General features: G+C 57.7%; 203 protein-coding genes, 1 tRNA gene, 1 other RNA gene and 3 pseudogenes (2 of these 208 running past the window's edge). 113 read left to right on the forward strand and 95 right to left on the reverse strand.

Annotated elements, in window-relative coordinates; translation table 11 throughout:
* From tehB to norV, 3 genes are all read right to left on the reverse strand, one after another.
* Position 1: a 1-nt sliver of an SAM-dependent methyltransferase TehB gene (tehB, locus tag ACL2XM_RS25540; protein ID WP_410013425.1), read on the reverse strand. It extends 863 nt beyond the left edge of the window; only 1 of the gene's 864 nt is visible here; only part of the start codon is in view: it crosses the left edge, with 1 base visible at position 1; its stop codon lies off the left edge, out of view.
* A 116-nt stretch (positions 2-117) separates the two neighbouring features.
* On the reverse strand, positions 118-1,254 hold the full coding sequence (gene norW / locus ACL2XM_RS25545) for an NADH:flavorubredoxin reductase NorW (protein ID WP_413731890.1): 1,137 nt from the start codon (positions 1,252-1,254) through the stop codon (positions 118-120).
* 9 nt (positions 1,255-1,263) lie between these two features.
* A complete protein-coding gene (gene norV / locus ACL2XM_RS25550) occupies positions 1,264-2,670 on the reverse strand; it encodes an anaerobic nitric oxide reductase flavorubredoxin (RefSeq protein ID WP_413731891.1) in 1,407 nt (468 codons plus the stop codon).
* A 255-nt stretch (positions 2,671-2,925) separates the two neighbouring features.
* On the opposite strand from norV, the gene norR reads away from it, so the two are divergent.
* Together norR and ygiD are read left to right on the forward strand one after the other, a co-directional pair.
* Positions 2,926-4,446 (forward strand): nitric oxide reductase transcriptional regulator NorR, encoded by a 1,521-nt coding sequence (gene norR, locus ACL2XM_RS25555; RefSeq protein WP_413731893.1) that lies wholly within the window; start codon positions 2,926-2,928, stop codon positions 4,444-4,446.
* 194 nt (positions 4,447-4,640) lie between these two features.
* Positions 4,641-5,426 carry a 4,5-DOPA dioxygenase extradiol gene (ygiD, locus tag ACL2XM_RS25560; protein WP_410013429.1) on the forward strand — a complete coding sequence of 262 codons (786 nt, stop codon included), beginning with the start codon at positions 4,641-4,643 and terminating at the stop codon, positions 5,424-5,426.
* 45 nt (positions 5,427-5,471) lie between these two features.
* Here the strand turns inward: ygiD and ACL2XM_RS25565 are convergent, their stop codons facing one another.
* From ACL2XM_RS25565 to tolC, 3 genes are all read right to left on the reverse strand, one after another.
* On the reverse strand, positions 5,472-6,632 hold the full coding sequence (locus ACL2XM_RS25565) for a glutathionylspermidine synthase family protein (RefSeq protein ID WP_410013430.1): 1,161 nt from the start codon (positions 6,630-6,632) through the stop codon (positions 5,472-5,474).
* Between the two features lie 7 nt (positions 6,633-6,639).
* Entirely contained in the window at positions 6,640-7,323 is a 684-nt protein-coding gene (locus ACL2XM_RS25570) for a DUF1190 family protein (protein ID WP_410013431.1), read from the reverse strand.
* 195 nt (positions 7,324-7,518) lie between these two features.
* Positions 7,519-9,048 carry an outer membrane channel protein TolC gene (tolC, locus tag ACL2XM_RS25575; RefSeq protein WP_413721495.1) on the reverse strand — a complete coding sequence of 510 codons (1,530 nt, stop codon included), beginning with the start codon at positions 9,046-9,048 and terminating at the stop codon, positions 7,519-7,521.
* Positions 9,049-9,269: 221 nt separating this feature from the next.
* On the opposite strand from tolC, the gene nudF reads away from it, so the two are divergent.
* From nudF to parE, 5 genes are all read left to right on the forward strand, one after another.
* Positions 9,270-9,902, forward strand: a complete 633-nt coding sequence (gene nudF, locus ACL2XM_RS25580; RefSeq protein ID WP_410013433.1) for an ADP-ribose diphosphatase — start codon at positions 9,270-9,272, stop codon at positions 9,900-9,902.
* Positions 9,902-10,327 carry a DUF1249 family protein gene (locus ACL2XM_RS25585; protein WP_410013434.1) on the forward strand — a complete coding sequence of 142 codons (426 nt, stop codon included), beginning with the start codon at positions 9,902-9,904 and terminating at the stop codon, positions 10,325-10,327. Before nudF ends, ACL2XM_RS25585 begins: the two co-directional genes overlap by 1 nt.
* A gap of 27 nt (positions 10,328-10,354) precedes the next feature.
* Complete coding sequence (gene cpdA, locus ACL2XM_RS25590) at positions 10,355-11,182, forward strand: 3',5'-cyclic-AMP phosphodiesterase (protein ID WP_413721494.1); 828 nt, start codon at positions 10,355-10,357, stop codon at positions 11,180-11,182.
* Positions 11,182-11,763 (forward strand): esterase YqiA, encoded by a 582-nt coding sequence (yqiA, locus tag ACL2XM_RS25595; RefSeq protein ID WP_410013436.1) that lies wholly within the window; start codon positions 11,182-11,184, stop codon positions 11,761-11,763. Before cpdA ends, yqiA begins: the two co-directional genes overlap by 1 nt.
* A gap of 95 nt (positions 11,764-11,858) precedes the next feature.
* The gene (gene parE, locus ACL2XM_RS25600) at positions 11,859-13,754 is read left to right on the forward strand and encodes a DNA topoisomerase IV subunit B (RefSeq protein ID WP_413727638.1); all 1,896 of its coding nucleotides are present in this window, start codon (positions 11,859-11,861) and stop codon (positions 13,752-13,754) included.
* 81 nt (positions 13,755-13,835) lie between these two features.
* Here parE and ACL2XM_RS25605 read toward each other — a convergent pair whose 3' ends face one another.
* On the reverse strand, positions 13,836-14,450 hold the full coding sequence (locus ACL2XM_RS25605; protein ID WP_413723498.1) for a TetR/AcrR family transcriptional regulator: 615 nt from the start codon (positions 14,448-14,450) through the stop codon (positions 13,836-13,838).
* Between the two features lie 112 nt (positions 14,451-14,562).
* On the opposite strand from ACL2XM_RS25605, the gene ACL2XM_RS25610 reads away from it, so the two are divergent.
* From ACL2XM_RS25610 to ACL2XM_RS25630, 5 genes are all read left to right on the forward strand, one after another.
* Positions 14,563-15,792: an MFS transporter gene (locus ACL2XM_RS25610; protein WP_413731894.1), complete on the forward strand. Its 1,230-nt coding sequence runs from the start codon at positions 14,563-14,565 to the stop codon at positions 15,790-15,792.
* A 219-nt stretch (positions 15,793-16,011) separates the two neighbouring features.
* The gene (locus ACL2XM_RS25615; RefSeq protein ID WP_413731895.1) at positions 16,012-16,884 is read left to right on the forward strand and encodes an NAD(P)-dependent oxidoreductase; all 873 of its coding nucleotides are present in this window, start codon (positions 16,012-16,014) and stop codon (positions 16,882-16,884) included.
* Positions 16,885-17,036: 152 nt separating this feature from the next.
* On the forward strand, positions 17,037-17,651 hold the full coding sequence (locus tag ACL2XM_RS25620) for a methylthioribulose 1-phosphate dehydratase (protein ID WP_413729392.1): 615 nt from the start codon (positions 17,037-17,039) through the stop codon (positions 17,649-17,651).
* Entirely contained in the window at positions 17,648-18,337 is a 690-nt protein-coding gene (gene mtnC / locus ACL2XM_RS25625; RefSeq protein ID WP_410013441.1) for an acireductone synthase, read from the forward strand. Before ACL2XM_RS25620 ends, mtnC begins: the two co-directional genes overlap by 4 nt.
* The gene (locus ACL2XM_RS25630; protein ID WP_413729393.1) at positions 18,334-18,879 is read left to right on the forward strand and encodes a 1,2-dihydroxy-3-keto-5-methylthiopentene dioxygenase; all 546 of its coding nucleotides are present in this window, start codon (positions 18,334-18,336) and stop codon (positions 18,877-18,879) included. Before mtnC ends, ACL2XM_RS25630 begins: the two co-directional genes overlap by 4 nt.
* 125 nt (positions 18,880-19,004) lie before the next feature.
* Here ACL2XM_RS25630 and mtnA read toward each other — a convergent pair whose 3' ends face one another.
* Complete coding sequence (mtnA, locus tag ACL2XM_RS25635; RefSeq protein WP_413731897.1) at positions 19,005-20,036, reverse strand: S-methyl-5-thioribose-1-phosphate isomerase; 1,032 nt, start codon at positions 20,034-20,036, stop codon at positions 19,005-19,007.
* 127 nt (positions 20,037-20,163) lie between these two features.
* Here mtnA and mtnK point away from each other — a divergent pair, with 127 nt between their 5' ends.
* Positions 20,164-21,363, forward strand: a complete 1,200-nt coding sequence (mtnK, locus tag ACL2XM_RS25640; protein ID WP_410013444.1) for an S-methyl-5-thioribose kinase — start codon at positions 20,164-20,166, stop codon at positions 21,361-21,363.
* 293 nt (positions 21,364-21,656) lie between these two features.
* On the opposite strand, the gene ACL2XM_RS25645 is transcribed toward mtnK, so the two are convergent.
* The 7 genes from ACL2XM_RS25645 to ACL2XM_RS25675 form a co-directional block, all read right to left on the reverse strand.
* Positions 21,657-22,907: an LVIVD repeat-containing protein gene (locus tag ACL2XM_RS25645; RefSeq protein WP_413731899.1), complete on the reverse strand. Its 1,251-nt coding sequence runs from the start codon at positions 22,905-22,907 to the stop codon at positions 21,657-21,659.
* A gap of 10 nt (positions 22,908-22,917) precedes the next feature.
* Entirely contained in the window at positions 22,918-23,988 is a 1,071-nt protein-coding gene (locus ACL2XM_RS25650) for a sugar ABC transporter substrate-binding protein (protein ID WP_413731901.1), read from the reverse strand.
* A gap of 254 nt (positions 23,989-24,242) precedes the next feature.
* Positions 24,243-25,598: a glycerol-3-phosphate transporter gene (glpT, locus tag ACL2XM_RS25655; RefSeq protein WP_413731902.1), complete on the reverse strand. Its 1,356-nt coding sequence runs from the start codon at positions 25,596-25,598 to the stop codon at positions 24,243-24,245.
* 229 nt (positions 25,599-25,827) lie between these two features.
* Positions 25,828-26,814 carry an ABC transporter permease gene (locus ACL2XM_RS25660; protein ID WP_413728854.1) on the reverse strand — a complete coding sequence of 329 codons (987 nt, stop codon included), beginning with the start codon at positions 26,812-26,814 and terminating at the stop codon, positions 25,828-25,830.
* Positions 26,815-26,822: 8 nt separating this feature from the next.
* Positions 26,823-28,343 (reverse strand): sugar ABC transporter ATP-binding protein, encoded by a 1,521-nt coding sequence (locus ACL2XM_RS25665; protein ID WP_413731903.1) that lies wholly within the window; start codon positions 28,341-28,343, stop codon positions 26,823-26,825.
* A 288-nt stretch (positions 28,344-28,631) separates the two neighbouring features.
* Positions 28,632-28,943: a putative quinol monooxygenase gene (locus ACL2XM_RS25670; RefSeq protein WP_162366350.1), complete on the reverse strand. Its 312-nt coding sequence runs from the start codon at positions 28,941-28,943 to the stop codon at positions 28,632-28,634.
* 42 nt (positions 28,944-28,985) lie between these two features.
* Positions 28,986-29,567: an NAD(P)H-dependent oxidoreductase gene (locus ACL2XM_RS25675; protein WP_410013449.1), complete on the reverse strand. Its 582-nt coding sequence runs from the start codon at positions 29,565-29,567 to the stop codon at positions 28,986-28,988.
* 223 nt (positions 29,568-29,790) lie between these two features.
* On the opposite strand from ACL2XM_RS25675, the gene parC reads away from it, so the two are divergent.
* From parC to ftsP, 3 genes are all read left to right on the forward strand, one after another.
* The gene (gene parC, locus ACL2XM_RS25680) at positions 29,791-32,079 is read left to right on the forward strand and encodes a DNA topoisomerase IV subunit A (RefSeq protein WP_410013450.1); all 2,289 of its coding nucleotides are present in this window, start codon (positions 29,791-29,793) and stop codon (positions 32,077-32,079) included.
* Between the two features lie 162 nt (positions 32,080-32,241).
* Complete coding sequence (locus ACL2XM_RS25685) at positions 32,242-32,994, forward strand: 1-acylglycerol-3-phosphate O-acyltransferase (protein WP_410013451.1); 753 nt, start codon at positions 32,242-32,244, stop codon at positions 32,992-32,994.
* Between the two features lie 5 nt (positions 32,995-32,999).
* Positions 33,000-34,412 (forward strand): cell division protein FtsP, encoded by a 1,413-nt coding sequence (ftsP, locus tag ACL2XM_RS25690; RefSeq protein WP_410013452.1) that lies wholly within the window; start codon positions 33,000-33,002, stop codon positions 34,410-34,412.
* A 112-nt stretch (positions 34,413-34,524) separates the two neighbouring features.
* Here the strand turns inward: ftsP and dkgA are convergent, their stop codons facing one another.
* Positions 34,525-35,355 (reverse strand): 2,5-didehydrogluconate reductase DkgA, encoded by an 831-nt coding sequence (gene dkgA / locus ACL2XM_RS25695; RefSeq protein ID WP_413733269.1) that lies wholly within the window; start codon positions 35,353-35,355, stop codon positions 34,525-34,527.
* Positions 35,356-35,646: 291 nt separating this feature from the next.
* Here dkgA and ACL2XM_RS25700 point away from each other — a divergent pair, with 291 nt between their 5' ends.
* Positions 35,647-36,516, forward strand: coding sequence for an AraC family transcriptional regulator N-terminal domain-containing protein (locus tag ACL2XM_RS25700; RefSeq protein WP_410016727.1), 870 nt, complete (start codon positions 35,647-35,649; stop codon positions 36,514-36,516).
* 26 nt (positions 36,517-36,542) lie between these two features.
* On the opposite strand, the gene ACL2XM_RS25705 is transcribed toward ACL2XM_RS25700, so the two are convergent.
* Both ACL2XM_RS25705 and metC read right to left on the reverse strand, forming a co-directional pair.
* Positions 36,543-37,208, reverse strand: coding sequence for a DedA family protein (locus ACL2XM_RS25705; protein WP_410013453.1), 666 nt, complete (start codon positions 37,206-37,208; stop codon positions 36,543-36,545).
* A 90-nt stretch (positions 37,209-37,298) separates the two neighbouring features.
* Positions 37,299-38,525: a cystathionine beta-lyase gene (gene metC / locus ACL2XM_RS25710; RefSeq protein WP_410013454.1), complete on the reverse strand. Its 1,227-nt coding sequence runs from the start codon at positions 38,523-38,525 to the stop codon at positions 37,299-37,301.
* A gap of 426 nt (positions 38,526-38,951) precedes the next feature.
* Between metC and exbB the strand changes: the two genes are divergently transcribed.
* Positions 38,952-39,926 carry a tol-pal system-associated acyl-CoA thioesterase gene (gene exbB / locus ACL2XM_RS25715; protein ID WP_413731905.1) on the forward strand — a complete coding sequence of 325 codons (975 nt, stop codon included), beginning with the start codon at positions 38,952-38,954 and terminating at the stop codon, positions 39,924-39,926.
* 3 nt (positions 39,927-39,929) lie between these two features.
* The gene (gene exbD / locus ACL2XM_RS25720; protein ID WP_410013456.1) at positions 39,930-40,355 is read left to right on the forward strand and encodes a TonB system transport protein ExbD; all 426 of its coding nucleotides are present in this window, start codon (positions 39,930-39,932) and stop codon (positions 40,353-40,355) included.
* Positions 40,356-40,415: 60 nt separating this feature from the next.
* On the opposite strand, the gene ACL2XM_RS25725 is transcribed toward exbD, so the two are convergent.
* Entirely contained in the window at positions 40,416-41,315 is a 900-nt protein-coding gene (locus ACL2XM_RS25725) for an SDR family oxidoreductase (protein WP_410013457.1), read from the reverse strand.
* 253 nt (positions 41,316-41,568) lie between these two features.
* Positions 41,569-42,237: a carbapenam-3-carboxylate synthase domain-containing protein gene (locus ACL2XM_RS25730; protein ID WP_413721482.1), complete on the reverse strand. Its 669-nt coding sequence runs from the start codon at positions 42,235-42,237 to the stop codon at positions 41,569-41,571.
* Between the two features lie 222 nt (positions 42,238-42,459).
* Between ACL2XM_RS25730 and ACL2XM_RS25735 the strand changes: the two genes are divergently transcribed.
* On the forward strand, positions 42,460-43,089 hold the full coding sequence (locus ACL2XM_RS25735) for an acyl-homoserine-lactone synthase (protein WP_410013459.1): 630 nt from the start codon (positions 42,460-42,462) through the stop codon (positions 43,087-43,089).
* 202 nt (positions 43,090-43,291) lie between these two features.
* Here the strand turns inward: ACL2XM_RS25735 and ACL2XM_RS25740 are convergent, their stop codons facing one another.
* Entirely contained in the window at positions 43,292-44,023 is a 732-nt protein-coding gene (locus ACL2XM_RS25740; protein WP_410013460.1) for a helix-turn-helix transcriptional regulator, read from the reverse strand.
* Positions 44,024-44,459: 436 nt separating this feature from the next.
* On the opposite strand from ACL2XM_RS25740, the gene ACL2XM_RS25745 reads away from it, so the two are divergent.
* The 6 genes from ACL2XM_RS25745 to ACL2XM_RS25770 all read left to right on the forward strand — a co-directional run bounded on the left by ACL2XM_RS25745 (position 44,460) and on the right by ACL2XM_RS25770 (position 52,330).
* Positions 44,460-46,052 (forward strand): EAL domain-containing protein, encoded by a 1,593-nt coding sequence (locus tag ACL2XM_RS25745; protein WP_410013461.1) that lies wholly within the window; start codon positions 44,460-44,462, stop codon positions 46,050-46,052.
* Between the two features lie 317 nt (positions 46,053-46,369).
* Positions 46,370-47,302 (forward strand): autoinducer 2 ABC transporter substrate-binding protein, encoded by a 933-nt coding sequence (locus ACL2XM_RS25750; protein ID WP_410016728.1) that lies wholly within the window; start codon positions 46,370-46,372, stop codon positions 47,300-47,302.
* Positions 47,303-47,393: 91 nt separating this feature from the next.
* Complete coding sequence (locus ACL2XM_RS25755; protein ID WP_410013462.1) at positions 47,394-48,875, forward strand: sugar ABC transporter ATP-binding protein; 1,482 nt, start codon at positions 47,394-47,396, stop codon at positions 48,873-48,875.
* Complete coding sequence (locus tag ACL2XM_RS25760; RefSeq protein WP_410013463.1) at positions 48,868-49,848, forward strand: ABC transporter permease; 981 nt, start codon at positions 48,868-48,870, stop codon at positions 49,846-49,848. Before ACL2XM_RS25755 ends, ACL2XM_RS25760 begins: the two co-directional genes overlap by 8 nt.
* On the forward strand, positions 49,845-50,804 hold the full coding sequence (locus tag ACL2XM_RS25765; RefSeq protein WP_410013464.1) for an ABC transporter permease: 960 nt from the start codon (positions 49,845-49,847) through the stop codon (positions 50,802-50,804). Before ACL2XM_RS25760 ends, ACL2XM_RS25765 begins: the two co-directional genes overlap by 4 nt.
* A 650-nt stretch (positions 50,805-51,454) precedes the next feature.
* Positions 51,455-52,330, forward strand: a complete 876-nt coding sequence (locus ACL2XM_RS25770) for an alpha/beta hydrolase (protein ID WP_413721481.1) — start codon at positions 51,455-51,457, stop codon at positions 52,328-52,330.
* A 141-nt stretch (positions 52,331-52,471) separates the two neighbouring features.
* Here the strand turns inward: ACL2XM_RS25770 and ACL2XM_RS25775 are convergent, their stop codons facing one another.
* Positions 52,472-52,768 (reverse strand): putative quinol monooxygenase, encoded by a 297-nt coding sequence (locus ACL2XM_RS25775; RefSeq protein ID WP_410013466.1) that lies wholly within the window; start codon positions 52,766-52,768, stop codon positions 52,472-52,474.
* Positions 52,769-52,870: 102 nt separating this feature from the next.
* On the opposite strand from ACL2XM_RS25775, the gene ACL2XM_RS25780 reads away from it, so the two are divergent.
* Complete coding sequence (locus ACL2XM_RS25780) at positions 52,871-53,935, forward strand: DUF808 domain-containing protein (RefSeq protein ID WP_413727648.1); 1,065 nt, start codon at positions 52,871-52,873, stop codon at positions 53,933-53,935.
* A 39-nt stretch (positions 53,936-53,974) separates the two neighbouring features.
* On the opposite strand, the gene ACL2XM_RS25785 is transcribed toward ACL2XM_RS25780, so the two are convergent.
* On the reverse strand, positions 53,975-54,133 hold the full coding sequence (locus ACL2XM_RS25785; RefSeq protein ID WP_410013468.1) for a hypothetical protein: 159 nt from the start codon (positions 54,131-54,133) through the stop codon (positions 53,975-53,977).
* A gap of 643 nt (positions 54,134-54,776) precedes the next feature.
* On the opposite strand from ACL2XM_RS25785, the gene ACL2XM_RS25790 reads away from it, so the two are divergent.
* Together ACL2XM_RS25790 and arsC are read left to right on the forward strand one after the other, a co-directional pair.
* Positions 54,777-54,962, forward strand: coding sequence for a general stress protein (locus ACL2XM_RS25790; protein WP_410013469.1), 186 nt, complete (start codon positions 54,777-54,779; stop codon positions 54,960-54,962).
* Positions 54,963-55,288: 326 nt separating this feature from the next.
* The gene (gene arsC / locus ACL2XM_RS25795) at positions 55,289-55,648 is read left to right on the forward strand and encodes an arsenate reductase (glutaredoxin) (RefSeq protein WP_410013470.1); all 360 of its coding nucleotides are present in this window, start codon (positions 55,289-55,291) and stop codon (positions 55,646-55,648) included.
* Between the two features lie 2 nt (positions 55,649-55,650).
* Here arsC and ACL2XM_RS25800 read toward each other — a convergent pair whose 3' ends face one another.
* The gene (locus ACL2XM_RS25800) at positions 55,651-56,544 is read right to left on the reverse strand and encodes a LysR family transcriptional regulator (protein ID WP_413731906.1); all 894 of its coding nucleotides are present in this window, start codon (positions 56,542-56,544) and stop codon (positions 55,651-55,653) included.
* A gap of 133 nt (positions 56,545-56,677) precedes the next feature.
* Between ACL2XM_RS25800 and ACL2XM_RS25805 the strand changes: the two genes are divergently transcribed.
* From ACL2XM_RS25805 to ACL2XM_RS25845, 9 genes are all read left to right on the forward strand, one after another.
* Positions 56,678-57,331 carry an NADPH-dependent F420 reductase gene (locus tag ACL2XM_RS25805; RefSeq protein WP_410013472.1) on the forward strand — a complete coding sequence of 218 codons (654 nt, stop codon included), beginning with the start codon at positions 56,678-56,680 and terminating at the stop codon, positions 57,329-57,331.
* A 70-nt stretch (positions 57,332-57,401) separates the two neighbouring features.
* Positions 57,402-58,790 (forward strand): bifunctional threonine/serine APC transporter ThrP, encoded by a 1,389-nt coding sequence (gene thrP / locus ACL2XM_RS25810; RefSeq protein ID WP_410016729.1) that lies wholly within the window; start codon positions 57,402-57,404, stop codon positions 58,788-58,790.
* Positions 58,791-59,458: 668 nt separating this feature from the next.
* On the forward strand, positions 59,459-60,451 hold the full coding sequence (gene dgcN / locus ACL2XM_RS25815; RefSeq protein ID WP_410013473.1) for an N-acetyltransferase DgcN: 993 nt from the start codon (positions 59,459-59,461) through the stop codon (positions 60,449-60,451).
* Between the two features lie 17 nt (positions 60,452-60,468).
* Complete coding sequence (locus tag ACL2XM_RS25820) at positions 60,469-61,329, forward strand: D-amino-acid transaminase (protein ID WP_410013474.1); 861 nt, start codon at positions 60,469-60,471, stop codon at positions 61,327-61,329.
* A gap of 633 nt (positions 61,330-61,962) precedes the next feature.
* Positions 61,963-63,084 (forward strand): branched-chain amino acid ABC transporter substrate-binding protein, encoded by a 1,122-nt coding sequence (locus tag ACL2XM_RS25825; RefSeq protein ID WP_410016730.1) that lies wholly within the window; start codon positions 61,963-61,965, stop codon positions 63,082-63,084.
* Positions 63,085-63,271: 187 nt separating this feature from the next.
* Positions 63,272-64,186: an ABC transporter permease subunit gene (locus ACL2XM_RS25830; protein WP_410013475.1), complete on the forward strand. Its 915-nt coding sequence runs from the start codon at positions 63,272-63,274 to the stop codon at positions 64,184-64,186.
* A gap of 11 nt (positions 64,187-64,197) precedes the next feature.
* On the forward strand, positions 64,198-65,568 hold the full coding sequence (gene livM / locus ACL2XM_RS25835) for a high-affinity branched-chain amino acid ABC transporter permease LivM (RefSeq protein ID WP_413721478.1): 1,371 nt from the start codon (positions 64,198-64,200) through the stop codon (positions 65,566-65,568).
* Positions 65,565-66,440 (forward strand): ABC transporter ATP-binding protein, encoded by an 876-nt coding sequence (locus ACL2XM_RS25840; protein WP_410013477.1) that lies wholly within the window; start codon positions 65,565-65,567, stop codon positions 66,438-66,440. Before livM ends, ACL2XM_RS25840 begins: the two co-directional genes overlap by 4 nt.
* On the forward strand, positions 66,437-67,153 hold the full coding sequence (locus ACL2XM_RS25845) for an ABC transporter ATP-binding protein (RefSeq protein ID WP_410013478.1): 717 nt from the start codon (positions 66,437-66,439) through the stop codon (positions 67,151-67,153). Before ACL2XM_RS25840 ends, ACL2XM_RS25845 begins: the two co-directional genes overlap by 4 nt.
* A 73-nt stretch (positions 67,154-67,226) precedes the next feature.
* Here the strand turns inward: ACL2XM_RS25845 and ACL2XM_RS25850 are convergent, their stop codons facing one another.
* Positions 67,227-68,138, reverse strand: a complete 912-nt coding sequence (locus ACL2XM_RS25850; protein WP_410013479.1) for a LysR family transcriptional regulator — start codon at positions 68,136-68,138, stop codon at positions 67,227-67,229.
* Positions 68,139-69,125: 987 nt separating this feature from the next.
* On the opposite strand from ACL2XM_RS25850, the gene ACL2XM_RS25855 reads away from it, so the two are divergent.
* On the forward strand, positions 69,126-69,623 hold the full coding sequence (locus ACL2XM_RS25855; protein WP_410013480.1) for a DUF1003 domain-containing protein: 498 nt from the start codon (positions 69,126-69,128) through the stop codon (positions 69,621-69,623).
* A gap of 49 nt (positions 69,624-69,672) precedes the next feature.
* On the opposite strand, the gene ACL2XM_RS25860 is transcribed toward ACL2XM_RS25855, so the two are convergent.
* The gene (locus tag ACL2XM_RS25860) at positions 69,673-70,287 is read right to left on the reverse strand and encodes a TetR/AcrR family transcriptional regulator (RefSeq protein WP_413731907.1); all 615 of its coding nucleotides are present in this window, start codon (positions 70,285-70,287) and stop codon (positions 69,673-69,675) included.
* Positions 70,288-70,471: 184 nt separating this feature from the next.
* Here ACL2XM_RS25860 and ACL2XM_RS25865 point away from each other — a divergent pair, with 184 nt between their 5' ends.
* From ACL2XM_RS25865 to ACL2XM_RS25930, 14 genes are all read left to right on the forward strand, one after another.
* Entirely contained in the window at positions 70,472-71,308 is an 837-nt protein-coding gene (locus tag ACL2XM_RS25865; protein WP_413721475.1) for an SDR family NAD(P)-dependent oxidoreductase, read from the forward strand.
* Positions 71,309-71,783: 475 nt separating this feature from the next.
* A complete protein-coding gene (arnB, locus tag ACL2XM_RS25870) occupies positions 71,784-72,938 on the forward strand; it encodes a UDP-4-amino-4-deoxy-L-arabinose aminotransferase (protein ID WP_413731909.1) in 1,155 nt (384 codons plus the stop codon).
* On the forward strand, positions 72,925-73,905 hold the full coding sequence (arnC, locus tag ACL2XM_RS25875; protein WP_413731911.1) for an undecaprenyl-phosphate 4-deoxy-4-formamido-L-arabinose transferase: 981 nt from the start codon (positions 72,925-72,927) through the stop codon (positions 73,903-73,905). Before arnB ends, arnC begins: the two co-directional genes overlap by 14 nt.
* The gene (arnA, locus tag ACL2XM_RS25880) at positions 73,905-75,887 is read left to right on the forward strand and encodes a bifunctional UDP-4-amino-4-deoxy-L-arabinose formyltransferase/UDP-glucuronic acid oxidase ArnA (protein WP_413733270.1); all 1,983 of its coding nucleotides are present in this window, start codon (positions 73,905-73,907) and stop codon (positions 75,885-75,887) included. Before arnC ends, arnA begins: the two co-directional genes overlap by 1 nt.
* A complete protein-coding gene (arnD, locus tag ACL2XM_RS25885) occupies positions 75,884-76,789 on the forward strand; it encodes a 4-deoxy-4-formamido-L-arabinose-phosphoundecaprenol deformylase (protein ID WP_413731912.1) in 906 nt (301 codons plus the stop codon). Before arnA ends, arnD begins: the two co-directional genes overlap by 4 nt.
* The gene (arnT, locus tag ACL2XM_RS25890) at positions 76,786-78,450 is read left to right on the forward strand and encodes a lipid IV(A) 4-amino-4-deoxy-L-arabinosyltransferase (protein WP_413729411.1); all 1,665 of its coding nucleotides are present in this window, start codon (positions 76,786-76,788) and stop codon (positions 78,448-78,450) included. The genes arnD and arnT overlap by 4 nt, the downstream gene beginning before the upstream one ends.
* Positions 78,447-78,797 (forward strand): 4-amino-4-deoxy-L-arabinose-phosphoundecaprenol flippase subunit ArnE, encoded by a 351-nt coding sequence (gene arnE / locus ACL2XM_RS25895; protein WP_413731913.1) that lies wholly within the window; start codon positions 78,447-78,449, stop codon positions 78,795-78,797. The genes arnT and arnE overlap by 4 nt, the downstream gene beginning before the upstream one ends.
* Positions 78,794-79,171, forward strand: a complete 378-nt coding sequence (arnF, locus tag ACL2XM_RS25900; protein WP_413731915.1) for a 4-amino-4-deoxy-L-arabinose-phosphoundecaprenol flippase subunit ArnF — start codon at positions 78,794-78,796, stop codon at positions 79,169-79,171. Before arnE ends, arnF begins: the two co-directional genes overlap by 4 nt.
* Positions 79,172-79,180: 9 nt before the next feature.
* On the forward strand, positions 79,181-80,227 hold the full coding sequence (locus ACL2XM_RS25905; RefSeq protein WP_413729414.1) for a DMT family transporter: 1,047 nt from the start codon (positions 79,181-79,183) through the stop codon (positions 80,225-80,227).
* A gap of 165 nt (positions 80,228-80,392) precedes the next feature.
* Positions 80,393-81,436 carry an iron-containing alcohol dehydrogenase gene (locus ACL2XM_RS25910; protein WP_413727659.1) on the forward strand — a complete coding sequence of 348 codons (1,044 nt, stop codon included), beginning with the start codon at positions 80,393-80,395 and terminating at the stop codon, positions 81,434-81,436.
* A gap of 162 nt (positions 81,437-81,598) precedes the next feature.
* A complete protein-coding gene (locus tag ACL2XM_RS25915) occupies positions 81,599-82,645 on the forward strand; it encodes a pyridoxal-phosphate dependent enzyme (RefSeq protein WP_413721469.1) in 1,047 nt (348 codons plus the stop codon).
* A 444-nt stretch (positions 82,646-83,089) separates the two neighbouring features.
* On the forward strand, positions 83,090-84,757 hold the full coding sequence (locus ACL2XM_RS25920) for a methyl-accepting chemotaxis protein (RefSeq protein WP_413721468.1): 1,668 nt from the start codon (positions 83,090-83,092) through the stop codon (positions 84,755-84,757).
* 305 nt (positions 84,758-85,062) lie between these two features.
* Positions 85,063-86,673, forward strand: a complete 1,611-nt coding sequence (locus ACL2XM_RS25925) for a methyl-accepting chemotaxis protein (protein WP_410013493.1) — start codon at positions 85,063-85,065, stop codon at positions 86,671-86,673.
* 59 nt (positions 86,674-86,732) lie between these two features.
* Complete coding sequence (locus tag ACL2XM_RS25930; RefSeq protein ID WP_413729416.1) at positions 86,733-87,698, forward strand: D-2-hydroxyacid dehydrogenase family protein; 966 nt, start codon at positions 86,733-86,735, stop codon at positions 87,696-87,698.
* 22 nt (positions 87,699-87,720) lie between these two features.
* Here ACL2XM_RS25930 and ACL2XM_RS25935 read toward each other — a convergent pair whose 3' ends face one another.
* Positions 87,721-88,788: an SDR family oxidoreductase gene (locus ACL2XM_RS25935; protein ID WP_410013495.1), complete on the reverse strand. Its 1,068-nt coding sequence runs from the start codon at positions 88,786-88,788 to the stop codon at positions 87,721-87,723.
* A 103-nt stretch (positions 88,789-88,891) separates the two neighbouring features.
* Here ACL2XM_RS25935 and ACL2XM_RS25940 point away from each other — a divergent pair, with 103 nt between their 5' ends.
* Complete coding sequence (locus tag ACL2XM_RS25940; protein ID WP_410013496.1) at positions 88,892-89,800, forward strand: LysR substrate-binding domain-containing protein; 909 nt, start codon at positions 88,892-88,894, stop codon at positions 89,798-89,800.
* Positions 89,801-89,822: 22 nt separating this feature from the next.
* On the opposite strand, the gene ACL2XM_RS25945 is transcribed toward ACL2XM_RS25940, so the two are convergent.
* Positions 89,823-90,824: an MBL fold metallo-hydrolase gene (locus tag ACL2XM_RS25945; RefSeq protein ID WP_413731917.1), complete on the reverse strand. Its 1,002-nt coding sequence runs from the start codon at positions 90,822-90,824 to the stop codon at positions 89,823-89,825.
* An 82-nt stretch (positions 90,825-90,906) separates the two neighbouring features.
* Here ACL2XM_RS25945 and ACL2XM_RS25950 point away from each other — a divergent pair, with 82 nt between their 5' ends.
* Positions 90,907-91,866 carry a LysR family transcriptional regulator gene (locus ACL2XM_RS25950; RefSeq protein WP_410013498.1) on the forward strand — a complete coding sequence of 320 codons (960 nt, stop codon included), beginning with the start codon at positions 90,907-90,909 and terminating at the stop codon, positions 91,864-91,866.
* Here the strand turns inward: ACL2XM_RS25950 and ACL2XM_RS25955 are convergent.
* From ACL2XM_RS25955 to ACL2XM_RS25975, 5 genes are all read right to left on the reverse strand, one after another.
* The gene (locus ACL2XM_RS25955) at positions 91,863-92,498 is read right to left on the reverse strand and encodes a transglycosylase SLT domain-containing protein (RefSeq protein WP_410013499.1); all 636 of its coding nucleotides are present in this window, start codon (positions 92,496-92,498) and stop codon (positions 91,863-91,865) included. The two genes, ACL2XM_RS25950 and ACL2XM_RS25955, sit on opposite strands and share 4 nt — an antisense overlap.
* A gap of 418 nt (positions 92,499-92,916) precedes the next feature.
* Positions 92,917-94,299 carry a sensor histidine kinase gene (locus ACL2XM_RS25960; RefSeq protein ID WP_413731918.1) on the reverse strand — a complete coding sequence of 461 codons (1,383 nt, stop codon included), beginning with the start codon at positions 94,297-94,299 and terminating at the stop codon, positions 92,917-92,919.
* Entirely contained in the window at positions 94,292-95,002 is a 711-nt protein-coding gene (locus ACL2XM_RS25965) for a response regulator transcription factor (RefSeq protein WP_413727667.1), read from the reverse strand. The genes ACL2XM_RS25960 and ACL2XM_RS25965 overlap by 8 nt, the downstream gene beginning before the upstream one ends.
* 14 nt (positions 95,003-95,016) lie before the next feature.
* Positions 95,017-95,820 (reverse strand): MipA/OmpV family protein, encoded by an 804-nt coding sequence (locus ACL2XM_RS25970; protein ID WP_413731919.1) that lies wholly within the window; start codon positions 95,818-95,820, stop codon positions 95,017-95,019.
* Between the two features lie 316 nt (positions 95,821-96,136).
* On the reverse strand, positions 96,137-96,868 hold the full coding sequence (locus ACL2XM_RS25975; RefSeq protein WP_410013503.1) for an SDR family NAD(P)-dependent oxidoreductase: 732 nt from the start codon (positions 96,866-96,868) through the stop codon (positions 96,137-96,139).
* Positions 96,869-96,966: 98 nt separating this feature from the next.
* Here ACL2XM_RS25975 and ACL2XM_RS25980 point away from each other — a divergent pair, with 98 nt between their 5' ends.
* Entirely contained in the window at positions 96,967-97,383 is a 417-nt protein-coding gene (locus ACL2XM_RS25980) for a winged helix-turn-helix transcriptional regulator (RefSeq protein ID WP_410013504.1), read from the forward strand.
* A gap of 87 nt (positions 97,384-97,470) precedes the next feature.
* Here the strand turns inward: ACL2XM_RS25980 and ACL2XM_RS25985 are convergent, their stop codons facing one another.
* From ACL2XM_RS25985 to ACL2XM_RS26015, 7 genes are all read right to left on the reverse strand, one after another.
* Complete coding sequence (locus ACL2XM_RS25985) at positions 97,471-97,965, reverse strand: DUF1198 family protein (protein ID WP_410013505.1); 495 nt, start codon at positions 97,963-97,965, stop codon at positions 97,471-97,473.
* Between the two features lie 175 nt (positions 97,966-98,140).
* Positions 98,141-99,163 (reverse strand): fimbrial protein, encoded by a 1,023-nt coding sequence (locus ACL2XM_RS25990; protein ID WP_413727670.1) that lies wholly within the window; start codon positions 99,161-99,163, stop codon positions 98,141-98,143.
* 10 nt (positions 99,164-99,173) lie between these two features.
* Positions 99,174-101,723 (reverse strand): fimbria/pilus outer membrane usher protein, encoded by a 2,550-nt coding sequence (locus ACL2XM_RS25995; protein ID WP_413731921.1) that lies wholly within the window; start codon positions 101,721-101,723, stop codon positions 99,174-99,176.
* Between the two features lie 70 nt (positions 101,724-101,793).
* On the reverse strand, positions 101,794-102,480 hold the full coding sequence (locus ACL2XM_RS26000; protein WP_410013508.1) for a molecular chaperone: 687 nt from the start codon (positions 102,478-102,480) through the stop codon (positions 101,794-101,796).
* 114 nt (positions 102,481-102,594) lie between these two features.
* A complete protein-coding gene (locus tag ACL2XM_RS26005) occupies positions 102,595-103,107 on the reverse strand; it encodes a fimbrial protein (protein WP_410013509.1) in 513 nt (170 codons plus the stop codon).
* A gap of 618 nt (positions 103,108-103,725) precedes the next feature.
* A complete protein-coding gene (locus ACL2XM_RS26010) occupies positions 103,726-105,015 on the reverse strand; it encodes an MFS transporter (protein WP_410013510.1) in 1,290 nt (429 codons plus the stop codon).
* Between the two features lie 544 nt (positions 105,016-105,559).
* Positions 105,560-106,294, reverse strand: coding sequence for an SDR family NAD(P)-dependent oxidoreductase (locus ACL2XM_RS26015; RefSeq protein ID WP_410013511.1), 735 nt, complete (start codon positions 106,292-106,294; stop codon positions 105,560-105,562).
* A 76-nt stretch (positions 106,295-106,370) separates the two neighbouring features.
* Here ACL2XM_RS26015 and ACL2XM_RS26020 point away from each other — a divergent pair, with 76 nt between their 5' ends.
* Positions 106,371-107,018: a TetR/AcrR family transcriptional regulator gene (locus ACL2XM_RS26020; RefSeq protein ID WP_410013512.1), complete on the forward strand. Its 648-nt coding sequence runs from the start codon at positions 106,371-106,373 to the stop codon at positions 107,016-107,018.
* A gap of 58 nt (positions 107,019-107,076) precedes the next feature.
* On the opposite strand, the gene ACL2XM_RS26025 is transcribed toward ACL2XM_RS26020, so the two are convergent.
* From ACL2XM_RS26025 to ACL2XM_RS26040, 4 genes are read right to left on the reverse strand one after another with little or no spacing between them, the layout of a single operon-like run.
* Positions 107,077-108,216 (reverse strand): response regulator, encoded by a 1,140-nt coding sequence (locus tag ACL2XM_RS26025; protein WP_410013513.1) that lies wholly within the window; start codon positions 108,214-108,216, stop codon positions 107,077-107,079.
* The gene (locus ACL2XM_RS26030; RefSeq protein WP_413731924.1) at positions 108,209-109,306 is read right to left on the reverse strand and encodes an HDOD domain-containing protein; all 1,098 of its coding nucleotides are present in this window, start codon (positions 109,304-109,306) and stop codon (positions 108,209-108,211) included. Before ACL2XM_RS26030 ends, ACL2XM_RS26025 begins: the two co-directional genes overlap by 8 nt.
* Complete coding sequence (locus tag ACL2XM_RS26035) at positions 109,297-110,412, reverse strand: sensor histidine kinase (protein ID WP_413731926.1); 1,116 nt, start codon at positions 110,410-110,412, stop codon at positions 109,297-109,299. Before ACL2XM_RS26035 ends, ACL2XM_RS26030 begins: the two co-directional genes overlap by 10 nt.
* Complete coding sequence (locus tag ACL2XM_RS26040) at positions 110,390-111,514, reverse strand: FIST N-terminal domain-containing protein (RefSeq protein ID WP_413731927.1); 1,125 nt, start codon at positions 111,512-111,514, stop codon at positions 110,390-110,392. Before ACL2XM_RS26040 ends, ACL2XM_RS26035 begins: the two co-directional genes overlap by 23 nt.
* A 327-nt stretch (positions 111,515-111,841) precedes the next feature.
* Between ACL2XM_RS26040 and ACL2XM_RS26045 the strand changes: the two genes are divergently transcribed.
* Positions 111,842-113,497 carry a methyl-accepting chemotaxis protein gene (locus tag ACL2XM_RS26045; RefSeq protein ID WP_413731928.1) on the forward strand — a complete coding sequence of 552 codons (1,656 nt, stop codon included), beginning with the start codon at positions 111,842-111,844 and terminating at the stop codon, positions 113,495-113,497.
* 185 nt (positions 113,498-113,682) lie between these two features.
* Here ACL2XM_RS26045 and ACL2XM_RS26050 read toward each other — a convergent pair whose 3' ends face one another.
* The gene (locus ACL2XM_RS26050; RefSeq protein ID WP_410013518.1) at positions 113,683-114,483 is read right to left on the reverse strand and encodes a (S)-acetoin forming diacetyl reductase; all 801 of its coding nucleotides are present in this window, start codon (positions 114,481-114,483) and stop codon (positions 113,683-113,685) included.
* A 539-nt stretch (positions 114,484-115,022) separates the two neighbouring features.
* On the opposite strand from ACL2XM_RS26050, the gene ACL2XM_RS26055 reads away from it, so the two are divergent.
* The 7 genes from ACL2XM_RS26055 to ACL2XM_RS26085 all read left to right on the forward strand — a co-directional run bounded on the left by ACL2XM_RS26055 (position 115,023) and on the right by ACL2XM_RS26085 (position 123,211).
* Complete coding sequence (locus ACL2XM_RS26055) at positions 115,023-116,693, forward strand: methyl-accepting chemotaxis protein (protein WP_413731930.1); 1,671 nt, start codon at positions 115,023-115,025, stop codon at positions 116,691-116,693.
* A 235-nt stretch (positions 116,694-116,928) separates the two neighbouring features.
* A complete protein-coding gene (locus ACL2XM_RS26060) occupies positions 116,929-118,083 on the forward strand; it encodes a porin (protein ID WP_413731931.1) in 1,155 nt (384 codons plus the stop codon).
* A gap of 240 nt (positions 118,084-118,323) precedes the next feature.
* Complete coding sequence (locus ACL2XM_RS26065) at positions 118,324-119,646, forward strand: MFS transporter (RefSeq protein WP_410013521.1); 1,323 nt, start codon at positions 118,324-118,326, stop codon at positions 119,644-119,646.
* 20 nt (positions 119,647-119,666) lie between these two features.
* Positions 119,667-120,827 (forward strand): mandelate racemase/muconate lactonizing enzyme family protein, encoded by a 1,161-nt coding sequence (locus ACL2XM_RS26070; RefSeq protein WP_413731933.1) that lies wholly within the window; start codon positions 119,667-119,669, stop codon positions 120,825-120,827.
* Positions 120,821-121,720, forward strand: a complete 900-nt coding sequence (locus ACL2XM_RS26075; protein ID WP_410013523.1) for a dihydrodipicolinate synthase family protein — start codon at positions 120,821-120,823, stop codon at positions 121,718-121,720. The genes ACL2XM_RS26070 and ACL2XM_RS26075 overlap by 7 nt, the downstream gene beginning before the upstream one ends.
* On the forward strand, positions 121,717-122,610 hold the full coding sequence (locus ACL2XM_RS26080; RefSeq protein WP_413731935.1) for a 2-dehydro-3-deoxygalactonokinase: 894 nt from the start codon (positions 121,717-121,719) through the stop codon (positions 122,608-122,610). The genes ACL2XM_RS26075 and ACL2XM_RS26080 overlap by 4 nt, the downstream gene beginning before the upstream one ends.
* Positions 122,600-123,211, forward strand: coding sequence for a 2-dehydro-3-deoxyphosphogluconate aldolase (locus tag ACL2XM_RS26085; protein WP_413721449.1), 612 nt, complete (start codon positions 122,600-122,602; stop codon positions 123,209-123,211). Before ACL2XM_RS26080 ends, ACL2XM_RS26085 begins: the two co-directional genes overlap by 11 nt.
* 17 nt (positions 123,212-123,228) lie before the next feature.
* Here ACL2XM_RS26085 and ACL2XM_RS26090 read toward each other — a convergent pair whose 3' ends face one another.
* From ACL2XM_RS26090 to ACL2XM_RS26105, 4 genes are all read right to left on the reverse strand, one after another.
* Entirely contained in the window at positions 123,229-123,906 is a 678-nt protein-coding gene (locus tag ACL2XM_RS26090) for a helix-turn-helix domain-containing protein (protein WP_410013526.1), read from the reverse strand.
* A 323-nt stretch (positions 123,907-124,229) separates the two neighbouring features.
* Positions 124,230-125,348, reverse strand: coding sequence for a porin OmpC (ompC, locus tag ACL2XM_RS26095; RefSeq protein WP_410013527.1), 1,119 nt, complete (start codon positions 125,346-125,348; stop codon positions 124,230-124,232).
* Between the two features lie 195 nt (positions 125,349-125,543).
* The gene (gene ascF / locus ACL2XM_RS26100) at positions 125,544-126,998 is read right to left on the reverse strand and encodes a PTS cellobiose/arbutin/salicin transporter subunit IIBC (RefSeq protein WP_413731937.1); all 1,455 of its coding nucleotides are present in this window, start codon (positions 126,996-126,998) and stop codon (positions 125,544-125,546) included.
* 318 nt (positions 126,999-127,316) lie between these two features.
* Positions 127,317-128,747, reverse strand: coding sequence for a 6-phospho-beta-glucosidase (locus ACL2XM_RS26105; protein WP_413731938.1), 1,431 nt, complete (start codon positions 128,745-128,747; stop codon positions 127,317-127,319).
* A 394-nt stretch (positions 128,748-129,141) separates the two neighbouring features.
* Here ACL2XM_RS26105 and ACL2XM_RS26110 point away from each other — a divergent pair, with 394 nt between their 5' ends.
* Positions 129,142-130,173 (forward strand): LacI family DNA-binding transcriptional regulator, encoded by a 1,032-nt coding sequence (locus tag ACL2XM_RS26110; protein ID WP_413731939.1) that lies wholly within the window; start codon positions 129,142-129,144, stop codon positions 130,171-130,173.
* A 321-nt stretch (positions 130,174-130,494) separates the two neighbouring features.
* Here ACL2XM_RS26110 and ACL2XM_RS26115 read toward each other — a convergent pair whose 3' ends face one another.
* The 7 genes from ACL2XM_RS26115 to ACL2XM_RS26145 form a co-directional block, all read right to left on the reverse strand.
* Positions 130,495-131,328, reverse strand: a complete 834-nt coding sequence (locus ACL2XM_RS26115; RefSeq protein WP_413731940.1) for an N-acetylmuramoyl-L-alanine amidase-like domain-containing protein — start codon at positions 131,326-131,328, stop codon at positions 130,495-130,497.
* A gap of 1,230 nt (positions 131,329-132,558) precedes the next feature.
* Positions 132,559-133,296, reverse strand: coding sequence for a helix-turn-helix domain-containing protein (locus ACL2XM_RS26120; RefSeq protein ID WP_413731942.1), 738 nt, complete (start codon positions 133,294-133,296; stop codon positions 132,559-132,561).
* A 177-nt stretch (positions 133,297-133,473) separates the two neighbouring features.
* Positions 133,474-134,964: an efflux transporter outer membrane subunit gene (locus ACL2XM_RS26125; RefSeq protein WP_413731944.1), complete on the reverse strand. Its 1,491-nt coding sequence runs from the start codon at positions 134,962-134,964 to the stop codon at positions 133,474-133,476.
* Between the two features lie 9 nt (positions 134,965-134,973).
* Positions 134,974-135,915: a biotin/lipoyl-binding protein gene (locus ACL2XM_RS26130; protein ID WP_413731945.1), complete on the reverse strand. Its 942-nt coding sequence runs from the start codon at positions 135,913-135,915 to the stop codon at positions 134,974-134,976.
* A complete protein-coding gene (locus ACL2XM_RS26135) occupies positions 135,908-136,102 on the reverse strand; it encodes a DUF1656 domain-containing protein (RefSeq protein ID WP_410013535.1) in 195 nt (64 codons plus the stop codon). The genes ACL2XM_RS26130 and ACL2XM_RS26135 overlap by 8 nt, the downstream gene beginning before the upstream one ends.
* Positions 136,092-138,212 carry an FUSC family protein gene (locus tag ACL2XM_RS26140; RefSeq protein ID WP_413731947.1) on the reverse strand — a complete coding sequence of 707 codons (2,121 nt, stop codon included), beginning with the start codon at positions 138,210-138,212 and terminating at the stop codon, positions 136,092-136,094. The genes ACL2XM_RS26135 and ACL2XM_RS26140 overlap by 11 nt, the downstream gene beginning before the upstream one ends.
* A 121-nt stretch (positions 138,213-138,333) precedes the next feature.
* Complete coding sequence (locus ACL2XM_RS26145; RefSeq protein WP_410013537.1) at positions 138,334-139,269, reverse strand: LysR family transcriptional regulator; 936 nt, start codon at positions 139,267-139,269, stop codon at positions 138,334-138,336.
* A 386-nt stretch (positions 139,270-139,655) separates the two neighbouring features.
* Here ACL2XM_RS26145 and allB point away from each other — a divergent pair, with 386 nt between their 5' ends.
* Positions 139,656-141,227, forward strand: coding sequence for an allantoinase AllB (gene allB / locus ACL2XM_RS26150; protein ID WP_413731949.1), 1,572 nt, complete (start codon positions 139,656-139,658; stop codon positions 141,225-141,227).
* A 52-nt stretch (positions 141,228-141,279) separates the two neighbouring features.
* Here the strand turns inward: allB and ACL2XM_RS26155 are convergent.
* Positions 141,280-141,687: pseudogene (locus ACL2XM_RS26155) on the reverse strand (cupin domain-containing protein); the annotation flags it as partial.
* 556 nt (positions 141,688-142,243) lie between these two features.
* On the opposite strand from ACL2XM_RS26155, the gene ACL2XM_RS26160 reads away from it, so the two are divergent.
* From ACL2XM_RS26160 to srlR, 6 genes and pseudogenes are all read left to right on the forward strand, one after another.
* The gene (locus ACL2XM_RS26160) at positions 142,244-143,509 is read left to right on the forward strand and encodes a cytochrome P450 (RefSeq protein WP_410013541.1); all 1,266 of its coding nucleotides are present in this window, start codon (positions 142,244-142,246) and stop codon (positions 143,507-143,509) included.
* 4 nt (positions 143,510-143,513) lie between these two features.
* On the forward strand, positions 143,514-144,371 hold the full coding sequence (locus tag ACL2XM_RS26165; protein ID WP_413721439.1) for an alpha/beta fold hydrolase: 858 nt from the start codon (positions 143,514-143,516) through the stop codon (positions 144,369-144,371).
* Complete coding sequence (locus tag ACL2XM_RS26170) at positions 144,368-144,766, forward strand: YybH family protein (RefSeq protein ID WP_413721438.1); 399 nt, start codon at positions 144,368-144,370, stop codon at positions 144,764-144,766. Before ACL2XM_RS26165 ends, ACL2XM_RS26170 begins: the two co-directional genes overlap by 4 nt.
* 353 nt (positions 144,767-145,119) lie before the next feature.
* Complete coding sequence (locus ACL2XM_RS26175; protein WP_413731951.1) at positions 145,120-150,279, forward strand: MBG domain-containing protein; 5,160 nt, start codon at positions 145,120-145,122, stop codon at positions 150,277-150,279.
* 3 nt (positions 150,280-150,282) lie between these two features.
* Entirely contained in the window at positions 150,283-151,941 is a 1,659-nt protein-coding gene (locus tag ACL2XM_RS26180) for a ShlB/FhaC/HecB family hemolysin secretion/activation protein (RefSeq protein ID WP_413731953.1), read from the forward strand.
* A 37-nt stretch (positions 151,942-151,978) separates the two neighbouring features.
* A pseudogene (srlR, locus tag ACL2XM_RS26185) lies at positions 151,979-152,086 on the forward strand (glucitol operon DNA-binding transcriptional repressor SrlR); the annotation flags it as partial.
* 61 nt (positions 152,087-152,147) lie between these two features.
* Here srlR and ACL2XM_RS26190 read toward each other — a convergent pair.
* Both ACL2XM_RS26190 and ACL2XM_RS26195 read right to left on the reverse strand, forming a co-directional pair.
* Positions 152,148-152,801 (reverse strand): RES family NAD+ phosphorylase, encoded by a 654-nt coding sequence (locus ACL2XM_RS26190; RefSeq protein WP_413727693.1) that lies wholly within the window; start codon positions 152,799-152,801, stop codon positions 152,148-152,150.
* Positions 152,794-153,513: a hypothetical protein gene (locus tag ACL2XM_RS26195; protein ID WP_413731955.1), complete on the reverse strand. Its 720-nt coding sequence runs from the start codon at positions 153,511-153,513 to the stop codon at positions 152,794-152,796. The genes ACL2XM_RS26190 and ACL2XM_RS26195 overlap by 8 nt, the downstream gene beginning before the upstream one ends.
* Before the next feature lie 706 nt (positions 153,514-154,219).
* Here ACL2XM_RS26195 and ACL2XM_RS26200 point away from each other — a divergent pair.
* From ACL2XM_RS26200 to ACL2XM_RS26210, 3 genes are all read left to right on the forward strand, one after another.
* On the forward strand, positions 154,220-154,384 hold the full coding sequence (locus ACL2XM_RS26200; RefSeq protein WP_413727695.1) for a hypothetical protein: 165 nt from the start codon (positions 154,220-154,222) through the stop codon (positions 154,382-154,384).
* A gap of 121 nt (positions 154,385-154,505) precedes the next feature.
* Positions 154,506-154,937 (forward strand): DUF29 domain-containing protein, encoded by a 432-nt coding sequence (locus tag ACL2XM_RS26205; RefSeq protein ID WP_413727696.1) that lies wholly within the window; start codon positions 154,506-154,508, stop codon positions 154,935-154,937.
* A gap of 593 nt (positions 154,938-155,530) precedes the next feature.
* Positions 155,531-155,998 carry a hypothetical protein gene (locus tag ACL2XM_RS26210; protein ID WP_413731957.1) on the forward strand — a complete coding sequence of 156 codons (468 nt, stop codon included), beginning with the start codon at positions 155,531-155,533 and terminating at the stop codon, positions 155,996-155,998.
* Positions 155,999-156,243: 245 nt separating this feature from the next.
* On the opposite strand, the gene ACL2XM_RS26215 is transcribed toward ACL2XM_RS26210, so the two are convergent.
* The 4 genes and pseudogenes from ACL2XM_RS26215 to ACL2XM_RS26230 form a co-directional block, all read right to left on the reverse strand.
* The gene (locus tag ACL2XM_RS26215) at positions 156,244-156,387 is read right to left on the reverse strand and encodes a hypothetical protein (protein ID WP_413727698.1); all 144 of its coding nucleotides are present in this window, start codon (positions 156,385-156,387) and stop codon (positions 156,244-156,246) included.
* Positions 156,388-156,472: 85 nt separating this feature from the next.
* The gene (locus ACL2XM_RS26220; protein WP_413729468.1) at positions 156,473-156,850 is read right to left on the reverse strand and encodes a hypothetical protein; all 378 of its coding nucleotides are present in this window, start codon (positions 156,848-156,850) and stop codon (positions 156,473-156,475) included.
* Between the two features lie 183 nt (positions 156,851-157,033).
* A pseudogene (locus ACL2XM_RS26225) lies at positions 157,034-157,213 on the reverse strand (Arm DNA-binding domain-containing protein); the annotation flags it as partial.
* Positions 157,214-157,706: 493 nt separating this feature from the next.
* Positions 157,707-157,782, reverse strand: a tRNA-Phe gene (locus tag ACL2XM_RS26230).
* Between the two features lie 992 nt (positions 157,783-158,774).
* Between ACL2XM_RS26230 and ACL2XM_RS26235 the strand changes: the two genes are divergently transcribed.
* Positions 158,775-160,931 carry an ornithine decarboxylase gene (locus tag ACL2XM_RS26235; RefSeq protein ID WP_413731959.1) on the forward strand — a complete coding sequence of 719 codons (2,157 nt, stop codon included), beginning with the start codon at positions 158,775-158,777 and terminating at the stop codon, positions 160,929-160,931.
* A 43-nt stretch (positions 160,932-160,974) separates the two neighbouring features.
* Here the strand turns inward: ACL2XM_RS26235 and mltC are convergent, their stop codons facing one another.
* Genes mltC through mutY form a run of 3 tightly spaced genes read right to left on the reverse strand, consistent with a single transcriptional unit; the run spans position 160,975 to position 163,473 of the window.
* Positions 160,975-162,039, reverse strand: coding sequence for a membrane-bound lytic murein transglycosylase MltC (mltC, locus tag ACL2XM_RS26240; protein ID WP_410013554.1), 1,065 nt, complete (start codon positions 162,037-162,039; stop codon positions 160,975-160,977).
* Positions 162,040-162,097: 58 nt separating this feature from the next.
* Entirely contained in the window at positions 162,098-162,370 is a 273-nt protein-coding gene (locus ACL2XM_RS26245) for an oxidative damage protection protein (RefSeq protein WP_162366945.1), read from the reverse strand.
* Positions 162,370-163,473, reverse strand: a complete 1,104-nt coding sequence (mutY, locus tag ACL2XM_RS26250) for an A/G-specific adenine glycosylase (RefSeq protein ID WP_413721432.1) — start codon at positions 163,471-163,473, stop codon at positions 162,370-162,372. The genes ACL2XM_RS26245 and mutY overlap by 1 nt, the downstream gene beginning before the upstream one ends.
* 169 nt (positions 163,474-163,642) lie before the next feature.
* Here mutY and trmB point away from each other — a divergent pair, with 169 nt between their 5' ends.
* Positions 163,643-164,362 (forward strand): tRNA (guanosine(46)-N7)-methyltransferase TrmB, encoded by a 720-nt coding sequence (trmB, locus tag ACL2XM_RS26255; protein WP_410013556.1) that lies wholly within the window; start codon positions 163,643-163,645, stop codon positions 164,360-164,362.
* 28 nt (positions 164,363-164,390) lie between these two features.
* Positions 164,391-165,116, forward strand: coding sequence for a DUF2884 domain-containing protein (locus ACL2XM_RS26260; protein WP_413721431.1), 726 nt, complete (start codon positions 164,391-164,393; stop codon positions 165,114-165,116).
* 144 nt (positions 165,117-165,260) lie between these two features.
* On the opposite strand, the gene hemW is transcribed toward ACL2XM_RS26260, so the two are convergent.
* The 6 genes from hemW to ACL2XM_RS26290 form a co-directional block, all read right to left on the reverse strand.
* Positions 165,261-166,394: a radical SAM family heme chaperone HemW gene (gene hemW, locus ACL2XM_RS26265; protein WP_413723494.1), complete on the reverse strand. Its 1,134-nt coding sequence runs from the start codon at positions 166,392-166,394 to the stop codon at positions 165,261-165,263.
* The gene (gene rdgB, locus ACL2XM_RS26270; protein WP_413721430.1) at positions 166,387-166,980 is read right to left on the reverse strand and encodes an RdgB/HAM1 family non-canonical purine NTP pyrophosphatase; all 594 of its coding nucleotides are present in this window, start codon (positions 166,978-166,980) and stop codon (positions 166,387-166,389) included. Before rdgB ends, hemW begins: the two co-directional genes overlap by 8 nt.
* A 72-nt stretch (positions 166,981-167,052) precedes the next feature.
* Positions 167,053-167,361, reverse strand: a complete 309-nt coding sequence (gene yggU, locus ACL2XM_RS26275) for a DUF167 family protein YggU (protein ID WP_410013559.1) — start codon at positions 167,359-167,361, stop codon at positions 167,053-167,055.
* Entirely contained in the window at positions 167,358-167,912 is a 555-nt protein-coding gene (locus ACL2XM_RS26280) for a YggT family protein (RefSeq protein WP_410013560.1), read from the reverse strand. The genes yggU and ACL2XM_RS26280 overlap by 4 nt, the downstream gene beginning before the upstream one ends.
* A gap of 50 nt (positions 167,913-167,962) precedes the next feature.
* A complete protein-coding gene (proC, locus tag ACL2XM_RS26285) occupies positions 167,963-168,784 on the reverse strand; it encodes a pyrroline-5-carboxylate reductase (RefSeq protein ID WP_410013561.1) in 822 nt (273 codons plus the stop codon).
* 21 nt (positions 168,785-168,805) lie between these two features.
* Positions 168,806-169,519 (reverse strand): YggS family pyridoxal phosphate-dependent enzyme, encoded by a 714-nt coding sequence (locus ACL2XM_RS26290; RefSeq protein ID WP_413721429.1) that lies wholly within the window; start codon positions 169,517-169,519, stop codon positions 168,806-168,808.
* A gap of 16 nt (positions 169,520-169,535) precedes the next feature.
* Between ACL2XM_RS26290 and ACL2XM_RS26295 the strand changes: the two genes are divergently transcribed.
* Complete coding sequence (locus ACL2XM_RS26295; protein WP_413721428.1) at positions 169,536-170,534, forward strand: type IV pilus twitching motility protein PilT; 999 nt, start codon at positions 169,536-169,538, stop codon at positions 170,532-170,534.
* A 194-nt stretch (positions 170,535-170,728) separates the two neighbouring features.
* Here the strand turns inward: ACL2XM_RS26295 and rhaR are convergent, their stop codons facing one another.
* Positions 170,729-171,616 carry an HTH-type transcriptional activator RhaR gene (gene rhaR / locus ACL2XM_RS26300; RefSeq protein WP_413731961.1) on the reverse strand — a complete coding sequence of 296 codons (888 nt, stop codon included), beginning with the start codon at positions 171,614-171,616 and terminating at the stop codon, positions 170,729-170,731.
* A 105-nt stretch (positions 171,617-171,721) separates the two neighbouring features.
* The gene (gene rhaS / locus ACL2XM_RS26305) at positions 171,722-172,549 is read right to left on the reverse strand and encodes an HTH-type transcriptional activator RhaS (protein ID WP_410013565.1); all 828 of its coding nucleotides are present in this window, start codon (positions 172,547-172,549) and stop codon (positions 171,722-171,724) included.
* Between the two features lie 336 nt (positions 172,550-172,885).
* Here rhaS and rhaB point away from each other — a divergent pair, with 336 nt between their 5' ends.
* From rhaB to rhaM, 4 genes are all read left to right on the forward strand, one after another.
* Complete coding sequence (rhaB, locus tag ACL2XM_RS26310) at positions 172,886-174,358, forward strand: rhamnulokinase (RefSeq protein WP_413727704.1); 1,473 nt, start codon at positions 172,886-172,888, stop codon at positions 174,356-174,358.
* Positions 174,355-175,617: an L-rhamnose isomerase gene (locus ACL2XM_RS26315; protein ID WP_410013567.1), complete on the forward strand. Its 1,263-nt coding sequence runs from the start codon at positions 174,355-174,357 to the stop codon at positions 175,615-175,617. Before rhaB ends, ACL2XM_RS26315 begins: the two co-directional genes overlap by 4 nt.
* A 6-nt stretch (positions 175,618-175,623) precedes the next feature.
* Complete coding sequence (gene rhaD / locus ACL2XM_RS26320; protein ID WP_410013568.1) at positions 175,624-176,451, forward strand: rhamnulose-1-phosphate aldolase; 828 nt, start codon at positions 175,624-175,626, stop codon at positions 176,449-176,451.
* A gap of 95 nt (positions 176,452-176,546) precedes the next feature.
* The gene (rhaM, locus tag ACL2XM_RS26325; protein WP_413727705.1) at positions 176,547-176,861 is read left to right on the forward strand and encodes an L-rhamnose mutarotase; all 315 of its coding nucleotides are present in this window, start codon (positions 176,547-176,549) and stop codon (positions 176,859-176,861) included.
* Between the two features lie 46 nt (positions 176,862-176,907).
* Here rhaM and ruvX read toward each other — a convergent pair whose 3' ends face one another.
* The 5 genes from ruvX to endA form a co-directional block, all read right to left on the reverse strand.
* Positions 176,908-177,351, reverse strand: coding sequence for a Holliday junction resolvase RuvX (ruvX, locus tag ACL2XM_RS26330; RefSeq protein WP_410013570.1), 444 nt, complete (start codon positions 177,349-177,351; stop codon positions 176,908-176,910).
* A complete protein-coding gene (locus ACL2XM_RS26335; RefSeq protein ID WP_410013571.1) occupies positions 177,351-177,914 on the reverse strand; it encodes a YqgE/AlgH family protein in 564 nt (187 codons plus the stop codon). The genes ruvX and ACL2XM_RS26335 overlap by 1 nt, the downstream gene beginning before the upstream one ends.
* Positions 177,915-178,023: 109 nt before the next feature.
* Positions 178,024-178,974 (reverse strand): glutathione synthase, encoded by a 951-nt coding sequence (gshB, locus tag ACL2XM_RS26340; RefSeq protein ID WP_410013572.1) that lies wholly within the window; start codon positions 178,972-178,974, stop codon positions 178,024-178,026.
* 11 nt (positions 178,975-178,985) lie between these two features.
* Complete coding sequence (gene rsmE, locus ACL2XM_RS26345) at positions 178,986-179,717, reverse strand: 16S rRNA (uracil(1498)-N(3))-methyltransferase (protein ID WP_410013573.1); 732 nt, start codon at positions 179,715-179,717, stop codon at positions 178,986-178,988.
* A gap of 62 nt (positions 179,718-179,779) precedes the next feature.
* Complete coding sequence (gene endA, locus ACL2XM_RS26350) at positions 179,780-180,478, reverse strand: deoxyribonuclease I (protein ID WP_410013574.1); 699 nt, start codon at positions 180,476-180,478, stop codon at positions 179,780-179,782.
* Between the two features lie 180 nt (positions 180,479-180,658).
* On the opposite strand from endA, the gene ACL2XM_RS26355 reads away from it, so the two are divergent.
* On the forward strand, positions 180,659-181,693 hold the full coding sequence (locus ACL2XM_RS26355; protein ID WP_413731962.1) for an alpha/beta fold hydrolase: 1,035 nt from the start codon (positions 180,659-180,661) through the stop codon (positions 181,691-181,693).
* 14 nt (positions 181,694-181,707) lie between these two features.
* Here ACL2XM_RS26355 and ACL2XM_RS26360 read toward each other — a convergent pair whose 3' ends face one another.
* The 3 genes from ACL2XM_RS26360 to metK form a co-directional block, all read right to left on the reverse strand.
* Positions 181,708-182,235 (reverse strand): SprT family zinc-dependent metalloprotease, encoded by a 528-nt coding sequence (locus ACL2XM_RS26360; RefSeq protein WP_410013576.1) that lies wholly within the window; start codon positions 182,233-182,235, stop codon positions 181,708-181,710.
* Between the two features lie 207 nt (positions 182,236-182,442).
* Positions 182,443-183,852, reverse strand: a complete 1,410-nt coding sequence (locus tag ACL2XM_RS26365) for a sugar porter family MFS transporter (protein ID WP_410013577.1) — start codon at positions 183,850-183,852, stop codon at positions 182,443-182,445.
* 389 nt (positions 183,853-184,241) lie between these two features.
* Positions 184,242-185,393, reverse strand: a complete 1,152-nt coding sequence (metK, locus tag ACL2XM_RS26370) for a methionine adenosyltransferase (protein WP_410013578.1) — start codon at positions 185,391-185,393, stop codon at positions 184,242-184,244.
* A gap of 879 nt (positions 185,394-186,272) precedes the next feature.
* On the opposite strand from metK, the gene speA reads away from it, so the two are divergent.
* Together speA and speB are read left to right on the forward strand one after the other, a co-directional pair.
* Positions 186,273-188,249 (forward strand): biosynthetic arginine decarboxylase, encoded by a 1,977-nt coding sequence (gene speA, locus ACL2XM_RS26375; RefSeq protein WP_410013579.1) that lies wholly within the window; start codon positions 186,273-186,275, stop codon positions 188,247-188,249.
* Positions 188,250-188,262: 13 nt separating this feature from the next.
* Entirely contained in the window at positions 188,263-189,183 is a 921-nt protein-coding gene (speB, locus tag ACL2XM_RS26380; protein ID WP_413729478.1) for an agmatinase, read from the forward strand.
* A 60-nt stretch (positions 189,184-189,243) separates the two neighbouring features.
* Here speB and ACL2XM_RS26385 read toward each other — a convergent pair whose 3' ends face one another.
* Positions 189,244-190,005, reverse strand: coding sequence for a M48 family metallopeptidase (locus ACL2XM_RS26385; protein ID WP_413731963.1), 762 nt, complete (start codon positions 190,003-190,005; stop codon positions 189,244-189,246).
* A gap of 261 nt (positions 190,006-190,266) precedes the next feature.
* Between ACL2XM_RS26385 and tkt the strand changes: the two genes are divergently transcribed.
* On the forward strand, positions 190,267-192,261 hold the full coding sequence (gene tkt, locus ACL2XM_RS26390) for a transketolase (protein ID WP_413721423.1): 1,995 nt from the start codon (positions 190,267-190,269) through the stop codon (positions 192,259-192,261).
* A gap of 109 nt (positions 192,262-192,370) precedes the next feature.
* Here tkt and ACL2XM_RS26395 read toward each other — a convergent pair whose 3' ends face one another.
* Positions 192,371-193,129, reverse strand: a complete 759-nt coding sequence (locus ACL2XM_RS26395; protein ID WP_413731964.1) for an SDR family oxidoreductase — start codon at positions 193,127-193,129, stop codon at positions 192,371-192,373.
* Positions 193,130-194,184: 1,055 nt separating this feature from the next.
* Here ACL2XM_RS26395 and pgk point away from each other — a divergent pair.
* The 5 genes from pgk (at position 194,185) to ACL2XM_RS26420 (ending at position 199,413) form a co-directional block, all read left to right on the forward strand.
* Positions 194,185-195,348, forward strand: coding sequence for a phosphoglycerate kinase (gene pgk, locus ACL2XM_RS26400; RefSeq protein WP_410013584.1), 1,164 nt, complete (start codon positions 194,185-194,187; stop codon positions 195,346-195,348).
* 116 nt (positions 195,349-195,464) lie between these two features.
* Positions 195,465-196,541, forward strand: a complete 1,077-nt coding sequence (gene fbaA / locus ACL2XM_RS26405) for a class II fructose-bisphosphate aldolase (protein ID WP_410013585.1) — start codon at positions 195,465-195,467, stop codon at positions 196,539-196,541.
* Positions 196,542-196,744: 203 nt separating this feature from the next.
* A complete protein-coding gene (gene mscS / locus ACL2XM_RS26410) occupies positions 196,745-197,662 on the forward strand; it encodes a small-conductance mechanosensitive channel MscS (RefSeq protein WP_410013586.1) in 918 nt (305 codons plus the stop codon).
* Between the two features lie 204 nt (positions 197,663-197,866).
* On the forward strand, positions 197,867-198,496 hold the full coding sequence (locus tag ACL2XM_RS26415) for a LysE family transporter (RefSeq protein ID WP_413731965.1): 630 nt from the start codon (positions 197,867-197,869) through the stop codon (positions 198,494-198,496).
* Between the two features lie 191 nt (positions 198,497-198,687).
* Positions 198,688-199,413: an oxidative stress defense protein gene (locus ACL2XM_RS26420; RefSeq protein ID WP_413729480.1), complete on the forward strand. Its 726-nt coding sequence runs from the start codon at positions 198,688-198,690 to the stop codon at positions 199,411-199,413.
* A 55-nt stretch (positions 199,414-199,468) separates the two neighbouring features.
* Here ACL2XM_RS26420 and ACL2XM_RS26425 read toward each other — a convergent pair whose 3' ends face one another.
* On the reverse strand, positions 199,469-200,362 hold the full coding sequence (locus ACL2XM_RS26425; RefSeq protein WP_410013588.1) for a LysR family transcriptional regulator ArgP: 894 nt from the start codon (positions 200,360-200,362) through the stop codon (positions 199,469-199,471).
* A gap of 216 nt (positions 200,363-200,578) precedes the next feature.
* On the opposite strand from ACL2XM_RS26425, the gene rpiA reads away from it, so the two are divergent.
* Both rpiA and serA read left to right on the forward strand, forming a co-directional pair.
* Entirely contained in the window at positions 200,579-201,235 is a 657-nt protein-coding gene (rpiA, locus tag ACL2XM_RS26430; RefSeq protein WP_410013589.1) for a ribose-5-phosphate isomerase RpiA, read from the forward strand.
* Between the two features lie 315 nt (positions 201,236-201,550).
* Positions 201,551-202,783 (forward strand): phosphoglycerate dehydrogenase, encoded by a 1,233-nt coding sequence (gene serA, locus ACL2XM_RS26435; protein WP_413731967.1) that lies wholly within the window; start codon positions 201,551-201,553, stop codon positions 202,781-202,783.
* Positions 202,784-202,913: 130 nt separating this feature from the next.
* Here serA and ACL2XM_RS26440 read toward each other — a convergent pair whose 3' ends face one another.
* The 3 genes from ACL2XM_RS26440 to zapA all read right to left on the reverse strand — a co-directional run bounded on the left by ACL2XM_RS26440 (position 202,914) and on the right by zapA (position 204,297).
* On the reverse strand, positions 202,914-203,513 hold the full coding sequence (locus ACL2XM_RS26440) for a 5-formyltetrahydrofolate cyclo-ligase (RefSeq protein ID WP_413731968.1): 600 nt from the start codon (positions 203,511-203,513) through the stop codon (positions 202,914-202,916).
* A gap of 230 nt (positions 203,514-203,743) precedes the next feature.
* A non-coding RNA gene (gene ssrS / locus ACL2XM_RS26445) (6S RNA) lies at positions 203,744-203,927 on the reverse strand.
* 40 nt (positions 203,928-203,967) lie between these two features.
* Entirely contained in the window at positions 203,968-204,297 is a 330-nt protein-coding gene (gene zapA / locus ACL2XM_RS26450; protein WP_410013592.1) for a cell division protein ZapA, read from the reverse strand.
* A 213-nt stretch (positions 204,298-204,510) separates the two neighbouring features.
* On the opposite strand from zapA, the gene ACL2XM_RS26455 reads away from it, so the two are divergent.
* The 9 genes from ACL2XM_RS26455 to ACL2XM_RS26495 all read left to right on the forward strand — a co-directional run bounded on the left by ACL2XM_RS26455 (position 204,511) and on the right by ACL2XM_RS26495 (position 216,243).
* The gene (locus tag ACL2XM_RS26455) at positions 204,511-205,092 is read left to right on the forward strand and encodes a YecA family protein (RefSeq protein WP_410013593.1); all 582 of its coding nucleotides are present in this window, start codon (positions 204,511-204,513) and stop codon (positions 205,090-205,092) included.
* 62 nt (positions 205,093-205,154) lie between these two features.
* Positions 205,155-206,468, forward strand: a complete 1,314-nt coding sequence (pepP, locus tag ACL2XM_RS26460; protein WP_410013594.1) for a Xaa-Pro aminopeptidase — start codon at positions 205,155-205,157, stop codon at positions 206,466-206,468.
* Positions 206,469-206,471: 3 nt separating this feature from the next.
* Complete coding sequence (ubiH, locus tag ACL2XM_RS26465; protein ID WP_413731970.1) at positions 206,472-207,650, forward strand: 2-octaprenyl-6-methoxyphenyl hydroxylase; 1,179 nt, start codon at positions 206,472-206,474, stop codon at positions 207,648-207,650.
* A gap of 43 nt (positions 207,651-207,693) precedes the next feature.
* A complete protein-coding gene (gene ubiI / locus ACL2XM_RS26470) occupies positions 207,694-208,908 on the forward strand; it encodes an FAD-dependent 2-octaprenylphenol hydroxylase (protein WP_413731972.1) in 1,215 nt (404 codons plus the stop codon).
* Positions 208,909-209,263: 355 nt separating this feature from the next.
* Complete coding sequence (gene gcvT, locus ACL2XM_RS26475) at positions 209,264-210,361, forward strand: glycine cleavage system aminomethyltransferase GcvT (protein WP_413721417.1); 1,098 nt, start codon at positions 209,264-209,266, stop codon at positions 210,359-210,361.
* A gap of 26 nt (positions 210,362-210,387) precedes the next feature.
* A complete protein-coding gene (gene gcvH / locus ACL2XM_RS26480) occupies positions 210,388-210,780 on the forward strand; it encodes a glycine cleavage system protein GcvH (protein WP_410013598.1) in 393 nt (130 codons plus the stop codon).
* 140 nt (positions 210,781-210,920) lie between these two features.
* Positions 210,921-213,785, forward strand: a complete 2,865-nt coding sequence (gcvP, locus tag ACL2XM_RS26485; protein ID WP_413731974.1) for an aminomethyl-transferring glycine dehydrogenase — start codon at positions 210,921-210,923, stop codon at positions 213,783-213,785.
* 368 nt (positions 213,786-214,153) lie between these two features.
* Positions 214,154-215,806, forward strand: a complete 1,653-nt coding sequence (gene eptB / locus ACL2XM_RS26490; RefSeq protein ID WP_410013600.1) for a kdo(2)-lipid A phosphoethanolamine 7''-transferase — start codon at positions 214,154-214,156, stop codon at positions 215,804-215,806.
* A 110-nt stretch (positions 215,807-215,916) separates the two neighbouring features.
* The gene (locus ACL2XM_RS26495; RefSeq protein WP_410013601.1) at positions 215,917-216,243 is read left to right on the forward strand and encodes a transcriptional regulator; all 327 of its coding nucleotides are present in this window, start codon (positions 215,917-215,919) and stop codon (positions 216,241-216,243) included.
* Positions 216,244-216,365: 122 nt separating this feature from the next.
* On the opposite strand, the gene ACL2XM_RS26500 is transcribed toward ACL2XM_RS26495, so the two are convergent.
* Genes ACL2XM_RS26500 through ACL2XM_RS26515 form a run of 4 tightly spaced genes read right to left on the reverse strand, consistent with a single transcriptional unit; the run spans position 216,366 to position 219,752 of the window.
* Positions 216,366-217,220 (reverse strand): metal ABC transporter permease, encoded by an 855-nt coding sequence (locus tag ACL2XM_RS26500; RefSeq protein ID WP_413731976.1) that lies wholly within the window; start codon positions 217,218-217,220, stop codon positions 216,366-216,368.
* A complete protein-coding gene (locus ACL2XM_RS26505) occupies positions 217,217-218,086 on the reverse strand; it encodes a metal ABC transporter permease (protein WP_410013603.1) in 870 nt (289 codons plus the stop codon). Before ACL2XM_RS26505 ends, ACL2XM_RS26500 begins: the two co-directional genes overlap by 4 nt.
* A complete protein-coding gene (locus ACL2XM_RS26510) occupies positions 218,086-218,898 on the reverse strand; it encodes an ATP-binding cassette domain-containing protein (RefSeq protein WP_410013604.1) in 813 nt (270 codons plus the stop codon). Before ACL2XM_RS26510 ends, ACL2XM_RS26505 begins: the two co-directional genes overlap by 1 nt.
* Positions 218,895-219,752 (reverse strand): metal ABC transporter substrate-binding protein, encoded by an 858-nt coding sequence (locus ACL2XM_RS26515; RefSeq protein ID WP_410016734.1) that lies wholly within the window; start codon positions 219,750-219,752, stop codon positions 218,895-218,897. Before ACL2XM_RS26515 ends, ACL2XM_RS26510 begins: the two co-directional genes overlap by 4 nt.
* A gap of 379 nt (positions 219,753-220,131) precedes the next feature.
* Here ACL2XM_RS26515 and mntR point away from each other — a divergent pair, with 379 nt between their 5' ends.
* The 3 genes from mntR (at position 220,132) to ACL2XM_RS26530 (ending at position 224,331) form a co-directional block, all read left to right on the forward strand.
* The gene (gene mntR, locus ACL2XM_RS26520) at positions 220,132-220,602 is read left to right on the forward strand and encodes a manganese-binding transcriptional regulator MntR (RefSeq protein WP_413721412.1); all 471 of its coding nucleotides are present in this window, start codon (positions 220,132-220,134) and stop codon (positions 220,600-220,602) included.
* Between the two features lie 187 nt (positions 220,603-220,789).
* Entirely contained in the window at positions 220,790-221,995 is a 1,206-nt protein-coding gene (gene zigA / locus ACL2XM_RS26525; protein WP_413733271.1) for a zinc metallochaperone GTPase ZigA, read from the forward strand.
* Between the two features lie 119 nt (positions 221,996-222,114).
* Positions 222,115-224,331 (forward strand): YgiQ family radical SAM protein, encoded by a 2,217-nt coding sequence (locus ACL2XM_RS26530; protein WP_413731978.1) that lies wholly within the window; start codon positions 222,115-222,117, stop codon positions 224,329-224,331.
* On the opposite strand, the gene ACL2XM_RS26535 is transcribed toward ACL2XM_RS26530, so the two are convergent.
* Entirely contained in the window at positions 224,249-224,857 is a 609-nt protein-coding gene (locus ACL2XM_RS26535; RefSeq protein WP_413731979.1) for an HD domain-containing protein, read from the reverse strand. The genes ACL2XM_RS26530 and ACL2XM_RS26535 overlap by 83 nt on opposite strands.
* 246 nt (positions 224,858-225,103) lie before the next feature.
* On the opposite strand from ACL2XM_RS26535, the gene trhA reads away from it, so the two are divergent.
* Complete coding sequence (trhA, locus tag ACL2XM_RS26540; RefSeq protein ID WP_410013608.1) at positions 225,104-225,751, forward strand: PAQR family membrane homeostasis protein TrhA; 648 nt, start codon at positions 225,104-225,106, stop codon at positions 225,749-225,751.
* Between the two features lie 123 nt (positions 225,752-225,874).
* Here trhA and ygfZ read toward each other — a convergent pair whose 3' ends face one another.
* On the reverse strand, positions 225,875-226,858 hold the full coding sequence (ygfZ, locus tag ACL2XM_RS26545) for a tRNA-modifying protein YgfZ (RefSeq protein WP_413731980.1): 984 nt from the start codon (positions 226,856-226,858) through the stop codon (positions 225,875-225,877).
* 216 nt (positions 226,859-227,074) lie between these two features.
* Between ygfZ and sdhE the strand changes: the two genes are divergently transcribed.
* Together sdhE and ACL2XM_RS26555 are read left to right on the forward strand one after the other, a co-directional pair.
* Entirely contained in the window at positions 227,075-227,341 is a 267-nt protein-coding gene (gene sdhE / locus ACL2XM_RS26550) for an FAD assembly factor SdhE (protein ID WP_410013611.1), read from the forward strand.
* Positions 227,322-227,741: a protein YgfX gene (locus ACL2XM_RS26555; RefSeq protein ID WP_410013612.1), complete on the forward strand. Its 420-nt coding sequence runs from the start codon at positions 227,322-227,324 to the stop codon at positions 227,739-227,741. The genes sdhE and ACL2XM_RS26555 overlap by 20 nt, the downstream gene beginning before the upstream one ends.
* Positions 227,742-227,772: 31 nt before the next feature.
* Here the strand turns inward: ACL2XM_RS26555 and fldB are convergent, their stop codons facing one another.
* Complete coding sequence (gene fldB / locus ACL2XM_RS26560) at positions 227,773-228,291, reverse strand: flavodoxin FldB (protein WP_413729491.1); 519 nt, start codon at positions 228,289-228,291, stop codon at positions 227,773-227,775.
* 99 nt (positions 228,292-228,390) lie between these two features.
* Between fldB and xerD the strand changes: the two genes are divergently transcribed.
* From xerD to recJ, 3 genes are all read left to right on the forward strand, one after another.
* Positions 228,391-229,305, forward strand: coding sequence for a site-specific tyrosine recombinase XerD (gene xerD / locus ACL2XM_RS26565; RefSeq protein WP_410013614.1), 915 nt, complete (start codon positions 228,391-228,393; stop codon positions 229,303-229,305).
* A gap of 79 nt (positions 229,306-229,384) precedes the next feature.
* Positions 229,385-230,089 (forward strand): bifunctional protein-disulfide isomerase/oxidoreductase DsbC, encoded by a 705-nt coding sequence (dsbC, locus tag ACL2XM_RS26570; protein ID WP_410013615.1) that lies wholly within the window; start codon positions 229,385-229,387, stop codon positions 230,087-230,089.
* Positions 230,090-230,094: 5 nt separating this feature from the next.
* A protein-coding gene (recJ, locus tag ACL2XM_RS26575) for a single-stranded-DNA-specific exonuclease RecJ (protein WP_413731982.1) crosses the window boundary here: on the forward strand, positions 230,095-230,686 show its 5' portion. Its footprint extends 1,145 nt past the window's final position; only the first 592 of its 1,737 coding nucleotides appear in the window; it begins with the start codon at positions 230,095-230,097; the stop codon falls past the right edge of the window.

Here is a 230,686-nt window from a genome sequence, read left to right on the forward strand (position 1 = left end):
TATCGTTCTCCGCCGTTGGGGGCAACGGCCATCGTCAATTTATCAACATAATGCCGGGGATGGCGGGTCAATACCGACCGGGCGGCTACCGCCGGGCCGCCGGCCGTGAGGACGCGTTCAGCATGGCGCCAACTGGCGCAGCAGTAAAAACGCCTCCTTCATCCGCGCTTCTCCCGCGACAAAGGCGCACAGCCGCCGTTGTTCATCCCAACCCTGCGCCAGTATACCCTGGGTGTCAAAGTTGATCTGCCAGTGTAAATCCGTGCGCTGCGTTTGGCCCGCCAGGTGCAGCGGCATATTGGGCGTTTTCACCTTTACCAGCATCGGCGGCAGTAACAGGCTGTCGTTACCGCCCAACAGATTTTTAGCCAACACCGCGGCGCTGAGCTGTATCGGTTGTAAAAAAGGCATCAGCGCGCCGTTGATTTCCGCGCAATCGCCCAGCGCATAGATGGCGGGATCCGAGGTGCGCAATCTGTCGTTAACCCGGATACCCCTGCCGGTATCCAGACCGGCCGATAAGGCCAGCGCGGTGTCGGGCTTTAGCCCGATGGCGGCAATGGCGGCATCCACTTCCAGCAGACGGCCGCGCGGCAGGGCGGCGGCGATGCCGGTCGCGGTCGGGCAAAGGCTCAGCAGCCGGGTGTTAAGGATCAGCTCCACCCCCTGCCGGACCAGGCGATGCTGGAGACGCGCGCTGACTTCAGCCGGCATCAGGGACGCCAGGATGCTGGCCGCCTGATCGAGGAGGATCACCTGTTTGCCCGCCCGGGTCAGGTCCATGGCAAGTTCAGTGCCGATAAGGCCGGCGCCCAATAACAGGACCCGCCGCGCCTGCCGCAGCTGGTCTTCTATCCGGTGGTACTGTTGCTGGCTATTGAGCGTCAGCATCAGTTCCCGGCCTTCAATCGCCGGGATAACGGCCTGCGCGCCGGTGGCCAGGATCAACTGACGGTAGCCATATTCGCCGTCGCTGCAATAGACCCGCCGCGCCGCGGCATCGATACGCTGCGCCCGTGAATGACGGTGCAGCGTCAGCCGGAACTGTTCGGCAAAGTCCCCGGCGGTCATCCGGGTCAGGTCGTCCGCGCGTTGCCGCTGGCTGAACACATGGCTTAGCTCCGGCTTGTGGTATTCATCGCAGCTGTCGTCGGCGATAAGCCGGATCGGCACGCCGTCATCGAGCTTGCGCAGGTTCTTGATCAACTGCCGGGCGGCAAAGCCGGAGCCGATAATAACAATGCCTTCGTTCATCTCATCGCCTTATTTCAACGCGTCAAAGACGTCTTTGCCAAGACCGCATTCCGGGCATAAAAAGGTCTCCGGCACCTGCGGCCAACCGGTACCGGGCGCCACTTCCTGCATCGGTTCGCCCAAGGCGGGGTCGTAAATCCATTGGCACACGCTGCATTGCATCCTGACGGTGTCCGCGGCGGCGGGGGCGGGGGCAACCGCGACCTGCTCATCCAAAGGATGCAGCGCCCACTGGCGGGCAATTTCCCTGCCGTGCTCGCGGCAGAGGTTCAATGCCGCGCCGTCCGGTCGCCATTTAGTCTTCAGGGGCAGGGAGGTTTCGAACCCGGCGTCCATCAGCCGCGTCTGCACCCGGTCCACCGCGCCGCCGTTCCAGCCGTAGCTGCCGAAGGCCGAGGCCTTTTTATCGCGAAAGCGCAGTCCCGCCAGTTCTTCGAGCAGCGCCGCTACCTTGGGCATCATGACGTTATTCATCGTGGAGGAGCCGGCCAACACCCCTTTGGAGCGGAAAACCTGGGTCAGGATTTCGTTTTTATCATGGCGGGCGACGTTAAAGATTTTTACCGACACGCCGGGATCGGTTTCAGTAATCCCCTGGGCAATGGCATCCGCCATCATGCGGGTGTTGTTCGACATGGTGTCGTAAAACAAGGTAATACGGTCCTCCTGGTAGCTGTCGGCCCACTGCAGATATTTAGCGACGATCTGCGTCGGATTGTCGCGCCACACCACGCCATGGGACGTGGCGATCATCGACAGGGGCAGGTTAAAGCCCAGGATTTCATTGATCTTGGCGGTGACCAGCCGGCTGAACGGCGTCAGGATATTGGCGTAGTAACGCTGGCATTGCTCAAACAGTTCATTCTGGTCCACTTCGTCGTTAAACAGATGCTCGTCGCAATAATGCTGGCCGAAAGCGTCGTTGCTGAACAGCACCGCATCGCCGCTGAGATAGGTCATCATGCTGTCGGGCCAGTGCAGCATCGGCGTCTCGATAAAGATCAGCTGCTTGCCGTTGCCGATATCCAGGCTGTCGCCGGTTTTAACCGTGCGAAAGTTCCATTCCGGGTGATGGTGGTGGCCGTTAATGGAGTCAATGGCGTTGGTGGTGCAATAAATCGGCGTATGCGGGATACGCGCCATCAGCGCGGTGAGGGCCCCCGCGTGATCCTCCTCGGCGTGGTTGATGATAATATAATCTATGGTGGCGAGATCGATTTCCGCCTCGAGGTTTTGCAGGAAATCACGGCTGAACTTATAGTCCACGGTATCAATCAATACCGTTTTTTCTTCACGGATCAGATAGCTGTTATAGCTGCTGCCTTTAAGGGTTTTATACTCGGTGCCGTGGAAATCGCGTACTTCCCAATCCCGTTGTCCCACCCAATGAATAGTGTTTTTGACCTGTACCGTCATGATAAAACCTCATGGTAAATTGCCACTGAAAACCGCTGGATGGCATCAGTGCTGCATAACCCATGCCAATAATTAATTCATTGAAATTAAAGAATTTAAATTATTTATTTGTCAAAATGACGAAATTGGAAATATGTTTTTTTGACACAGCTATTGTCACAATGAGATAGTCGGCGCTCCGGGCCGCATCCGCCCTGCGCGGCGTAATGACGCTGTGGCTTGTCGCCGCTTTTTACCTTTCAGGTGCTTATCCTTATGGCGTTATCCATGCAAACCCTGAGCCGGATTGCCATTGAGCTGCAATCGGGCATCACCGGCAGGGACCGTTTCCAGCAGTTGATCAACAGCCTGCGCCGGTTGCTCGCGTGCGACGCCTGCGCGCTGCTCAGCTATGAACAGCAGCTGTTCCGGCCGCTGGCGATCGCCGGTCTGTCGCCCGACGTGCTGGGGCGCCGTTTCCGGCTGTCCGAGCATCCCCGTCTGGAGGCCATCGCCCGTGCCGGCGATGTGGTGCGTTTTCCGGCGGACAGCCTGTTGCCCGATCCTTACGACGGGCTGATCCCGGGCCATGAGCAATTGAAGGTGCATGCCTGTATCGGCCTGCCGCTGTTTACCCACCAGAACCTGGTCGGCGCCCTGACTATTGACGATATGGATGCGCATCAGCTCGATCATTTCAGCGATGAGGAACTGCGTCTGGTGGGGGCGCTGTTCTCGGTCGCGCTCAGCAACGCGCTGCTGGTGGAGCAATTGGAAAAACAGGCCATTGCGCCGATAAGCGCCGTCGGCCGGCCGCAAACCGAGGGCGCCGACGAAATGATCGGCTTGTCCGGGGTCATGGCGCAGCTGAAAAAGGAAATCGGCATCGTGGCCAATTCGGATCTGAACGTGCTGATCACCGGTGAAACCGGCGTCGGCAAGGAGCTGGTGGCGCGCGCTATACATCTGCAATCGCCACGGGCGGCCAATCCGCTGGTGTACCTTAACTGCGCGGCCCTGCCGGAATCGGTGGCGGAAAGCGAATTGTTCGGCCATGTCAAAGGCGCCTTTACCGGCGCCATTCATCATCGTATCGGTAAATTTGAACTGGCGGATAACGGCACGTTGTTCCTGGATGAAATCGGCGAGCTGTCGCTGACATTGCAGGCAAAACTGCTGCGGGTATTGCAGTACGGCGATTTACAGCGCGTCGGCGACGATCAAAGCCTGCGGGTCAATGTGCGCGTCCTGGCCGCCACCAATCGCGTGCTGAAGGAGGCGGTGCTGGCCGGGCAGTTTCGCGCCGATCTGTTTCACCGCTTAAGCGTGTTTCCCGTCCATGTGCCGCCGCTGCGCGAGCGCGGGCGGGATATTGCCCTGCTGGCCGGTTTTTTTTGCGAACGCAGCCGCATCCGGCTGGGACTGCAGCGCGTGGCGCTGGCGCCGGCCACCCTGGCGTTGCTGGCGGAAAACGGCTGGCCGGGCAATGTGCGCGAGCTGGAGCATGCCATTTATCGCGCCACGGTGCTGGCGCGGGCGGGGCAGGGCAACGCCGAGGTGGTATTGCGGCCGGAGAATTTTGCCCTGGATGGGGCCTCGCCCCCATTAACGCACGTCGCGCCGCCGCATGACCCTATCGCTTCCGCTACCCTGCGCGACGGCACCGACGATTACCAGCGTCGCTTAATCCGCATGACGCTGGCCGGCTGCGGCGATAACTGGTCGGCCTGCGCGCGCAGGCTGGCGGTCAATCCCGGCAATTTGCACCGGCTGGCGAAGCGGCTGGGGATTAAGTGAAAAGCCGCCGCCCGGCTTTGCGCCGCGGCATCATCGTCCCTGGCGCGCGGGGACGAGCCACGCGGACGTTTAGGTTTATTCAAATATATTGAATAAGATGATCATGCTTATCCGGGTTTATTTTCCGGCCGCAAGGCGTAAGTTAATCAGCATAAGGCGCCAGGCGCGATAAGATGATACAGAAGGAATGACCCATGAGCGAACCCCGTATGCCCGCGCTGTTTCTCGGCCACGGCAGTCCGATGAACGTGCTGGAAGATAATCAATATACCCAAACCTGGCAACGCCTCGGCCGGACCTTGCCGCGTCCCCGCGCCATCCTGGCGATATCCGCCCATTGGTTTACCCGCGGCACCGCGGTGACCGCGATGGAAAACCCGCGCACCCTCCATGATTTCGGCGGTTTTCCCCAGGCGTTGTTTGATATCCGTTATCCGGCGCCGGGCTCGCCCGCCCTTGCCGCCACCATCCAGGAACTGCTGCTGCCGGTGGCCGTCAGCGCCGATCTGACCGAATGGGGTTTTGATCACGGTTCCTGGGGGGTGGTGAAAAAAATGTATCCGGACGCGGATATCCCCATGGTACAGCTCAGTATCGACGGTACCCAGCCGCCGGAATATCATTTCCAGCTGGGACGAAAACTGGCGGCGCTGCGCGACCAGGGCGTGATGATGGTCGCCAGCGGCAACGTGGTGCATAACCTGCGCATGATCCAATGGCACGGCGAGGCGCCGCCCTATCCCTGGGCGTTATCCTTTAACCAGTTTGTGCGCGACAATATCGGCTGGCGCGGCCAGGGCGTCCATCCGCTGGTGGATTTTATGGCTCATGACGGCGCGGCGCTGTCCAACCCCTCGCCCGATCATTACCTGCCGCTGCTGTATATACTGGGCGCCTGGGATGGCGAAGAGGCGATTTCCATACCGGTGGACGGCATTGAGATGGCGTCGTTAAGCATGCTGTCGGTGCAGGTGGGTTAAACGCTGTTACGCAGCGGCGCTGCCGCTGCGTATGCTTTGGGGCGCTCAGTCGAGGATAATATGCGGGTAAAAGCGCGACAGATCCTGGGTGATCAGTTCTTTATCTTCCCGGATGCCGATGCCGCAAGGCCTGTCGTTCACCAGCCAGCTGCCGATAACGGTATAGCTGTCGCCGAAGCGCGGCAACGGGCAAAACTGCTGCACGATGGTGCCTTCTTCGCCATAAGGCCCGTCCACGCGGGCGGTTTCCTTGCCGTTTTCGACGATGCGGATATTGGCGCCTTCGCGGGAAAACAGCGGCTTCACCACATAGTGATCCATCGGCGGCGGGTTGTCTTCGGCAAAATAGGCCGGCAGCAGGTTGGGATGCCCCGGGAACATTTCCCATAACATCGGCAGCAGCGCCTTGTTGGAGATAATGCTTTTCCAAGCCGGTTCCAGCCAGCGCACCCCCGCGTCCTCAAGCTTGGTGGAGAAAATCTCCCGCAGCATGAATTCCCACGGATAGAACTTAAACATATTGCCGATCACCCGGTTTTCGGTGTCGGTAAACTGGCCTCTTTCGCCCAGGCCGATTTCCTCGATAAACAGAAAATCATTGGGTAATTCCGCCTCCAGCGCGCAGTCCTGCAGGTACTGCACCGTGCCGCGATCCTCGGTGGTATCCTGGCAGCAGGCAAAATGCAGCAAGCTGAAACCATGCTGCTCCTTGAGCTCCCGGAAGCGTTCGATCAGCTTTTCCTGCAGGCTGTTATATTGGTCGGCCCCGGCCGGCAGCTGGCCGGACTTGATCTGATCCTCAAGCCAAATCCACTGGAAAAAAGCGGCTTCATACAGGGACGAGGGGGTATCGGCGTTATTTTCCAGCAGTTTTGGCGGCTGCCGGCCGTCATAGACTAAATCCAGACGGGAGTAGAGCGAGGGCTGTTGGGTATGCCAGGCGTTGCGCACAAATTGCCAGGTATGCTTGGGGATGCGGAATTTGGCCAGCAGCGCGTCGCTGTCCACCACTTTCGCCACGACTTTCAGGCACATCTGATGCAGCTCGGCGGTCACATCCTCCAGCGTTTCTATCTGCGCCAGCGTAAATTGGTAATACGCATCCTCGCACCAGTAGGGCTCGCCGTACATGGTATGGAACTCAAAACCATATTCGGCGGCTTTTTCGCGCCAGTCCGGGCGTTCGTTCAGGGTAACTCGTTTCATGTCCCGCTTAGCCGCCAATGCTCATGCTGCGACGTGGCGCGGTGCTGCTGCGACGTGGCGCGGTGCTGCTGCTGCGCTGCATGGTGGCGTTCTGTTTCGCCACCGTTTCGCCGAAGCCGCCGCGCGTGACGGTATTGGTGGTCGGCGTCTTGGGCGCCATGGCGGTTTTCGGCACATTCATGCTGCGCCCGGTAGTGGCGGGGCCGTAGTTACGGCCGGTGGCGTCGACAAACTTGCCGTTCGCCGGGCTGTTGGGCGCGCGCGACGTGAACAGCGGCTGCTGCGCATAACCGCCGCCGCCCATCATGCGGCCCATCATATAGCCGGCCATCAGGGGCATCCAGAAACTGCCGCTTTGCTGCGATTCGGCGGCCACGCCGGCCTGGGCGGGGGCCTGGGTACATTGCCCTTCGCCGAATTCGGCGACGCAGTCTTCGCGCGAGGCGTATTTGGGCGCGGTTTTCACCGCCTCTTTCTGCGCGTTGTTAAACGCGGTGGTGCACTGCTCGCTCATGGACGGATTGGCGCGGGTACAGTCATCGCTGTTTTGATACAGCGACACGTTCTCGTCGCTTTTCTCGCAGCCGGCCAGCATAAACACCGCGCCGACCGCCAGCGCGACCGGCGCCATGCGGCAGGCACGCCATTGCTTGCGGAAACTGGCGTGGTTAATGTCTTTTGTCCGTTTCATTATTTTCCTGCTTTATTAACGATTTAACATTCCCGGAGATACGCTCTAAGAATAGGGTAAAAACGCCTAAATAAGAAGCATCGGCGGCGACTGCGGAAACATCTTTACATAGTTATACATAAAGGTGGGATCGCGGCGGAAAGGCGGGATGTCGCCGGAGGGGCCAGGCGGGCGGGCTGCCCGCCTGGAAAACGCTTAATGCCTGAAGGGATTGCGGCCGGTGGCGGAGCTGGAATTAACCGGCGCGGTGGCGCTGACCGTCGCGGCCTGGGGGCGTGTCGCCTGCTCCTGGCTTTGGTTGGCGCGCGGCGCGTTGGCAGTCTGGCTCGGGCTGACGCCTTCGGCCTTGGCGACCTGGGACGGATTTTCCGGCGCCACCTGTTCGGGACTGGTGGCAATCTGCTGGCCGAGGGAAGCGTTAAGCGCCTGGATATCGCCTTCATTCAGGGTGCCGAGGGCCTGTTTCAGGTTCAGCTGATTGATGACATAGGTATAACGCGCATCCGACAGCTGCCGCTTGGCGTTATAGAGCGTGGTGGTGGCGTCCAGCACGTCGACGATGGTGCGGGTGCCCACTTCATAACCGGCTTCGGACGCGTCCAGGGAGCTTTGCGCCGAAATGACCGCCTGTTCATAAGCGTCGATGGAGCTGACGGAGGCGGAAATATTATTAAAGGAAGAACGTACGGTCTGCACCGCGCTGCGATGCGCGCTTTCCAACTGTTCGCTGGCGCTGACGAAACTGTACTGCGCCTGTTTTACCTGCGAGGTCACCGAACCGCCGGAGTAAATCGGCACGTTCAGGCTCAGGCCGATAGAGTTCTGGCCGACACGCCGGTTTGCGTAAGTCGGATCATTATTTGTCCTGGATCCGTTATAATCGGTATTGGTCACCGACGACTCGGCATTCAGGCTCAGGGTCGGGTAATGGCCGGTTTCGTAATAACGGATATTCTCGCGCGCCACATCCTGCGACAGGCGGGCGCTTAACAGGTTCAGGTTACGTGTTTCCGCCTGTTTCAGCAGGCCGGCGATGGGCTGGGGACGTTCAGCCTTGAAGCGCTGCACGTTAAGCGAGGCCAGCTGCGGATAAAAGTTGCCGCTTATCTGGCGCAGGCTTTCCAGCGCGTTGTCCAGCGTATTGCGTGCGGTGACCTCGTCGGCCAGCACCTGGTCATACTGGGCGCGGGCGTTCTGCACATCGGTAATCGCCACCAGGCCGACGTTAAAACGCTGGGTGGTTTGATCCAGTTCGCGGTAAATCGACTGTTTCTGCGCCTCGGTATAAGACAGCGCGTCAATGGCGCTTAATACGTTAAAATAGGCGGTGGCGGTATTCAGGATTAAGGTCTGCTGGGCGGCCTGGTAAGAGACGTCCTGGACGCCGGCGGTTTTTTCCTGAATGGTCAGCGCGCGCCATTTCGACATATCGAAGATGGTCTGGGTCAGCTGCAGCGACCCGCTGGCAACGCCGGAATTGATGTCTTTGCTATCACGGGCGCCTTGACTATACGTATAATCCGCCCCCAGCCCGAGCTGTGGCAACAACGGACTGCGCGCTTCGTTGATTTTTTCAAATGCCGCGTCGCGATCGGCCGCGGATTGCCGCAGATCCGGGTTGGACAACCGCGCCTGCTGATATACCTGTAGCAGATTTTCTGCCTGACTTAACGCACTGAAGCCGCCGAGGCCGAGTCCGATAAGAAGGGGGAGCAGTTTCTTCATTTGCATTCCTTTTGATACAGCAAAATTGCTATGGTAGCGCTGGCGATAATGAGCCATGAAATAGTGCACGATTCTACCAGAGTCCGCCAGAAGTAGGTGGTGGCTTAATGTGCCATCTTGAATCTGTGGGATAAAATTTATCACAATCCACCTAATTAGCGAGAAAAGTGATTGCCTGACGCCGTCGCTACTGACAAATCATCCCAAAAGGAGTCGTTTCCATGGTTTCGTCCACACCCTCACCGGTAACATTTGGTAAAAATGATGTAGAAATTATTGCACGCGAAACGCTTTACCGTGGATTTTTTTCCCTGGAGTTGTATCGGTTCCGCCATCGCCTGTTTAACGGCGAGATGAGCGGCGAGGTGCGGCGGGAAATTTTAGAGCGCGGACATGCCGTGGTATTGTTACCCTATGATCCGGTGCGAGATGAAGTTGTATTGTTGGAACAAATTCGTATTGCCTCTTATGATAGCAGTCCGACCCCCTGGCTGTTGGAGCTGGTAGCCGGTATGATCGAGCCTGGCGAATCGCACGAACAGGTGGCGCGGCGGGAGTCCATTGAGGAGGCGGGGCTGGACATCGGCCGTTGCAAACTGCTGCTAAGCTATCTGGCAAGTCCGGGCGGCACCAGCGAACGCTTGACGATTATGGCCGGCGAGGTGGACGCGCAGCTGGCCGAAGGTATCCACGGATTGGTGGAAGAAAACGAAGATATCCGTCTTCACGTGGTCAGCCGGGAGCAGGCTTACCGTTGGGTTGAGGAAGGGATTATCGATAACGCGGCCTCCGTCATTGCCCTGCAATGGCTGGCACTACACCATGAATCCTTACGAAAAGAGTGGGCCGATTAATGATCAAGCGCTACACCCCTGATTTTCCTGAAATGATGCGCCTGTGCGAGACCAATTTCGCCCAGCTGCGCCGGCTGTTGCCGCGCACCAACGAGGTGGGGGACGCCATAACCTATCAGGTCAACGGCGCCAGCTATCGCCTGACCATACTGGAGGCGACGCGTTACACCACCCTGGTGCAGATACTCCAGACCGAACCGCTGGTCAGCTACTGGAGCCTGCCGTCCATGAGCGTGCGGCTGTACCGGGACGCCATGGTTGCGGAAGTGTGTTCCAGTCAGCAGATCTATCGTTTCAAGGCAAGGTATGATTACCCTAATAAAAAGTTACACCAACGTGACGAAAAACATCAAATCAACCAATTCCTTGCGGATTGGCTACGCTATTGTTTAGCGTATGGGGCGATGGCGGTTCCCGTTTGTTAGGCAGATTTCAATAACCAAGGATACCCTTTGGAAAGCCTGTTGACACTTCCTGTGGCGAATGGGGCCATTATCAGGATTTTACAGATCACAGACACTCATTTGTTTGCCGGTGAGGATGAGGCGCTGCTCGGGGTGAATACCTACCGTAGCTATTGCGCGGTATTGGACGCGGTTGAAGCTGAACGTCATCATTATGATTTGGTGGTCGCGACAGGTGATTTGGCCCAGGACCATTCCCTTGAGGCCTACCAGCACTTCGCCAGGGGCATTACGCGGTTGCCCGCGCCCTGCGTCTGGTTACCAGGCAATCATGATTACCAGCCGGCAATGGTCAAGGCGTTGGCGGACGGCGGAATATCGCCGTCGAAACATGTGCTGCTCGGCGATCAATGGCAACTGGTGCTGCTTGACAGCCAGGTGTTCGGCGTACCGCACGGCGAACTGAGCGATTATCAGCTTGAATGGCTGGAAAAGGCCCTGGACTCGCAGCCCGAGCGCTATACGCTGCTGCTGCTGCATCACCATCCGTTCGCGTCCGGCTGCATCTGGCTTGACCAGCATAGCCTGCGCAACGCGCATATGCTGGCGGCGACGCTGGCCAGGTTTCCCAGGGTAACCACGCTGCTGTGCGGCCATATACACCAGGAACTGGATGTCGACTGGCAGGGCCGGCGCGTTTTGGCCTCGCCGTCCACCTGCGTGCAGTTCAAACCGCACTGCACCAATTTTACTATCGATTCCGTCGGGCCCGGCTGGCGTTATCTCGATTTGCATCCTGACGGCACGTTGTCGACCGAGGTCCATCGGTTATCCGGCGACGAGTATCTGCCCGACACGGATTCGGAAGGCTATTGATGGCGGTCCTGCTTTATCTTCATGGTTTCAACAGTTCCCCCGCCTCGGCCAAGGCCACGTCTTTCAAGGCCTGGCTCGCCCGGCATCATCCCGATATCGAGATGATCGTCCCGCAGTTGCCGGTGTATCCCGCCGACGCGGCCGACATGATCGAGTCGCTGGTCCTTGACCGGGCTGGCGAACCGCTGGGCATTGTCGGGTCGTCCCTGGGCGGTTATTATGCCACCTGGCTGTCCCAATCCTTTATGCTGCCCGCCGTGGTGGTCAACCCCGCGGTGCGGCCGTTCGAGCTGCTGGCGGAGTTCCTGGGCAAGAATGAGAATCCCTACACCGGCCAACATTATGTGCTAGAGTCTCGCCATGTCTACGACTTGAAGCTGATGCATGTCGACAGGCTGGAATCGCCGGACCTTATCTGGTTGCTGCAGCAAACAGGCGACGAGATCCTTGATTACCGGCAGGCGCAGGAGTATTACACCCACTGCCGCCAGACCGTGGAATCGGGCGGGAATCACGCCTTTGTCGGGTTCGAGCATTTTTTCTCTCCCATAATTGATTTCCTGGGGCTGAATAAAGTCTGAATCGCCGCCGTTTGAGCCGCGCGAATAACGCTTCCCGAGGGGGTGTCCTTTGCGGTAGGCTCTCCAACAATTTGTCACGAAATATACTTTAAGCCATGACTCAATCAAGCTATAACGCCGATGCGATAGAAGTATTAAGCGGACTGGAGCCGGTACGTCGTCGTCCCGGCATGTACACGGACACCACCCGGCCCAACCATCTGGGCCAGGAGGTCATCGACAATAGCGTCGACGAAGCGCTGGCGGGCCATGCCCGGCGTATCGACGTGGTGTTATATGCCGATCAATCCCTGGAAGTGACCGACGACGGCCGCGGCATGCCGGTGGATATCCATACCGAGGAGGGGGTGCCGGCGGTCGAGCTGATTATGTGCCGCCTGCATGCGGGCGGTAAATTCTCCAACAAAAGCTACCAGTTCTCCGGCGGCCTGCACGGTGTGGGTATTTCAGTGGTCAACGCCCTGTCTACCCGGGTGGATGTGACGGTGCGCCGCGACGGCAACATCTACGCCATCGCGTTCGAAAACGGCGATAAGGTCGAGGATCTGTCGATCATCGGCACCTGCGGCAAACGCAACACCGGCACCAGCGTGCATTTCTGGCCCGATCCGCAGTTCTTCGACAGCCCGCGTTTTTCAGCCTCCCGGCTGGCCCATTTGCTCAAAGCGAAGGCGGTGCTTTGTCCCGGCGTGGAAATAGTCTTTACCGATCAGGTTAATAACACCGAGCACCGCTGGTGCTACGCCTCCGGCCTGACCGACTACCTTAACCAGGCGATCAACGGGCTGATTACCCTGCCCGAGGCGCCGTTTACCGGCGCCTTTGCCAGCGATACCGAAACCGTCGACTGGGCCCTGCTCTGGCTGCCCGAGGGCGGCGAGCTGCTGACCGAAAGCTATGTTAACCTGATCCCCACTCCCCAGGGCGGCACCCATGTCAACGGGCTGCGCCAGGGCCTCCTGGACGCCATGCGCGAGTTTTGCGAATACCGCAATATCCTGCCGCGCGGCGTTAAGCTGTCGGCGGAAGATATCTGGGAGCGCTGCGCCTATGTGCTGTCGGTGAAAATGCAGGATCCGCAGTTTGCCGGCCAGACCAAGGAGCGTTTGTCTTCCCGCCAGTGCGCCGCGTTTGTCTCCGGCGTGGTGAAGGATGCCTTCAGCCTGTGGCTGAATCAAAATACCCAGGTAGCCGAACAGCTGGCGGAACTGGCGGTGGCCAGCGCCCAGCGGCGTTTGCGCGCCTCGAAAAAAGTGGTGCGCAAGAAGTTGACCAGCGGCCCGGCGCTGCCGGGGAAACTGGCGGATTGCACCGCGCAGGATCTGGCGCGCACCGAGCTGTTCCTGGTGGAAGGGGACTCCGCCGGCGGGTCGGCCAAGCAGGCGCGCGATCGGGAATACCAGGCGATCATGCCGCTGAAGGGCAAGATCCTCAACACCTGGGAAGTCTCCTCGGATGAAGTGCTGGCGTCGCAGGAAGTGCATGATATTTCGGTGGCGATCGGCATTGATCCGGACAGCGATGATTTAAGCCAGCTGCGCTACGGCAAGATTTGCATCCTGGCCGACGCCGACTCCGACGGCCTGCATATCGCCACCCTGCTGTGCGCGCTGTTTGTGCGCCATTTCCGCGCGGTGGTGAAGGAAGGCCATGTGTATGTCGCCATGCCGCCGTTGTACCGTATCGATCTGGGCAAGGAAGTGTTTTATGCCCTGGACGAAGGCGAAAAAGCCGGCGTGCTCGAGCAACTGAAACGCAAAAAAGGCACCCCGAACGTGCAGCGCTTTAAAGGGCTGGGGGAAATGAACCCGCTGCAGCTGCGCGAGACCACGCTCGATCCCAACACCCGCCGCCTGGTGCAGCTCACCATCAACGACGAGGATATGCAGCAGACGCTGGCGATGATGGATATGCTGCTGGCGAAAAAACGCTCGGAAGACCGGCGCAACTGGCTGCAGGAAAAAGGCGACGAGGCCGAGATCGAGGTATAGTCCCCTTACGGCAGGGGCGCCTGCCGGCGCAAGGCGGCCAGCCGTGCTGGCTGCGCGGATAGCCGCCTGAAACCTCTTGGGCTAACTGGCGGACGCCGCATCCCACAAGGTCATAATCTGGGCAATCGCCCCTTCGATATCGCTCAGGGGTATGCCGTCGCGCGCCAGCGTGGATATCCCCAGCAGGAAGCTGTCAAAAATAACCACCAGGGCCTGCGTACCGGCCTCTCCCCGCAGTTCTCCTGAGCTGATAGCTCTGTTAACGCAGTTTCTCAATCCGGTGCGTGTGCGGTTGCGGGAATCGGCAAGCGGTTTGAGCACAGGGTTGTACTCGGGGGAGCCGGCAGACATGACGCCGAGCGCCACCATGCACCCTTTGGGATGCCCGGGCTCGCACTGCATGCGGGCGGAATCCGACAACGCCCGCTCAATGGCCTGGCGAGGCGGCAGTGCCGGATCCCAAAGCGGCTCGGTGACGCGCCCGTGCGTGGCCAGGTAACAGGCCACCGCTTCACGAAAAAGCCCTTCTTTTGAACCAAAGGCGGCATAAAAACTGGGTGCGGTGATGCCGCGGCCGATAGCCGCTTTCAGTTGCGTCAATGACGTTGATTCATAACCATATTCCCAGAACAGATGCATTGCCTGGCGCACGGCTTCGTCGCGATCAAACTGTCTCGGTCGTCCGGTTCGCATGATCTCTCTCCTGCTTCAATAATTTTATACTAATTGATACATAATTGTTTGACAACCTATTCGTTTCACGATATTTGTACTAATCGATATATAAATAAGCCCAAGAGTATACGCGATGAAATCTCAGCCTTCTCCCTCCCGGCGCCAAGACTACCGGCAACAAAATGAAAGCCTGCCGGTACTCGCGCTGCTGGCCCTCGCCATGACGGGGTTTATATGCATTATGACCGAAACCGTTCCCGCTGGCTTATTACCCGAAATCAGCGCCGGCCTGGGGATCTCGATGTCGCTGGCGGGCCAAATGGTGACCGTATATGCCGCCGGTTCACTGATTGCGGCCATTCCATTGACGCTCGCGACACGCACATGGCCTCGCCGGCACGTGTTGCTGGTAACGATCGCCGGTTTTCTGGCGTTCAATACGCTGACGGCGATGTCGTCCAGCATGATGCTTACGCTGGCGGCGCGCTTTCTGGCGGGGGCTTGCGCCGGTCTCGCCTGGAGCCTGCTGGCCGGCTACGCCCGCCGGATGGTACAGCCGGCATTACAGGGCCGGGCAATGGCCCTGGCGATGGTGGGAACCCCTATTGCGCTTTCCCTTGGCGTGCCGCTGGGTACCTGGCTGGGGAGTGTGCTGGGCTGGCGCCTGACTTTCGCTGTGATGTCCGGACTGTCCGTCATCCTCATCGTTTGGGTTCTTGCCGCCGTGCCGAACTATCCGGGACAGTCGGATCCGCAACGGATGCAGCTGAAAAAAGTCCTTTTCACGCCGGGCGTAAGACCCGTACTGGCGGTGGTATTACTCTGGATGCTGGCTCATAACATACTGTATACGTACGTTGCCCCGTTTATCGGTCCGGCCGGTCTGGCCGGCAGCGTCGATCGGGTATTGCTGGCTTTCGGCCTGGCCGCGCTCGGGGGCATCTCCATTACGGGACGCGTTGTCGAACAACATCTGCGCCGGGCGGTGCTGATCTCGTTATCCGTGTTTGCGCTGATATCACTCCTCTTTGGCCTTAATGCCGCCTCACCCCTGATGATCTATGCCGGTGTCGCCGTTTGGGGACTGACGTTCGGCGGCGCCGCCACACTGCTCCAGACCGCGCTGGCCGACGCGGCCGGGGCGGGCGCGGACGTTGCGCTGTCAATGAACGTCGTGGTTTGGAACAGCGCCATTGCCCTTGGCGGGCTTTTCGGCGGACTGCTGCTTGACCATGGGGGTGTACGGTCATTCCCCTGGGTTCTGCTGGCCCTTTTACTGGCAGGCCTTGCCGTCGCCTCCCGCGCCTCCCGGCATGGATTTCCCGCCGGCAGCCGGCAGGACCGCGCCTTGGTTACCGATTAGAAAAATTATGCCGTTGCACGCTGCGGGTTGAACCGCCGGCCAGCGACGCGCGGCAGTACGGCATGGGCGCCCAGGGTGCTTGCGGCTGCCCTCACTGGTGGATTTACCCATTCTTATGTGACGGCAGAGGCCTCGGCCTTCGCCGCCGCCAGTCCGCCGACGGCCGATTTCCTCAATGCCGCCGTCGCTGCGCCAAACCACTGATACAGGGGAACAACAATGGACATTGGATTAATCGGATTAGGCGCAATGGGGAGCGCGATGGCATTGAAACTGGTTGCGGCCGGCCATAGGGTAACAGCCTGGAATCGCTCAGGCAGCCATCTTGAAGGGGTGGACATCATGGCGACGCCGGTTGAGGTATTGCAATCAGAGGTGGTGCTGACGATGCTGTCCGACGATGCCGCCATTCGCAGCGTGCTGGTGGATACAAATGCGTTTGCGCATGCAAGACCCGGGCTGGTGCACGTGGTGGCGTCGACTATTTCGGTGGCGTTTGCGCAGGAGTTGGTGACGTATCATCAGCAGGCGGGGATTGCCTATGTGGCCGCGCCGGTATTGGGTCGCCCGGACGTCGCCGCCAAAGGCGAGCTCAATATCCTGGTCGCCGGCGCCGCGGCGGCAATCGACGCCGTTCGGCCGCTGTTGGCGGTTATCGGCAAGCGCGTCTGGGACATGGGCGAACAGCCGCCCACCGCGCATGCCGCCAAGATTGCCTGCAATATGATGATCACCATGGCGATTGAGGCGATGGCGGAGGCGGTGGTGCTCACCGAGGCTAACGGCCTGGCGCGCGATCGCTTTTTCGAGCTGATCCTCGGCACCCTGTTTGGCAGCCGTTCCTACCAGCTGTACGCGGCCAATATCGCGCAAGAACGTTACGAGCCCGGCTTCAAGGCTTCACTCGGACTTAAAGATTTGCGCCTGGCCCGGGAGGCGGCCGAACAGCTGGGGCGGCAACTCCCCATGCTTGCCGCCATTCATCGGCAGATGGGCGATGCCGTGGCCGCAGGCCATGGGGCGCGGGATTGGTCGGTGGTGGCGGATTTCACCATCAACAGACAAAGGGATGAACCTGACTTTCCCCGGTAGTCCTTGTTGTATACCCTGGGGAAAGAGTCTGCTCACGCCATGTTGCCGTTGCATTAACCCGATGTTACTATTTAGCTATCAAGACATGCGGATGGTTAAACGGCTAAAAATCACGTTGACCCTTATCGCCCGCGGCAGGAGAACGGACAGGTATGGCAGAGAATCAGCAGTTGGCCGCATTGGTGGACGCGTGCCATTGGATCGGCGCCAAAGGATGGAGCCCGGCTACCGGCGGCAATATGTCGGTGCGCGCGCAGGCGGGGCTGTGCCTTATCAGCGAATCCGGCAAGGATAAGGGACGGCTGCGCGCGCAGGATTTCCTGCCGGTGGATATCACCACCAACCAGGTGCTGGACGCGCGCATACCCTCCGCCGAGACCGGGTTGCACACCCTGGTGTACCGTTGTTTTCCGGCGGCCGGGGCCATTTTGCATACCCATTCGGTGAATGCCACCGTGCTGTCGCGCCTTGAGGCCGGCCAGGCGCTGCTGCTGACGGGCTACGAGATGCAAAAATCCCTCGACGGCGTCGCCAGCCACCTGGAACAGGTGGCCGTGCCGATTTTCGATAACGATCAGGATATCCCGGCGCTGGCGGCCCGGGTGGCGGCCCATCACGAGGCTACCCCGTTGCGCCACGGCTTTCTGGTGCGCGGCCACGGCCTCTACTGCTGGGGGCGCGATGTCTTCGAGGCGCGGCGCCATCTGGAAGGGCTGGAGTTCTTGTTCCAGTGCGAGCTGCTGCGCCGCCAGCTGGAGGCAAAATGATCAGGGCCATCGTCACCGATATCGAAGGCACCACCAGCGACATCCGCTTTGTCCATCAGGTGCTGTTTCCTTACGCGCGTGAACGGCTGGCGGGCTATGTGCGCCGGCATGCCGCCGGGAAAGACGTGGCGCGGGCATTGGCGGCATTACGGCGGGAAATCAACCGGCCCGAGGCCGATACCGAGGCGCTTATCGCCACGCTGTTCGGTTTTATGGATGAAGACCGCAAGTCCACCGCCCTGAAAACCCTACAGGGCATGATCTGGCGCGAGGGCTACCAGGAGGGCGATTTTCTCGGCCACCTTTATCCCGATGTGGCGCCCAGACTGGCCGAATGGCGGCGGCAGGGGCTGGGGCTGTATGTGTACTCCTCCGGTTCGGTGGAGGCCCAGCAATTACTGTTCGGCCACAGCGAGGCCGGGGACCTGCGCCCGCTGTTCGATGGCTATTTTGATACCCGCATCGGCGCCAAACGGGAGACGGCGTCCTATCGCGCCATTTCCCGCGAGCTGCGGCTGCCGCCCGGCGAGCTGCTGTTCCTGTCCGATATCGGGCAAGAGCTGGCGGCGGCGCGCGCGGCGGGCTGGCGGGTGTGCCAGCTGGTGCGCGACGAGGCGGACCCGCAGCAGCATTACCCCCAGGTTAACCGGTTTGACCAGATTGACTTACAGGAGATCGCCCAATGAGCGCGTTAACGATTTTCAGCGATACCCATGCCGACCAGCCGGTGTGGCAAAGCCGCGACGCCGAGGCCATCCGCCGGCAGCTTAACGACATCGGCGTTCGTTTTGAGCGCTGGCAGGCCGACCGTGAACTGGAGCGGGATCCGGCTCCGGCGGCGGTGATCGCCGCCTATCAGCCGGCCATCGACCGGCTGGTGGCGGAGAAAGGCTATCAGAGCTGGGATGTGATCAGCATGCGCGCCGATCATCCGGAGCGCGAGCAGCTGCGGGCAAAATTCCTGGCGGAACACACCCACGGCGAAGACGAGGTGCGCTTTTTTGTCGAGGGCGCCGGTTTGTTTTGCCTGCATCTGCATGGAAAAATCTGGCAGATCTTGTGTGAGAAGAACGATCTTATCTCGGTGCCCGCCGGCACGCCCCATTGGTTTGATATGGGAAGCGCCCCGCATTTCACCGCCATCCGGGTTTTTGACAACCCGGAAGGATGGGTGGCCAGGTTTACCGGCGATGCCATCGCCGACCGTTATCCGCGCCTGGAGAGATAAGCGGCCGCATTAATGCCCGGCCTCCGGACGGGGCTTACCGCGCCGGATGCCGCTATGGCCGCCCGGTTGATTACCGGCCGGCGTGAGCGATGGCGTTCCGGTAGACGGCGGCTTCGCGCCGGGTGCTAGCGCGCCAGCGGGCGGCGGAAGATGCCTGCCTGCGCCTGCCCGGGCGTCACCACGCCGGTATCCAGCACCCAGGCGCTGATAAGCGCGGCGGGAGTGACATCAAACGCCGGATTATAGACATCGGCGTTTTGCGGCGCCCATTGGCAACTGCCGAAGCTGCCGGCTACCCCGGTGACCTCGCTTGCCGCCCGCTGCTCAATGGGAATGGCGTCCCCGTCGGGGCACGCGGGATCGTGGGTAGTGTGAGGCGCGGCGACATAAAAGGGGATGTCGTGGAAGCGCGCCAGCACCGCCAGGCTATAAGTGCCGATTTTATTGGCCACGTCGCCGTTGGCGGCAATCCGGTCCGCGCCGACCCAAACGGCGTCCACTTCCCGCCGCGCCATCAGGCCGGCGGCCATGGCGTCGCAAATCAGCGTATAGGGTATGGCCTGTTCTCCCAGCTCCCAGGCGGTCAGGCGCGCGCCCTGCAGCAGCGGACGGGTTTCATCCACCCAGACCTTTTGTACCTTGCCCTGCGCGGCGGCCACGCTTATCACGCCAAGGGCGGTGCCGATGCCGGCGGTGGCCAGGCCGCCGGTATTGCAATGGGTCAGCAGGCGGCTGCCGGGGCGCACCAGCGCCGCGCCGTGGCCGGCAATGGCCGCGCACAGCGAGCGGTCCTCTTCCACCAGGCGCAACGCCTCCGCCGCCATGGCGGCGGCATAAGCCTCCTGCTCCAGCGCCAGACGCATTCGCGCCAGATTATTCATCAGGTTAACCGCCGTGGGCCGCGCCGCGCCTAAAGCGGCAAGGGATTGCGCCAGCTGCGGGCGCGCCATGCCGCTTTCCGCCAGCAGCGCCAGCAGCAGGCTGGCGGACAGGCCGATCAGCGGCGCGCCGCGTACCCGGAGCGTGCGGATATGATCGATAAGATCCGCCTCGGTATCGGTGGCGCACCAGTTTTGCCGCTGCGGCAGCGCCTGCTGGTCCAGAATCCACAAACGGCCGTCGCGCACGCGCATGCTGGCGGTGTTAAGATTTTGCATCGATCGTTAAGTCCCTTTTAGGTTATTGCAACTTAATGGCTATTCTGCCAACATGACGGGAAGATGTATAGACGTCTACATGCTTTTACGCCTTTACGGCCTTAATTCCCTTTGTATGAGGTGCGCCTTGTCTGTTTACCATACCCTCACCGCCGCCGACGCCGTGGATTATGCCCGCCATTATGCCGGCGTGGATCAACCGGATGCCCTGGTGGCCGCCGAAGAGGTCGGGGACGGCAACCTGAACCTGGTATTTAAAATCCTGGACAGCCAGGGCGTCAGCCGGGTCATCGTCAAGCAGGCGCTGCCTTATGTGCGCTGCGTCGGCGAATCATGGCCGCTGACGCTCGATCGCGCCAGGATCGAAGCGGAAACCCTGCTCATCCACGGGGCGTTCTGCCCGCGGCACACGGTGCGCATCCTGCACCACGACGCGGACCTGGCGGTGATGATTCAGGAAGATCTCTCCGACCATAGCATCTGGCGCCGTGAACTGATCAACGGCGCTGTTTATCCCCAGGCCGCCGGCCAGCTGGGCGAATATCTGGCGCAGGCGCTATTCCATACCTCGGATTTTTACCAGCGTCCCCAGCACAAAAAAGCGGAGGTCAGCCGTTTCACTAATCCGGAGATGTGCCAGATCACCGAAGATCTGTTTTTTACCGATCCTTATATCACCCATGAGCGCAATGCATTCCCGCCGTCGCTTACGGACGAGGTGGCGGCGATACAGGGCGACAGCGCGCTGAAGGCGGCGGTGGCGGGTTTAAAGCATCGCTTCCTCAGCCAGGCGCAGGCGTTGCTGCACGGCGATGTCCACAGCGGGTCGATCTTTGTCGCCGCGGGCCGGCTAAAAGTAATAGACGCCGAGTTCGGCTATTACGGCCCGATGGGGTTTGATCTCGGCACCGCCATGGGCAACCTGCTGCTCAATTACTGCGGCCTGCCGGGGCTGCTGGCCCTGCGCGAGGCGGCGGACGCCCGCGAGCAGCGCCTTAGGGACGTGCGCGCGCTGTGGCAGGCGTTCGCCGAAGGGTTCCTGGGTCTGGCTGTTGAAAAAAGCCGGGATATCATGCTGGCCGAGCCCGGCTATGCGCGGCGGTTCCTGCAGCAGGTCTGGACGGATGCGGTGGGATATTGCGGTACCGAGCTAATCCGGCGCACTATCGGTTTTGCCCATGTCGCGGATTTGGATACCATCACCGACGAAGCAATGCGCCATCAATGCCAGCGCCAGGCGCTGAGCCTGGGCAAGACGCTGATTCTGGCGGCGGCGCATATTCCCGATGTCGACGCGCTGCTGGCCCGCATCAGGCAGAACGGCTGAGCCGCCGGACCGGGCCGCCGCAATGATGCGTATTTTTTCTTGCGGGTGGCCTGCATTCCTGTTTTCTTCTTCTATACTGATATAACGATTTCATCGACTTAAGCGCTAAACGATGACAACCCAAACGAGAAGGAAAAGGGAATGAAAATTTTTCTGTGGATTATTGCGATTATCTTTATTGTTGGTCTGTTAACCCTCACCGGCGTGTTCAAATTAATCTTCTGAGTTTTTTCCCGCTATTGCTGTGCGGCGTTCGCGGACCCAGCCCGCGAACGCCCGCTGGTACTTTATCCTCAGCCCAAATATTCGATAATCGACAGCCCGGCGTTGTAATCCGTGGCGTAGATAATGCCCTGGGCATCCACAAAGACATCGCAGGACTGTATGACCTTCGGCCTGCCGGGGCGTTTATCCGTTAGCGTCGCCGGCGGCGCGGGTACCAGCGCGCCGGTTTCCCGCGGATGATAGGGATCGCTGATATCATAGGCGCGTATCCCGGCATTCTGGTAAGTGGCGAAAATCAGCGTCGAGCTGATAAAACTGCCCGGACGGTTTTCATGCAGGTTATGCGGACCGAAATGCGCGCCTTTACGCACGTAATCCGCTTCGTTTGGCTGCGGGAAGGTGGCGATGCTCACCGGGTTCGCCGGCGCGCGGATATCAAAGACCCAAATCAGTTTCTCGCCGTCTTCCTGGTTATCCAGCACCGCTTCGTCCAGCACGATCAGCAGATCCCGGTCCGGCAGGGGCAGGGCGGTATGGGTGCCGCCGCCAAACGGCGGACTCCAGTTGCGGTGGCTTATCAATGCCGGTCGCGTGCGATCGCTGACATCCAGCAGTGTCAGGCCGCCGTCGCGCCAGCTGCCGTAGGCGGTATCGCCGCTGACAATGGCATGGTGCAGCGCATAGCGTTTGCCCTGTGGCCAATCCGGCTGTTCGCCGCCGGCGGTGTGCATGCCCGGCAGCCAGTATTTTCCCGCTACCGCGGGACGGGCGGGATCGGCCAAATCGATGGTCAGGAAAATATAATCGCTGTAGCCGTCCAACAGGGCCGACACATACGCCCAGCGCCCGCCCGCATACCAGATGCGGTGAATGCCGATGCCGTCCAGGGATAAAAAGCTGATTTCCCGCGGCCTGTCGGGAACGCTGATATCAAAAATGCGTAAACCGGCGCTCCAGCCGCGATCCGCCGGGCCTTGGCTCACGGTATCGTTGACCTGGCGGGTGTAATAGACTTTTTCATCGGCAAAACGCGCGTCGGCAAACAAATCGCGCGCATTAATCACCAGCAGCAGGTCGTCATGGGCCTGCAAATGCACGTTCCAGGTACCGGGCGGCGCGGCGATAAAACCGGCGGGTTTCGGATGCTTGACATCGCGCACATCCACAATGGATACGCCTTGCGACACCATATGCCCAATGTAGGCGTAGCCCCGGTGCACCATGACCTGCACGCCGTCGGGTCTACCCCCTTGGTCGCTATGGCTGAGCAGCCGCATATTGCGGCTGTATTCCGGGACGGGGAGTTGCTTATCTGCCATCGGTATGCCCTTATTTCTTGGCGTGAGCGGCTTCAAGGGTGGCAAACCAGGGCGCGACAAAGTCGTCCGCCCGGCCCCAGCCCGGGATAATGGTCGCCAGCGACGCCATATTCACCGCCCCCGGCTGGCTGGCCAGCAGCGCCTGGGGGATAACGGCGGCGCGGAATTCATAGGTCGCGGGCGTCGGCGCGCCGGCTATTTTATTGGCCACCAGGCGCAGGTTGATTTTGCCGATAAGCTTTGGATCCACCGCCACGCTGACCTTCCAGGGGCTGTCCGATTCACGCATCAATTGCAGATCCTGGTTGGAAATGTCGATGCTGTACAGCTTGATTTCGGTTCGGCCGTTTTCCTTGAGCGCCTTATAGGCTCCCTGGCTAAACGCGTCCCAGGTGCCCCAGATAGCGTCGATTTTACCTTTGGGATATTTGGCCAGCACCGCGCCGACCTTATTGGCGGTATCGCCCTGCACATCCGACGACACCGCGCCGAGGGATTCCAGCTCATGAATGCCGGGATTTTCCTGCAGCAGGGCTTTATAGGCCGCCTGGCGCCGCTCCATGGGCGGGAAGCCGGCCACCCATAATTTAATGATATTGGCCTTGCCGTTGAAGTCCTTGATCAACTGCCCGAAGGATTCCCTGGTCAGGGATGCGTCATCCTGCTGGGTGACGGTTACGCCCGGCACCACGCCGTTAACCGCCGTATCGAATACCGACACCGCTATACCGCTGGCGGTGATGCGTTTGACCAGCTCGGTGGAATAAGGGTCCCGCCCCTGGGACAGGATAATGCCGTCGTATTTCTGGGTAATGGCCTGGTTAACAAAATCCTGGAACCGGGCATCGTCGCCGTTGCTTAAAAAGGTACTGACCTTAAAACCCAGCTTTTTCCCCTCCTCGATGACCCCCGAGACAAACTGTGTAGTATTGTCATCCGATCCCAGGTTGCGGATGACCGCGATGCGGATGGGACCGTTATGCTGGGCGATGGCGGCGGGCACGGGCGCGGGCGCGGCGGCGAAGGCTGGCAGGCCTGCCAGCAGGCCCAGCGCCAGCAGCGGGGAGAATAATTTTTTCATCAACGGCTCCATGAGGGTAAATAGGATAAGCGTGGGCGCCGGGGCATAAGATAGAAGCCTGTATGTCTGGATGTCTATTCGGCCCGGCATTGCATCATAGCCAGCGCGCGCGTAATAAGAAATGTTTTCCGTTATGACTTTTTGGCAGATGTTATGCCATTTCGTGTGTTTGGGGATGATTGGCGTGCGGTGGGCCACCCAGGGGATAAAAACGCGGCGTATCATCGGACTACGCCGCGCAGAAGTGATGCCGGTCAGGCGTTCGCCGCCGCCTGCTGCCGGCGGTGCTGTTTTTCACCGAACATGGTCAGCGCCAGCAACAGCACGGCCAGGACGCAGCCGCCGATCATTATCATAAATCCGCCGTCCCAGCCGAAATAGTCCACCGTATAGCCGACCACGGAGCTGGCCGCCACCGAGCCGCCAAGATAGCCGAACAGGCCGGTAAAACCGGCGGCGGTGCCGGCGGCTTTTTTCGGCGCCAGCTCCAGGGCGTGCAGCCCTATCAGCATCACCGGACCGTAAATCAGGAAGCCAATCATCAGCATGCACAGCATATCCACGCCGGGATTGCCCACCGGATTAAGCCAGTACACTACCGTTGCGAGCGTGACCAGCACCATGAAAAACATCCCGGTGGCGCCGCGATTGCCCCTGAAAACTTTATCGGACATCCAGCCGCACAGCAGCGTGCCGGGAATACCGGCATATTCATAACAGAAATAGGTCCAGGAGGATTTATCCAGCGTGAAGTGCTTTACCTCCTTAAGGTAGGTCGGCGACCAGTCGAGAATGCCGTAGCGCAGCAGGTAAATAAACACGTTGGCCAGGGCGATATACCACAGCAGCTTATTGGGGAAGACATATTTTTGCAGGATCTGCCGGGTGGTCAGCTCCTGTTCGGCGGCGTGTTTATCATATTCCGGCGGGTAGTCGTTTTTGTATTCCTCTATCGGCGGCAGCCCGCAGGACTGGGGCGTGTCGCGCATCAGCGCGTAGGCGACCACCGCCATGACGATGGCGGCCACGGCCGGCATATACAGGGCGCTGTGCCAGTCGTTAAACCAAATCATGCCCAGCAGCAGCAGCAGCGGCGGAATGCCGCCGCCCACGTTGTGGGCGCAATTCCATACCGAGACGATGGTCCCGCGCTCCTTATGGGACCACCAATGCACCATGACGCGCCCACACGGGGGCCAGCCCATGCCCTGGAACCAGCCGCAGGCAAACAGCAGCGCGAACATAATGGCGATGCTGGAGGTCGCCCAGGGCACGAGCCCCATAAACAGCATCACCGCGGCGGCCAGTAACAGCCCGGCCGGCAGGAATACCCGGGGATTGGACCGATCCGACACCGAACCCATGACGAATTTGGATATGCCGTAGGCAATGGAAATGGCTGAGAAGGCAACGCCCAGGTCGCCATGGCTATAGCCTTGCTCAACCAGGTAAGGCATCCCCAGCGCAAAATTTTTACGCACCAGATAATACGCGGCGTAGCCGAAAAAAATACCTAAAAACAGCTGCCGGCGCAGGCGGCGGTAAAGGGGATCAACCCGTTGATCGGGTACGCGGGGCTGGTGGGCGGCGGGTTTGAACAAACGTAGCATTTCGTCTCCGGTGATGTTGAAAAAATGACCTGCCTATACTTTTATTCAGGCAACCGAAGTATGGCCGGAGCGGCGGGGCAAAGTCGCGCATGGGCCACGTATTACGCGACCCGCGTCGGGAGGAATATTCCGTTTTTGATAGAATGCTGCGGGAATCTGATAGAAACACTTACATTAATAGGGTTATGCCGCCGGTCCGCCCGGCGCGCGACGGCAACACCACCTTGCGTCAGCGGCGCTGGATATAGGTGATGGCCAGCGCCGCGGCCAGCACCAGGCCCTTGATGATATCCATCGCATAGTAGGGTACCGACATCATGACCAGGCCGTTTTGCAATACGCCCAGGATCACCGCGCCCACCAGCGTGCCCAAGGCGTTGGGTTTGCCGGATCCCGCCAGGGAAAAGCCAATATACGCCGCGGCCACCGCGTCCATCAGGTAGCCGCCTCCGGCGTTCACCTGGGAAGACCCGATGCGCGAGGCCAGTAAAATGCCGCCCAGCGCGGCAAGCCACGACGAGATGACATAGGCGAGGATGCGGTAACGTGCGGTACGGATGCCGGCCAGCCGCGCCGCTTCCGGATTGCCGCCGATGGCGTACATCCGGCGCCCGTGCTTGGTCAGGGATAAACCGAGCTGCACCACCACCGTGACCGCCAGCATGATAATCACGATGACCGGCACCTGGCCCAGGGTGGAAAACACCGCCGGAATCTCGCCTTCCGCCATATCGCCGCCCGGCAGCACCATATTTTGCGTGATGGAACCGCCGAAGCTGTAGGTCATCGCAACGCCCTGCACCACAAACAGCGACCCCAGGGTCGCCAGCATATCGGGGATTTTCAGCACCACGATCAGAAAGGCGTTAAACAGTCCCACCAGCGTACAGGCGGCCAGGGTCAGCACTATCGCCTGCGTGGTATCCAGGCCATGCCAGACAAACATCGACATCACCAGCGCGTTGGCAAGCGACGCGGTCGACCCCACCGACAGGTCGAAACCGCCCACCGCCAGCGACAGGGAGACGCCGATGGCAATCACGGTGACAATGGCGATGGAGCGCAGGATATTGACGATATTGTTGGGATCGAGAAAGTTGTCCGAGGCCAGGCCGAACAGCGCCACCAGCGCCACTACCGTCAGCAGCATCCCCCAACGGTATAAAAATTCAAACAAACGGTGGCGCCAGGGTAGCGCGCCAGCCTTTACGAACAGGTTGTTGCTCACGGGAGCGTACCTCCGGTTGAATATAACAACAGGGTTTCCTCATCCGTGGCGCGCGCGTCCAGCTGCGCCACGATACGGCCGTCCCACATCACGCAAATCCGATCGCACAGGCCCAGCAGCTCGGAAAACTCGCCCGAGGCATAGATAATGCCCTTGCCCCGGCGCGCCAGGCCGTCAATCAGCACAAACAGATCCTGCCTGGCCTTGATATCCACGCCTTTAGTCGGTTCGTCGAAGATCAGCACCTCGGCGTGGCCGCGCAGCCATTTGCCGATGGCCACTTTTTGCTGGTTGCCGCCCGACAGGCGCAGCAGTTGTTGATCCAGTCCGCTGGCGCGAATGCCCAGGCGATCCACCACCTGCTGCGCGAAGCGCCGTGCCCGGCCGGCGCTGAACCAGCCCCAGCGGGTAAACGTATCATCTGCGCAAACGCTCAGATTCATGGGGATATTTTCGTGGATAAAGATGCCCTCTTTGCGCCGTTCCTCCGGCACCAGGGCCAGCCCCCGCCTTACCGCGTCATAAGGCGTCGTCGGGCGCCAGGGTTTACCGTTCAGCTCGCCGTGGACGACGCCGGCGGCCGAGGCGCCGAACAATGCCTTGCACAGCTCGGTTTTACCGGCGCCGGCCAGGCCGGCTATCCCCAGGATTTCACCCCGGCGAAGCGAAAGGGAAATATCGCGCAACAGGGTTTCATCGTGCAGTCCCTCCACCCGCAGCAGGATCGGGCTGGCGGCGGACGGACGCGGCGGCGGGAAAATAGCGTCCAGGGGGTGGCCGAGCATTTTTTCAATGATATGCGCGCTGGTCAAACCGGCCATGGGGCCGTCGCCGACCCGCCTGCCGTCGCGCAGTACCGTTAACCTATCGCAGATTTGCGCCAGTTCGTGGATGCGGTGGGAAATAAACACCACGCCGATGCCTTCCGCCTGCAAACGTCGGGTCACCGCAAACAGCCGCTCGCTTTCGGCAAGATCGAGCGGCGCGGTGGGCTCGTCGAGGATCAGGAAACGGCAGCGGTGGGACAACGCCCGCGCCAGCAGGATGTGCTGTTTTTCCGCCAGCGTGCAACGGCCGACGGGCAGGCGCACGTCAAGATTGACCTCCAGCTGCGTGAGCAGCGCCTGCGCCTGCCGGTAGAGCCGGGGCCAGTGGCACAGCTGGCCGCGTTCCGCCAGCCTGTCCAGCATGATATTTTCCCCCACCGTCAGCGTCGGCACCAGCGCCACATCCACTTCCTGCTGCACCAGATGGATCCCCTGCAGCTTGGCCTGGCGCGGCGAGCGCAGATCCACCGGTTCGCCGTCTATCAGGATCTCGCCCTGGTAATGGGCGTGGGTGCCGGACAGGATGGCCATCAGTGTGGATTTGCCGGCGCCGTTAGCGCCGATCAACGCGTGCACCGAGCCGCCTTCTAGGGTGAAGTCGACCTGGTCCAATGCCCTGAAACCGGCGAAGGCAATGGAAATATGACGCATTTCCAGGCGGGACGTCTCTTTGGGCCTGGGTGTAGACATGAGCACGGGGATTTTTTCCGACACGCCATAAAGGACCGTTATTCCATAATGACGGAATATTTCATCAACAGGGGTGTTTTGGCAATAACGGAAAAAGCATAAGCTACATAAAAACGGTCTTGATCTTTATCCCTGCCGACGCGCTGACGCCCTTGAATCCCCCATGGGCGGGGCAGAGGGCAAACATTGATGGACCGGCGAGGAGATAATCCGGCAGTTGCCCCGCATCGCAGGTCACTGCCGGCCTGGTATTATCGGTGACAGCCGCGCGGGGCTGCCCGGCAAAAATCAATCGGTGCGTCTTTCCAGAATATGGAAAGTCACGTCCATGACGTCGTTGCGGATATGAGCGCGGTGATCGTCCATATGCTGCGCCTGCTGGTGCTGCTCGAGATGACGGATGCTTTTCCACTGCTCCAGCATGAAAATGGAGTCGGGGGCGGTTTTGCGCCAGGGCACCTGCGCCTTATAGTCGGTGAGCAAGGTATATTCGCTGCAACCGTCTTCCGCCAGAACGTTGGGCCGGAGTGCCTGGATGGCGGCTAAAACCGCTTCTCTTCGTCCCGGTTTCACTTTGATTTCTGCAATTACCGTGATCATCGATTCCTCAGTTTTTGGATGGGTAGTTCGGGTCGACACTAGTTAACCAAAGACGCGGCCGAGATGCTCGCGATATTTTATGATATCCCGCTCAATTTGCGGTTGTTTTATGACATCGTTACAGATAAAGGTCGGCAGCATCGACATGCCGAGGAACTGGTTGGCTTTATGGAACGGCAGGTAAACCCCGTCCACGCCCACGCCCTCGAAAAACTGATCCGGGTCCGTGAAGGCCTCAAGCGGAGCGTTCCAGGTCAGCGACAGCATATAGCCTTTGCCTTGGATCAGGCCGCCGGACCCGTATTTTTTCGTGCTGTCCGAACGCGTGCGCCCGTCACTGGCATACAGGCGCCCGTAACCGACGGTAAAAACCTCGTCGATATATTTTTTCAGGATCCAGGGCTGTCCCATCCACCAGCCGGGCATCTGGTAAATGACCGCGTCCGCCCAAAGATAATTGTCCACCTCGCGTTCACTGTCGTAACCCTGGTCCACCACCGTCACGCGGGTGTTCAGGCCAGCCTCCGTCAGGAACGTGGCGGCCACGTCGGCCATGGTGTTGTTTAAGGCGCCCTCGGAGTGGGCGAATTTTTTACCTGCGTTAATAATAAAGACGTTTTTCATTTTATCCTGCCTTAAATAGATTGAACGGCAGTGTAGCCCGCGCGGACAAAATGAAACAGGGCGCCTGACGCACAACATTTTTGTCCGCGGCGCAATAAAGCCGCGCCATCAAGCCCTGTGACAGCCGGGGGCCGGATAGGGTAGTATCATGGACTATTACCACCAAACCAAAGGGTATGGCTAGCTACCCAGACCATACCGCGGTGAGAGGAAACAACAATCAATGAGTGATTTGGCTCATGACGGCGCGGAAAGCCTGGCGCTGCATACATTTACCGAGAATGCCTACCTTAACTATTCCATGTACGTCATCATGGATCGCGCGCTGCCGTTTATCGGCGACGGCCTCAAGCCGGTACAGCGCCGTATTGTCTATGCCATGTCGGAGCTGGGGCTAAACGCCAACGCCAAATATAAAAAGTCGGCCCGTACCGTAGGCGATGTGCTGGGTAAATATCATCCCCACGGCGACAGCGCCTGCTATGAAGCCATGGTGCTGATGGCGCAGCCGTTTTCCTATCGTTATCCGCTGGTGGACGGCCAGGGCAACTGGGGGGCGCCGGACGATCCCAAGTCTTTCGCCGCCATGCGTTACACCGAGTCCCGGCTGTCCAAATACGCCGAGCTGCTGCTCGGCGAGCTCGGCCAGGGCACCGTGGATTACGCCCCTAATTTCGACGGCACGCTGCAGGAGCCGAAAACCCTGCCGGCGCGGCTGCCCAATATCCTGCTTAACGGCACCACCGGCATCGCCGTCGGCATGGCCACGGATATCCCGCCGCATAATGTCAGCGAGGTCGGCGCCGCGATTATCGCGCTGCTGGACAATCCGAAAACCACCCTTGAGCAGTTGCTGGACCATGTCAAGGGGCCTGATTATCCCACCGAGGCGGAAATCATTACCCCGCGCGAGGATATCCGCAAAATCTACCAAAGCGGACGCGGTTCGGTGCGCATGCGCGCCCTGTGGAAAATCGAGGACGGCGAGGCGGTGATTACCGCGCTGCCGCACCAGGTGTCCGGCGCCAAGGTGCTGGAACAAATCGCCGCCCAGATGCGGGCGAAGAAGCTGCCGATGGTGGAGGATCTGCGCGACGAGTCGGATCATGAAAATCCCACCCGTCTGGTGGTGGTGCCGCGTTCCAACCGGGTCGACCTGGAGGCGGTGATGCATCATCTGTTCGCCACCACCGATCTGGAGCGCAGCTACCGCATCAACATGAACATGATTGGTCTTGACGCCCGTCCGGCGGTCAAGAACCTGCTGGAAATCCTCACCGAATGGCTGGTGTATCGCCGCGACACGGTGCGCCGCCGCCTGAACTACCGGCTGGAAAAAGTGCTGCGCCGCCTGCATATCCTGCAGGGGCTGCTGGTGGCCTACCTTAACCTGGATGAGGTCATCCATATCATCCGCACCGAGGATGAGCCGAAACAGCAATTGATGCAGCGCTTTGCGCTCAGCGAGACCCAGGCCGACGCCATCCTGGAATTAAAGTTGCGCCATTTGGCTAAACTCGAAGAGATGAAAATCCGCGGTGAGCAGGCGGAGCTGGAAAAAGAGCGCGAAAAGCTGCAGGGCATCCTGGCCTCCGAGCGCAAGCTGAGCAATCTGCTGAAGAAAGAGATCGAGGCGGACATCGCCGCCTACGGCGATCCCCGCCGCTCGCCGCTGGTTGAGCGCGGCGAGGCCAGGGCGCTGAGCGAAAACGAATTGACGCCGTCGGAACCGGTGACCATCATCCTGTCCACCATGGGATGGGTGCGCAGCGCCAAGGGGCACGATATCGATCCCAGCGCGCTGAACTATAAATCCGGCGACAACTTCCTTTCCGCCGCCCGCGGCAAAAGCAACCAGCCGGTGGTGTTTATCGATTCCACGGGGCGCAGCTACGCGCTGGAGCCGTCCGTGCTGCCATCGGCCAGAGGGCAGGGAGAGCCGTTAACCGGCAAGCTGACGCTGCCGCCCGGCGCTACCGTCGAGCAGATGCTGACCGGCACCGACCAGCAGAAACTGCTGCTGGCCTCCGATGCCGGATACGGGTTCGTCTGCACCTTCGACGATCTGGTGGCCCGCAACCGCGCCGGCAAGGTGATGCTGACCCTGCCGGAAAACGCCCGGGTCATGCCGCCGCTCTGGGTGAATGATGAGATCGAGCAATTGCTGATGGTGATTACCGAGGCGGGACGGCTGCTGCTGTTCCCGGTAAGCGATCTCCCGCAGCTTACCAAGGGCAAAGGCAATAAAATTGTCTCGATTGCCGCGGCCGACGCGGCCGCCGGCAAAGATCGCCTGGTCTGGATGCTGCTGTTGTCCACCAAGGGATCGGCTACGCTATATGTCGGCAAACGCAAATTAACCCTGCGACCGGAGGACTTGCAAAAATATCGCGCCGAACGGGGACGGAAAGGAACGCTACTGCCCCGCGGCCTGCAGCGTATCGACCGCATTGAGATAGACGACCCGCTGGCCGCGGCCGATCCTGGCCAGGCCGCGCTGCCGGACCAGTAGCGGTCCGGCCGTTGGGCCCGCGCTTTTCCGCCGGGCCCCCGGCGGCGTTGAGGTCAGCCGGCCGCGGTTTGACTTAAATGTTATCAGCGCCGTACGGGGAATAACCGTGTATTTTGTCATGAAGCCGGTATACTAGCGGCGGCTGATGGTTAAGAGGTTAATATGCTAGCGATTATTCGTACCATTGTGGTGGTGCTGCTTTCTATTTGTATTTGCGTATTTGGCTTGATTTATTGTCTGTTCAGCCCGAGAAACCCACGTCATGTCGCCACTTTCGGCCGGATGTTCGGGCGAATGGCTCCCATCCTCGGCCTGAAGGTCGAACTGCGTTACCCCCAAACGCTGGTGACCCGGCAAAACTGCATCTATATCGCCAATCATCAAAATAATTATGACATGGTGACCGCCGCGAGCATGGTGCAGCCGCGCACGGTGACGGTGGGTAAAAAAAGCCTGCTGTGGATTCCCTTTTTCGGCCAGCTTTACTGGCTGACGGGCAATCTGCTTATCGATCGCGAAAACCGTTCGCGCGCCCACGGCACCATTGCTGAAATCGTTAAGCAGATAAAGAAAAAAAACATATCCATCTGGATGTTCCCGGAGGGCACCCGCAGCCGGGGCCGCGGGCTGCTGCCGTTTAAAATGGGCGCGTTCCACGCGGCCATCGCCGCCGGGGTGCCGGTGGTGCCGATTTGCGTCTCCAATACGTCCAACGGTAAGATCAGGCTGAACCGCTGGAACAACGGCCTGGTGATCGTGGAAATTCTGCCGCCGGTGGATATCACGCCTTATGGGCGCGATCAGGTGCGCGAACTGGCCGCGCACTGCCGCGATATCATGGCGGCCAAACTGGCGGAGCTGGATGCGGAAGTGGCCCAGCGCGAAGGGCGTCCGGCGCCGCAAAAGGCCGGGTAACGGCTATGTCATTCAACAGGCGTCAGTTTATCCAGGCATCGGGGATTGCGTTATGCGCCGGCGCGCTGCCGCTGAGGGCGCGGGCCGCCGGGCAACCGACCGCCTTGCCCATTCCGCCGTTGCTGGAATCGCGCCGGGGACAGCCGCTGTTCCTGACGCTGCAACGGGCGCACTGGGAGTTTATGCCCGGCAGGCGCGCCGCCACCTGGGGTATCAACGGCGGCTACCTTGGCCCGACGGTACGGGTATACAACGGCGACGACGTTAAGCTCATCTATAACAATCGTCTTAACGAACCGGTTTCCATGACGGTCAGCGGCCTGCAAGTGCCCGGCTCGCTGATGGGCGGCGCCCCGCGCATGATGTCGGCCAGCGTCGACTGGTCGCCGGTTATCCCCATCCGCCAGCCGGCCGGCACCTGCTGGTATCACGCCAACACCCCCAACCGCATGGCGCCGCATATCTATAACGGCCTGGCGGGGCTTTGGCTGGTGGAAGATGAAGTCAGTAAGTCCTCACCTCTGCCTAATCATTACGGCGTGGACGATTTCCCGGTCATCATCCAGGATAAGCGCCTGGATAACTTTGGCGCCCCAGTCTATAACCCGCCGGCCAACGGCGGTTTTTTCGGCGACACCCTGCTGGCCAATGGCGCCCAGAGTCCGTTCGTGGAGGTTTCCCGGGGCTGGGTGCGCCTGCGGCTGCTTAACGCCTCGAACGCCAGGCGCTACCAGCTGCAACTGAGCGACGGACGCACCATGCAGGTGGTGGCCGGCGATCAGGGGTTTTTACCGGCCCCGGTGCCGGTAAGCCAACTCTCGCTTGCCCCCGGCGAGCGGCGCGAAATCCTGATTGATATGTCGAAAGGCGAAGAAGTGGCGATCACCGCCGGCGCGGCGGCGGGCATTATGGATCGGGTGCGCGGTTTTTTTGAACCCTCGTCGATCCTGATCTCAACCATTGTGCTGACGCTCAAACCCACCGGCCTGCTGCCGCTGGTCACCGATAACCTGCCGATGCGGCTGCTGTCGGACCAGGTGATCGACGGCAATATCACCCGCACGCGGGAGTTTCATCTCGGGGGCAGCCAGCCTGAAATCAACGGCGCCATGTGGGATATGAACCGCACCGATTTCCGGGCGCTGCAAGGCAGCTTTGAGCGCTGGATCATCCACGCCGAGACGGCGCAGTCATTCCATATCCAGGGCGTGGCGTTTTTGATCAAGCGGGTCAATGGCAATTCGCCCTTGCCGGAAGACCGCGGCTGGAAGGATACGGTATGGGTCGACGGCGATGTGGAGCTGATGGTCTGGTTTCCGCAGGTGGCCGGCGACCATTTCCCGTTCCTGTATTATAGCCAGACGCTGGAAATGGCCGATCGCGGCTGCGCCGGCCAGTTTACCGTCAGTCCCGGCTAAATTGCCGGCCCGGCCATACGACTGCGGCGGCTCACGGCAATGTAAGCCACCCTCCGGATCCCGGCGGGACCCGGAGAGAATATGACCAGGCCAGTCATGCCACCGGCGCTTATCAGGGTTTCACAAACGTATCCGGATTTGGCCCCAGTCGTTTACCGCTGTCCAGTTGGGCAATGGCGTCCAACTCGTCCTGCTGCAGCTTGAAGTCCAGCACCGCGAAGTTCTCTTTGATACGCGACGGCGTTACCGATTTCGGTATCACCACCAGGCCGGAGTCGAGATGCCAGCGGATCACGATCTGCGCCGGGCTTTTACCGTATTTTTCCGCCAGCCTGCGGATAATTGCCTGGTCAAAAACGCCTTCCCCGCCCTGGGCCAACGGGCTCCAGGATTCAGTCAGGATATCGTGGGCGGCGTTCCATTGGCGCAGTTCGCGCTGTTGCAGCAACGGATGCAGTTCGATTTGGTTAATCACCGGCGTAACCCCGGTTTCATCCAGCAGGCGCTGCAAATGAGGAGCATGGAAATTACAAACGCCAATGCTTTTTGCCAGTCCCTCCTCCTTCAGCTTGACCATATCGCGCCAGGCCTGGACATAAGTATCCTGCGAGGGTACCGGCCAGTGCATCAGATACAGATCGACATAATCAAGCTGTAGCTTCTTCAGGCTTTCTTCCAGCGCCTTAGGCGCCACCGTCTGATCGGCGTTCCACAGCTTGGTGGTGATAAACAGCTGTTCACGGGGCAATGCGGCCGCCTGCAGCGCTTCGCCGACGCCGGTCTCGTTCTTGTAAATGGCCGCGGTGTCGATAGAGCGGTAACCGACTTTCAGCGCTTCCTGCACCGCCTTCAGGACTTCTTCGTTGCTGGCCTGCCAAACGCCCAGCCCGAGCTGTGGCATGGTACGTCCATCATGAAATTTTACTGTAGGTTGCGTCGACATCATTTCTCCTTACTTTCCATGCGCCGGTCCCGTTCAGGCCGGCAGGGATCTCTCGTTGCGAGATCAGTTATTCTAGTAGAAATTGCGGTGTTGCGTGGCGTGAGTACCCCTCCATTGTGATCATCCCACGGCTGGGACTCAATGCTTATTCCTGTCCGCTATTTGCCTGTTTCTCCAAAAGACTATAGAAAAGGAGTAAAAAAAGGCACTATACCTATAGGATCGTACAAACAAGAGAACCTTGCCATGACGCAAAATCAATCCCTCTGTACCCGTTTGTCGCTGCGCGCCATGCAATTGTTGCGGGAGAACAAGGCCGTGACCATTCCCCATGTGAAGCTGCTGCATGCCGACGCCTATTATGCCCGCACCCCGGTAATGTACGAGCCGGGCATCATTATCCTGTTCCAGGGCCGTAAAACCGGTTATCTCGGCGGCAAAACCTTTGTTTACGACGCCAGCCAATATCTGCTGCTGAGCGTGCCGCTGCCGTTCGAATGCGAGACGTTCGCCTCGCGGGAAGAGCCGCTGGTGGGATTGTTTATTGGCGTCGATACCCTGATGCTGCAGGATTTGATTATCGATATGGGGGACGATGCGCAGTTCAGGCCGGTTACCCCCCGGTCAAGCGGCATTAACGCCGCGCCGCTGACCGAAGAATTATTTTGTGCCGCCGAACGCCTGCTGGATATTATGGATAAGCCGTTGGACGCGCGGGTGCTGGGGCAGGCCGTGGTGCGCGAAATTCTGTATTACCTGCTGCAGGGCGAATGCGGCGACGCGCTGTACGCCCTGGCGAACCGGCAATCGCATTTTAACCAGATCGCCAAGATCCTGAAAAAAATTGAACGGCAGTTTGCCGATAACCTGACCATCGAGCAACTGGCGGCGGACGTCAATATGAGCCTGTCGGCGTTCCATCATAATTTCAAAGCGGTGACCAGCACTTCGCCTTTGCAATACCTGAAAACCTACCGGCTGCATAAGGCGCGCATCCTGATGCTGCATGACGGACTGAACGCCGGTACCGCGGCCATGCAGGTGGGGTATGAAAGCCCCTCGCAGTTCAGCCGGGAGTTTAAACGTTATTTCGGTATCTCGCCCCGGGAAGACGTGGCGCGCGTGCGCGTGCCGGGACATAACCCGGCGTTGCAGATATAACCCCCGCCGGGGGGAGAAAAAGGGGGCTAGGCGGCATCCTTGACCTTGCGTTTGCGCAGCAGCAGCACCAGCGTGCCTACCAGCCCGCTGCACAGCAATACCAGCGGCAGCACCATCAGGATCATCATCACCTGGTCTTCATGGTGTTTTACCAAGGGCACATGGCTGATGGCGAATCCCAGCGTCAGCAGCGTGCCGACCCATATCAGGGCGCTTAACCAGTTAAACAGCTGGAAACGGGTGCTGCTTAAGCCGGAAATTCCCGCCATGGTGGGCAACAGCGTGCGGATAAACGCCAGGAAACGGCCGACCAGCAGCGCCATCAGGCCATGGCGATTGAACATCGCGTAGGCGCGCTGATGGTAATGGGCGGGCAGGTGCAGCAGCCAGCCGCGGACAATACGGGTATCCCCGAGCCAGCGGCCCTGCAGATAACTGAACCAGCAGCCAAGGCTTGCCGCCACGGTAAGGATGATAAGGGTGGGTATAAACGCCATCACCCCCTTCGCCACCATGGCGCCCGATAGCAGCAACAGGCTATCGCCGGGTAAAAACGAGGCCGGCAGCAATCCGTTTTCCAGGAATAGGGTGGCGAACATCACACAGTAAACTATCCCGATTACCCGCGGATTTGCCAGGGCGGCGAAATCCTGTTGCCAAAGCGCGCGGATAATCTCATGTAATACGCTCATCTCTACCTGCTTATCTCATTTTATTGGCAGCTTAACGTTAACATCCCTGTCTGTCCTCGATCGCGTACGCAATCAGACAATATTTATTAACTATTTTAGACCTGATCCCGGGTATGCGCGATGAGACGCTTCCTCAATCCTGGCGAAACCGGCGGCGAGATCGGCGATAAGGTCATCGGTATTTTCCAGGCCGATATGTAGCCTGACCAGGGTGCCGGTAAAGTCGACTCCGCCGGCGGGGCGGATAGCCGCGATGTCCTCGGGCTGGTTGGCCAGGATCAGCGATTCAAAACCACCCCATGAATAAGCCATGCTGAAATGGATGAAGTGATCGAGATAATACTCCAGTTGCGCCTGGCTCAGACGCGCTTTCAGCACAAAAGAGAACAGTCCGCTCGCGCCGGTAAAATCACGGACAAAAAACGCATGGCCTTTACAGCTGGGCAACGCCGGATGGTTGACCACCGCCACTTCCGGCCGGCCGGCCAGCCAGGAGGCTACCCGCATGCCGTTCTCGGCGTGTTGCTTAAGACGCACGCCCAGGGTGCGCAGGCCGCGCGCGGCCATATACGCGCTATCGGCATCCACCATCTGGCCCATCAAATACGATTGTTCGCGCAACTGATCCCAGCAGCGGTCGTTGGCGACCGCCGTGCCGAGCATGGCGTCGGAGTGACCGATAATATATTTGGTGCCGGCCTGGATGGAAATATCCACGCCCAGTTCCAGGGCCGGCAACAAAATGCCCGCCGCCCAGGTATTATCCAGCATAATCACGATATCGGGGTTGATCGCGCGAACGGCTTTCACGATCGCCGGGATATCCTGTACTTCCATGGTGATGGACCCCGGCGATTCCAGGAATACCACCCGCGTGTTTTCCTGGATTAAGGCGGCGATCCCGGCGCCTATCAGCGGATCGAACCAGGTGGTGGCGACATTCAGCTTGCCCAGGATATGGCGGCAAAAATCCGTGGTCGGCTCATAGACTGAGCCGGTAACCAGGATATGGTCGCCCGCCGAGACGAACGAGAGAATGGCATTGGTCACTGCCGCCGCGCCGCAGGGGTATAGGGCGCATCCCGCCCCGCCTTCCAGTTCCACCATGGCCTGCTGCAGGGAAAAATGGGTCAGCGTTCCGCGCCGGCCATAGAACAGCTCGCCCTGGGCACGTCCGGCGGTGGCTTTTTTTTTCGCCTGGACCGAGTCAAAGACCAACGACGAGGCCCGCTGGATAACCGCATTGACCGACCCTTGGGTATATTTTTTATCCCTGCCGGCGGTAATCAACGCCGTCTCGATTTTCTTAGCCTTCATTATCCACGCTACGCCTTTAACTGATTGTCTGTACTGAAGGGTCCACCGGCGCAATGACGCCGGTGTTCGCTGTGCTACGTTAACATGAATACGCCGCGGCGGCAGGCGTTTTGGCCGGGCTGAAACGATTTATAATAATATTAATTTTGATTTAAAAAGAGGGATCCGGCATAAGCGCCGCCGCCGCCGTAACCCGCGCGTGCGGGAACTGAACGGTTCTTTAACCGAAGTGTTAATAACGTTATTTTCCATGGCGAGGTGTTATTAGGTTGATGAGCGCAGGATAAATTTTATCGCGGGTTGTCGGTGGCGCAAGAATGGTTGATACAAATAATAATGAGAACCACTATCAATTCCCGTTCTGTTTGCTATCATTCTGGCTGGATTATTTTTTAGCAAAGTTTTAGGTGGAGGCGCAGCGTGAAAATGGCTGTTTTACAACGGGTCCAGGTCCTGTCCCAAAGGGCGCAGCGACGTGCTTATTCATTATCCGCAGTGTTGCGTGGCATGTCCGTCGCGATGCTTATGGTATTTGGCCTGACAGGGCCGGCCGCCGCCGCCGCGCCGGATACCGCCCCCGCGCCGATGGGAACCGCCGCCGTCGCCGCGCCGCAAGACGAGGGCGTGCCGCAAATGCTGCCGCAGGCGATACCTGTCGACGCCTCCGGCCAGCGGTTGCTGCCGCAGATGGATCTGTCGGTATGGGGTATGTATCAGCATGCCGATGTGGTGGTCAAGACCGTGATGATTGGGCTGCTGATTGCCTCCATCATCACCTGGGCGTTGTTTTTTGGTAAAAGCGCCGAACTGTCGTCGGCGAAACGCCGGCTGCGCCGCGAGATGGCGTCGCTTGCGGAGGTGAAGAGCCTGGACGAGGCTTTTTCGGCCGCGGCGGCATTTAAAGAAGCCAGCGTCGCCGGCCGGCTGCTGGCCATGACGCAAAATGAGCTGGATCTCTCCGCCGAGTCTAACGACAGCAACGGCATTAAAGAGCGTGTCGCCTTCCGGCTGGAACGCAGCGTCGCGGCCACCAGCCGCGCGATGGGTAAAGGCAATGGTTTTCTGGCCACCATCGGCGCCATTTCGCCGTTTATCGGTTTATTCGGGACCGTTTGGGGCATCATGAACAGTTTTATCGGCATCGCCCATACCCAGACCACTAACCTGGCGGTAGTGGCGCCGGGCATTGCCGAGGCGCTGCTGGCCACGGCCATCGGTCTGTTCGCCGCTATCCCCGCCGTGGTTATCTATAATATTTTTGCGCGCACTATCGCCGGCTATAAAGCCATGGTGGGAGATTGCGCCGCGCAGGTTCTCCTGTTATTGGGCCGTGATTTGGATCTGGCCGCCAGCGCCGGGCGTCAAAGCGCGCATGCCGTGGCAAAGTTTCGGATAGGTTAAGCGATGGCAATGCACTTGAATGAAGACATTGACGGCGACGGGGAGATGCACGATATCAACGTGACGCCGTTTATCGATGTGATGTTGGTGTTGTTGATTATTTTTATGGTGGCCGCCCCGCTGGCAACGGTGGATATCCGGGTGGATTTGCCCAACTCCACCGCGGCCCCGCAGCCGCGTCCGGAAAAGCCGGTTTACCTGTCGGTAAAAGGGGATAAGCAGTTGTTCCTCGGTGATCAACCCGTCACACCGGCTAACCTGGCGACGTCGCTGGATACGCTGACCCAGGGCAATAAAGACACCACGATTTTTTTCCAGGCTGATAAAAGCGTTGATTACGAGACCTTGATGTCGGTAATGGATAACCTGCGCCAGGGAGGGTACTTCAAGGTGGGGTTGGTTGGGGCGGAATCCGGCGGCAAGCGCTAGGCTGCTGTGAATTCGGCGGCTTTGAGCCGGTGCTGGCGGGCCTGGCCCGCCATGGAACGGTTAGCTTAAGTGATTGCCGCCGGTGACGCCGTGGACTTCGGCCGTGACGTAGCTGGATTCCTGCGAAGCCAGATAGACATAGATGGGCGCCAGTTCGGCGGGTTGACCGGCACGGCCAAGCGGGGTCTGCGTGCCGAATGAAGGCAGCTTTTCGGTGGGCTGTCCGCCGGACACCTGCAATACGGTCCAAATGGGGCCGGGCGCCACGCAGTTAACCCTGATGCCTTTGGCGGCGACCTGTTTAGCCAGTCCGCGGGTAAAGTTCAGGATGGCGGCTTTGGTGGCCGCGTAATCCAGTAACGACGGACTGGGCTGGTAGGCCTGGATGGACGAGGTGGTAATGATGGACGCGCCGGCGGGCAGGTACGGCAACGCCGCCTTGGTCATCCAGAACAGTGAAAAGACATTGGTTTCAAACGTTTTGCGGAACTGTTCGGTCGTCAGATCGGCAATATCCTCCACCGCCGTTTGTTTCCCGGCCACCAGCGCCAGGATATCCAGCCCGCCCAGTTGGTTGTACGCATCTTCCACCACTTTGACATTTACCGACTCGTCGCTTAAATCACCGGGCAGCATAAATACTTTGCGTCCCGCTTCCTTAATCAGTTCCGCTACCTGTTCGGCGTCTTTATGTTCATCGGGATGATATGCCAGGGCGATATCCGCCCCTTCCCGGGCATAGGCGATGGCCACGGCGCGTCCGATGCCGGAATCAGCGCCGGTAACCAAGGCCTTGCGTCCGGCCAGGCGGCCGCTGCCGCGATAGGTTTGCTCACCGCAATCAGGAACCGGGGTCATGTCGGATTGTAGTCCGGGCGCGTCCTGGCGTTGTTCAGGAAAGTCCTCCCGGGTATATTGGGTCACGGGATTACGCATGGTATATTGATCAAAATCAGCCATCTTTCTCTCCTTTTAAATAATAAGCATACCTATTTAAACTTAAGCCTAGTTGATTTTCCGGATTTGTCGAATATAAAAATTTCGAGCGATTATTTTAATCTCAATTATAAATAATCATAAAAATGCCAACAGGTGCATTAATATTTGTTTAAAATTAATGGATATGTTCCAATTGGCTAAATCACCATGCTAAAATTAATAAAATTACCAGGGTTTTTATTTAAAAAAATAAGAGAGTAATAATGATCAAGGTCTAGAAAAAATAACCCTTGGCATCAGGCGGATTGTCGCTGTTAACACTCCTGCTGCCCGGGTCCACGCGGCTGCGGAAGCTGCGGATAAAATGTAAATTGTGCTCGCGCCAGCGTGTGACGCATATACGGCGCTGCCCCAAATATTCGCCCGCGGGACTCAGGCATGCCGGCACGGCGTCGCAATGGTTTGTGTTGCCGTTCGCGCTGTAGAACGAATACGCGCCCGCCGGCGTGCAGGGGCCTTCATCGTTTATCGCGGCGGATCCCGCGATGGTATCAGCGCCCGCCGGCGCGCACCACTCGTCTTCCTCTTCTGATACCAGCGTAAGGTTACCTTCCGCGTCTTCATGGATAATGCAAAAATCACCTTTCAGCAGCGCAATGATGCTCATGCCGTGGCGCTTCACCGCCAGGCTGATGATCTCTTCGCTGATCGGATCGGCGCCGGAGGGGTAATAATTGAATAATAAGTAATTTAGCAGCGGCAGGTTGTCGATATGGCCGATAATATGCCATGATTCATCTCCCTGATTATACGTCTTATAGGGTGTTCCGTCACCGATAAATAATTGGCCTTGCCTTAACCGATGTATTTTGCCGTGCGGACGTGATGTGATGGTTAAGATATTATTTCCTTGATTAAGGATGACACAAAAACGATTGCTCATACACCCTCTTGTAACTATTAATTATGCTAATTACTGTTATAAAAAATAACCGGTTGCAAAGACATTACACGTTATCGATACGGGTAAAAAGCTAGTATTAAGTACAGTTATTGCCTGTACTTTAGTACAGGTTGTTAGGGCTTTTCTTAACTGATACCATAAATTAACTTTGTATTAAGTTAAATCAAAGAGCATTAATATATAATCATAAAAGGGTGGACTATGTTTAATTTAATTAGTGTTAAGTACCAGGATATTATCAATGATAAACTCGATGAATTATATCTGCTGCGTAAAAAAACCTTCAAGGATCGCCTGGACTGGCAGGTCACCTGCGTCGGCGACCGGGAATTTGACGGCTATGATAATGAACACACCCATTATTTATTAGGATGCTATGGCGGTGAAATCGTCTGCAGCGTGCGTTTCATAACCATGGACCAGCCGAATATGATTACGGGCCCTTTTAAGGATTTTTTTAATTATCAGGCGCCTGAAGACGGTGCCTTGATTGAGTCCAGCCGCTTTTTTGTTGATAAAGGGCGGGTAAAGGACCTTGCCGAGACAAAGCTGCCGTTTTGCCATTTGCTGTTCCTGGGGATGGTGAATTATGCCCGAATGCTTGGTAAGCAGGCAATAATGACGGTATGCAGTAAATCAATGTATACCATTCTTAAGCGGAGCGGCTGGAATATAGCGATCGAGAGTACCGGATTATCGGAAAAAAAAGAGCCGGTATATTTGCTGCGTCTCGGAATCGGTGAAGACAGCCAGGACGCGTTGATCAAATATATACGCCGTCATTATTATTGTGAGGGAAGTTATCTGAAAAAATGGCCTATTTATCTTTGAGCGCTTAGGTGCATCATGGGTCATGCCACGGTTTATTTTAAGTGTTTTATTGTCAATGTCGTTTCAATTAAATAAGATGATAATAGGTAACGGTCGGGATGGGTCTGTAACCATGGCATGACAATGTCCACCGCCATTATTCATAACGATTTCCCGATGATGACGGCGCCAGTCATTGCCCGCTGCCTTGACGCCGCCGCAATTATTCATGGGTATTCAACAGTTGCAGGTCAGATGCCTTTTTAATGGCGTGTTTGGCATTCACTACGCCAAGTTTTACAATGACATTACTGATATGGAATTTAACGGTACTCTCCGTTATGCCCATGATGATGGCAATCTCGCCATAGGTTTTCCCGAGGCTTGCCCAGCGAAGGACTTCGGTTTCCCGGGTGGTTAACGTTCTTTCATCTCTCTCAGGCAGCGCATGATAGGGATGTATGAGCATAAATTGCTCATGGACGGAGAGCAGCAGCAGCTGGATATTTCTTTTATGCTCCTCGATGCGCTGTTTGAGAAGCGCGCATTCTTCCTCCGCGTACAGGGTTAAGGTTGCCAGATTATTTTCATGATCGTGCAGTGGGAAAGTATAACCGCTGAGGATATTATATTCTTTCGCGGCCGAGAAAATTTTACTATAGGCGCTACTATTGAATAATGGCGTTTTGTCATCCCACACGAAGGGCATGATGCTTTTTCGCGCCAATAAGACAACGGGATCGTATTTATATAATGTCATATTGATATATTTCTCTATCCATTTTTCCGGATAGTTGGAGTAGATAACCGGCGGCTTCGGGTATCTTTTGTTAATCACGGCGTAGGCAAACCGGGTTTGCGCCGGAAAGCGAAATTCACGAAAAATAGTATCGCTAATGTTTTTAATGATAAGATTGTGTTCATTTTTCCTGATTGAATTTGCAGTAAGAAGCATATGAATCTCATCATTTTAGCTGAGTTTAGTTAATGATCTGGGATATATTTAATACATTGAAATGCAGGTTTTTATTATATAATATTATTTTAATCGATAGTAAATCAGTTAACAGATTCGGTCAATGAGAAAATGCGTCCCGCTAAAAAAATCATTATATATATAAGCATAAAGCTAATTATTTTAATTTATATTATTAATCGTGTAAGATACTTTCTGTCTGCGCCTTGTGCCCGGCGTTGTCCGCTTGCCGGCCAGCCTGGCCGTCCGTATAATCCCTGGCAAGCTGCTCCTGTGATATCGCCTCCCTGCCCGAAGCATTAGGAGTGAAATAATTAACTGGGTGTATACTCAAACCAGTTACCACAGTTTCGCAGAGGCGAATACGCGGGATTGCATCTCCCCCGGGGATGTGCCGAGGAGTAGGGAACGCACAATGCCTATCAGCCTGAAAAGCAGGATCATAGCAAAAATCGCCAACAAGTATCGCATGCTCTTTTGGGTAATCATTCCCTTGTGCTTTTTTATTTTTTCCGTTTCTCTCATTAGTTTTTTTGCTTACCAGACGTTGAAATCCCGCGCCGATCATGAGATAGGCAGTACGCTGGCCTTTGTCGACACGCTATTAAACGACGCCGACGCAACGGCCGATGAAGCCATCATGTTATTGAACCGACCTTGCGCGGAGATCGTCGATCGATTACGCATGATCAACATGCGCCATTCGCTGGTGCGCACCGTTATCCTGGATCATCAAGGCCTGGTGTATTGCTCCCCGGTGCCGGCGCCGCCCAATATGAAGCCGCGCAAATACGCAGCGGAAATGCGCGATCTGACGCCGGAAATCGAGCTGCGCGCCGGCACGCTCCTGTTTCCCGGCATTGCCGTCATCGTGTTGCGCAAGCATCGCGGCAATGACGGCGTCAGCGTGGTCATTGATACGCAATATATGCATTATATGATGGATGCGGTGGGATCCAATAACCGGATTTTCCTGAGCATAAAGAATCAATCCCTGTCGCCTGATGGGCGGCTGATCCCATCTGACAAGCTGCAAACCGGGTTTATCGCCGTCAACCGGGTTTCGCGGGTTTTTCCTTTTGCGTTGAGCATCGCCATTACCCAACGTCAGTTTTTTGACTATATGGTCGATACGTATGCCGTCATAATCCTGTTTTCAGTGGTGGTTTGCCTGGTCATGTCGCTGCTTATCCGCAACTGGCTGGCGGCTACCACGTCCATTCGCACCAATATGGCCCTGGCGCTGAAGCGTAATGAGTTTGAACCCTATTTCCAGCCGGTGATGAATGTGGCCAACGATCGTTGCGCCGGCGTGGAGATCCTCACGCGCTGGCGGCATCCCACGGACGGATTTGTTTCTCCCGAGGTATTTATCCCGCTGGCCGAAGAGTCGGGCCTCATCATTCCCTTAACGCGTCAGCTTATGCAGCAGGTAGCTACGGTGATTGCCGATAGCGCGGTGCATTGGCGGGAGAGGCTGCATGTCGCCATCAATATCTCGGCTAACCATCTTGCCGACCGGCAGATTGTGGAAGATTGCCGGACTTTTTTGCAGACGGTGCAGGATAAAAATATCCGGCTGGTACTGGAGCTGACGGAACGGCAATTTATCGACGTCAACGATACGACGCTGGCCGTGCTGGCCGAGCTGCAACAACTCGGGGTGGCGATTGCCATCGACGACTTCGGCACGGGATATTCCGGCCTGTCCTATCTGAGCAAGATGAATATCGATTTCCTGAAGATCGATCAATCCTTCGTGGCGATGATTGAAGAGGAGACCACTTCCCGGATTATCGTGGACGTGGTTATCGATCTGGCGGTGAAGCTGGATATGAAGCTGATTGCCGAAGGGGTGGAAAACGCGCGGCAAAAGGCGTATTTGCTGGATAAACAGGTGTTCTTTCAGCAAGGCTACTTTTTCTCCAGGCCGATGGCGCTGACGCAATTTTCCCTGTATATGCGCGAGGAACACGCGCGCCATGCCGCCACAGCTATAGCACCATAATCCGGCTTGCTGGTTTTTTATAATCGTTTTGTGAGCTTAATCCCAAACAAAAATAGTGCCTTATTTATCCATATATACAGCCAATATGTATATGGATAATTTTTCCGTATCCTTCCATATTTCAATCGTTTTCTTCGCATAAGTCTCTATTTTTTTAATATAACGCTTTGAAAAAGCGTTTTAATTTTAACGCTGTTCTCCATGGCCTTTTTGTAAATTTTAACTCTAGCTACTCCTACCTTTATTGCTTCATGAGGATAAATAAAATGAAAACAAATACCCTGCACAACTGGTTAACCGCAGGTTGCCTGGGCCTGATGCTGAGCGCGTCCAGCGCCTTTGCCGCGCAGTCCGAAATCGTCAATATCTCCAAAATCGCCGGCATGCCCTGGTTTAACCGTATGGGCGAAGGCGTCACCCAGGCCGGTAAGGACCTTTCCGTCAATGCCTATCAGGTCGGACCGTCCAGTACCGATGCTCCCCAACAGGTAAAAATCATTGAAGACCTGATTGCCAAAAAAGTCAGCGCCATAACCATCGTGCCCAATGATGCCGATGTGCTGGAGCCGGTATTTAAAAAAGCGCGCGCGGCGGGCATCGTGGTATTAACCAATGAATCGCCGGGTCAGCCCAGCGCCAATTGGGATGTCGAAATCATCGACAACCAGCAGTTTGCCGCCGACAACGTGGAGGAGGTCGCCAAGGCCAACGGCGGTAAAGGGGGATATGTCATCTATGTGGGCAGCCTGACGGTGCCCCAGCATAATCTCTGGGCCGATTTGTTTGTGAAATACCAGAAAGAGCATTATCCCGATATGCATGAAGTGACCAGCCGCATGCCGGTGTCGGAAAGCATCGATGACTCCCGCCGTACCACCCTTGATCTGATGAAGGCCCATCCCGATCTGAATACCATCGTGGCGTTTGGATCGCAGGGACCCATCGGCGCGGGACGCGCGGTTAAGGAGAAACGCGCCAAAAATAAAGTCCATGTCTACGGCATGATGATTCCGTCCCAGGCGGCGTCGCTGATTAAAAGCGGCGATATCACCGAAGGCATTACCTACGATCCGGCTACCGCCGGGTATGCCCTGACGGCGGTGGCGGCCAGCCTGCTGAAAGGCGAAAATATCGGCCCGGGCTATGAAGTAAAAGGCCTGGGCAAAGCGGAAGTGGATGCCGACAAGAAAGTGATTAAGTTCCATAAGGTGCTGCGGGTTACCAAGGACAACATCGACAGCCTGTATTAATTGTTCGCCGCTGTTTACATCCTGCGAGGCTCTGGCCGGGGAAGGGCGACTGCCCCGGCCGGTCACCCGGACGCGTTACTATGAGGTTGCAATGAAGCCGTTAATTGCGATGGAACATGTCAGCAAAACGTTTTATGGGGTGAAGGCGCTCAATGATATTGCACTGACGTTACTGCCGGGCGAGGTGCATTGCCTGGCCGGGCAGAATGGCTGCGGCAAGTCTACGCTGATTAAGATTATTTCCGGCGTTTATCAACCGGATGCCGGGGCGAAAATCACCCTCGACGATCGCGAGTTCTCCCATTTGACGCCGGGGGAATCCGTTAAACGCGGCATCCAGGTGATCTACCAGGATCTGTCCTTGTTTCCCAACCTGAGCGTGGCGGAAAATATCGCCATCAATCTTTATCATCACCATCTCTGGGTGAATAAACGCCATCTTTACCAGCTGGCGCAGCGCACCCTGGACGATATCGGCATCCAGCTTAACCTGGACGCGCCCCTTGAAACGCTGTCGATAGCGCAGCGGCAACTGGTGGCGATTTGCCGGGCGCTGGCGCAGGATGCCCGGCTGATTATCATGGACGAGCCTACCGCCTCACTTACCATGACGGAAGTCAAAGGCCTGCTGCGGCTGGTGCATCAGCTGAAGGCGCGGGGGATCTGCGTGGTGTTTGTGAGCCATAGGCTGGATGAGGTTATGGAGGTATCCGACCGCATTACCGTGTTGCAGGACGGTGAGTACATCGGCACCTTCCCCGCCGCCGAAATGGGCAGTAAACAGCTGGCGTTCCTGATGACCGGGCTGGCGTTCGATTATCGAGTACTGACCCCTTATGCGGGCGGCAAGCCGGTGGTGCTGGAGGTGGAGAGGTTAAGCCGCCGCGGGCAATACCACGATATTTCGCTGCAGGTGCGCCAAGGTGAAATCGTCGCCATCACCGGGCTGTTGGGCGCAGGGCGCACGGAACTTTGCCTGAGCCTGTTCGGCCTGAACCGCCCGGACAGCGGCAGCATTAAAATCGACGGGCGGCCGGTCGCGTTCAACAGCAATCGCGATGCGATTGCCGCAGGCGTAGGGTATGTGTCAGAAGACCGCCTGGGCACCGGGCTGGTCATGGAGCAGTCCATTGAGGACAATATCATCTCAACGGTACTGGCGCAGGTGAAAGACCGCTGGCACCTTATCGATAAGCAAAAAGCGCAGGCCCTGGTCGATGAGATGATCGGCCGGCTGACCATCAAGTCGGATAATACCTCGCTGCCGGTCAATACCCTTTCCGGCGGCAATGCCCAGCGGGTGGCGATCGCAAAATGGCTGGCAACCCGTCCGCGTCTGCTCATCCTGGATTCGCCCACGGTCGGCGTCGATATTGCCAATAAGGCGGGGATTTACCAGATTATTAACGCGCTGGCCGCCCAGGGCATCGCGGTTTTGATGATTTGTGATGAAATTGAAGAGGCGTATTTTAACAGCCATCGGATTCTGGTGATGAAAGCGGGCACCCTGGTGGCTGAATTCCTTACGTCCCAAACCACCGAAGCGGCGCTGGCGGAGGTGGTCAATGGTTAACAAAGCCGCATTGCACCGGCATGAAGTATTGCTGATCGCGACCATCCTGATCATGGGGATCGTGTTCAGCCTGAACAGTAGCGATTTCCTCACCTTCGGCAATCTTTACGATCTTATCAACAATTACGCCATGCTGCTGATCCTGGCCTGCGGGCTGTTTATCGTCCTGATCTCGGGCGGCATCGATATTTCTTTTCCCGCGATGACCATCATCGCGCAATACATCATGGTCACCGCGCTGCTGAGATACGGTGGTAATTTCCTGGTGGCGTTCCTCATCGCCGGCGGCGTCGGTACCGTGCTGGGCCTGATCAACGCTGTACTGGTCAACCGGTTGAAAGTGCCTTCCATTATTGTCACTATTTCTACGCTGAATATATTTTATGGCTTACTGCTCTATTTTTCCAAAGGCGTGTGGCTGTACAAATATCCCGACTGGTTCGAAGGCGGCCTGACATTATTTACTTTTACCGCCGCCGACGGCTATGACTATGGCCTGAACCTGCCCATTATGACCCTGCTGGCGGTATTGATCATCACCGGCCTGTTGATGAAACGCAGCAGTATCGGGCGTAAAATCTATGCCATGGGCGGTAATCGCGAGGCGGCTTCCCGGCTGGGCTTCGGTATTTTCAAGCTACAGCTGTTTGTCTATGGTTTCATGGGGCTGTTGTCGGGCGTGGCCGGGGTGGTGCAATCCTATACCGTGATGACGGTGGCGCCGGACTCGCTGCTGGGATATGAACTGACCGTGCTGGCGGCGGTGGTGCTGGGTGGAACCAGTATCATCGGCGGGCGCGGCACGCTGCTGGGAACGGTGTTGGGCGTGGTACTGCTGGCCATGCTGCAGAACGGCTTGAATTTAATCGGTGTGTCTTCCTATTGGCAGATGGTGATTACCGGCCTGGTCATTGTGGTCAGTATCAGCTCCACCGCCTGGAGTCAGCGCAGTAAATCGGAGATCCTGTCATGAGCGGCGCCAAAGTAAAAGATCATGTGGAGCTGTACCTGATGGTGCTGCTGGTGGTGGTGGTGGTGACCTTCAGCGTGCAGATTCCGGGCGTATTTTGGTCGGCGTCGAATTTCCAGTCCATCGGATCACAATTGCCGGTATTAGGCGTGCTGGCGTTCGCCATGGCGGTGACCATGCTGACCGGCGGCATCAACCTGTCGATTATCGCCACCACCAACTGCTGCGCCCTGGTCATGGCCTGGGTTGCCACCCATTTTGCCCCGTCGATAGGCAGCGCCCTGCTGATGCTGCTGGCCGGTATCGCTATGGCCGGTCTCATCGGCCTGCTGAACGGGGTCCTGATCGCCGTCATCCGCGTCTCTCCCATATTGGCCACCCTGGGCATGATGACCCTGCTGAAGGGGGTGACCATCCTGATATCCAAGGGGACGGCCATCTCCAATTTTCCCGCCTATGTGCTGTGGCTGAACAACCATAACTGGCTGGGCATCCCGGTACCCTTGTACCTCTTTGCCCTGGTGGCGCTTATCATGTGGATCGTGCTGGAACGGTCGCCGCTGGGCCGCCGTATTTATCTTATCGGCTCCAATCAGCGGGCGGCCCATTATGCCGGCATTAATACGCCGCGCACGCTGATGGCGGTTTATGTCATCTCCTCGCTGTTGTGCGTGGTCGCGGCGCTGCTGATGATGTCCAAGCTGAATTCCGCCAAGGCCGCCTACGGCGAGTCCTACCTGCTGACGAGTATCCTGGCGGCGGTACTGGGGGGGATTAATCCCGATGGCGGTTTCGGCAAGATTGTCGGTATGGTGCTGGCGCTGATCCTGCTGCAGATGCTGGAAAGCGGCCTGAATATCATGGGAATAAGCAGTTATATCACGATGGCGCTATGGGGCGGCCTGTTATTGGCGTTTCTCTTCCTGAAGGGCATACGGCTACCTTTTCCCAGCCGTTAACCGGGACGATTAAAACGCCGCGCGGCGGACGAACCGTGCGGCGTTCCCGGCAACTTGCGTTCCCGTCCGTTGCCCAGAAAAATGTTATGCATGTTATCCTCCCCGCCGGTGAAAGAATCTTTTCATATAAATGCAAATAAAATAGTTATTTATTGATTTTAATCACTGCCCACAGGAACGCAGGATTTTATCGGTCAAAATAACCATTTTTATGAGTATATAAATGTAAATATAATAAATAATTAGCCAAGCAATTGATTGCTGTTTCTTTAACTGATTGAGTAACATAGAGATGTTATTATACAATGGCTGGCTATTAGTAGAAACGTTAAGATTGACTGGCAGTTAACATAATATGTCTTTAAAAAAGGCTCAATTGGAGTATTTTATATTTTCCTGCTGTTTATCACTCAATAATAAAAAACGAGCCTGATAATAAATTATTTACCTTGCTCAACGATAATAATTACCGGTATTATCAATTTATGAGTTCCTAATATCATTAGCATTTGTATTATTATCAATTAAAATAACTATCTTGATATTTTAATGAAAATATTTGTCGGTGAACAGCGATGATCGCCACTTTCATTGCGCGTTCGAAATTTGTAATTAAAACGACGAAATTATTAGTTACCTAAGGAGAAAATATGATGGAAATTGAGCGACACGCTATAGAATTTGCGGGGGACAAACTGGCCATACGGATACATCGTGCAGGCGGTAGCACCACATCGCCGCTGCCGGCGGTATTGATGTGCCACGGATTCTTTTGCATCCAGGACATCTTATTATCGGGCTTTGTTAAGCATTTTACCGCGGCCGGCTACTGCGTTGTTACCTTTGATTACCGTGGCTTCGGCGACAGTGAAGGCGACGCCGGCAGGATAGTGCCGGAACGGCAGATTGAAGACATCATGGCGGTATTGGACTGGTGCCAAGCCCAACCCGGGATAGATGCCCGGCGTATCGCCCTGTGGGGCACGTCGCTTGGCGGCTGTCACGTTATCGAGGTGGCCGCCCGCCGCCCGGAAATAAAATGCGTCCTCAGCCAACTGGCTTTCGCCGACGGCGAGCAATTGGTGACCGGCGATATGGGGGGAGAGGAAAAGGCCCGCTTTATGGATACCCTGAAAAGGATGGCGAGTAAGCAGCAGCAGAGCGGCAGTGAACTGTTGGTGCCCATTATCAAGGTCATGACCGATGAGGAGTCGCGCGTGTTCTTTGAAAAGAAAAAAAAGGAATTCCCGGTCCTGGGGAATAAAGTCCCTTATCTGGCGGTATGGGAAACCATTCTTTATCATCCGGCGCAAGCTGCGGCGCGGGTGACTCAGCCGACGTTTATGGTGTTTGCTGAAAATGATAAAGTCATCGCGCTGGAATACGGCCTGGCTTTATACCAGGCCATTAGCGCGGATAAACGCTGTCATATCCAGCCCAAGGCGCGTCATTACCAGGTTTTTGCCGGCGAGCATCTTAATCGCGTCGCAGGACAGCAACTGGACTGGCTACGTAAACACATGTGAAGGGCGCAGACATGGGCCGCAGCGGCATTGCCCGGCCCGGTTGTGTTCGGGGCTATGCCATAAGCGCCGGTATCCATGCTATCGGTGCGGCCGTGGTCGCCGTCGTCCGCCAGACATGCAACACGGCGCGCAGACGCCGGCTCAGTAAATGCTTTTTAATAGCGACACTTCCAACGGCGTGACGATAAGATCGGTCAGCCCGTCCACCATGGTTTTGAGATGCGCGGATTTGCTGTGTTTTTGCACAATTTCCTCACTTGCCCACTGCTCGACAAAAATAAAATGATCGGGCCGGACAATATCCTGATGCAACTGGTACTTCAGACAGCCTTCTTCCCGGCGGGTGGCTTCGATACAGGGTTTTATCACCGCTTTGATAGCTTCCGCCTTGCCCGGTTTACCTTCGACAACCGCCACGATATGAACCTCTGCAGACATAACATTCTCCAAATAACTGATATGAATTATTAACAATATGGGAATAGCCTGCTTTAATCATAACGATACTAATGATAAAAAGCACAATTAAAGGAATTCGATATGGCGGGAACCAGCCTGTTGGCGCTGCTTGATGATATAGCCTCGATACTGGATGACGTGGCGGCGATGAGTAAGGTGGCGGCGCGTAAAACCGCCAGCGTGCTCAGCGACGACCTGGCGCTGAACGCACAGCAGGTATCCGGCGTGAGGGCCGACCGTGAGCTGCCGGTGGTATGGAAAGTGGCTAAGGGTTCACTGATCAACAAGGCGATACTGGTGCCGCTGGCGCTGGTTATCAGCGCATTTATTCCCTGGGCCATTACGCCGTTGCTGATGCTGGGCGGCTCCTATCTGTGCTACGAAGGCGTTGAAAAACTGATCGAAAGCTGGCATCGCCGTCAGCAGAAAAAAAACCATGCTGAACCGGTCCCGTCCGCGCCGATGGCGGTGCTCAATGCCGATGCGCCGCCGATCGTCCCGGCCACCGCCGCGCAGGCCGCGCCGGCGGGTGTGGCGCAGGGCGCTTCGGTGGCCCCGGACGAGACCCGCCAGACGGATGCGCCGGCGTCAGGATCCGGCGTCACCCCGGAAGATGTGCTGGCGCTGGAAAATAAAAAGGTTAAAGGCGCGGTGCGTACCGATTTTATCCTCTCGGCGGAGATTATCGTGATTTCATTGGGCACCGTGGCCAGCGCGCCCTTGATGAACCAGGTGGCGGTGATGGTGCTGATCGCCATCGCCATGACCCTGGGCGTCTACGGCATCGTGGCGGCCATCGTCAAAATGGATGATGTGGGACTTTACCTGAGCGAATTGCCCGGCCAGGGCGGCTCGCGCAAGCTGTTGCGCGCCATGGGGCGCGGGGTGGTCAATGCCGCGCCGCTGCTGATGAAATCCCTGTCGGTTATCGGCACCATCGCCATGTTCCTGGTGGGCGGCAGCATTCTGGCGCACGGCTTGCCCTGGACCCATGGCCTTATTGACCGCATGCAAGAAGGGCACGGCGGTTTCGTTGGCACCCTGATGACCAGCGCCACCGATATGCTGCTGGGACTGGTGGCCGGCGGGATTATCGTGGCGCTGGTGACGGCGGGTATGAAAATTGCCGGAAAAAGCCATGCATAATCGCCCGGCGTATGACTGCTGGCTGACCATACAGGTTGATTATTGCTGGTCGGGCAGTTTGTCGCCGGATTCCGGCGCGTTGGCCGGATCATCCTTACTTTTTTGATCAGCCGGCTTGGCCGGCGCCACGGGTTGCGGCGCCTGCGCTGTCAGCAGTCCATCGGGCTTGCCAGGGTATCGGGTCTGGTTGCTGAACATTGTTTTTCTCCCGTGAATATTTTTTGCAGCGACATGCAAACATGCAAAATGTTGCGGTTAATGTTTACCCTGCCGCCGGCGGCTGGACCGGTCGGACACCACGGATTGCGAATATAGAATGAGTGTCCGCATTAAGTATAGACAGAAATACAAATGATAGGGTGTTGATTCCATCATGATAAGCGGCTGGCATACAAGACAATAGGGAGAATAATCTTTATAGGCCTTATAAGTCTCTTATTTTTAGGTGCAAAAAGAGAATTGCGGCTTCGGTTGTTCCCAGCAGGTATCCCACGATTTTTAAATTATATGCAATAACGGGTTAAATAATGTGGCTTTAAATAATGTTTTTAATAAAAAACCTTAAATAATAGATAGTTAAGAAATTAATGCACCTGCTTACGCTGATTCCTTGGGCGGAGTTTGTATCAATCTGTAAATGACGCTTGCCAGTATGAGTATGTCGGCTAGTATTAAATATACCTATGACATGATATGAGTTGCCTATCTGTTATTGGGTGGAAAGCAATTAAGTGGAGTAAAAATGCGGTAAACCGGATTAAATTATCGCAGTTTATTTTTATGCCGCTTTGAAAAGATACAGAATAATTGAAATTCACTTTATTTCAACCGGAGGTTTAAGATGGCTGAACAACATCGTGGCGGATCGGGCAATTTCGCGGAAGATCGCGCAAAGGCATCCAGCGCCGGCAAGAAAGGCGGCCAGGCGAGCGGCGGCAACTTCAAAAACGACCCCCAGCGCGCATCCGAAGCCGGTGAAAAAGGCGGGCGCAACAGCCATGGCGGCGGCAGAAAACCGTCGAAATAATAGGTTCTATGCTTGTTTCGTCGCTACATAATTATAATCTGTAAGTTAGGTGGCTATGCCTGTTCACAACAGAGTAATTATGTAATAGAAACAGGTAAAGGCGGTCGGACTAAACCAAGATCCGGGCGCGTTAATTCAAATACTATGCCATGACATAAACGATAAGCCCGACGCTCTGGTCGGGCTTATCGTGGTTTGGGCGCTTCCTGCGCCAGATGTCGGGTCGGAGACAATACAAAAATACCGCGTGCGCCGTCACCGGGTTTTGACGATACTGTTTGGATTGCCGGACCAGTGGGTCATTACCAGAGGACAAGAGACACGCTATGAGTGACGTCACCCTTTATCACAACCCCACCTGCGGTACCTCCCGCAATACGCTGGCGTTGCTGCGCGAACGGGGCATTGAGCCCAAGGTTATCGAATATCTGAAAACGCCGCCCAATCATCAGCAGTTGCAGACGTTGATCAGGGATATGGGCCTGCCGGTCCGCGCGTTGATTCGCACCAAAAACGATCCTTACCAGCAACTGGGCCTGGCGGAAGATCGCTGGACCGACGAACAGCTTATCGATTTTATGGTGCAATACCCGGTGTTGATCAATCGCCCTATCGTCGTCACACCCCTGGGCACCCGGTTATGCCGACCTAAAGAGGCGGTATTCGAGATCCTGCCGCCGGTTTGACCTTAGCGCGCCCCGAATTCCGCCACCACGCAGTCGATAAAACTGCGTAGTTTCGGCGTCAGCTGCCGTTGGGCGGCGAACAGGATATGCAGCGGCCGGGACGGCGCTTCATAGTCCGGCAATACCCGCATCAACTGGCCGGATGCCAGATAGGGCCGCAGTATCACTTCCGGGCCGAGGAGAATCCCGCCGTCGTGAAGCGCGGAGGTTAACAGCGCCGAGCTGTCGTTAATCTGTAACCGGCTTTGCACCCGAACCCGTTGTTCCTCGCCGCCGCGGGTAAAGCGCCATTCACTGAGCGGCGGACGCGACCAGAAGCTATAGCCCAGGCATTCATGGCGTTCAAGATCGCTTAATTGGCGCGGAAACCCGCAACGGGCCAGATATCCCGGCGACGCGCAGGCAATCATCCTGTAGGGTGCGAGTTCCCGGGCGGCAAGACTTGAGTCTTTCAGCGCGCCCAGGCGAATGACCGCCTCAAAACCCTCATCCACCACATCCACAAAGCGGTCGGTCAAGGTTAAATCCACCTTCACCGCCGGAAAGGCCAGCAGATAACGGTTAATCATCGGCGTCAGGGCGTAGGCGCCAAACGTCACTGGCGCGTTGACGCGCAGCTGGCCGCGCGGCGCGGCGCTGAGTTCAAGGGCTACGGACTCCGCCGCCTGCGCTTCGGACAGCACTATCTTGCAGCGCTGGTAAAACACCACGCCGATTTCGGTCAGGCTCTGCCGGCGGGTGGTGCGGTTAAGCAGGCGCGCCCCCAGCCGATCCTCCAGAAATACCACATGCTTGCCCACCATTTGCGCTGAAATATTCAGCGCCTCGGCGGCGGCGGCAAAAGACCCCCGGTCGGCGACCTTAACAAATACCGCCATGCTGGTCAGTCGGTCCATTACGGCGCTCCTGCCGGATAATTCACAACTGTAGGTTGCGGGATATGTTCTGATATGCCTGTTTATCGCAAAACGGTTGGTAATGTAAAGTCGGTCCTCGGTATTTTTTTTCTTCCAACTGGAGTTCTGACTTATGAAAATAGGCATTATCGGCGCGGGTTTTATCGGCCGCGCCATCGCCCAACTGGCGATGAAGCAAGGGCATGAGGTGATGGTCAGCAATTCACGCGGCCCGCAAACCCTGATGAGCCTGGTGGCGTCAATAGGCTGTTTGACCGGCACCGCGGCACAGGCCGCCGCCTTCGGCGAACTGGTGGTAGTCGCCATTCCCCTGAGAAATTACCTGCAAGTACCGGTTGCGCCCCTGGTCGGTAAAGTGGTGCTGGACGCCAATAATTATTATCCCGAACGCGACGGGCAGATGCCTGAGCTGGAGAATCAATCCATCACCACCAGCGAGCTGCTGGCCCGTCATCTTGTCGGGGCGAACATCGTCAAGGCGTTCAATTCCATCCGGGTTAACGATCTGGAACGCGACGGTATGCCCGCGGGCGCGCCGGGACGGCGCGCGCTGCCCATCAGCGGCGACGACGCGCAGGCAAAGCAGCAGGCCGCCGCGCTTATCGATCAATTCGGCTTTGATGTCGTGGATGCCGGGTCTCTGGCCGAGGGGTGGCGTTTCCAGCGGGGCAGGCCGATGTATTGCGAACGTTTCGATGCCGCCGGGCTGCAAAAAGCGCTGCGCGAAAACGATGAGGAGCATGTTATATCACGCAAAATGCGGTAATCTCCTTGCCCTCGATAATATTCATTGTTAAATCCGCGCGCGGAAATGAGCCAACGGATTCAGAGGGATGATAGTGGAACCAAAGCAGGAGTTGCAGCGCGGCCTCAAAGCCCGGCACATCGAACTGATTGCCCTGGGCGGCACCATCGGCGTCGGTTTATTTATGGGCGCGGCCAGCACGCTGCAATGGGCCGGGCCGTCGGTGCTGCTGGCCTATATTATCGCCGGGTTATTTGTCTTTTTTATTATGCGCTCGATGGGGGAGATGCTTTATCTGGAACCCATCGCCGGCTCCTTCGCGGTCTATGCCCATCGCTATATGAGTCCGTTTTTCGGCTACCTTACCGCCTGGAGCTATTGGTTTATGTGGATGGCGGTGGGGGTGTCGGAAATCACCGCCATCGGCGTGTATGTCCAGTACTGGTTTCCCGACCTGCCGCAATGGCTGCCGGCATTGGCCGCCGTCGCCCTGGTGGCGCTCGCTAACCTGGCCGCGGTCAGGCTGTATGGCGAAATCGAGTTTTGGTTCGCCATGATCAAAATCACCACTATCGTGGTGATGATCGCGGTGGGACTGGGTATTATCTTTTTCGGCATCGGCAACCACGGCCATGCGGTGGGGCTTGGCAATCTTACCGCCCACGGCGGTTTTTTCGCCGGCGGCTGGAATGGCCTGCTGTTTGCGCTTTGTATTGTGGTGGCGTCTTATCAGGGCGTGGAGCTGGTCGGCATCACCGCCGGCGAGGCCCGTAATCCCCAGGTGACCCTGCGGCGCGCGGTGAGCAAGATCCTCTGGCGCATTCTGATTTTTTACGTCGGGGCAATATTTGTTATCGTAACGATTTACCCTTGGAATCAAATCGACGGCGGCGGTAGCCCGTTTGTGCTGACCTTCGCCAAAATCGGCATTACCGCGGCGGCGGGCATTATCAATTTTGTTATCCTCACCGCGGCGCTGTCCGGCTGCAATAGCGGCATGTACAGCTGCGGCCGCATGCTCTTCGCCCTGGCGCAAAACCGCCAGCTGCCGGCGGCGGTAGGGCGGGTCTCGCGCAACGGCATCCCGGCGGTGGGGGTGATGCTGTCCATCGTGGTGCTGCTGTTGGGCTCGTGCCTGAATTATATTATTCCCAATCCGCAGCGGGTATTCGTTTATGTCTACAGCGCCAGCGTTCTGCCTGGCATGGTGCCCTGGTTTGTGGTGCTGATAAGCCAGCTGCGCTTTCGCCGGGCCCACCGGGATGCCATGGCGTCGCATCCGTTCCGCTCGGTATGGTTTCCCTGGTCCAACTACCTGACCATGGCCTTTTTAGTCTGCGTGCTGGCGGGCATGGCCTTTAGCCCGGACACCCGGTTGTCGCTGGTGGTAGGTTCGGCCTTTTTAGTCCTGGTTGCCGTAATTTACCGCGTGCTGGGATTTAATCGCGCGGCGCAGGCGGGGACGCCGAACGCCGGGTGATTGATTAAAATCTGAACGGCGTCACATTATTAACATCTGCCTCCGGGCGGCACTTGTTAAAATAACGCGCCGGCGGCATTATCAATCACTGTTGTCGGCGGCACCGCCGCCGTCCAGGTAAAACCTAAACTCCTTGTTTCTCTCGCTGTATCAGCGGTGGCAAACAAGCGGTTTAGGTTTTTTTTCGCCCCCAGCCGGCAAAACGCCCCGCCGTGTCTGCCCGCCGGCAAGATACTCTGTTGTTTTTCAGCGCCGGATAATGGTTTTACCGCACAAACAGCGGCGGATTCGGTTTGCAGCGGATTTTATCGTGGCAACGCCGTTTTTGCACCGTGGTTTATGCCGTTATTTTACTAATATGCCGGGTTTTAACCTGGTTAATTGTTAATATTTTATTAAATATCACCATGGTGAAGCAATAAAGCAGCGTTAACGCCTGAGTTTGGTGCAAAAAAGCACGGCGACCGCGGCTTTATCGGTCGCGATGGCGGAAGATAATTTTATTTAATTGATCTATAACGCTATTTAGGATTGGAGTCTATTTGGCATAACCTGTGCTAGGTAGTGGTATCGCGCCAACCCCCTGGCCGCCTCTGTCCGTGGAGCAACGGGTCCGCAGCATCGGTGGGGCGCACCCTTAACCCTAACTGTTTAATGAGGCGTTGCTGATGGAAATTCAAAAACCTTATCTGCTGTTCCTGGCGGACGCGCACGATCGGCTGGCGGCGAAAGTCGCCACCGGCATTCGCCACTGGCATCCGGAATACTGCGTCGGCCAATTGCGCATGGACGGTTGCCAGGTGGATTGCGGCCTGCCCGATCTGGACATTGCCGCCGCCCGGGCCATGGGCGCCAAAACGCTGGTGATAGGCGTGGCCAATCGCGGCGGGGTGATTGCCGGGCATTGGGTCGAGGTGCTGCGCGACGCGCTGGAAAACGGCATGGACCTGGCCGCCGGGCTGCATAATCGCCTGTCGGACGTTCCGGTACTGCAAGCCACGGCGCAAAGGCTTGGCCGCTCGCTGTTCGATGTGCGCCACACCCGCGCCGCTTTGCCGGTGGGCAACGGGCGCAAGCGCGCGGGTAAACGGTTGCTGCCGGTGGGCACCGACTGTTCCTGCGGTAAAATGTATACCGCGTTGGCCATTGAGAAGGCCATGCTGGAACAGGGCAGAAAAGCCACGTTTCGCGCCACCGGCCAGACCGGCATCCTGGTCAGCGGCGCGGGAATCAGTATCGACGCGGTGGTGGCGGACTTTATCGCCGGCGCGGTGGAAACCCTGGCGCCGGACAACGAGCCGGATCATTGGGATATCATCGAAGGGCAGGGGTCGCTGTTCCATCCGTCGTTTGCCGGGGTCACCCTCGGGCTTATCCACGGCGCGCAGCCTGATGCGCTGGTCTTGTGTCATGAGCCGACGCGTACCACTATGCGCGGCGTCGATTATCCGCTGCCCGACCTGGCCGATTGTATGGCGCTGAACCTGCGGGCGGCGCGGCTGACCAACCCGCAGGCGCGATTTGTCGGCATCTCCGTTAACAGCGCCCTGCTGCCGGAGGCGGACGCGTTGGCCTATATGGCGGAGTTGGAAACATGCTACGGTTTGCCGGTGGTGGATCCGTTCCGCCAGGGCGTCGCGCGCATTATTGAGCAACTTTAACCACGGCGGAAGAATCCATGAGCAGAATTGTCTATCTTAACGGCGACTATGTGCCGGAGCAGGACGCCAGGATCTCCATCTTCGACCGGGGCTTCCTGTTCTCCGACGCGGTCTATGAAGTCACCGCGGTATTAAACGGTAAGCTGTTGGAAAACGAGGGCCATATCGCCCGTCTGGTGCGCTCCTGCCGGGAGCTTAAACTCTCCCTGCCCGTTACGCCCGCTGAACTGGACGCGATACAGCGGGAGCTTATCGCCCGCAATCAACTGCGGGAAGGCGCGGTCTATCTGCAACTGAGTCGCGGCACTACCGGCGATCGGGAATTTGATTTTCCGCCGGCCGGCACTCCGCCTACGCTTACGCTGTTTACCCAGGCGCGGCCGGTTATCAATAATGCCAAGGCTATCAACGGCATCCGGGTGGTGACGCTGGAGGATATCCGCTGGCACCGCCGCGACATCAAAACGGTGGGACTGCTGGCGCCTTGCCTGGCCAAGGAGTATGCCCATGCCCAGGGCGCGGACGATGCCTTCCTGGTGGAGAACGGGCTGATAACCGAAGGCAGCGCCTGTAACGCGTGGATTGTCACGTCTGCCGGCACCCTGGTGACCCGGCCGCTCAGCAACGAGATTTTGCACGGCATAACCCGCCGTTCGCTACTGATGCTGGCCGAAACCCATGCTATCCCGTTTGAGGAACGGGCATTCAGCGTTGAGGAGGCTTATGCCGCGCGGGAGGCGTTTATCAGCTCCGCCACCACCTTTATCTGGCCGGTTATCGGCATCGACGGCAGGACGGTGGGGGACGGCGTTCCCGGTCCGGTAACCCGGGCGCTGCGGGCGATATATGTGGATATGGCGCTGCGGGCCACCGCCTGATAATAACGCCCCGGGCCGGCAATGCCGCGGTTTCGCCGGCCGGGGGCGGTGTATCCGCCCTTATTTTGGTATTCCGGTCCTTTATTTTCAGGCCCGTTCTTTATTGCTGATGATTTTTATGGCAATAAAACCGGCGCGGGCGGTTAATTTTTTCTTATCAGTAAATATTAGTCAGCGAAAGTGTTGAGGCGCCGCTTTTTATTATCTCAAGGTTCAGAAATACGTTGGTGTTTACCAACTATTTTTTAACGCTAAATCGCCAGGCGGCATGTGCCGCGGCGCGCCGATAATTAATGTGATACATGTCCTATTTGTTATTAAAATTAGACTTTAACGTTAAAAGATAGTCTTTAATAGACGGTATCACCGAAATGGTGCAACCGCGGCGCCGGCGCCGTTTTCCGGCGGCACAAGCGCACTGAAAGGGGGCGGCGCGGCGCCCGCCCTGATGATAGCTCCCCGGAGCGAAACGGTCTGTGCCTCTAATGTGCCGGAAATTTGCCATTATGGCCGGATAATTGCTTATTTTGTTGGGGTAAATACCCGTCGTCTTCATGGGTTGTACGTTTAAGCTTCAGGATTTATGGTCCACGCCTCGGGCGTTTTGCTGAAACTGTATAAAGGAACCAGATGATGTCAATGAAATTGATAAGAACCCCGCTTTCCGCCCTGCTTATCGGTTGCCTGGGCGCGGCTTTCTCCGCCCATGCCGATGTGGTTATCGGCGTTGCCGGGCCGTTTTCCGGACCCAATGCCACCTATGGCGATCAATACTGGCGCGGCGCTTCCCAGGCGGCCGAGGATATTAACGCCGCGGGCGGCATCAAGGGGGAAAAAATTAAGCTGGTGCAAGGAGATGACGCCTGTGAACCCAAACAGGCGGTGGCGGTGGCCAACCGGCTGGTGGATCAGGAACACGTGAAGGCGGTGATTGGCCACTTCTGCTCCTCATCCACCATGCCGGCGTCGGAAGTCTATGACGAGGCGGGTATTATCGCCATCACTCCCGGCTCCACCAATCCGCAGATTACCGAGCGTGGCCAGACCGCCATGTTCCGTATGTGCGGGCGGGACGACCAGCAGGGACTGATTGCCAGCAACTACATTATCGATAAGCTGAAGGCGAAAAAAGTGGCCATCATCCACGATAAGGACACCTACGGCCAGGGCCTGGCGGATGCCACCAAGGCGGAGCTGAACAAACGCGGCGTGAAGGAGGTGATGTATGAAGGCTTGTCGCGCGGTGAAAAAGATTTCAACGCGTTGGTGACGAAAATCCGCGCGCTGGATCCTGACGTGGTCTATTTCGGCGGCTGCCATCCCGAGGCGGGTCCCCTGGTGCGCCAGATGCGTGAGCAGGGCGTCACCGCTAAATTCTTTTCCGGCGACTGCGTTGTCACCAGTGAACTGGTCACCGCCGCCGGCGGTCCGCAGTATACCAACGGCGTTTTAATGACCTTCGGCAAAGATCCCCGCGTTATTCCCGACGGCAAGGCGGTGATTGAGAAGTTCCGCGCCGGCAAGTTTGAACCTGAAGGGTACACTCTCTATTCCTATGCGTCGGTACAGGCTATTGCCGCGGCGTTTAACGCCGTCGGCGGCAGCGATTCCGCTAAGGCCAGCGCGTGGCTGAAGGCCAACAGCGTGGATACGGTCATGGGCAAAAAGGCCTGGGACAGTAAAGGCGATCTGAAGGTATCCGATTACGTGGTTTATCAATGGGACGACCAGGGTAAATATCACGAAATCCCCTAAAGCCACCATGGGCTAAAGGTAATGCGCCAGGCGGAACCTGGGCCAGGCGCCGGGGTTGTCCGTGGGCGTCGCCGCTGACGGGCCGGCCCCGACGCCATGTTTTCCGGGGGAAAATACCCCGCGCGCCGTGCGGTGGTCGCTTTTCTGGCCGCCGGGCGATCTGTAAGCAAGACGAGACGGTGTAACTATGGATTCTTCCTTCCTGCAGCAAATGTTTAACGGCCTGACACTGGGCGCCGTCTACGGTTTGATCGCCATCGGCTATACCATGGTGTACGGTATTATCGGCATGATCAACTTCGCCCACGGCGAAGTCTATATGATTTCCGCCTATCTGTGCGCCATCGCGCTGGCGCTGCTGTCGTTTTTCGGCCTGCATTCGTTTCCGCTGCTCATCCTCGGCACCCTGGTGTTTACCATCGCGGTTACGGGCGTCTACGGCTGGGTTATCGAGCGCATTGCCTACCGGCCCCTGCGCAACTCTACCCGGCTGGCGCCCCTAATCTCCGCCATCGGCATGTCGCTTATCTTGCAAAACTATGCGCAAATCAGCCAGGGGCCACGTCAACAGGGTATTCCCACCATGCTGGACGGGGTGCTCAGGTTCCACATCGGCGACAGCTTTGTCCAGCTCACTTATACCAAGATCTTTATCCTGGTGGCGTCGCTGCTGGGGATGCTGGCGCTAACCTATATTATCGGCCACACCAGGCTGGGGCGCATGTGCCGCGCCACCCAGCAGGATCGCAAGATGGCCTCGATCCTCGGCATCAATACCGACCGGGTTATTTCCTGGGTATTTGTTATCGGTGCCGCCATGGCGGGGCTGGCCGGGGTATTGATTACCATGAACTACGGCACCTTTGATTTTTATGCCGGTTTTATCATCGGCATTAAGGCATTCACCGCTGCGGTGCTGGGCGGTATCGGCTCGCTGCCGGGAGCCATGCTGGGCGGCCTGATCCTGGGCGTCGCCGAGGCGCAGTTTTCGGGCATGGTCAATTCCGATTACAAAGATGTATTTTCATTTTCCTTACTGGTGGTCATCCTTATTTTTCGCCCGCAGGGTCTGCTGGGCCGGCCACTGGTGGCTAAGGTATAAAGGGAGAGATAATGTCGCAACCCACAGCGCCGCAATCCGCCGGGACGCCTCCTCCAGTGGCTCAATCACCGGACAAGCCAACCTCCGCGCCGCGTTCCCCGGGATCGCCTCCGCCCGCAGGGCTGGATATCCGGCAATGCCTGCTTGATGCCGTCCTGGCCGGTTTTATTGCCCTGATTGTTTTTGGCCCGGTGGTGGGCGTGGTGCTGGACGGCTACAGCTTCAATTTCCACGCTCCGCGCCTGGCCTGGATTATCCTGGCGGTGATGGCGGGGCGTTTTGCCCTTAGCCTGTTTCTGCAAACCGGGCCGGGACAACGTTTCCAACTGCGTTTTAACGGCGACAGCGGCGGCGTCTACGTCCGTCCCGCCGACTACAAAAGCCGCCTGCGCTGGATTATCCCGTTGATCCTGGTACTCGCGGCGCTGTTTCCCTTCGTCGCGACCAAATACCTGCTGACCGTGGCAATTCTCGGCCTGATTTATGTGCTGCTGGGACTGGGGCTGAATATCGTGGTCGGCCTGGCCGGACTGCTCGATCTGGGGTACGTGGCGTTTTATGCTATCGGCGCCTACGGACTGGCGCTGGGGTATGAATATCTCGGCCTGGGGTTTTGGTCCATGCTGCCGCTGGCGGCAATCATGGCGGCCGTGGCCGGCGCGTTATTGGGTTTCCCGGTGTTGCGCATGCATGGCGACTACCTGGCGATAGTGACCCTGGGTTTTGGCGAGATCATCCGGCTGATTTTAAACAACTGGCTGGCTTTTACCGGCGGCCCCAATGGCGTCTCGGTGCCGTCGCCGACCTTTTTCGGCCTGGAATTCGGTCGCCGCGCCAGGGAGGGCGGGGTACCCATTCATGAGTTCCTCAATATTCCCTATAATCCCAACCTGAAGTTTATTTTCATCTACGGCGTGCTGATCCTGGTGGTGCTGCTGGTGTTGTATATCAAGCACCGCCTGACGCGCATGCCTATCGGCCGCGCCTGGGAGGCGCTGCGCGAGGATGAAATCGCCTGCCGCGCCATGGGACTGAACCACGTACTGGTTAAACTGTCGGCCTTTACGCTCGGCGCATCCACCGCCGGCATTGCCGGGGTGTTTTTCGCCACTTACCAGGGTTTCGTCAATCCCACGTCGTTTACCTTTTTTGAATCGGCGCTGATCCTGGCCATTGTGGTGCTGGGCGGCATGGGTTCGACCATCGGCGTGGTGATTGCCGCTTTTGTGCTAACCGTGGCCCCCGAACTGCTGCGCAGTTTTGCCGAATACCGGGTGCTGCTGTTCGGCATCCTGATGGTGGTGATGATGATCTGGCGGCCGCGCGGCCTTATCCGTATCAGCCGCGCCGGTTTCGCCGCCCGTAAGGGGGTGGCGCCATGAGCGACACTATCCTGAGCGTCGAGCACCTGATGATGCATTTCGGCGGCATTAAGGCCCTGAACGACGTCAATCTCGAGGTGCGCAGGGGTTCCATAACGGCGCTTATCGGCCCCAACGGCGCCGGTAAAACCACGGTATTTAACTGCCTGACCGGCTTTTACCAGGCCACAGGCGGCAATATTATGCTCAACACCCGCGGGCGGCCCACCAATATTATCCAGATCCTCGGGCAAAAATTTCGCGCCGCCGATTTTATCCATCCGGCCCGGCTGGGCCGGCGCGTTTTTTATAAAATGTTCGGCGGCACCCATCTGGTCAATCGCGCCGGGCTGGCGCGCACGTTCCAGAATATCCGCCTGTTCCGCGAGATGTCGGTGGTGGAGAACCTGCTGGTGGCGCAGCATATGCAGGCCAACCGCAACCTGATTGCCGGGATATGCAATACGCCGGCCTATAAACGCGCCGAAAACCGCGCCCTGGATCGTGCGTTTTACTGGCTGGAAGTGGTAGAACTGGTTGATTGCGCCAACCGACTGGCGGGTGAAATGTCCTACGGCCAGCAGCGGCGGCTGGAGATCGCCCGCGCCATGTGCACCAACCCGGAAGTGATTTGCCTGGACGAGCCTGCGGCGGGACTTAATCCGGTGGAAACCCGTACCTTAAGTAAAATTATCCGCCTGCTGCGCGACCGCCATGGCATCACGGTGTTGCTGATCGAGCATGATATGGGCATGGTGATGGACATCTCGGATCATATTATCGTGCTCGATCATGGCGATGTCATCGCCACCGGTACGCCGCAAGCCATCCAGAATAACGACAGCGTGATTGCCGCCTACCTCGGCACCGACGAGGAGGAATTGGCCTTATGACCGACATTCTACTGGAATTTCGCGATGTAGACGTATTTTACGGTCCGATCCAGGCCCTGCGGCAGGTTTCCATCCAGGTGCATGAAGGGGAAACGGTGGCGCTGATCGGCGCCAACGGCGCGGGCAAATCCACGCTGCTGATGTCCATCTTCGGCCAGCCGCGCATCAGCGCGGGGCAGATCCTGTTGCGCGGAGAGGATATCAGTCGCAAGTCGACTCATTTCATCGCCGCCAACGGCATTGCCCAGTCGCCGGAAGGGCGGCGGGTATTCCCGGATATGACGGTGGAGGAAAACCTGCTGATGGGCACTATTCCCATCGGCAATCGCCATCAGGCCGAAGATTTGCTCCGGATGTTCGACCTTTTTCCGCGCCTGCGTGAGCGCCGCAACCAGCGCGCCATGACGCTTTCCGGCGGCGAGCAGCAGATGCTGGCCATTGCGCGCGCGCTGATGAGCCGGCCTAAGCTGCTGCTGCTTGACGAGCCGAGCCTTGGACTGGCGCCGATCATCGTCAAGCACATTTTCCAGATTCTCCGCGAGCTGGCCCGCACCGGCATGACCATCTTTCTGGTTGAGCAAAATGCTCACCACGCGCTGAAGTTATCGGACCGGGGCTATGTCATGGTCAACGGCCAGATCCGGCTTAGCGGCAGCGGGGCCGAACTCCTGGGCAACCAAGAGGTACGCAAGGCCTATTTAGGCGGTATATAGCCCGGCAATACCGCAATATCGTTCCATGGCCGGAATGACCGCGCTAAACAGCCATTCCGCCGGCGCGCGACTATCAGCAGGCTATCTTATTGGGAACAGGTGCTATGCGTGGCGCGATATATTGTTCAACCCAATTGCTGTCATCTTTAAAATAATAAATATGACGCTGGATTAATAGTTCTTTATTCCTGAACTTAAAGGGCAGTAATTTTATTTTATACTGCCGTTCTTCAATGATATTTTTTACCGATGCGGGGAAAAAACCAATGGCATCGCTCTTTTCAATCGTCGACAGCTGTCCCTGAAACGTGGGGACATGAAGCCGTTTCAACATTAAGTTATTAAATTGCAAATGAGCATCTATCTCCTCATTGATCTTTCCAGGAAGTTGCGCCTCGTATTGCACCAGGACTTTATCATACAAGAGTTGATTTATGGGCACATTGCGGATATTCACATCGCTGCCGACTGCCAGCATGAGGGCATCCTCCGCTAAAAGCTGATGTATGACCCCTGGCGGGCAGCGTAGCGGTTTATCCGAGAAAAAAATCTTGCACAATCCCTCCTTGAGCACGTCTTCCATACTCGTGCTATCTGGAGCATAGTATTCTAGGGTAATCTCGTTTTTGAAGGGCGAGTCAGAAAGCAAAGGAGATAAATAGGAATAGTCATGATGATCGATTCCCAGTTTATACTGGGTGGCGATATGATTTTTATTGGTGTTTTTTTTCAAAATTTTGCTTTCCAGTTCACACACTTCCTGATAGAGCGGTAGCAGCGTTGCGTACAGTTCGCTACCGTAACTGGTGAGTTTTAAGCCATTGCTGGTGCGGGAAAACAGTTTATGGCCAAGGCTTAACTCGAACATTTTAATTGTCCGGCAAAGCGGGGATGGCGTGATGCAGAGAATCATCGACGCCAACCGAATAGACTGCTGTTGTGCGGTCACGATGAAATACCGTAATGTTTTAGATATTAAGATCATATTAGGCCCCCGGTGGCTTTTGCTTATCTTGACTAGATTTATAAGAAAATATTTTTAAAAATATAATAATTATTAAAATTATTTTGTTTTTTTTCAAATAACATTGCCAGGCTATTTTATTATTAATATTATTGATATTAAGGGTGTCAGCAGCAACCGAAAAATCATTGCTGAATTTACTGAGAACTATAATAAACAGCGCTAGGCTTATTTAGAATATTTTTTAAGAAATGCCGCTCTTAACTCGAAAAAAAATGAGATGTTCAGTAATGTCTTAAAACCATCATTATGGATGGTTTTATTTGTTCAACTGATTTATTCAAAAAACAGTTAACCAGCAACGCAACATCAATCGCTGGAGTTGCTTCGCTGTTATCAGTGGTGTGAATAGACGTTACGACTTTAGTATAGTATTTGACAAGTCCTTCATTGAAATCCTTTAGAACAATTGGCGAATAATGTTAACCAGCTCACGCTTGTTAACTCTATGTATCGAAAATGGCCATGGCATGCAAAAGGCAATGCTAATTATCAGCATATATTCCCCAGCGAATATATTAGCCATCAATATCAGATTATGCCTGCTGACACGTTAAGAAAATGATGTGAACGCATTCAGCCGTTTCTAAAATTGATCAATTTCAATTGCTTACGATTTCCAGCGCCGCCAGGTACGGGGGCGACGGGGCGGGCGATGATTTAAAATAGGATGATGATTAAGGCAAAACCGGTCCGTATCGCCATTCTGGTCATTGGATTACTCTAAAAGTTGAGGTAAACCGCGGGATGATGGTATAAGCCGGCGGTAGATCGTAAAGGTTAACCTCTGTTCCCGGCTTGCCGGTCTCTTGCTCTGATGGCATTGCCAGAAACAATTTAATATACATTTCCTGCCGGGAGCGAGTGGTAAAACACAAAAGATAACTTATAATTTTTCCTAATATAATAATGTCAGTTAATTCAACGTGTTTATTAAGGAAACGCACCATGGATGCCAGATCCAAAAAGCAACTTGAAGAGTTACGCGCCAGCAGCAGAAGCGAGCATGCCACGCTGCTGATGCCGTCATCTGATTCCGTTGCGCCCCGGACCCTGGGTCAACGTTTAGCCGACAGGATCACGGCCATTATCGGCACCTGGACCTTTATCATTACCCAAACCATTATTATCATCGGCTGGACCGGATATAACCTGGCCGTCGGTAAAAGCGGATTCGATCCTTATCCCTTTATTTTACTGAATCTTTTCTTATCATTTCAAGCCGCCTATACCGCGCCGGCCATTATGATGAGTCAGAAGCGGGAAGGGGAAGTGGACCGCTACCGCGCGGAAATCGCGTCCAACGTGAATGTGAAATCCGATCTGGAAATGTATGCGCTGCACGATAAAATTGATTATCTGGAAGGCGACATCGTCACGTCAATAAAAGAACAGCTGGCGCAGATCACCCGGCAGCTTGAAGAGATCAAGCAAAAACAAGGCTGACCCAACCGGCCGGCAACATCGCTATTGAGGCGGCGCCCGCCGCCTGCCGCTAGTTTTCCACCCGTGCGCCCTGGACATTATCATTGCCGGCGGCCCCCGCGCGCGCAAACCGTTGTATCCCGGCATTGACTTCGCGCAGGATTTCCCGGGAAAACGCCTCGTCGTTGACCGCGCGCGCCAGGATAATGCCCCCCACCATCGACGCATGCAGACGAATGGCGTCGCCCCGGGCGTGTTTATTACTGCGCCAGGGGAAATAACGGGTCAGCCGTTCAACCGTGGCGGCCACCAGCCGGGTCAGGGATGGCCTGACGGTCTCTTCCCGGGCGATTTCGGTTGCCAGCGCCGACACTAGGCAACCGAGGGCCGGGTTATCGCGATGCTGAACGCTCAGGTAATGATCAACGTAGTCCAGCAGCCCTGCCGGCGTGGCGGCGGCCTCATCTATACCGGCAAGCGTCGTCTGCGCCCGATACTCGAAGCTCTCCTGCATTAATGCTTCCTTGGACGCAAAATGATTATAGAAGGGACCGTGCGTCAGGCCGGTGGCCTTCATAATCTCGGCGACGCTCACGCCCGAGAAACCGCGTTCACGAAACAGCCGTGCCGCTTCCTGGAGAATACGTTGATGTTTTTCTGCCGTTTCGGCCGCGGGATATCTCATCTTCCATCCTATTGTCGTCGGTTTGCCGCCATGGCTTGACAAGTATACATGATAGCGGTCATGCTTGTCGCTATCAAGCATGACGATTATCATGTTACTTGCCATCAAACATGATGGCTGTCATGTTTGGTGGCAAAACCCTTCTGCGGCCTGGCCGCAGGGCAACCGACCTTATTAGGAGAAGATGATGAAACCAACAGATACTCACCCTGTCAGCGATGCCAGTGGCACCGCGGTTATCACCGGCGCGTCGTCGGGTATCGGCGCAGTGTATGCCCGCCGGCTGGCGGAGCGCGGTTATGATCTATTGCTGGTGGCGCGCCGCGGCGATCGCCTGTCGGCGCTGGCGGAGGAATTGCGCTCCCGTTACGGCCATGAAGCGCGTACCCTGGTGGCGGATCTGGGCGTGGCGGCCGATCTGGACCGGGTGGCCGCTATCCTGGCCGCCGATGCGTCCATCACCCTGCTGGTCAATAACGCCGGCACCTCGCTGATGGTGGCGGCCGAGCAGACACCCGCGCCGGCGGTGGCGGCGCTGCTGAATTTAAATGTTACCGCGCTGACCCGGCTTAGCCTGGCGGTCCTGCCGGGATTCAGAGCGCGAAACCGCGGTACGCTTATCAATATCGGCTCGGTGCTGGGATTCAGTTCCATCGTCGGCAGCGCCGTCTACAGCGGCACCAAGTCCTTTGTGCTCGGCTTCACCCAGGCGCTCCAACTGGAATTCGCCGATACCAATGTCAGGATTCAGTTAGTGGCTCCGGCCACCACCGCCACGGAAATTTGGGATATTTCCGGCGTGCCCCTCTCCACGCTGGACCCCGACACAATAATGCAGGCCGGGCAGTGCGTGGACGCCGCGCTGGCGGGTCTGGATATGGGCGAGGCCATAACCCTGCCTTCACTGGAAGAGGCCGGGCTGCTGGCGGATTACACTCAGGCGCGCCTTAAACTGTTCAGTAAGGTTAACCGGGGACGCCCGGCCACGCGCTATCATGTGACGATGACCGCGGCGCAATAACCTCTCGGGGGGAGGATGTCGCGCGGGGCTACGCGGATAATGATAATCCGCGCCTCCTCCTTATAGTATGCCAGAGACCGATGCGGGGAATATCAACGGAGACCTCTGAATTCTGTAAGAATAGAGGCGGGCAGGTAACGTCATTACATTAATAATATTTTCATATTCCGTTCTTTCATAAAAGTTCCGTCGCCGTTGAAATATTTAAACCCAGGTTGAGTCGCGCTTTTTTATTGCACAGGCGTGAGAATTCAATTTTACAATTGCTTAACCGGTGTAATAATTCTGCGGCGAAAAACGCGGTATGCCTGAAGCATGATATAACTCACTTTTCCTTGCCTAAATACGTTGCCTTGTTCACCGCCATGGCTACGGCGGCAATATTAAATCAGGCTTTCTTTTTTAAATTTAATCTTCGTTTAATTATTGGTCGGTATAGTACTTTCAAAATGCATTTTTGGATTCGATTTTATTTATGGATCAACTATTACCTTTTTCCCGTCCCTCCATTGGTGAGGACGAAATTGCGGCCGTGGGCGACGTTCTCCGTTCCGGCTGGATCACCACCGGACCACAAAACCAGCGGCTGGAGGCGGACTTTTGCGCCGCTTTCGGCTGTAAACACGCCATAGCGGTATGCTCCGCCACCGCCGGAATGCATCTGGTCCTTGCGGCGCTGGGCATCGGTCCCGGTGATGAAGTCATTACCCCTTCCCAGACCTGGGTTTCCACGCTGAACATGATCGAGCTGCTGGGCGCGCGTCCGGTGATGGTCGATGTCGATCGCGACACGCTGATGGTCACGGCGGCGGCGGTGGAGGCGGCTATTACCCCGCGCACCAGGGCCATCGTGCCGGTGCACTACGCCGGCGCGCCGCTGGATTTGGATGCGCTGCGCGCCGTGGCTCGCCGCCACGCCATACCTTTAATCGAAGATGCGGCCCATGCGGTGGGCACCCGTTATAAAGGGCGCTGGATCGGCGCCACGGGTACGGCGATTTTTTCTTTCCACGCCATTAAAAACATGACCTGCGCCGAAGGCGGCCTGGTCGGCACCGACGACGATGCCCTGGCGGCGCGCGTGCGGCGGCTGAAATTTCACGGCCTGGGCGCCGACGCCTTCGATCGCCGTCAGCAGGGGCGCAAGCCGCAGGCCGAAGTGGTGGAGCCGGGGTACAAATATAACCTCTCCGATATCCATGCGGCCATCGCCGTGGTGCAACTGGCCCGCCTGCCGGCGTTGAACGCCCGTCGCAGGTCTCTTGCCGGGCGCTATCTCCACGCTCTGGCGGGTTCCCCGTTTCTGCCGCTCGGGTTGCCGGCCTACGATCATCAGCATGCCTGGCATCTGTTTATGGTGCGTATCGATCCCGAGCGCTGCGGGCTGGACCGCGATGAACTGATGAACCGTTTACAGGCGAAGGGCATCGGCACCGGCCTGCATTTCCGCGCCGCGCATACGCAAAAATATTACCGTGACCGTTATCCACAGGTGTCCTTGCCGGAGACCGAATGGAATTCAGCCCGTCTGTGTACCCTGCCGCTGTTTCCGGATATGGCCGACAGCGATGTCGATCGGGTGGTTGCCGCCTTGTTTTCTGTGTTGGAGCTGAACATTGTCGCGCGTTGAACCTATTACTAAGGTCTCGGTGGTTATTCCCGTATTTAATGAGCAGGAAAGCCTGCCGGCGTTAATTACGCGTACCGTCGCCGCCTGCGGGCGGTTAACCCAATCCTATGAAATTATCCTGGTGGACGACGGTAGCAGCGACGATTCGATCGAGCTGATGACGGCGGCGGCGCAGACGCCGGAAAACCATATCGTCGCCGTAATGCTCAATCGCAATTACGGCCAGCATTCCGCCATCATGGCTGGTTTTATCCAGGCCAGCGGCGATTTGGTCATCACCCTTGATGCCGATTTGCAAAATCCGCCGGAGGAGATCCCAAGGCTTGTGAGCGTGGCGGAACAAGGCTATGACGTGGTGGGAACGGTGCGGGCCAGGCGCCAGGATTCCTGGTTCCGCAAATGCGCCTCGCGCATGATTAACCGTCTTATCCAGCGCGCCACCGGCAAGGCGATGGGCGATTACGGCTGCATGCTGCGCGCCTACCGCCGCCAGGTGGTGGAAGCTATGCTGCACTGCCATGAGCGCAGCACATTTATTCCCATCCTGGCCAATTCTTTTGCCCGGCGCACCGTCGAGATTGAGGTGGCGCACGCCGAGCGCGAGTTCGGCGATTCCAAATACAGCCTGATGAAGTTAATCAATTTGATGTACGACCTGGTGACCTGCCTGACCACCACGCCGCTGCGCCTGTTAAGCGTGGTCGGCAGCATTATCGCCATTTCCGGGTTCACCCTCTCGATCATCCTGATCGCCCTGCGCCTGCTCCTTGGGCCCACGTGGGCGGCCGAGGGGGTTTTTACCCTGTTCGCGGTGCTTTTTACCTTTATTGGCGCGCAGTTCGTCGGCATGGGGCTACTGGGCGAATACATCGGCCGCATTTACAACGATGTCCGCGCCAGACCCCGTTATTTCGTGCAGCAGGTGATCGGCGCCCGGCCGTCCTCGACTACCCAGGAAGAAGAATGATGAAAGCTATTGTATTTGCCTACCATGATATTGGTTGTATCGGTTTAAAAGCCTTGGTGGCAGCCGGCTATGACATACAGGCCGTGTTCACCCATACCGACGCCCCGGACGAAAACAGGTTTTTCCCCTCGGTGGCGCGGCTGGGCGCGAGTCTCGAACTGCCGGTTTACGCTCCGGAAGATGTGAACCATCCGCTCTGGGTTGAAACTATCCGCAACCTGAAACCCGAGATTATCTTCTCGTTTTATTATCGTCAGCTGCTGTGCGAAGGTATTTTATCACTGGCGCCCCGGGGCGGCTTTAACCTGCATGGGTCGCTGTTGCCGCGTTATCGCGGCCGCGCGCCGGTAAACTGGGCGTTGGTCAAGGGTGAAAAACAGACCGGCGTTACGCTGCATCGCATGGTCAAGCGCGCGGACGCCGGGGATATTGCCGGGCAGGCCGCCGTTGATATCGCCCCGGACGATACCGCGTTAACGCTGCATGCCAAACTCAGCGACGCGGCGGAACGGCTGTTGCACGATTTATTGCCGCCGCTGAAGGCGGGCACCCTTAGCCTGACGCCGCAAAATGAAAAAGAAGCCAGCCACTTTGGCCGCCGCACCGCCGCCGACGGTGAGATTTACTGGCATCATTGCGCGCACGATATCGCCAACCTGGTGCGCGCCGTAACCGAACCCTATCCAGGCGCCTTCAGCTATCTGGGCCAGCGCAAGCTTATCGTCTGGAACGCGCGCGCCCGGGATATCCGGCATGATAAACAGCCGGGTACCGTGCTGGCCACCGAACCGCTGACCATTGCCTGCGGCGACGGCGCGCTGGAGATTATCACCGGGCAGAGCGAAGCCGGTTTATTTTTGCAGGGCAGCCGGCTGGCGCGGGAGATGGGCATGATGGCCGGCGTGCGGCTGGCGGCTAAACCCAGCCCCGCGCAGCGGCGCCGGACCCGCGTCCTGATCCTCGGCGTAAACGGATTTATCGGCAACCATCTGACTGAACGCCTGTTGCGTGAGGACGGCTATGAAGTCTATGGCCTGGATATCAGTTCGGACGCCGTCGGCCGTTTTATGACGAACCCGCGTTTCCACTTCGTGGAAGGGGATATCAGCATCCACTCGGAATGGGTGGAGTACCACATCAAGAAATGCGACGTGGTGCTGCCCCTGGTCGCCATCGCTACGCCTATCGAATATACCCGCAATCCGCTGCGCGTATTTGAACTGGACTTCGAGGAAAACCTGAAAATAGTACGCGACTGCGTGAAATACCGTAAGCGCATTATTTTCCCCTCCACCTCCGAGGTCTACGGCATGTGCGATGATAAGGAATTCGACGAGGATCGCTCCCGGCTCATCGTCGGCCCGATCAATAAACAGCGCTGGATCTACTCGGTATCCAAGCAATTGCTGGATCGGGTCATCTGGGCCTACGGCGCCAAAGAGACCCTGAAGTTCACCCTGTTCCGGCCGTTTAACTGGATGGGGCCGCGCCTGGATAACCTGGATGCCGCGCGAATCGGCAGTTCGCGCGCCATTACCCAATTGATCCTGAATCTGGTGGAGGGATCGCCGATACAGCTGGTGGACGGCGGCGAGCAAAAACGCTGTTTCACCGATATCAGCGACGGCATCGAGGCACTGTTTCGCATTATCGAAAATCGCGACGCCCGCTGCGACGGCCAGATCATCAACATCGGCAACCCCGGCAACGAGGCCAGCATCCGTGAACTGGCGCAAATGCTGCTGGACAGTTTTGAAAACCATCCGCTGCGCCATCATTTCCCGCCGTTTGCCGGCTTTAAGGATATCGAAAGCAAAAGTTATTACGGCAACGGCTATCAGGACGTCGAACATCGCAAACCGAGCATTGAAAACGCCCGCCGCTTACTGAACTGGCAGCCGACCGTCGAGATGCGGCGCACCGTTGACCAGACGCTGGATTTCTTCCTGCGCAGCACGGTTAAAGAAGGCGCGGACGCGTGAGGCAGGTCGGCCTGCGGGTTGATGTGGATACCTTCACCGGCACCCGTGATGGGGTGCCGCGTTTGCTGGAACTGTTTGAAAAGTATGATATCAAGGCCAGCTTTTTTTTCAGCGTCGGCCCGGATAACATGGGGCGCCATTTATGGCGCCTGCTGCGCCCGCGTTTCTTATGGAAGATGCTGCGTTCCCAGGCGGCTTCCCTTTATGGCTGGGATATCCTGCTGGCCGGCACCGCCTGGCCGGGCAGATGCATTACCCCGTCCCAGGCACCGTTAATGAAACAGACTGTGATGGCAGGACATGACGTCGGCCTTCATGCCTGGGATCACCAGGGATGGCAGGCCAAGGCCGGGCGTTGGCCTGACGCCGAGCTGGAGCGGCAGATCCGGCTGGGCGTGGAGGCGCTGGAGACGAGCATCGGGCGGCCGGTAACGTGCTCCGCCGCGGCGGGCTGGCGCGCCGATACGCGCGTATTGGCGGCGAAGGAGAATTTCGGTTTTTACTACAATAGCGACTGCCGCGGCCGCCATCCTTTCCGGCCGCTATTAAGCGATAACCGTATCGGCGCGATACAGATTCCCGTCACCTTGCCTACCTTTGACGAAGTCATCGGCAAAGAGGCGCGTCTGGAAAATTTCAACGATTATATCCTCGGGCAGATCGCCCGGGATAGCGGTGTGCCGGTCTACACCATCCATAGTGAAGTGGAAGGGCGATCGCAGTCGGCGTTATTCGAGCAATTATTACAACGCGCGCAGCAGCAGGGCATCACCTTTTGCCCGTTGCCCGACCTGTTGCCGGCCGATGTCTCCACAGTGCCGGTGGGGCGTGTCGTCCGTTCCCCTTTTCCCGGACGGGAAGGCTGGCTGTGTTGCCAGGCCCCGGCAAATTCACCGCCATGAAATTAATTAAACATTACTGGGCGGCGATACTGGCGCTGTTTTATGCGCTGGTCTATCTGCTGCCTTTGAACAGCCGTTTGTTATGGCAGCCCGATGAAATCCGCTATGCCGAGACCAGCCGCGAAATGCTGCTGCGCGGCGACTGGATTGTGCCTAATCTGCTGGGCGTGCGTTATTTTGAAAAGCCGGTACTGGGTTACTGGATTAACAATATCAGCCAATGGCTGTTCGGCGATTCTAATTTCGCCGTACGTTTCGGGGTGGTGTTGAGCACCGGCGCCAGCGCGCTGCTGGTGTATGTGCTGGCCATGATGATGTGGCAAGCGCGCCGCACCGCGTGCCTGGCCGCGCTGATATTCCTTTCGATGTTGCTGGTATTCGGCGTCGGCACCTACAGCGTGCTTGATCCCATGGTGTCGCTGTGGCTGACGGCGTCGATGGTCAGTTTTTATCTGGCGATCAACGCGAGCGGCGCGCGCGATAAGCTGGGCGCCTATATCCTGCTGGGGATTACCTGCGGTTTGGGTTTTATGACCAAGGGTTTCCTGGCGCTGGCGGTGCCGGTGATTGCCGCGCTGCCCGTCGCCATCCAGCGGCGCCGGCTGAAAGATCTGCTGATCTTCGGCCCGGTGGCGGTACTGGCCGCGGTGGCGCTGAGCCTGCCCTGGGCGTTGGCCGTTGCCCGGCGTGAGCCGGATTACTGGCACTATTTTTTCTGGATTGAGCATATCCAGCGTTTTGCCGATGACGACGCGCAGCATAAAGCGCCGGTATGGTACTACCTGCCGGTTATCATCGCGGGATCATTGCCCTGGCTGGCGCTGCTGCCGGGATCTCTGCTCAAGGGCTGGCGTGAGCGGGCGACGCGGCCGGAGCTGTTTTTCCTGCTGTGCTGGATGCTGATGCCGCTGGTGTTTTTCAGTCTCGCCAAAGGCAAGCTGCTTACCTATATCTTGCCGTGCATGGCGCCGCTGAGCCTGCTGATGGCCGCATATGCGCAAGATTGCATCGCATCCCGCCGCGTGCGGGTTTTCCGCCTTAACGCGGTGATCAACGGCGCCTTCGGTCTGTTGGGCATGGCGGCTATCGCGGCGCTGGGCGCCGGGCTGCTGCCGCAGGTCATTATATTAGGCCACGATGAATGGCCCAAGGTGGCGCTAAGCCTGCTGGGATTCGCCGGCTGGGCTCTCTTTGCCGCCGTGTCCTGGCGCCAGGGTGGGCGGCGCTGGGCCTGGGCCGCGGCCTGTCCCGTCCTGTTCAGCCTGGTGGTGGGCCATGCCATTCCCCAGCGGGTGATCGACAATAAGCTGCCGCAGCACATTATACGCGCCAATGCCGGCGTGCTGCGCCACAGCCAATACGTGCTGAGCAACAGCGTGGGCCTGGCGACCGCCATAGCCTGGGAGCTCAGGCGCGATGACGTGAAAATGTTTCGTGAGCGCGGCGAGTTGACCTATGGGTTATCTTATCCCGACGCGCGCGGGCGTTTTATCAGCGAGCAGGATTTCCCCGGCTGGCTGGCAACAGCGCGCAGGCAAGGGGATGTGGCGCTTCTCCTCCGCCTGCCCGACGACAACCGGCTGCCGGTTTACCTGCCCGCGCCCGATGCCATGCAACGCAGCTCCCATCTGGCATTGGTGCTGTACCGGCAACGACCATGAGCGGATATCTGCTGATACTTCTGGTCAGCGTTCTCACCTGCGCGGGGCAGTTATGTCAGAAACAGGCCGCGGTGCGCTGGCAGCAATGCCCGCCGCGGCAAAACCGGCGCATGGCAACCTTGGGCTGGCTGGCGGGGGCGCTGGTTTTGCTGGGGGTGGCGCTGCTGTTCTGGCTTGGCGTTTTGCAACGCCTGCCGCTGAGCGTGGCGTATCCTGTGCTGAGCCTGAACTTTGTGCTGGTCACGCTGGCCGCGCAGGGCATCTTCCATGAGCGCGCCACGTCCCGCCACTGGTGGGGCGTGGCGGCCATTATGGTCGGCATCGTGCTGATGGGTCTGAATCCATGAAGGGTTATCTCTGGGCGGCGATCAGCGTGCTGCTGGTCACCCTGGCGCAACTGCTGATGAAGTGGGGGATGCAGCAGATCCCGCTGTTGTCGCTAAAGGCATTGACGCCGGCCTTCGCCATCCATTACGGTATACCTCTGCTGGCGGTGGCGGTGGGTGTGCTGGGTTACATCCTGTCGATGTTATGCTGGTTCTGCGCTTTGCTCTATCTGCCGCTCAGCCTGGCCTATCCCCTGCTCAGCATCAGTTACGCCCTGGTCTATTGCGCCGCGATCGCGCTGCCGATGTTTAACGAAGCGGCCAGCGCGGCCAAGACCCTGGGCGTGGCGTTTATTTTATTCGGCGTGTGGCTTATCCATCGCCATCACCCATAGGTCGGGGTCATGATGCAAAATGGGCTGCGCCATCCCGGCGTACTGGCGGCGCTGGGTGCCGCGATATTATTCGGCGCGGGAACGCCCCTGGCGAAATTACTGTTAACCAGCGTCAACCCCTGGCTGCTGGCGGGATTGCTTTACCTGGGTTCCGGGCTGGGGCTGACGCTGTACCGGTTTATCAGGCGCGCGCCCAGGATCAGTATGCCGCGGGCGGAAGTGCCGTGGTTTGCCGGCGCCATTATCACCGGCGGCGTTATCGGCCCGGTGTTGCTGATGCTGGGGCTTGCCGCCATGCCCGCCTCGGGCGCGTCCCTGCTGATCAATGCCGAGGGGGTCTTCACCTCATTGCTGGCATGGTTTGCCTTTAAAGAGAATGTCGATCGCCGCATTGCATTGGGCATGGCGGCGATCGTGGCCGGCGCCGTGGTGCTGAGCTGGCCGGGCGAGGCCCGATTTGCCGGTCTGTGGCCTGCGCTTGCCATTTTGGGCGCGTGTTTCGCCTGGGGTATCGATAATAACCTTACCCGCAAGGTTTCTTTAACCGACGCGACCTGGATCGCCGCCGTAAAAGGGTTGGCGGCAGGTCTGGTGAATCTGTCGCTGGCCTTTGCCGCCGGCGTGGCCTTCCCCAGCTGGCCCGAGGCGGCAGGGGCCCTGACGCTCGGGTTCCTGGCCTACGGCGTCAGCCTGGCGCTGTTTGTGGTCGGCCTGCGCCAGCTCGGCACCGCCCGCACCGGCGCGTATTTTTCCGTGGCGCCGTTTTTCGGCGCCGCGCTGGCCGTCGTCCTCGGCGATACGCTGACGCTGCAAATGCTTGCCGCCGGGGCGCTGATGGCGTTGGGCATCGGGTTGCACCTTACCGAGCGTCATCAGCATCCTCATGTCCACGCGCCCATGGCGCACGATCATGAACACCGCCATGATGAGCATCATCAACATTCGCATGAGGAAACGCCGGCACCGGGAACCGTTCACCGGCATTGGCATCGACATGACCCCATGGCCCATTCCCATCCGCATTTCCCCGACGCCCATCACCGCCACGATCATTAATTTTATGTCGTGCCGATTAACTCGTAATGAACTAATTAAAATAAAAAAATATTTATAAGAGTAGAGTTTATTGCCCATGGGTTTTAAAAACAAACGGTAGAATAAGGAATAAATATAATTTAGAAATGGTAAGTACACTCATTGTCATAGGTGAAGAGGTGTGTAATGAATCTGAATATTACCACAAATGTATTAATGTCCGCCGGTATGCTACAGACTTACTTCTCTAAAAATATCATAAATAATGCTTTAATATTAATTGACGTAAATGTTGTTAACCATGAAATTATTAAAGAAACCATCAGCCTGCTAAAACGAAAGAATATCCTGTTGGTGACCAGGGAACCGACCATGGAAGATGTGAATGCAGCGGTAAATAATTATCCACGAACCGAAAATATCATTGCCGTTGGCGGCGGCTCAACCATGGATCTCGGCAAGGCCATCGCCATAACATTAACCAACGGCGGTGATGTGGAAAAGCTGTGCGACCAGGATACGGTTATCCGTCCAGGATTGCCGATTATTGTCGCCCCCACGATACCCGGCACGGCGGCGGAGTTTAGCGCATCCGCGGTATTAAGCGGCGACGGCTACAAGCAGAACCTGACTTCACCTTACCTCAGGCCGGAAGTCGCGCTGGTGGATCCCCGCTTCTTTGCCTCGGTAAGCGCGGAAACCGGCATCCCCGTGCTGCTGAACGGCTACATTCATGCCATGGAATGCCTGGAGGGTATTAAAGGGTCGCATGCGTCGCGCACCGCCTGCCGTAACGTCATTTCGATCTTTAATGAAATCATCAAAAGCGGCTACCATCCGCAGGATAGCAAATGGTGCCAATTAGCTTATTATGCCAATTATACCAGCGCTTTTTCATTACTTGGCGGATCGTTAGGCGCGGTCCATGCATTATCGTATGGCGTATCAAATGCCATGGGCATTTGCCATTCGAAGGCCAATTTAGTGGCGCTCGGCCACCTGAGGTTTTTTTTTGACCAATACGCCCAGGTCGCTTTTGCATTTTGTCGCCAATATGCGGTGGATTATAAGATTAACGCCGGCCCCAGCGCGGATCGACAAAAAATATTATCGGTAATGAATGCGACCCGGGATAGTTTGACCTGCCTATGGGAGAATACCTTTGGCGATAAATACAATAATGCCATATCCGACATATTTATAAAGAGCATTCTCACTGAGATAAAATAGCCAGCGTCGCGCCAGACAGAGACGATATTGGCCGCTTTTATATGAAATAACCAGGCGGCAAAGGGGAGCCGAGAAAAATAACTTATTGAATAATTCTTTATTGATCATGATGTTAATCATAGGATAATTATGCTCCCGCATAATAGATTCTTTCAAGGAACGATGATGAACCTGGAATTATTCAACGATATTGATCGTGCGCCGGATCCCTCTAAGGCACTGGATATGTTTCCCCAACTGTCCTCTTTTCATGCAGCCTTGGGCAATACCACGTTGATGCCGGTACCCGGTCCTGAGGGCGGCGCCAGCATAATGGCGAAGCTGGAGTTTGAAAATCCCTTCGGATCGGTCAAGGACCGCACCGCGTTTGGCATGTTCTGCGAGGCGGTAAACAAGCACGATTTTCACCAGGGACCGCTGAAGCTGCTTGATGCTTCCGGCGGTAATATGGGCCGCGCGCTGGCGATGCTGGGCAATATGTGCGATATCGCCGTGCATTTGGTTATCCCGGACTCCTCGCCGGAGGTATTGGTTAAGGCCTTGCGGGAAGCCAACGCCGGGCTGACCCTGGTGGACTCCCGGTATTTCCTGCTGGGATTAATGGCCCGCGCCGAGGAAATTGCGCTGGCGGACCCCGGCTGGACCCTGCTTGCCCAACACCGGAACCTGGTGAATGTCGCCGTACATCAACACGGCACCGGCCAGGAAATCCGCCGTCAGCTGCGCGGCGACAAGGCCGGCGGCTGGGTGGCGGCGGTGGGCACCGGCGGGACCTTATCCGGGGTATACGCCGCGCTGGCGCAGGATAATCCGGCGCTAAAAGTGCAGGGCACCACGCCAAGGGAATTGCCTTTCGGCACCCTGGCTCCGCCTAACGGCCGGGATAAATTTGCCGGTGCCGGCGGCATGGGCTTTGGTTTCCGCCAGCCGTTTATCAGCCGCATGCAGCTCGACGTGCTGCCGTTTAGCCTGATTGGCTGGCAAGAGTCGCTGGCGGCAATGTATGAATTTTATCACCTGACCGGCATACGCATCGGCGCCTCATCGGCGGCTAACTGGAAGAGCGCTTGCCGCCTGGCGCAAACGCTGGGTCCCGATCAACAGGTGGTAACGCTGTTTGCCGATGCGGGTAGCGACAGCGACCGTGAAAAGGGCGAGGTTTTTTTCACTAACGCAAACCGTTCGGACCGGGCGGGCGTTATGCTGTAAGGATCATCACCGGCAAATTATACCGGGATTACATTGGCGGTATTTGCGCTGAATATGCCCAATGCCGCCGCCCATTAGCGGCTCATATAAGATAATACGTATATTTTTTTCGTGAAATTAAAGGGGAAAAAAACCCCTAAAACCCTTATTTATTAACAGCCGAGTACACGCCTAGCTAACTGTCTGTTTTTGATCTTTTTTTCTTCATCTTCTATCAAGCTTTGTTAACGTTTGCCGATAACCATTGTATCTCAGATAAGTCGTTTCACAGGGTGTGGACAATATTTGATTTCATTAAACGGACAGATCGGCGCGCAAAAATCATTTCCAGTTTGGGCTGGGCATGAATGGTGCAATAAATGTTCTTACGCTTCCCCCATCCTCCATGCATGCCAAACATATGCGCACAAGCCAGCATAGAAATAATTAACAGGAGCAGTACCTATGCGTGTTCTAAAAAATACCAGTATTCGAGTTATACTCTTAATAACACTTGGTTTTTTTATGGTACTGTGGGGTGGGGTTTCCGCATTTACCCTGTCCTCGCTGAATCAGGTAAACCATCTATTAGCAGTCAGTGAAGATCAGAAGAAAGACATTGATATTGTCACCCACGGCAACGACCAGTATTTTCGCACCGTTACGCGCCTGTCGCGGGCCATGGATTATGTCCAGACTGGCGAAATAGGGGATGCCGATAAGGTACTGGCGACGGCTATTACCGCCATGCAGAGCACCAAAGCGGCGCTTGATGAGTTCAAAGCGCGGCAACATCCCTCTATTGACCCCGCGGTAACTGAAAACATCATCAGCAGCTGGACCAAGCTTATTAATCAGGGAATGGAGCCTTTATTGCAGGCGGCCCAGGCGAAAAATATGGATGAATACCGCCGCATATACCGGACGCAATCACCGCCGTTCAGCCAGGCTTTCGGCGCGGCGGCGGAAAAATTCAAAAGCGAGGCCATGTCGCAGGCAGGCGCGCTGCAGGTGGCGGTGGTGGTCGATTGGTGCAAAAAAATATTGATTGCGGCCATCGTGGCCGGACTTATCATCCTGGTCCTGACCGACCGCTATCTTGTCAACTGCATGATTAAGCCGCTGGAACGGTTTAAAGTACAGCTGCACACCCTTTCCGGCGGACATTTGGGCGATACCATCGCCGTGTTCGGCCGTAACAATGTGGGCCTGCTATTCCCCTATTTGCAGGAAATGCAACAGAACCTGATCCGCACGGTCTCCGCCATTCGCGACGGTTCCGCCTCCATTTACCAGGGCGCGGGGGAAATCAGCCGGGGCAATACCGATCTTTCCTCGCGCACCGAGCAACAGGCGGCGGCCCTGGAAGAGAGTGCCGCGAGCATGGAGCAGCTAAGCGCGACGGTTAAGCAAAATACGGAAAATGTGTTCCAGGCCAATAAAATGGTACAGGATGCTTCCAATACCGCTAAAAAAGGCGGCGAAATCGTCGATGAGGTGGTGGCCACGATGAGCAGCATCACCACCAGTTCGAAAAAAATTGCCGATATCACCGGCGTCATCAACGGCATTGCCTTCCAGACGAATATCCTGGCGTTAAACGCCGCGGTGGAGGCGGCCAGGGCGGGGGAACAGGGTCGTGGATTCGCCGTGGTGGCGGGCGAAGTGCGCAGTCTGGCCCAACGTAGCGCCCAGGCGGCGAAAGAAATTGAAGGGCTGATTGCGGAGTCGGTTGAACGGGTAAGCACGGGGTCCGTGCAAGCCTCGCGCGCCGGCGAGACCATGCACAGTATTGTGCAGGCGGTAAACCGCGTGACGGATTTAATGAGCGAGATCTCCTCGGCCTCGGAAGAACAGAGCCGGGGCATCAGCCAGGTCAGCACCGCGGTGGCGGAAATGGACGGGGTAACCCAGCAAAACGCGGCGCTGGTGCAGGAATCCGCGGCGGCGGCGGCATCGTTGGAAGAGCAGGCCCGTTTGCTGACGGAAACCGTGTCGGTATTTCAATTGCCGGCGGCGGGGCGATTGCTGAAAACGGATACTTCGATATCGTCTTCCGCCGCGGCGCCAAAGGACGGATTAAAAACGCCGGCTGGCCGGGAAAAACTTAACGAAAATTGGGAAACATTTTAACGTCAATCCTTTTTGAATAACGCCTGGTGGCTGCCGGAAAAGTGTCGGCCGCCGCTAGGCGCCCACCGTCCCGCCGCCAGACGATCTCCCCTCTCTTCGCCCCTTAACCCCCGGCGCGCGCGTTGCGAACGCCGCGGATCAAGACCGTCCTATTGCATTATCCATTGCGTTATCCATGCCGCATATCCTGCCGCTTATTTGACTTAGCGCCGGGGATACGGTTTTTTACCGCCCCGATTGCCCCGCTGTAACATCACTGACATCAAGCCGTCGAATACTGCATTTTATTTATGATGGATAAAATCATGTTGGTTATTGGTCAAGGTGGTTTCAAGGGCCGCAGATGGCGATTACCGCGCATCGACGCGCCGCAATGGATGACCAGCCTGCGCGGCGGGTTTGTCCTGTTCCTGTTGCTGTTTTGTCTGTTGCAATGCCTCTCTATCGCGTTGCTTTCTCAGTTGGTCACCCATATGAAAAGCAATATCACCACCGCCCACGCCATGACGGAACGTCAGGCGTTAATGAATAAATCCCGTATAGAATTATTGACCGCCAGCGATAATATCAATCGCGCCGGCGTTTATTTTATGCAGGATAAACAAAGCGGCTCCGTCGGCAGTTGGCAGGCCTTGGCCGACAGCGCCGACACAGCGCTAAAAGCGGCTCAGTCCTTTTTTGCCGATTATCAAAAGCTGGATGGCGCGCAGGATAACGACGCCGCTCTGCGCCAGAATTTCGCCCTGGTGTTTGACGGGCTGAATGAGCAGTTAAAGGGACTGCGCGCGGATAATATCGATTCGTTTTTCATGGTGCCCATCCAGGCGTTTCAGGAACAATTCAACACGGCGTTTTATCAGCGGCTAAGCCAGGATACCGCCGAAGCCGGGCGCTTTAACCAAGCGATATTATCCTCGCTGACCACCGGTCGCAGCCTGTCGCTAGGTATCTCGGTGTTGCTGGCAGGTTTGCTGGCGCTAGCCGGCCTGGCCCTGTCCTATGCCGTTATCATGCCTCTCGACCACGCCCTGCGCCATATGGCGCAGATTGCCACCGGCAACCTCAGCGAACCTATGACGGCCTCCCGCTGGCAGTCGCGGGAGATCGTGGATCTGAATCAAGGTATCGGCCAGATGCAACTGGGCTTGCAACATATCGTCAATGAAATCAATGAAATATCTTCCCTTGTGATGCAGGGCGCCGGCGACATCGCCAGTCATAACCAGCGCGTCAGCCAGCATAACCGGCACCAGACCCAGGCTTTTCAAACTATCGGCGAGCGGTTAAACCATGTGGCGCAGGAAGCGGAAACCGGAGCGCAGTTCGCCGGTAATGCCACACGTCATATGAGTGATGCGGAGGCGTTGACCCGGCGCTGTGGCGAGATGGTGACGGAGGTTGATAAAAAAATGCATGAGATCGTGGCGGAGTCGGAAAAAATAGCCGGCATCGTGACCTTCCTCGACGGCATCTCCATGCAAACCAAACTGTTGTCGTTGAACGCGGCCATCGAAGCGGCCCACTCAGGGATAAACGGCCGCACATTTTCAGTGGTGGCGCGGGAAATGAGCCTGTTGTCGCAAAAAAGCGGTGGGTCGACGCGTGATATCGATATGCTGATCCAATCCACCCACCGGCACATCGACAGCGGTTTCAGCCGGGTAAAAGCGTTGGACCGGGTATACCACGATATTGTCCAGGCGGTGCAGGGGGTGGCATTGTTATTGGATGAACTGCAGCGCAATGCCGCGTCGCAAAGCGAAGGGGTGAATACCATCGCCGGTGAAATTAAACAGCTCAACGATCAAATCGCGCAAAGCAATCTGCTGACCCTGGCGTGCGCCAAAGCATCCGATGCGCTTATCGGCCATTCCCAACGTTTGCGGCAAAGCGTCAGTAAGTTCGCGCTGGCATGACCGGCCGGAAAAGCCGATGATATTTTCCTGCCATCCTTTGTGCCACTGCGAGGAATAAAATGAGCCAATTATCCCCTGTACGTATTGCGGTTATCGACGACTGGCAATCCGTCGCCGGTCAGGTCGTGGACTGGTCGGCGCTGACGCCGGTCGGCGACGTGACATTTTTGCACGAGTTCCCCGCCGATACCGCGGCGTTGGCCGCACGGCTGCAATGCTATGACGTTATCTGCGCCATGCGTGAACGGACCCGTTTTGACCGCGCGCTCATGATGCAGTTGCCGCAGTTAAAGCTGCTGGTGACCAGCGGCATGAAAAATGCCGCGATTGATATTGCCGCCGCCGGAGAGCTGGGCATAAGCGTCGCCGGCACCGACGGCAATCCCTATGCCGCCCCCGAACTGACCTGGGCGTTGATTATGGCGCTTACCCGCAACCTGCTGGCGGAGGCGACTGCGTTGAGGTCGGGCGGCTGGCAGCAGGGGCTGGGCACCAGCCTGCACGGCCGCACGCTCGGTATCCTGGGGTTGGGCAAGATAGGCCGGAAGGTGGCCCGCTATGCGCAGGCCTTCGGCATGGAGACTATCGCCTGGAGTGAAAACCTGACGGCTGAGCGGGCGGCCGAATCAGGTGTGACCTATGTTGATAAAGCAACGCTGTTTGCACAGGCGGATGTCTTATCCGTCCATCTGGTATTGAGCGGGCGCACCCGCGCAATGGTGGACGCGCCATCGCTGGCGCTGATGAAACCCACGGCGTATGTGGTCAACACCGCGCGCGGACCGATAATTGATGAGGCGGCGCTGATTGCCGCGCTGCACGAACGGCGCATCGCCGGCGCGGCCCTGGATGTCTTTGACCAGGAACCGCTGCCGGCGGCGCATCCGTTTCGCGCCATGGATAATGTCCTGGCGACGCCGCATATCGGCTACGTAACCCGTGAAAGCTACCAGGTGTTCTTCAGCGATATGATCGAGGATATCCTGGCCTGGCACGCCGGCCGGCCTATCCGGCTGCTGGCATAACCGGGCCGCCGGGATCTGGCGGTTACGCCGGGATAATACGCTCGGCTTTCAGACGGTCAAACAGGTCGATAAAGCTGTCGCGGGTATCCTGGTAGCCGGTAAAACCGGCCTTACGGCTTTTGCTCATATCGGTCACGATTTCCATCGGCCGGCCGAGGTCGGCGTCGGTATGCCACCAGGAGACCAGGTTATCGATATTGGCCTCGCGCAGGCCAAAGCGCGCGGCAATGTCCGTCCACTGCGCCGGCGCGTCCTGCATGCGCTCGCCAAGCGGTGACGCCTGGCCGGGGAACGGCGCCGGCGACACGCCAAAATAATCGGCTATCTGCGACCACATCCACCGCCAGCGGAAGATATCGCCGTTTACGACGTTAAAATCCTGGTTTTTCCCCTGGTCATGGGTGGCGGCCCATTCCAGGTGACTGGCCAGCAGCCGGGAATCGGTCATATCGGTCAGGCCGTGCCATTGCATGGCGGAACCCGGGAAAATAAACGGCTGGCCGGTGTATTTGCACAGCGTGGCATAAACCGCCAGCGTTACCCCCATATTCATGGCATTGCCGATGGCATAACCAACGATGGTATGCGGGCGATGGACGCTCCAGGTGAAGCCATGGCGTTTGGCCGCGGCGAACAGGCGATCTTCCTGGGCGTAATAAAAATTGTCCACCGGCAGCCGCCCCTGTTCTTCGCGAAAGGGCGTGACGGGGACCGCGCCGGTGGCATAAGCCTCAAAGGGACCGAGGTAATGTTTCAGCCCGGTGACCAGCGCGGCATGGCCGCCTGCCATAGAGGCGCCCAGCGCATCCAGGACATGACTGACCATGGCGCCGTTCACGCGGATATTTTCTTTTTCCGTAGCCTGACGCGACCAGGCGGTGAAAAACACGCGATCGACCGCAAGATCTTTCAACGCCGCCGCCACGGACTGCCCGTCGGTGAGGTCGGCAACGATGGCTTCGCAGCCTTCCGGCACCGGCGTGCGGCCACGGGATAAACCGTAGACCCGCCACCCACTGTGCAATAATTTCACTGCCAGCGCGCTGCCGATAATGCCGCTAACGCCGACGATTAAGGCACGATGTTGCATAGCTTATCTCCCATTATCATTCCAGGTCTTCAGCTTAGACTGGAATTTAATTCTTATCCCGGCTATTGTTTCCTTCCATTCGAGAATTTTTATCCCTGATAATATGCATCCCACGGAACGTCTGAAGGGCCTGAGCGCGTTTGTTTACACCGCCAGGTACGGCAGCTTCGCCGCCGCCGCCGAACAGCTGAACCTCACCAGTTCCGCGGTGGGTAAAAGCGTGGCGCGCCTTGAACAACGCCTGGACACACGGCTGTTTGAGCGCACTACGCGCCGGTTGGTCCTGACCGATGCCGGACAGGCGTTTTTCGCCACCTGTACCCGGGTATTGAACGACCTGGCCGATGCCCAGGCGGTATTGGCGTCCCATGCCCATACGCCCATGGGCCGGCTGCGTATCGATCTGCCGGCCTCGTTCGGCCGCCTTATCGTGATGCCGATATTGATCGCGTTTTTCCGGCGGCATACCCATCTGCGGCCCCATATCACCTTTACCGATCGTTTTGTCGATTTGGTTGACGAGGGCGTGGATGTCGCGGTGCGTATCGGCGGCGTTGGCGATTTGCCGCCGGCGATCGGCTCCCGCTACCTGGGCACCGAACGCCTGATTTTCTGCGCCGCGCCCGCTTATCTGAAATCCCGGGGCGTACCGCTCACCGTGAAGGCGTTAAGCGATCATGATTGCGTGGTCTATGGTAAAAGCGATGGCGCGGGGGCGCGCTGGTTATTGCCGGCGGAGGGGGGGCGGACCAGGGGGCTTGAGATCGCGCATCATATGATGGTCAGCGACAGCGAAGCGCAGGTGGCGGCCCTCGAGGCGGGGGCGGGCCTGGCGCAAATAGCCACCTGGCTGGTGAGCAAAAGCCTTGATGAGGGCAAACTGGTGCCTGTCCTGCCCGAGGCCGTGGTCGACGGCCTGCCTTTGCATATTACCTGGCCGAAAAATAAGCAACTGACCCCCAAGATCGATTTATTGTTGCGAACTTTCGCCGGGCAGCTGCGCATCCGCTAAGGCATGCGCGCGCGTGCCGCGGTTATTCTAATCCCGCCAGGCTGTAATTAACCGGCACCCACCGGTAACCCCGCCGATCGCCCGTCCTATCCCGGTATTTCACATGGCCCAGGCCGGGAAAAGCAATATGGTCGGCGGCAATCAAATAGTCATTTTTTACCGCCTCCTCCAGAATGGCTTTCCTGGATTCGGCCGCCTGCGTCTTGTCCCAGTCATAGGTAATCGTCGTGTCCGGATCGGGAAATTGCACGGCGGATGAATGAATGGTATCGCCCCAGATCAACAGCTTCTGGCCGGCGCTTTCTATCATATAAAGCGTGTGGCCCGGCGTATGGCCCGGGGCGGGGATGGCGTTTATGCCGGGAAACAGCTGGGTTTGACCGGTGAAGGTTTTTAATTTTCCCGCGGCGATTACCGGGCGGAAGGAGGCCGCGGATTCCGCGAAGGTATGCTTTTCACTCTCCCGCACCTGGCCGATATTCCTGGGATTCAGCCAAAAGTCGACATCCCGCTGATTAACCCAAACGGTGGCATTGGGGAAAGCGTACTGGCCGTTATGCACCAATCCGCCCGAATGATCCGCGTGAATATGGGTTAACAAGACGGTATCTATCTTTTCCGCCGGATAACCGGCAGCGCGCAGGTTTTCCAGCAGACGTCCGCCATTGTTGCCAAACAGCGGGCCGGAACCGGTATCGACGAGTATCAGGTTGCTGCCGGTGTTGATGACATAGGCGTTAATGGACGTTTCCACATTGGCGGACATATCTTCATCGGCCAGGCGCTGTTTGAGCATGGCGGGGGTGATGTCCAGCAACAGCTTGTCCAGGGGGATGGTGACGGTGCCGTCGGAAACGGCGGTGATTTCAAACTTGCCCAGCATCATACGATAAAAGCCCGGAGCCTGGTGTTTTTGCTGCGCCACCGGGGTCGCGGCGGCGGGCACCAGCGCCAGGGCGGGTGAGAGCGCCGTAGCAAGCATAAAGACGGCGGCGACCTTGACCTTGTTGACTCTTTTCATCATTACCTTCCATTTTTAAACGACATAAATCAATGGCTAAAGTATCTGGTCGGCGATAGTATTGATCAAATTGATTGGAGTAATTATGAATATCAACGAAAATGATTTTCGTGGTGTGGATTTGAATCTGCTGATTACTTTCCTGGTACTGTACCGGGAGCGCAGCGTTTCACTGGCCGCGCAGAAGCTTTTCCTGGGGCAACCGGCGGTCAGCAGCGCCCTGGCCCGGCTGCGGGCGTTATTTGACGATGCGCTGTTTATCCGTACCGCCCAGGGGATGCAACCCACCGCCAGGGCGGATTTCCTGGCCCGGCGGTTTGCGCCGCACTTTGAACAGATCCAGTCGATTTTATTTAATTCCGATGAGTTTATCCCCGGCGCGAGCCAGCGGACATTCACTCTGGGAATGACGGATTGGGTAGAGATTTGGCTGATGCCGCCGCTGTTGAAACAGCTCAGGACGCACGCGCCGGCTATTCGTATCAACGTTATCGCCACCACGCCCTTTGAGGACCCGGCTTTTCTTGAGCAGCACGAGGTGGATATGGTGGTTTCAGTCACCAGCGACCAGGCCCCCTGGCTACGGCGGGAGAAGCTGTTATCCCAGGAATTCCTGGTATTATGGCATCCGCGTCAGCTGCCGCTGCCCGCCCCGCTTTCCCTTGAGAATTACTTGCGATATGAACATCTGCTGGTGACCTATCGCTCCAGGGCGCGCAGCGTGGCGGACGATATGCTGGCGGAAAAGGGCATGGAACGGCGCATCAGTTATACCACGCCGCACTTCTCTTCATTGCCGGGGATATTACAGAATACGCCGGTGCTGACCACGGTACCGCAAGCATTGGCGCAGGCGTGGATGCGCAATGTCGCTTTTTGCGCCAGTCCGCCGCCGTTGGCGCTGCCGGGATTTGACCTGTCGCTGTTATGGCATGGCAGAAATGACGCCGATGCAGGCCGCCGCTGGCTTGCGGGGCAGATAAGCGCTATAGCGGGAAATAATGCGGCGCAGCACACCGCGGAGACAAAGCACTTAGAGTCTTAGCGCATCGCCAGATAGGCGTTTTTTACCTTCCACAGGTATCGCGGCGCCTGCGGCTGGGGATGTTTTTCCTGGATGTGCTGGTAGAACTGTTCCGGCGTCAGTTGGTTGATTCTGTTTATGGCGTAGTCCCGATCGCTTGAGAACGAGCGCAGCAGGGCGCCCGCGCCGTTAACGTAGGCGACCGCGATGGCGTAACGCAGCGTCTCGGGGTTGTGGATGCCGGATAACTGCCGTTGCAGGATGCTGATATAGGCCGTGCCCAGATCAATATTCGTGGCGGGGTCTTTTAAATCACGGACGCTCGGCTGGCCGTAGCGGCCTTTTAACCGATAGGCATCGCGTCCGGCGGTAGACGCCTTAAGCTGCATAAGCCCGACGGCGTTGGATTTGCTGATTACGCTGGGATTATAACCCGACTCTACCTGAATAATGGCTTTCACCAGCGTTTCATCGACGCCGTAAATGCTGGCGGAGTCGTGGATATAGCCGCCATAGATTCCCTTGGGCGCTGACTGCGGCAACATTTGCTGCGGCTGGGGGGGAGTAACGATGGCGACAGGCCGCTCTGTGGGTTGTTTGGCACACCCGGCCAACAGCAAACCCGCTATCAGGAAAAGGGAGTTTAATTTCACGCAGTATGCCTCAGGCGACGGGAGCGACCCTCAGCATATACAGGTTTGCGCCAGTTCTGAATATTTTTTTTCAGTGATGCGAGGCAAATTGCATTTTTTCTCGCCGTTTCGTTAGATTGCGCGGGATTCCGGCTGGAATATTCCCTTGTCTCTAAGATGCATCCTAAAATTATATTTAAATATTCAAAAAAATATAAGGGTAACGCCGCGCTCAAATAGCGCGCGGCATCGCCGTTGCCGCCCAAATAACGCGACTGGCCCCAAATACGACAACGATGTCAGTATAATTTAACTGTCGATATTAAGTAAATAACGCAGGTTATACCGATTTTTCATTTCTATTTTTATCTTAGCGCGACATGCGCTGCGATATTTTGCCGCCTGCCGGCGCCGGCAGGATATTGCCGCGCCATAAGAGTCAGAACCGCAAAATAAATCGGCTGCCCTGCTGCAGGGCTTTGACATCAAGCTGCCAGTGATGGGCGACGGCAATCTCTTTGCAGATGGCCAGTCCCAGTCCCGTACCGCCATGTACCGCGCCGGGCGCGCGCCAGAACCGGTCAAACACCCGCGGCGCTTCATCGGCTTTAAGGCCCGGCCCGTTGTCCGAGACCTGGATGGAGGCGGCGTCGGCCAGAATATCAACGGTACCGCCGGGCGGGGAGTAGTGGATGGCATTCTCGACGATGTTTTTCAGCAAGATAAACAGCGCGCTTTTATCCGCGTGTATCGGCGGCAGGGTATCCGGCAGCCACAGGCGCAACGTGATACGGTTGCCCGCGGCCTTGCGGTCCAGATAGGATGCCACGTCGCGCATTACGGCAAGCCGGTCCACCTCGCCAAAGCTATAGTTCTGCGATTCGCTCACCTCCGCCAGGTGCAATAGCTGGCGGACCTGACGCGCCATCAGATCGATTTCCCGATACAGCAGGTTTTTATTTTCGATTTCGGGCTGCAGCTCAATTTGTCCCCGCAGTAACGTGAGCGGAGTTTGCAGCTCGTGCGCCGCGGCGCCGAGGAAATCCTGCTGGGCGATAAAACCCGTTTCCAGTCGCGCCAGGGCGGCGTTAAAAGCGACAATCAGCGGCTTGATTTCACTGGGAATATCACGATCGTTTAAGCGTGTCTGCAAATTAGCGGGCGTGATCGACATGGCGGCCTCGGAGGCCACTTTCAGGGGATAGAGCACACGGCGTATGGTAAAGGGGAATGCCAGGCCGAACGCGATGGTCGCGATTAATATGCTCCAGGCGATGATCTCCGGCAGCGGCGCGAATTTCATATTCGCCACATTTTCCCCGAAGACGTCGCTGGTCGCGGTCTGCACGTAAAAGCGCCTTCCCCCGTGATCGGTTGCAAGCGTTATTACATCAAATGGCCTGCCGTTGATGGTCACGCGCTGATGGGAATCCGCCAGATCCGCCAGCCGGCCCTTGCCCCATGCCAGGCCGCTGTTGTCTTTCCCACTGCTGAGCATCATGGTGCCGTGGTTATCAAACACGCGATACATCACTTCGGTGGGGGCGATAGCGAATAGCCAGGCCGTTTGTTCATCCAGCCTGGCGGAGACGGGCATGCCCAGTTCGTTGTATTGCAAGCCGGCGGAAACCCGCAGCGCGTTTTTTTGGTTATTATCTTTCTGCCACATTTCCCGGGGAAACTGATTTAACGCGTAGAGGTAAAGCGCCGCGATAAACGACAGGCTGACCGCCAGGACCGCAATGCTGGTCAGCCATAATCTTGCCGACAGGCTATATGTCCAGTAACGGATCCATTGCGCACGGAGAAATTTCTTAAGCATAGCCAAGCCCGCCGTCATCGCGGGAGGCCGTCCTCACGGCCAGGGCGAAGCCGACGCCACGGACATTTACGATTTGGGCGGCCACGCCCGCGGTGGACATTTTTTTACGTAGCCGGTGAACGGTGACTTCCAGCGCATTCGGCGTGACCGCTTCCCCTAATCCCCATGCCGCGTGTTCCAGTGATGCATGACGCACCGTCTGCCCGCCCGCCTTAAGCAACGCCAGCAATATTTGCAGCTCGGTGGGGGCGAGCAAAACGGACTGCGTTGCGCCGTACAGCGTCGGTTCCCGGGGATCAAGGGTAATATCGGCGAAGGCGTATACCAGGCCGGCGGTTTCAGCCGGCCGCCGCATCAGCGTTCGGATGCGCGCGACCAGTTCGCTCATGGCGAACGGTTTGGTAACGTAATCGTCCGCGCCGCTTTCCAGTCCGTCGACCCTATCGTGCAAGGCATCCCGGGCGGTCAGGATCAGGCAGGGCGTCATATATCCCGTGGCCCGCAACTCCCTTAAAAAATCCAATCCGTCGCCGTCGGGCAAGCCGCGATCGATGATAAGCACGGCATAATCAGCCTGCTTTACGCCGTATTTCGCCTGCGACAGGGTATAAAAAAAATCGGTTTCCACCCCGGCACCGGACAGCGCCTGACCGATCATGGCCGCCAGACGCTCGTTATCCTCGATAAGTGCGATACGCGCCATGTCGTGTTTTCCAGTTAGAAACGATAAAGGTAGCTGAACCGGGCCTCGGGGATCACTGTCCTGTCAACCAATGGACTGTCGGTGATTCCGCCGCCCAGATGAGAGACGCCGGCGTCCAGGCTCAGGCTTTGGTGCGGCGTAAGCTGGTAATCGAAACGCACGCCCGCCGAGAAGTTATAGGTGGCTTTGCCCGCGTAGGCATCGCGTCCGGCGCGCGCTTCATCATTTTCCACGCCGTAATAATAATCCACATAGCGACTGTTATACCAGTCAATGCCGGCGTGGGGCACGAGCGTGACGTCCCCGTATTCGAACGCCCGGTGGTAATCAATGCCCGCTTTCAGCCCTTTATTCCCCGCCGTCAGGACGTTTGCGCCGAAGGTGCCGTAGCCGCTGTCCCAGGCCATGGCCGGTCCGACCCAGAATCCGCCTTTGCGTTTTTGCATGCCGTCGAGTATCGGCGCATCCGATTCCTTATAGCCATCGCCCAGGGCATATTCCCCGCGCAGGGTAACACTGACGTTATCCCAGCGGCCGATCTTGACGTCAAGTTTGTTGCCGAAGAGATGGATCCATTTGTTATCGAAATAGATCAGGGGCAGCGGGGAGACGCTGGCATCGTCTCCTTTGTAAGGCGATTGCTCATAGCCCACGCCGATGCCAAGACCCCAATGGGTAACGTTGGGCGCATCGCTCCAAAATGTAAAGCCCGTCGCGTCATTCTCCGCCGTCGCCGGGGCGGTGCCGGCAGCGCAGGCGGCGCCAGAAAAAAACGCTACGGATGCTACTGCATACCCTATCCTGAGCCGATGTTGCATGAATTCTCTCACAGTGGTTGTCTGGATGTCGCCGGGAGGACGTGACCAAGATGGGGTCAACTCTAAGGCCGTCAGGCTTACAGTCGACTTACAGCGAGGCGATTAATGATCCCTTCAGCGGCAGTCCGCCATCATTTCATGGCATGGTCATCGCAGTGAATAAATTTGGGAGGGTGCCGGCAACATGACATAAGTGAACAACGCGCGCCGGCCCCGGCCGCCGGCAGGGACCGGCAAAGAGGCGGAATGTATCCGCCGGTCAGGGTCACGGGTTGGGTGGCGACGATAGTCATGTAGCCGGCCTGGGCACCGCCGGTTAAATTTGCGCCATTCCGCCATCAATGCACAATTCTGCCCCGGTAATAAAGCTGCTTTCATCCGAGGCGAGGAAAAGGGCGGCGGCCGCGACTTCTTCCGGTTTGCCCAGACGGCCTAACGGAATATGGCCGATCAAGGTTTTCCGAACCTCTTGCGTAACCTGATCAAACATTGGCGTGTCGATCGGTCCGGGACTCAGCGTATTCACGCGAATTCCCCGATCGGCGAACTCGTTGGCCCACGTTCTGGCATAGGAGCGCATGGCGGCTTTGGTCGCGCCATAGACGCCATAGCCGGGGGTGCCGATAAATCCGGCGATGGATCCAATCAATACCATACTGCCGCCCTTATCCATCAGCGGCAGCGCTTTTTGCGCCGTGAACAGCGCGGCGCGGGCGTTAACATCAAACATCAGATCGAAATGGGTTTCGGTTATCTCGTTTAATGTGGACGGCACGGAAACGCCTGAGGCGATCACCAGAACATCCAGCCGACCTTTTTGAGCCTTGACCGCGGCATATAACCGGTCAAGGTCCGCCATTTCCGTCACATCCCCTTGCACCGCCGCGATATTTCCGCCGATCAATGCCACCGCCTTATCGAGTTCCGCCTGGCGGCGGCCGGTGATAAAGACATAAGCGCCTGCTTGCACGAAGCGTTGTGCGATGGCCAGGCCGATGCCACTGCCGCCGCCGGTGACGACCGCGATTTTCCCGTTTAAGTTCGACATATAAGTACTCCATTGAATTTGAACCATGATGGTATAACTTATATACTTACTGTCAATTACGCACCTTGAGTCGCGTAGGTATACACAAGGAAACCACTATGTCCCGGCCCGCTATCAACACCCTTGCTGCCGCATGCGCGGTGAACACCCTTGCCGCTGCATGCACGGCGCGCCCGATTCTTGACCAAATCGCCAATAAATGGTCCCTGATGATCCTGATTGTCCTTTGTGAGCAGCCGGTTCGTTTTAACGCGTTGCAGCGGCGTGTGGGGGGGATAACCCAGAAGGCGTTGACCGAGAGCCTGCGTCGTCTTGAGAGAAACGGGCTGGTAAAACGATGTGTTATAGCCTCATCGCCGGTCGCGGTTGAATATTCGCTCACGCCGTTGGGGCATACCTTGCAATCACCGTTTGCCGCGATTTATGCCTGGGCTGTCGATCATCAGCCCGACATCGAACGGGCGCAGCGGGATTTCGATCAGCATATTCATCAAATGAACAGCGCGGTTAATTGAACCCGCATTGAGACATCGGTCTTATCCGCAGAGTGATGGCCTGGCTGAACGGTTTACCGTCCTGTTGGACAAATGCGTCCTGCCGCCTTAATTCTTCGGCGCGACACCGTCGAGATAATACACATTGCTGTTGGCGGCGGGGACCTGGTTAAAGATATCGGTAAAGCGCGCGTTATAGCGTTGCCGGTAAGCGGCGAGATCATTTGCTTCCGGCTCAAGGTCCCGTAAAAACGAGAGCGCCAAACGGACATGTTTATGCGTCAGTTCGGTGGGCAGCCGCGCTTTATGCAACACCGAATGCCAGAATGCCAGACTCTCTTCGGCGTCATCGACAATAAAGGTTTGATAGATCAGCAGCACGCCCGCGGCGTTGCCGAGATGTGATTCGCTGTTATGTAATAAATAGCTGACAAACTCGCCGCCGGCTTTTTTCCCCATTTGGCTTATCATGGATTCCACATAGACCGGCTCGATATTCAGGCGTTTGGTCAACGCCTGCGACGCCCGGCGGGAATCGGAGTTTAGGATGCGAAAACCGACAAGGAAAACGACAACCAGCGTTGCCAGTATGAGCCAGATCATGGGACGTCCTCAAGCAAACCAGGGTCCATCATAAGAGTAAATCACCGCCGAGAAAACAGCCGTGCGGAAGAAAGATGTTCACCGGGATTCAGCGACCCGCAATTTACCATTATTGATTGCCGGAGCTGCGCACTGGCGTCCGCTTTAAGGCCAACCCATTTCATCCCGCCGTGATTTATTGGTAGGTTAAGGTAAAGGTGGCTGTGCTGTTGGCGAGTCCGGGCGTCACCGTGCTTTCAGTCTGGTAATAACGCGCCTCTAACGGGATATTAAAAAATCCTGCCGCGGTGGTGGTGCCAACGGCCAGCGGCGCGCCGAGGGTGACCGGATTGCTATTATACAGTATTTGCACGCCCACGCCGGTGGCGGCGGGGGGGGAAGAGGATGGGCTCAGCGCCAGTACGTTCGTCGCGCTGCCGGCGCTGATGCCGTCGAACTGCACCCTGACATTGATGCCGGGATTACAATCCAGCGGTATAGTAAAGCCGCGCAGGCCCGCCGTGCTGCCGATGGCGGTAAACTCTGCGCGATCCACATTACCCATCGGCACCGTAATGGCGGTGTTGGTCACTGAGCATGCATTGACGATAACGGTAATAATTCCCGAGAAAAGCGATACCGCCGGCAAAGTCAAATCACTGCCGTTTACGACATTGATAAAACTGGCGAGATGTGTCGAGGGGAGGGTTCCGGGGGTGACGGGACCGAGTTTATAAAAAGTGATTGTTGCGCCGCCGGTTAACTGCGGGATGTAGCCGCTTGGATTGGAGCATAGCTGAACGGTATTGGCATCCCCCCCCATCTGCGGGCCGGTGCCTATATAGGCGGATCCTACGCAGTCTCCTGTAGGCTGCACATCGCCATAGACGATGTAACCTAATCCGGTATCACCCAATTTATAGATGTTGCGGCCAGCCGATACCTCACCTGTGATATTTTCCGAATTTCCCTGTAGCCCAAATTGTTGCTGGGTTATGCCGGCGGGGGCGCACGAATATCTATCCGAGCTCGGAAAAACATAGGGGTTGCCTATCAGGCCGTTGGGTTTATCACGCGCTAACGTTAAGGTGACGGGGGCGCCGGTCTGCGATGCTCCCGTGGTGGTACAGGCGGCCATGGCCGGTGGGGTATACGCCAGCGCCGCGCACGCCGTCGCCAGCAGGGCGCTTATCGACCATAAAATGCGTTGTTGCTTCATACGATGGCTCCTAACGACATGGCACACTGGCCATGCGAATCGAGGGGGTTGGCGATGCCGCGGCGGGCAGACTGTAGCCGGCTTCGCACCGCTGGTCCGCGCCCTGGCCCCAGACCGCCTTGATCCGGCCCTGTTCCGGCATTCCGCTCAGGTACACCTGGCCCGCGGCATCCGCAATACCGCTGTTTTCGTTTTCACCGGCGGCCTGTATCTGGGTGACCTGCGTGCCGAAGGGCACCGGCTGACCCCGATACGTTATCGTCAGCAGCACCCGGCTGCCCACCCGGGTCTTGAAGTCCGCCAGCGCCAGCGCTCCCTGCGTGGGTATGACGGTCTGGGTATTGATATCGATATCCACATCCTCACCCAACGTCGTGGTGTCGAGCGCAATGCGATTCCGGCGATACGTGGTGGCAAAGGGCACCACGGCGTAACCACGCCGGTCGGTCACCACGCCGGTATTGTTTTCCACCCGTACCCCGTCGGCGCCCGGCGCGCGTACCAGCGCCAGCGTATCGCCCAGCGATTGCGACAGCGTGACGCCATAAGGATGCGCCACGACGCCGCCCTGCGCCCCGTAGTTTACCTGCCGGTTGTGTCGGCTGTAGTTATAGCCTGCGTTGAGCTCGCCGCTCCCTCCCCGGTACGACGCCGATGCGCTGCCGCTGGCGCCGATACCCCGGTTGCCGTAGCTTTGCTGCACGCTGTAGTTAAAATTATTATCCGCAAGCAGGGTGCCGCTGATGCCCGCCTGCTGATTGACCGCGCCGTGGTTATCGCCATTGACGCTGTAGGTCGCCCAGCTGTTCGGCAGCCATTTGCTGAGCGGGATTTGCACGCTGAACGCAAATTGCCGATCGTTGTCCTGCGGCCCCGGCGTCTGGCTAAAAGTGTAATTCAGGTAATAGGTGATGCCGGCGTGGCTAAGACTGTACCCGGCGCTTAAGCTGCGCTGATAACCGCTTTGCCGCCAGTAGTCCTGCTGGTAGCCCGCCAGATACAGACTGCCGGCATCGCCCATAGACTGGCTGACATTCAGTTGGATCCTGCTGCGCTTGTTGTAGAGCCGTTGCCAGGCGTCGGAGGCTTGATGGGTCATCTCGTTGGCATCGCCAAAGTCATAAAAGCCTTTGCTGGAGTAGCGATACCCGGCGAGGGTAAAAGAGGTCCCGTAGTCGGTAAAGACTTTGGCGTACTGGAAGCGATACGATTGGCCGGTATGGCGCTCATCGCTGCCGGGCAACGTGGTGTTGGCCCGGGTCACATCGAACGACGCGGAGCCCAGGTCGCCAAAACCACGGCCCATCCCCAGCAGCAGGGATTGGTAGTCCGCCGAGGCGATTGACCCGCCGTAGACCGACGTGTCCCCGGGCAGGCCGTAAATCAGGCTGCCCATAAGAAAATTGGGCTCCCGCGCGTCGTTAAACGCGGAGCGGTATCGGCCGGCGCTGGCGGCATATTTCAACCTGCCCTCGCGCTGCATGATAGGCACCGCCGAAAACGGTTGGGTAAAACGGCGTTCCGCGCCGCTGGCTTCCCATATCGTCACGTCCAGGTTACCGCTGGCCGCGGTGGGAAACAGATCGGTAATCACAAAAGGGCCGGGGGCGACGTACGTCTGATAAATAATGGAATTATTCTGGCGAATGGTCACCTGCGCGTTGCTTTGCGCGATGCCTCGTACAACCGGGGCAAACCCGCGCAGGCTATCGGGCAGCATATTATCATCGGAGGCCAACTGCGCGCCGCGAAACGGCACGCTGTCGAATATCGTCCCGGGCGTGTAGGCGTCGCCGGCGGTAAACTGGCCCTTAAGCGACTGCACGTCATGCTGGACGTACGTGTTGATGCTGTCCCAATGGGAACGCTCCCGGCTGCTGTTGCTATAAACAGAATAATTCCTTAATCGCCAACCGCCCAGATTGGCCCCGCTGCGCAGGTTGAGATAATGGTTTTCGTCGCTGCCCGACTGGTCGTCATACCAGGTAGTAGAGCCGGAATAGGCGTAGCCCAGCATCAGGGCGGGCAGCCCCTGATCCCATTGCGACGGATCGACATAGCCGCGCGCCTGGCTGTCCAGCGCCGCCTGCGGCACGCTGAGATCCAGGCGCAATTGCTGGAAATTCAGCGTGCTGCCGGCCTCGGGAATGTACTGGCCAAGCGCGGTAATAGGCTGGTCGTCCGGCAGCGCCCGCAGGGCCGGGAAGGCGCCGCGATTCACCCCATACTCCGCCAGTTGCCTGGCGGTGAGTTCGGGCTGCAGCCCCGCCGCGGAGGCCACAAACGTGACCTCGCGGGTATCCACCTTATTGCCGTTGAGATAGATATCGACGCGATAGATGCCGGGCAGTTGTCCCCCGATATCAGAGAACTGGGAGAGATCAACCGCGTGCATTGCCGCCCCCTTGAGGGATAGGGCGTTGGGATTAAAGTAGTCCTGCGCCGGCGACGGCAGCGGGACGAGACCCAGCGATAAGACCGGCAAAACAGGCGGGATGGACCAGGCGAAGCAGCTCATCAACATCGGTCTGACAGGCAGCCGGGATAGCGCATTTTTCATATTCACCCCCTCTACCGCATGCTGGCAAACGGATGATCCGCCGGCTAATGGGCGTGCCGTCGTTAAGCCATCACAACGGCGCGCTGGCCGGCGCGGAAGTGCCGCCGAATTCATTAATCGCCCGCCACATCACGTTACCGCGTACCCCGGCCGGCAACGGCCAGCTCAGGGTGCCCAGCGGGGCAATCATGCCGGGATTTGTAATGTCCTGGCCGCTTACGCTCAAACTGGCGAACGACACGTAGAACGGGGTAGGGTTACGCGCCGTTAATTGCCCGCCCTGGCGGGAGAAATTCAGGGCTTTATACGCATCCCCGGCACGACCGGCCAGGTTTTGCGGACGATAAAACAGTTTGATGCGGGTATTGATGCTGATCAGCAACTGGTTGATCGCATTTTTATCGGTGGCGGGGATGGATTTAATATTGAGCCAAAACACCGATTCGCGGTCCCCGGGCAGGTTGCCGCCGGCGCGCACGATGCGCAGGACATTTTCCTGCCCCGCATCCAGCCGGAACAGCGGCGGGGTGATGATAAACGGCACCCTGAGGGTGTCGCTATCGCGTTCGTTATCAATCCAGGACTGAATAAGATAGGGCAGCGATTTGTCCGGATTGCTGACGGAAATCGACGCTTCTTTCTTCCCGGCATCGTAAACGACCCGGGTTCCGCCCACCACCACGCCGGCCTGAGCCAGTAAGGCGCTAACCAGCCCGGCTGCCATGCATACCGCTTTCAGCCACTGAAACATGGTCATCTCCAGTAAAAATCCGCCACTACGCGCGCCATGGCCCAAGAGTAATGACCGATAGAGATTAAATATGGCCTCTGGGGCGACCTAAAGACGGGGCCAGGGCATCGGCATTTATGTTTAGGGATATTGCAGGACGAATTCCGCCGTGGCATTGGCGGCACCTGCTACAATCGGCGTCGCGGTTTGCATGTACTTCGCCACGAAGTCCAGCGAACCGCCGGCCGCGGTGACAGGCTGCGCCACGGACGCCGCGCCAAGATTCACCCGGGTGCTGCCGTCGGATTCAAACAGCGCGATGCCGGCGCCGGTGGCTCCCCCGGCGGTTAAACCTAATACCGTGCTATCCGCGGGATCCGCAGCGCCGGAAAAAAAGACCTGGGCAGTGGTTAAACCCGCGGGGCAGGAGGTCAGCGTAATGGAGAACGGCGTGGAACCCGCGGTTGCGCCAACACCACTAAACGCCGCGACGGTTAAACTGCCCATATTCACCGCCACGACGGCAGGTTCCACGACACAGGCTGTATCCAGAATGGTTCCGGTGAAGTTGATGGTACCATCGGCGGCATTAGCCAGGCCGCAGGACAGAATGCCGGCTACGGCTAACGCGGGAAGGGTAAATGTGCTTTTCATATAAGGCCCCTCGTTCACTAATATTATTTATCGCTGGATAAATCACTGCCCTTTTGAAACATGCCACTCAATCTTGCCGGAACGTGATCGCGTGATCTCATTGCCTGTCAACGAGCGTGGGGAAAAACGCCAGTAGGGGATCAAGTGAATAATAAACCTCATTAGGGTGTATTTGCAGAAAATACAGCGTGCGATGCAAGTTGATAATAACGCCGGTACGTCACCTTCTGTAAATAGGGTTAAAGGGAATAATGAATAAAAAAATATAAAAACCTTGATATTGATTTTTAATGGTGGGTTATTTTAAGGGGCGGGGAGCAATTAGGATAAAAACCTCTTTGTGAGACAAGATAGGTTACGCATAAATAATCATAATGAATTTTAATTTTATATGAGATATAGCCAGATAAATTATTGTTATAGAATGTTGAGTGAAATTGATAGCCTGCATTAGAGCCGGTGCTTAATCGGTGATGGATAGTTAATGAACGGTGCGGCTGCGCCGCCAAAAAATAAGGCGTATATAAAAATAATGCCGCCCATGTCGGCGCGGCAGGCAATAATGCCGGTGATTCCTTGGGGATGCTTCCCATCCGGCGGGTTTAGCGGTCTGCCATATCAGCCGACGCGTTTTACTTCACCCACCAGGCACAGGTATGACAATGCGCCCAGCAGGGCGACCGCCGCGATATAGATCAATGCCGGCGCGAAACCATAATCCTGGGCAAGATAGCCGACCACCAGCGGAACGGTGATGCCGCCCAACCCGCCGACAAAGTTAAACACGCCGCCGGTCAGTCCGATCAGCCGCACCGGCGCCAGCGACGATACCAGCGACCAGGTAATGGAAGCAAAACCGTTGCCGAAAAAGGCTAAAGCCATTAGCGTCATAATCCAAACAGGATCGTTGGTATAATTCGCGCCCATAATGCAGGTTGACAGCAACAGGCCGCAGATGATGGGCGTTTTGCGTGCAAATCCAATGGTTTTGCCCTTGCGCACCATACGGTCGGCAAAGAGACCCGACAGTAATACGCCCGCAAACGCGGCCAGGAAAGGTACGGTAGTCATAAATCCGGCGGTCAGGGCGCCGATATGTTTTTCCTGGGTCAAATAATTGGGAAACCAGGTGAGAAAAAACCATAACGTCGAGGTTACGGCAAATTGCCCCAGATAAACGCCGACCAGCTTGCGGTGAAATATTAACTTCCAGTCGGCCGCGGTCATGGACACGCGTTGCGCCTTGGCGGTAGGTGCATCGCCGTCAATAATGCCGCCGCCGGCTGCGATATAATGCAGTTCGGCCGCATTAATCCCTTTGCTTTTTTTCGGCGGTTGATAAACAACGTGCCAAATAATCGACCAGATTATGCCTACTCCGCCGGTGAGAATAAACACCCAATGCCAACTCAGCATTTCCTGTACCCAGATCAATAGCGGCGTCAGAAAAGCCAAACCGACAAATTGCCCCGAAGTGAAAAAACCAACCGCCGATGCCCGTTCCTGCTCGGGGAACCAGCTCGTCACCATCCGGTTATTGGTTGGAAACGCGGGCGCTTCAAACATCCCCGTGATGGCGCGCAAGCCCATGAGTGAAATCAAACCATTGGCGAATCCCTGGCCGAGCGTCGCCACGGACCAGCCGAAAATGGCAATGAAATAGGTCATTTTTGAGCCGACGCGATCGAGAAACCAGCCTCCGGGTATCTGGCAAAGGGTATAGGTCCAGGCAAATGCCGAGAAGACATATCCCATCTGCGTTTTATTGATACCGAACTCTTGCTGGATATGCACCGACGCTACCGCCAGATTGGCGCGGTCGACATAACAAATCACCACGGTAATAAAGATCATGAGCAATGTGATATAGCGCCGTTTGGACGGCACGGTGGCTACTGAGATATCCATCTTGTTCATCCCGTTCAGTAAACTACAACATGTAAGGTAAGGTGGGTAGTGAGTTGATAATATTTTTGATAGAAACTGAAAACGCGCATGAAATCCATTGTTATAGCATCGAAAATAAATTGTGTTTGCAGACGATGCGCGCTTTGGCTTTGTGACAAAATAAACAATACAGTGTTAAAAACCTAATGAACTACCGCAGCACGTTATACAATAAAAAGAACTCATTAATTTTTTAAGTTAAATAAAATTAATGGCCCACCGGCTGAAAATATATTTATCAGTCAGTATTAAAGGCAATATGGCGTTCTGCCCGATGGATGAAAGAATGTGTCGTTGCTTCCAAGCAGTTTCTTTCGCAATAATTATCTGTTGGTGATTGTAGCACCATAATTTTATCTTGTACTACAATGCAGATCACACTTTGGACACTTTATCCGCGGGCTTGATGGCCCGCGAAAAAGAGCGCGGCTGCCGCTGGCGCGGAGCAAGCCGGCTCGTTCATTGCGCGCATCAGCGCGCTACTGCATACCCGACTGCGTCTACATTACCAGGGGAGGCTACCCTGCTCGTTTTGGTAGGCGCCTTTCGGGTCGTGCTCAGTAAGCAGCGCCAGGCGCACTATAAATACCGCCGCCTCGGCGGGCATCCTATCACCCCGATTTCCGCTTAGCTCGGTGTTCACCAGGCCTGGGCAGGCAGATACCGCGGTAATCCCGGTAGCGCGCAGTTCGGCATTGAGCTGGATCGTCAGCATATTCAGCGCGGCTTTTGACGCGTTGTAGCCAATAAACCGGACATCGTAGTACGGCCAGTCGGGATCTTCATTGAGCGTCAATGAACCCAGGCTACTGGATAGATTGACGATACGCCCGGCTTCGGACTTACGCAGCAGCGGCAGCATCGCCTGCGTAACCGCCAGTGTCCCGATGAAATTAGTGTCGAATACCCGACGCACCGCGTCCAGGGCGGCGGCGCCTGGCGCGCCGTCCGTGGCGTCGGAAACGCCGGCATTGTTCACCAGGATATCGAGGCGGCCATACTCGGCGTCGATCCTGGCCGCGGCCGCGGCTATGCTCCGCGCGTCGCAAAGGTCAATCTGAATGAACGACGCCGGCAAACCCTGCGCGGCCAGCTTATCGGCCGCGGATTTACCTCGGCCCGCGTCGCGTCCACCCACCAGGACGAAGACACCCTTTTGCGCAAGCTGCCTGGCGATTTCGTGGCCGATTCCTTTATTGGCGCCCGTCACGAGCGCAATGCGGTTAGCGATATTTGTCATGTGAAGTTCCTTGATAATTTCGGTTATTCCGATCACATTAAGAATAAGAATAATTCTTCAGGTTTTGAATTCGCTTATGTTTTCGGTCCCCAAACGCAGCCTCAGCGCCCGTAAAGTCCCGCAGCAGGCGCGATCGGCCACCACTGTCGAGGCCATTTTCGACGCGACGATTCAGGTTTTATTAGCCGCGGGGCCAACCCGTTTGACGACAACGCGCGTGGCTGAAAGGGCGGGGGTATCCGTTGGCTCGCTATATCAGTATTTTCCCAATAAGCAGGCGTTGTTCTATGCGCTGAATGAAAGATATCTCATCATGCTGGCGGAACGGGTTGAGGCGGCCTGTCTGGCGCAACACGGGAAACCCTATGCGCAGATGAGCGACGCGCTCGTCAGCACCTACATTGCAGCCAAAATCGAGCGCCGCGATGTGACGAGCGCACTCTATCGTGCGGCGGCCGAGGTGGATGTGGCCGAACTGGTCGAGGCGATGACCAGGCGTGTCGAAGCGGCAAGCGAGGCCATGTTTGCCAGCGCCCCGGACGCGAAATTTGCCGATCTCGCTACGGTGAACCTGACGCTGTTGAACGTCCTGTGCGGCACCGTCTGCAATGTGTTCGTCAGGAATATGTCGGAACTGTTCGTTGGCGGCGGCCTGACATCACAGCTGACGTTAATGTTCTGTACTTATCTGAACGCGGCGAAAATGCCGCCGGCGGACGCGTAGTGCCGCGGGGAGAAAACACAGGCTAAGCCATTTTCCCCCGGGGAGCCTGGCGTGGATCTTAAGACGCCGCGGCGTCCGGCCGTCCACGCACCCGGATCGGCTCTTTGACGGCATTTGCGGCGAGGAGGCGTTGAAGCGCGGATATGGCGGTGTCGGTAAGTTCATGACCTTTGGTCAGCACCATCAAACCGTTGGTGGTGCGGATATCTTCGTCTACCACCCAGCCGGGCATCAGTTCGCTAAAGCGCACGGTGCGGGCGCCGGCCACGTTAGCGCGAAAATCAGCCAGGGCTTTGATGATGTACTCGGGGATCGCCGGGCGCGCCGCGCGCAGGATTTCCCACGGGCGTTCCAGGCTTTGCCCCCGCGCCGCGTGGCGTTCCAGTTCAAGGGCGGCGCGCAGCAGGTGGGCGCCGCGGATAACCTCCAGGGGCGCGTCTGGCGCGGCCTCACGGGCCTGGTGGCGGATAATCCCGGCCACCAGTTCGAGGCGGGGAATGTGCTCAACCAATCGGGCGGCGACATCCGGGTGTTCCTGGAGGAGTTTTTTTTCGTCCTCCGAGAGTTTTCTCTGGGCCACATCGGCCTGGACGATGTCGGCGGGGACGCCCACACAGCCGATTTGGCTCAATGAGGCGGCGATGGTGTATAGCCATCCATCAGGCCACGCCAGCTTGGGCAGCGCGTGGATGACACAGGACTGGGCGAAGGCCGACCGCTGGAAAGCCCATGGCGCGACCATGGCGAGGACCTCAGTCAGCGTTTTGACCGACGCGGTGAGGGTGGTCGCCAGCAATTCTTTTTCCGCGCAAACGAGACGGTATTGACCGACCGCGTCATTGAGCGCCGATACCAGTTCCTCCCTGGGGCAAGGCTTGCAGAGGTAGCGGAAGATGGCGCCCTGGTTGATGGCCGCGATGGAGGATGCCAGGTCGGCCTGTCCGGTGAGCAGGATCCGCACGCTGTCGGGGGCGACTGCCCGCACTTTGGATAGGAAGGCGGCGCCGTCCATGCCGGGCATGCGCATGTCGGACATGATCACGGCAAAACGCTCGCCCGAGGACACGGCGCGCAGGCCGGCTTCACCGCTGAGAGCCACCACCACGTCGAATTCATTAAAGAGACTGCGCTCCATCGCGGCGAGCACATTGGGTTCATCGTCTACGCACAGCACCCGGGGCAAGGCGGTTTCAGTCATCAAGCGTCTCCTGCGTGTGGGCGAGCATCTCCTGCCACAGGGGCAGTTTATTCAGCACGCCGGTTTGTTCGAGATAATCCAGATCGGGAACACTGTTGTTGGCGAGGGCGACCGCGACATGCACGGCGCCGGTCACACCGAAGGCTTTCTCCGCGGAGCGGGAGGGCTCGACGTGATAGGCCACGGCTTCCACAATGTCCATGGGCAAACCCCACAAGGCCAGCAGATAGGCGCCTACCGCGGCATGCATGGACGTATTGTCCTGGGTGGCGGATACCTCGCGGCCAGGCTCCCTCAGTTCGGGGATAAGCCGTGCGATGCTGGCGAGCAGGGCGGCGGTCGGCTCCAGTTCCTGGTGTCCGGAAATGCGGGTGGCCAGGGTGGACGCGAGCAGCGAGGTCCGCTGTAACCGGTCCACATAAGGGTCCGTACTCGCATCCGCAAAGATCTGGGAAGCCAGGACCAGCAGTTTCACCTGATCCAAACCCAGGCGGGTGATGGCGTTGCCGATATCATGAATGCGACCGCCTCTGCTGAAGAAGGCCGAGTTAGCCAACTGCATAATCTTGACGCTCAGGGCGGGGTCACTGCCCAGGAGCCCGGCGATGCGTCGGGTATCGCCGCCGGCGCTGGCAAGGAGGCGGCATACTTCGGTAAAGACTTTCGGGGCGGCCGGCAGGCTGCTGATGCGGCCCACCGCCTCGACCACCGCCGGGTCTTGAAACAGGGCGCGCAGGGCCAGGGCGCCGCCCACCATCGCCAGCAGCGCCGTGCTGTCACAGGGTTTGGCAACAAACCGGTGGGCCACGTCCACCATGCGTAAGGTGGAACTGGCCTCGGAGTAGCCGGACAGAATGATCCGTATGGTGCCCGGCCAGCGGTCGCGTACCCGCGTAAGCAATTCAGCGCCGTCCATGAGCGGCATGCGCATGTCGGACACCACCACGTCGGCCGGCTCTTCCTCCAGCATCGCCAGCGCTTCCTGGCCGCTGGTGGCGAAGCGGCACTCCCATTCGGTGTCTTGCAGCATAAGCGCCCGCTCAATGCCGGAGAGTACCCGGCTTTCGTCATCAACGAACATCACTTGCATGCCGGGCACTCCTCTTTCTCGCAGCGCAGGGGCAGTTGCAGGATGAACGTCGAGCCCACGCCTTCTTCGGACTCGCAGAAGACGCGGCCGGCATGTTTGTCCACCACGGTTGAATAGACAATGGCGAGACCTTGGCCCGTGCCTTTGCCCACCGCTTTGGTGGTGAAGAAGGGATCGAAGATGCGATCGCGGATCCCCACCGGGATGCCGCCGCCATCGTCGGTCACCCGGATCTCCATATATTCGCCATTGCGCGCCGCCGATACGATGATGTGGCCTTTCTCCTTGACGCCTGCCTGGATGGTATCGGCGATGGCATGGGCGGCGTTCACCACCAAATTGAGAATGGCCTGGCCAATCATGTCGCGCAGACACGGCAGCTGCGGCAAGTCATCCTCGAAACGCGTCTCAAGTTCCGCCACGTATTTCCATTCGTTGCGCGCGACGGTCGCAGTGGTATTGATGACCTCGCGCACATCCACCCATTCCTTCTCATCCTGGGCGGGATGGGAGAATTCCTTCATGGCGGACACGATCTTGGCGATATGGCCAAGGCCCTCCAGCGATTCGTCCAGGGCGCCCGGGATCTGGTGGCGCAGGAAATCCACTTTGGTGCGTTTGAGGATCGCGTCGAATTCCGCCATGACGGATTCCCCGGCCATTTTCCCGCGCGCGGCCTCGGCCAGCGCCAGGGCGGCGTCCAACAGACTTAGCAGGGAAACGGTGGCGCCTTTAACGAAACCCACATTGTCGGAGACGTACTGGGTCGGCGTATTAATCTCATGGGCGATGCCGGCGGCGAGTTGGCCAATGGACTCCATCTTTTGCGCCTGAAGCAGCTGAGCCTGGGTCAAGCGCAACTCGGACAGGGCTTTTTCGAGCTCGCGCCGTTCGTTTTCCAGCTCCAGGGTCTTGCGCGCGACCACCTTCTCCAGGCCCACATTCTGCTCCAGGATGGCAAAAGGCGTCGCGTTGCCGCGCCTGGCTTCTTGTGCGATGCGGCGCTTGAGCACGTCGATGGTCTTGTCCCGGGCGGCGAGCTTGCGCTCGTATTCGGCGGCGGACGCTTGCGGACAGGCTTCATCAGGCAATGTTCTGTCCTCCAATGGCGACGCCCGTGAATGTCTGCGTCACGTGCACGCCGTTGTACTGCTCGCCGTAGGTGGAAAATCCCACGACATGATTCTGCTCCATGATGCTGCCGATCTGCTGTTCCAGCCCTTCCTGCTCGAACTGGATACGGCGCAGGATGCAATCGAAGCCAATGATGGCCGCAGGCTCGGGAATGGTCTCGCGGACCTTGGCGAAAGCCTGCTTGAAGGTTTGGACGGGATCCTTTGCTTTGCCGACGGCCACGATCAATCCCTCCTCGATGGCGCAGTAGCAGGTGAGAGAAAGGTCTTCGTTCCACCGCAGGATAGAGCGGATGTAGGGCTCATCGCCGAAGGAGAGCACCAGCGGGTTGCGGGAGAATACCGTCGGCGTCAAGTCGCGCACCGTCAGGCCCAGGGCATCCGCGTATGCCTGGGCGGCAGGTTCGCCATTGATCTCCAGGATGAGCCTTTTCTCAGGATCGGCCCCGGTGATGACGAGTTCCACCTCACTGGGCTCGAAGTGCTGGACCTTGAAGATGGTGATGGGCGCGTTGGTCTCTATAACGGCGAATACCGCCGCGTCGGAAATAAAATGGCCATTGCCATCATAGACGTGCGTCTTCTCGAATCGCAGGTTATCGCCAGCGGAACCACCGACTATGGGAATGTTGCCGATCTGCTGATAGAGGTTCGCCGCCAGGCGTTCTTCGGCCATAGAGAGGCCGTCTACCAGCAGCAGCCCGAAGCGCTGCAGGTTCGGCCTGACCTTGCAGTCGAGGCGAATGGCTTCGGCGATGTCGGCCACCAGCGCGGTGTAGTTGGTCAAAGGTTGAATCAGGAAGGCGCGGGTGCGAAAGTTGCCGTCCAGTCCGAGACCCAACAGCCCGGAGTGCTGGAAGCCTTCCTTGCCAATCTGTCCGGAGGACGTGCAGCCGATGCAGGGACAGGAAAAGGCGTTCTTCAATTCCTGGCCCAAGACGTCCAGGTCGTAGTCAGGGGAGCAGAAGAAAAGAACGGTATCGATGCCTTCATGGCCAAGCTGGCTGGCAAATTCGGCGACGGCCTGGCGGGGGTCCGGCGACTCGCTGCTGGCATAGTGGAATTGATCATTCATGACAAGCTCTCCCAATTCTGAGTAGAACTTTCGCCTGCGATCCCGCGTTCGTTCGATTCAAAATTCTTTGGTTTATAGCGATGGGGAGAGATTAGGTCTTTGCGGCAGAGATAGCAACCGTGTTGTGGTCAGGGAATAGCCTGCGTCGTCGCGGTTTGACTTAAGGGCGGCGGGGTAACGTTAAAAATTAAAGTTTCCTGGTTTTTGGTCGTTAAGTACTCATTGTCAATCATTGTGTCCGGCCACAGAACCTCACGTCGACGACGCACAACGATCCATTGCGCCCGCTCCCGGTGTTGCTGTTTCAGTTATGGAAAATAATCATTAATGAAGAATATTTCAGTACGACTTGCGTTGACTGGCGCAATTTCCATTTTCGCTCTGATGATTCTGGCGATTTCCTGCGCGGGCCTGTTTGCGCTCACGCGCTCAAACGACACGACGGAGTTCGTTCACCAGGCCGACAGCCGGGTGATCCTGATCAATGATGTCTATAAAGATTCCGCGCGTACCCGCGCAGGCTTTGCCCTGGTCTATGCCAGCTTGCTGAAAGAAGGCAAGGCCGATGACTGGATTTTCAAAAACATCGAGAAGACCCACGGGCGCATGACGGCCAATATCCAGTTATTCAAAGACCTTCCCGTATTGCTAAGCGGCGATGAGGCCATCAAGACTGAACTGGTGGACTCGGCGCATGCGCTCAGCCAGCTTCTCGACCAGGCGGAGCATCTGCTGCAGGTGGGGGATGTGCAAGGCTATTACGCTATCAACATACAGGATATCGACAAAGCAGGAGGGCGGTTTTCCACCTCGCTAGAGAAATATCAGAAAAACACCCGTGAAACGGTAAACGCGCTGGCGCAGATGCGCAACAGCGAATACCGCCAGTTGCTGTGGACGATGACCATCGTATTGCTTATTGCCTTTATGATAACCCTTACCGTGTTGTACGTGTTGCGAAACATCATACTGCGACCATTGAACTATGCGATTGTGCAACTGGATGCGGTCGCCAAAGGCGATTTAACCGCCGACATACAGGTATCAAGCAAAAACGAAATCGGTAAATTGCTTTCCGCCATCAGCGGCATGCAGCAAAGCCTGATGCGTCTGGTCACGCAGGTACGCCTGGGCGTCGAAGAGATCAACACCGGTTCCAAAGAAATTGCGGCAGGCAATACCGATCTGTCGTCTCGCACCGAAGCGCAGGCATCTTCGCTGGAAGAAACCGCTTCCTCGATGGAACAGCTCGCCTCCACCGTCAAGAAAAACGCCGAGAATGCGCGCCAGACCAGCCAGCTTGCCGCCAACGCGTCTCAAATGGCCGAGTCCGGCAGCAAGGCCGTATCGGAAGTCGTCCAGACCATGAACGAGATTTCCTCCAGTTCCAGCAAAATTTCCGTGATTATTTCGGTTATCGACAGCATCGCGTTTCAGACCAATATACTGGCGCTGAATGCGGCGGTGGAGGCCGCGCGCGCGGGCGAGCACGGCAAGGGCTTTGCGGTGGTGGCAAGCGAAGTACGCACGCTGGCCCAACGCTCCGCATCTGCCGCCAGGGAGATAAAATTGCTCATAGAGGACTCCGCGGCCAAGGTCAATATCGGCGCCGGGCAAGTGGAGCGCGCCGGCGCAACCATGCATGAAATCGTGTCGTCAGTGAAGTGCGTGACTGACACCGTGGCGGAAATCTCGGCGGCATCGCAAGAGCAATCCGCCGGTATCGACCAGGTTAACCTGGCGGTTTCGCAGATGGACGGCGTCACGCAGCAGAATGCCGCGCTGGTGGAAGAGTCCTCAGCGGCCAGCGCCTCGCTGATGGGGCAGGTACGCCTGCTTCTTGATACTATTCAGGTATTCAAATTGCATGAACCGCAAGGGCGGCAGGAAGAGAACAGGCAAAACGGCGCCAAAGCATTGCCGCGTCGTGCCGCTAAGCCCCTTGATAACCCCAAGGATAATGCCGGCTGGGAAACATTCTGAAGACGTTATCCCCCGAGCGTTACACGGGGGCCCGCCCCTGTTCGCCGGGACGGAAAAGGGACCGGGCTTAAGGAGCCATCAGTCGGGAAAAATGTGTCCGGATGGGTACGCTCCGCGCACCGCCGGCTTCGGCGCGCCCGCCTGTTAACGTGCGGGCGCGCCTCGGTTTTTCTATCCATAGACTATCAGTTGAATACCATGCCGCCATCAATAATCAGCGCTTGTCCGGTCATATAGTCTGAGTCGGGTCCCGCCAGATAGGATACGCAGGCCGCCACGTCTTCCGGCTCGGATATCCGGCCCAGCGCAACCGTTTTCGCCCACTGTTGCAGACCCCACTCCAGGGACTGTTTATTTTCATCGGCGACTTTTTTAGCGATGTTTTCCATCATCGGCGTACGCACAATACCCGGGCAATAGGCATTGACGGTAACGCCCAGTTTAGCCAGGTCGCGCGCCGCCGTTTGAGTAATGCCGCGCACGGCGAACTTGGTGGCGCCATAGACCGCCAGATCAGGGTTGCCGACCTGTCCCGCCTGGGATGAAGCATTGATTATCTTGCCGACGATGTCGCCGGGTTTGGCGGGTGTCCTGGTTTTGAAGTGTTTAAGGGCGGCTTGGATACCCCAATAGACGCCACCCACGTTCACGTCAAAAACCTTATGGTAGATTTCCGGCGTAATATCCTCAAGAGGCGTTGTCGGGCCTAAACCTGCATTATTAATCATGACATCAAGCCGGCCGAACGTCGCCACCACCTGGTCGACAGCGGATATGACATCCTCGCGCTTCGCCACGTCCACCGCCACGGCCAGGGCTTTGCCGCCGGCTGCCTCGATCAATGCCACCGTCTGTTTCGCCGTCTCGGCGTTAAAGTCCAGACTGCCGATAGCAAAGCCATCTTTCGCCAGGCGCAGCGCAATGGCTCTGCCAATACCCTGTCCGGCCCCGGTCACAACCGCGACTTTCTTGCTTGAATCGACCACTGTATCCTCCTGGGTCTCTGGTTTACATGCAAACCGTTACGTAAACGGCTTCTGATTACTCTTATCGAGTATCTAGGCATAGCAGAAAAAAAGACTTTATCCTGGCATAAGTCATTAACAGAAACAGAATAGTTGGGAATTTTGCAATTAAACACAGGCGTAAATACCGCAGCGGCCCCCGCTCAATATATTTTTATTATGAGATAATACTGAGGGGAAATGGGCGATGATGATGCCTTGAGTGGCTTAAAGCTGTTATTTATTAATATCATGAGAATAGGCGGGCTAAATGTAGGCTTAAGCGGCTTGGCTTTTAATGACCGACGTAGGCATTCATACGAACCATTCACATTCTAACTCTCTGTTTTTGAGCTGATTTCTCCCCCCCTTGCTATAAAGTTTCGCCCACATAAACCGATACCTATAAAAGCTCAGATCAGCCAATCGATAAGGCGTGGGTAATATTTTATTTACAACTGATTGGCTTATAACGCCTATGCCCGGATGTCAGCATAGAAATGATGAATAGGAGCAGTTTTATGAATTTTTTTAAAAACAGCAGTATCAGAGTGATATTAATCATCACGCTTGGATTTTTTTTGCTTCTCTGGGGCGGTGTTGCGGCATTTACCCTATCGTCATTGGGCCAGGTCACTCATCTTTTGACTGTCAGTGAAGATCAGAAAAAAGATATTGATATCATTACCCGTGGTAACGACCAATATTTCCGCACCGTTACCCGGTTGGCGCGTACTATGGATTATAGCCAGACGGGAGAAACGGCCGATGCCGATAAGGTATTGGCCTCCGCCGCGGTGGCGATGAAAAACTCAGCGGATGCGCTGGCTGAATTCAAATTGCGCCCTCATCCCTCCATAGACGCCGCGGTGACCGAAAACATGATCGCGACGTGGTCGCGTATGGTTTCCCAGGGACTGGAGCCGTTATACCGCGCGGTACAGAACAAGGATATTGAACAATTTCGTCAGGTTTTCAGGATGCAGTATCCCCCGCTCAGCCTCGCCTTTGGGCAGGCGGCGGAAACATACAAGTCCGCGGCCATGTCGGACCAAAGCGCGCGGCAAATGGTAGTGATGGTTGACAGGTGTAAGACCATACTCATTGCGGCCATTATCGCCGGCGTAGTCATACTGCTCCTCACCGATCGTTATCTCGTCAATTATATGATTAAACCCCTGGGCCGTATTAAGGCGCAGTTGCATACGCTATCAGAAGGACACTTGGATGATGCCATCGTCGATGTTGGCCGTAACGACGTTGGCTCGCTGATTCCTGATCTACAGGAAATGCAGCGCAACCTGATTCGTACCGTCACCGCTATCCGCGATGGGTCGGCCTCCATTTACCAGGGCGCGGGTGAAATCAGCCTGGGCAACACCGATCTCTCATCGCGCACCGAACAGCAGGCGTCGGCGCTGGAAGAAACGGCGGCCAGCATGGAGCAGTTAAGCGCCACGGTGAAGCAAAATACCGAAAATGTCATGCAGGCCAATAAGATGGTGCAAGATGCCGCAGATACCGCCAGACAGGGCGGCGCAATAGTCGATGACGTGGTGTCAACCATGATAAGCATCACCACCAGCTCGAAAAAGATCGCCGATATCACCGGGGTGATTAACGGCATTGCTTTCCAAACCAATATCCTGGCGTTGAATGCGGCGGTGGAAGCGGCCAGGGCCGGCGAACAGGGCCGTGGTTTTGCCGTGGTGGCGGGGGAGGTGCGCAGCCTGGCCCAGCGCAGCGCCCAGGCAGCGAAGGAAATAGAAGGGTTGATCGCGGAGTCGGTTGAGCGGGTGGATACCGGCTCCAGGCAAGCTTCCCGCGCGGGTGAAACCATGCATAACATTGTGCAGGCGGTGACCCGGGTAACCGACTTGATGGGCGAAATTTCTTCGGCGTCGGAAGAACAAAGCCGCGGCATCAGCCAGGTGGGCAATGCGGTGGCGGAAATGGACGGCGTAACTCAGCAAAACGCGGCGCTGGTCCAGGAATCGGCCGCGGCGGCGGCCTCGCTGGAAGAACAGGCCCGGATGCTGACGGAAACGGTCGCGGTATTTCATCTGCCGCAGGCTGCGGACGCGCGCAATGGCGGCGATAAGATCAACCGGGTTGCTAGCCGGGCCACCCTTACCCCGGCACAAGCGGCGGCCAGGCCCGACAAGGCTCACAATAACTGGGAAACGTTTTAGTCCCCCGCCGCACATTCCCGCCCGCACTCTAAGGGCGGGAATCTTCGGCGCGCATCCCTTTCTCCTCTACGCCTGTTAATTGCTTCACTATATGAAGCAATATCGCCAATGAATTTATGACTCCTCTCACGCAACGCGCATGGGCGATAGCTTCCCGTCCGCGCCGGCATACACTGCCGGATACCCGAGCTTTTACCGGGAATAATGCCGCAATTTCCAGAGGAATAATAAAATAATGGCCCTACAAAAACCGACTGTGTTCTTCAGCGCAGTATTGTTGAGTCTGCTTGCCCTGCCTGATTTGGCCAGGGCGGATATCATGCTGCTTAACCGAAATAATAATCTGCCTATGCTTAACGGGGTGGAATGGCAATTCGGCGGCCTTATCCGGCCGCAATATCGTAATAAAATGGGCTCGGCCGATGATCACACCTATATGCAGCGGGGATATGACAGCGGCAGCTTTGTTCATACTTCTTTAAATTATTATCTCAATGATGATATTAATCTATTATGGTATTACGAAGTCGGTATCGATATCTTTAATGAGCTCGGGGCCGGCAGCCATTTTGATCATAATAAAGATACCACCTTCACCCGTAAACATTATGTTGGTATCGCCAGCAAGACCTATGGAACCTTGACCTTCGGACAGCAAAACAGCGTCTTATACAGTGTTATCGGCGCCAAAACCGACGTATGGGATAATGATATGCACGGTCAAGGGTCGAACAATGGCGTCAACGGCAATTATGATGGTTCCTACCGCGGTAAATATTTGCTCAAATATGTCCAGGACGCGGGACCGGTAACCCTGAGCGCCAGTTGGGACGCGCCGGTGAATGATTATTATATCAGAAGCGACAATGTCCGTTACCAGCGCCAAACCGGCGGCGCCGGCGGCATGGATTACCATATCGCCAAGGATTTGACGCTCAGCGCCGCCTACAGTTATACCCGGGCTTATATCATCAGCCGCGCCCCGACGGGGGATGGCGCGGATACAGCGGGTTATAATCAACAGATAACCGGTATCGCGGCGCAATGGAAACCGGATAACTGGACTTTGGCGGCAACGGCCGGGTATTACCATGATTTTATTCCGCGGCGTACCGCCAGGGTGCCGACGGCCTATTTTGAAGGGCAGGCGCGGGGTTGGGAATATATGGCGTCGTATCGGTGGCCGGTGGCCGCCCGGGCCATTACCGCCGTCAAGCCTTATATCGCCGGCGATGGGATGCGCTGGGAGCATTACCAGACGAACCACACCTACCTGGGGATTGCCGCGGAACTGCCCCATGGCTTCCAAATTGATTATGAACGCACTTTCAGCAATACCACGGATAACCAGCCGGATGAAAACTGGGTCCGCCTCTGGTATCGGTTCTGATAACACCCCCTTATTCAATCGAGATGAGTACTAACGCAATCCAGGGCTGTTTTGGCAAATGCTTCACCATATGAAGCAATTTCCGCATGGGTTTTATGACTGCTCTCACGCAACGCCCACGCGTAGTGGCTTGTCGCCCGCCGCCGCCTACACTGCGGGTTATGCGGATAAAACAGCTGCCCAGGCCTGCCGGTGTCCCGATGTACCGCCAGGCATATGACGTTTCGTTCAGGAGATAAAATGAGCAATTCCATCACTCACCGGACAGAGGACTATCCGGCCGAGACATCAAAAACAAAAAGACAACGGACGTTTAAAATCATGATGTCGGCGGGCGTCGGCCACTTTATCGAGTGGTTCGACTTTGGCCTTTACGGCACGCTCGCGGCCATCATCGGCAGCAACTTCTTTGCCAGCAATGACCCGACGGTGGCGCTGCTGAAATCCTTCGCGGTGTTCGGTTCCGGTTTTTTAATGCGTCCGCTGGGCGGCTTTTTCTTCGGCTCGATGGGCGACCGGCTGGGGCGGCGGAAAGTCCTGGTGACGGTGATTGTCATCACGTCCTGTTCCACCTTTGTGATGGGCATTCTTCCCACCTATGCGCACGTCGGCATACTCGCGCCGGTGCTGCTGGTCTTGACCCGCCTGGTGCAGGGATTCGCCGCGGGCGGCGAGAGTTCCGGCGTTATCACCTATCTGGCGGAAAGCGCGCAGCCTCATCGCCGGGCCAGCCTGACCTGCTGGAGTGAAAATTTCAGTTTTATGGCGTTTGTCTGCGGTTCCGGGCTGGTGCTGTTCCTGACCCACCAGTTGGGGGAGCCGGCGATGAACGACTGGGGCTGGCGCATTCCTTTCCTCCTGGCCGCGCCGCTGGGGCTTGGCGGTCTCTATATGCGCCGCAATATGGAAGACTCCGCCGAATTCCATATGCTGCAAAAATCGGGAAAACTGGAACACTCCCCGCTGCGTACCACGCTTACCACCTCCACCCGCGCCTTGCTGTTTTGCGTCGGTTTTGTCGTGGTGAAGGCGGTGAGCAGTTGGGTATTGCAATCTTTTATGCCCAGCTATCTCTCCACCTATTTGCATTATTCCCATACCGATTCCTATCTGATCACCATGCTCGGTCTGTTCAGCGTCGCCATCGTCATGCCGCTGGCGGGGTATCTCTCCGATCGGTGGGGACGCCGGCCGCTGATGCTTATCGGCTGCGGCGGTTTTATTCTGCTGACCTACCCGGCGATGATGGTAATGGAGCAAGGTTCGGTAGCCGTCTCCATCGTCGCCATGAGCCTGCTCGGCATGCTGGTCGCCTTATTTAACGGCGGCTGCGGCGCGGCAATGGCGGAGCTTTTCCCCACCGCGCTGCGTTACGGCGGCATCGCCATCGCCTACAACATGACGGTGGCGGTCTTTGGCGGCGTAACGCCGCTGGTCTCGGCGGGGCTTATCTCCGCCACCGGCAATCCGTTGTCGCCCGCTTTTTACGTCATGCTGACCGCGCTTATCTCTTTTGTCGCCGTGTGCCTCGCCAAAGAGACCGCAGGCAAAAAACTGGATTAACCCGCAAAACCGGAGTGGATATGAAGATCGTCGACGTACAGTGTTTCCCGTTAAAAATCAAACCGCAGCAGATTTATCTCGGCGGAGATCCGGATGGCGGCGGGGATTACTACTATCGCCCTGAATACCGCTGCGTCTATTCACGCAAAATGGAAACCTGCCTGGTGAAAATAACCTGTGATGATGGCCATGTGGGGTGGGGCGAAGCGCTGGCCCCGGTGGTGCCGCAGGTGGTCGCGCAGTTGATTACGCACCTGTTTAAACCGCTGCTGCTGGGAGCCAGTCCGTTTAGCAGCAATGTCCTCAACACGCAGATGTACAACTCAATGCGCGATCGCGGCCATACCGCCGGCTACCACATTGATGCGCTGGCGGCGGTGGATATCGCGCTGTGGGATCTCAAAGGGCATATTCTGGGACTGCCGCTCCACCAGCTGCTTGGGGGCAGCTTTCGCGCGCAGGTTCCCTGCTATGTTTCCGGTCTGCCGCGCCCGACCGTCGAAGCCCGTTGCGAGCTGGCCCGGCAATGGCAGGGGAAAAATTTCAATGCCGTCAAGCTGGCGCTGGGCTATGGCGTCGACGAGGACCTGGAAAATGTCCGCGCCATCCGGCAAGCGCTCGGGCCGCAGGCAACCCTCTTTATCGACGCGCACTGGAACTACAGCGTTCACGAGGCGGTAAGGCTGGCGGAAGGCCTTAAAGCCTGTGACGTCGGTTTTCTTGAAGCGCCGCTGCTGCCCGAGGATGTCGCGGGTCATCGGGAATTACGCCGGAAAAGCGCGGTGCCGGTGGCCCTTGGCGAAACAGAGCGTACCCGCTATCAGTTCCGTCCTTATATCGAGCAGCGCGCCGTCGACATTCTGCAACCGGATGTGGGGCGTACCGGCATTACCGAACTGATGCATATCGCCGCCCTTGCCGAAACCTGGAACCTGCTGGTGGCGCCGCATCTGAGCGTCGGCCTGGGTCCTTGTATCGCCGCCTCCATCCACGTGGCCGCCGCGCTGCCCAACTTTTTTATGCTTGAGTTCCAGCCGCCGGTGTTTGACCTGGCCAACAGCTTGCTGCGCCAGCCCCTGGTTTGCCGGGACGGTCACTATGCGCTGCCCGCGGGGCCTGGCCTGGGTATTGACATCAATGAAGACAAAGTACGTGAAAATCACTGGAGTGACGCATGTTAAAAGGTAATGTTCCGATACTGGCAACCGCTTTTGATAACCAGGGGGAGGTCGATCTCCCCGCCATTGTTAAACTTGTGCGCTTTTTGCTTGAGCAGGGTATCGACGGTTTGGCGCTGTTTGGCAATGCCTCGGAAGGCTATGCGCTGACGGGGCAGGAAAAAGACGCGATTTTTAAGAGCGTAAAGGCCCTGACCGGAGACCTGCCGTTGGTGGTTGCCACCGGCGGCGCGGCGGCGCCGGTGGCGATAGAGGAGATTAAACGCGTTGAGCGCTGGGGCGCGGAGGTGGCGATGATCAATCCGCCGTCGGTGGTAAAACCCGGCCCGGACGAGATCTACCGGTTCTACCGCGACATCTGCCGACAGAGCGATATCGAGATCATGATTCAGGACGCGCCGCAAATGACCGGCGTCAGCTTTCCGGTTCCCACGCTGATAAGGCTGTGTGAGGATTTCCCGCAGATTCGCTACATCAAGGTAGAACAGCCGCCCACCACGCTGAAAATCAGCCAGCTTAAGGCCGCGCTGGGTGACAGGGTCGGGCTTTTCGGCGGGCTCAACGCCGGTTTCTTATACGAGGAACTCGCGCGGGGCATTGTCGGCACCATGCCCGCCTGTGAATTTCCCGAGGTGATAAATGCGATTTTGCAGGCCTGGGAACAACATGACAAGGAGGCGGCGCGGGCGCTGTTTTACCGTTATTTGCCCTTCCTGCGCTATGGCGTGCAGCCAGGATTGGGTGTGGCGGTGCATAAAGAGATATTGCACCGCTCAGGACTGTTCGCCACCGCCGCGGTGCGCGATCCGGCAAAGGGGCTCGACGAGACGACGCGTCTGGAGCTGCAGGAGATAACCGACCATCTGCCGCTGGCGATTTTGGCACGGGCGCAATGAACTACATTGCCGTCGACTGGGGGACCAGTAATTTTCGCGCCATGCGCGTCAAACAGGGCAGGGTGGTGCGCGCCGTGCAGTCTGAAAAAGGCGTCGCCCGCTGCCGGCGCGGGCAGCTGGGCGCAGTGTTGCGCGAGGAGCTATTACGGCTGGGCGATGAGTACGACGAACACGTGCCGGTTATCCTGTGCGGCATGATCGGCAGCAATATCGGCATAGTGGATGCCGGTTACCTGGCGCTTCCGGTCAGCTTTCATGATTTGACCGCCCGCGGATTGCCGCTGGAAAACGTATTGCCCAATCCCGTCACCGTGCGCCCGGGCATCTGCAGCCGCGAGGAGCACGAAATCTGCCGCGGCGAGGAGATACAGCTGGCAGGAGCCTTAAGCATCAGCGACGCGCGGATATTCGCCGCCGTGGGCACCCACAGCAAATGGATAACCGTTGATCGCCGGCAGCAAAAAATCGTCGGCCTGCGCACGCTGATGACCGGCGAACTGTACCACCTGGTGCTGAATCATTCGGTGGTCGGCAAGGGGCTTGGCGAGCAGGATTTTTCCGAGGACATTTTCCGGCAGGGGGTGGAAACCGCCGAGGCCATTGACCGGGGCGACAGCACCCTGCTCAGCGAACTGTTCCGCTGCCGGGGGCGTTATATCCTTGGCGAGTTCGAGGCCGCCTTTGCCGCGGCCTGGCTATCCGGCCTGCTGGTGGGCCATGAAGTCTTGACCGGCCATGCGCGGCACGAAAGCGTGTGCTTCATCGGCTCCGCCATCCTGCTTGAACGCTATCAGCGGGCATGTCATTTACTTCATCTTCCCTGTACCACTCTCGCGGCGGAAGAGGCGATTATCACCGGATTGAACGAGGTATTCGACGATGCTGTTTAATGGCAATGTCATCGCCATCCTGCGGGGCATAACCCCGGCCGACGTTATTGCGCAGGTCACCGGCCTGGTGGACAGCGGTATCAGCGATGTGGAAATTCCCGCCAATTCGCCGGACTGGGCGCAAAGTATCCAGGCTATCAAACGCCACTTCGGGCGACAGGTGAATCTCGGCGCGGGCACCATCATCACCACCGCGCAGGTGGCGACCTGCGCGCAGGCCGGCGCTGATTATGTCCTCACGCCCAACCTTGACGAAAATGTCGTCCGCGCCTGTCAGGCCCAGGGGCTGGAAACCTGTATCGGCGTGTACACCAGTACCGAGATTTTCGCCGCCAGCGCGCTTGGCGCCAGCGCGCTGAAAATCTTTCCGGCGGCGGCGCTGCCGGCAAATTGGCCCCAGCTTATTAAGGGGCCGTTTTGCCATGCCACTCCCTTTTGCGCGGTGGGCGGCATTGATGCGGACAATATGGCGGACTATCTGCGGTATTACGATAGCGTGGGGATCGGTTCGGCGCTATACCGGCCTGGACAGCCGCCGTCCCTTACCCGCCGGCGCGCCGTGGCGCTGATGGGGCGAAGTCCGGCCGGCCCCGCCCTGTAATGCCGGCCCGGCGGCGCTTATCCGCCGCTGATTTTCTGCGCCGCCGACACCAGGAACTTTTTCAGGGTTTCCAGTTCCAGCCGTTCGCCGCTCAGGTTTGACAGCGCTATCGCCGCCTGCATGCCCGGAATGGTGCAGGCCATACGGTACTCCTGCGGCGGATAGCGCTTCACCAGCACCTGATGGCGCCGGGCGCCGTCGATATCTTCTTTTATCAAATGAAAGTCATGGATGCCAATCAGGCTGACGATTTCCTCATCGCTGCGCGCGGCCAGCAGTTTAATGCCGATAATCGACTCGGTCACCGGGACCGAATCATAATTCCCTATCGCCCGGGCCACGCTTTTCCCCTGCCGGGTATGAATCAAATAGACGACATCCCTGCCGCTTAGCACGCCGATGACAATGGAAACCGGCTTATTGCCCACTTCCTCGAGTATCTCAAGCACGGCTTTGTAAAAGGCGGAATTATGAATGGCATGGGCGGAAAAACGGTGTACGCCAAGGCCGAGCGAGTACTTGCGCTTTTCATTGCGATGCACCATCTCCAGTGCCAGGAGCGTTTGCATAATGCGGGTCACTTTTGCCGAATCCAGCGATAACTGGCGGCCAATCTCACGAATACCCGTGGGCTCGCTCAGGGTGGCCAGCAGGTTCATACAGCGAAACGCATCATAAACCGAATGTAGTAGCATCTTACTCCCTGTCGGGGGATGCCCATGGGGTTCGGGAATACCGTGGGCAGCGGCATCCAGCTTGGTGGTCACTATTATAACCTGGATCCGGCGCGGTCGGAATCCCGTCGCGGGAATCCTGGGCGCGCAGGCGCCGTCAAGAGTAAGCGATGTCTCTGATGCGATTTTATCATCGGTAAATCAGGTTGGGGGGAGTAACCGTTACGGTTAGGGATGCCTGTTTTTGCTATGCGGATTAGGACATCAAAAACAGGCAATAACACAAAATGAGGCAGAGGCGTGTCGGTTTAACGAAACGGAAAACCGACTGATTATCTATACCCTCAGAACTGGTACTTCATGCTTACGGCTAACACATTATCCGTGACGATACCGGCATTTTCGGTGAAGGTGTTGTCATCCAGCAAGTTAACTTTATAGTCAACATAGGTCACCATATTTTTGTTGAAGTTGTAGGTGAAACCAAAGTCAACAAATTTGACCAGGTCCTGGGCATCGTAGTTGTTGCCCTTACGGTCAGTGCCTAAATTGCTGCCGCGTGTTTGGTTATAAGCGACGAAGGGAATCAGACCTGAAAGCAGGGTGTAGCCCGCATAGAGTTCCACGGCCTGTGATTTATTGGCTAAACCGTAGGCGGTACCACTCGGCGATCCGAATTTCGCCGCATTGTAGGCTTGCGTATACATGGCCGCCAGATAAAGGCTGTCGGCATTATATTTAATCGCCCCGGTATAGCCCTCAGCTTTTCCGCCCCCGCCCATGATGCCTGGCGCGGAATTTTGCTCATCGGTAAGATTCGAGCTAAAAAAGGCACCGGCGACGCTGATACCGGACTTAAAATCGTAACTCAAAGAGGAGCCGTAACCATCGCCATTTTGCGACAATACGTTACGGGTACCCGGCTCGCTGGCCCCACTATCGTTTTTACCTTGATACTGTAACGCCACTTTCAGGCCTTCAACCAAACCGAAGAAATCGGTGTTGCGGTAAGTGGCGATACCGTTGCCACGTTTGAACAAAAACTGGTCAGAGCCATAGGTGGAAGCATCGAATTCCGGCTGCATATCGGTATAGGATGCGGCATCATATAACACACCGGTGTTACGACCATAATCGAAAGAGTTAGATCCGGCAAATTTTAAACCAGCATAGGCATAACGCGTAAATGCGGTGTTTTGGCTCTCGGTTTGGTTACCCTGAATTTGATATTCCCAGCGGCCGAATCCAGCCAGCTGATCAGAGATTTGGGTCAAACCCTTAAAACCAAAACGCATATATGTTTTATCGCCGTCAGCACTTTTATCATCTGATAAATAATGCATGCCATTAAAAAAACCATATAAATCTAATTTATTGCCTTCTTTATTATAAATTTCTGCCGCCCCGGAAGTGGTTGAAACTAATAATGCAGGAATCAAAAGTGTCAGTAGGTAAGGTTTCATTATAAACGACCTTTATCAAAGTTAAGTGTGTGTAATATAGTAAGGGTAACGTTACTTTTTAATAACAGCGTAATAATGTCATTAATATAAAAATGGCATGGCAATGAACGTGTCGACGGCCAGGATATATTCCTGTAAAGATCGTTATCTTATCATTGCTATAGTATGGCCGTGATGGTACAGCGTTTCAGTACATCATTCTGTTTTCATCTCATGCGCCAATACAGCGGGTGCAGGCTGAGTTTTTTGGCTTTCGTTGCCGGAAACCGGTACATCCTCAAAGCCCAGCAACAGCGTCAATATAAAAGAGAGCACCACGGCGAGCGCCATCACCCCGAAAACCCAGACGATAGACATCGGATGGGCGGGATCAAAGAACTGAACGCTGGTGAAAAGCCCCGGCGCCGCCATGGAATGGCTCGCCAATCCTGCCGCGCCCGCCACGCCGCCGCACACAAAACCACTGATTATCGACGCGATAAGCGGGCGTTTCAGACGTATTGCCACGCCATACAGTGCCGGTTCCGAAATTCCGGCCACAATCGCGGAAGCCGCTGCGGCAAGGGCTGTCTGACGTAGCTCGGAGTTTTTAGTGCGCCATGCCACCGCCAAAGATGAGCCGCCGAGCGACAGGTTTGCGCCGATTTCCGACGGCATAACCATGCCTTCGGTCCCGGTTGTGGCAATGGTCTGGATAATGGTCGGCGTGAACACTCGATGCATACCGGTCATGACCAGCAGTGGCCAAATCCCGCCCATAATCGCCACGGACAACCAGCCAAGATAGCTATGAATGGTGTAGACCAGGGCGGAAATGGCGGTACCGATCCAGATCCCTAACGGGCCAATCAATACGATGGCGATCGGGGCTGCGATCAATACGATCAACATCGGTTTGAGGAAGTTTTTGGTCACTGCCGGGGTGATTTTATCAACCCAGCGTTCAATATAGGAAAGCAGCCAGGTCATCACCAGCGCCGGGACCACCGTGTAGGAATATTTTACCGCCGTGACGGAAATTCCCATAAATTCGACGTGCTGGCCTTGTGCGGCTTTTGCCATGAGATCAATAAAGCCGGGATGGACCAATACACCGGCAATCGCAATCGCCAGCGACATATTCGTTTTAAATTTTACCGCTGCGGATGCCGCAACCATCACCGGCAGGAAAAAGAAGGCGCCGTCGCCAATCGCATTAAGAATAATGAGTGTCGCCGAGGTGCTGGAAAGTGCTCCGGTCATAGTGAAAACCATAGCGAGTAATTTCACCATAGAACCGCCGATAATGGCCGGAATCAGCGGTGACATGGTGCCGATCAATGCATCCAGAATGCCCGCACCGATGCTTCTTAGGGTAATTTTATTTTTCCCCGGCAGGGGGCGTTGCGCAACGGCATTTTCCGGCAACAGCTTAATGACTTCGGCATAAGCCTGCGAAACCGTATTGCCGATGATCACCTGGCACTGGTTGTTGTTTCTTACTACCCCCAGCACGCCGCTGATGGATTTCAGTTTTTCTGTATCCAGCGCTGAATCATCATTAATAACAAAACGTAAGCGCGTCATACAGTGGGTGACGGCGGTAATGTTATTTGCCCCGCCGAGGGCATCGACTATCGATTGTGCTGATGCCGCATAATTTTTAGACATAAATAAAGTCCTCTTAAGTAGGTACCCGGTTCTATACAGATTACTGAACCTGGTCGGCTTGCGGGCCACAATATCCGGACAGTAAATCAGCCATATTTACAGCTGATACCGGTGCATACCCATGATATCGCGGTGTGGCTTCATGGGGTTGTAATAACCCATCAGGCAGCCGCCCACGTATTTCTTGGTCGCTATGATAGTTGTGCAACCTATTATTTTTCTATTCATGAGGGCGGGCTAAAGTCAACATTCACCGCTTCGAATGAATATAATGTTACTTACCCAGACCTGATGTGGGTTTAAGGTTTATATTGGCGGTCAATCCAAATCTGCCCCCTTGCTCGCAATAACCTTTTTATACCAGTAAAATGATTTTTTTCTCTTTCTTGCCAGGGTACCGTTGCCATGGTCGTCGCGATCGACATAGACGAAACCGTAGCGTTTGCTCATTTCACCGGTGGAGGCGGAAACCAGATCGATGCAGCCCCACGAGGTGTAGCCGATCACCGGGATTCCGTCGGCGATGGCTTCGCCCATCGCTTTGATGTGCTCACGCAGGTAGTTGATGCGGTAATCGTCAACGATTTCACCCTGTGCGTTAATTTCGTCTTTTGCGCCGAGGCCGTTTTCCACCAGGAATAACGGTTTCTGGTAGCGGTCATACATCATATTCATCGTGATACGCAGGCCCAACGGGTCGATGCCCCAGCCCCATTCGCTGACGTCAAGATGCGGATTTCTCAGCGAGTTGACGACATTGACCGCACTGCTGTTATTCTCGCTCATGTCCGCCGAGGCGCAGCGTGAAGCGTAATAACTAAAGGAGACGAAATCGACGGTATTTTTCAGGATCTCGTCATCCCCCGGCGCTTTGTCGAGGGTAATGCCCTTCTCGGCAAAAACGCGTTTGGTGTAGGACGGATAAGCACCGCGCGCCTGCACGTCGATAAAGAACAGATTTTCGCGGTCTTTTTGCAGCGCCGCCCAGACATCTGCCGGTTTGCAGGTTCTCGGGTAGAAATTACCGCCCGCCAGCATGCAGCCGACCTGATTCTCCGGGTTGACTTCGTGGGCAATTTTTGTCGCCAGCGCGCTGGCGATCAGTTCGTGATGTACCGCCTGATATTTTACCTGCTCCTGATTTTCACCCGCTTCGAATACCAAACCGGCACCGGAGAATGGGCTGTGCAGCAGGATATTGATCTCGTTGAAAGTCAGCCAGTATTTCACCAGACCGTCAAAGGCTTCAAAACAGGTTCGTGCATAGCGGGTGAAAAAATCGACCATTTTGCGGTTGCGCCAAGAACCGTATTCAATCACCAGATTCATCGGCACGTCGAAGTGGCTCAGCGTCACCAAAGGTTCGATGCCGTTTTTTTTACATTCGGCAAATACGTCGCGATAGAACGCGATACCTTCGGCATTCGGCGTCAGTTCGTCACCGTTCGGATAAAGACGGCTCCAGGCGATGGAGGTTCTGAACACGGTGAAACCCATTTCCGCCATCAGCGCGATGTCTTCTTTATAACGATGATAAAAATCAATTGCCTGATGGTTCGGGTAGAACTCATCGTCTTGCAGCGTGAAACGCTTTTCCTGACCGAGTTTAACCGCCAAACGATGTTCGCCGTGCGGGATCATATCGATTGTCGCCAGACCCTTTCCACCTTCAAAACACCCGCCTTCGGCCTGGTTGGCGGCAATCGCGCCGCCCCATAAGAAACCGTCGGGAAATAATGATGCACTCATCTAACAATCCTCTTTTTTCAATTTCTTTAATCAATATTTACAGCACGTTGCAAAACGGCGCGGGCGATGGGTATGTCCATGGCGTCGGCAATGGACGGCGATAGTGCTGTAAAATAGGCAGGCATCAACAATAAGTCTCTATTTTTCATGTAATTATAAGTTTTTCGTTGCCTATGAGCCTGCGTTATCGTCATCTTTTTACTTTCTTGCCGAAACGATAAGTAACCGGTTTCACACAATAGTGAGTTTATCTATTTTAGAATTCAATAGTTAATTTTAACTCTGCTTCAATTTTGTGATGCCGATCCCTATGGGGAGACATTGCCGGTCGAAATCTCCGGAAAACTCACAAAATGTGTAGAATGGCGTATCATTTTCCGTTTAGGTATGCCTGATGTCGACAATGCAGGAAGTGGCGTCCAGAGCCGGCGTCTCAAAAGCCACGGTTTCACGCGTTCTTTCGGGGAAAGGCTATGTCAGCCAGGAAACGAAGGATCAGGTGTTCAAGGCCATCGAAGACACGGGATATCGTCCGAACTTGCTGGCGCGTAATCTGGCGACCAGCAAATCCAAGTGTATCGGGCTGGTGGTCACCAATACGTTGTATAACGGTAATTACTTTAGTGAGCTCATTTCTCAGGCGGCCAAAAAACTGGATGCGAATGGACGCAAGCTGATTCTGGTGGATGGGAAAAACAGCGTCGCCGAGGAACAGGATGCCATAGAATTTCTACATGATTTAGGTTGCGATGGCATCATTATTTATCCGCGTTTTTTATCCATCGACAAAATGGACGCTATCATCGATAAATATAAAATACCGGTAATGGTGGTGAATCGAAAATTAAGGAAGCATCTGAGCCACTGTATTTATTGTGATCATAAAGGATCGAGCTTTAACGCCACCAAAGCGCTCATTGAACGTGGTCACCATGACATTGCATTTATTACCGGTTCTATGGATTCCCCCACGGCCATTGAACGCTTTTCCGGTTATAAAGAGGCATTGACCGCCTGTGCTTTACCGGTGCAGGAAGCGCTGATCGTAAAGGGTAAATGGTCATCGGCCAGCGGCGCGGCCGCGGTTGATACTCTTCTCGCCGGGAATCAGCCGTTCAGCGCCATTCTTGCCAGTAACGACGAAATGGCGATTGGTGCCATGAAAAAACTCAACGACGCCGGTATAGCTGTGCCTGCCGATGTCTCGGTGATCGGTTTTGATAATATCCCGATCGCGCCGTTTCTGATTCCGGCGCTATCCAGCGTGAAAGATCCCGTCAGCGATATGGTCAACGAAGTGATTAATCAGATTATTTCGATGCTTGATGGCGGATATTTGTCCGAGCAAAATCAATTTACCTCAGATCTTATTCTGCGGGATTCTGTCATTAATGGTCCGCAATTTTCTGCGCAGAACGCCATCTGAATACAGAATATCCCGGCGGTATAAACAATGACTGGCCATAGCCTCTCCGGCCAGGGTGTCGTTTCCAACTCAATCGATGGGCAATGAACAGCCGGGAGCTTTTGACGGACAAATCCCGGTTTGCGGCCATGGATAGGGTTTTTCCCGACTCGCTATAGACGCGATCGCCTAAGCGGGTGACGCCAGGCGCGGGAGTAACGATGACGACCCGTTATGACCGTGACTCTGATGGCTGGACTCCTGGACCGGCGGGTTTATTCACCATAACGGGCTTAAACCCGCCAGGCAAATAAATAAAGACGGCCTTGGCCTCGTCCGATATCAGTGGAGGCGCAGTACGACGATGCCCGGTTTGTTTTGCAAATAGGCCGCCAACGGGGAATCCACCACCTTCATATTGTGGCTAAGCGATGACGCGTTACGCAAATAAACCACGTCGGCGTTTTTGATCAAAAAGCCCACGTGCGAAACGTCCAGCCCCGGCGAGGGTGCATAGATGCCGATCAGATCGCCGGAATAAAGCCCAGCCAGCACGGCAGCGTCGATTTTTTCCGTGGGAATATAGCTGATCCTGCGCTCCACGATAGCCAACCCCGGAATATACACCTCATCAACGCCCTTGCGGTTGAGGTATTTGGTGACGCCGATCGCCTGCGGGCTAAGTGTCGCGGTAATATCCACGGCATTGGCCGGTTCCCTGGCGCACCAGTCGCTAAAAAAATGGTTTCTGGCCAGAAAATGCATGTCGCCCGCCTGGTAGCGTATTGCCGCCAGGCGCTGGAAAAAGTCATGCTCACTGCGGGATGTGGCCAACGCGCAGACATAGTCCAGCAGGGTAAAGCAGTCTACGCCGCGAAAGTCGGCCACCAGCCGCTCTTTTTCGGTGAATGAGCCCACCAGGGTATTGGCTTGATAGGGCGTGGCTAAAAACTGTTCGGATAGCCTTTCCAGCCGCTGGCCAAGGCTAAGATCGCGGCAGGGCAGCGCGATGCGATCGATAAGCCGGTTGATTTTTTCCGAGGTAACGGCATCCGTCGCCATGGTGGCAAAGGCATCGTCCGGGCCAGCGGATACGCTGCTTTGATCCTCGCGGGCGTCCGTTCGTTCATCGCGGGATAAACGGGCATAATCGTTAGCATTATCGATATTCATCATTCACTCTCGCCGGCATGAGCTCCCAGGTAAAAGGTTACCACCCTGGCGGTAAATTTCAATAAACGCCGGCAGCACGGTTTTATCGCGGCTGCCAGGGCTAAATCAGGGCGTGGCCGATCCATACCGGGTACTGAGCACAATAGGCTAACGCTCAATTCCTGCCGCACAGTAGCAGAAAAAGGAGCTGGATAAGCAGAGCCGACGCGGGTTTGTTTGATTTGCAGATAATAAAATCATGGTTGTAAAAACAGTATTGACATTACCGTGAGATGTATTAGATTTATATCCAACGCCGGTGCATTGAGCAGTAAAGATTATATCGAGCCGGCGTAGTATGTAGTGGATTAAATTAAGCAGTATCAGTTGTAAGAGTTAAGTAGTAAAGTAAGTAAAGAGTAAGTAAAAAGTAAGTAAATAATGCGATAAAGGCCACGAAGTACAGAGTAACATTATGCCGGTGAGAGTGGCTTCAATAAACTCGAACGGCGATGCTTAAAGGCCAGGTAGTCAATCTCTGCCATCGCATGTTAATATCGTCATGAAAACGCGATGAGTTAAGGCTTTATAGTTATTATATTGTTCGCGATGGGTGTAAAACGGTATTAAAGTAGGTATATCGCGACAGAAGTAAAGCCACGTAACACAAAGTCTATATCGCGAGGGGGATGTACTGTACAGGCTTAGCTAAAGTGATACGCATAGGGCTAAGTGAACAATTACCTTTCAGGCAACAGATGGGAGGACATCGTACAATATAGGTGGCTCATATATTCTGTGATACACATGTACATCTATAAACGCAGTACCCATAGCAGTAAGTCGTTATAAAGTTGATGAATGTTAAATTTTAAGTGCGTTGTACCTTAAAAGCCCCGACTCTCCGAGTTGGGGCTTTTAACATCTGTAAGGCTGAGCTCCGGCCCTGACCGTCCGTCAAGAGCATGGCCAGTCCGATCTGCAGACCGCCAAAGCAGCACGCTGACGCTTTCGAGAGCATGACATCGCTGCGGTCGCCGGGAATCCGCGTGCACGCGGGGCGGTATAGAAGGCCCGCGAACGGACCCGCTTCACGCCAGATAACCTCAATGGCATCAACAGTATTGCATATCCCCAAGGGTATCATTTTTCCTTCCAGGGAATAAAATAATCACATTGCAGTAACGAAGCGGCGGCAACGGTCCTTTCGAGGGCATGGAAACGTGTTATATCGTAACCTTGCCGGCGGATGAATCACAGCGCGGGTAAGTGGTTTTCATAAATCTTCATAATAAATGAAGGTAACATATCCGATGGGCCATTATAGGTAAAACGCGCATAGATTCCCGTTTCTATAAATATTCCCTGACGTTCTGTTTCGTCAATTTGACCGGCGGCAATGCTATAGTAAGTTTGTTGTTTATGCTTTCTTGCCAGATAAAGATGATGTAATCCATACAGCATCGACGTTCCATCCGCATTGATGTCCCGTGCGCATCCGCGCAGATCGCTTGCTAAGGTATTGTCCTGATAACCATCGTTATCTACCGGGCGATACAAGCTGGCGGGCAGACGGACTAATGCCAAGCGGGGCAGCATCACTAACGCTGGTTGCGGTACATGAAAAGGGTGTAACTGTATCGGGGGTCTGAGGCCGACAGTATCCCAATCCGCCATCTTGCGGTAATGATCGGGCGTAATAAAAAATTGTTTTTTAAATGCGCGGCTGAAGCTTTGTTGCGAATCAAAGCCATATTCCAGCGCGATATCTAAAATGGATCGGCTGCTGTGGTAGAGTGCCAATGCGGCTTTGGATAACCTTCGCTCCCGTACATAGGTACCCAGCTTACTGCCGGTTATTTTCAGGAATATGCGTTGCAGGTGCCATTTAGAATAGCCTGCTTTCGCCGCAATGGCATCAAGGGATAACTGCTGATCGATATGGGACTCTAGCCAGTTAAGTAAATCTGAAATAATGTCATCATAAGTCATCGGTAATTTCCCTTGTTCCCGCGTGGGCGATGAATGAGTCATGGCGGTTAACGCGATTTCATACCGGGTATTAACAGGGGCGTGCCGTTTCTTGTCTGGAATAAGGTCAGGGCCGTTCTGCTGGCTCGCCCGGTCGTCTTCTTATCGGGTTGGCGTCACACCCTGAAAGCCGTGCATTCATTCATCGGCAGCGGCGTTGGGCTGGCCGGCGCCGGGGCTGTCCAGGGCCATGGCTTGGCGCTGCCACCCTGCGCCCAGGGCTTTGTAAAGCGCGATAGCGCTGCGCACTTCGTCCCCCTGGCTCAATGCCAGGGCGTCGCGGGCTTGATTGGCCGCGCGCTGGGCGGTAAGCACCGGCAGATAGCCACTCAAGCCTTGGCGATAAAGCCGGGTCGCCCCCTCCAGCGCCCGTTGGCTGTCGCCAACCGCCGCTGCCAGCGACGCCTGGCGCAGTCGTTCGCTATTTAACCCGGTCAGGGCATCTTCCACATCACGCAGGGCAAGGCGCACATCGCGCTCATAGGCCAGCCCCGCCGCCTGCATTCCGGCCTGTGCCGCCGTGACGCCGGCCCGCGCGCGGCCACCGTCATAGAGCGTCTGGCTTGCCTGCGCCCCGGCCGACCACGCCAGGCTGGCGCCGGAAAACAGGTCGTGCAACAGGCTGGCGGAGGTACCGATGCTTAACGGAATGCTGAAATGCGGGAAACGCGCTGCTTCGGCGACGCCAATCTGCGCCGTGGCAGCGGCCAGGCGGCGTTCATCCGCCAGCAGGTCGGGGCGCCGGCGGATAACGTCTGAGGGTAACGCCAGTGGCAAAGCCGGTACCATGGGCAGGCTGGGCGCAGGCTTGGCCAGCGTGGCCCGCCATTCGCCGGGGAAGCCTCCGGCCAGTACGCCGATGGCATGGCTCAGGCGGGCGATGTCTGCCTCCAGGAGAGGCGGTTGCGCCTCGGCGGACTCGCGCTCGGCGCGTGCCTGCATAACGTCCGTGGCGGTTCCCAGGCCCTGCCGCATTGCCCGCTCGGCCAGGTGCTCGCCATCATGCAGGGTGCGGATGTTGTCGTGGGCGATGACCAGGCGCGCCTGCGCGCTGCGCAGCCCGGCATAGTCGGCCGCCAGCTCCGAGAGTAAACTCACCTGCAACGCGTGTTGGTCATGGGCTAATGCATCGATGTTCGCATCGGCGGACTCCACCGCGCGCCGGGTGCCGCCGAACAGATCCAGTTCCCAGCTCGCATCGAAGCCGGCGTGCCAGGTACCGGATTGGCCGCCCAGCGTCCCATCGTCCAGCCTCTTGCTGGAGCGCAACGCTTCGCCCGAGCCGCCGGCCGACACGGTTGGCCCCTGGCCGGCGGCGATTGATACGCGCTCGGCGCGCGCCTGCCGCAACCGCGCCTGGGCAATGGCCAGATCCTGGTTGTTGGCCAGCGTCCTGTCCACCAGCCGATCGAGCATGGGATCGTTAAACGTGCGCCACCAGGTCTGCAAACGCGCCTGGTCGGCGGCTGCGACGGCGCCCGGCGCCTCGCTCCAGTGTGTCGGCACCGCGATCCGCGGCGGCTGATAGTCGGGGCCGACGGTGGCGCAGCCCGACAGGCCGGTGGCCAGGAGCAGTACCCATACGGGAACCGGAAAGGTGAATCCGCGGGGATGCATGTCTGTGCGCATAATCATTCCTTACATCCAGCGATGCAACAGGGTCGTCAAACGCCCTTGGTGAATCGGGGCGTGTCCCGGCTGGCCGACGTCAATACTGCAGGTCATGCCGGCTACCAGGACGATACCCGGCGGCACGTGGTCAATCTCGACGCGTACCGGGATACGCTGGGCCAGGCGAACCCAGCTGAAACTCGGTTCGACGCTTGGCAAACCCTGGGTGTCGGCCTTCTCGTTAGTATCGGTGATGCCGCGTCCGATGCTGGACACATGCGCCTGGATCAGGTCGTCGTATCCCATCAGCCGGACCTGCGCCGGCGCGCCGGGATGGATGCCGTAAAGCTTGGTTTCCTCGAAATAGCCGGTGATCCAGAAGCTGTGCGCATCCAGCAACGCGATGTTCGGCTGTCCGGCCACGGCATAATCGCCCCGGCGCAGCCGCAGGTGCGTCACGTAGCCATCGACCGGGGCGTACAGGGCTGCGCGCTCAAGGTCTAATCGCGCCACGTCCAAGGCCACCTGCGCGTGGCGCTGTTCCGCCTGGGCGATGGCTACGGCCTGGTTTGCCCGCTGGATGTCCTCGCCGGGCACCAGATCGTCCATGCCCTGACGCCGTTTGGCATCCTGGGCCTTCTGGCGCGACGTTGCGGTCGCCGCCGCCAGCTGCGCCTCGGCCTGCGCGACGGCGAGCCGGAAACGCTCGGGGTCGATGCGATACAGCACGTCGCCGCGTTTCACATACTGGTCATCGGCGACGGCGACGGCGGCGACAGTGCCGGACACTTCGGGGGCGATATGTACCACCTGTGCGCTCACGCGACCGTCGCGGGTCCAGGGTGCGAGCACGTAGGCGCGCCAAAGCGCGGCGACCAGCAACACCGCCGCGACGATCGCCGCCAGCGTCAGGGCCGCTTTCGCGGCGGGTTTTACGAGTAATGCGGCAGTAGACATAGTGTTAGACATAAAGAATCAGTATGGAAACCAGACAAAGGGAAATAGCGAACTCAAACAGCGCCGGATGCCAGACCCGGCGCAGCAGGCCGCAGCGTGCCAGCAGGGAGCGCAGGCCCAGGAACAGCGGCACCGCGATGCAGGCGTAGATGAAAAAGGGCGGCAGGTAGATGCCGGCGATGGCGACTTCACTGAACATGGGCACGGCTCCGCGGCAGTGTAGCGAAATAGGCGGCATGGCCCTCGAGCAGCGCCGCCACATCGGTAAACGCCGCGGCCAGGCGCTGCCGGTCCGCCGTCAAGGTCGGTTCGCCGGCCCCCATCCACATCAGGGTCCGCGCGGCGCGGCGCGCATGCCGGGCGGCCAGGACCGGAGTATCAGCGCGGCGGGCCATCCGCTGCAGCGCGACCGCGACCGGCGGGCGCAATGGGGACAGGGTCGGCGCAAGCCGCAGCCATGCGCGCAAGCGCAGCAGCTCGCGGCCCAGATGCAGGCTGGCCAGCGCGTCGCCGATGGCGTGATCCAGCGCGGCGGGCTGGGTTTTGAACACGGTGCCGAGCTGCGCCATGCGGTGCTGCTGATACCACTGCCAACTGCGGCGATCCGCCCGCGTGCCGCGCAGTACGGCCAGCGCGTCGTCGCGGATACGGCGGCGCAGCCGGTCATGGTCACGGGCAAGATTGCGCGGCAGCAGCAGGCGAAAGCTCAGCAGCGTGAAAAACGTTGCCAGTATCCACGCCACCGACCCGTTTAGAAACAACGCAAGGTCATAGCGCATAGGATTGGCCGCGGCCGCCAGCGTATTGAATCCGACCAGATAGGCCACGCCGGCCAGCCCGTGGCGGGGAATCGTCGTCGCGTAGATGCCCGGCAGCCAGAACAGGGCCAATACCACCAGCAGCAGCGGCAGCCCATCGATGCAGGGCAGCACGATGAACGCGCAAAGGAACGCCACCGGCACGGCCACGACGGTGCCCTTGATGAATTCGACCGCGCCGGCCGCGGGATTAGGGGCCGTCGCCAGCAGCGCGCAGCTGGCCGCCAGCCCCGCCAGCATCATGCTGCCATGCGGCCATCCGGTAAGGACCCAAAACCCGCCGCCCAGCACCAGGGTCAGCATGGCACGACATCCGTTCTCCATCGCCGCGGTGGTATCGCGGTGGAAAGGAATCGGCGATTGCGGGCCACGTGGGCGTGGGTGATGTAATGTGGCGATGCCCTCCAGCGCCGCGAGATAGTCGTCGATCTGCTCCACCAGCCGGTCGCCGGTGATAAGCTGCGCCACCTGTCCGGCCGGCGCCGCGGTTGAAGCCGCGGCAAGCGTGGCGCCCAGGTGCGTGCGTACCCGGCGCAGCGTTTGTATCGCCGGTTCCACCCCCTGCGGTCCGCCTGCCACGGCGCGCCCCGCTTCGCGCCATGCCTGCTCCAGCGCCGGTTGCAAGGCGCGCAGCGTCCGCTCGCCGGCGCTGTCCGCCGGCAGGGGCGGCACGCCGCCGACCAGCGCGGCGAACAATGACGTCATCGCATGCCGCACGGTCACGGCGCGCTGCGCCAGGTCGGCCGATTCCGCCTTGCCCTGCGCCAGCAGGTCGTCCACGCCATAGACCTCGGCAATTAGGCGTTGTCTCGCCGAGGCGGCCTGGGCGGCGCCGGCGTCGCTCTCGCTGCCGATCGCCCCAAGCTGCGTCGCCAGGGTATCGGCGATGGCCGCCGCCAGCCGCCGCAACTGGGCGTCGAGTCTGCCGCGCACGCCACGGGCGCTGAACAGCATCGATACCAGCCCCAGGCAGACCACTCCCACCATCACCGAAGAACCGCGGCTGATCACATTAGCAAACGTCAGCAGCGGATGCTCAAGGGCGCCATAGGCCGCCAGACCCACGGTGTAGCCGGCAACCACGACGCCGTACGCGCGAAAGTGGCGCAGCAGCGTCATTGCCGCCACGCTCAGCCCCAGCCAGAGGCCAAAGCCCAGCAGAAACAGCCACGGCATCTGCCCGAAGGCACTCATCAGCACGATGGCGGCCAACATGCCGGCCAGCGTACCGAGCACGCGCCAGGTGCCTTTGCCGATAACCGCGCCATGGATCGGGTTGATGACCAGCAGCACGGTGGAAGCGGCCGAATACGGCGCCTGCAGTTCGAGCAGATAGGCCACTATCAGCGCCAGCCAGGCGGCAAGCGTCGATCGCATGACGTAGGTGGCGCGCGGAGTGGTCAGATCAATCCGGGCCAGCCAGCCGCAAAGCCGGGTGATGATGGGAAGGGGGGCGACAGACGATGCCGGTGGTAATGTCGCAGAAGGCACGATGAACATTTCCTAAAGCTAAAGCAACGATTTGCATTACTTTAGGGCCCGGTATTGCTTACGGAAAGTGACTTTGAGTGAATCAACGAGTGCGTTCAACGCACCGATCGCCGCCAGCGCGCTATACCTTTCCCGGCTTGGCGGCAGGCGACGCATCCTCCCGGCACAAGAGCCGGATAGTGCGCCGCAACCACTGATGCGCAGGGTCGCTCTGCAGACGCGGATGCCATGCCTGGGTGAGAAGCACCGTCTTCAGGGGGACCGGCAGGTCGAAGAGGCGGATGTGTAGCCCGGCGGCGAAGGCGCTGTGTGCGAGATGCGCGGGCAGCAGCAGCAGCAGGTCGGATTCCTGCAAAGCGAATAAGGCGGTGTAGGGCGAGGACACCACCAGGGCGACATGCCGGCGCAGGTCCTGCGCCTCGATTACAGCGTCGATGGGACCATCGGATTTCCCACGCCGGGAAACGTTGATATGCTCCCAGCGGGTGAACTGCTGCAACGTCATGTCGTTATCGAAGATCGGATGATTCTCGCGGGCAACACCAACATAGGTGGTGGTGAACAGCGACTGCACACGGATCTCCGGCCCGAGCTTGCGCGAGCCGCTGATGAACAGATCGATGCGGCCGCTGCGCAGCGCCTCGTCGTCCACATCGTCTTCCTCCGGGGCGAAGCGCAGCATGGCGCGCGGCATACTCGTGGCCATCGCATCCAATAAACGGCCCAAGTGGATACTGACGAACTCGTCGGTGGCGCGCACGTTGAAACGTCGCGCCAAGGTTGTCAGGTCGACCTCGGCGCTGGGCGTCAGCACCTGTGTCGCCTGCTCGACCGCCGCCCTGACCTGCTCGCGCATGGCCAGCGCCCTCGGGGTCGGCACCAGTTTGCGGCCGGCCTGCACGAACACCGGGTCGCCCAGCGTTTCCCGGATGCGGCCCAGGGTACGGCTCATCGCCGGCGGGCTCAGGTTCATGCGCCGGGCGGCGCCCACCACGCTGCCTTCCTCCAGCAGGGCGTCCAGTGCGACCAGCAGGTTCAGGTCGGGGAGCTTCATCATCCATCTCTCATCCATTGCGTGAAACAGAATCTTAACGCTATACCCATGCCGTGAGAAGTACGGGAGAATGTTTACCCGGCAAAGGGGCAAAAAAATGAACACTTCCGTTTAGCCCGGCCCTGTTTACCGGGCGTCGATCGCGTCGAATAGTTTAAAAACACAATTCCCGCGTGCCTGGCTTAATATTTTGGTTTATGGCGACACTGCCGCTATGCTGACTGAGTCCTATCAGATTAATAGAACCTACTGAGTAGCCTGGCCGTTCTGAACGCTTATCACTATGACAAGAAATAACATCATTATGGCTGCTGCTCAATAAAAGCCAGATAGCGCAATAGGGTTAATGACGCTATTTTTTATGAAAAAGGAAAATAAGGAAATAAAGGATGAAAGCGAAGTTAGGAAAGCGCGCGGAGGCGAAAGAAAAAAATCAGGAAAATGACGCTTTGTTTTCCGAAAATAGAAGAAATCTCTTAAAAGAAATTACCGGTATAGCGGCAATAGGGGTGTTGGGAACAGCACCCAATTCCGTAACCGCCGGTGAGGTAAAGAGTCGCGCCGCCTTGCCTGCCCGTCAGGCAGCAGTGCGTGATTACGATGTGATCATTGCTAATGGCTTAGTTATTTTAGAACAGGGCGAAGTGCCTGCCGACATCGCCATTAAAAACGGTAAAATTGCCGCCATCGGCTCGGCATTAAAAGGGGCTGAACACGTGATTGACGCAAAGGGTCTGGTGGTAAGCCCGGGAATGGTGGATGCGCACGTTCATATAAATGAACCGGGGGGCGGCATTCGCAACGACTGGGAAGGCTATGTTACCGGAACCAGGGCCTGCGCCAAAGGCGGTGTTACCACGATTATCGAACTGCCGCTGAACCAATTGCCGGCCACCGTCGATAAAAAAACACTGGAAATTAAATATGCTGCCGGAGAAGGGAAATTAGTCATTGATGTCGCGTCTCATGGTGGCTTGGTTCCTTATAATTTAGAGAATAATGGAATCCAAGAGCAGAGCGACTCTGGAGTGGTTGGATATAAATGCTTTATGGCAACGTGCGGCGATCCTTCCATTAAAGGTGATTTTCTGAATGTTGATGATTATTCCCTTTATGAAGGCATGCGGCAAATAGCCAAAACCGGCAAGGTTTTGATGATTCATGCTGAGAACGCCGCCATTACAGACCGTCTAGCGAAAATTGCCTATAAAAAAGGCGAGGGATCGTTAACATCCTATGTGGCCACGCGTCCGGTTTTCGCGGAAGTTGAAGCCATCCGGCGTGCGGTTTTGTTTGCGAAGATGACCGGCTGTCCCATTAATTTTTGCCATATATCAAGTCCTGAAGCCGTGGACGAGGTGGTGAAAGCGCGCGGGGAAGGGGTTAATATTACCTGTGAAACCTGTAATCAATATTTGTATTTTGTGACTGATGAGTTGGACGATATCGGCCCGTTGGCAAAATGCTCGCCGCCTATTCGCGACCAAAGGGCGCAGGATGGCTTATGGCGGCATGTGCTGGCCGGCAATATAAACTTTATCACTTCTGATCATTCACCTTGTCCGGCAAAACTGAAAAACAGAAACAATGCGTTTGACGCCTGGGGCGGCATTGCCGGAGTACAAAATGACGTTGATATTTTTTTTGATGAAAGCGTACAAAAACGGGGGATGCCATTGACGCAATTTGCCAGACTCATCGCCACCAATCCTGCCGACCGCTTTGCTTTGCATACCAAAGGCAGCATTGCGATTGGTAAGGATGCCGACTTTGCCTTTATCAAGCCGAACTCGCCCTATACCCTTAAAGCGGAGGAGCTTGAGTACAGGAATAAAATCAGCGCTTATGTCGGCCGGACAATCGGCGCCCGGATTGTCCGGACCCTGTTACGGGGCGAAACGGTTTACAGTCTGGAAGATGGCCTAACCGGCTCATTCCCAGGCCGATATATCAAAGTGTGACCAGGCGAAGCCCGGCTATCAGCGCAAGGGGCAAAACGGCGGTTGTAATCCGTTATCCATTGCCGGCGCGCATTAATCCCCACCAGGCGGCAACGGGTTGACGCGCGCGCCGGACGCACGAGCATGCCGTCCGCGGATATGTCCCGGGCAATCCCGTGCTCACCGTGCGACAGGCGATACGGGTTGTCCTGACTGAGGTGTTGTGTCCTGGTCCGGGCAAGCGGCGTGGCCTGTCATCACCCCCCTTTGTCACGCTTGTACAGCCTGATATTGTTGTCTGGCGTAGTTGCGCGGCGGGATGCGGTACATCCCGAGCCAAGACAACGCGTCTGCCGTTGGGTAACAGAACACCATCCCCGGCCTCCAGCTGTAATGGGGCTTTGTCGCTTTCCATAGCTAACCATGCGGTACCGGATACGCTGGCATACCATTTGATGCCGCTATGGGCGCCAAAACTGACAGACCAGTCACCACCTCAATGCAGACCGCCTGCCACCCACATCTACGTTGCACGCCGAACCGGTAATGCAGCAGGGACTTGGCTAACGCTATGTTTAAAAGAGAATAGTTTATAAAATTTGAAGAGGATCGCATTACCTTATTTTTTCATTGGTAATTGTCTTGAGGTATACATATTATTTACAGATAAATGAATTCTGAATATTTCAGTCTTGATATTGAGGGTTGGGAAGCTTTTTTATTTATTATAAATAAACTTAAAAAAATTTAATATATAAATTCATATATAATAAAAATATTCTAACGAAATTAAAATAGGTTAATAAGTATTATCATTCATTAGCTAAATCGAAGGGCCTTGTCATTTAAGTCAGGTTTATAAGGGCGATTTTGGCCCATGCGTGTTCTTGCTTTATTAGCACAAGAGGTAATTTAATCAGAAGACGTAATCTGTAGTAAATGTAATAAGTTCCTTGGCGCTATTTTTTAACATATTTTCGCCGGAGTGCCGCTTTACGGTTCGCAGGAGTCTATGCCTTATTTACGAGGTGCTAATAATGGAATTACATCGCTCAGGTGCTACTGACCCATTCAAAATAAAAGACTTCTCATTAAGCAACCCACAGCTGTTGGCGGATCCCTATCCGTACTACGACAAAATTCGGCGGGAAGAGCCCATTCACTATTCGACGATGTATGGCGGATCGTGGCTGCTGTTCAGCTACGCTGACGTCAAGGCGCTGTTAACGGATCCGAGACTGACCAATGATCGGTCCGCCTTGCCGTTATTGGCGTTGCCCGACGAAGATCGAGCACAGTTTGCCGACATGATTCCCGTTCTCAGCAAGTGGTTAGCCTTCTTTGATGGACATGACCATGCGCAGCGTCGACAACGGCTGGACTGGTCGTGTCCAACGTTGCTCAGCAAAGGTTCCTTGTCCAGCGTTATCCGCAATGTTGCCGGGGATCTCATGGCGGCATGGCGGGAGCGGGACCGTGTCGATCTGATTGCCGATTTTGCCCGTCCGTTACCCGCAATAGTGATCACGCGGCTGCTGGGCGGGGCTGACGGTGATCATGAGCAACTGGCGAGTTGGTCCGATGATATCGCGTACCTGTTTGGCGCAAGCGATCTGAGTGTGGAAGAGGTACAACGCGGCCAGAAAAGTCTCCACGCATTCGGGCGTTATTTACGCGCGCTTGCTGGTGACGCGATAACATCCCGCCGCGACGATCTGATACTTAACCGTTTAATGAGCGATAGCGGCAAGGGATTCCAGTTCGATATCGAATCAGCGACCGCGCAGTGCATGCTGCTGATGTTCGCAGGGCTGGAGCCCACAAGGTATCTGATTGGCAATGCCGTCTGGGCGCTGCACCAGCATCCGGCCCAACGGCGCGCGCTGGCGGCGGATCTGGAACAGTTGCCGCTGGCGATAGAGGAGTTCCTTCGATACGGTACGCCCGTGCAGTACATTGGCCGCAGGGCGGCCACGACATTCACCTACAAGGGTTACCGCATCGAGGAGGGGCAACTGGTGCTGCCCTATGTCGGTTCCGCGAACCGGGATCCGGCGGTTTTTGATCACCCTGAAACCCTTGATTTACGCCGCACCCCCAACCGGCATCTTTCCTTTGGCACCGGCCCGCATGCCTGCATCGGCGCGACGCTGGTGCGCCAACAGACGCAAATCGCGCTTTCTCTACTGCTCACGCGCTACCCTTCCTTCGACGTGAGTCAGCAAACCGAACCCGTCTGGAATACGAACCTGGGATTCCATGGCCCCACATCGCTGATGATCAACACAGGAAAAAGAGGATAAGCCTATGAGCTGGAAGCGCAGCAACATTGCCGGATTTGCCGGCACTCAACTGGCCGCAATCGACTTCGGCGGGCAGGGCGGAGGGATTCTCCTTATCCACGGCATGATGGGCCGGGCAACGACCTGGTCAACAACGGCGCAGTGGCTGACCGAACATGGAAAAGTGATCGGATACGATGCCCGCGGCCACGGCTTAAGCGACGCGCCCGAAGGGCCCTACGACCGCAACGCGCATGTCGAGGACGCCGCCGCGGTGATTAATGCATATGGCCTCGCGCCTGCCGTGGTCATCGGTCATTCCATGGGCGCGCTCACCGCGTGGCAACTCGCGGGCAAGCATCCTGAACTGGTCCGGTCCGTGGTTATCGGCGATATGGCCGCCGTGGTGCCCGATGTCCAGGCACGCTGGCAGGCATGGCTGGATGAGTGGCCGGTCCCATTCGACAGTATTGCCGCTATCCACGCCTATTTCGGCGGGGACTATTTTGGTCAATACATGATCGGCGCGCATTCCGAACGAGTGCACCCGGCTGAAGGAGACTATTTTGTCGAGGTGTTCGCTGAGCGGCGGGATGGTTATTGGCCCCTTGCGGGTACGCGCAATGTTCTTGCCTGCCGGGCACACTGGAATAACCGCGATCATACCTCCGAGCTGAGCCAGGTTCACTGCCCGGCGCTGGTGGTCGCGGGGGAGCACAGTTATTTCCCCGCCGAGGGTTCACGCCGCATGGCGGATGTGCTCCCGGCAGGTGAGTTTGTATTGGTGCCGGACGCAGGACATGTACTGCACTTCGACAATCCCAAGGCTTGGCGCGCCGCAGTCGAGCCGTTCGTTCGCAAGACCATCGGACTACTGCCATGAAGCCACCATCATGGGAGGACATCCTGGGAGAGCTGCATGCCGCCGTCGGACGTCTTCTTGTCGGCGAGCATACGCCCTATCAACAACTGTGGTCCCGTGCGCCGGACGTCACCATGATGGGTGCCTACGGCGGCCTCTACACGGGGTACGATGCGGTCTGCGCGGCGATAATCCGTGCAGCCGCCAACTACCGGGGATGGCAGCCCGACTATCAGGAGGAACCCATCGCAGCCGTTAACGACGGGATGCTCGGCTATGTCATTTTGCGGGAACGCGTAACCAACATGAGAGATGCGACGGTAAGATGCCGGCGCGTCACGGTTCTGTTTCGCCGGGAAGAAGAGCAATGGCGGATTTTCCACCACCACTCGGACCCTCTGCACCAGGTGGTGTAGCGCGGTCCGGCTGTGTAGTTATACCGCAAGTCAGCCGACAACGGTTGCGCCATCGGTATTTAGGTTGCCGACAAAGAAAATTGGCGGGTTAACACCCGGCATCCCCGAACGGGGTCAATTTGCAAGGGGTTTTGGTCGCCTGATTTCTCTCTCTTCGACGCATCTCGCAAAAATAATCTTATCCACGTAATTAAACGTTTTTATCGATAAAGATTCTCCCCATCCCTGCCGTTGTTTGTGATGCAGGCGCAACCGGCGTCTGCCCTTCCAATGTGCGTCAACGATAGCGCGCCCTCTGGCGCTAATACAGCTTAGTCAGCATGCATTTCTACCCGCTTAAGCAAGGAGTACCTATGAATTGCATCTTCAGCGTGATCTGGAACCACAGCTGTAATGCCTTTGTGGTCGTCAGTGAGCTTGCCACTCGCCGTGGCAAACGCAGTGAAGTCGGTGCGATTCAGGTCGATGATCATTCAACCCCATGTAACGGAGCGCTCAAGCCGCTACCGTTTGCCATTGCCCTGATCTCATGCAGTATTTTCTGCATGCCTGTTGTCAGCATTGCCGCAGATTTGCCCACCGGCGGTCATGTCGTTCTCGGCAGCGGCCAGATTGGCACGGCGGCCAATCATCAACTGACGATCAATCAGTCCAGCCAAAAAATGGCGATGGATTGGCAGAGTTTTGATATTGGCAAAGACAACAAAGTGACCTTTGTTCAGCCCGGCGCTGATTCGATCGCCCTGAATCGGGTGATCGGTGCTGACGGTTCGAAGATCATAGGCCAACTTAACGCTAATGGCCGGGTGTTCTTGATCAACCCCAATGGCGTGCTGTTTGGTCAGGGTGCCTCCGTCAGTGTCGGCGGGTTGGTGGCTTCGACACTCACTCTCTCGAACCGGGATTTCGCCAACGGCAAATACGCGCTCAAGGGTGATGGCGGCAACGCCAGCGTCGTCAACCAGGGCACCATTACCGCAGCCGACGGTGGTGCCGTGGCGTTACTCGGCGGCACCGTCAGCAACCAGGGCGTGATTGTTGCGAAACTGGGTACCGTAGCATTGGCCGCCGGCAAGGCGGTGACGTTGGACTTCGCTGGCGATGGCTTGCTTAATGTCCAGGTCGATGAAGCGGCCAAGAATGCGTTGGCGGAAAACCGCCAGTTGATTCAAGCCGACGGTGGCCAGGTCATTATGACCGCGGCGGCCAGCAATGCGCTGCTCAGGACGGTGGTCAACAACACTGGTGTGATTGAAGCGCGGGGCTTGCAGCACAAGAACGGCAAGATCTCCCTCGGCGGCGGCGACAGCGGCCTGGCGCACATCGCCGGCACCTTAGATGTCTCGGCAACCCAAGGCACGGGCGGCGCGATTCAAATCACCGGCCAGAACATTGCGCTCGCGTCCGCCACCCTGAATGCCTCGGGCGCCAGCGGTGGCGGCGGCATTAAGATCGGCGGCGAAGCTCAAGGCAAAGGCACCCTGGCTCACGCACAAGGTACCAGCGTGGATGCCGGCAGCAGCCTCAAGGCTGACGCCGGGACCACGGGAAAAGGCGGCGACATTGTCGTTTGGTCCGACGGAACGACCGTGGCCAGGGGCAATTTTTCGGCCAGGGGCGGTACGCACAGCGGTGACGGCGGGTCTGTAGAAACCTCCGGCCACAGCGTTGACTTCACTGGCATCCAGGTGAGCACCTCGGCGACGAAAGGCAAAACGGGTGATTGGCTGGTGGATCCTGAAGACCTGATCGTTGATGACGTTTCAGCGGCCACGATCAACGCCGCGCTCTTGAACACCGACGTCACCCTGCAAACCACCGGCACCACCGCCTCCACGACCGGTGGATCTGCGGCCTCCACGGCAACCGGCCCCGGTGATATTTCCGTTAATTCCGCCTTGAGCTGGAGTTCGCCAAATACCCTAACGCTGGACTCGTTCCACTCCATTGCCATCAATGCCAACGTCTCCGTCACCGGTGCAGGCGGCTTGGTACTGGTGACGAATAACAACAGGAACGGCGCCAGCAGCGGCAGCGGCGATCTCAGTTTCGCCGATGGCGTCTCGGCCAGTTTCACGGCACCGCAAGGCAGCGGGCAGCGGTTGAACATCAACGGTTCGGCTTACACGCTGGTTTACAGCATGGCCGACATCGACGGAATCGACGGGGATCCAGCTTCGTCCAGCGCAATTACAAACCAAACTGCGGCGGGCGGATTAGCCGGCCATTACGCCTTGGCGCGTAATCAGGACGCGAGTGGCGTCACCTATACGAACGCCATTGTGGGGAGCTATGATAATGATGATGATTCACCCTTCTCCGGCACCTTCGAAGGCTTGGGCCATACGCTATCGAACTTGACCATCACGGCTCCGTACGCAAATTACACGGGGCTGTTTGGTTACAATCAGTGGGCAACGGTTCGGGACCTGGGTTTAGTGAATGGCGCTATCAGCGGCGGATCTTACGTCGGCGGTATCGTCTCGATGAACGATAGTTTCTCCTCTATATTAAACAGCTATTTCAGCGGCACGGTGTCAACGTCATCCTCCGGCATTATGATCGGGGGAATCGCCGGCTTGAATGGATATCGCTCGACGATTGCAAACAGCTACAGCATGGGCACTGTGACGGGCACCCGCTGGACAGGCGGAATAACCGGCTATAACGGCAGTGCCCTGGTGACAAACAGTCACAGTTCCAGCAACGTCAATGGCGGTACGGGTGACTACGTTGGCGGGGTAGTGGGCGCTAACGAAAGCGCCACCATCACCAACAGCTATAGCACCGGGACCGTATCGGGCAACACGCGTGTTGGCGGGGTAGCCGGCAACAGCTACCAGGGTACGATTTCCAACAGCTACAATACGGGCAACATATCGGGCGACAGTTTTGTCGGCGGTGTTGTTGGCCTTAACGATACGTCCAGTTCGCTCACAAATAGCTACAATTTCGGCAATGTCCAAGCTGATAATATTGTGGGCGGGGTCGCAGGCTATAACGACAGTGCTGTTTCCTCCAGTTATTCCACCGGCCAAGTGCGGGGGACGGCGGGCATTAACGTTGGCGGCGCCATTGGCTACAATCAAGCCGCTGGTACGGTTACCCACGTTTACTGGAATAGCGTGACCAGCGGCAATGCTGTTGGGATTGGCGGCGGTGTCGCTTCCGGTGTCACCGGGTTAACCACCGCACAATTACAGGGCGTATTACCTTCTGATTTCGATAATACCGTTTGGGCCACCGCCAGCGGTCTTTACCCCTATTTGACATCCCACTATCCGCACGGCACACCGCAAGCCATTTCCGGCTTTGCTCAAAACAGCGATGCGGCTGGCCAAGTCGCCACCGTGATTAACGGCGCGGTGGCCGGTACCTCGTCCATCGGCGCCGATGGTTACTATTACAGTCTGCTCGCGCCCGGCGCCTTGGCGAACACGAATGTGTTCACCTACGCGCAAAGCGGCGGCAATCTGGCTAATACCTTCACTCAGGGTGTTACGGATACGACCAGTAACATCAATCTGACGGCTAACACGCTGGTACTCATTGGCGATGAAAACTCACTGTCCTCGCTGCTGACTGATTTGAACGCGGCCAGCGGCGGCGTAGACAGCGCCAATAAGCTGTTTACCCTCGATGGCGGTGGCCTGAACGCCACCGATGATGTGCTACTCACCCAGGCCGGGAGTTTCATTGTTGACCAATCCCTGAGCGCTGTCGGCAGCAGCACCCTGAGCGTCGCAGGTGATTTGACCATCGCACAGGGCGGGCATGTCAGCGGGTCAGATGTGGTGTTGTCCACCCCGGGGGCCTTTATCAACAACGCCGGCAGTAACGCCGTTACCGCCTCGGCCGTCGCCGGACACCACTGGGTGATTTATTCCAATACCCCAACCACCGATACGTTTGCCGGGCTAAACAGCAACAATACGGCTATCTGGAATGCCAACATGAATACCCTTCCAGCAAGCGCCGTAATCGGCAACCGGTACGTGTTCCGCTATCAACCGACGGTCACCTACACCGCGGCAAACGTCAGCAAGACCTACGGCGACCAGGTAGACGTCAGCTCTGCGTATACCACCTCTGGCGTGAGTGCCGGTGTCGCAGGAGCATTCGCCGCCGATACCTTGGCTAACGTGGTGGCCGGCACGTTAGCGATGTCTTCGATGGGAACGGCGGCTACCGCAAATGTGGGCAGTTACGCCATCCAGGAAATCCAAAATACGTTAAGCGGTTTGGGTGGTTACCTGGTCGCACTCGCGAACACCGGAAACGTGATCGTCAATGCCAGACACATCACCGTGGCGGCCAACAGCGGCGGCTCAACGTACGGCGATGCCATCCCGGATAAACCGGGCATCGGGGTCACGGGCCTCGTCAACGGTGATCTTGATAGCGGACTGGGTCTGAGCAACGATTTCGCCATCACCAGCGCCGATAACGCAGGCAGCAATGTGCTGCATGTGGTCGGTACGCTGAGCAACGGTAACTACGTGATCGATCAGCGCATCAATGGCAGCTGGACAGTCAATGCCAGACACATCACCGTGGCGGCCAACAGTGGCAGCTCAACGTACGGCGATGTCACCCCGGATAAACCGGGCATCAGCGTCACGGGCCTGGTTAATGGTGATCTCGATAGCGGACTGGGTCTGAGCAACGATTTCGCCATCACCAGCGCCGATAACGCAGGCAGCAACGTGCTGCATGTGGTCGGTACGCTGAGCAACGGTAACTACGTGATCGATCAACGCATCAATGGCAGCTGGACAGTCAATGCCAGAAACATCACCGTGGCGGTCAACAGCGGTAGCTCAACGTACGGCGCTACTCATGTCCAGCCGACCCTAAGCGCCAGCGGCCTGGTCAACGGCCAAGGTGTATCGGTACTGACCGGTTTGAGCAGCACAGGCATTAGCGACACCACCCACGTCGGCACCTATGTGTTGAGCGTGCAGGGGGTCCTCGCCAATGGCAACTACACCGTGACCCAAACATCCGATGGCCAATGGACCGTCGATCCCCGCGCCCTGGTCGTTACCGCCAACAACCTTGGCAAAATCGTCAACGCCAGCGATCCGGCACTGACGTGGACCACCAATGGCAATCTGGTTAACGGTGACCACCTCAACGGCAATCTGACGCGCAGTGCGGGCGAAACCGTCGGTCAATACAGGATTGAACAAGGCACGCTGAACAACAGCAATTACGCCATCGCGTTCACTGACGGTGTGTTCAATATCGGTGTAACGCCGCTAAACCCATTACCCAGCCCCCCCGAAAACGTAGCGGCGGCGCCCACCACGCCGCTGCACGAATTGCCGTCACCCCCTACGTCTCTGGAGGTGCTACTCCAATTGCTCAGCGCCCCCGAAAACGTAGCGGCGGCAACCACCAAGCCTCTGCGTAAATTGCCGACCCCCACCACGCCTCTGGCGGTGCAACTGCCGTCCGACAACCTCTATAGCGTAATTGAGCAAGGCTTGCGCCTTCCAGAAGGACTTTGATTCATGCGTATCCGCCTTACTCCCATTGCCCTGGCTCTCCTGACGTTAACTGCGGGTGCGGCCAAGGCTGAAATTGCGCCGGACGCGGGTCAATCGATCCGTGAGATCCAAACGAAACCGCCGGCGTTACCGCCGCGCCAGACGCTGGATCTGAACCTTCCCGACAAGCCGGACACCAACCCGACGACCAGCGGGCCGACAATGCAGGTCGCGCAATTCAAGTTGACCGGCAATCAGGCAATCGGCAGCGCCGATCTGCTGCCATTGTTGGCCGACCTGCGAAATCGCACGGTCAGCTTTAGTGAGTTGCAGGCGGCTGCCGGGCGTATCACCCTGTTTTACCGACACAAAGGTTACCCGTTGGCGCGGGCTTATTTGCCGGCCCAGGACGTGGAAAATGGCATCGTCACCATCGCCGTGCTCGAAGGTCATTTTGGCGAAGTGACGCTCAAAAACGCGTCGCGCATCAGCGACGGCACTTTGGCGGTACCGCTTCACGCGCTGAAAAACGGTGGAGCGGTGCGCGCCGGCACCCTGGAACGCAGTCTGCTGTTGCTTCAGGAAACCCCCGGCGTCGAAGTCCGGTCCACGCTGAAACCCGGCACAGCCGTGGGCGCCAGCGACCTGGTGGTCGATGCCCGCTCGGCGCCGATGGTGTCGGGCCAAGTGGATCTGGATAACTATGGCAACCGCTTCACCGGTGAATACCGACTTGGCAGCACGCTGAACCTCGCCAGCCCGTTGGGCATTGGCGATCAGGCCAGCATGCGGATTATGGGCTCTGATGAAGATCAGCGTTACTACCGGGCGGCGTATCAGTTGCCGATCGGTCCGTGGGCGACGCAAATCGGCGTCGCTTACTCGGACATGAATTATCAGCTGGCCAAGAATTTTGACCATCTTGATGCCTCTGGCAACGCGAAGATTGCCAGCGTGTTTGTGCAGCAGCCATTGATTCGCACCCGGGATTTCATCCTGACTGCGCAACTGCAATTCGATGACAAACGCTTAAAAGATGACATCGATCTTTACGACTACAAAAGCAACAAACACTCGCATGTCGTGACCGCCAGCCTCAACGGCACCGCCCGCGACAATTTTTTGGGTGGCGGTTCGAATGCGTTCTCGTTGGCCTGGAGCCAAGGCAACCTGACGCTGGATAACCAGCAAGACAAAGTGCTGGACGATCAAACTGCCAAGACTCGCGGCACCTTTCAGAAGATCAATCCCAGCGTCGTGCGCCTGCAGCGCCTGACGGATCGGATCAGTCTTTATGGTCAGCTCCAAGGCCAATGGGCCGGCGGCAACCTTGATTCCTCCGAAAAAATCAGCCTCGGCGGCGCGTATGGCGTACGGGCTTATCCAGAAGGCGAAGCACAGGGCGACCAAGGTTATGTGGCCAACGTCGAACTGCGTTACGCCCTGACCGAGATCGCGCAGTTGTTCACCTTCGTCGACCATGGCGAAGTGCGGCTGAACAAAGACACGTGGGTTGACGGCGAAAATCACCGCAGCCTTTCCGCTACGGGCGTGGGCTCGACATTGTCTGCCGGCAACTGGCATTTGATGGCTGTCGCGGCATGGAAGCTGGGTAATGCCGATGCGCAAAGCGACGTGGATCGTACGCCGCGGGTGTGGGCGCGGGTTAGTCGTTCGTTTTGACGATTAGCGTTACGCCGTAAGTCGGGTTTTGCGCGGCGTCAGCCAGGCAATGCGCAACGCCGCGCAGCAGCGGATTCCGCTGGTGCGATCTTCCAAGTTTGGCCGCAAAAGCCCTGATGTGGTCTGCAATCTGACGGCGGTGAATATTCCGTTAAAGCATCTCTAAATCGTCATGATATTGTTATTCACGCGTAGTTTTGTATTATCTATGTGAAATGTCTGGGGACAAGAACCAGAGCCATTTCATCGGCTAGGACGGTGAGTTCGTTATTAACGCCTGCTGACGTTGCGGCAGGTTCGGAATCAATAGTAACGTCGAGATCGTGGATATCTACGCGATCTCCAAACAACATAATGGCCTTATCGCCGTGCTGTTTGGAAGGCCACTGAAGTCCTTGAGCCTTAGGATTGTCGCCATGGATTTTTTCGGCCCATCTACGCGTCTCCGGGTAGTTATCTGCGGAAGAGCCGAGCAAATCGCCTTGCGTGATGCCGTTTTTTTTCATGAACCGGGGGTTTAGGTCAACAAGCTGAATATCTTTTTTGGAAGAAATCTGGCTGCGGGCAAGCTGGTCCAGAGTGGATAGCTCTACAGGCGCATCTTCGCAGGGTGAGGGGAGGTCATGTAACACCGTCTCCATCAGTGCGACCGGCAGATTTTCCCCACCGTACAATGTCGGGATGCTATTGCCTTCGCTGTCTATAATGGGACTGAACCTACTTTTGCCTTTTCCCGGGTTAAATTCTGTCGCACCAAACTGCGATGGGTGGATGCGCTCGATGATTTTTCCTTTCGGCCAGGTTGTCAGCCTGGCCGAAAGGATATCGGTTTTTCCGGGGATTTTGATTTTTTTAACCATGGACAGGCCCCTCCTTAGCCCGTAATGCGGCTTCCAATACCCGCTCCGGCGCTGAGGTCAGGAGGTCTTTGGGTTTTTTATTACCCAGCCAGCTATTGGGGGTGCCAAACCAAGCGGCTAGAGACCATGGTGTTTTTGTTTCCCCGAACAGTTCTATGATCTTTTTCATCAGTGGCAGGGGTTGTCCACCGATATCCAGCGCATAAGCCGGATACAGGTCCCTACCTTCCGATGTTATGGCAAAAATCTTTCCGGCCCGCTTCCAGCGATTTGGTAACCCGCTGGGGTTTTTCACATCGGCACTGGCTCCCCCTCGGCGTGAAACTTCCTGGGCAGGTAGCCACTCGCTGTCATTCAGGATGATCTTTTTAAGTTTCTCCAGACGTTCTGTGTTGGTTGTCCCTGCGCTCCTTTGCCTGCCTCCGGTCTTAACCTTTACTGAAGCGGTTGCTGTCTGTGAGGTCTTGGGACGTTGGCTCATCCCGGTTACGGCACGGAAAGCGGCATCAAGCGCAATTTTAAAGGTTACGTCATCAATGGATGGAGGACGCTTCAGTACATAGTACAGCTCTGTCTGATCTTCCTGGTCATCATAGAAGTCCGGCACTGTAATAGTCATGTCAGCATGTCCGTCATCAGTTTTAAAGTACGAGATATTGTCTGCGGGGATTGCCATGACTTTAAAAGAAGAGCCTTTTTCTCGTGTGATCATGATCTGACTCCTTGTGATAGTTTAACTATATATCTGATATCTACAATATATACAACATTCCGATAATATGCCATATACACAAGGGGGAGACAGTGATTTTGCCGGTTGTTGCATCTGCTGGGTAAGCGTGCGCCCAGTATTGCAACTACCCACAATTATACTAATATAATCATAAGGATAATAGGATAAAATTATTTACAGGGATGGTTGAACAGTGGTTAATCAGGAACACGTTTCGCACTCATGTCTAGATGAAGAAATGAATTCTTCTGTGTTTAGCGATCGCCGCCATGCCGATATCGGCAACCCACTGCCGAGATAACGGGGCCGAGATACGGAGCATAGTGCAGCTTAAATATTTCTAAGGTAACTATTTGATAAAAAATGGTTAAATGAATTTTTAACAACCATTCTCTTGCCTGAAAATCACTTGCGGTTAATCGTCGTTAACGGTATCTTTTATCCTCGCCTGCAAAATCAGGCGCCGGGATTAGCCTCCTGCATAACTTCACTGACGACATAAGGCGCGTCTGCGCTTTTTTTATGTCGTGCGTTCTGCTACACCTCAATGGTGGGCCGGACGGGGGCGTCGCAAGATGCGCCGGTGTCAGTGAGGCCGGTAAGGTCAACTCCGTTCGGTTCCACCACCTATGAGATTGACCTCTCCGGTAGTGGAAGTAATTCGTTACTCACTGGGGGCCGCCCTATGGCAACGATCCCTCCTCACGCTCACGCGTTACTTTCCATCCTGTTCGATTCGACCACTGATTTTACCGTTCTGGCCGGCCATTGTGAAAACCTGGCCGACGCTTTGCTGCAAAGCGACGATCCGGCGCAGCGCCAGGCGCTCAGCGCACGGCGTTTGACGTAAGAGCAGCAGGTAGGGTGGAATATTGATTAATTTTAAACCTATGCACCGGTTTTGACTGGCGCATTGTTCTCTGACAAACTCAGGGTATCCGCAGAATATCCTGAAATTCAGGGGAGTAACTATGACAACCCGTTATGACAGTGACTTTTATGGCTGGACTCAGGAACAGGCAGGTTTATTGCGTTCAGGTCGTCTCGCCGAACTGGATACCAAAAATTTGCTTGAGGAAATTGAGTCGATGGGAACAAGTGCGGAAAATGAGCTTGAGTCTCGTCTTGAAGTTCTATTCATCCACCTGTTGAAATGGCAGTTCCAGGCGGAAAGACAAGGACGGAGTTGGAAACTGACCATTGAGGAGCAGCGCCGTAAGATTGAGCGACGCCTGAAAAAAAGCCCCAGCCTCAAACATCATCTTCCGGAAATTATCGAAGATGCCTACGGCGATGCGGTGATCAGCGCGGAGCGTGAAACCAATATCAAGCGCACCGTTTTCCCATCTTCTTGCCCCTGGTCTTTTGAACAATTTATGGACCCGGAGTTTTATCCGGAATGATTGCCAGGTAACGGTCATTTTTACTGCTTTGCATAATTATTATCTCGTTAACAGAAACGCCGGTTTTAACCGGCGTTTCTGTTAACGAGTACTGAAAAAATCTCCCTTGAATGGCCGTATTATAAAGGTTGAACTGGAGTGATCCTACCCGGTTTTGACGGACAGGCTACTATTGGCAATGGACTGGCCCTGGGATCGTGGACATTCCCACTTCCGAGATAACGGCGAAAAAGGCAGCTTGAATGTTTCAAACATAATCATATGATAAACAATGGTTAAATGGATTTTTAACAACCATTCTCTTGCCTGAAAATCACTTGCGGTTAATCGCCGTTAACGGTATCTTTTAGCCTCGCCTGCAAAATCAGGCGCCGGGATTAGCCTCCTGCATAACTTCACTGACGACATAAGGCGCGTTTGCGCTTTTTTTGTGTCGTGCGTTCGGCTACCTTTCAATGGTGGGCCGGGCGGGGGCGTCGCAAGACGCGCCGGTGTCAGTGAGGCCGGTAAGGCTAACCCCGTCCGGTTCCACCACCCGCGAGATTAGCCTCTCCGGTAGTGGAAGTAATTCGTTACTCACTGGAGGCCGCCCTATGGCTACGATCCCCACTCACGCGTTACTTTCCATCCCGTTCGATTCAACCACTGATTTCACCGTTCTGGCCGGCCATTGTGAAAACCTGGCCGACGCTTTGCTGCAAAGCGACGATCCGGCGCAGCGCCAGGCGCTCAGCGCACGGCTTGACTGTTGCCTGGCGCAGCTGCGGTCCACGTTGGACGATGCCATTCCGCCTCATCTGATGGCAAGCCTGACCGTGGATGACCTGCCCATGACCACCCCTCGCTTTGAACCCGATGCCGATCTGCTCTGCGGGTACGGCCAGGCGCTGGCGCGGTTGTTGGCGGAGCGTAAATTATCGCCGGAGATGGAGCCGGTACTGGCCGGGCTGCTGTTTGATTTGGTGGTGTATTTCGCCGATGAACTGCGCGCGCCGCGCTGGATACGCACCGTAGACGGGATAAAATTTATCGAGGAAGTAAACAGGGTTCCGGAATACTGAATGGTGGAAAGCAAAAAACCAGCCGTTAGGCTGGTTTTTTTAAATCATGGTGCCCGGACTCGGTAACATTTTAGTTCACTATTGATTTGTATTCCATCATAAATTTTTCCTCCCCCCGTTGCCAAGATCCGCAGATTGACCCGCTTAGTGGCATATAATTTTAAGGGTAATGCCCGGTGCTGAAGGAATTAACAAAAAGCAGGTATAAAAAACACGCTGTAGCAGGTTTCAGCGCAAGCGTATAGTCAACCGGCGTTTGCATCACGGCTACGCAACGTGCCATTGCCTGCCGCACGTTCAAAAGAAGCCTTAAGCTGGCGCATGGCTTCAGCTTTACGCTCGGCCATTGTCATCCGTTTAATGGTTGAAATATCGTGTTTTGAGTGCATAACCCATTCCTCCTTCGCCAAGTCCGGCGTTCACTTCATATACTACATCATGTGGCGATTGCTGTAAAACACGGTCATAGAAGCGTTATAGCTTCGGCGTCTCTGCAACTGCAAGGTATGCCCTGGCTCGATAAACGTTGTGATGTAGCGTTATGATTGTTTCCAGCGCTTCCGCTAATTCGTCGGTAAAATTTAGCCTTCTGGAACACTGGCTTTTGGATGGCAGTTCATAAAAATTGCCGCTTTCAAAATTTTCGAGCCGGTCAAATTTTACGTCATAACAACGTGTGGGAATTTTAAATCCGGCTTCATCACTTCGGTAGTCGTGATACTCAGGATCTGAGGTTATCACCTCGGCAAACAACACAATGAAATTATGTGTCTCTATACAAAAGTCAAAGCGATGCGCTGTAAAGTCACCATGGGGGAATTCAATAAAATTATCTGAAAGGTATACTGGCATATCAATAGTTTATGGGTTTTTTAATGCCTCAGTATACCAGTTGATTTCTGAACCGGACATACTTACCTGTTGTTCAGACAGCGTGAAAATTAAGATATGAGCTGAAAGACCGTACTTGCCGACACAACCATCTGGGCGGCATCAGTCCGGAGGCCTTTGACCGGGCCTCCGCTAGTGTTAATTGGTTACCTGCGGATAGGTGCCTAAGGCCAGGCGGGATTCTTTGCCGCCGAAGCGGTAGCGGAAATACCACAGACGCGAGCCGCTGGTGGATACCAGTAGATACAGACCGTGGGCATCGGTGAGTTTGTAGGATTTTACCAAGATTTTTGCAGCGCGGATTTTACTGTCAGTCAGAGCCATGTGAGGGCCTCTCCATTCATCGAACTGAATGACCCGCAATTTGACCCCACATTTTCCGGATACCTAGGGATAAATCAAAACGTATCGGAAAGGGTTTTTACGCCAACTTATTGAATTGCAATACCATAGGGATTCATAAGAAAGCATAAAAAAGAAGAAGTGGCGCCCGGACTCGGACAAAAACGCCGGGAGCGTTTTTGCACAGCGCGTCAGCGCTGGCCCGCAGGGCGAGCCTCATGGATGAGGCGAGTCATCGAACGCCGTTCGATGGAGAGTCCCGATGCCAGAAAGCAAAAAACCAGCTGCTAAGCTGGTTTAATCAAAAATGGTGCCCGGACTCGGACAAAAACGCCGGGAGCGTTTTTGCACAGCGCTTTAGCGCTGGCCCGCAGGGCGAGCCTCAGGGATGAGGCGAGTTATCGAACTCGGTTCGATGGAGAGTCCGTAAGCCAGAAAGCAAAAAACCAGCCGTTAGGCTGGTTTCTTTAAATCATGGTGCCCGGACTCGGAATCGAACCAAGGACACGGGGATTTTCAATCCCCTGCTCTACCGACTGAGCTATCCGGGCAACGGGGCGCATTAAACCGTATCGCCGGGATGACGTCAACGGCTTTATCATCTTTATCCGCTCGATCGGCGAGTTTTCACGCAGTCAGCGTTGTGCCGCCCGCGGGCGTATCCGGGGTGGCGGCGTAAAAAACCAGGGTAATACGTGATAGCGCCCTTTTTCCGGATGCGATTATTTCATTATTTTCTATAGCAAAAATACGCTAAGGCTATTTCTCATTATGGCGCCGGTATTTATACGTGGCGATAAACGTATTTTATTGGTCATTATGATCATGCCTGGTTGGCGAATGGAAAAAGTTGAAGCGCTGTTTATTGTCAATCACACCATCCTGGCCGGCGCTGACGGGCCAGGGGCCGCGGTATTTCTTATGGGATGGCGGATGAGGCAGGTAAGCAGGCCAGGTACAGGAAGACTTTATCCATGCATTTTCCTTCGCTGGAGCCCGGGTTATGGGCGTATAACGCGATGACTTTAAGGCGGTGGAGAAATAAGATATGTCATAATTTAACTGAATAATATAAATTTATTGTTTATCATATGGTTAATATCAAATTTGCTTTTGCTTATTGGCAATATTTTTGCTTGAACCCGGCGTAAAAAAATGCAATTATTGCGCAAATTTCTCTTATCACTGCTGCAAGGTCTTTGGGAGCCGCCGGTATGATACATTCCATGCTGCTGCGTTATAGCGTCGGGCATCAATGCCTGGTGTTATCCGATATTTGCCCAAACGATCTTCGCCTCCGAAGTACACCCCTGCTCACCATGCGGTGAGGGTATATCCCGGCTTCCTGTTAAGCAGTCGTAAAAACAGAGATTGGCTCTGCTTTTACTGATGCTTATCGGCCGCTGTTAATACCAGTATTTCCGATAACGCGCTGTTTTTACAACCGAAAATAGCGAAGACATCTTATGCGGGAAGATACGTTGTTCTCCCATCGCGTGCTCTCAGGCACATACACTCATCCTTAACCTTTGGGATTGGTGACATGAAATTATTAAAAATAGCGGCCAGTGCGGCCTTTGCCGATCGTTTGTCTACCGCGCGGGACATCGTGCCGCTGGATAGCACCGATTTTACCGATGTCGCGGCCCTGGTCGTTTCCGTGGCGGACGCGCGCGCGGGCGTGCTCAGCATTTTGCGCAATACCGGGCTGTCGATTCCGGCTTTTATCGCCGTGGAGAGCGGGGAGCACGCCGCTGATGTCGCCTTGCCGCCGCAGACCGGCCTGCTTATCCTGAGCGGCGCGGAAGACCACGGGCCGATACTGGAAGCCGCCGCCGCGCGCTACCAGCAGGGCGTGCTGCCGCCGTTTTTTGATACCCTGACGCAATATGTCGCCATGGGCAACAGCACCTTTGCGTGCCCGGGCCACCAGGGCGGCCAGTTTTTCCGCAAACATCCCGCCGGGCGCCAATTTTACGAATTTTTCGGCGAGAATATGTTTCGCGCCGATATGTGCAATGCCGATGTTAAATTGGGCGATCTGCTGATCCATGAAGGCTCGGCGAAGGAAGCGCAAAAATTTGCCGCCAAAGTGTTTAACGCGGATAAAACCTATTTTGTGCTGAACGGCACCTCGTCGGCCAATAAGGTCGTCACCAACGCGTTGCTGACCCGCGGCGATCTGGTGCTGTTTGATCGTAATAACCATAAATCGGTTCATCACGGCGCCCTGATACAGGCGGGGGCGACGCCGGTCTATCTGGAAACCGCGCGCAACCCGTTCGGACTGATCGGCGGTATCGACGCCCATTGCTTTGACGAGCGTTACCTGCGCCGCCAGGTGGAGGAAATCGCTCCCTGGCGCGCCGCGCAGCAGCGTCCGTTCCGCCTGGCGGTCATCCAGCTTGGCACCTATGACGGCACCATCTACAACGCCCGCCAGGTGGTGGATAAAATCGGCCATCTGTGCGATTACATTCTGTTTGATTCCGCCTGGGTTGGCTACGAGCAGTTTATCCCGATGATGGAGCAGTGTTCGCCGCTGCTGCTTGATCTCAATGAACATGACCCGGGGATCTTTGTTACCCAGTCGGTGCATAAACAGCAGGCCGGCTTTTCGCAAACGTCGCAAATCCATAAAAAAGACGCGCATATCAAAGGGCAGAAGCGCTTTTGCAACCATAAGCGTTTCAACAACGCGTTTATGCTTCATGCGTCCACCAGTCCGTTTTACCCGCTGTTCGCCGCGCTGGAAATCAATGCCAAAATGCACGAAGGGGCCGCCGGCAGGCGCCTGTGGCTGGACTGCGTTAAGCTTGGCATCGATACCCGCAAGGACATGCTGGCGCAGTGCCGCCTTATCAAGCCGTTTATCCCCGATCGCGTCGGCGGCAGGCGCTGGCAGGATCACGACACCGACGCCATGGCCCATGACGTGCGGTTCTTTAATTTTGTGCCGGGAGAGTCCTGGCATGCCTTTAGCGGTTACACCCAAAACCAGTACTTTGTCGATCCCTGCAAACTGCTGTTGACCACGCCCGGCATCGACCGGGTGAGCGGGAATTATTCGGCGTTTGGGATACCGGCCACCATCCTTGCCACCTATCTGCGCGAAAATAATATCGTGCCGGAAAAATGCGATCTCAATTCGATCCTGTTCCTGCTGACGCCGGCGGAAGACGCGCCGAAAATGCGCCGGCTGACGGCGGCCTTGGTGCAATTCGAGCGCTATATCGAACAGGATGCGCCGCTGAGCGACGTATTGCCCAGCATCTGCGAAAAATATCCCGACCGCTACCAGGGATATACCCTGCGCCGCCTGTGCCAGGAAATGCACGATTTGTATGTCAGCTTCGATGTGAAGCAGCTGCAGCGGGAAATGTTCCGCCATGACTACCTGCCCCAGGTGGCGATGAATCCCCAGGAAGCCAACATGGCCTTTGTGCGCGGCGATGTGGAACTGGTGCCGGTGAGCAAGGCGGAAGGACGTATTGCCGCCGAAGGGGCGCTGCCGTATCCGCCGGGCGTGCTGTGCGTGGTGCCCGGCGAAGTGTGGGGCGGCGCGGCGCAGCGCTATTTCCTGGCGCTGGAGGAGGGGTTAAACCTGCTGCCGGGCTTTTCGCCGGAACTGCAGGGGGTTTACGCGGTGCGGGGAGAGGATGGCCTACAGCGCCTGTACGGCCACGTTATCGGCAACTAGCCCCCCGGCGGCCGCGTTATCGGGCCGCGGAGGGGTTTATCACTTAGCGGTAGTGTTTCTGTAAACTGCTCACCTTATACAAATACCGCCGCGACTCCGCGGACGGGTGCTGGGTGGACAGTTTCTGGTAAACTTCATCCGGATCCAGGTTGTTGATGACCGAGAATGCGCGGTTCTTGTCGCTGGAGAAAACCCGCAGCACGCTGCCCGCGCCGCCGTTATAGGCGGTAATCACCGCATAGCGCCGGGAGGTGGGATTGACAATCCCCGCCAGGTAGCTGGACTGCAGCAGCGCCAGATAGGCGGTGCCGGTATCAATGTTGTTTTCCGGATCGAACAGGTAGCTACGGCTTGGCTGGCCCCATTTGCCCTTCATTTTGAATACGTCGCGTCCGGCGCTGTGCTGGACGACCTGCATCAGGCCCAGCGCATCCGAATGACTGACCGCGTAGGGGTTAAAACTGGATTCGGTTTGCATAATCGCCAGGATCAACGACTGATCCACGCCATATTTCTGTGAGGCGTTACGCACCATCGGCAGATATTTATGGGCGCGTTTATCCAGGTGGTTAGCCACCAGTTGGATAGTCACCGACCAGATTTGATGCAGGCCGGACGTGCGCTGCTGCAGCCGGGTTTGCAGCAGGTAATCGGCAAAGTGGGCGGCGCGCCATTCCCAGCGGATGGGATCGCCGTTGTTATCCACCACCTGGCCGTACAGGAAGGGCTGCTTACTGATCTGGATATCATTGACGTCGGAATAGAGATCGATGGAACCGGGGTTGTCGCCCATCAGCAACGTGCTGATAATCGCCTGGCGCAAATGCGACGCCGGATCGCCGGCAATGGTCTCGATGGTAATGGTCCCGGCGTCAAAATTAATATGGCTGCGGGTCTGGTATTGATCGGTGTATTTAACGTAATCCTTCGGTCCGGCAATCAGGACCTCGTTGATGCCCCAAATATTCTCAATATTATTGGCGAACTGCCCCATAAGAATATCAAAACCATTGGTATCTTTAACATAGGCCTCGTTGTCTTCGGTTTTATGACTGGAACACGAGAACAACAGGGGCGCAATCACCAGCAATGCTACAATTTTCTTCATCTTACGGGCCGTGTCAGGACAAGAAAGGCATAATGGGCCTGCGAGCGCTCATCTATCATTATGGTTTAGGCGGCGTGTACCCTTCGACATGCACATCCTGGCCTTCAAACAGAAACTTAATCATCTCCTGTTCCAGTATTTTACGGTCGGCGACGTTCATCATGCTGAGTTTTTTTTCGTTAATCAGCATGGTCTGCCGGGTCTGCCACTGCGCCCAGGCTTCCTTGGAGATATTGTCAAAGATGCGTTTGCCCAGCTCGCCCGGATAAAACTGGAAATCCTGGCCTTCGGCCTCTCGCTTGAGAAAAGTACAGTAGATGGTTCTGCTCATTATTGTTCCTCTTTGTTGGCGGGATGGCCCAAGACCGGTGGCCGTGGCGCGCCTGCCGGCAATTTACCCGCTTGCAGCAACAGGCGCTCGACCGGCGCGGCCAGTCCCACCGATGGCGGTTGCGCTAAGTTATACCAGAGTCCGGCGCCTTCATCCATGCAGCGCTGCGCGCCGTCCGTATTTAACAGCACCGGGACGATATCCAGGTGGAAATGGCTGAAGGTATGGCGAAACGCCGTCAACTGCTCGCCCTGATCGATATCCAGGCCGCGGCTTTGCAGCCAGGCCGCCAGTTCCCCGCGTTGCGTAAACTGCGGGAAGCAGAATAATCCGCCCCACAGGCCGGCGCCCGGGCGCTGTTCCAGCCAAATCCGCTGGCCGGACTTTAGCATCAGGAACCAGGCGGTTTTTTGCGGCAACGCCTGGCGCGGCTTCTTGCCCGGATAGAGCGCCCAGCTGTGGGCGGCATAGGCCTCGCAGCCGGTATTAAGGGGGCACAGCTCGCATTTCGGCCGCGTGCGCGTGCACACCAGCGCGCCCAGGTCCATCATGGCCTGATTGAACTGCCCGACGCCCTCGGCGGGGGTCACTTCCGCGCTCAGGCTCCACAGCCGCTGCTCGACCTCTTTTTTGCCGGGCCAGCCGCCGACGGCAAAATAACGCGCCAGAACACGTTTCACATTGCCATCAAGAATAGGATAATGCTGGCCAAGCGCCAGTGATAATATCGCGCCGGCGGTAGAACGGCCGATACCGGGCAGGGCGGTGATGTCTGCAAAAGCGGTGGGGAAGACGCCGCCGTGCCGGTCGGCAATCAGCTGGGCCGCTTTGTGCAGATTACGCCCGCGGGCGTAATAGCCCAGCCCGGTCCACAGATGCAACACTTCATCCTGCGGCGCCGCCGCCAGCGACCCGACCGTCGGAAATTTAGCCATGAAGCGCTGGAAATAAGGGATAACCGTGGCGACCTGGGTTTGTTGCAACATGATCTCCGACAGCCAGACCTTGTACGGCGTCTTGTCCTGCTGCCAGGGAAGTGTTTTGCGCCCGAAGCGCCGGTACCATTCCAGCACTTGTTGCGCGAACAGTTGCGCTTGTCTCATCGGTGGGGTATTACTCTCCGGCAGGTCTTGGCTCGAAATATCAGGCAGCGATTCCAGCACAGAGTTGCCATACTGTAAACAGGAACTTTCCGGTACCGGCCACTTGCTAATCAACGCTATCTTTGCATAATGCGCGATTGCCAATCAATTTGCCTAAAACGAAACTACTATGAGCAATGACGTTATCTCCCATGAATTTGACGACCAGGGACGGCCGCTGCGCCGCATCCGCAGTTTTGTGCGCCGCCAGGGTCGCCTGACCAAAGGCCAGCAGCTGGCAATCGATACGCTGTTGCCGGCCATGGGCGTCGAATACCGGCCCGAGCCGATCGCGCCGGCGTCCCTGTTCGGGCGCGAGGCGCCGCTCACCCTGGAGATTGGCTTCGGCATGGGCGCGTCGCTGGTGGAGATGGCGGCGGCGCATCCGGAACAGGATTTTTTGGGTATCGAGGTGCATCTGCCCGGCGTCGGCGCCTGCCTGCTGAGCGCGCGCGAAGCGGGCATCAGCAACCTGCGGGTGATGTGTCACGACGCCATTGAAGTCCTGGAGCATATGATCCCGGACGAGAGCCTGGCCCTGGTGCAACTCTACTTTCCCGATCCCTGGCATAAGGCCCGTCATAATAAACGGCGCATCGTGCAGACGCCGTTTGCCGAGCTGGTGCGGCGCAAGCTGCGGGCCGGCGGCGTGTTCCATATGGCCACCGACTGGCAGCCCTACGCCGAGCATATGCTGGCGGTGATGAGCGACGTGGCGCATTTCCATAATCTTTCCGAACAAGGGGACTACGTCCCACGTCCCGAATTCCGGCCGTTAACCAAGTTCGAGCAGCGGGGCCAGCGATTAGGCCACGGGGTTTGGGATTTAATGTTCGAAAAAAGTGTCTGATGTTTGACCTTTATTTTCAGGAGAACGTATGTTGCGCAAAGCAGTTCTGGGTATCTTGATGTTAACCGCCTGGCAGGCGCAGGCGGATTATCAGTGCCAGGTAAAACCGCAGGACGATATCTTTATCACCGCGCAGACCGTGCAGGTGGTGGGCGCCAGCGGCAACGTGACCATCAGCCGCAACGGCGACGTGGTGCGTAACGGCCAGCAGGTGGCGCTGGATGCGCGGGCGCGCCAGCAGGCGGTGGATTACCAGGCGGAGATACGTCAACAGCTGCCCTGGATTGACAACGGCGCCCAGGCTCATCTGGAGAAAGGCCGCGTGGCGCTGGACAGGGTTATCGTGCAGCAGTTGGGCAGCGACAGCAACGTGCGTAACCGGCTGACCACGCTTGATAAACAGCTGAAGCAGCAGATGAACCGCATTCTGGAGCATCGCAGCGAAGGACTGGCCTTCCATCATCAGGCCATTGATCAGGTGCAGCAGGACGGCCAGCGCATCGTGCAGCAAAGCATGGGCGGCGTGGTGCAGGACAGCCTCAACGAGATGGGCGTTAAGCAGACGATGAACGCCGCCACCGGCAACAGCCCGCTGCAGTCGGTGATGGGCAATCTGGGCGGCTTGCAAAAAGCCATTCAGGCGGAGTGGAGCAACCAGGAGCAGGAATTCAAGCAATTCGGCGATCAGGTCTGCCAGCGGGTGACCCATCTGGAGCGCCAGCGCAGCGACCTGCTGAAATCCCTGCCGGAATAACGCGCCCGGCGGACGGTTGCAATCGCGGCCTGCCTGCCAACGCCGGCGTATAGGCTGCACACCGTGCGCCCGGCGACACCGTGCCGCAGGGACGCTCTTCCTGCGGCCGGAGGCGCCTGAATTATCGGCGCGGGGCGGCCCCCGTCATTCCATAAACAGCTCGAGCAGCGGGTTCAGGAACAGCTTGCCTTTTTCCGTCACCTGCCACGCTGACGGGCTTTCGGTAATATAGCCCCCGGCCAGCGCGTGATCCAGCGCTTCGCGCGCCGTGCTTTCATCCAGCCCGGTAAAGGCGGCGTACTCTGCGCGCGGCGTCGGCTCCAGCAGGCGAAAACGGTTCATGAAAAATTCAAACGGCAAATCCGCCGGCACCACCGCATAGCGCTTGTCCAGATATTTACCCTGCATATAGCCGCGCGGATGACGCACTTTCACCGTACGCAGCACGCGGCCGTCGGCCTGGGTTAATTTGCCGTGGGCGCCGCAGCCGATCCCCAGGTAATCGCCAAAACGCCAGTAGTTGAGGTTGTGGTGGCACTGGAAACCGGGTTTGGCATAGGCCGAGGTTTCATATTGCCGGTAGCCCGCGGCAAACAGCAGCGCATTTCCCTGCTGGTAGATATCCCAGAGCGCGTCGTCGTCGGGCAACACCGGCGGACGCGAGCCGAACAGCGTATTCGGCTCGATGGTCAACTGATACCAGGACAAGTGGGGCGGTTCGAGTTCCATAGCCTGGCGCAGGTCGTCCAGCGCCTGCGCCAGCGTTTGATCGGGCAGGCCGTGCATCAGGTCCAGGTTAAAGCTGCGCAGCCCCAGGCCGGCGGCCAGCCGCGCCGCGCGCCGGGCTTCCTGCGCATCGTGGATGCGCCCGAGGCGCACCAGTTTTTCCGGTTGGAAACTTTGCACGCCGATGGAGATACGGTTAATCCCCGCCTGCTGGTAGCCGTGAAAGCGGTCGGCCTCCACGGTGCCGGGATTGGCTTCCATGGTGATTTCCGCCGCGCGGCTCACCGGCAGCCGCGCGCGCACGCCGTCGAGCAACAGCTGCATAGCCCGCGCGCTCAGCAGGCTGGGCGTGCCGCCGCCGATAAAAATGGTGCCGATTTCCCGGCCGCCGGTATAGGCGGCGTCCTGATCCAGATCCGCCAGCAGGTGGCCGACGTACTCTTCATGCGGCACGTCGCCTTTCAACGCATGGGAATTGAAATCGCAATAGGGGCATTTCTGTACGCACCACGGAATATGGATGTACAGGCTCAGCGGCGGCAAACTAAGCATCACGCAGGGCGCCCAGCAACTGCGCCAGCGCCTGGCCGCGATGGGACACGCGCTGTTTTTCCCCGCGGGTCATCTCGGCGGCGGTGCGCTTTTCATCCGGCAGGTAAAATACCGGGTCATAGCCGAAACCGCCGGTGCCCGACGGCGCGCGGCTGATGACGCCGCGCCAGATGCCGTGGCACACCAGGGGCGTGGGATCAAGCGCATGGCGCAGATATACCAGCACGCAGTGAAAACAGGCGCCGCGTTCGTTGTCCGGCACGTCCCTCAGGGCATCGAGCAGTTTTTCCAGGTTCTGTCGATCGGATGCCGCCGCGCCGGCGTAGCGGGCGGAGTAAATGCCCGGCGCGCCGCCGAGGCTGTCCACCGCCAGGCCCGAATCATCGGCGATGGCCGGCAGGCCGGTGGCCGCCGCCGCATGACGCGCCTTGAGGATGGCGTTTTCGATAAAGGTCAGGCCGGTCTCCTCGGCGGAGTCGACGCCCAGGGCGGTTTGCGCCGCCACGTCCAGGCCGAAATCCGCCAGTAATTCCGCCAGTTCGGCCACTTTGCCGGCGTTGCCGGTGGCCAGTACTACTTTTTGCATATCATCTGTCCACAAAAGGGGTCATTCGTGCCAGGCGGGGCAAGCCCGGCGCGGGGGATGCCGGTACACGCCTCAGGCGCCGGCGGCGTCGTCCGCCAGCAGTTGCGCGATAAGCGCGGGCAGGCGGGGCGGCTCGGTTATCCGCAGCTGTTTATGGCGGCCCAGTTCGCCTTTTTCAATCATAACCCGGCTCTTGGCCACGCCGAACTGTTTGGCGATGAAACGGGTAAGATGTTCATTGGCCTGGCCGTCCACCGGCGGCGCGGTGATCGCGACCTTGATCTCGTCGCCGTGCGGGCCGACTATCCGATCGCCGCTAGCTTTCGGCTGGATATAAAGTCGCAATACCACGTCGCCCGCGTCCAGCCAGGCGCAGATCACAGCCGGTACCAGAGCGTCGGAAACAGGTCCATGCCCATATAGTTGAATAGATACAGGATCAGGATCACCACCATGGCGGAGAAATCGATGCCGCCCATGGCGGGAATAATGCGGCGTACCGGCGCCATCAGCGGTTCGCTAAGCTGGTAGAGCACCTGATCCATCGGGCTGCGCCCCTGGCTTATCCAGCTCATCAGCGAGCGGATGATGATAACCCAGAAAATCAGCTGGCCGGCTGATTTTACCAGCGTCAACAGTCCCACCAGCAGATACAGCGGGTCGGGCGTCACGCCGCCGAGCTGGATCAGCATTTCCAGCGGAAACTTCAGCGTGGCCAGGATAAACGCCAGCAGCAGCGACGCCGTATCGATGGGGCCGATGGAGGGAATAACCCGGCGCAGGGGTTTGATGACCGGCTGGGTGATTTTAACGATAAATTGTGAAAACGGATTATAAAAGTCGCAACGGGTCCACTGCATCCAGATGCGCAGCAGCAGCACCATGATATAAAAATCAAATAGCGTCTTGACCAGAAACGTCAGCGTCAGCATAAGAGGGTGATATCCTTAATAGCGTTAAAATGCACGATTACGGCAAAAAATCAGAATAATTTTTCCATTTCTTCAGCGCGCGCCACCGCGGCCTGCATGGCCTCGGCTACGGTTTGCGCCAGCTGATGTTGTTCGAATACCTGTAATGCGGCGGCGGTGGTGCCTCCTTTGGACGTGACATTCTGCCGGAGCGTGGCAAACGGGGTCGCGCTGTTGGCATCGGCCAGGGCGGCGGCGCCGGCGGCGGCCTGTCTTACCAGCAGGCCGGCCGTTTCCTGGTCAAAGCCCATCCTTACCGCCTCTTGCTGCATGGCTTCCATCAACAGGAAAAAATAGGCCGGCGCGCTGCCCGCCGCGGCAATGACGCCGTTTATACCGCTTTCCTCGTCCACCCAGCACACCTTGCCCACCGCGCCCATCAGATCGGCGGTGAAATCGCGATCCGCCCGGCCGACCTGGTCCGGCGCATAAAGGCCGCTCATGCCCTTGCCGACCAATGCCGGCGTATTGGGCATGATGCGCACAATGGCCACCGTCTCGCCGAGCAGGGCGTAAAACCGGCTAACGTTAACACCGGCCGCGATGGAAAGCACCAGTTTGCCGGAAAAATCCATTCCCTGGCGCAGCTGCGCGCAAACCTCGGCCATCAGCTGGGGTTTCACCGCCAGCACCACCACCTCCGCCTGCCTGGCGCCCGCCAGGTTATCGGCGCTTTCATTCACCCCCAGGCGCGCGGCAAGCCGTTGGCGATTGGCCTGCGACGGCGCGCAGACGGTGATCAAACCCGCCGGGTAACCGGTGGCGACCAGGCCGGCGATAATGGCCTGGGCCATGTTGCCCGCGCCGATAAAGGTAATTTTACGCTGTTGCATGCTATTCCTCATGGTAATGGGTTATGCCATCGGTGCGCGATAGTCCCTGGCGCCGAAAATCGCGGTGCCGATACGCACCAGGGTACTGCCGGCGACGATGGCCGCGGGCATATCGTCGGTCATTCCCAGCGACAGCGTATCGGCGCCGGGATGGCTGCGGCGCAAATCCGCAAATAGCGCCGCCATTTGCTGGAAAACCGCCAACTGGCGCTGATAATCCGCCTGCGGGGCGGGAATGGCCATCAGGCCCCGCAGCCTCAGCCTGGGCAGCTCCGCCACCTGGGCGGCCAGATCCGCCATGAGATGCGGCGCAATGCCCGACTTGCTCTCTTCACCGCTGATGTTGATTTGAATCAGCACATTGAGCGGCGCCAGCGCCGGGGGGCGCTGGTTGTTCAGGCGTTGCGCCAGCTGCAGGCGATCCAGGGTATGCAGCCAGTCAAAATGCTCCGCCACCAGCCGGCTTTTATTCGACTGTAGCGGACCGATAAAGTGCCAGCTCAACGGCGGGGTAACGGCTTTTTGCCGGAAGTAGCTGATTTTCTCCAGGCCTTCCTGGACATAATTTTCGCCAAAGGCGGTTTGCCCCGCCCGGATGGCTTCTTCGATAGCCGTCACAGGTTTGGTTTTACTTACGGCGAGCAGGGTAATTTCTTGCGGATCGCGGCCGCACTGACGCGCGGTCGCCGAGATTCGTTCTGTTACCTGCTGTAGATTCTGCTCGATAGTACTCATGGTTTCAGGAGGTCATATGGATATTGATGAACTGGTGGCCCTTAGTGTAAAGCATAATGCGTCCGATCTGCACCTTTGTCCCGGCCAGGCGCCGATCGTGCGTATCGACGGCGGTTTGTGTTGTCTGGACCAGCTGCCGCCGGTACGGGAAGACTGGGTCATCGCCTGCGGCGACCGCTTGCTGGATGAACGCGGGCGCGGGCAGCTGGCGCGCGATGGGCAGGCCGACTGCGCGGCCACGCTCTCCAGCCGCCAGCGGCTGCGCTGCCACTTTTTTCGCCAGCGCACCGGGACGTCGGCCACCTTTCGCCTGATACCGACGCAAAGCCCGTCGCTGGCGGAGCTGGGCATCCCACCCGTGGTCAAGGGGCTGCTAAAGCAGCCGCAGGGGCTGCTGCTGGTCACCGGCGCCACCGGCAGCGGCAAATCAAGCTCCCTGGCGGCCATGGTGGACTATGTTAACCTGCAGCGTCAGGTCCATATTATTACCCTGGAAGATCCCATCGAGTATATCCATGCCGCCGGGCGCAGCCTGATCCAACAGCGGGAGATCGGCGGCCATTGCCAGGATTTCAATGCCGGGCTGCGGGCCGCCATGCGCGCAGACCCGGATGTGATCCTGCTGGGGGAACTGCGCGACGAGGCGGATATCCGGCTGGCCCTGCGCGCCGCCGAAACCGGTCATCTGGTCCTGGCGACGCTGCATGCCCGCCACGCCGCCCAGGCGGTGGACCGGCTCCTGGATGTCTTTCCCGCCAATGAGCGCGCCTTTGCCCGTGGCCTATTGGCCGCCGGCCTGCTTGGCATCATGGCGCAAAAGCTGGTTCCCCGGGAGCAGGGCGGGCGCATGGGGCTGTTCGAGCTGATGATTGCCACGCCCGCCGTGCGCAATCTTATTCGCGACGGCAAAACCCATTTGCTGCCGGGCTTGCTGCAGACCGGCAACGCACAGGGCATGCAGACGTTTGAACAAAGCTACCGGCGCATGACCTCGGGCAAATATCTCTACCAGTAAAATATGTGATGGGCTTAGGGCGGCGCGGGTATAACCATTGCAAAAGCGGGGTGGTAGTATAAAATCGCCAAAAACCAGCGCGCATGACAGGTATGGCCTGAAATAAGCGCCAAACTACGGCAAATCACGGAAAAAAAATGAGAAAAGTCACCTGGATTTTTATTTTGATCGCGCTGGCGGTGTGGTACTTCACGTCAAAGCAATAGTGGGTTTGCCGTGCTAAAAGGCTTTTTGCCGTCCTGGTTTTTCTGGAATCGCTGGCGATATTCCCGTGGCGAGACGCCAAAAGACTGATTGAACACCACGGAAAAATAATTGCTGTCGTCGAAACCACAGCGTGACGCCACCTCGCCGATGGTCTGTTGTCCATGGCGCAGCAAATCCATGGCTTTGCACAGCCTTAATTGCCGTAAATACTGATTAACGCCGATGCCGGTCTGCTGCTTGAACACCGTCTTCAGGCTACGGGCGTTAAGCTGGTGCCGGTGGCAAAAGTCGTCCAGCCTGAAAGGCTGTTCGATGCTGACCCGCAGCGCCATCAGCAGCAAGTCCAGCTGTTCGGCGTCGGAAAGCAGCGGACTGTCGGGGGCGTGGCGAAACCGCTTCAACAGCAGCGCCACCTGCAGGAATAATGCTTCGCTCAGCAGGACGGACAGCGGATCGGTTTTCATGCATTCCCGCGCCAGCGCGTCCACCTCACGGCGCAATACCGACATGCCGGGGGTGCTAAGCCGCCAGTAGCGTTGTTCCTGCGTCGCTTCCTCGCCCGGCAGCAAGGCGTTCCAATCCGTGGATAGGGTCAGCCGGCCGCGGCAATACAGTATATTATCCAGCTCCAGCTCATTGACCGACTCATAGCTATGGCGATCGCGGGCATTGACGTAAAACAGATCGCCGCAGGTAATGGCATAGGGCACATCATTGAGGATATGCAGGCCATTGCCGCGCCAAACAATCACCAACTCGTCAAAATCATGGTAATGCGTGGGGAATATCGGCTGCGGATGACGATCCGCCACCGTAATCGCATTTTTGTCCGACAGGAAATAGTCGGTGGTACTCAGCTTCAGGTTAGACACCATCAGACCCCCTCAACGCCTGGGCAAGAGAGGGATCATGGCATAACGGGTTACCTAAAAACTTGAGACTGGCGACAATTGTCATATTTTTCCGCCGGCTACCGGCGTTCAGTGTTCACCGTTACGCAACATTTTGGGCGAGTGGGAAAATTCGCGCCGGAACTGGGTGGAAAAATGATTGCTGTCGCTGAAACCGCAGGCGTGGGCTATTTCGGTAATGGTTTTGTCGCTCTCCAGCAGGCGCTTGCGCGCTTCCAGCAAACGCAGCCGGTTAAGATAACGCTGCGGCGTCATGCCGGTCTGCTGTTTTAACTGGCGATGCAGCGTACGCAGCGGCAGTGAAAACTGCTCGGCCAGCGCCATCCAATCGATGTCGTTGCAGAAATTATGCTGCAGCCAGCGCAGCAGGTCGCGCAGGCGCCGCTCGCGATCGCCCTCGCCCTGGCTTTGGAAACAGCCATGGCGCAGCATAATCAAGAGCTGCAAAAATTGCCCTTCGCTGGCCGCGATGCCTTCGGGCGACGTATCCGTCGTCAGCTCGGCAAGCGTTTGGATAAACTGTTTGGCCTGTTGCATGCCCGCATGGTTAATCTGCCAGTTAACCTGGCTGTCCGGCAGGTTCTGGGCCGGCAGGAAACGGCTGATGTCGGTTAAAAACCGGAAGCCCTGCGGTGAACGATAAAGCACATTGGTCATTATCAGCTCATCGACATTCTCAAATAAATGATGATCGTCCGCGCGGATAAAACAGACGGTGCCGCTATTCAACACATAGGGCTGATCGTTAAACACGTGGATACCCGAGCCTTTCTCCACCAGCACTATTTCCCAAAAATCGTGATAATGCTCAGGGAAGGCGGCCTGGGGCACGCGCGGCTCAATGGTGACCGTCGCGTCTTTGGAAATAAAAAAATCATCACCGCAAAGTAGCGTCATCTTCAGCACCTCACCGTTATTCGGTGCTTATAGTATGGCGACTGGCCATGGCTTCACCTTGAATAAATGACCGCCATCGCTGACATTCAGGTTATTTTTTAAAGATTGGCCGGGTGAATATTCAAAATTGCGGCTGAGATCACAGGCGCTGGGGAATAATGCCCTTCATTGCCCGCGTAAATATTGCGTTATTGAGGTAATGCTATTTTTGTGATCGGTTTCACGTTCATCTTTACTATTCTGCCACCGGCACTTCCATGTTGGCATTCACCGGAAGGTGGCCCGTCATTATTGTGAATACACTGCCGGTCATAGAATGAAAGAGGAATATTCACTATGGCCGTACGAAATAGCGTAGCTGTCGACCTCGGTGCGTCCAGTGGACGGGTCATGCTGGCTCAATGGCATTCAGCCACGCAAAACGTCACGCTTAAGCAAATTCACCGCTTCCCCAATACCTTTATTTCAGTCGACGGGCACGATTGCTGGGACCTGGACCAGTTGGAACGGGAAATCCTGTTTGGCCTGGCCGCGTTGGATAGCGCCGGCACCGTTATCGACAGTATCGGTATCGATACCTGGGGGGTGGATTACGTGCTGCTGAACGCGCAGGGCGAACGGGCAAGCTGCCCGGTATCGTATCGCGATCACCGCACCGACGGCATTATGCCCGCGGTGCTGGATGAACTGGGGCGTGAGCATATTTACCGGCTCACCGGCATTCAGTTCTTGTCCTTCAACACCCTGTACCAACTGAAAGCCTGGCGCCAACAGCACCCCGCCGGCCTCGATCAGGTGGCGCATCTTTTGATGATCCCGGATTATTTTTACTTTCGCCTTACCGGCGCGCTGAACTGGGAATACACCAACGCCAGCACGACCCAATTGCTTAACCTTGCCACCGGGGACTGGGATCCGTCCCTGCTCGATTACCTCGCGATTCCCCGGCGTTGGCTGGGCACGCCCACGCAGCCCGGCAATACGCCGGGACACTGGATCAGCCCGGGCGGCCAGGCGGTGCCGGTTATCGCCGTGGCGTCCCATGATACCGCCAGCGCCGTGGTGGCGGCCCCGCTGCATGGCGATAACTGCGCTTATCTCAGCTCCGGTACCTGGTCGCTGATGGGTATCGACAGCGATCGTCCCTTTAACGACGACCGTGCGCTGGCGATGAATATCACCAACGAAGGCGGCGTCAACGGGCGCTACCGGGTTCTGAAAAACATTATGGGATTATGGCTGTTGCAGCGGGTGTGCAGCGAGCTGGCGATAACGGACCTGGAGGCTTTGCTGGCCGCCGCCGCGGCCCGGCCGGCCTGCCGGAGCCTTATTAATCCCAACGATGAACGATTTGTTAATCCCCCGTCAATGGTGGAGGCCATTCGCCAGGCCTGCCGGGAACAGCAACAGCCGGCGCCGGAGGATGCCGCCGCGCTTGCGCGCTGTATTTTCGACAGCCTGGCCCTGTTATACCGCCAGGTACTGCTTGAACTGGGCCGGCTTCGCGGCGTCCCGCTAAGCCGGCTGCATATCGTCGGCGGCGGCAGCCTGAACCCTTTGCTTAACCAGCTTTGCGCCGACAATTGCCGGATACCGGTGACCGCCGGGCCGGTGGAGGCCTCGACGCTGGGCAATATTGGTTGCCAGCTGATGGCGCTGGGGGAGGTGGCCGACGTCGCCCACTGGCGCGGCGTGGTGGAAGCCAATTTCCCATTACGCCATTACACCCCTAATCCCGATCCCGATTTCGCCACGCACTGGCAACGTTTTTTGGCGCTCTGCCACCTGAAAGAGGAAATTTTATTATGAGTCAATCCATTGAACAAGCCTGGCTCCTGGCCAAACAGCGGTTTGCGGATATCAATGTTAATGTGGAGGGCGCGCTCGAATTACTCGATACCCTGCCGGTATCCATGCATTGCTGGCAGGGCGATGACGTGGCCGGATTTGAAAACACGGGCGGCGCGCTCACCGGCGGCATCCAGGCCACCGGCAACTATCCCGGCAAAGCGCATAACGCTCAGGAGCTGCGCGCCGACCTGGAGCAGGCGTTCAGCCTGATCCCGGGACCAAAACGCCTGAACCTGCACGCCATCTATCTGGAGGCCGAAGGCAAGGTGGAGCGCAATGAAATCGAGCCGAAGCATTTTTCCCGCTGGGTCAGCTGGGCGCGGGAGCATCATCTGGGACTGGATTTCAACCCCACCTGTTTTTCCCATCCGCTGAGCGCCGACGGATTTACCCTGTCCCACGCGGACGACGGCATCCGCCAGTTCTGGATTGAACATTGCCAGGCCAGCCGCCGCGTCTCGGCCTATTTTGGCCGTGAACTGGGCACGCCGTCGGTGATGAATATCTGGATCCCGGACGGCATGAAGGACCTGACCATCGATCGCCTGGCGCCCCGTCAGCGGCTGCTGGAGGCGCTGGATGCCGTGATGGCGGAAAAGCTGGACCGCAATCACCATATCGACGCGGTGGAAAGTAAATTGTTCGGCATCGGCGCGGAAAGCTATACCGTCGGCTCCAGTGAATTTTATCTGGGATATGCCACCAGCCGCGGTACCGCCCTGTGCCTCGACGCCGGGCATTTTCATCCCACCGAGGTGATTTCCGATAAGATTTCCAGCGCCATCCTGTTTGTGCCGCGCCTGCTGCTGCACGTGAGCCGCCCGGTACGCTGGGATAGCGATCATGTGGTGCTGCTGGACGACGAAACCCAGGCCATCGCCACGGAAATCGTGCGCCAGAAACTGTTTAACCGCGTACATATCGGCCTGGATTTCTTCGATGCCTCCATCAACCGCATCGCCGCGTGGGTCATCGGCACCCGCAATATGAAAAAAGCGCTGCTGCGGGCGCTGCTGGAGCCGACCGGGGAACTGCGCCAACTTGAGCAGCAGGGCGACTATACGGCGCGCCTGGCGCTGCTGGAAGAACAAAAATCGCTGCCCTGGCAGGCGGTATGGGACAAATATTGCCAATTGCACAATGTGCCGGTAGGCGGCGATTGGCTGCAGACGGTGCGTGAATATGAACGCGCAACGTTAACAACACGCAAAGGATAAGACGCTATGCAAACAATACTGACTTCCTGGTTTGTACAGGGAATGGTCAAAGCCACCACCGACATGTGGCTTAAAGGCTGGGATGAACGTAATGGCGGCAACGTTAGCCTGCGCCTGACCCCCGAAGACGTGGCGCCGTACCGTGGGGAATTCACGCCCCGGCCGCGCACCGAAACGCTGACCGAGCCGGTGCCGGAGCTGGCCAATACCTATTTTCTGGTCACCGGTTCAGGTAAGTTTTTTCGCAATGTCCAGCTATCGCCGTCGGATAACCTGGTGCTGTTGCAGGTAAACGCCGCGGGCAACGGCTACAGCATTCTGTGGGGCCTGACCGCCGGCGGCCTGCCGACGTCGGAACTGGCGTCCCATTTCCAGTCGCACGTGGTGCGCCAGGAAGTGACGCAGGGCAGCGGCCGGGTGATTATGCACTGCCACGCCACCAACCTGATTGCCCTGAGTTTTGTGCTGAAACTGGACAGCGCGCATTTTACCCGCGAACTGTGGGAAGGCAGCACCGAATGCCTGGTGGTGTTCCCTGACGGCGTGGGCATCGTGCCCTGGATGGTGCCCGGCACCGACGGCATCGGCAACGCCACCTCGGCGCAGATGCGCTCCCATTCGCTGGTACTGTGGCCGTTCCACGGTATTTTTGCCACCGGGCCGACCCTGGACGACGCCTTTGGCCTGATTGACACCGCGGAAAAATCGGCCGAAATCATGGTCAAGGTGCGCGCCATGGGCGGCAAAAAGCAGACCATCAGCCGCGACGAGCTGATTGCCCTGGGGCAGCGTTTCGGCGTGACGCCGATGGCGTCGGCGCTGGATGTAGAGTAAGGCGCCGGTACCGGCGCGGCGGATGTTCACGCGCCCGGTATTCGGCGTGCCGCGCCCGCGCCGGTTCACCCTCATTATTGATAAGAGCATTGATTATGATCAGAAAGGCCTTTGTCATGCAGGTCAATCCCGACGCCCACGAGGAGTACCGGCGGCGTCATAACCCGATCTGGCCGGAATTGGAATACACCCTTAAAGCCCACGGCGCCCACCACTACAGCATTTTCATGGACGAGGAGCGCCATTTGCTGTTTGCGTATGTGGAAATGGAGTCCGAGCAGCGGTGGAACGAAGTGGCCGCCACCGGGGTGTGCCAGCGCTGGTGGCGCCAAATGACCGACGTGATGCCGGCCAATGCGGACAACAGCCCGGTAAGCCGTGAGCTGCGGCCGGTTTTTTATCTGGAGTGAGCGACGTTGCTGACCGGATTACCCGGCAGGCATTACCGGAAATCCCTTACCTGGCATGGGGGTGGCGCACGGCCAGCAGCTGTTCAAACCAGCTTTCCAGGATCACCACCGCCGATCCGGCGTCGACCCGGCCCTTGTTCAACGCGCGGTAGCCGCCGCGCTCGAACAGGTCGGCGCGTGCTTCCACGGTACTCAGGCGCTCATCGTGCAGCACCACCTCAAAACCAAAACGGCCATGCAACCGGTTGGCGAACTTACGCGCCTTAAGCGTCAGCGGCTGCTCGGTGCCGTCCATATTCAGCGGCAGTCCCACCACAATCACGTCCGGCTGCCATTCGCGCAGGAGTTTTTCCACCGCCAGCCAGTCGGGAACGCCATCCTGGGCCTTAAACGCCGCCAGGGGACGGGCGGTGCAGGTGACTTCCTGGCCAATGGCAACGCCAATGCTTTTGGTGCCGAAATCAAAAGCCATCATGGTCCGGTTGGTCATCAGGCGTGGCCCGCTTCGTTGGCGATATTATGAATATCGATACCCAGCTTCCTGGCCGCATCGCGCCAGCGCGACGCGATGGGCGTGCGAAACAGGATATCGCTGTCGGCCGGGATGGTCAGCCAGGCGTTTTCCAATAATTCCTGCTCCAGCTGCCCCTTGTCCCAGCCGGCGTAGCCCAGCGCCACCAGCACATCCTGCGGCTGCTGCGCGGTGCCGAGGGTTTCCAGCACATCCTTGGACGTGGTAATCATGGTTTCAGCGGAGATGCCGATGCTGGAGCCGAATCCCTCGCAGGGGGTATGCAGGATAAACCCGCGATCGTCCGCCAGCGGGCCGCCGGCAAACACCGGTTTATCCAGGCGGATCGCCGGATCGCGCTCGGCCGGCATGATCTTGAGTTTGTGCAGCACGCTCTCGACGGTGAACTGCTCGACGGGTTTATTAATGACGAGTCCCATGGCCCCGTCGTCGTTATGCTCGCAGATATAGATCACCGCGCGTTTGAACATAGGGTCTTGCAAAGAGGGCATGGCGATAAGAAAGTGATGCTGTAAATTCATTCTGTCTTTTTAGGGTGAGTAGTTTAATAAATAGTCGAACAGCAGTATGCGGCTAAATCAGGGATAAGTCACTGGCCGCAAGCGAAATCCGCCCGCAGCCGGCATAAAATCAGTTTTTGCCCAGGCGTTTTTCGATGGCGTCCATCAGCATACCGGTAATGGAAATCGGGAACGCGGCTTCGATTTCGCGCACGCAGGTCGGACTGGTGACGTTAATCTCCGTCAGCTTATCGCCGATAATATCCAGGCCGACAAAAATCAGCCCCTTTTCTTTCAGGATCGGGCCGACGTCGCGGGCGATTTTCCAATCGCTTTCCGTCAACGGCCGCGCCTCGCCGCGTCCGCCGGCAGCCAGGTTGCCGCGCGTTTCACCCGTTTTGGGAATGCGCGCCAGGCAATAGGGCACCGGTTCGCCGTCCACGACCAGCACCCGCTTGTCGCCGTCCTTGATTTCCGGCAGGAAGTTTTGCGCCATGCAAAAGTGCTGGCCGTAGCCGGTCAGGGTTTCAATGATGACCGACAGGTTGGGGTCTTCTTTTTTTACCCGGAATATCGAGGTGCCGCCCATGCCGTCCAGCGGTTTGAGGATGATGTCGCCGTGTTCCTGCCAGAACGCGCGGATATGATCGTCGCGGCGGCTGACCAGGGTATCCGGCGTATGGTGGGCGAACCAGGCGGTAAACAGCTTTTCGTTGCAATCGCGCAGGCTGCGCGGTTTGTTGACGATAAGCGCGCCTTTATCTTCCGCCCGTTCAAGTATATAAGTGGCGTAAATGAATTCGGTATCGAACGGCGGATCTTTACGCATCAGGATCACGTCGAGATCGCCAAGCTCGATATCCTGCTCGCCGTGGAAACTATACCATTGGTCATAATCCTGTTTTACCGCCAGCAGGCGCGTGGTGGCGCGCGCCTCGCCGCCGCGCAGGTACAGCGAGCTCATTTCCATGTAATGGATCTGCCAGCCGCGGCGTTGCGCTTCGAGCAGCATGGCGAAACTGGTGTCTTTCTTGATATTGATGGAGGATATGGGATCCATCACGATGCCGAGCTTTAACATTTGTTTCTCCTTTACCCCAGATCGCCGAAACGCACCTGCAGTGCGGTAATGACGGTGAGCGCTGTGGTTTCTGTGCGCAAAACACGGGGCCCCAGCTGGATTTCGGTAAATCCATGGCGTGAGGTCATGGCTATTTCTTCCGGGGACAGGCCGCCCTCCGGGCCAATCAGCAGCCGTACCTTATCGACCGGCAGCGGCAGCGTATTAATACTGTGCGCGGCGCGCGGGTGCAGGTTGAGTTTTAATCCTTCATCCCGCTCGGCGCACCACGCCTCCAGGTCCATGGCTTCCCGGATCAGCGGCAGACTGTTACGGCCGCACTGCTCGCAGGCGCCGATGGCGATTTTCCGCCATTGCTGGATTTTTTTCGCCATGCGGTCGTCATCCAGCTTGACCCCGCAGCGCTCGGAAAACAATGGCGTAATCACATTGACGCCGAGTTCGATGGATTTTTGGATGGTAAATTCCATCTTCTCGCCCCGGGACATGACTTGTCCTAAATGCAGTTGCAACGGGGACTCGAAATTGGCCGGACGAGAGGCGATGATGGTGGCCGTGACGTTTTTCTTGCCCGCCGCGGCAATCTCCGCTTCGAAGATATGATTGCTGCCGTCGAACAGATGCAGTAATTGTCCTTCGGACATGCGCAGTACGCGCGTCAGGTGGTGCGCGGCGTCTTCATCGAGCGCCACGGTGCCCTTGGCCGGGAGCGGCCCGGGATGGTAAATACGCGGTATTCGCATGCTGGTATCGTTTTCGTCCTGGTTGGTGCGCGGCGCGCGTCATCACATAGTAGGCAGCAGTGTTACGACTGGCAAGCCCGCTGAATATAGGGATTGGCGTTGCCCTGTACCTTTTCGATGCGCCGGTTGCGTTCGCATTCCCAGGCGGTGACGGGATATTGCCGATCCCAGACCTCGAACAGCTGGGTTTGCTGGCGCGAGATATTCAGATGATAACGGTCGCGCATATAAAAATAGGTGCGCGCAATGGCGCCGCGCGCACGCGCCGGCGGTTCGGCCTGTTTATTCTTGAAATCGATTTTCATGGCGCACTGGCCGTACTGTCCCTCGCCGCCGCGCCATTGGCTGTACTGGAAATTGCCCCGATCGCCGTTGACTTCGCCGATCGCCGGCTGCAGGTTGTGCAGGTCGTTTTCCATTTGCCGATAGTCAGCATCTTTGGCGCAGTTTTTGCGCCCGCCTTCCTGCCAGCACCTGTGCTGATGGCCGAATTCCCAGGCCGGCACCACGTGTTCCCATTCGATCCGGTTGGCGCGCAGGGCGCTTTTGCGCACCTGGTAACCGCATGATGCCAGATCCGGGGTGCCCTTTTTTCCCTGCCAGTCGATTTTGCAGCCGCAATAAAAGGAACCCGGCGCATCCTGGTTGATTTTTACCGCCGCCGCTTTCGCCTGGCTGAAGTTATTGATGTTTTGCGCCAGGACGCCGCCGGCGATCGGCAACAGGGAAAAACAAAGGAACCAAACAATTCTGTGTTGCATCTTCGGATTCATTAAAAGGAAAAACGCAGGTTAACCAATCCCGGGGTTGCAGGCAAATCGAAGCGGCAAAAAAAATCCTGCCGGCGCGGTTTTCCGCGCCGCTGCCAATCGATATCGCTTGATTTGGAAATGATCGTTTCCTATATTGGGAGCCTGCCTGCAACCCTATAGGAAGATGTTATGACTGACTCTATACCATCACCGTCCCTGAAACCTGGCTTCAGGATAGCGGCGGCCGTCGCCGCGTCGCGCCCGGACGCGGATCTGGCCGGATTTGTCCATCGCTTCGCCACCGTGGCGGGGGTAAGGATCCACTATGTCGATAACGGCCATAGCGCCGGCGGGGATACGAGCGATACAGCATTGCCCGAGGGCACGGGCGGCGACGCGGTGAAGACGCGCGCGGAAACGTCCGCCGCCGATCCGCGCCCCGTGGCGGTGCTGTTGGCGGGGTTTCCCGAAAGCGGGTACGCCTGGCGAAAAGTCATGCCGCTGCTGGCGCGGGGCTATCGCGTGATTGTCCCGGACCTGCCGGGGCAGGGGGATTCGGATCGCCCGCAGGCCGGCTATGACACTGAAAGCCTGGCGAACGCCGTGCATGGCTTGCTGCGCCAGCTGGGTATCCGGCGCTATTTCCTGGCCGGCCACGATATCGGCGCCTGGGTGGCTTATCCCTACGCGCTGATGTTTGGCGACGAGGTGCGGCGTCTGGCGCTGCTTGATGCCGGCATCCCGGGCATCACCCTGCCCGACGCGCTGCCCACGGCGCCGGACCGGGCCTGGCGCACCTGGCATTTTGCCTTTCACGCCATTGCGGACCTGCCGGAAGTTTTGATTGCCGGACGCGAGCGGGAATACCTGGACTGGTTCTTGCGGCGCAAGACCGCCAATCCACAGTCTTTTACCGAGGCGGATATCGATGAGTACCTGCGCGCCTTTAAGCAAGACGGCGGGTTGCGCGCCGGCCTGGCCTATTACCGGGAGGCGGCGCTGTCCGCGGCGCAGAACCGGCGCCTGAGCGGGAACGGCGGGCTGGCGATGCCGGTACTGGCGCTGAGCGCCGATCAGGGGTCCATCATCGATATGGCCGCCCCCCTGCGGGCCTTTGCCGATAATGTGCAAGGGGTGGTGGTGCCCCACTGCGGGCATTTCCTGCCGGAAGAGCAGCCTGAAGCGGTGGCCCGCGAGCTGGAGGGGTTCTTTAGCGCCGGCTGAGCCCGGCGCCGCTGTTATTCCATCACGTTTTCGGCATCGTTATCGCCGGCAAAGCGCAGCACAGCGCCGCATTGGCGGCAGCGGTACACCGACTCGCCGCGTACGATGCGGTTATGGCGGCGCACCGTCAGTTCGTGGCGCTGGCATCCGCACTGGTAGCGGTAGGTATTGGTGCGCACCGTCGCCAGGTCGAAACCGTGGGTGCGGCGGGGCTCGGTATGCAGCACGCTTGCCATCATCCAGCGCCACTCGCTGCCGTGGGGCGCCACGCGGCCGAACTGGCGAAACACCAGCAGATGGGCGAGCTCGTGGGGAATCACCTCGTCGATAAAGCTGTCCTGGTTGGCCAGCAGCAATACCGGGTTGAGCCGGATTTCCCATTTATCCAGCCACGCGGTGCCCGCCGAGGTGCCGCGCTGCTGGTAATTCAACAGCGGCTCCGGGAAGGTGGTGTTGAAATAGTCCCCTGCCTGGCGCAGCTTGGCACGCAGACATGACATAACGGCCTGGTGAAGGGCGATGGGGATGCGGTTCGGTTTCATAACGGCAAGATTAACCGGCGCAGTTAACAGATGCAAGCGACGCAATAGGGTGGGAAGGGCTGGGTTTAGCCGGGATGGACGCTGGCGCCATGCCGCGGGAAAGCCGGGCACGGCGCGGAGGTATGGCGGATTGCCGCCGGCGCCGGGGCGGCTTGCGCCGCTCCGCCGCCGCCAGCCGGCTCGTTCACCGGCTGGACGGATCGACGATTATTTATCGCCGATTTCGCGCAGGCGTTTGCCGGTCATCAGGTTGCGCTCGATATGTTCCAGCGAAATATTCTTGGTTTCCGGAATCAGCCAGAATGTCAGGAGAATAAACAGCACGTTCAGCCCGCCGTAGACCCAGAACGTATTGGCGTTCCCCAGTACATCAAGCATGGTCAGGAAGGTGGCGCCGACGATCATATTGGCAATCCAGTTGGTGGCCGTGGAAACGGTGATACCAAAATCCCGGCCCTTCAGCGGCTGGATTTCGGAACACAGTACCCAAATCAGCGGACCGGCGCTCATCGCAAAACCCACGATAAACATCATCAGCATAATGATGGCGAAGTATTTGCGGAAGTCGGTTTCAACGCCGATATGCAGCAACGCGCCCAATACGCCCATACCCACCGCCATCACCAGGAAGCCCAGCTTGAGGGTCGGCTTGCGGCCCCAGCGGTCAACCAGGCCGATGGCGATAAAGGTGGCCAGAACGTTGACCAGGCCGACTATCACCGTGCCCCACATTTGATCCGTGGTGCTGGAGAAACCGGCGATGCCGAAGATCTTCGGCGCGTAGTACATGATGACGTTCATCCCGGTGAACTGCTGCATCACCTGCAGCAGAATGCCGAGATACACCACACGGCGGAAATTGCCGTTATTGGTAAACAGCGCCCAGCCGCTTTGTTTTACCTTCAGGCTTTCGCGAATCTCTTCCAGCTCTTTCTTGGCCTGCTCGGACGTGTCGCGCAGCATGTTCAGCACCTTCTGCGCCTCGATGTAGCGGCCTTTCGCCGCCAGCCAGCGCGGGCTGCCGGGCAGGAACAATACGCCGATAAACAACAAGACCGCCGGGATGGTGATGATGCCCAGCATCCAGCGCCAGGAACCGCTATAGCTGAACGCGGTATCCGACAGGTAAGCCGCCAGGATGCCGATGGTGATCATCAGCTGGTACATGGAAATCATGCTGCCGCGAATTTTTTCCGGCGCGATTTCCGACAGATATAAAGGGGCGGTATAAGAAGCGACGCCGACGGCCAGCCCCAGGATGATCCTGGCAACCACCAGCAGTTCGACATTGGGGGAAAACGCCGAGCATAACGAGCCGATGACGAATAATAACGCGCCGATCAGCAAACTGTATTTACGCCCGAGCTTGGCTGACAGCCAGCCCGAACCTACCGCGCCGACCGCGGCGCCGAACATCATGGAACTGACCACCCATTCCTGCTGATGCGCGGTAATTTGCAGCTCATCGGACAGGAACGGCAATGCCCCGGCAATAACGCCGATATCCAGGCCGAACAGCAGTCCGGCAAGCGCCGCCATAAAGCAGACGAAAAAGGTGATGCGGGCATGAGATCTGCCTGACCGGGGTTTGGCAGTACTCACATTGGCAGTACTCATAGTACCTCCCTAAAACTACAAAATTATTAATTATGAATGTTAAATAAACGTATGCGGATATAGTGTGCGCTAGATCACAACTATGTAATCGTTTACACAGACTTATCCTGAATTAACAGCACTAAAAGCCAGGGCCATGCCGCTTATCAATCTAAAATGATGTTTTAGAAACAACTTTCGCGTCGGTCCGGTTGATATATAACATATAGCTGAAAATGAAGCGGTAGCAAAAAAAAATCGAAAATTTAATCCCAATTAACTTGATGATAAAATTGATTTTATTGTCCTGTAATCGCTTTCAGAAAGGCTAAAAAAAACGGCGATCATCAGATCACCGTTAAGTAGTGTAGTCGAAGATATCTCCGGCGGTACGACTTATCTTATCCCGCTTATAAACCGGCGGCATCGCGCAGCAGCGCGGCTTTATCGGTTTTTTCCCAGGGGAAATGCTCGCGGCCGAAGTGACCATAGGCCGCAGTTTCGCGATAAATCGGCTGCAGCAGATCCAGCATGGTGATAAGGCCGTGGGGACGCAGGTCGAAGAACTCGCGTACCAGCTGGGTCAGTTTTTCGATGGAGACTTTGCCGGTGCCGAAGGTTTCGATGCTGATGGACGTGGGTTCCGCCACGCCGATGGCGTAGGAAACCTGGATTTCACAGCGATCGGCCAGGCCGGCGGCGACGATATTTTTTGCCACGTAGCGGGCGGCGTAGGCCGCGGAACGGTCGACCTTGGAGGGATCTTTGCCCGAAAACGCGCCGCCGCCGTGACGGGCCATACCGCCGTAGGTGTCGACGATGATTTTACGCCCGGTCAGGCCGCAGTCGCCCATGGGGCCGCCGATAACAAACCGGCCGGTGGGGTTGATAAAATATTTGGTGCTGGACGACAGCCATTCGGCGGGCAGGACCGGCTTGATGATCTCTTCCATGACCGCTTCCTGCAAATCGCGCAGGGAGACGTCTTCTGAATGCTGGGTAGAGAGCACGACCGCGTCGATGCCGACGATTTTATCGTTGTCATACGCAAAGGTGATCTGGCTTTTGGCATCCGGACGCAGCCAGGGCAGGGTGCCGCTTTTGCGCACCTGGGACTGGCGCGCCACCAGGCGATGGGCGTAGGTGATCGGCGCCGGCATCAGTACTTCGGTTTCGTTGGTGGCGTAACCGAACATCAGCCCCTGGTCGCCGGCGCCCTGTTCGAGCGGGTCGCTGCGATCCACGCCCTGGTTGATATCGGGCGATTGCTTGCCGATGGCGCTGAGCACGGCGCAGGAATTGGCGTCGAAACCCATATCCGAATTGATATAGCCGATATCGCGAATGGTGCTGCGCGTCAGTTCTTCTATATCCACCCATGCGCTGGTGGTGATTTCACCGCCAACCAGCACCATACCGGTTTTGACAAATGTTTCGCAGGCCACGCGCGCCTTGGGATCCTGGGCCAGGATCGCGTCAAGCACGGCATCGGAAATCTGATCCGCGATTTTATCAGGATGTCCTTCTGAAACGGATTCGGACGTAAATAGGTGTTTAGCCATCGGTCTCTTTACCTTAACATACGGGTTAGGAATGACTGCGTAGCGCTGGGATTCAGCCATAAGGGAAAAGCGATTTTCCGATGATGGCGTTACGCGTCCTGCAACGTCCCGCGGATAACGTCGTTAGCAGTAAGTACTCACAGTAAGTAATAGTATAAGTAAGCTATCCAGTTTAGATGGATTAACTTCTGGATGGCTATTCTAGGACACCCGCTTGGCGAATTACCAGCGATTTTTTCGCCCTGGCGCCTCCGCGCAGGCCGCGGCGGCGCCCGATCGTGCGGTAATCGCGCCCGGGGCTGATTTAAATTTTGCTTTTTCGCGGGGCAGGCTGTATAAATTCGCGCGCATAAGCAACGGTAAGGTGAATGTCTTTCATTTACATCCGGTAACTTTTTATCTGTCCCGGCACGGCGTAAGCCGCCGATGGCCGGCATTTGCGGGAGGTGGCACAGTTAATGATTCGTTATTTTCCGGTCAACCCCGACCACGCTTCCGCTCGCCCGGCTTGTCCGGCGCACCCTGTTTTTCCAGCATTTCCGCTCTGTTATGGCCGATGTTGCCCGCCAGGCCGCCGACATGCGGGCGCTTCCCAGGATTCCAGGGCCGGTTGACGGTTGCTCATTACCGGACCCGGGCCATGCGGTCTTTCATGCGGACCCTATTTTTTGGGCGATCCACCACCCCGTCTCACGGAGTTCATCAAGGTGTTTTACAATTACTGTACTGATGTACCGGATGCCGATTGCGTCCGGCGGCGCTTATTGCCGTTGGCGGGCTGCGGGTTTACGCACAACAACTATGCCACCGACGGTGGTGTCCACGCTCCAACATTGATGAACGGGAACGCCAACTGGAACCCCGGGAGAGAGTTACGTCATGTCTGATGATCATAAGCACCAAGGGTCCCACCGGTCCGCACCCCATGAAAACTTGCGTTCCATGCAGGAGGTAGCCATGAATGACAGCGATGCCAGCAAAATGATGAGTACCTACAATGTCGCGTATTGGGGCAATAATTATTTTGATGTCAATGAGCTTGGCCATATCAGCGTTTGCCCCGATCCCGATTTCCCCGAGGCGCGGGTCGACCTGGCTGAGCTGGTGAAGGAACGGCAGAATGACGGGCAGCGGCTGCCGGCCCTGTTCTGCTTTCCGCAGATCCTGCAACACCGCCTGCGTTCCATTAACGGGGCGTTTAAGCGCGCCCGCGAATCCTTTGGCTATCGGGGCGACTATTTCCTGGTTTATCCCATCAAGGTTAACCAACATCGCCGGGTGATTGAATCCCTGGTGAATTCCGGCGAGCCGCTGGGGCTGGAAGCCGGCTCCAAGGCGGAACTGATGGCGGTGCTGGCGCATGCCGGCATGACGCGCACCGTGATTGTCTGCAATGGCTATAAAGACCGCGAATATATCCGCCTGGCGCTGATCGGCGAAAAGCTGGGCCATAAGGTTTACCTGGTCATTGAAAAACTTACCGAAATCAAGCTGGTGCTGGAAGAAGCCGAGCGCCTGAACGTGGTGCCCCGCCTGGGCGTGCGCGCCCGTCTCGCCTCGCAGGGCTCGGGCAAGTGGCAGTCCAGCGGCGGCGAAAAATCCAAATTCGGGCTGGCGGCGGTCCAGGTGCTGCAACTGGTGGAACTGCTGCGCAGCAAAGGACGGCTCGACAGCCTGCAACTGCTGCATTTCCATTTGGGTTCCCAATTGTCCAATATCCGCGATATCGCCTCCGGCGTACGGGAATCGGCGCGTTTTTATGTGGAACTGCACCGCCTGGGCGTGAATATCGAATGCTTTGATGTCGGCGGCGGCCTGGGGGTCGATTACGAAGGCACCCGTTCTCAGTCCGATTGTTCGGCCAACTACGGCCTGAACGAATACGCCAACAATGTGATTTGGGGTATCGGCGATGCCTGCAACGAATATGACCTGCCGCATCCGACGGTGATTACCGAGTCCGGCCGCGCCGTCACCGCCCACCATACGGTGCTGGTATCGAACGTTATCGGCGTGGAGCGCAACGAGTTCAGCGAACCGCTGCCGCCCGCCGAGGACGCGCCGCGCCCGCTGGAAAGCATGTGGCAGACCTGGCAGGAAATGCAGGAACCGCAAAACCGCCGCTCGCTGCGCGAATGGCTGCACGACAGCCAGATGGACCTGCACGACGTCCATACCCAATATACCCACGGCATGCTGGATTTGAGCCAGCGCGCCTGGGCCGAGCAGCTCTATCTGAATATTTGCCGCATGATCCAGACGCAGCTCGATCCGAGCAACCGCGCGCACCGGCCGATTATCGATGAACTGCAGGAGCGCATGGCCGACAAGCTGTACGTTAACTTCTCGCTGTTCCAGTCGATGCCGGACGCCTGGGGCATCGATCAGCTGTTCCCGGTGTTGCCGCTGGAGGGGCTGGATAAACCGCCTGAAGGTCGCGCCGTGCTGCTGGATATTACCTGCGACTCCGACGGCACCATCGATCACTATATCGATGGCGACGGCATCGCCACCACCATGCCGATGCCGCCGTACGATGTGGATAACCCGCCGCTGCTGGGCTTTTTCATGGTCGGCGCCTATCAGGAAATCCTTGGCAATATGCATAACCTGTTCGGCGACACCGCCGCGGTGGACGTCTTTGTGTTTAAAGACGGCAGCGTGGAGCTTAATGAGTCCGATGAAGGCGATTCAGTAGCCGATATGCTGCAGTATGTGCAGTTGGATCCGGCGGTACTGTTGACCCGTTTCCGCGATCAGGTGAAAGAGACCGATCTGGACGGCGCGCTGCAGGCGGAGTTCCTCGAAGAGTTCGAGGCCGGCCTGTATGGCTACACTTACCTGGAAGATGAATAAGAAAGGACGGACTATGAGCACCCTGGGCCATCAATACGATAATTCCCTGGTTTCCAATGCCTTTGGCTTTTTGCGTTTGCCGTTGGAATTCAACCCCTATGACGCCGATGCCGATTGGGTGATTACCGGCATTCCCTTCGATATGGCCACCTCGGGCCGCTCCGGCGGCCGTCACGGCCCGGCGGCGATCCGCCAGGTTTCCACCAACCTGGCCTGGGAAGGCTGCCGCTGGCCGTGGGACTTCGACGTGCGCCAGCGTTTAAAGGTGGTCGACTGCGGCGACGTGGTGTTTGATTTCGGCGATGCGCAGGATCTGAGCGATAAGCTCCAGCAGCACGCGGAGCGTTTACTGGCGGCGGGCAAACGCCTGCTCTCGTTTGGCGGCGATCATTACGTCACGCTGCCTTTGCTGCGCGCGCATCATAAGCATTTCGGCAAAATGGCGCTGGTGCATTTCGACGCCCATACCGATACCTACAGCAACGGCAGCAAGTTCGATCACGGCACCATGTTCTACCATGCGCCCAACGAAGGCCTGATCGATCCCACCCGGTCGGTGCAGATCGGCATCCGTACCGAATACGATCGCGATAACGGCTTTACGGTGCTGGACGCGGGGCAGGTCAACGATCGCAGCGTCGACGATATCCTGGCCCAGGTCATGCAGATTGTCGGCGATTTGCCGGTTTACCTGACCTTTGATATCGACTGCCTGGATCCGGCGTTCGCGCCCGGCACCGGCACGCCGGTGATCGGCGGCCTGAGCACCGATCGGGCGCTGAAGCTGCTGCGCGGCCTGCAGCCCCTGAATATCGTCGGCATGGATCTGGTGGAAGTGGCGCCGGCCTACGATCATTCGCAAATCACCGCCCTGGCGGCGGCCACGCTGGCGCTGGAAATGCTCTATATCCAGGCGGCCAAAAAACCGCGGTAAATCCGCGCTGACGGGCGCGCCCTCCCCGGGGTGCGCCGGACCGGGCGGCCATCCCGCCCTTTATTTGCCCGCCGCGATGCGATCGCGGATATGCTGCGCCCGCGCCTGCGACGTCGGATGGGAATCAAACATACTGCCGCCTTGCCCCTTTTCCATGCTGGCCAGCTTTTCAAAGCTGGTCACCAGCCCCTGCGGGTCGATATGACGTTTTTTCAGCAAATCAAAGGAATAGTCGTCCGCTTCGCTTTCCTGGCGCTGGGAAAACTGCGCGCCGATCAACGCCTGCCCAAGCTCGCCCAGCTGCGATTGCGATAACGCCGCCGTGACGCCGCCCACCGAGGCCGCGGCGGTGCGCGCCGCGGTGGTGGCATAGGCCAGCTGCATGGCCTTGCGGCTGTGCCCGAGCGCGACGTGGCCCATTTCATGGCCGACCACCGCCTCGACTTCATTATCCGTCATCAGATCCATCAGGCCGCTGTAGACGCGGATGCAGCCATTGGCCATGGCCCAGGCGTTGACGTCCTTGGTCAGGTAAACCTTATAATCGGCCGGGGTGCCGGCGATATTATCCCCCAGCGCGGCGGCAACGGTCGCCAGGCGCTGGGCGTAGGGGCTGCCGGCGGGGGCGATTTGCGCCTTCTGGTCCATTTGCGCGCAGGATTCGGCGCTCAGCGCCTTGACCTGGCTATCGCTCAGGGTGGCCGCCACAAACGCCTGGCCGCCCGATTGCATCAGGGTGTTCTGGTCGAGATTTTCACAACCGCTCAGCAGCGTGATGGCGATAATGCTTAAGCCGGCCCAGGGCAGTACAGATAGGGTCATTATTTTGTTTTCCCATAAGATATTAAGAAAAATTGTGAGTCTGTTAACAGATTTTATGGCATGAATGATGGTGTTTTTTCCATCGCATCGTCGTGCCGTACGATCAGGGGATTATCCCCTATTTATCGCGCATTCCTGCATATACAATTATGACCTTTTTAGGGTACATTTATCGATATTTTCACAGTCTCTGAAGTTAAGTGATTGATTTTATGATGGCTTGGGCAACGAGACACTATTCAATCCGAAACGGAGTAATTCATGACATCCCGAAAAGAGCTGGCTAACGCCATCCGCGCGTTAAGCATGGACGCGGTGCAAAAAGCCAAATCCGGCCACCCCGGCGCCCCGATGGGCATGGCGGATATCGCCGAAGTGCTGTGGCGCGACTACCTCAACCATAATCCCGCCAATCCCAAATGGGCCGACCGCGACCGCTTTATCCTCTCCAACGGCCATGGCTCCATGCTGCTTTACAGCCTGCTGCACCTGACCGGCTATAACCTGCCCATCGAGGAGCTGAAGAACTTCCGCCAGCTGCATTCCAAGACCCCGGGCCACCCGGAATACGGTTATACCGCCGGCGTGGAGACCACCACCGGGCCGCTGGGACAAGGCATCGCCAACGCGGTGGGCATGGCGATAGCCGAGCGCACCCTGGCGGCGCAGTTTAACCGTCCGGGCCATGACATCGTCGACCACCATACCTATGTGTTTATGGGCGACGGCTGCATGATGGAAGGCATCTCCCACGAGGTCTGCTCGCTGGCCGGCACCATGAAGCTCGGCAAGCTGACGGCGTTCTACGACGATAACGGCATATCCATCGACGGGCATGTGGAAGGCTGGTTCAGCGACGACACCGCCTCGCGTTTCGAAGCCTATGGCTGGCATGTGGTGCGCGGCGTCGACGGCCACGACAGCGCGGCGTTGAAAGCGGCGATTGATGAGGCGCGCGCGGTAACCGACCGGCCGTCGCTGCTGATGTGCAAGACGGTGATTGGCTTTGGCTCGCCGAACAAGGCCGGCTCCCATGAAGCGCACGGCGCGCCGCTGGGCGAGGCGGAAGTGGCCGCCACGCGCGTGCAGCTGGGCTGGAACTCTCCGGCGTTCGAGATCCCGCAGGATATCTATGCCCAATGGGATGCCAAAGAAGCCGGCGCGGCCAAAGAAGCCGCCTGGAACGATAAGTTCGCCGCCTACCGCAGCGCGTTCCCGGCGCTGGCGGCGGAATTCATCCGCCGCACCGAAGGCCGCCTGCCCGCCGACTGGCAGGCGAAGAGCCGGGCGTATATCGAAAAACTGCAGGCCAACCCGGCCAATATCGCCAGCCGTAAAGCCTCGCAGAACGCCCTGGACGCCTTTGGCCCGGATCTGCCGGAACTGCTGGGCGGTTCGGCCGACCTGGCGCCGAGCAACCTGACGCTCTGGGCGAAATCCGTCTCCCTGGGCGACGATAAGGCGGGTAATTATATTCACTACGGCGTACGCGAGTTCGGCATGACGGCGATCGCCAACGGTCTCGCGGTGCACGGCGGCTTCGTGCCCTACACCGCCACCTTCCTGATGTTCGTGGAGTATGCCCGCAACGCGGTGCGCATGGCGGCGCTGATGAAAATCCGCTCCATCTACGTGTATACCCATGACTCCATCGGGCTGGGCGAAGATGGCCCGACGCATCAGCCGGTGGAGCAGTTGGCGAGCCTGCGGCTGACGCCGAACATGCGCACCTGGCGCCCGTGCGATCAGGTGGAATCCGCCGTGGCCTGGCAGCAGGCGGTGGAGCATGCCACCGGTCCGAGCACCCTGGTGTTCTCACGCCAGAACCTGACGCAGCAGCCGCGCAGCGCGCAGCAGTTGGCCGATATCGCCCGCGGCGGTTATGTGCTGAAACACTGCGACGGCACGCCTGAGCTGCTGATTATCGCCACCGGTTCGGAAGTGTCGCTGGCCGTGTCGGCGTGGGAAACGCTCAGCGCCGAAGGCCGCCGGGTGCGGGTGGTGTCGTTGCCGTCGCCGGAGGTATTCGATCTGCAGGATGCGGCGTACCGTGAGGCGGTGCTGCCGAAGGCGGTGGGCGCGCGGCTGGCCATCGAGGCTGGTATTGCCGATTACTGGTACAAGTATGTGGGCCTGAACGGCGCCGTCGTCGGCATGACCAGCTTTGGCGAATCCGCGCCGGCGGAGGAGCTGTTTACCCTGTTCGGCTTCACCGCCGAAAACGTGCTGGACAAGGCGCGCACGCTGCTGGCGTAGCCTGCTGGCCTCCTCGCCACGACGCTTAAAGGCACCTGCGGGTGCCTTTTTTATTGGCGCGCCGGCGGGCGCGCTAAGCCCCCGCCGGCACGCCGCTATCCCGCTGGCCTCAGCCTGGGTTCATGGCGGCAAAGGTGGCGTCGTAGCGACCCTCCCGCTCGGCCCAGCGCCGGGCCCTGTCGCGCTCGACCAGCACTTCGCCCTGGGGGTGATCTCCCGAGGCCAGCAATTGCATGACCTCCGCTACATAAGCCGCGAGCGGAACCGCGCGCGGGTCGCGAGCCTGCCGATCGCCCGTGAGCCCGGTCTGTACGTAGGGCGGCGCCAGTTCCAGCACATCGATGGGAATATGGCGCAACTGATGGCGCAGCGATTGTAACCAGGAGTGCAGGAAGGCCTTGCTGGCGCAATACGTCGGGAAATCGGCGCGGGGCACGAAGGCAAGGTTGGAACTGGTGGCCATGATGACCGCGTCCGGCCGCCCTTGCAGCACCGGCAGAAACGCGGCGGTAACGCGCAGCACGCCCATGATATTGGTTTCCACGATGTCCCGGGCGTCGGAAACATCCCAGCCGGCCGCGGTCATGTCCTCCGCCCGCGAGATACCGGCGTTGGCGATAAGCACGTTGAGCTCAGGAAAGCGCGCGCGCACGTCGCCGGCGAGGCGGGACAAGGAGGCCGGATCGTTAAGATCGAGGGACATCCCGACCATGCCGGGCCTGCCCGCCGTGATTTCATCAAGCAGGGCCTGCCGGCGCCCCGTGACGACGACCTTGTTGCCCAGGTCGTGGAAGGCATCGGCCAGCCCGCGGCCGATGCCGCTGGTGCCGCCGGTGATAAGGATAGTATTGCCGGTCATTTTCATCATTCGTCGCTCCTGTATTGTATTGTGATCGTATGCTTATGGTCTGACCGCCTCCCGACTCACCCTGCAAATGGCGAGGCGGAGAACGGCCGGGGCGCAAACGCGTCCCCGCGTGATGGCGGGTTGCCCGCGCGGCCAGGGACTGAGCACGACTGTCCGGAACAAATATAAAATCATGACGCACCGCGGGCGATCGGGCGAAATAAGGGGCGATGACGGCAAGTAACGCCGGAAAGGCCAGAGCCAGGGTAATCGCGGGGGAATGCCCCGGCAAGACAGCGGTACGAGACAGGCGGACGAATGCGAAAAAAGGGGATGATGTCATGATAAAGCGCCTTTAGTGACCCCGAGACACTCCCTGCTGGGATCCTCTCGGCAAAGGACGCGTTGGATGACGGTAACGCCTACGACAGCGCCGTGCGGGCAACTGTGCGAACGATTATTACGTGGATGTTCCTTATCGTCAATATCTGAATTTTTTCCCGACAAATGCACAAAAAAACACCGTTTTAACCGGCGGAAACGGATCTGCGTCACATATTTGGCAAAATTATTCCGCTGCTATCTAATTTTGATTATTCTAGCTGAAGCGTTTCAGTTGACGGTGGCGCCGGCGGTTTTATTCATCAGCGCCGCCTCCGCCAACCACGGGGCCCCAGGCAGTGATCACCCGCGTGGCTCCTGGCCGCGCGCTCATTTTGACCGCCGCCGGCCGGCGCGGAATTATCGCAAAAAGCGGCATGGGACGCATTTCGTGGTATAGTTGACTGTATAACATGCTCTACAATCATGACCGCATTTCAACGTTATCCTCGCCCGTCCTGACGGACGGCGGCCTGCCACGGGGCGCGTGAGCACGAGACGCAACGTTTCCCCCAGGCCGGTATGTTAAAAAATAACGGTGATGAAACAAGGGCAGACAATAAACAGACACAGGGCTGCGCCAATGGAGAGGTTCTCCCGCCAGGCGCAGACCGTAAGCGGCTTCTCGGCCGGCGGGCGACGATGCGCCTCCCGCCGTTCAGGCAATTTTCCAAGAATCAACAAGAGGGTTCACCATGGCTGTAATTAAGATGACCGATCTGGATCTGGCTGGTAAACGCGTGCTTATCCGTTCTGATCTGAACGTTCCGGTTAAAGACGGGAAAGTCACGTCCGACGCGCGCATCCGCGCGTCCCTGCCCACCATTGAAGCCGCCCTGAAACAAGGCGCGAGCGTCATGGTGACGTCCCATCTTGGTCGTCCGACCGAAGGCGAATACAACGAAGAGTTTTCTTTGCTGCCGGTAGTGAATTACCTGAAGGAACATATGTCCGCGCCGGTACGCCTGGCCAAGGATTATCTGGACGGCCTGGAAATCAAGCCGGGCGAGCTGGTGGTGCTGGAAAACGTCCGCTTTAATAAAGGCGAAAAGAAAGACGACGAAACCCTGGCGAAAAAATACGCCGCGCTGTGCGATATCTATGTCATGGACGCCTTCGGCACCGCGCACCGCGCCCAGGCCTCCACCCATGGCGTGGGAAAATTCGCGCCTATCGCCTGCGCCGGCCCGCTGCTGTCCAATGAACTTGAAGCGCTGGGCAAGGCTCTTGGCAACCCGGCGCGCCCGATGGTGGCCATTGTCGGCGGATCCAAGGTGTCGACGAAACTGACCGTGCTGGACTCCCTGTCCAAAATTGCCGATCAGCTGATTGTCGGCGGCGGCATCGCCAATACCTTTATCGCCGCCCAGGGCCACAACGTGGGCAAATCCCTGTACGAAGCCGATTTGATTCCTGAAGCGAAGCGCCTGCTGCAGACCTGCCAGATCCCGGTTCCGACCGATGTCCGCGTCGCCACCGAATTCTCGGAAACCGCGCCGGCCACCCTGAAATCCGCCAGCGAGATCAAAGACAACGAGCAGGTGCTGGATTTGGGCGATGTGTCCGCGCAGCAGCTGGCCGATATCCTGAAAAAAGCCAAGACCATTTTGTGGAACGGCCCGGTGGGCGTGTTCGAGTTCCCTAACTTTCGCAAAGGCACCGAAATCGTGGCCAACGCCATTGCCGACAGCGACGCGTTTTCCATCGCCGGCGGCGGCGACACCCTGGCCGCCATCGATCTGTTTGGCATCGCGGACAAAATTTCTTATATTTCCACCGGCGGCGGCGCGTTCCTTGAGTTCGTGGAAGGCAAAAAACTGCCGGCCGTGGTTATGCTTGAAGAGCGCGCAAAACAATAACGCATTAGCGAGCCGGGCGCGGCATCACGGCGCCCGCAAACATCGTTGCGAATGCAGGCTAGGGCAACGGTATTTGAATCCCTCCATCAATGGCCTACAGAACAGGACAAAGCAATATGTCTAAGATTTTTGATTTTGTAAAACCAGGCGTCATCACCGGTGACGACGTACAAAAAGTATTTGCCGTGGCGAAGGAAAATCACTTTGCCCTGCCCGCCGTTAACTGCGTAGGCACGGATTCCATTAACGCCGCGCTGGAAGCCGCCGCGAAGGTACGCGCGCCGATTATCGTTCAGTTCTCCAACGGCGGCGCGGCTTTTATCGCCGGTAAAGGCCTGAAGGTCGAAGGCCAGACTGCCGCGGTTCTCGGTGCTATCGCCGGCGCGCTGCATGTCCATCATATGGCGGAGCATTACGGCGTGCCGGTTATCCTGCATACCGACCATTGCGCCAAAAAACTGCTGCCCTGGCTTGACGGCCTGTTGGACGCGGGTGAAAAACATTACGCCGCCACCGGCAAACCGCTGTTCTCCTCGCATATGATCGATCTGTCCGAAGAGCCCCTGGAAGAAAACATTGAAATCAGCGGCAAGTACCTGGCCCGCATGGCCAAGCTGGATATGACGCTGGAAATCGAACTGGGCTGCACCGGTGGTGAAGAAGACGGCGTGGACAACAGCCATCTGGATAACTCCGCGCTGTATACCCAGCCGGAAGACGTGGCCTACGCGTATGAAAAGCTCAACGCCATCAGCCCGCGTTTCACCATCGCCGCCGCCTTCGGCAATGTGCATGGTGTTTACAAACCGGGCAACGTTAAGCTGACCCCGAAAATTCTGGATAACTCGCAGAAATTCGTTTCGGAAAAATTCGGCCTGCCGGCTAACTCCCTGAACCTGGTGTTCCACGGCGGCTCGGGCTCGACTCCGGAAGAAATTAAAGAAGCGGTGAGCTACGGCGTCGTGAAAATGAACATCGATACCGATACCCAATGGGCAACCTGGGAAGGTATCCTGAAGTATTACCACAAGAATGCCGGCTACCTGGAAACCCAGCTGGGCAACCCGGAAGGCGACGACAAACCGAACAAGAAATTCTACGATCCGCGTGCCTGGCTGCGTGCCGGACAGGTCTCCATGGCTACCCGCCTGGAACTGGCGTTTCAGGAATTGAATGCGATAGACGTGCTGTAATTTTTCCGCCGTCATTGCCCTTCTCTAAAGGCCTCCCGCGTGGAGGCCTTTAACGTTATGATAAGGCGCATTATTTTCGGCCGTTTTTCCACCTGACGTTGGCAGTCATCCGATTATTGGTTACGCTTAAAAGGCTCCGTTGTTGCCGGCACGTCAGCGCCGGCAGGTTTTTTTTTGCAATACACCAGAGTGGGATGACCTAAATGGAAGATCTAAACGTAGTCGATAAAATCAATGACGCCGGCAGCTGGCTGGTCAATAACCAGCAATTATTAATCCATTACGCGGTGAACATCGTCGCCGCCATTATCATTCTGATCGTCGGGATGCTGGTTGCGGGCGTCATTTCGCGCACCCTCAACAAACTGATGAGAACGCGCCACATCGATATTACCGTGGCGGACTTTCTCTCCGCCATTGTCCGTTACGGCATCATCATTTTCACCATTATCGCGGCCCTGGGGCGCATCGGCGTGCAGACCGCGTCGGTGATTGCGGTTATCGGCGCCGCCGGCCTGGCGGTAGGCCTGGCGCTGCAAGGCTCGCTGTCCAATTTCGCCGCCGGCGTGCTGCTGGTGACCTTCCGCCATTTTCGCGCCGGGGAGTATGTCGATTTCGCCGGCACCGCCGGCACCGTGCTGGTGGTGCAGATCTTTTCCACCACGCTGCGCACCTTCGACGGCAAAATGATCGTGGTGCCCAACAGCAAGATCCTGTCCGGCAATATCACCAACTTCTCGCGGGAACCCAACCGGCTGATCGATTTGATTATCAGCGTGAGCTACGACGCCGATATCGAACAGGTGAAAAGCCTGCTGACCGATATTATCGCCGCCGACAGCCGCGTGCTGAAAGATAAGGGTATTACCGTGCGCCTCAACGCCCTGGGGGCCTCGTCGCTCGATTTTATGGTCCGCGCCTGGGTACCGCGGGATGCGCTGCAAAACGCCACCTTCGACCTGCTGGAAAGCTTTAAACGCGCCCTTGACGAGCACCAGATCGGTATTCCCTATCCGCAAATGGATGTGCATATGTATCGCGCGCCCAAGCCCAAATCCGAGGCGGCGGCCGAGGGCGGCCATTCGCCCGCGGCCCCGGCTGCGCCGCGGCAACCCTCCTGAGAGGCCTTGCCGCTACTCCCGCCGGCGCGGCGGGTTGTCACGCCATGCCGGCGGGCAGCCTTGCACGCTGCCGCACAGGTGATCAGATTATAAGCAATGCTAATGCAAGATTAATTTATTCCATTTCAACTGATATCCGCTTCTGATTACACTAGCGCTACTTTTTATTGGCAGCAGGCGGTGAGCGACGTGTGGGTTATTTTTATGCAGGGTTTTGCGTTGGGCATGGCGACCATTGTGCCCCTTGGGCCGCAGAATATCCTGGTGATGAACCAGGGCATACGGCGGCAATATCATTTGCTGATCGCCACTTTGTGCCTGTTAAGCGATATGGCGCTGATTATCGCCGGCGTTTTTGGCAGCAGCGCGCTGCTGTCGCAGTCGCCCATATTGTTGCAGGGCGTGACCCTGGCGGGGGTGGCGTTTTTGGCGGTGTATGGCTTTTGCGCGCTGAAAAACGCCTGGTGCGGGGAAGGGGCCGACCGCGCCGGTGTCCCTGGCGAGGCCTTCCGCCCGTCGCGGCGGCGCATTATTCTTACCATGCTGGCGGTGACCTGGCTTAATCCCCACGTTTACCTGGATACGCTGGTGGTGCTGGGCAGTATCGGCGGGCAACTGGAGCCGGCGGCGCGGCGCTGGTTCGCCGGCGGCACCATCGGCGCGTCCCTGGTATGGTTCTACGGCCTGGCCATGCTATCGGCGCGTCTGGCCCCCTGGCTTAACCGCGGCCGGGTGCAGCGCGGGATCCAGTTATTCGTCGGCGTGGTGATGTGGCTGGTGGCGCTGCAACTGGCGCGCCAGGCCTGGCAGATGTTTACCGCGCAACCGGCGTAGTGCCCGGGGCGTGGCGCTGCATGAGATTGAGAACTTATCCTATATTTTAACGCAACGGCAACGATTATGCTGGGTGCCGATAATCACGTAACGGTAAATAAGCGCAAAGGGCGTTGTTTTTAGATGAAAATGCGCAATCATAGGCGGTATTTTCATTTATATTCAGCGCATTTTGCCGCACAGGAGACGTCATGAAGGTCAAAGCATTGCTGTTAACCACCCTGTTGGGATTAGGATCGTTTACGACCCAGGCGCTGGCCGCCGAGCTTCCCGCCGGGCCGCATGTGATCACCTCCGGCACGTCAAGCGTCGAGGCGACGCCGGATATCGCCACCCTGACCATCGAAGTGTCGATTTCCTCGAAAGACGCCGCCGACGCCAAAAAACAGGTGGACGCGCGCGTGGCGCAATATTTTGATTTTCTGAATAAAAACGGCATTGAAAATAAAGATATCGACGCCGCAAACCTGCGCACTCAGCCGGAATATGATTTTTTAAAGACCGGGGAATCGGTGCTGAAAGGCTATCGCGCCGTGCGCCAGGTGCAGGTCACGCTGCGCCAGCTTGACAAGCTCAATGAACTGCTGGACGGCGCGCTGAAATCCGGCCTGAATGAAATCCGCTCCGTCGAGCTGGGCGTGGCTAATCCGGACGCCTACCGCGATCAGGCGCGCAACAAGGCGATTGAAAACGCCACTTCCCAGGCCCGTTCGCTGGCGGAAGGCTTTAAAGCTACCCTGGGGCCGATTTTCAGCATCCGTTACCATGTGGCGAACTACCAGCCGGTGCCGGTGGCGCGGATGTTTAAGACCAACGAGGCCATGTCGCAGACCGATGCGGCCCAGACCTATGTCCAGCAGGCGATCCATTTTGACGATCAGGTGGATGTCGTGTTCGAGCTGCAACGCCAGCCCTAGGCGGCGGGTGTGGCCGATGCGTCCCACTGCGGGGCGCGCCGGCGCTGTGCGGCCCTCAGGCCTGGCGCAAGACCTGCCGGCCATGGGAGAGCAGGGCATCGGTCACTTTGCGCATCATGCGGCTTTCCGGCGCAAACCGATGCCAGAACAGCATGCGGCGCTGGTACAGGCCCGGCGTCAGGTCTATCAGTTCGCCCGTCGCCAGCTCCCGTTCGATTTGCAGATGCGGGATCATGCAGCAGGTCGTGCCCTGGCGCGCCAGCTGCACGAAGGCTTCCGATGAGTTGACGATATGGCAGGGCACGCTGCCCGGCGGCAGGTCAAAGTTCTGCTGCAAAAACGCCTGGTGCATATCGTCCAGATGGTCAAACGCCACCGCCGGCGCTTTCAGCAGCGCGCTGCGCGTCACGCCGTGGGGGAAATAACGATCGGCAAAAGGCTGGGATGCCACGAACAGATAATCCAGGGCGCCCAGTTGATCCACCAAGCAGCTCGGCAGCGGCTGGGGCTGGATACTGACCGCGCCCACCACTTCGCCGCGCCTTAGCCTTTCCTGGGTACGCGTTTCATCTTCCACCTGTAAATTAAGGCGGATAGGCGAATCGGTCAGCACCGGTTTCAGCGCCGGCAGCAGCCAGGTCGCCAGGCTGTCGGCATTCACCGCCAGCGACAGCAGCAGCGGCGTGTCGCTGCCGTTATCGGTGCCCAGCCATTCGTCCTCCAGCAATTCCACCTGATGCAGCAAGGCCAGCAGCTTTTGCCCTTGCTCGGTGGGCCGTGGGGGAATGGTACGCACCAGCAGCGGCTGGCCAAACAGGTTTTCCAGTTGTTTTATGCGCTGCGATACCGCGGATTGGGTGATACATAATTTTTGCGCGGCGCGTTCAAAACCCCGTTCCCGTATCACGGCGTCAAGCGCCTGCAGCGTCCGATAGTCCGGGCGTTTCATTCTTTATCCCCTGCGTCGATATCTCTGTGCATCAATAGGTACTTTTTGGTCACCGGTTTTCACTATGCCATAGATTGACCCGGTTGCGGACGCAAAATTTTAGCCGTGTCAGGCGCGGGCATCCGGGATGCGGCGGGTTGTGGCGGAATTCACGCCATCGGCGATGATATTGTTTTATAATACCGCCCACTTTCCGTAGCCAAGGCTTAATTATTTATGACGCAGGATGAACTGAAAAAGGCGGTGGGCTGGTCGGCATTGAAGTATGTGAAACCGGGCACGATCGTCGGCGTCGGCACCGGGTCCACCGCCGCGCATTTTATCGATGCCCTGGGCAGCATCAGGAATCAAATCGAAGGGGCGGTCTCCAGTTCGGACGCTTCTTCGGCCAAGCTGAAGAGCCTCGGTATCCCGCTGCTGGATCTCAACAGCGTCGACGTGCTGGACATCTATGTCGACGGCGCCGATGAAATCAACGGCCAGATGCAGATGATCAAAGGCGGCGGGGCGGCCCTGACGCGCGAAAAAATCATCGCGGCGGTCGCGCGTAAATTTATCTGTATCGTCGATGGATCCAAACGGGTGGACGTCCTGGGCAATTTTCCCCTGCCGGTGGAAGTGATCCCGATGGCGCGCGCCTATGTGGCGCGCGAGCTGGTGAAACTGGGCGGATTGCCGGAGTACCGCCAGGGCGTGGTAACCGATAACGGCAATATTATCCTGGACGTGCGCAACCTGCGCATCCTGGACGCGGTGGCCCTGGAAGACAAAATCAACAGCCTGCCCGGCGTGGTGACCGTGGGCCTGTTTGCCCGGCGCGGCGCGGATGTGGCGCTGATCGGCACCGCCGGGGGCGTTCAGGTTATCGAGTAACAGGCCGGTTTTACCACCGCCCGGCGCCGCCGCCGGCTTTCCACGCCGGCGGCGGTGGATGTTAATTTTGTTTACATAGCATCTTTTATCGCCGCAGGCGAAATTCAGTGATAAATGTCACATTTATGCCATCGGCCTGCTATATATATGACGCTTCTCCACCAGACCAGAGGATTTATCCATAGCAATCGCTTATGGCTGCGTCTTATGCTGTCTTAAGGATAAACGGCCCTGTTGCCGCCACGGTAATTTTTGTTATTTTGTCCGGGTGCTGTGTGTTGCAGTCGCATCTGAAGTCTCAAAAAGGGTCGGGAAATGGCAAAAGTATCGCTGGAAAAAGATAAGATTAAGTTTCTGTTGGTCGAAGGTGTTCACCCCAGCGCGGTGGATAGCCTGAAACGCGCCGGTTATACCAATATTGAATACCATAAGGGCGCGCTGGATTCCGCGGCACTGAAAGCCTCCGTGCGCGACGCGCACTTTATCGGCATCCGATCCCGTACCCACCTGACGGAAGACATCTTTGCCGCGGCGGAAAAACTCGTTGCCGTCGGCTGCTTTTGTATCGGCACCAATCAGGTCGATCTGAAAGCCGCGCTGAAAAAAGGCGTGCCGGTATTCAATGCGCCTTTTTCCAATACCCGCTCCGTGGCGGAATTGGTGCTCGGCGAAATGCTGCTGATGATACGCGGCGTCCCGGAGGCCAACGCCAAAGCGCACCGCGGCCAGTGGAACAAGCAGGCGAGCGGCAGCTATGAAGCGCGCGGCAAGAAACTGGGCATCATCGGTTACGGCCATATCGGCACCCAGCTGAGTATCCTGGCGGAAGGCCTGGGGATGCAGGTGTTCTATTACGATATCGAGAGCAAACTGTCCCTGGGCAACGCGCGCCAGGTGGATTCGCTGCCTGAGCTGCTGGGTATGTGCGACGTGGTCTCCCTGCATGTGCCGGATACCCAGTCCACCCGCAATATGATGGGCAAGGAAGAATTCGGCCATATGAAGCCGGGGTCGCTGTTTATCAACGCCTCGCGCGGTACGGTGGTGGATATCCCGGCCCTGTGCGACGCCCTGGCCAGTAAACATATCGCCGGCGCCGCCGTGGACGTGTTCCCGGAAGAGCCCGCCACCAACAGCGATCCGTTCAACTCGCCGCTGTGTGAATTCGATAATGTGATCCTGACGCCGCATATCGGCGGATCCACCGAGGAAGCGCAGGAAAATATCGGCGTGGAAGTGGCGGGCAAACTGGCCAAATACTCCGATAACGGCTCGACCCTGTCGGCGGTCAATTTCCCGGAAGTCTCGCTGCCGGAACATGGCGATAACGTCAGCCGTTTACTGCATATCCATGAAAACCGTCCCGGGATCCTGACCCGCATCAACCAGATTTTTGCCGAGCAAAGCATCAATATCGCCGCCCAGTATCTGCAAACCACGCCCGAAATCGGTTATGTGGTCATTGATGTGGAAACCGATACCGAAAATACCGCCCTGCAGCTGCTGAAGGCGATACCCGGCACTATCCGCGCCCGCCTGCTGTACTGATAGCTGCGCGCCTGAGGTGGTCGACCCCAGCCCCGGCTTAGCGAGCCGGGGTTTTTTTATGGGTACCGCCAGCTTAGCGCGCACGCCGGATACACCACCGGGCCAAGGGCCGCCATCCGTCCCCGACGGTTTACCAGCGCCAGTGCCGCGACGGGGTAACAATTTCCGGCAACGGGATATCCCAGGGCTCCGCCGGTATGGCGTCCACCTGCTGGCAATCGTGGGCCAGCCCGATGGGGTAGAAGCCGGCGCCGCGCCGCCAGTGCCGCAGGGTGCGATCGTAAAAGCCGCCGCCCATGCCCAGGCGCTGGCCCCGGGCATCAAAGGCCACCAGCGGGGTAAACAGGATATCGAGATGCCGCGCCGGCAAGAGTTGGGTCACGTCCAGCCGCGGCTCGCTGATATGCAGGCGGTTCACCACCAGCGGCGTATCGGGCCTGTAGCGCAGGAACAACAGGTGGCCCGGGCTGAAAGGGTGCAGCACCGGCAAATAAACGCGCTGGTCGCGTTGCCAGAGCGCCTCAATAAGCGGCCGGGTATCCAGCTCGCCGTCAAACGATAAAAACAGCGCCAGGCTGCGGGCCGCGGTAACCCGCGGGTCGGCCAGCAGGGTTTTGACCAGCGCCGCGGCCGCAGCGGCCTGTTCGGCCGGGGTGAGCCGGCGGCGTTGCCGGCGGATATGGTTGCGGAGGCTTTGCCGCTGCAGGGACGTTTCGGGCGACTGGGTCATGGCTGATTACGCGCTATACCGGAAAAAGAAGGTAATAAAGTATGTCATAAAGACGGTCCGGGGGGATGTCATAACGTACGCGGATAAAGAAATCGGGTCTGAAAAAGCGCTGTCGGGGAATAGAGTGTGGCGGGGGGGAAGAAGCCTGATACGCCGTGCCGAGAGCCGTACCAAGCCGCGCCGCTGACGCGCGCGTCCGCTGCTGATGCAAGCCGACGCTACGCTATAAAGGGATCTCCGAGATGCCGCCGCAGGCTGTAACCCTTGAACCCATGGTTCAAGGTGAACGCAGCGTTATAACCTTAAGGCTTCTCGGACGAACCGAGCTTGCGCACCAGTTACAGATCGCCACATTCTTGTGGTAAAAATTATCGGCTCAGGGGACGGGCCCGCTGGCGAACACCTCAGAGAAATTTTGTATTCCTGTTCCGCGGGATTTTCCCGGCGGCTATCGTTACTCGAACTGCGTGCCTGGTCGCTCGGAGATACGGCCCTGTTCTACCAGTGCCTGCTCAATCGTCTGCTGCAGTAACCGGATCCGCTGTTCCATGTTGGCGGCGTAATCACGGGTTTTAACTCTTTCCTGCGCCAGTTCGTGGCATACGTTCAGTGCCGCGATAAAAACAAGCTGTTCTGTATTGGTGACTCTAGTGCGAACTTTGAGATCTTGCAACCGCTGATTAAGATCTTCCGCCGCCTGGTTCAACGCTTCTTGTTGTTCCGGCGGGCAATTTACCCTTAACGTGCGGCCAAAAATTTGAATATCTACCGGTTGTGCGGACATACCACCTTCCTGCTTTGTTACCGCGCCGACGCCAGGCCACTCCCGTTTCACCATTGCGGGAGCACAGGGCGGGCGCAACTATACTCTATATCCATGCGCTATATCAAACAGAAGAATCCATATAAAACAGAAGATACACGCCCTTTCTGGTATAGCTACGGACCTTGGTGGTAGCATAACACGAACTTATCCTGCCAACGACGATGAAAGCGCATGTCTATACAAAATACCTTTCCCGACTACGATAACCTGACCCAACTGCTTAACCAACAGGCCGTGGCGCTGACGCCGGCGGAAATGCATGGTTTGATAAGCGGCATGCTGTGCGGCGGCAACAAGGATCACAGTTGGCAGACGCTGGTGCACGAGCTGACCAACGAGGGCATGGCCTTTTCCCAGACCCTGGCCGACCCGCTGCGCCAGCTGCACGAAGCCACCGCGCAAACCCTGGACGACGAGGAGTTTATGTTTCAGCTGCTGCTGCCCGACGACGACCGCGCCACGGTATTCGAGCGCGTGGACGCGCTGGCCGGCTGGGTAAATCATTTCCTGCTGGGGCTGGGCGTGATGCAGCCGCAGCTGGATAAAATCAAGGGCGAGCTAAAGGAAGCCATCGACGATCTGCGCAATATCGGCCAGCTCGGCTATGACGAAGATGAAGATCAGGAAGAGCTGGCGCAGTCGCTGGAGGAAGTCGTTGAATACGTGCGTATGGCCGCCATTCTTTGCCATAATGGATTTACCCGCTCGGAGCACGCCGGCCCGCTGGAAAAGCCAAAGCCGACGCTGCACTGATCGCCGCAACCGGCAGCACCGCCCGTTGAATTGTTGAGAGTATGGCAAGGCAGGAGAGAGTGATGACATCACAAGAATTTTTACGCCGCCGGCAGGCATTGTTGGCCAACATGGCTCCGGCCAGCGCCGCCGTCATTTTTGCGGCGCCGGAGGCGACGCGCAGCGCCGACAGTGAATATCCCTATCGCCAGAATAGCGACTTCTGGTATTTCACCGGGTTCAACGAACCGGAGGCGGCGCTGGTGCTTATCAAAAGCGACGCGACCCATTCGCACAGCGTGCTGTTCAACCGGGTGCGCGATCCCGGCGCCGAGACCTGGTTCGGCCGCCGCCTGGGCCAGGAGGCCGCCCCGGCCAGACTTGCCGTGGACCGGGCCTTGCCGTGGGACGAAATCAATCATCAGTTGCACCTGCTGCTGAACGGACTGGATGTGGTCTATCACGCCCAGGGACAATACGCCTTTGCCGATACCCTGGTGTTTAACGCCCTCGATACCCTGCGCCGCGGCTACCGTCAGCATTTGCGCGCGCCCGCCACGCTTACCGACTGGCGCCCCTGGGTGCACGATTTCAGGCTGGTTAAATCGGCGGAGGAGCTGGCGGTCATGCGCCGCGCCGGCGAAATCACCGCGCTCGGGCATACCCGCGCCATGCGGGCCTGTCGTCCGGGGCAGTATGAATACCAGCTGGAAGGCGAAATCCTGCATGAATTCAACCGGCACGGCGCCCGCTATCCTTCCTACAATACCATCGTCGGCAGCGGCGAAAACGGCTGTATTCTGCACTACACCGAAAACGAGGCGCAGATGCGCGACGGCGATCTGGTGCTTATCGACGCCGGCTGTGAATACCAGGGGTATGCCGGCGATATCACCCGCACCTTCCCGGTGAACGGCAAGTTCAGCCCCGAGCAGCGGGCGGTGTACGACATAGTGCTGGCGATGCTGGAGAAATCCCTGGCGTTGTACCGGCCGGGCACCAGTATCCGCGAAGTCAATGAACAGGCGGTGCGGGTTATGGTCTCCGGGCTGGTGGCGCTGGGCGTAATGAAGGGCGACGTGGACGGGCTTATCGCCGCCCAGGCCCATCGGCAGTTCTTTATGCACGGCTTAAGCCATTGGCTGGGGCTGGATGTGCACGACGTCGGCGACTACGGCACCCCGGAGCGGGGCAGGACCCTGGAGCCGGGCATGGTGCTGACCATCGAGCCGGGCATTTATATCGCCGCGGACGCGGATGTGCCGCCGCAATATCGCGGCATCGGCATCCGCATCGAGGACAATATCGTTATCACCGAACAGGGCAACGACAACCTCACCGCATCGGTGGTCAAGGACCCGGATGCCATCGAAGCGCTGATGGCGGCGGCGCGCTAGCCTATGTCGGTGATCATTATCGGCGGCGGCATGGCCGGCGCCACCCTGGCGCTGGCCTTGTCCCGCCTGACCGGCGGGCGGCTGGAGATCGATTTAGTGGAAGCGGCCGCGCCGGAAAACCGGCGCCATCCCGGTTATGACGCCCGCGCCATCGCCCTGGCCCAGGGCACCAGCCAGCAATTAACCGCCATCGGTGTCTGGCCTTCGCTGATGTCCTGCGCCACGCCCATCACCCGTGTCGAGGTCAGCGATAGCGGCTATCCGGGTAAAGTCTCGCTGTCCGCGCGCGACTACCGCGTGCCCGCGCTGGGTTATGTGGTGGAGCTGCACGACGCCGGGCAGCGTTTATTTGCCCTGCTGCGCCAGGCGCCGGGGGTAAGGCTGCACTGCCCCGCGACGCTTACGGATATTACCCGCCGCCAGGACGATATCCTGGCGCGGCTTGACAACGGGACGGAGCTGATCGGCTCGCTGCTGGTGGCGGCGGACGGTTCGCACTCGCAGGCGGCGCGCCATTGCCATATGCAGTGGCGCCAGGAGGACTATGGGCAACTGGCGATTATCGCCAATGTCACCACCGCTGAGGCGCATCAGGGCCGGGCTTATGAGCGTTTTACCGAACATGGGCCGCTGGCCATGCTGCCCATGTCGCAGGGGCGCAGCGCGCTGGTGTGGTGCCTGCCGCAGTCCATGCGCCAGGAAATCACCGGCTGGAGCGAAAGCCGGTTTATCGACGCGCTGCAAGCCGCCTTCGGCTGGCGGCTCGGGCGTATTACCGCCTGCGGGCAGCGGCAGTGTTACCCGCTGCAGCTGCGCACCGCCACGCGCCAGGTAAGCCATCGGCTGGCGCTGGTGGGCAACGCGGCGCAAACCCTGCATCCTATTGCCGGCCAGGGGTTCAACCTGGGCTTGCGTGACGTGATGACCCTGGCGGAAACCCTGGCCGAGGCCCTGGCGCGGGGCGAGGACCCGGGCGCCTACGCCACCCTGCAGCGCTATCAGCAGCGCCGTCTGCCCGATAAGGACCGCACGGTCGGCATTACCGACGGCCTGATACATTTGTTTGCCAACCGGCATCCGCCGCTGGTGGTGGCGCGTAACCTGGGTCTTGCCGCCATGGCCGCTTCGCCGGGGCTGCGCGCCGCGCTGGCGCGGCAAACCCTGGGCTGGGTGGCGCGTTAGCACCCTTACGCTGGTTCCCGGTCTTTAAAAGGATATTACAGTTATGCAAGCATTTGACGTGGTCATCAACGGCGGCGGCATGGTCGGCCTGGCGCTGGCCTGTGGACTCCAGGGCAGCGGCATGCGCGTGGCCGTGCTGGAACAACAGGCGCCGGAGCCGGTGCCGCCGGCCGATAACCCCGCGCTGCGGGTATCGGCCATCAACGCCGCCAGCCAGCGCCTGCTGGAACACCTGCAGGTCTGGGACGATATCGTCGCGCTGCGCGCCAATCCCTACCAGGGCATGCAGGTCTGGGACAACGATGGCTTCGGCAATATCGCCTTTGACGGTAAACAGCTGGGCTACGCCCATCTGGGCCATATCGTCGAGAACCCGGTTATCCACCAGGCGCTGTGGCGCCGGGCCGGGCAGCTGTCCGACGTGACGCTGCTGTGCCCGCGCGCGCCGCGCCAGATTGCCTGGGGCGAGAACGAAGCGTTTATCACCCTCGACGACGGCGGCATGCTGACCGCCCGGCTGGTGGTGGGCGCGGACGGCGCCAACTCCTGGCTGCGCCGCTACGCCGATATTCCGCTGACTTTCTGGGATTACCAGCATCACGCACTGGTGGCCACCGTGCGTACCGAACATCCGCACGGCGGCATTGCGCGCCAGGCGTTTCACGGCGACGGCATCCTGGCGTTCCTGCCGCTGAGCGATCCGCATCTTTGCTCCATCGTCTGGTCCCTGCCGCCCGAGATGGCGCAGTCGCTCCAGGAACAGGCGCCGGCCGGATTTAACGCGCAGCTGGCTGCGCACTTCAACCTGGCGCTGGGGTTATGCGAATTGCAAAGCGAACGGTTAACCTTTCCCCTGACCGCCCGCTATGCGCGGGATTTCGCCGCCCACCGCCTGGTGCTGGTGGGCGACGCGGCGCATACGGTCCATCCGCTGGCCGGGCAGGGGGTAAATCTCGGTTTTATGGACGTGGCGGAACTGCTGTCGGAGCTGCGCCGGCTGCAGCAGGCCGGCAAGGATATCGGCCATCATCCCTACCTGCGGCGCTATGAGCGCCGTCGCAAGCATAGCGCCGCCGTGATGCTGGCCGGCATGCAGGGGTTCCGCCAGTTGTTCGACGGCAATAACCCGCTGAAAAAATGGGTGCGCGACGCGGGACTGCGCCTGGCCGATACGGTACCCGGGGTCAAACCCCGGCTCATCCGCCAGGCCATGGGGTTAAACGATCTGCCTACATGGCTGGAACCGGGCGCGGTTTGACTGAAATAAACTAATTTAACCCGCTATTTTGCATTATATTTTCTAATCCGATATCGGGAATAAAGTCTTTGCCCCTGACCAAAGTCAGGGTTTTTTGTTATCATATTTTGCTTTTGACGGCCGGCATTTATTGTTTGTGCGCCGTATTCGCCACTTTGCCAACATAACATGCTGATTCATGCCTATCCCCTCCGCCTGCGCCGCCCTGGCCGCAGGATAATTTAATTTATGGTTTCCCCCGGGATTCAGTGGTAACTTCTGGCAAAAGGTATCGTTTGCGCCGCCGGATTCGCTGTGGGCGTCGCGGCGTAAAATTCAATTTTACAGCTCCTGATTTGACGACAAAGAGGACGAGATGGCCCAGCTGACATCGTTGTATGAACAGCACATAGCGTGCGGCGCGAAAATGGTGGACTTCCATGGCTGGATGATGCCGCTGCACTATGGCTCCCAGCTGGAGGAGCATCACCAGGTGCGCCGCGACGCGGGCATGTTTGATGTGTCCCATATGACCATTATCGATTTAACGGGTCCGCGCACCCGCGAATACCTGCGCTACCTGCTGGCGAACGACGTGGCCAAGCTCACCGTGCCCGGCAAGGCGCTCTATAGCGGCATGCTGAACGCCTCAGGCGGCGTTATCGACGATCTGATCGTCTATTTCCTCGAAGAGACTTATTTTCGCCTGGTGGTGAATTCCGCCACCCGCGACAAAGACGTCACCTGGGTGACCGACCACGCGGCCCCCTACGGTGTGTCGGTACGGGTACGCGACGACCTGGCGCTGATTGCCGTACAGGGCCCGCGGGCGCAGGAGAAAGCGCGCACGCTGTTTACCCCCGCGCAGCAGGCGGCGGTGGCCGGGATGAAACCGTTCTTCGGCGTGCAGTCGGAGGATTTATTTATCGCCACCACCGGGTATACCGGCGAGGCGGGATTTGAAATTGCGCTGCCGAAAACCGAGGCGGAGTCCTTCTGGCGCAAACTGCTGGCGGCGGGCGTCAAACCCTGCGGCCTGGGCGCGCGCGATACGCTGCGCCTGGAAGCCGGCATGAACCTGTACGGCCAGGAAATGGATGAGCGTATTTCTCCGCTGGCGGCCAACATGGGCTGGACCATCGCCTGGCAGCCCGAGGATCGGGATTTTATCGGCCGCGAGGCGCTTGAAGCCCAGCGCCGCGCCGGCACCGACCAACTGGTCGGCCTGGTGATGACGGAAAAAGGTGTGCTGCGCAACGACCTGACGGTACACTTTACCGACGCCGACGGTAATATGAAAACGGGCGTGATAACCAGCGGTTCGTTCTCGCCCACCCTGGGTTTCAGCATTGCCCTGGCCCGCGTGCCCGCCGGTATCGGCGAGCACGCCATTGTATTAATCCGTAACCGCGAAATGCCGGTTAAGGTCACCAAACCTGGTTTTGTGCGCGCCGGTAAACCGGTCGTTCAATAATTAACTTTGCAAGAGTGAGGAAGGCAATGAGCAATGTGCCGCAAGAACTAAAATATACCCCCTCCCACGAATGGGTGCGCAACGAAGGTAACGGCGTGTATACCGTCGGCATTACCGAACATGCCCAGGAACTGCTGGGCGATATGGTGTTTCTCGACCTGCCGGACGTCGGCACGTCTTTCGCCGCCAGCGACGATTGCGCGGTAGCCGAATCAGTGAAAGCCGCCTCGGATATCTATGCGCCCATCGGCGGCGAGATCGTGGCGGTGAACGAAGAGCTGGAAGCGTCGCCGGAACTGGTGAACAGCGCGCCCTACACCGAGGGCTGGTTGTTCCAGATCAAGGCCGACGACGAAAGCGAGGTCGCCGGATTGCTTGACGCCGAGGCCTATGAGGCCACGCTTGACGAAGACGAATAACCGCCACCGAGACCCGGCCCCGCACGGTTAACCAGCCATCCGGGGCCAACAGGCGGGACAGGGCGTCGCCACACCGGCCCCTGTCCCTGCCGAGCACGTTGCCTTTCCCCGTCCCATGCCCGATGCAGGAATTGTTGTTTATGACCCAGACTCTCAGCCAGCTTGAACACCATGACGCTTTTATCAAGCGTCATATCGGCCCCAGCGCGCAGCAGCAGGCGCATATGCTGTCGGCTATCGGCGCCGCGACGCTCGACGCGTTGATTGGCCACATCGTCCCGGCCGACATCCAGCTGCCGGCGCCTCCGGCGGTCGGCGATGCGGCCACGGAATCCCAGGCGCTGGCGGAGCTCAGGGCCATGGCGAGTCTTAACCAGCGGTTTAAAACCTATATCGGCATGGGCTACAGCGCGGTGGTCACCCCGCCGGTGATCCTGCGCAACATGCTGGAAAACCCGGGCTGGTACACCGCCTATACGCCTTACCAGCCGGAGGTCGCCCAGGGGCGCCTGGAAGCCTTACTGAATTTCCAGCAACTGACCCTCGACCTGACCGGGCTGGATATCGCCTCCGCCTCGCTGCTGGATGAAGCCACGGCGGCGGCGGAAGCCATGGCGCTGGCCAAGCGCGCCAGCAAGCTCAAACAGGCCAACGTGTTTTTTGTCGCCAACGATGTCCATCCGCAAACGCTGGACGTGGTGCGCACCCGCGCCGAGACCTTCGGTTTCGAGGTGATCACCGGCCCGGCCCCGCGCGCGCTGGAACAGCAGGGTGTTTTCGGCGTGTTGCTGCAACAGACGGGCACCACCGGCGAACTGCATGATTACCGCGCGCTGCTGGCCGAACTGAAAACCCGTCACATCATCAGTTGCGTGGCGGCCGATATGATGGCGCTGGTGCTGCTGGCGGCGCCGGGCGCACAGGGGGCCGACGTGGTGTTCGGCTCTTCCCAGCGTTTCGGCGTGCCCATGGGCTACGGCGGCCCGCACGCGGCATTTTTCGCCGCCCGCGACGACGTCAAGCGCTCCATGCCGGGACGTATTATCGGCGTGTCCCGCGACGCGGCCGGCAGTACCGCCCTGCGCATGGCGATGCAAACCCGCGAGCAGCATATCCGCCGCGAAAAGGCCAACTCCAATATCTGCACCTCGCAGGTACTGCTGGCCAATATCGCCGGCCTGTACGCGGTCTACCACGGTCCGGAAGGATTGAAACGCATCGCCGCGCGCATCCATCGCCTGACCGCCATCCTGGCTTCCGGCCTGACGGCGGCGGGACTGACGCTGCGCCATGCCCGGTGGTTCGATACCCTCACCGTCAATGTGGCGGATAAAGACGCGGTGATAAGCCGCGCGCTGGCCCGCGGCATTAACCTGCGCGCCGACCTGGACGGGGCGGTGGGGATAACGCTTGATGAAACCACCGGCCGCGACGACCTTGCCGCGCTGTACGGCGTGGTGACCGGCGGCGACGCCGTGCTGGATATCGATGCCCTTGACCGCGCGGTCGGGGACGTCATCCCGGCGGATCTGCTGCGCGCCACGCCCATCCTGACGCATCCGGTGTTTAACCGTTACCACAGCGAAACGGACATGATGCGTTATATGCATCAGCTGGAACGCAAGGATCTGGCGCTTAACCAGTCGATGATCCCGCTCGGCTCCTGCACCATGAAGCTGAACGCCGCCGCCGAGATGATCCCCATCACCTGGCCGGAGTTCGCCGAGCTGCATCCGTTTTGTCCCGTCGGGCAGGCGGCCGGCTACCAGCAGATGATCGCCCAGCTCTCCCGCTGGCTGGTGCAGCTTACCGGCTATGACGCGCTGTGCATGCAGCCCAATTCGGGCGCGCAGGGAGAATACGCCGGCATGCTGGCCATACGCCGCTATCATGAGAGCCGCAACGAGGGCAACCGCCGTATCTGCCTGATCCCCAGCTCCGCCCACGGCACCAACCCGGCGTCCGCCCAGATGGCCGGCATGTCGGTCACCGTGGTGGCCTGCGATAAAAACGGCAATATCGATTTACACGATCTGCGCCGGAAAGCCGAACAGGCCGGCGACCAGTTGTCATGCATCATGGTGACCTACCCGTCGACCCACGGCGTATACGAAGAGACCATCCGCGAAGTCTGCCAAATCGTGCACCAGTTCGGCGGCCAGGTGTATCTGGACGGCGCCAATATGAACGCGCAGGTCGGCATCACCTCGCCGGGCTTTATCGGCGCCGACGTTTCGCACCTGAACCTGCATAAAACCTTCTGCATTCCCCACGGCGGCGGCGGCCCGGGCATGGGCCCCATCGGCGTGAAAGCGCATCTGGCGCCGTTTGTGCCGGGGCATGCCGTAGTACATATCGACGGCGTGCTGACGCGCCAGGGCGCGGTATCCGCCGCCCCGTTCGGCAGCGCCTCGATCCTGCCGATCAGCTGGATGTATATCCGCATGATGGGGGCCCAGGGACTCAAGCAGGCCAGCCAGGTGGCGATCCTGAACGCCAACTATATCGCCAGCCGGTTGCAGTCCGCGTTTCCGGTGCTGTATACCGGGCGCGACGGCCGCGTCGCCCATGAATGCATCCTGGACATCCGGCCGCTGAAGGAAGCGACCGGCATCAGCGAGATGGATATCGCCAAGCGCCTGATCGATTACGGTTTCCACGCCCCCACCATGTCTTTCCCGGTGGCGGGAACGCTGATGGTCGAGCCCACCGAATCCGAAAGCCAGGTGGAACTGGATCGCTTTATCGACGCGATGCTGGCCATCCGCGGTGAAATCGACCGGGTGGGCAGCGGCGAATGGCCGCTGGCGGACAATCCGCTGGTCAACGCGCCCCATATCGAGCGCGAGCTGGCGGGCGCGTGGGCCCATCCCTACAGCCGGGAAACCGCGGCATTTCCCGCGGGCTTCGGCAATAAATACTGGCCGAGCGTAAAACGCCTGGATGATGTTTACGGCGACCGCAATTTATTCTGCTCCTGCGTGCCGATCGAGGATTATGAATAGGCGCTGACCGGCGCTGTCCCCGCTCGACGCGCCGGTATCGCACCGGGACGGGCGGGGGAGCGGGCTTGGCCGCATCCTACGCCTTTCCTGGAAAGCCCAGCCCACCCGGCGCCGGGCGGACGGCGATCGCCCCTGCGCTGACGCCCATTACCGCTGTTTTACCCCGCCTGCTGCGGCCGACAACACGTGTTGTTACATCATATCGTCTGATATTCGCCTGACTAAATGAACCACCTGAGCTATACGGAGGTCCGATAAGGATTATCCCTCGTCTGATATTACGAAGACATTAAAGATGGCCCGGCGGAGTGTGATTAAGTACGGGATGTGCTTATCCGCAGTCATTTATACTGAGAAAAATAGAATTAATGAGAAAGCTTCTGCAACTATCCCAACTGAAAATTTCCCTGTTTATCGCTTTTTATATCGGGATTATTCTTAACATACCCATTCTGATCCGCCGCTACCAGCAACTGCAATATAATAATGCCTTGTCGGTGGCTATCGAAGTGCTGGCATTGTTTTCACTGGTGTTTTTGTTGACCATGCTGCTCTCGCTGCTGGGCAAGACACTCTATCGCGTACTGGTCACCCTGGTGGTGGTCAGTTCGGTGGCCGCCAGTTATTACATGGTGCTGTACAACGTGGATATCGGCTACGGCATCCTGGCCGCCGTGATGACCACCGATGTGGACCTGTCAAAGGAATCGGTGGGTTACCACTTCTTTATCTGGGTTATCCTGGTCAGCCTGATCCCCCTGGCGCTGATTTGGCTGGCGCCGATGCCCGAAGCGGCGCTCAGGCGCAGCAACGTCAGGCATATTTCCAAAAAAGGGCTGCTGATCGTTACCGCCGCCCTGTGCTGCTGGCTGCCGCTGAAGCTGATGGGCCAGGTACAGGACCAGCACGATCGCGAGAATAACCGCACCATGGCCAGCTACGGCGGCGTGGTCGCCGGCTCCTACTCGCCGTCAAACTGGCTGTCGGCGCTCGGCATGCTGATCTACAGCTCCTATAGCCAGGCGGAGGACAGCCGCAAGCTGTACGATCCGGCGCAGCATTTTACGTATGTGGCGCCGAAGGATGTCAAGGATCTGTATGTGGTGTTTATCATCGGCGAGAGCGCGCGCCGCGACCATATGGGCGCCTACGGCTACCAGCGCGATAATACGCCCAACCTGGACAAGGAAAAGAACCTGGCGCTGCTGCAGGGCTACTCCTGCGATACGTCCACCAAGCTCTCCCTGCGCTGCATGTTTGTGCGCGAGGGCGGCGCGTCGGAAGCGCCGCAGCGCACCCTGAAAGAGATGAACGTCTTTTCCGTATTAAAAAAACAGGGCTTTAGCTCCGAGCTGTTTTCCATGCAGAGCGAGGCCTGGTTCTATAATAAGGTGATGGCCGACGACTATGCCCTGCGCGAAACCATCCAGGCGGAAAAACGCAACGCGGGCGAGCCGGTGGACGATATGGCGCTGGTGGACGAACTGCACGATTCCCTGGCGCGCCATCCCGACGGCAAGCACCTGATCGTGCTGCATACCAAGGGTTCCCATTATATGTATACGGAGCGTTATCCGCGCCAGTTCGCCCGTTACCAGCCGGAATGCCAGGGCATCGACGATGCCTGCTCCACCGAGGAACTGGTCAATTCCTATGACAACAGCCTGCTGTACACCGACTATTTCCTGAAACAGGTCTTCGATCAGCTGCGCGATCGTAACGCCATCGTGTTCTACGCCTCCGATCATGGGGAATCCATCGCGGAAAATATGCATTTCCACGGCACGCCGCGCGATCATGCGCCGATTGAACAACGCACCATCCCCATTATGGTCTGGGCCTCGGACGGCTTCCTGCGCGGGAGCGATCACCAGGCGGCGTTTAGCCGGCTGCGCGCCCTCGCGGCGGCCAAGACCCCGGTATTCCATGAAAAACTCTATGACAGTATCTTAGGCTGCATCGGCTTTACCTCCCCCGACGGCGGCATCGTCAAGCAGCGTAACTGGTGCCAGACGCCCTAGGCCGCGGCGTCCAGGTCAGAGATGGCCTTGGCGAGACGCCGGTGATGCCCGGGGATCTGATTTTTCAGTCATCACGCCCGATACCCGGCACAAGGCACCCTGTGCCGGGTATGGCGGACACCCACGGTGTTGACATCGCGCCTGCTGCATGTCTACTCATTGTCGATACCTTTACCTATAAGGTTGTTATGCATACCCAGGCGGTTTTACAAAAATGGGGCAATAGCATTGCGCTGCGTTTATCCGGTAACCTTAAAACCATCCCGCATTTCGAAGCGGGGGATACGGTGGATATCGAGATGAGCGAGCAAGGATTAGTCACTCAAAAAGCCCATAAAAAACGGTTCCGGGAATCCGACCTGTTAATGGGACTTACCGCGTATACCGCCCATGCCGACGATCTGGCGGCGCCCATCGCTGGGGAGCTGGATTACTGATGTTTATTCCTGGACGCGGCGATATTTGCTGGCTGGATTTTGCACCAACAAAAGGGAAGGCGATTGGCAAGTATCGCCCGGCGCCAGCACCATGATAGCGTCGCCGCGCCCGGCGGATGCGCTCAGGCGGTGGCCGCGTGATTTTTGCGCCGGGCGATGCGATAGATTTGCGCCGCCACAAACAGCACGGCCTGGACGATAACGATGCAGGGCCCGGTGGCGCCGTCGATATAAAAGCTCACCAGCGTGCCGGTAACGCAGGAGAACACCGAGACCAGCACCGCCGCCAGCAGCATCCCGTCGAACCGGCGGGCGAGCAGGGAGGCGGTAATGCCGGGTGAAATCAGCATGGCGATCACCAGTATCACGCCCACCGCCTGCAGGGCGGCGACAATGGTCAGCGCCAGCAGGCATAACAGGCCATAATGCAGCGTCTTTACCGACAGGCCCAGCACCCGCGCCTGGGCCGGATCAAAACAATACAGCATCAGATCCCGGCGCTTGACCAGGATGACCAGGGATACCGCGCCGGCTATCAACACGACCTGCCACAGCTCCGCGGGCGTAATGCCCAGCACATTGCCGAACAGGATATGGCTAAGGTGCTGGTCGGTATCGATACGTGAAAACAGCACCAGGCCGAGGGCGAACATGCCCGAGAAGACAATGCCCATGACCGTGTCCTCCTTCACCCGGCAGTGGTCTTTGATATAACCGGTGCCCAGGGCGCATACGATACCCGATCCAAAGGCGCCGGCCACGATCGGCAGTCCGGCGATATAGGCCAGGATAATGCCCGGCAGCACCGCGTGGGAGATGGCGTCCCCCATCAGCGACCAGCCTTTGAGCACCAGGAAGCACGACAAGATGGCGCACACCACGCCGGTGGCGATGGCGGCGATAATCGCCCGTTGCATAAACGGAAAGCCCAGTGGTTCGGCGACATAGGCGAGCAGGTAATCCAACCATGCCATCATCCGGCGCTCCGTCTATCTTTAGCCCGCGCCCGGCCACGCATCTTGGCGGCCAGCAGCCCGTGTTTCGGCGCCAGCAAAAACGCCAGCAGGAAAACCAGGGTTTGCAGGGTAACGATAACCCCGCCGGTGGCGCCGTTCAGGAAATAGCTCAGCCAGGCGCCGCAAGCGCTGGTCAGGGTGCCGATGATCACGGCGATTATGATAAGGCGCGGGAAGCGATCGGTCAGCAGGTACGCCGTGGCGCCGGGCGTTATCACCATGGCTATGACCAGGATGGCGCCGACCGTTTGCAGCGCGGCCACGGTACAGGCGCTCAACAGCGTGAAAAAAATAATTTTCAGGCGCAGCGGCGACAGGCCGATGGAGACGGCATGGCCCTCGTCAAAAAACGCCGCCAGCAGATCCTTCCAGATCACGCACAGCACGATAAAAGACACGCCGCTTATCACCTGCACCTGCAGGACATCCGCGTCGGCTATCCCGAGGATATTGCCGAAGATGATCGATTGCACGTTGACCGACGTGGGATTTAGCGAAACGATCAGCAGCCCGACGGCGAAAAAAGTGGTGAAGACAAAACCGATAATGGCGTCCTCGCGCAGCCGGGTATAATGGCGCACCAGCGTCATCACCAGCGCCGCCAGCATACCGGTCAGGAACGCGCCGGCGGCGATGGGCAAACCCAGCGCATATGCGCCCGCCACGCCCGGCACCACCGAGTGGGACAGCGCATCCCCCATCAGCGACCAGCCCTTGAGCATCAGGTAGGCCGAAAGAAAGGCGCAGACCCCGCCGACAATGCCGCTTACCCAAATGGCCTTGAGCATATAATCGTACTGAAACGGCTGTAGCAAGAGCGCCATCATCACGACACCCGCTTATCGGCGTCGACCGCGCGCAGTCCGGCCCGCGGCGCCCCGGCCGCCGCGATATCAAACTGGCGCAGCCTGCCGCCGAATACCCGCTCCAGGTTTTCCTGGGTAAAGGCGGCGGCGGTAGGGCCGGCGGCCAGTACCGTGCGGTTGATCATCACCACCCGGTCGCAAAATTCCGGCACGCTGGCCAGGTTATGGGTAGAGACCAGGATCAGATGGCCTTCGGCGCGCAGCGATTGCAGCAGCGCGATAATGGCATCTTCGGTCTGCACATCAATACCGGTAAACGGCTCGTCAAGGAGCATGACCCGTCCCTGCTGCGCCAGCGCCCGCGCCAGGAACACCCGTTTGCGCTGGCCGCCGGACAGTTCGCCAATCTGGCGCTGGCGGAATGCGCTCATGCCGACCCGCGCCAGCGCCCGGTCCACCTGGGCCTTATCCTCGGCGGAAGGGATGCGCAGGAAAGACATTTTGCCATAACGCCCCATCATCACGACATCCGCCACCAGCACCGGGAAATTCCAGTCCACTTCCTCGGTTTGCGGCACATAGGCAATCAGGTTTTTACGCAGCGCCTTCGCCACCGGCAGGTTATCCAGGGTAACCTTGCCGGAGGAAGGGCGCACCATGCCCATAATGCTTTTGAACAATGTCGATTTGCCGCTGCCGTTGATGCCGACCAGCGCGCAGATGGTGCCGCCGGTAAGCCGGAAGCTGGCGTTGCTGATGGCGGTATGGCCGTTATTGTAGGTGACCGTCACGTCGTCCACCCGGAGATCGGGCTGATAGCCGGTGTTGTTCATTGGCCGAACCCCCTGGCGATGGTATCCACCGTCACGTTAAGCAGGCTGAGGTAGTCGGGCACCGGCCCGCCGGCTGCCGACAGCGAATCGACATATAGCACGCCGCCGTAGCGCGCGCCGGTTTCCTTGGCGACCTGCCGGGCGGGTTTATCCGAGATGGTGCTTTCGCTGAACACCACCGGGACCTGCTGCTCCCGCACCAGATCGATCACCCGGCGCACCTGCTGGGGCGTGCCCTGCTCCTCGGCGTTGATCGGCCAAAGATAGGCTTCGCGCAGGGCGTAATCCCGCGCCAGGTAGCTGAAGGCGCCTTCGCTCGTCACCAGCACGCGCCGGGATTCGGGTATATTGGCCAGCCGGGCGCGCAGCGGGGCGTCGGTGGCGGCGATTTTCTCCGCATAGGCTTTGGCGTTGCGGTTGTAGGCGTCGGCGTTGGCCGGGTCGTATTGCACCAGCGCCTTGCGGATGTTTTCCACATAGATCAGCGCATTGGCGGACGACATCCAGGCATGGGGGTTGGGATTGCCGTTATAGGGGCCTTCACGGATAGGCAGCGGCTCGATGCCCTCGGTGACTACGGCCGAGGGCACGTCATGGATATTATCGAAAAAACGGGCAAACCAGCGTTCCAGGTTCAGGCCGTTCCACAAAATCAGGTCCGCCGACTGGGTCTTGACGATATCGCGCGGGGTAGGCTGGTAATCATGGATTTCCGCGCCGGGCTTGGTGATGGATTCCACTACCGCCGCGTCGCCGGCCACGTTGCGCGCCATATCCTGAATAATGGTAAAGGTGGTTATCACCTTGAATTTTTTCTCCGCCATGGCGGGGGTGCCGGCAAGCGATAACGCCATGCCAAACAGCAGGCCCCATGGCGCCAGGGCGGAAAAACGTCTCTTTAACGGCAATAACGGCATGTCGGCGATCTCCATAAACGCTTCCGGTCATCAGGCTGGCCCTGGCAGGGTCGGAGTACAGTGTCGTCATCTTTTACCGATGTCCGCACGGCCGGGGCGTCATTACATTTGCATGTATATAATTAACAAGTGATGCTTTAATGTTCATATATAGCATGAGCTATACTGTATAGCAAAGGCAAACTTAATCTGTTTGTCGTCACCGCCGCGCCGTGCATGCCTATTTTGTTTATCAACGCCTTTGGTAACAATGCTATGCTTTACCTCGCCATCGCCGGTGATGGCCTTATGCAGCCGTACATCAAGAGGAAGGACTATGACCACCCCTGAAAAAGCGGATATGCCCGTCCGTAGCACGCAACTTGTGGATGTACAGGAACATGCGCAGGGTTTCCTTCAGGTCAGGGCAGCCCACCGTGCCGAGCTGATGGACGATTATGTGGAGCTTATCGACGATCTTATCCGTGATTTCGGCGAAGTCCGCCAGGTGGAATTGGCCGCGCGGTTGGGCGTATCGCAGCCCACGGTGGCGAAAATGCTGAAAAGGCTGGCCGCGGCGGGGCTAATCCGGCAATTACCCTACCGCGGCGTTTTTCTTACCCCCGAGGGCGAGGCGCTGGCGGCGCGCAGCCGGGAAAGGCACCAGGTGGTAGAGTCGTTCCTGCTGGCGCTGGGCGTCAGTCCTGAGACGGCGCGCCTGGATGCCGAAGGGCTGGAGCATCATGTCAGCGAAGAAACGCTGGCCATTTTCCGCGCGTTTACCGAACAGGCCGCCCGGCAAAAATAACGGCCTTTACCTTATCCATTCCTTCTGTGTGTCCCGCAGGCGAAAGACGCGGGAAAGCTCTGGTCTTTATTGAATACGTTATGTTATAACGTAACATTAAAGCACGGACTTCTCCGCCCTTTTACCAACCACAACACTGATGGAGTGAAACATGCGTGCGACAGATAAAATGCCCGGCATAACCCGGATGGGGGAAGGGCGTGCATCCATTCCCCTGCCGGTAACCGTGCTTTCGGGGTTCCTTGGCGCGGGTAAAACCACCTTGCTTAACCACATCCTTAACAACCGGCAAGGCCGCCGCGTGGCGGTGATCGTCAATGATATGTCGGACGTGAATATTGATGCGGCACTGGTGCGCGACGGCGGCGCCGAATTGTCCAGAACGGATGAAAGGCTGGTGGAGATGAGCAACGGCTGCATTTGCTGCACCCTGCGGGAAGATTTGCTGCTGGAAGTCGGCCGGCTGGCGAAAGAGGGCAAATTCGACCAATTGGTCATCGAATCCACCGGTATTTCCGAACCCCTGCCGGTGGCCGAGACCTTTACCTTTACCGATGACGACGGCCTGAGCCTGTCGCACGTCGCCCGCCTGGATACCATGGTCACCGTGGTGGATGCGTTCAACTTCCTGCGCGATTACGCTTCGCGCGACAGCCTGTCATCCCGGGGCGAATCCCTGGGCGTGGAGGACCCGCGCACGGTGGTGGATCTCCTGATCGAACAGATCGAATTTTGCGATGTGCTGGTGCTGAACAAAATCGATCTGATCGGCGAAGACGAACGCCTGCGCCTGTTGGCTATCCTGCGCGGCCTGAACCCAAGGGCAAAAATCGAAGCGGCTGAATTCGGCCGGGTGGCGCTGGATAGCGTCCTGAACACCGGATTGTTTGATTTTGACCAGGCGGCGCAGGCGCCGGGCTGGCTGAGGGAGCTGCGCGGCGAGCATACGCCGGAGACCGAAGAGTACGGCATTACCCACTTTGTCTATCGCGCCCGCCGGCCGTTTCATCCAGAGCGCTTCTACGCCTGGATTGCGAAGGATTGGCCCGGGGTGATGCGTTCCAAGGGTTTTTTCTGGCTGGCCACCCGTCCGGCGCATGCCGGTTCATGGTCCCAGGCCGGCGGCGTCAGCAGGCATGCTCCGGCTGGCTGCTGGTGGGCCGCCATACCCCGCGATCGATGGCCCGGCGATCCCGATACGCTGGCATTTATTCACGACAACTGGGTTGACGGGGTCGGCGATGCTCGTCAGGAACTGGTGCTGATCGGAATCGGCATGGATGAGGCGGGTTTAAGGGCAGGTTTTGACGCCTGTCTGCTGACCGATCGGGAAATGGCGCAGGGACCGGAGATGTGGTTCTGGTATGGCGATCCGTTTCCGCAATGGTCATAACCTGGCATTTGGCTGCTTTTATCGGGAAAAGCCCGCACTACTGATAAAGATCCCTGCTTATTTCGCCGGGTACGCGTATAATCGCCGCCCGGCGAATTAACCAGATAAAGAGTGCTTGTATGGCGTCCACCAGCCTGATCCAACCCGAACGCGGCCTGTTTTCCTATCCTCCTTATTGGGCGGAATGTTACGGCATCGCGCCGTTTTTGCCGATGTCGCGCGCCGAAATGGATCAATTGGGGTGGGACAGCTGCGATGTGGTGATAATCAGCGGCGACGCCTATGTCGATCATCCCAGCTTCGGCATGGCGATTATCGGCCGCATGCTGGAATCCCAGGGGTTTCGCGTCGGCATCATTGCCCAGCCGGACTGGACCAGCAAGGACGACTTTATGCGCCTGGGGCGGCCGAACCTGTTTTTTGGCGTCACCGCCGGCAATATGGATTCGATGATCAACCGCTATACCGCCGACCGCAAGCTGCGCCATGACGACGCCTACACCCCCGGCAACGTCGGCGGCAAGCGTCCGGACCGCGCCACCATGGCCTATAGCCAGCGCTGCAAGGAAGCTTACAAAGAGGTGCCGGTGATCCTCGGCGGCATTGAGGCCAGCCTGCGGCGCATCGCCCATTACGATTATTGGTCCGATACCGTGCGCCGCTCGGTGCTGGTGGATTCGAAAGCCGATATGCTGATCTACGGCAACGGCGAGCGGCCGCTGGTGGAGCTGGCCCATCGGCTGGCGGCGGGGGAGGCGATCGGCGCCATCAACGATGTGCGCAATACCGCCATTATGCGCCGGGAGCCGCTGCCCGGCTGGAGCGGGGTGGATTCCACCCGCCTGGACCAGCCTGGGCGCATCGAACCGATCCTTAATCCCTATGGCGACGACCTGCCCTGTGCCGACGGCGCGGCGCCGGCTCCGCAGGCCGGATCGGTAACGGTGCGCGCCGCCAAACCCAAGCCGTGGGAAAAAACCTACGTGCTGCTGCCTTCGTTCGAAAAAGTCAAAGGCGATAAGGTGATGTATGCCCATGCCTCGCGCATCCTGCATCACGAAACCAACCCCGGCTGCGCGCGGGCGCTGATGCAAAAACACGGCGATCGTTATGTCTGGATCAATCCGCCGGCCATTCCCCTGACCACCCCGGAGATGGACCAGGTTTTCGCCCTGCCGTTCCAGCGCGTGCCGCATCCGTCCTACGGCAAGGCGGCCATCCCGGCGTATGAGATGATTCACTCGTCCATCAATATCATGCGCGGCTGCTTCGGCGGCTGCTCGTTTTGTTCGATTACCGAACATGAAGGCCGTATTATCCAAAGCCGCTCGCAAGCGTCCATCGTGCGCGAGATCGAGGCCATTCGCGATACGGTGCCGGCGTTTACCGGCGTGATTTCCGATCTGGGCGGGCCGACCGCCAATATGTATATGCTGCGCTGTAAATCGCCCCGGGCGGAACAGACCTGCCGCCGCGCTTCCTGCGTCTATCCGGAAATCTGCCCGCATATGGATACCGATCATGAGCCGACCATCTCGCTCTACCGGCGGGCGCGGGCGGTCAAAGGCATCAAAAAGGTGCTGATCGCCTCCGGCGTGCGTTACGATCTGGCGGTGGAGGATCCGCGCTATATCAAGGAACTGGCGCTGCACCATGTGGGCGGCTACCTGAAGATTGCGCCCGAGCATACCGAGGCCGGGCCCTTAGCGAAGATGATGAAGCCGGGCATGGGCAGCTACCACCGCTTTAAGGAATTGTTCGATCGCTACTCCGCCGAGGCGGGGAAAAAACAGTACCTTATTCCCTATTTTATTTCGGCGCATCCGGGCACGCGCGATGTGGATATGGTCAACCTGGCGTTATGGCTGAAGAAAAACCGTTTTCGGCTCGACCAGGTGCAGAATTTTTATCCGTCGCCGCTGGCCAGCGCCACCACCATGTATTACACCGGCAAGAATCCGCTGGCCAAGGTGGACTATAAGAGCGAAGAGGTGGTGGTGCCGCGCGGCGATCGCCAGCGCCGCTTGCATAAGGCGCTGCTGCGTTACCACGATCCGGCCAATGCCGCGCTGATCCGCGCCGCGCTGGAAGAGATGGGACTAAAGCACCTGATCGGCGGCGGGGGCGAATGCCTGGTGCCTTCCCCGGCGGCGGGCGCCGGGGAACCGCGTGCCGCGCGCGGCAACGCGAGTCCCGCCCTGACCCGGCATACCGATATGGCGCGCCAGCGCGCGCCGGCGGCGTCCGGCCGGGCTACTTCAGCCAGCCGTTCTGATGGGCGGCGTCAAGATGGCGTTTCAGATGTTCCCAAAGGGCAGGGTAAACGTCGCCGATAAAGGCGTTGCGCGTCAGCACCTGCTCAAGCCGGATGCCGTTTTCCACCCAGCTTTGGCCGCGGTTATGCAGGTTCATCAGCACCGGCATCAGCCGGTCCAGCATCAGGGCAAACTGCGCGTTGGGTGTTTCGCCCGCCTCGTACTCCAGCCACAGCTGATGGAAATGCCCGCGCTGCGGCGCCGGCAGCAGGCCGAACAGCCGTTCGGCGGCCGCTTCTTCCTGGGCATGCACCGCCGCCCGCCCGACCAAATCGTAAACCAGTACGTCGCCGGCGTCGATTTCCACGATATCGTGCACCAGCGCCATCTGGATCACCCGGTTGATATCGACGTTATCGTCCGCATAGGGCGCGAGCGCCATCGCCGCGACGGCAAAATGCCAGCTGTGCTCGGCGGTATTTTCCTGACGCTGGGTGCCCAGGACCTTGGTGCGGCGCTGAATGCTTTTAAGCTTGTCGATTTCCATTAAAAAAGCGATCACTTCGGTCAGTTCGCCGAAGGCGAGTTCAGGCGTTAGTTCAGACATATCAATTTTTAACCACGCTAGCGTAAAACGCCACATTGTAGGCCAAACCGGCGGCAATTTCGAACGCTCTCTGCACGCCGTTTCCCATCGCCGCCGGGACGATAGGGTGCGAAGCGCGCCGCCGCCGCCGCCGTCAGGGCGCGTTAACATTTTTTCAGCTTACGCGTGTACACTGGAATGGTTCTCAGCTAAGCTTGATGCGGTTGGCGAAAATGATAATGAGTTAAGATTGAGGATGTATTACGTATGGCTAATAAGCTATTAGCTCAGGGATATTCACTGGCGGAAGAGATCGCCAACAGCATCAGTCACGGCATCGGCCTGATCTTCGGTATCGTCGGCCTGGTGCTATTGCTGGTGCAGGCCGGTCATGTCGGCGCCGACGTGACGGCCATCACCAGCTACAGTTTGTACGGCGGCAGCATGATTCTGCTGTTCCTGGCCTCTACGCTCTACCACGCCATTCCCCATCCGCCGGCCAAGCGCTGGCTGAAAAAGATGGACCACTGCGCCATCTACCTGCTGATCGCGGGTACCTACACTCCGTTCCTGCTGGTGGGCCTGGCGTCGCCGCTGGCCAAGGGCCTGATGGTGGTGATCTGGAGCATGGCGCTGCTGGGCGTCGTGTTCAAACTGGCGTTTGCCCATCGTTTTGAGGTGATATCGCTTATCACCTACCTGACCATGGGCTGGCTATCGCTGGTGGTGATTTATCAGCTGGCGCAGCGCCTGCCGGTGGGCGGCCTGACGCTGCTGGCGGTGGGCGGTCTGGTCTACACTGTGGGGGTCATTTTTTACGCCTGCAACCGTATTCCGTTCAATCACGCCATCTGGCATGGGTTTGTGCTGGGCGGCAGCGTATGCCATTTCCTGGCGATTTATTTGTATATTTAATGCCGCCCGGCGGCCGCGGATAACAGGGATAACGCCGTCAAAGTCATACTACGCCCGGGGCAATGGCTATGCCGCCGGGCGCGTCGGTCACTTCCCGCTTAAAGGCGGCGGCGCCGGTTTGCTTTACTCGATTTCATAAGGCAGGGGCTGGATAGCCAGCGCGCCGGCGGCGTCGTCCTTGACCCGCAGCCGGCTATCCGCCGCCAGATCGTTATTCAGCACCGCCTGTACCCAGACGCTGCCGTCCTCCAGTTGCAGGGCGGCCAGTACCGTGCCGGTGCGGCGCCAGTTATCGCCCATTTGCAGCTCAAGGTCTTCTCCCGCCGCCGGCACGCGGCCGGCTTTACCGGCCAGCCAGTACAGCGCCCGTTTATTGGCGCCCCGGTATTTGGCGCGCGCCACCATCTCCTGCCCGGCATAGCAGCCCTTGGTAAAGCTGATGCCGCCGAGCGACTGCAGGTTGACCGCCTGGGGAATAAATTGCGCGCTGTTGACGCTGTCGATGACCGGCAACCCGGCTTCGATATTCAACGCCAGCCACTGACGGCTGTCGGTCAACTGTGCCTGTCCCTCAAGCTTGTGCAGCAGTTGCTCCAGGACGCCGGGGGTGGTGACCAGTAAAAAACGCTCCGCGGGCAGGCTGAAATGCAGGATCGACGTTTCACCGTCCTCCACCACCTGATGTTCGGCGTCGGGCAGGGCGGCAAACAGGCCGGCCAGGGCCGCGCGCGCCTGAAACCCGGCGACGCCCAGCAGCAGCGCGTCCTCGTCCGCCGTCATGACGACCTTGGAAAATACCGCGTATTTTTTCAGTTCCGCAAGCTGGGCGTCGCGCACGCTGCGCCGCTCGATATAGGCCATGCCCGCGCCGCGATGGAATATACGCATATTGCTGTACATTTTACCTTTTGCATCGCAATGCGCGCCCAGGATATGCCGATCGCGCGCCATAGCCTCCACATCGGTGGTGACCTGGCCCTGCAGGTACTTAAGGGTATCCGGCCCGGTCAGCCCGACCAGCGCCCATTCCTCAAGCGACATCAGCGTCAGGGGCAAATGGCTGGAGGGAGAAGGTAAACGCGGCGGAAAAGGAACTTTAGGTGTCATGCAACACTCCTATCCTGTAAGACAAAACAATAGCCTAATGGTAAAAGAGTCAAGAGGCTTTGCAAGTGGTTATTTCATCGGCGCTGTGCCGAAATGTGCGATGCGTGCCGGTAAAAATTGCCGGAACATGTCGAAATGTGTCGTTTTATGTAATGCCGACCCGCGAAACGGGTTAAACTATGCACTGGCCGGATGGAAATGAGGTAAAAGATACAAATGGATATCGTCAATAAAGCGCGCATCCACTGGGCCTGCCGCCGCGGCATGCGCGAGCTGGATATCTCCATAATGCCGTTTTTTGAATACGACTATGACACCCTTAGCGACGATGACAAAGCCTTGTTCGTCCGCCTGCTGGAATGCGACGATCCCGATCTTTTCAATTGGCTGATGAATCATGGCGAACCCCAGGACAGCGGATTAAAAAAAATGATAACCATGATACAACAGCGAAATAAAGCCCGTGGCCCTCTGGCGATGTGACATACGGGTCTCCTGGCGCACGCAGATTTTTTCGCTGGCGGTTCATGGGATCCTGACCCTAGTGATCCTGCTGTCGCCGTGGCCGGAAAATTACGGCCTGGTCTGGGTTACGCTGATAACGCTTGTGGTGTTTGAATGCATCCGCAGCCAGAGGAATATCATGGCCTGCCGGGGAGAGCTGGTGCTGCAAAGCGACCGGCATATCCGCTGGCATCAGCAGGAATGGTCGGTTGTGGGCAAACCCTGGCTGCTTAAAGGCGGGGTGTTGCTGCGCCTGCGCCAGGTGGGGGGCAAAAAAAAGCGCCGCCTGTGGCTGGCCGCGGACTGCATGGGCCAGCGCGAGTGGCGCAGCCTGCGCCAGGCGCTGCTGCATCATGGCTCACAGGAAACGCTGGATTAACGCCGGACCGGCCTTGGCGCAATGCTGAAGGCTAAAGCAGCGCCGCCATTTCGTTCAGGATCTGCTCGCACCACAGCTGCAGGCGTTCCTCGCTTAAATCGTACTGATTCACCTCATCCAGCGCCAGGCCGACAAAATGCTCGCCGTCGGCGGCCAATGCCTTTGGACTGGTGAATTCATAACCGGCGGTGGGCCAGAAACCGATAAAGGTGGCGCCCCGCGGCGCCAGCACATCATGCAGATAACCCAGCGCGTCCAGAAACCACTCGCCGTAGCCGAGCTGATCGCCCATGCCGTACAGGGCGATAATCTTGCCCGACAGGTCCAGATCGGACAACTGCGACCAGGCGGCGTCCCAGTCTTCCTGGATTTCGCCGAAATCCCAGGTGGGGATGCCGAGGATCAGCACGTTATACTCTGCCATGCGGCTTGGCGGCACCTCTTTGATATTATGCAGGTCGACCAGATCCGGACCCAGGATATCGCGGATTTTCTCCGCCGCCATTTCGGTATAGCAGGTACTGGAGCCATAAAATAAACCGACTTTCATCTTTACTCATACTCTTGACCTTCAATCTATGTCATCAAGTGTACCAGATTCACCGCGTAATCAGGCATAATGCAGGCATGAAAAACACCGGGGGCCCAGATGCAGCAGCAGAATAACCCAGGATCGAACAACCCCTGGATCGAGCAGTTTCTCGATGCCCTGTGGCTGGAGCGCAACCTGGCCGAAAACACCCTGTCGGCCTACCGTCTCGATTTGCAGGCCCTGGCCGATTGGCTGGCCGCCCGCCAGACGGACCTGCAAACCGCCGGCGCGGCGGATTTGCAAGCGTTCCTGGCCGACCGCCTGGAGCACGGCTATAAGGCCACCAGCTCCGCCCGCCTGCTGAGCGCCATGCGGCGCTTTTTCCAGTACCTGTACCGTGAAAAAGCGCGTGACGACGACCCCAGCGCCGCGCTGGCGGCGCCGAAGCTGCCGCAGCGCCTGCCCAAGGGGCTCAGCGAGGACCAGGTCGGCGCGCTGCTCAACGCGCCGGTGCTGGACCAGCCCATCGAAGTGCGCGACAAGGCGATGCTGGAGGTGCTTTACGCCACCGGCCTGCGCGTTTCGGAGCTGGTGGGCCTGACCATGAGCGATGTCAGCCTGCGCCAGGGCGTGGTGCGGGTTACCGGCAAAGGGGACAAGGAGCGGCTGGTGCCCCTGGGCGAGGAGGCGGTATACTGGGTGGAATATTACCTGGAGCACGGCCGTCCCTGGCTGATGAACGGCCAGAGCGCCGACGTCTTGTTCCCCAGCAACCGCAGCCGGCAAATGACCCGGCAGACCTTCTGGCATCGCATCAAGCATTATGCGATCCTGGCGGGTATCGACAGCGAGCGGCTCTCCCCCCATGTTTTGCGCCATGCGTTCGCTACGCATCTGCTTAACCACGGCGCGGACCTGCGCGTGGTGCAACTGCTGCTGGGCCACAGCGACCTGTCCACCACCCAGATTTACACGCATGTCGCAACCGAACGTCTTAAACTGATTCATCAGCAGCATCATCCCCGGGCCTGACGGGGATTAACGTATTGATCACCACCTGCGTGGCATAAACCAACAAGACCCATTTAGGATCAAGAGATAAGGACTGACAATGAAACCGAGCCTGGTATTGCTTTCTTTTGCGGCGCTGTCGCTTTCCCGCCTGGCCTGCGCCGATGACGCCGCCATTACGCACTCCCTGGCGCGCCTGGGGGTGCATCAAGCGGAAATCCAGCCCGCGCCGGTGGCGGGGCTGAAAACCGTGCTGACCGAAAGCGGCGTGCTGTATGTCTCCGACGACGGCAAACACGTCATCCAGGGTCCGATGTACGACGTCGGCGGCAGCCAGCCGGTCAATGTGACCAACCAGCTGCTGGGCAAACGGCTGGACGCGCTGCAAAACCAGATGATCGTCTATAAAGCGCCGCAGCAAAAACATGTCATTACCGTCTTTACCGATATCACCTGCGGCTATTGCCACAAGATGCACGAGCAGATGAAAGACTACAACGGGCTGGGCATTACCGTGCGCTACCTGGCGTTCCCGCGCCAGGGGCTCAATTCCCAGGCGGAAAAAGACATGGTCTCGGTGTGGTGCAGCGCCAACCCCAATGCCGCCTTTGATAAAGCCATGAACGGCGACCCGGTGCCCGCCGCCGCCTGCAATACCGATATCAGCAAACATTACCAGCTGGGCGTGCAATACGGCATCCAGGGCACGCCGGCGGTGCTGCTGGACAACGGCGCCATGGTGCCGGGCTATCAAAGCCCGAAGGAAATGGCGGCGATGCTCGATCAGCAGCAGGCGGGCGGCTGACGGCGGTGAAAATCAAAACCGAACTGCGCCGCCGCCCGCAGGCAAGCGCCGAAGGACTGCGCGAGATGGATATCCATCCTTTGCTGCGCCGTCTTTATGCGCAGCGCGGCGTCAAAGGCGCCGGCGAGCTGGAGCGCGGCGTCAAGGGGCTGCTGGCATATGGGCAACTGGACGGTATCGAAAGCGCGGTGGATCTGCTGGTACGCGCCCTGGCTGACGAACGCCGCCTGATGGTGGTGGGCGATTTTGACGCCGACGGCGCCACCAGCACCGCGCTGATGGTGATGGCGCTGCGGCAGATGGGCGCCGGCCATGTGGATTTCCTGGTGCCGAACCGGTTCGAGGACGGCTACGGCCTTAGCCCCGAGGTGGTGGTGCAGGCGCTGGCGCGCCGCGCCGAGGTTATCATTACGGTGGATAACGGCATCTCGTCGCATGCGGGGGTCGATCTGGCCCATCAACACGGCATCCCGGTGCTGGTGACCGACCACCACCTGCCCGGCGACACCCTGCCGGACGCCGACGCCATCGTTAATCCCAACCTGGCCGACTGCGCTTTCCCCTCTAAATCCCTGGCCGGGGTCGGCGTGGCGTTTT

Origin of the sequence: Sodalis sp. RH20 (assembly GCF_047324205.1) — a bacterium.
Classification (GTDB): Bacteria; Pseudomonadota; Gammaproteobacteria; order Enterobacterales; family Enterobacteriaceae; genus Acerihabitans.

Bases quoted from the DNA above. Each gene is read 5' to 3' on its own strand.
- ACL2XM_RS26145 (WP_410013537.1), bottom strand. From the start codon at position 139,269: ATGATGAAGCTCCCCGACCTGAACCTGCTGGTCGCACTGGACGCCCTG.
- ACL2XM_RS26510 (WP_410013604.1), bottom strand. From the start codon at position 218,898: ATGAACAACACCGGCTATCAGCCCGATCTCCGGGTGGACGACGTGACG.
- ACL2XM_RS25980 (WP_410013504.1), top strand. From the start codon at position 96,967: ATGTCCCGGCCCGCTATCAACACCCTTGCTGCCGCATGCGCGGTGAAC.
- eptB (WP_410013600.1), top strand. From the start codon at position 214,154: ATGAGAAAGCTTCTGCAACTATCCCAACTGAAAATTTCCCTGTTTATC.
- ACL2XM_RS25820 (WP_410013474.1), top strand. From the start codon at position 60,469: ATGAGCAGAATTGTCTATCTTAACGGCGACTATGTGCCGGAGCAGGAC.
- rpiA (WP_410013589.1), top strand. From the start codon at position 200,579: ATGACGCAGGATGAACTGAAAAAGGCGGTGGGCTGGTCGGCATTGAAG.
- ACL2XM_RS25845 (WP_410013478.1), top strand. From the start codon at position 66,437: ATGACCGACATTCTACTGGAATTTCGCGATGTAGACGTATTTTACGGT.
- ACL2XM_RS26135 (WP_410013535.1), bottom strand. From the start codon at position 136,102: ATGTTCAGTGAAGTCGCCATCGCCGGCATCTACCTGCCGCCCTTTTTC.
- rhaD (WP_410013568.1), top strand. From the start codon at position 175,624: ATGCAAACAATACTGACTTCCTGGTTTGTACAGGGAATGGTCAAAGCC.
- ACL2XM_RS26180 (WP_413731953.1), top strand. From the start codon at position 150,283: ATGCGTATCCGCCTTACTCCCATTGCCCTGGCTCTCCTGACGTTAACT.
- ACL2XM_RS25855 (WP_410013480.1), top strand. From the start codon at position 69,126: ATGGATGCCAGATCCAAAAAGCAACTTGAAGAGTTACGCGCCAGCAGC.
- ACL2XM_RS25790 (WP_410013469.1), top strand. From the start codon at position 54,777: ATGGCTGAACAACATCGTGGCGGATCGGGCAATTTCGCGGAAGATCGC.
- zigA (WP_413733271.1), top strand. From the start codon at position 220,790: ATGGGGGAAGGGCGTGCATCCATTCCCCTGCCGGTAACCGTGCTTTCG.
- parC (WP_410013450.1), top strand. From the start codon at position 29,791: ATGAGTGATTTGGCTCATGACGGCGCGGAAAGCCTGGCGCTGCATACA.
- ACL2XM_RS25770 (WP_413721481.1), top strand. From the start codon at position 51,455: ATGATGGAAATTGAGCGACACGCTATAGAATTTGCGGGGGACAAACTG.
- ACL2XM_RS25850 (WP_410013479.1), bottom strand. From the start codon at position 68,138: ATGATCTTAATATCTAAAACATTACGGTATTTCATCGTGACCGCACAA.
- parE (WP_413727638.1), top strand. From the start codon at position 11,859: ATGACTCAATCAAGCTATAACGCCGATGCGATAGAAGTATTAAGCGGA.
- mtnA (WP_413731897.1), bottom strand. From the start codon at position 20,036: ATGCAAAATCTTAACACCGCCAGCATGCGCGTGCGCGACGGCCGTTTG.
- ACL2XM_RS26195 (WP_413731955.1), bottom strand. From the start codon at position 153,513: ATGATCACACGAGAAAAAGGCTCTTCTTTTAAAGTCATGGCAATCCCC.
- ACL2XM_RS26440 (WP_413731968.1), bottom strand. From the start codon at position 203,513: ATGACCCAGTCGCCCGAAACGTCCCTGCAGCGGCAAAGCCTCCGCAAC.
- ACL2XM_RS26080 (WP_413731935.1), top strand. From the start codon at position 121,717: ATGAACTACATTGCCGTCGACTGGGGGACCAGTAATTTTCGCGCCATG.
- ACL2XM_RS26530 (WP_413731978.1), top strand. From the start codon at position 222,115: ATGGCGTCCACCAGCCTGATCCAACCCGAACGCGGCCTGTTTTCCTAT.
- ACL2XM_RS25620 (WP_413729392.1), top strand. From the start codon at position 17,037: ATGGCAGAGAATCAGCAGTTGGCCGCATTGGTGGACGCGTGCCATTGG.
- ygfZ (WP_413731980.1), bottom strand. From the start codon at position 226,858: ATGACACCTAAAGTTCCTTTTCCGCCGCGTTTACCTTCTCCCTCCAGC.
- exbD (WP_410013456.1), top strand. From the start codon at position 39,930: ATGGCAATGCACTTGAATGAAGACATTGACGGCGACGGGGAGATGCAC.
- ACL2XM_RS25840 (WP_410013477.1), top strand. From the start codon at position 65,565: ATGAGCGACACTATCCTGAGCGTCGAGCACCTGATGATGCATTTCGGC.
- ACL2XM_RS26505 (WP_410013603.1), bottom strand. From the start codon at position 218,086: ATGATGGCGCTCTTGCTACAGCCGTTTCAGTACGATTATATGCTCAAG.
- ACL2XM_RS26105 (WP_413731938.1), bottom strand. From the start codon at position 128,747: ATGAGTGCATCATTATTTCCCGACGGTTTCTTATGGGGCGGCGCGATT.
- ACL2XM_RS25685 (WP_410013451.1), top strand. From the start codon at position 32,242: ATGCTAGCGATTATTCGTACCATTGTGGTGGTGCTGCTTTCTATTTGT.
- ACL2XM_RS26335 (WP_410013571.1), bottom strand. From the start codon at position 177,914: ATGAATTTACAGCATCACTTTCTTATCGCCATGCCCTCTTTGCAAGAC.
- ACL2XM_RS25830 (WP_410013475.1), top strand. From the start codon at position 63,272: ATGGATTCTTCCTTCCTGCAGCAAATGTTTAACGGCCTGACACTGGGC.
- ACL2XM_RS25755 (WP_410013462.1), top strand. From the start codon at position 47,394: ATGAAGCCGTTAATTGCGATGGAACATGTCAGCAAAACGTTTTATGGG.
- ACL2XM_RS25860 (WP_413731907.1), bottom strand. From the start codon at position 70,287: ATGAGATATCCCGCGGCCGAAACGGCAGAAAAACATCAACGTATTCTC.
- ACL2XM_RS25950 (WP_410013498.1), top strand. From the start codon at position 90,907: ATGAATATCAACGAAAATGATTTTCGTGGTGTGGATTTGAATCTGCTG.
- mscS (WP_410013586.1), top strand. From the start codon at position 196,745: ATGGAAGATCTAAACGTAGTCGATAAAATCAATGACGCCGGCAGCTGG.
- ACL2XM_RS25765 (WP_410013464.1), top strand. From the start codon at position 49,845: ATGAGCGGCGCCAAAGTAAAAGATCATGTGGAGCTGTACCTGATGGTG.
- ACL2XM_RS26000 (WP_410013508.1), bottom strand. From the start codon at position 102,480: ATGACCATGTTTCAGTGGCTGAAAGCGGTATGCATGGCAGCCGGGCTG.
- ACL2XM_RS26045 (WP_413731928.1), top strand. From the start codon at position 111,842: ATGAAGAATATTTCAGTACGACTTGCGTTGACTGGCGCAATTTCCATT.
- ACL2XM_RS25670 (WP_162366350.1), bottom strand. From the start codon at position 28,943: ATGATCACGGTAATTGCAGAAATCAAAGTGAAACCGGGACGAAGAGAA.
- ACL2XM_RS26280 (WP_410013560.1), bottom strand. From the start codon at position 167,912: ATGCTGACGCTGACGTTTCTGGTCAAGACGCTATTTGATTTTTATATC.
- ACL2XM_RS25905 (WP_413729414.1), top strand. From the start codon at position 79,181: ATGATGCAAAATGGGCTGCGCCATCCCGGCGTACTGGCGGCGCTGGGT.
- ACL2XM_RS26245 (WP_162366945.1), bottom strand. From the start codon at position 162,370: ATGAGCAGAACCATCTACTGTACTTTTCTCAAGCGAGAGGCCGAAGGC.
- ubiH (WP_413731970.1), top strand. From the start codon at position 206,472: ATGTCGGTGATCATTATCGGCGGCGGCATGGCCGGCGCCACCCTGGCG.
- ACL2XM_RS25725 (WP_410013457.1), bottom strand. From the start codon at position 41,315: ATGGCTGATTTTGATCAATATACCATGCGTAATCCCGTGACCCAATAT.
- ompC (WP_410013527.1), bottom strand. From the start codon at position 125,348: ATGAAACCTTACCTACTGACACTTTTGATTCCTGCATTATTAGTTTCA.
- sdhE (WP_410013611.1), top strand. From the start codon at position 227,075: ATGGATATCGTCAATAAAGCGCGCATCCACTGGGCCTGCCGCCGCGGC.
- ACL2XM_RS26175 (WP_413731951.1), top strand. From the start codon at position 145,120: ATGAATTGCATCTTCAGCGTGATCTGGAACCACAGCTGTAATGCCTTT.
- ACL2XM_RS25995 (WP_413731921.1), bottom strand. From the start codon at position 101,723: ATGAAAAATGCGCTATCCCGGCTGCCTGTCAGACCGATGTTGATGAGC.
- ACL2XM_RS26075 (WP_410013523.1), top strand. From the start codon at position 120,821: ATGTTAAAAGGTAATGTTCCGATACTGGCAACCGCTTTTGATAACCAG.
- mutY (WP_413721432.1), bottom strand. From the start codon at position 163,473: ATGAGACAAGCGCAACTGTTCGCGCAACAAGTGCTGGAATGGTACCGG.
- ACL2XM_RS26295 (WP_413721428.1), top strand. From the start codon at position 169,536: ATGGATATTGATGAACTGGTGGCCCTTAGTGTAAAGCATAATGCGTCC.
- fbaA (WP_410013585.1), top strand. From the start codon at position 195,465: ATGTCTAAGATTTTTGATTTTGTAAAACCAGGCGTCATCACCGGTGAC.
- gcvH (WP_410013598.1), top strand. From the start codon at position 210,388: ATGAGCAATGTGCCGCAAGAACTAAAATATACCCCCTCCCACGAATGG.
- endA (WP_410013574.1), bottom strand. From the start codon at position 180,478: ATGCAACACAGAATTGTTTGGTTCCTTTGTTTTTCCCTGTTGCCGATC.
- ACL2XM_RS25865 (WP_413721475.1), top strand. From the start codon at position 70,472: ATGATGAAACCAACAGATACTCACCCTGTCAGCGATGCCAGTGGCACC.
- ACL2XM_RS26010 (WP_410013510.1), bottom strand. From the start codon at position 105,015: ATGGATATCTCAGTAGCCACCGTGCCGTCCAAACGGCGCTATATCACA.
- ACL2XM_RS26425 (WP_410013588.1), bottom strand. From the start codon at position 200,362: ATGAAACGCCCGGACTATCGGACGCTGCAGGCGCTTGACGCCGTGATA.
- gcvT (WP_413721417.1), top strand. From the start codon at position 209,264: ATGGCCCAGCTGACATCGTTGTATGAACAGCACATAGCGTGCGGCGCG.
- ACL2XM_RS26495 (WP_410013601.1), top strand. From the start codon at position 215,917: ATGGCGGACACCCACGGTGTTGACATCGCGCCTGCTGCATGTCTACTC.
- ACL2XM_RS25610 (WP_413731894.1), top strand. From the start codon at position 14,563: ATGAAATCTCAGCCTTCTCCCTCCCGGCGCCAAGACTACCGGCAACAA.
- ACL2XM_RS25705 (WP_410013453.1), bottom strand. From the start codon at position 37,208: ATGAGCGTATTACATGAGATTATCCGCGCGCTTTGGCAACAGGATTTC.
- ruvX (WP_410013570.1), bottom strand. From the start codon at position 177,351: ATGACCAACCGGACCATGATGGCTTTTGATTTCGGCACCAAAAGCATT.
- mtnC (WP_410013441.1), top strand. From the start codon at position 17,648: ATGATCAGGGCCATCGTCACCGATATCGAAGGCACCACCAGCGACATC.
- ACL2XM_RS25565 (WP_410013430.1), bottom strand. From the start codon at position 6,632: ATGAAACGAGTTACCCTGAACGAACGCCCGGACTGGCGCGAAAAAGCC.
- ACL2XM_RS25940 (WP_410013496.1), top strand. From the start codon at position 88,892: ATGCATCCCACGGAACGTCTGAAGGGCCTGAGCGCGTTTGTTTACACC.
- ACL2XM_RS26395 (WP_413731964.1), bottom strand. From the start codon at position 193,129: ATGATGAAAATGACCGGCAATACTATCCTTATCACCGGCGGCACCAGC.
- ACL2XM_RS26315 (WP_410013567.1), top strand. From the start codon at position 174,355: ATGAGTCAATCCATTGAACAAGCCTGGCTCCTGGCCAAACAGCGGTTT.
- ACL2XM_RS25965 (WP_413727667.1), bottom strand. From the start codon at position 95,002: ATGGCGCGTATCGCACTTATCGAGGATAACGAGCGTCTGGCGGCCATG.
- ACL2XM_RS26260 (WP_413721431.1), top strand. From the start codon at position 164,391: ATGTTGCGCAAAGCAGTTCTGGGTATCTTGATGTTAACCGCCTGGCAG.
- ACL2XM_RS26235 (WP_413731959.1), top strand. From the start codon at position 158,775: ATGAAATTATTAAAAATAGCGGCCAGTGCGGCCTTTGCCGATCGTTTG.
- ACL2XM_RS25985 (WP_410013505.1), bottom strand. From the start codon at position 97,965: ATGATCTGGCTCATACTGGCAACGCTGGTTGTCGTTTTCCTTGTCGGT.
- ACL2XM_RS26455 (WP_410013593.1), top strand. From the start codon at position 204,511: ATGTCTATACAAAATACCTTTCCCGACTACGATAACCTGACCCAACTG.
- ACL2XM_RS25915 (WP_413721469.1), top strand. From the start codon at position 81,599: ATGATGAACCTGGAATTATTCAACGATATTGATCGTGCGCCGGATCCC.
- gshB (WP_410013572.1), bottom strand. From the start codon at position 178,974: ATGTTAAAGCTCGGCATCGTGATGGATCCCATATCCTCCATCAATATC.
- ACL2XM_RS26205 (WP_413727696.1), top strand. From the start codon at position 154,506: ATGACAACCCGTTATGACAGTGACTTTTATGGCTGGACTCAGGAACAG.
- ACL2XM_RS25735 (WP_410013459.1), top strand. From the start codon at position 42,460: ATGTTTAATTTAATTAGTGTTAAGTACCAGGATATTATCAATGATAAA.
- ACL2XM_RS26060 (WP_413731931.1), top strand. From the start codon at position 116,929: ATGGCCCTACAAAAACCGACTGTGTTCTTCAGCGCAGTATTGTTGAGT.
- ACL2XM_RS25730 (WP_413721482.1), bottom strand. From the start codon at position 42,237: ATGAGCAATCGTTTTTGTGTCATCCTTAATCAAGGAAATAATATCTTA.
- glpT (WP_413731902.1), bottom strand. From the start codon at position 25,598: ATGCTACGTTTGTTCAAACCCGCCGCCCACCAGCCCCGCGTACCCGAT.
- ACL2XM_RS26110 (WP_413731939.1), top strand. From the start codon at position 129,142: ATGTCGACAATGCAGGAAGTGGCGTCCAGAGCCGGCGTCTCAAAAGCC.
- ACL2XM_RS25650 (WP_413731901.1), bottom strand. From the start codon at position 23,988: ATGAAAAAATTATTCTCCCCGCTGCTGGCGCTGGGCCTGCTGGCAGGC.
- ACL2XM_RS26065 (WP_410013521.1), top strand. From the start codon at position 118,324: ATGAGCAATTCCATCACTCACCGGACAGAGGACTATCCGGCCGAGACA.
- ACL2XM_RS26385 (WP_413731963.1), bottom strand. From the start codon at position 190,005: ATGACCCTATCTGTACTGCCCTGGGCCGGCTTAAGCATTATCGCCATC.
- rdgB (WP_413721430.1), bottom strand. From the start codon at position 166,980: ATGCAAAAAGTAGTACTGGCCACCGGCAACGCCGGCAAAGTGGCCGAA.
- proC (WP_410013561.1), bottom strand. From the start codon at position 168,784: ATGCAACAGCGTAAAATTACCTTTATCGGCGCGGGCAACATGGCCCAG.
- ACL2XM_RS25930 (WP_413729416.1), top strand. From the start codon at position 86,733: ATGAGCCAATTATCCCCTGTACGTATTGCGGTTATCGACGACTGGCAA.
- yqiA (WP_410013436.1), top strand. From the start codon at position 11,182: ATGGCGGTCCTGCTTTATCTTCATGGTTTCAACAGTTCCCCCGCCTCG.
- metC (WP_410013454.1), bottom strand. From the start codon at position 38,525: ATGAAGGCTAAGAAAATCGAGACGGCGTTGATTACCGCCGGCAGGGAT.
- ACL2XM_RS26090 (WP_410013526.1), bottom strand. From the start codon at position 123,906: ATGCTACTACATTCGGTTTATGATGCGTTTCGCTGTATGAACCTGCTG.
- ACL2XM_RS26360 (WP_410013576.1), bottom strand. From the start codon at position 182,235: ATGAAACCGAACCGCATCCCCATCGCCCTTCACCAGGCCGTTATGTCA.
- ACL2XM_RS25780 (WP_413727648.1), top strand. From the start codon at position 52,871: ATGGCGGGAACCAGCCTGTTGGCGCTGCTTGATGATATAGCCTCGATA.
- ACL2XM_RS26355 (WP_413731962.1), top strand. From the start codon at position 180,659: ATGACTGACTCTATACCATCACCGTCCCTGAAACCTGGCTTCAGGATA.
- zapA (WP_410013592.1), bottom strand. From the start codon at position 204,297: ATGTCCGCACAACCGGTAGATATTCAAATTTTTGGCCGCACGTTAAGG.
- ACL2XM_RS26085 (WP_413721449.1), top strand. From the start codon at position 122,600: ATGCTGTTTAATGGCAATGTCATCGCCATCCTGCGGGGCATAACCCCG.
- xerD (WP_410013614.1), top strand. From the start codon at position 228,391: ATGCAGCAGCAGAATAACCCAGGATCGAACAACCCCTGGATCGAGCAG.
- ACL2XM_RS26020 (WP_410013512.1), top strand. From the start codon at position 106,371: ATGTTTTCGGTCCCCAAACGCAGCCTCAGCGCCCGTAAAGTCCCGCAG.
- norR (WP_413731893.1), top strand. From the start codon at position 2,926: ATGGCGTTATCCATGCAAACCCTGAGCCGGATTGCCATTGAGCTGCAA.
- ACL2XM_RS26055 (WP_413731930.1), top strand. From the start codon at position 115,023: ATGAATTTTTTTAAAAACAGCAGTATCAGAGTGATATTAATCATCACG.
- ACL2XM_RS25925 (WP_410013493.1), top strand. From the start codon at position 85,063: ATGTTGGTTATTGGTCAAGGTGGTTTCAAGGGCCGCAGATGGCGATTA.
- arnE (WP_413731913.1), top strand. From the start codon at position 78,447: ATGAGCGGATATCTGCTGATACTTCTGGTCAGCGTTCTCACCTGCGCG.
- ACL2XM_RS25750 (WP_410016728.1), top strand. From the start codon at position 46,370: ATGCTGAGCGCGTCCAGCGCCTTTGCCGCGCAGTCCGAAATCGTCAAT.
- ACL2XM_RS26160 (WP_410013541.1), top strand. From the start codon at position 142,244: ATGGAATTACATCGCTCAGGTGCTACTGACCCATTCAAAATAAAAGAC.
- ACL2XM_RS25630 (WP_413729393.1), top strand. From the start codon at position 18,334: ATGAGCGCGTTAACGATTTTCAGCGATACCCATGCCGACCAGCCGGTG.
- ACL2XM_RS26415 (WP_413731965.1), top strand. From the start codon at position 197,867: ATGCAGGGTTTTGCGTTGGGCATGGCGACCATTGTGCCCCTTGGGCCG.
- livM (WP_413721478.1), top strand. From the start codon at position 64,198: ATGTCGCAACCCACAGCGCCGCAATCCGCCGGGACGCCTCCTCCAGTG.
- ACL2XM_RS26015 (WP_410013511.1), bottom strand. From the start codon at position 106,294: ATGACAAATATCGCTAACCGCATTGCGCTCGTGACGGGCGCCAATAAA.
- ACL2XM_RS26420 (WP_413729480.1), top strand. From the start codon at position 198,688: ATGAAGGTCAAAGCATTGCTGTTAACCACCCTGTTGGGATTAGGATCG.
- mntR (WP_413721412.1), top strand. From the start codon at position 220,132: ATGACCACCCCTGAAAAAGCGGATATGCCCGTCCGTAGCACGCAACTT.
- ACL2XM_RS26365 (WP_410013577.1), bottom strand. From the start codon at position 183,852: ATGAGTACTGCCAATGTGAGTACTGCCAAACCCCGGTCAGGCAGATCT.
- ACL2XM_RS25920 (WP_413721468.1), top strand. From the start codon at position 83,090: ATGCGTGTTCTAAAAAATACCAGTATTCGAGTTATACTCTTAATAACA.
- ascF (WP_413731937.1), bottom strand. From the start codon at position 126,998: ATGTCTAAAAATTATGCGGCATCAGCACAATCGATAGTCGATGCCCTC.
- ACL2XM_RS26215 (WP_413727698.1), bottom strand. From the start codon at position 156,387: ATGCACTCAAAACACGATATTTCAACCATTAAACGGATGACAATGGCC.
- ACL2XM_RS26515 (WP_410016734.1), bottom strand. From the start codon at position 219,752: ATGGCGTTATCGCTTGCCGGCACCCCCGCCATGGCGGAGAAAAAATTC.
- ACL2XM_RS26200 (WP_413727695.1), top strand. From the start codon at position 154,220: ATGGCAACGATCCCTCCTCACGCTCACGCGTTACTTTCCATCCTGTTC.
- nudF (WP_410013433.1), top strand. From the start codon at position 9,270: ATGGTTTCGTCCACACCCTCACCGGTAACATTTGGTAAAAATGATGTA.
- arsC (WP_410013470.1), top strand. From the start codon at position 55,289: ATGAGTGACGTCACCCTTTATCACAACCCCACCTGCGGTACCTCCCGC.
- arnA (WP_413733270.1), top strand. From the start codon at position 73,905: ATGAAAGCTATTGTATTTGCCTACCATGATATTGGTTGTATCGGTTTA.
- ACL2XM_RS25775 (WP_410013466.1), bottom strand. From the start codon at position 52,768: ATGTCTGCAGAGGTTCATATCGTGGCGGTTGTCGAAGGTAAACCGGGC.
- ACL2XM_RS26120 (WP_413731942.1), bottom strand. From the start codon at position 133,296: ATGACTTATGATGACATTATTTCAGATTTACTTAACTGGCTAGAGTCC.
- hemW (WP_413723494.1), bottom strand. From the start codon at position 166,394: ATGCTTAGTTTGCCGCCGCTGAGCCTGTACATCCATATTCCGTGGTGC.
- ACL2XM_RS25910 (WP_413727659.1), top strand. From the start codon at position 80,393: ATGAATCTGAATATTACCACAAATGTATTAATGTCCGCCGGTATGCTA.
- arnF (WP_413731915.1), top strand. From the start codon at position 78,794: ATGAAGGGTTATCTCTGGGCGGCGATCAGCGTGCTGCTGGTCACCCTG.
- pepP (WP_410013594.1), top strand. From the start codon at position 205,155: ATGACATCACAAGAATTTTTACGCCGCCGGCAGGCATTGTTGGCCAAC.
- mltC (WP_410013554.1), bottom strand. From the start codon at position 162,039: ATGAAGAAAATTGTAGCATTGCTGGTGATTGCGCCCCTGTTGTTCTCG.
- dkgA (WP_413733269.1), bottom strand. From the start codon at position 35,355: ATGTCGACGCAACCTACAGTAAAATTTCATGATGGACGTACCATGCCA.
- ygiD (WP_410013429.1), top strand. From the start codon at position 4,641: ATGAGCGAACCCCGTATGCCCGCGCTGTTTCTCGGCCACGGCAGTCCG.
- rhaR (WP_413731961.1), bottom strand. From the start codon at position 171,616: ATGGTGTCTAACCTGAAGCTGAGTACCACCGACTATTTCCTGTCGGAC.
- ACL2XM_RS26220 (WP_413729468.1), bottom strand. From the start codon at position 156,850: ATGCCAGTATACCTTTCAGATAATTTTATTGAATTCCCCCATGGTGAC.
- trhA (WP_410013608.1), top strand. From the start codon at position 225,104: ATGGCTAATAAGCTATTAGCTCAGGGATATTCACTGGCGGAAGAGATC.
- ACL2XM_RS25935 (WP_410013495.1), bottom strand. From the start codon at position 88,788: ATGCAACATCGTGCCTTAATCGTCGGCGTTAGCGGCATTATCGGCAGC.
- ACL2XM_RS25785 (WP_410013468.1), bottom strand. From the start codon at position 54,133: ATGTTCAGCAACCAGACCCGATACCCTGGCAAGCCCGATGGACTGCTG.
- ACL2XM_RS25615 (WP_413731895.1), top strand. From the start codon at position 16,012: ATGGACATTGGATTAATCGGATTAGGCGCAATGGGGAGCGCGATGGCA.
- ACL2XM_RS25665 (WP_413731903.1), bottom strand. From the start codon at position 28,343: ATGTCTACACCCAGGCCCAAAGAGACGTCCCGCCTGGAAATGCGTCAT.
- norW (WP_413731890.1), bottom strand. From the start codon at position 1,254: ATGAACGAAGGCATTGTTATTATCGGCTCCGGCTTTGCCGCCCGGCAG.
- ACL2XM_RS26115 (WP_413731940.1), bottom strand. From the start codon at position 131,328: ATGATGAATATCGATAATGCTAACGATTATGCCCGTTTATCCCGCGAT.
- ACL2XM_RS25960 (WP_413731918.1), bottom strand. From the start codon at position 94,299: ATGCTTAAGAAATTTCTCCGTGCGCAATGGATCCGTTACTGGACATAT.
- rhaM (WP_413727705.1), top strand. From the start codon at position 176,547: ATGATCAGAAAGGCCTTTGTCATGCAGGTCAATCCCGACGCCCACGAG.
- rhaB (WP_413727704.1), top strand. From the start codon at position 172,886: ATGGCCGTACGAAATAGCGTAGCTGTCGACCTCGGTGCGTCCAGTGGA.
- metK (WP_410013578.1), bottom strand. From the start codon at position 185,393: ATGGCTAAACACCTATTTACGTCCGAATCCGTTTCAGAAGGACATCCT.
- ACL2XM_RS26290 (WP_413721429.1), bottom strand. From the start codon at position 169,519: ATGAGTACTATCGAGCAGAATCTACAGCAGGTAACAGAACGAATCTCG.
- ACL2XM_RS26210 (WP_413731957.1), top strand. From the start codon at position 155,531: ATGGCTACGATCCCCACTCACGCGTTACTTTCCATCCCGTTCGATTCA.
- ACL2XM_RS25825 (WP_410016730.1), top strand. From the start codon at position 61,963: ATGTCAATGAAATTGATAAGAACCCCGCTTTCCGCCCTGCTTATCGGT.
- ACL2XM_RS26025 (WP_410013513.1), bottom strand. From the start codon at position 108,216: ATGACTGAAACCGCCTTGCCCCGGGTGCTGTGCGTAGACGATGAACCC.
- ACL2XM_RS25645 (WP_413731899.1), bottom strand. From the start codon at position 22,907: ATGGCAGATAAGCAACTCCCCGTCCCGGAATACAGCCGCAATATGCGG.
- ACL2XM_RS25945 (WP_413731917.1), bottom strand. From the start codon at position 90,824: ATGATGAAAAGAGTCAACAAGGTCAAGGTCGCCGCCGTCTTTATGCTT.
- rhaS (WP_410013565.1), bottom strand. From the start codon at position 172,549: ATGACGCTACTTTGCGGTGATGATTTTTTTATTTCCAAAGACGCGACG.
- gcvP (WP_413731974.1), top strand. From the start codon at position 210,921: ATGACCCAGACTCTCAGCCAGCTTGAACACCATGACGCTTTTATCAAG.
- ACL2XM_RS26190 (WP_413727693.1), bottom strand. From the start codon at position 152,801: ATGGTTAAAAAAATCAAAATCCCCGGAAAAACCGATATCCTTTCGGCC.
- pgk (WP_410013584.1), top strand. From the start codon at position 194,185: ATGGCTGTAATTAAGATGACCGATCTGGATCTGGCTGGTAAACGCGTG.
- ACL2XM_RS26500 (WP_413731976.1), bottom strand. From the start codon at position 217,220: ATGATGGCATGGTTGGATTACCTGCTCGCCTATGTCGCCGAACCACTG.
- ACL2XM_RS25990 (WP_413727670.1), bottom strand. From the start codon at position 99,163: ATGAAGCAACAACGCATTTTATGGTCGATAAGCGCCCTGCTGGCGACG.
- arnB (WP_413731909.1), top strand. From the start codon at position 71,784: ATGGATCAACTATTACCTTTTTCCCGTCCCTCCATTGGTGAGGACGAA.
- ACL2XM_RS25975 (WP_410013503.1), bottom strand. From the start codon at position 96,868: ATGTCGAACTTAAACGGGAAAATCGCGGTCGTCACCGGCGGCGGCAGT.
- allB (WP_413731949.1), top strand. From the start codon at position 139,656: ATGAAAGCGAAGTTAGGAAAGCGCGCGGAGGCGAAAGAAAAAAATCAG.
- ACL2XM_RS25700 (WP_410016727.1), top strand. From the start codon at position 35,647: ATGCAATTGTTGCGGGAGAACAAGGCCGTGACCATTCCCCATGTGAAG.
- ACL2XM_RS26005 (WP_410013509.1), bottom strand. From the start codon at position 103,107: ATGAAAAGCACATTTACCCTTCCCGCGTTAGCCGTAGCCGGCATTCTG.
- ACL2XM_RS25970 (WP_413731919.1), bottom strand. From the start codon at position 95,820: ATGCAACATCGGCTCAGGATAGGGTATGCAGTAGCATCCGTAGCGTTT.
- speB (WP_413729478.1), top strand. From the start codon at position 188,263: ATGAGCACCCTGGGCCATCAATACGATAATTCCCTGGTTTCCAATGCC.
- dsbC (WP_410013615.1), top strand. From the start codon at position 229,385: ATGAAACCGAGCCTGGTATTGCTTTCTTTTGCGGCGCTGTCGCTTTCC.
- arnT (WP_413729411.1), top strand. From the start codon at position 76,786: ATGAAATTAATTAAACATTACTGGGCGGCGATACTGGCGCTGTTTTAT.
- trmB (WP_410013556.1), top strand. From the start codon at position 163,643: ATGAGCAATGACGTTATCTCCCATGAATTTGACGACCAGGGACGGCCG.
- ACL2XM_RS25800 (WP_413731906.1), bottom strand. From the start codon at position 56,544: ATGGACCGACTGACCAGCATGGCGGTATTTGTTAAGGTCGCCGACCGG.
- dgcN (WP_410013473.1), top strand. From the start codon at position 59,459: ATGGAAATTCAAAAACCTTATCTGCTGTTCCTGGCGGACGCGCACGAT.
- serA (WP_413731967.1), top strand. From the start codon at position 201,551: ATGGCAAAAGTATCGCTGGAAAAAGATAAGATTAAGTTTCTGTTGGTC.
- tkt (WP_413721423.1), top strand. From the start codon at position 190,267: ATGACATCCCGAAAAGAGCTGGCTAACGCCATCCGCGCGTTAAGCATG.
- ACL2XM_RS25675 (WP_410013449.1), bottom strand. From the start codon at position 29,567: ATGAAAAACGTCTTTATTATTAACGCAGGTAAAAAATTCGCCCACTCC.
- speA (WP_410013579.1), top strand. From the start codon at position 186,273: ATGTCTGATGATCATAAGCACCAAGGGTCCCACCGGTCCGCACCCCAT.
- ACL2XM_RS25585 (WP_410013434.1), top strand. From the start codon at position 9,902: ATGATCAAGCGCTACACCCCTGATTTTCCTGAAATGATGCGCCTGTGC.
- norV (WP_413731891.1), bottom strand. From the start codon at position 2,670: ATGACGGTACAGGTCAAAAACACTATTCATTGGGTGGGACAACGGGAT.
- ACL2XM_RS25570 (WP_410013431.1), bottom strand. From the start codon at position 7,323: ATGAAACGGACAAAAGACATTAACCACGCCAGTTTCCGCAAGCAATGG.
- tolC (WP_413721495.1), bottom strand. From the start codon at position 9,048: ATGAAGAAACTGCTCCCCCTTCTTATCGGACTCGGCCTCGGCGGCTTC.
- ACL2XM_RS26535 (WP_413731979.1), bottom strand. From the start codon at position 224,857: ATGTCTGAACTAACGCCTGAACTCGCCTTCGGCGAACTGACCGAAGTG.
- ftsP (WP_410013452.1), top strand. From the start codon at position 33,000: ATGTCATTCAACAGGCGTCAGTTTATCCAGGCATCGGGGATTGCGTTA.
- ACL2XM_RS25740 (WP_410013460.1), bottom strand. From the start codon at position 44,023: ATGCTTCTTACTGCAAATTCAATCAGGAAAAATGAACACAATCTTATC.
- ACL2XM_RS26040 (WP_413731927.1), bottom strand. From the start codon at position 111,514: ATGAATGATCAATTCCACTATGCCAGCAGCGAGTCGCCGGACCCCCGC.
- ACL2XM_RS26125 (WP_413731944.1), bottom strand. From the start codon at position 134,964: ATGCGCACAGACATGCATCCCCGCGGATTCACCTTTCCGGTTCCCGTA.
- ACL2XM_RS25745 (WP_410013461.1), top strand. From the start codon at position 44,460: ATGCCTATCAGCCTGAAAAGCAGGATCATAGCAAAAATCGCCAACAAG.
- exbB (WP_413731905.1), top strand. From the start codon at position 38,952: ATGGCTGTTTTACAACGGGTCCAGGTCCTGTCCCAAAGGGCGCAGCGA.
- rsmE (WP_410013573.1), bottom strand. From the start codon at position 179,717: ATGCGAATACCGCGTATTTACCATCCCGGGCCGCTCCCGGCCAAGGGC.
- ACL2XM_RS25760 (WP_410013463.1), top strand. From the start codon at position 48,868: ATGGTTAACAAAGCCGCATTGCACCGGCATGAAGTATTGCTGATCGCG.
- ACL2XM_RS26070 (WP_413731933.1), top strand. From the start codon at position 119,667: ATGAAGATCGTCGACGTACAGTGTTTCCCGTTAAAAATCAAACCGCAG.
- ACL2XM_RS26170 (WP_413721438.1), top strand. From the start codon at position 144,368: ATGAAGCCACCATCATGGGAGGACATCCTGGGAGAGCTGCATGCCGCC.
- ACL2XM_RS26030 (WP_413731924.1), bottom strand. From the start codon at position 109,306: ATGCAAGTGATGTTCGTTGATGACGAAAGCCGGGTACTCTCCGGCATT.
- ubiI (WP_413731972.1), top strand. From the start codon at position 207,694: ATGCAAGCATTTGACGTGGTCATCAACGGCGGCGGCATGGTCGGCCTG.
- ACL2XM_RS25805 (WP_410013472.1), top strand. From the start codon at position 56,678: ATGAAAATAGGCATTATCGGCGCGGGTTTTATCGGCCGCGCCATCGCC.
- ACL2XM_RS26165 (WP_413721439.1), top strand. From the start codon at position 143,514: ATGAGCTGGAAGCGCAGCAACATTGCCGGATTTGCCGGCACTCAACTG.
- fldB (WP_413729491.1), bottom strand. From the start codon at position 228,291: ATGAAAGTCGGTTTATTTTATGGCTCCAGTACCTGCTATACCGAAATG.
- ACL2XM_RS26130 (WP_413731945.1), bottom strand. From the start codon at position 135,915: ATGTCTAACACTATGTCTACTGCCGCATTACTCGTAAAACCCGCCGCG.